General features: G+C 65.0%; 201 protein-coding genes, 3 tRNA genes and 2 riboswitches (2 of these 206 running past the window's edge). Of the genes, 88 read left to right on the forward strand and 116 right to left on the reverse strand.

Annotated features, from left to right (window positions below):
• Positions 1-398, reverse strand: partial view of a globin domain-containing protein gene (locus tag RMET_RS16990; protein WP_029306887.1) — the beginning only. 823 nt of this gene lie to the left of the window's left edge; 398 of the gene's 1,221 nt are visible here — the first part of the coding sequence; its start codon is at positions 396-398; its stop codon lies off the left edge, out of view.
• Between the two features lie 93 nt (positions 399-491).
• Positions 492-944, reverse strand: coding sequence for an RrF2 family transcriptional regulator (locus RMET_RS16995; protein ID WP_024569529.1), 453 nt, complete (start codon positions 942-944; stop codon positions 492-494).
• 193 nt (positions 945-1,137) lie between these two features.
• Here RMET_RS16995 and gspG point away from each other — a divergent pair, with 193 nt between their 5' ends.
• The 11 genes from gspG to gspF all read left to right on the forward strand — a co-directional run bounded on the left by gspG (position 1,138) and on the right by gspF (position 12,546).
• Positions 1,138-1,602: a type II secretion system major pseudopilin GspG gene (gene gspG / locus RMET_RS17000; RefSeq protein ID WP_011517819.1), complete on the forward strand. Its 465-nt coding sequence runs from the start codon at positions 1,138-1,140 to the stop codon at positions 1,600-1,602.
• 16 nt (positions 1,603-1,618) lie between these two features.
• Positions 1,619-2,143, forward strand: a complete 525-nt coding sequence (locus RMET_RS17005; protein WP_011517820.1) for a prepilin-type N-terminal cleavage/methylation domain-containing protein — start codon at positions 1,619-1,621, stop codon at positions 2,141-2,143.
• Positions 2,140-2,544, forward strand: a complete 405-nt coding sequence (gene gspI, locus RMET_RS17010) for a type II secretion system minor pseudopilin GspI (protein ID WP_011517821.1) — start codon at positions 2,140-2,142, stop codon at positions 2,542-2,544. Before RMET_RS17005 ends, gspI begins: the two co-directional genes overlap by 4 nt.
• Complete coding sequence (locus tag RMET_RS17015) at positions 2,534-3,226, forward strand: PulJ/GspJ family protein (RefSeq protein ID WP_011517822.1); 693 nt, start codon at positions 2,534-2,536, stop codon at positions 3,224-3,226. The genes gspI and RMET_RS17015 overlap by 11 nt, the downstream gene beginning before the upstream one ends.
• A 29-nt stretch (positions 3,227-3,255) precedes the next feature.
• Entirely contained in the window at positions 3,256-4,239 is a 984-nt protein-coding gene (gene gspK, locus RMET_RS17020) for a type II secretion system minor pseudopilin GspK (protein ID WP_029306884.1), read from the forward strand.
• A gap of 231 nt (positions 4,240-4,470) precedes the next feature.
• Complete coding sequence (gene gspL / locus RMET_RS17025) at positions 4,471-6,000, forward strand: type II secretion system protein GspL (protein ID WP_011517824.1); 1,530 nt, start codon at positions 4,471-4,473, stop codon at positions 5,998-6,000.
• 8 nt (positions 6,001-6,008) lie between these two features.
• Positions 6,009-6,563 carry a type II secretion system protein M gene (locus RMET_RS17030; protein ID WP_141192902.1) on the forward strand — a complete coding sequence of 185 codons (555 nt, stop codon included), beginning with the start codon at positions 6,009-6,011 and terminating at the stop codon, positions 6,561-6,563.
• Entirely contained in the window at positions 6,563-7,369 is an 807-nt protein-coding gene (locus RMET_RS17035; protein ID WP_011517826.1) for a type II secretion system protein N, read from the forward strand. The genes RMET_RS17030 and RMET_RS17035 overlap by 1 nt, the downstream gene beginning before the upstream one ends.
• A gap of 34 nt (positions 7,370-7,403) precedes the next feature.
• Positions 7,404-9,752 (forward strand): type II secretion system secretin GspD, encoded by a 2,349-nt coding sequence (gene gspD, locus RMET_RS17040; RefSeq protein WP_035822516.1) that lies wholly within the window; start codon positions 7,404-7,406, stop codon positions 9,750-9,752.
• An 80-nt stretch (positions 9,753-9,832) separates the two neighbouring features.
• A complete protein-coding gene (gene gspE / locus RMET_RS17045) occupies positions 9,833-11,308 on the forward strand; it encodes a type II secretion system ATPase GspE (protein ID WP_029306883.1) in 1,476 nt (491 codons plus the stop codon).
• A 20-nt stretch (positions 11,309-11,328) separates the two neighbouring features.
• On the forward strand, positions 11,329-12,546 hold the full coding sequence (gene gspF, locus RMET_RS17050; protein WP_011517829.1) for a type II secretion system inner membrane protein GspF: 1,218 nt from the start codon (positions 11,329-11,331) through the stop codon (positions 12,544-12,546).
• A gap of 134 nt (positions 12,547-12,680) precedes the next feature.
• Here gspF and RMET_RS17055 read toward each other — a convergent pair whose 3' ends face one another.
• Positions 12,681-13,979, reverse strand: coding sequence for an NYN domain-containing protein (locus RMET_RS17055; RefSeq protein WP_011517830.1), 1,299 nt, complete (start codon positions 13,977-13,979; stop codon positions 12,681-12,683).
• A 307-nt stretch (positions 13,980-14,286) separates the two neighbouring features.
• On the opposite strand from RMET_RS17055, the gene RMET_RS17060 reads away from it, so the two are divergent.
• From RMET_RS17060 to RMET_RS17080, 5 genes are all read left to right on the forward strand, one after another.
• Positions 14,287-17,880 carry an indolepyruvate ferredoxin oxidoreductase family protein gene (locus tag RMET_RS17060; protein ID WP_011517831.1) on the forward strand — a complete coding sequence of 1,198 codons (3,594 nt, stop codon included), beginning with the start codon at positions 14,287-14,289 and terminating at the stop codon, positions 17,878-17,880.
• A gap of 124 nt (positions 17,881-18,004) precedes the next feature.
• Entirely contained in the window at positions 18,005-18,424 is a 420-nt protein-coding gene (locus RMET_RS17065) for a GNAT family acetyltransferase (RefSeq protein WP_011517832.1), read from the forward strand.
• Positions 18,425-18,457: 33 nt separating this feature from the next.
• Complete coding sequence (locus tag RMET_RS17070; RefSeq protein ID WP_011517833.1) at positions 18,458-18,868, forward strand: VOC family protein; 411 nt, start codon at positions 18,458-18,460, stop codon at positions 18,866-18,868.
• A 111-nt stretch (positions 18,869-18,979) separates the two neighbouring features.
• The gene (locus RMET_RS17075) at positions 18,980-20,233 is read left to right on the forward strand and encodes an MFS transporter (protein ID WP_011517834.1); all 1,254 of its coding nucleotides are present in this window, start codon (positions 18,980-18,982) and stop codon (positions 20,231-20,233) included.
• Between the two features lie 76 nt (positions 20,234-20,309).
• Positions 20,310-21,512, forward strand: a complete 1,203-nt coding sequence (locus tag RMET_RS17080; protein ID WP_011517835.1) for an MFS transporter — start codon at positions 20,310-20,312, stop codon at positions 21,510-21,512.
• A gap of 17 nt (positions 21,513-21,529) precedes the next feature.
• Here the strand turns inward: RMET_RS17080 and RMET_RS17085 are convergent, their stop codons facing one another.
• A complete protein-coding gene (locus RMET_RS17085) occupies positions 21,530-22,411 on the reverse strand; it encodes a DODA-type extradiol aromatic ring-opening family dioxygenase (RefSeq protein ID WP_029306882.1) in 882 nt (293 codons plus the stop codon).
• 322 nt (positions 22,412-22,733) lie between these two features.
• Here RMET_RS17085 and RMET_RS17090 point away from each other — a divergent pair, with 322 nt between their 5' ends.
• From RMET_RS17090 to RMET_RS17105, 4 genes are all read left to right on the forward strand, one after another.
• Positions 22,734-23,021, forward strand: coding sequence for a hypothetical protein (locus RMET_RS17090; RefSeq protein WP_375199039.1), 288 nt, complete (start codon positions 22,734-22,736; stop codon positions 23,019-23,021).
• Positions 23,022-23,126: 105 nt separating this feature from the next.
• The gene (locus RMET_RS17095; RefSeq protein ID WP_024569536.1) at positions 23,127-24,437 is read left to right on the forward strand and encodes an MFS transporter; all 1,311 of its coding nucleotides are present in this window, start codon (positions 23,127-23,129) and stop codon (positions 24,435-24,437) included.
• A gap of 189 nt (positions 24,438-24,626) precedes the next feature.
• Complete coding sequence (locus RMET_RS17100) at positions 24,627-25,253, forward strand: DNA-3-methyladenine glycosylase I (RefSeq protein WP_011517840.1); 627 nt, start codon at positions 24,627-24,629, stop codon at positions 25,251-25,253.
• A 363-nt stretch (positions 25,254-25,616) separates the two neighbouring features.
• A complete protein-coding gene (locus RMET_RS17105; RefSeq protein WP_017516035.1) occupies positions 25,617-26,246 on the forward strand; it encodes a LysE family translocator in 630 nt (209 codons plus the stop codon).
• Here RMET_RS17105 and RMET_RS17110 read toward each other — a convergent pair.
• A complete protein-coding gene (locus tag RMET_RS17110) occupies positions 26,238-27,203 on the reverse strand; it encodes a cation diffusion facilitator family transporter (RefSeq protein ID WP_029306879.1) in 966 nt (321 codons plus the stop codon). The two genes, RMET_RS17105 and RMET_RS17110, sit on opposite strands and share 9 nt — an antisense overlap.
• Before the next feature lie 301 nt (positions 27,204-27,504).
• Here RMET_RS17110 and hpnI point away from each other — a divergent pair, with 301 nt between their 5' ends.
• Genes hpnI through RMET_RS17130 form a run of 4 tightly spaced genes read left to right on the forward strand, consistent with a single transcriptional unit; the run spans position 27,505 to position 31,920 of the window.
• Positions 27,505-28,683, forward strand: a complete 1,179-nt coding sequence (gene hpnI, locus RMET_RS17115) for a bacteriohopanetetrol glucosamine biosynthesis glycosyltransferase HpnI (RefSeq protein ID WP_029306878.1) — start codon at positions 27,505-27,507, stop codon at positions 28,681-28,683.
• Entirely contained in the window at positions 28,680-30,101 is a 1,422-nt protein-coding gene (hpnJ, locus tag RMET_RS17120) for a hopanoid biosynthesis associated radical SAM protein HpnJ (RefSeq protein WP_011517844.1), read from the forward strand. Before hpnI ends, hpnJ begins: the two co-directional genes overlap by 4 nt.
• A gap of 5 nt (positions 30,102-30,106) precedes the next feature.
• A complete protein-coding gene (hpnK, locus tag RMET_RS17125; protein ID WP_011517845.1) occupies positions 30,107-30,934 on the forward strand; it encodes a hopanoid biosynthesis-associated protein HpnK in 828 nt (275 codons plus the stop codon).
• Entirely contained in the window at positions 30,931-31,920 is a 990-nt protein-coding gene (locus tag RMET_RS17130) for a lysylphosphatidylglycerol synthase domain-containing protein (RefSeq protein ID WP_011517846.1), read from the forward strand. Before hpnK ends, RMET_RS17130 begins: the two co-directional genes overlap by 4 nt.
• 28 nt (positions 31,921-31,948) lie before the next feature.
• Here RMET_RS17130 and RMET_RS17135 read toward each other — a convergent pair whose 3' ends face one another.
• The 5 genes from RMET_RS17135 to RMET_RS17155 form a co-directional block, all read right to left on the reverse strand.
• Complete coding sequence (locus RMET_RS17135) at positions 31,949-32,941, reverse strand: Bug family tripartite tricarboxylate transporter substrate binding protein (protein WP_011517847.1); 993 nt, start codon at positions 32,939-32,941, stop codon at positions 31,949-31,951.
• Positions 32,942-32,994: 53 nt separating this feature from the next.
• Positions 32,995-35,391: an acyl-CoA dehydrogenase family protein gene (locus RMET_RS17140; RefSeq protein WP_231108915.1), complete on the reverse strand. Its 2,397-nt coding sequence runs from the start codon at positions 35,389-35,391 to the stop codon at positions 32,995-32,997.
• An 11-nt stretch (positions 35,392-35,402) separates the two neighbouring features.
• Complete coding sequence (locus tag RMET_RS17145) at positions 35,403-36,173, reverse strand: enoyl-CoA hydratase/isomerase family protein (RefSeq protein ID WP_011517849.1); 771 nt, start codon at positions 36,171-36,173, stop codon at positions 35,403-35,405.
• Positions 36,174-36,183: 10 nt separating this feature from the next.
• Positions 36,184-37,422, reverse strand: coding sequence for a CaiB/BaiF CoA transferase family protein (locus RMET_RS17150; protein WP_011517850.1), 1,239 nt, complete (start codon positions 37,420-37,422; stop codon positions 36,184-36,186).
• A 77-nt stretch (positions 37,423-37,499) separates the two neighbouring features.
• Positions 37,500-38,474 carry a Bug family tripartite tricarboxylate transporter substrate binding protein gene (locus RMET_RS17155; RefSeq protein WP_011517851.1) on the reverse strand — a complete coding sequence of 325 codons (975 nt, stop codon included), beginning with the start codon at positions 38,472-38,474 and terminating at the stop codon, positions 37,500-37,502.
• A 201-nt stretch (positions 38,475-38,675) separates the two neighbouring features.
• On the opposite strand from RMET_RS17155, the gene RMET_RS17160 reads away from it, so the two are divergent.
• A complete protein-coding gene (locus tag RMET_RS17160; protein WP_011517852.1) occupies positions 38,676-39,638 on the forward strand; it encodes a LysR family transcriptional regulator in 963 nt (320 codons plus the stop codon).
• A gap of 93 nt (positions 39,639-39,731) precedes the next feature.
• Here the strand turns inward: RMET_RS17160 and RMET_RS17165 are convergent.
• From RMET_RS17165 to RMET_RS17235, 15 genes are all read right to left on the reverse strand, one after another.
• Positions 39,732-39,807: transfer RNA gene (locus RMET_RS17165), tRNA-Ala, on the reverse strand.
• 67 nt (positions 39,808-39,874) lie between these two features.
• Complete coding sequence (gene soxB / locus RMET_RS17170) at positions 39,875-41,599, reverse strand: thiosulfohydrolase SoxB (RefSeq protein WP_011517853.1); 1,725 nt, start codon at positions 41,597-41,599, stop codon at positions 39,875-39,877.
• Positions 41,600-41,626: 27 nt separating this feature from the next.
• Entirely contained in the window at positions 41,627-42,127 is a 501-nt protein-coding gene (locus tag RMET_RS17175) for a TlpA disulfide reductase family protein (RefSeq protein ID WP_011517854.1), read from the reverse strand.
• A 10-nt stretch (positions 42,128-42,137) separates the two neighbouring features.
• Positions 42,138-42,800, reverse strand: a complete 663-nt coding sequence (soxX, locus tag RMET_RS17180; protein ID WP_011517855.1) for a sulfur oxidation c-type cytochrome SoxX — start codon at positions 42,798-42,800, stop codon at positions 42,138-42,140.
• 11 nt (positions 42,801-42,811) lie between these two features.
• Positions 42,812-43,687 carry a sulfur oxidation c-type cytochrome SoxA gene (gene soxA, locus RMET_RS17185; protein WP_011517856.1) on the reverse strand — a complete coding sequence of 292 codons (876 nt, stop codon included), beginning with the start codon at positions 43,685-43,687 and terminating at the stop codon, positions 42,812-42,814.
• A gap of 142 nt (positions 43,688-43,829) precedes the next feature.
• Complete coding sequence (locus tag RMET_RS17190; protein WP_011517857.1) at positions 43,830-44,288, reverse strand: DsrE family protein; 459 nt, start codon at positions 44,286-44,288, stop codon at positions 43,830-43,832.
• A gap of 23 nt (positions 44,289-44,311) precedes the next feature.
• The gene (soxZ, locus tag RMET_RS17195; protein WP_008646443.1) at positions 44,312-44,623 is read right to left on the reverse strand and encodes a thiosulfate oxidation carrier complex protein SoxZ; all 312 of its coding nucleotides are present in this window, start codon (positions 44,621-44,623) and stop codon (positions 44,312-44,314) included.
• Between the two features lie 63 nt (positions 44,624-44,686).
• Complete coding sequence (soxY, locus tag RMET_RS17200; RefSeq protein ID WP_011517858.1) at positions 44,687-45,142, reverse strand: thiosulfate oxidation carrier protein SoxY; 456 nt, start codon at positions 45,140-45,142, stop codon at positions 44,687-44,689.
• Positions 45,143-45,396: 254 nt separating this feature from the next.
• Entirely contained in the window at positions 45,397-45,723 is a 327-nt protein-coding gene (locus tag RMET_RS17205) for a c-type cytochrome (RefSeq protein ID WP_008646439.1), read from the reverse strand.
• A gap of 277 nt (positions 45,724-46,000) precedes the next feature.
• Positions 46,001-46,894 (reverse strand): O-acetylserine/cysteine exporter, encoded by an 894-nt coding sequence (locus RMET_RS17210; protein ID WP_011517859.1) that lies wholly within the window; start codon positions 46,892-46,894, stop codon positions 46,001-46,003.
• A gap of 150 nt (positions 46,895-47,044) precedes the next feature.
• Positions 47,045-48,325 carry an NAD(P)/FAD-dependent oxidoreductase gene (locus RMET_RS17215; protein WP_011517860.1) on the reverse strand — a complete coding sequence of 427 codons (1,281 nt, stop codon included), beginning with the start codon at positions 48,323-48,325 and terminating at the stop codon, positions 47,045-47,047.
• Positions 48,326-48,328: 3 nt separating this feature from the next.
• Positions 48,329-48,706, reverse strand: coding sequence for a c-type cytochrome (locus RMET_RS17220; protein ID WP_011517861.1), 378 nt, complete (start codon positions 48,704-48,706; stop codon positions 48,329-48,331).
• A 5-nt stretch (positions 48,707-48,711) separates the two neighbouring features.
• Positions 48,712-49,566, reverse strand: a complete 855-nt coding sequence (locus RMET_RS17225; RefSeq protein WP_011517862.1) for a BON domain-containing protein — start codon at positions 49,564-49,566, stop codon at positions 48,712-48,714.
• 154 nt (positions 49,567-49,720) lie between these two features.
• Complete coding sequence (locus RMET_RS17230; protein ID WP_008646124.1) at positions 49,721-50,308, reverse strand: phosphoheptose isomerase; 588 nt, start codon at positions 50,306-50,308, stop codon at positions 49,721-49,723.
• A gap of 30 nt (positions 50,309-50,338) precedes the next feature.
• Positions 50,339-50,779, reverse strand: a complete 441-nt coding sequence (locus RMET_RS17235) for a YraN family protein (protein WP_049799762.1) — start codon at positions 50,777-50,779, stop codon at positions 50,339-50,341.
• Positions 50,780-50,795: 16 nt separating this feature from the next.
• On the opposite strand from RMET_RS17235, the gene rsmI reads away from it, so the two are divergent.
• Complete coding sequence (gene rsmI / locus RMET_RS17240) at positions 50,796-51,695, forward strand: 16S rRNA (cytidine(1402)-2'-O)-methyltransferase (protein ID WP_011517864.1); 900 nt, start codon at positions 50,796-50,798, stop codon at positions 51,693-51,695.
• Between the two features lie 84 nt (positions 51,696-51,779).
• Here rsmI and RMET_RS17245 read toward each other — a convergent pair whose 3' ends face one another.
• Entirely contained in the window at positions 51,780-52,535 is a 756-nt protein-coding gene (locus RMET_RS17245) for a septal ring lytic transglycosylase RlpA family protein (protein WP_011517865.1), read from the reverse strand.
• Between the two features lie 296 nt (positions 52,536-52,831).
• On the opposite strand from RMET_RS17245, the gene RMET_RS17250 reads away from it, so the two are divergent.
• From RMET_RS17250 to RMET_RS17260, 3 genes are all read left to right on the forward strand, one after another.
• Positions 52,832-53,482 (forward strand): MBL fold metallo-hydrolase, encoded by a 651-nt coding sequence (locus RMET_RS17250; protein WP_017510795.1) that lies wholly within the window; start codon positions 52,832-52,834, stop codon positions 53,480-53,482.
• A gap of 3 nt (positions 53,483-53,485) precedes the next feature.
• On the forward strand, positions 53,486-54,133 hold the full coding sequence (locus tag RMET_RS17255) for a 3'-5' exonuclease family protein (protein WP_011517867.1): 648 nt from the start codon (positions 53,486-53,488) through the stop codon (positions 54,131-54,133).
• A 207-nt stretch (positions 54,134-54,340) separates the two neighbouring features.
• The gene (locus tag RMET_RS17260) at positions 54,341-54,571 is read left to right on the forward strand and encodes a hypothetical protein (protein WP_008646132.1); all 231 of its coding nucleotides are present in this window, start codon (positions 54,341-54,343) and stop codon (positions 54,569-54,571) included.
• 91 nt (positions 54,572-54,662) lie between these two features.
• Here the strand turns inward: RMET_RS17260 and arsC are convergent, their stop codons facing one another.
• A complete protein-coding gene (gene arsC / locus RMET_RS17265; RefSeq protein WP_011517868.1) occupies positions 54,663-55,022 on the reverse strand; it encodes an arsenate reductase (glutaredoxin) in 360 nt (119 codons plus the stop codon).
• 142 nt (positions 55,023-55,164) lie between these two features.
• On the opposite strand from arsC, the gene RMET_RS17270 reads away from it, so the two are divergent.
• The gene (locus tag RMET_RS17270; RefSeq protein ID WP_011517869.1) at positions 55,165-55,785 is read left to right on the forward strand and encodes a GNAT family N-acetyltransferase; all 621 of its coding nucleotides are present in this window, start codon (positions 55,165-55,167) and stop codon (positions 55,783-55,785) included.
• Between the two features lie 36 nt (positions 55,786-55,821).
• On the opposite strand, the gene RMET_RS17275 is transcribed toward RMET_RS17270, so the two are convergent.
• The 3 genes from RMET_RS17275 to RMET_RS17285 form a co-directional block, all read right to left on the reverse strand.
• Complete coding sequence (locus tag RMET_RS17275) at positions 55,822-56,442, reverse strand: FMN-dependent NADH-azoreductase (protein ID WP_011517870.1); 621 nt, start codon at positions 56,440-56,442, stop codon at positions 55,822-55,824.
• A gap of 76 nt (positions 56,443-56,518) precedes the next feature.
• Positions 56,519-56,968, reverse strand: coding sequence for a GNAT family N-acetyltransferase (locus RMET_RS17280; protein WP_011517871.1), 450 nt, complete (start codon positions 56,966-56,968; stop codon positions 56,519-56,521).
• Positions 56,965-57,423 carry a carboxymuconolactone decarboxylase family protein gene (locus RMET_RS17285; RefSeq protein WP_011517872.1) on the reverse strand — a complete coding sequence of 153 codons (459 nt, stop codon included), beginning with the start codon at positions 57,421-57,423 and terminating at the stop codon, positions 56,965-56,967. The genes RMET_RS17280 and RMET_RS17285 overlap by 4 nt, the downstream gene beginning before the upstream one ends.
• A gap of 59 nt (positions 57,424-57,482) precedes the next feature.
• On the opposite strand from RMET_RS17285, the gene RMET_RS17290 reads away from it, so the two are divergent.
• Positions 57,483-58,007 carry a MarR family winged helix-turn-helix transcriptional regulator gene (locus tag RMET_RS17290; RefSeq protein ID WP_011517873.1) on the forward strand — a complete coding sequence of 175 codons (525 nt, stop codon included), beginning with the start codon at positions 57,483-57,485 and terminating at the stop codon, positions 58,005-58,007.
• Positions 58,008-58,085: 78 nt separating this feature from the next.
• Here the strand turns inward: RMET_RS17290 and RMET_RS17295 are convergent, their stop codons facing one another.
• Both RMET_RS17295 and RMET_RS17300 read right to left on the reverse strand, forming a co-directional pair.
• Positions 58,086-59,336 (reverse strand): M20/M25/M40 family metallo-hydrolase, encoded by a 1,251-nt coding sequence (locus RMET_RS17295; protein WP_224445415.1) that lies wholly within the window; start codon positions 59,334-59,336, stop codon positions 58,086-58,088.
• A 62-nt stretch (positions 59,337-59,398) separates the two neighbouring features.
• Positions 59,399-60,655 (reverse strand): allantoate amidohydrolase, encoded by a 1,257-nt coding sequence (locus tag RMET_RS17300; protein WP_011517875.1) that lies wholly within the window; start codon positions 60,653-60,655, stop codon positions 59,399-59,401.
• 406 nt (positions 60,656-61,061) lie between these two features.
• On the opposite strand from RMET_RS17300, the gene RMET_RS17305 reads away from it, so the two are divergent.
• Positions 61,062-62,465 carry a C4-dicarboxylate transporter DctA gene (locus tag RMET_RS17305; protein ID WP_011517876.1) on the forward strand — a complete coding sequence of 468 codons (1,404 nt, stop codon included), beginning with the start codon at positions 61,062-61,064 and terminating at the stop codon, positions 62,463-62,465.
• A gap of 52 nt (positions 62,466-62,517) precedes the next feature.
• The gene (locus RMET_RS17310) at positions 62,518-63,210 is read left to right on the forward strand and encodes a GntR family transcriptional regulator (RefSeq protein ID WP_008646146.1); all 693 of its coding nucleotides are present in this window, start codon (positions 62,518-62,520) and stop codon (positions 63,208-63,210) included.
• Between the two features lie 232 nt (positions 63,211-63,442).
• Here the strand turns inward: RMET_RS17310 and RMET_RS17315 are convergent, their stop codons facing one another.
• Both RMET_RS17315 and RMET_RS17320 read right to left on the reverse strand, forming a co-directional pair.
• Positions 63,443-64,354, reverse strand: a complete 912-nt coding sequence (locus tag RMET_RS17315) for a LysR family transcriptional regulator (RefSeq protein ID WP_008646147.1) — start codon at positions 64,352-64,354, stop codon at positions 63,443-63,445.
• 131 nt (positions 64,355-64,485) lie between these two features.
• The gene (locus RMET_RS17320) at positions 64,486-65,169 is read right to left on the reverse strand and encodes a hypothetical protein (protein WP_011517878.1); all 684 of its coding nucleotides are present in this window, start codon (positions 65,167-65,169) and stop codon (positions 64,486-64,488) included.
• A gap of 284 nt (positions 65,170-65,453) precedes the next feature.
• Here RMET_RS17320 and gcl point away from each other — a divergent pair, with 284 nt between their 5' ends.
• From gcl to ypfJ, 6 genes are all read left to right on the forward strand, one after another.
• Entirely contained in the window at positions 65,454-67,244 is a 1,791-nt protein-coding gene (gene gcl, locus RMET_RS17325) for a glyoxylate carboligase (RefSeq protein ID WP_011517879.1), read from the forward strand.
• A 93-nt stretch (positions 67,245-67,337) separates the two neighbouring features.
• Positions 67,338-68,117 (forward strand): hydroxypyruvate isomerase, encoded by a 780-nt coding sequence (gene hyi, locus RMET_RS17330; protein WP_008646150.1) that lies wholly within the window; start codon positions 67,338-67,340, stop codon positions 68,115-68,117.
• Between the two features lie 54 nt (positions 68,118-68,171).
• Positions 68,172-69,095, forward strand: a complete 924-nt coding sequence (glxR, locus tag RMET_RS17335) for a 2-hydroxy-3-oxopropionate reductase (protein WP_011517881.1) — start codon at positions 68,172-68,174, stop codon at positions 69,093-69,095.
• A gap of 88 nt (positions 69,096-69,183) precedes the next feature.
• Entirely contained in the window at positions 69,184-70,515 is a 1,332-nt protein-coding gene (locus RMET_RS17340) for a glycerate kinase type-2 family protein (RefSeq protein ID WP_011517882.1), read from the forward strand.
• A 38-nt stretch (positions 70,516-70,553) separates the two neighbouring features.
• Entirely contained in the window at positions 70,554-72,020 is a 1,467-nt protein-coding gene (gene pyk / locus RMET_RS17345; protein WP_008646154.1) for a pyruvate kinase, read from the forward strand.
• A 297-nt stretch (positions 72,021-72,317) separates the two neighbouring features.
• The gene (gene ypfJ / locus RMET_RS17350; protein ID WP_011517883.1) at positions 72,318-73,211 is read left to right on the forward strand and encodes a KPN_02809 family neutral zinc metallopeptidase; all 894 of its coding nucleotides are present in this window, start codon (positions 72,318-72,320) and stop codon (positions 73,209-73,211) included.
• Positions 73,212-73,363: 152 nt separating this feature from the next.
• On the opposite strand, the gene RMET_RS17355 is transcribed toward ypfJ, so the two are convergent.
• From RMET_RS17355 to RMET_RS17385, 9 genes are all read right to left on the reverse strand, one after another.
• On the reverse strand, positions 73,364-73,711 hold the full coding sequence (locus RMET_RS17355) for a hypothetical protein (RefSeq protein WP_008646158.1): 348 nt from the start codon (positions 73,709-73,711) through the stop codon (positions 73,364-73,366).
• Between the two features lie 288 nt (positions 73,712-73,999).
• Positions 74,000-74,437, reverse strand: coding sequence for a nucleoside diphosphate kinase regulator (gene rnk, locus RMET_RS17360; RefSeq protein ID WP_011517885.1), 438 nt, complete (start codon positions 74,435-74,437; stop codon positions 74,000-74,002).
• 222 nt (positions 74,438-74,659) lie between these two features.
• A complete protein-coding gene (locus RMET_RS33990) occupies positions 74,660-74,797 on the reverse strand; it encodes a hypothetical protein (RefSeq protein WP_008646160.1) in 138 nt (45 codons plus the stop codon).
• Between the two features lie 179 nt (positions 74,798-74,976).
• Complete coding sequence (locus tag RMET_RS17365) at positions 74,977-75,411, reverse strand: Cd(II)/Pb(II)-responsive transcriptional regulator (RefSeq protein ID WP_008646161.1); 435 nt, start codon at positions 75,409-75,411, stop codon at positions 74,977-74,979.
• A 66-nt stretch (positions 75,412-75,477) separates the two neighbouring features.
• Positions 75,478-75,864 carry an adenosylmethionine decarboxylase gene (speD, locus tag RMET_RS17370; RefSeq protein ID WP_011517887.1) on the reverse strand — a complete coding sequence of 129 codons (387 nt, stop codon included), beginning with the start codon at positions 75,862-75,864 and terminating at the stop codon, positions 75,478-75,480.
• An 18-nt stretch (positions 75,865-75,882) separates the two neighbouring features.
• Positions 75,883-76,056 (reverse strand): hypothetical protein, encoded by a 174-nt coding sequence (locus RMET_RS33995; protein ID WP_017513169.1) that lies wholly within the window; start codon positions 76,054-76,056, stop codon positions 75,883-75,885.
• Positions 76,057-76,059: 3 nt separating this feature from the next.
• Positions 76,060-77,604, reverse strand: a complete 1,545-nt coding sequence (locus RMET_RS17375; protein ID WP_011517888.1) for a DUF4178 domain-containing protein — start codon at positions 77,602-77,604, stop codon at positions 76,060-76,062.
• 9 nt (positions 77,605-77,613) lie between these two features.
• Positions 77,614-78,636: an SPFH domain-containing protein gene (locus RMET_RS17380; protein WP_011517889.1), complete on the reverse strand. Its 1,023-nt coding sequence runs from the start codon at positions 78,634-78,636 to the stop codon at positions 77,614-77,616.
• 40 nt (positions 78,637-78,676) lie between these two features.
• Complete coding sequence (locus RMET_RS17385; RefSeq protein WP_011517890.1) at positions 78,677-79,063, reverse strand: DUF350 domain-containing protein; 387 nt, start codon at positions 79,061-79,063, stop codon at positions 78,677-78,679.
• Positions 79,064-79,266: 203 nt separating this feature from the next.
• Between RMET_RS17385 and RMET_RS17390 the strand changes: the two genes are divergently transcribed.
• The 4 genes from RMET_RS17390 (at position 79,267) to htpX (RMET_RS17405) (ending at position 84,028) form a co-directional block, all read left to right on the forward strand.
• On the forward strand, positions 79,267-80,778 hold the full coding sequence (locus tag RMET_RS17390) for a polyamine aminopropyltransferase (RefSeq protein WP_011517891.1): 1,512 nt from the start codon (positions 79,267-79,269) through the stop codon (positions 80,776-80,778).
• A gap of 81 nt (positions 80,779-80,859) precedes the next feature.
• The gene (locus tag RMET_RS17395) at positions 80,860-82,530 is read left to right on the forward strand and encodes an FAD-dependent oxidoreductase (protein ID WP_011517892.1); all 1,671 of its coding nucleotides are present in this window, start codon (positions 80,860-80,862) and stop codon (positions 82,528-82,530) included.
• Positions 82,531-82,654: 124 nt separating this feature from the next.
• Positions 82,655-83,038 (forward strand): hypothetical protein, encoded by a 384-nt coding sequence (locus RMET_RS17400; protein WP_029306873.1) that lies wholly within the window; start codon positions 82,655-82,657, stop codon positions 83,036-83,038.
• 111 nt (positions 83,039-83,149) lie between these two features.
• Positions 83,150-84,028, forward strand: coding sequence for a protease HtpX (htpX, locus tag RMET_RS17405; protein ID WP_011517894.1), 879 nt, complete (start codon positions 83,150-83,152; stop codon positions 84,026-84,028).
• A 20-nt stretch (positions 84,029-84,048) separates the two neighbouring features.
• Here the strand turns inward: htpX (RMET_RS17405) and RMET_RS17410 are convergent, their stop codons facing one another.
• From RMET_RS17410 to RMET_RS17435, 6 genes are all read right to left on the reverse strand, one after another.
• Positions 84,049-85,074: a GlxA family transcriptional regulator gene (locus RMET_RS17410; RefSeq protein WP_011517895.1), complete on the reverse strand. Its 1,026-nt coding sequence runs from the start codon at positions 85,072-85,074 to the stop codon at positions 84,049-84,051.
• A gap of 33 nt (positions 85,075-85,107) precedes the next feature.
• Entirely contained in the window at positions 85,108-86,316 is a 1,209-nt protein-coding gene (locus RMET_RS17415; RefSeq protein WP_011517896.1) for an MFS transporter, read from the reverse strand.
• Positions 86,317-86,420: 104 nt separating this feature from the next.
• Entirely contained in the window at positions 86,421-89,615 is a 3,195-nt protein-coding gene (locus RMET_RS17420) for a bifunctional cytochrome P450/NADPH--P450 reductase (protein ID WP_011517897.1), read from the reverse strand.
• Positions 89,616-89,821: 206 nt separating this feature from the next.
• Positions 89,822-90,226 (reverse strand): alternative ribosome rescue aminoacyl-tRNA hydrolase ArfB, encoded by a 405-nt coding sequence (arfB, locus tag RMET_RS17425; protein ID WP_029306872.1) that lies wholly within the window; start codon positions 90,224-90,226, stop codon positions 89,822-89,824.
• A 48-nt stretch (positions 90,227-90,274) separates the two neighbouring features.
• A complete protein-coding gene (locus RMET_RS17430; protein ID WP_011517899.1) occupies positions 90,275-91,666 on the reverse strand; it encodes an FAD-binding oxidoreductase in 1,392 nt (463 codons plus the stop codon).
• Positions 91,667-91,885: 219 nt separating this feature from the next.
• On the reverse strand, positions 91,886-92,680 hold the full coding sequence (locus RMET_RS17435; RefSeq protein WP_029306871.1) for an enoyl-CoA hydratase: 795 nt from the start codon (positions 92,678-92,680) through the stop codon (positions 91,886-91,888).
• A 270-nt stretch (positions 92,681-92,950) separates the two neighbouring features.
• Here RMET_RS17435 and RMET_RS17440 point away from each other — a divergent pair, with 270 nt between their 5' ends.
• Both RMET_RS17440 and RMET_RS17445 read left to right on the forward strand, forming a co-directional pair.
• On the forward strand, positions 92,951-93,331 hold the full coding sequence (locus tag RMET_RS17440; protein ID WP_011517901.1) for a hypothetical protein: 381 nt from the start codon (positions 92,951-92,953) through the stop codon (positions 93,329-93,331).
• A 9-nt stretch (positions 93,332-93,340) separates the two neighbouring features.
• Complete coding sequence (locus tag RMET_RS17445) at positions 93,341-93,574, forward strand: YMGG-like glycine zipper-containing protein (protein ID WP_011517902.1); 234 nt, start codon at positions 93,341-93,343, stop codon at positions 93,572-93,574.
• 177 nt (positions 93,575-93,751) lie between these two features.
• Here RMET_RS17445 and RMET_RS17450 read toward each other — a convergent pair.
• Positions 93,752-93,827, reverse strand: a tRNA-Arg gene (locus tag RMET_RS17450).
• A 426-nt stretch (positions 93,828-94,253) separates the two neighbouring features.
• On the opposite strand from RMET_RS17450, the gene RMET_RS17455 reads away from it, so the two are divergent.
• Complete coding sequence (locus RMET_RS17455; RefSeq protein WP_011517903.1) at positions 94,254-95,138, forward strand: c-type cytochrome; 885 nt, start codon at positions 94,254-94,256, stop codon at positions 95,136-95,138.
• A gap of 119 nt (positions 95,139-95,257) precedes the next feature.
• On the opposite strand, the gene hemN is transcribed toward RMET_RS17455, so the two are convergent.
• Positions 95,258-96,760 (reverse strand): oxygen-independent coproporphyrinogen III oxidase, encoded by a 1,503-nt coding sequence (gene hemN, locus RMET_RS17460; protein WP_011517904.1) that lies wholly within the window; start codon positions 96,758-96,760, stop codon positions 95,258-95,260.
• A gap of 235 nt (positions 96,761-96,995) precedes the next feature.
• Here hemN and RMET_RS17465 point away from each other — a divergent pair, with 235 nt between their 5' ends.
• Positions 96,996-98,174, forward strand: a complete 1,179-nt coding sequence (locus tag RMET_RS17465) for an ABC transporter substrate-binding protein (protein WP_011517905.1) — start codon at positions 96,996-96,998, stop codon at positions 98,172-98,174.
• Between the two features lie 23 nt (positions 98,175-98,197).
• Here the strand turns inward: RMET_RS17465 and RMET_RS17470 are convergent, their stop codons facing one another.
• The 3 genes from RMET_RS17470 to RMET_RS17480 all read right to left on the reverse strand — a co-directional run bounded on the left by RMET_RS17470 (position 98,198) and on the right by RMET_RS17480 (position 102,659).
• Positions 98,198-99,511, reverse strand: a complete 1,314-nt coding sequence (locus tag RMET_RS17470) for an ATP-binding protein (protein WP_011517906.1) — start codon at positions 99,509-99,511, stop codon at positions 98,198-98,200.
• 4 nt (positions 99,512-99,515) lie between these two features.
• Positions 99,516-100,247, reverse strand: a complete 732-nt coding sequence (locus tag RMET_RS17475; RefSeq protein ID WP_017514019.1) for a response regulator — start codon at positions 100,245-100,247, stop codon at positions 99,516-99,518.
• Between the two features lie 324 nt (positions 100,248-100,571).
• Positions 100,572-102,659, reverse strand: coding sequence for a UvrD-helicase domain-containing protein (locus RMET_RS17480; RefSeq protein WP_011517908.1), 2,088 nt, complete (start codon positions 102,657-102,659; stop codon positions 100,572-100,574).
• A gap of 293 nt (positions 102,660-102,952) precedes the next feature.
• Here RMET_RS17480 and RMET_RS17485 point away from each other — a divergent pair, with 293 nt between their 5' ends.
• The 6 genes from RMET_RS17485 to RMET_RS17510 all read left to right on the forward strand — a co-directional run bounded on the left by RMET_RS17485 (position 102,953) and on the right by RMET_RS17510 (position 110,610).
• The gene (locus RMET_RS17485; protein ID WP_011517909.1) at positions 102,953-103,174 is read left to right on the forward strand and encodes a glycine zipper 2TM domain-containing protein; all 222 of its coding nucleotides are present in this window, start codon (positions 102,953-102,955) and stop codon (positions 103,172-103,174) included.
• A gap of 154 nt (positions 103,175-103,328) precedes the next feature.
• Positions 103,329-103,416, forward strand: a riboswitch (glycine riboswitch).
• Between the two features lie 21 nt (positions 103,417-103,437).
• Positions 103,438-103,557, forward strand: a riboswitch (glycine riboswitch).
• 107 nt (positions 103,558-103,664) lie between these two features.
• The gene (gene gcvT, locus RMET_RS17490) at positions 103,665-104,792 is read left to right on the forward strand and encodes a glycine cleavage system aminomethyltransferase GcvT (protein WP_011517910.1); all 1,128 of its coding nucleotides are present in this window, start codon (positions 103,665-103,667) and stop codon (positions 104,790-104,792) included.
• Positions 104,793-104,895: 103 nt separating this feature from the next.
• The gene (gene gcvH, locus RMET_RS17495) at positions 104,896-105,276 is read left to right on the forward strand and encodes a glycine cleavage system protein GcvH (RefSeq protein WP_008647396.1); all 381 of its coding nucleotides are present in this window, start codon (positions 104,896-104,898) and stop codon (positions 105,274-105,276) included.
• 85 nt (positions 105,277-105,361) lie between these two features.
• Positions 105,362-108,286 (forward strand): aminomethyl-transferring glycine dehydrogenase, encoded by a 2,925-nt coding sequence (gene gcvP, locus RMET_RS17500; protein ID WP_011517911.1) that lies wholly within the window; start codon positions 105,362-105,364, stop codon positions 108,284-108,286.
• A 108-nt stretch (positions 108,287-108,394) separates the two neighbouring features.
• Complete coding sequence (locus tag RMET_RS17505; RefSeq protein WP_011517912.1) at positions 108,395-109,771, forward strand: L-serine ammonia-lyase; 1,377 nt, start codon at positions 108,395-108,397, stop codon at positions 109,769-109,771.
• A gap of 92 nt (positions 109,772-109,863) precedes the next feature.
• Entirely contained in the window at positions 109,864-110,610 is a 747-nt protein-coding gene (locus tag RMET_RS17510; protein ID WP_011517913.1) for an MBL fold metallo-hydrolase, read from the forward strand.
• A gap of 36 nt (positions 110,611-110,646) precedes the next feature.
• On the opposite strand, the gene RMET_RS17515 is transcribed toward RMET_RS17510, so the two are convergent.
• The 23 genes from RMET_RS17515 to RMET_RS17625 all read right to left on the reverse strand — a co-directional run bounded on the left by RMET_RS17515 (position 110,647) and on the right by RMET_RS17625 (position 141,021).
• Entirely contained in the window at positions 110,647-111,765 is a 1,119-nt protein-coding gene (locus tag RMET_RS17515; RefSeq protein WP_011517914.1) for a YbdK family carboxylate-amine ligase, read from the reverse strand.
• Positions 111,765-112,985 carry a cation:proton antiporter gene (locus RMET_RS17520; protein ID WP_011517915.1) on the reverse strand — a complete coding sequence of 407 codons (1,221 nt, stop codon included), beginning with the start codon at positions 112,983-112,985 and terminating at the stop codon, positions 111,765-111,767. Before RMET_RS17520 ends, RMET_RS17515 begins: the two co-directional genes overlap by 1 nt.
• 140 nt (positions 112,986-113,125) lie before the next feature.
• Positions 113,126-115,081 (reverse strand): hypothetical protein, encoded by a 1,956-nt coding sequence (locus RMET_RS17525; RefSeq protein ID WP_011517916.1) that lies wholly within the window; start codon positions 115,079-115,081, stop codon positions 113,126-113,128.
• 201 nt (positions 115,082-115,282) lie between these two features.
• Positions 115,283-116,434 (reverse strand): branched-chain amino acid ABC transporter substrate-binding protein, encoded by a 1,152-nt coding sequence (locus RMET_RS17530; protein WP_008647384.1) that lies wholly within the window; start codon positions 116,432-116,434, stop codon positions 115,283-115,285.
• A gap of 154 nt (positions 116,435-116,588) precedes the next feature.
• Positions 116,589-120,551, reverse strand: coding sequence for a trifunctional transcriptional regulator/proline dehydrogenase/L-glutamate gamma-semialdehyde dehydrogenase (gene putA / locus RMET_RS17535; RefSeq protein WP_011517917.1), 3,963 nt, complete (start codon positions 120,549-120,551; stop codon positions 116,589-116,591).
• Positions 120,552-120,748: 197 nt separating this feature from the next.
• The gene (locus RMET_RS17540) at positions 120,749-123,043 is read right to left on the reverse strand and encodes a primosomal protein N' (RefSeq protein WP_011517918.1); all 2,295 of its coding nucleotides are present in this window, start codon (positions 123,041-123,043) and stop codon (positions 120,749-120,751) included.
• Positions 123,044-123,544: 501 nt separating this feature from the next.
• Positions 123,545-124,648, reverse strand: a complete 1,104-nt coding sequence (gene hemE / locus RMET_RS17545; protein ID WP_008650152.1) for a uroporphyrinogen decarboxylase — start codon at positions 124,646-124,648, stop codon at positions 123,545-123,547.
• 115 nt (positions 124,649-124,763) lie between these two features.
• Positions 124,764-125,720: an alpha/beta hydrolase gene (locus RMET_RS17550; RefSeq protein WP_011517920.1), complete on the reverse strand. Its 957-nt coding sequence runs from the start codon at positions 125,718-125,720 to the stop codon at positions 124,764-124,766.
• A 723-nt stretch (positions 125,721-126,443) separates the two neighbouring features.
• Positions 126,444-126,860 (reverse strand): F0F1 ATP synthase subunit epsilon, encoded by a 417-nt coding sequence (locus tag RMET_RS17555; RefSeq protein ID WP_011517921.1) that lies wholly within the window; start codon positions 126,858-126,860, stop codon positions 126,444-126,446.
• Between the two features lie 138 nt (positions 126,861-126,998).
• Positions 126,999-128,402: a F0F1 ATP synthase subunit beta gene (gene atpD / locus RMET_RS17560; protein ID WP_011517922.1), complete on the reverse strand. Its 1,404-nt coding sequence runs from the start codon at positions 128,400-128,402 to the stop codon at positions 126,999-127,001.
• A 33-nt stretch (positions 128,403-128,435) separates the two neighbouring features.
• Positions 128,436-129,311, reverse strand: coding sequence for a F0F1 ATP synthase subunit gamma (gene atpG / locus RMET_RS17565; protein ID WP_008650158.1), 876 nt, complete (start codon positions 129,309-129,311; stop codon positions 128,436-128,438).
• 70 nt (positions 129,312-129,381) lie between these two features.
• Entirely contained in the window at positions 129,382-130,923 is a 1,542-nt protein-coding gene (gene atpA / locus RMET_RS17570; RefSeq protein WP_011517923.1) for a F0F1 ATP synthase subunit alpha, read from the reverse strand.
• A 39-nt stretch (positions 130,924-130,962) separates the two neighbouring features.
• Positions 130,963-131,505 (reverse strand): F0F1 ATP synthase subunit delta, encoded by a 543-nt coding sequence (locus tag RMET_RS17575; protein ID WP_008650160.1) that lies wholly within the window; start codon positions 131,503-131,505, stop codon positions 130,963-130,965.
• Positions 131,506-131,507: 2 nt separating this feature from the next.
• The gene (locus RMET_RS17580) at positions 131,508-131,978 is read right to left on the reverse strand and encodes a F0F1 ATP synthase subunit B (protein ID WP_008650161.1); all 471 of its coding nucleotides are present in this window, start codon (positions 131,976-131,978) and stop codon (positions 131,508-131,510) included.
• Between the two features lie 105 nt (positions 131,979-132,083).
• Entirely contained in the window at positions 132,084-132,350 is a 267-nt protein-coding gene (gene atpE / locus RMET_RS17585; protein WP_008650162.1) for a F0F1 ATP synthase subunit C, read from the reverse strand.
• A 61-nt stretch (positions 132,351-132,411) separates the two neighbouring features.
• On the reverse strand, positions 132,412-133,281 hold the full coding sequence (gene atpB, locus RMET_RS17590; RefSeq protein ID WP_011517925.1) for a F0F1 ATP synthase subunit A: 870 nt from the start codon (positions 133,279-133,281) through the stop codon (positions 132,412-132,414).
• Positions 133,282-133,515: 234 nt separating this feature from the next.
• Positions 133,516-134,058, reverse strand: a complete 543-nt coding sequence (locus RMET_RS17595) for an ATP synthase subunit I (RefSeq protein ID WP_017511788.1) — start codon at positions 134,056-134,058, stop codon at positions 133,516-133,518.
• Between the two features lie 367 nt (positions 134,059-134,425).
• Positions 134,426-135,319 (reverse strand): ParB/RepB/Spo0J family partition protein, encoded by an 894-nt coding sequence (locus RMET_RS17600; RefSeq protein ID WP_029306859.1) that lies wholly within the window; start codon positions 135,317-135,319, stop codon positions 134,426-134,428.
• A 45-nt stretch (positions 135,320-135,364) separates the two neighbouring features.
• A complete protein-coding gene (locus RMET_RS17605; protein ID WP_011517928.1) occupies positions 135,365-136,138 on the reverse strand; it encodes a ParA family protein in 774 nt (257 codons plus the stop codon).
• Positions 136,139-136,209: 71 nt separating this feature from the next.
• Positions 136,210-136,917, reverse strand: coding sequence for a 16S rRNA (guanine(527)-N(7))-methyltransferase RsmG (rsmG, locus tag RMET_RS17610; RefSeq protein WP_011517929.1), 708 nt, complete (start codon positions 136,915-136,917; stop codon positions 136,210-136,212).
• Positions 136,918-138,882, reverse strand: a complete 1,965-nt coding sequence (mnmG, locus tag RMET_RS17615) for a tRNA uridine-5-carboxymethylaminomethyl(34) synthesis enzyme MnmG (RefSeq protein WP_011517930.1) — start codon at positions 138,880-138,882, stop codon at positions 136,918-136,920. It lies immediately after the preceding gene.
• Positions 138,883-139,119: 237 nt separating this feature from the next.
• Positions 139,120-139,998 (reverse strand): N-formylglutamate amidohydrolase, encoded by an 879-nt coding sequence (locus RMET_RS17620; protein ID WP_011517931.1) that lies wholly within the window; start codon positions 139,996-139,998, stop codon positions 139,120-139,122.
• 3 nt (positions 139,999-140,001) lie between these two features.
• The gene (locus RMET_RS17625) at positions 140,002-141,021 is read right to left on the reverse strand and encodes a Bug family tripartite tricarboxylate transporter substrate binding protein (RefSeq protein WP_029306855.1); all 1,020 of its coding nucleotides are present in this window, start codon (positions 141,019-141,021) and stop codon (positions 140,002-140,004) included.
• Positions 141,022-141,151: 130 nt separating this feature from the next.
• Between RMET_RS17625 and RMET_RS17630 the strand changes: the two genes are divergently transcribed.
• A complete protein-coding gene (locus tag RMET_RS17630; RefSeq protein ID WP_011517933.1) occupies positions 141,152-142,054 on the forward strand; it encodes a LysR substrate-binding domain-containing protein in 903 nt (300 codons plus the stop codon).
• Positions 142,055-142,164: 110 nt separating this feature from the next.
• On the opposite strand, the gene RMET_RS17635 is transcribed toward RMET_RS17630, so the two are convergent.
• From RMET_RS17635 to RMET_RS17705, 15 genes are all read right to left on the reverse strand, one after another.
• Positions 142,165-142,908: an ABC transporter ATP-binding protein gene (locus RMET_RS17635; protein ID WP_011517934.1), complete on the reverse strand. Its 744-nt coding sequence runs from the start codon at positions 142,906-142,908 to the stop codon at positions 142,165-142,167.
• Positions 142,909-142,917: 9 nt separating this feature from the next.
• Positions 142,918-144,771, reverse strand: coding sequence for a branched-chain amino acid ABC transporter ATP-binding protein/permease (locus RMET_RS17640; RefSeq protein ID WP_011517935.1), 1,854 nt, complete (start codon positions 144,769-144,771; stop codon positions 142,918-142,920).
• Positions 144,772-144,774: 3 nt separating this feature from the next.
• On the reverse strand, positions 144,775-145,827 hold the full coding sequence (locus RMET_RS17645) for a branched-chain amino acid ABC transporter permease (RefSeq protein WP_011517936.1): 1,053 nt from the start codon (positions 145,825-145,827) through the stop codon (positions 144,775-144,777).
• 171 nt (positions 145,828-145,998) lie between these two features.
• Positions 145,999-147,147 carry an ABC transporter substrate-binding protein gene (locus RMET_RS17650; RefSeq protein WP_008650179.1) on the reverse strand — a complete coding sequence of 383 codons (1,149 nt, stop codon included), beginning with the start codon at positions 147,145-147,147 and terminating at the stop codon, positions 145,999-146,001.
• Between the two features lie 336 nt (positions 147,148-147,483).
• Positions 147,484-148,242: a sulfite exporter TauE/SafE family protein gene (locus RMET_RS17655; protein ID WP_011517937.1), complete on the reverse strand. Its 759-nt coding sequence runs from the start codon at positions 148,240-148,242 to the stop codon at positions 147,484-147,486.
• 34 nt (positions 148,243-148,276) lie between these two features.
• A complete protein-coding gene (locus tag RMET_RS17660; protein ID WP_231108916.1) occupies positions 148,277-148,765 on the reverse strand; it encodes a hypothetical protein in 489 nt (162 codons plus the stop codon).
• Between the two features lie 350 nt (positions 148,766-149,115).
• Positions 149,116-150,150, reverse strand: a complete 1,035-nt coding sequence (locus RMET_RS17665) for a branched-chain amino acid ABC transporter permease (RefSeq protein WP_011517939.1) — start codon at positions 150,148-150,150, stop codon at positions 149,116-149,118.
• The gene (locus RMET_RS17670) at positions 150,150-151,034 is read right to left on the reverse strand and encodes a branched-chain amino acid ABC transporter permease (RefSeq protein ID WP_008652243.1); all 885 of its coding nucleotides are present in this window, start codon (positions 151,032-151,034) and stop codon (positions 150,150-150,152) included. Before RMET_RS17670 ends, RMET_RS17665 begins: the two co-directional genes overlap by 1 nt.
• A gap of 173 nt (positions 151,035-151,207) precedes the next feature.
• Positions 151,208-152,416 (reverse strand): ABC transporter substrate-binding protein, encoded by a 1,209-nt coding sequence (locus RMET_RS17675; protein WP_011517940.1) that lies wholly within the window; start codon positions 152,414-152,416, stop codon positions 151,208-151,210.
• A 99-nt stretch (positions 152,417-152,515) separates the two neighbouring features.
• Positions 152,516-153,241, reverse strand: coding sequence for an ABC transporter ATP-binding protein (locus tag RMET_RS17680; protein ID WP_008648867.1), 726 nt, complete (start codon positions 153,239-153,241; stop codon positions 152,516-152,518).
• 12 nt (positions 153,242-153,253) lie between these two features.
• Positions 153,254-154,027, reverse strand: a complete 774-nt coding sequence (locus tag RMET_RS17685; protein WP_008648866.1) for an ABC transporter ATP-binding protein — start codon at positions 154,025-154,027, stop codon at positions 153,254-153,256.
• 359 nt (positions 154,028-154,386) lie between these two features.
• Positions 154,387-156,054, reverse strand: coding sequence for a GMC family oxidoreductase (locus tag RMET_RS17690; protein WP_011517942.1), 1,668 nt, complete (start codon positions 156,052-156,054; stop codon positions 154,387-154,389).
• Between the two features lie 80 nt (positions 156,055-156,134).
• Complete coding sequence (locus RMET_RS17695; RefSeq protein WP_029306851.1) at positions 156,135-157,055, reverse strand: alpha/beta hydrolase; 921 nt, start codon at positions 157,053-157,055, stop codon at positions 156,135-156,137.
• Positions 157,056-157,161: 106 nt separating this feature from the next.
• Complete coding sequence (cueR, locus tag RMET_RS17700) at positions 157,162-157,581, reverse strand: Cu(I)-responsive transcriptional regulator (protein ID WP_008648660.1); 420 nt, start codon at positions 157,579-157,581, stop codon at positions 157,162-157,164.
• Positions 157,578-160,019, reverse strand: a complete 2,442-nt coding sequence (locus tag RMET_RS17705) for a heavy metal translocating P-type ATPase (RefSeq protein ID WP_011517944.1) — start codon at positions 160,017-160,019, stop codon at positions 157,578-157,580. Before RMET_RS17705 ends, cueR begins: the two co-directional genes overlap by 4 nt.
• Before the next feature lie 182 nt (positions 160,020-160,201).
• Here RMET_RS17705 and RMET_RS17710 point away from each other — a divergent pair, with 182 nt between their 5' ends.
• Positions 160,202-160,402 carry a heavy-metal-associated domain-containing protein gene (locus RMET_RS17710; protein ID WP_008640966.1) on the forward strand — a complete coding sequence of 67 codons (201 nt, stop codon included), beginning with the start codon at positions 160,202-160,204 and terminating at the stop codon, positions 160,400-160,402.
• A 64-nt stretch (positions 160,403-160,466) separates the two neighbouring features.
• On the opposite strand, the gene RMET_RS17715 is transcribed toward RMET_RS17710, so the two are convergent.
• The 7 genes from RMET_RS17715 to RMET_RS17745 form a co-directional block, all read right to left on the reverse strand.
• On the reverse strand, positions 160,467-161,192 hold the full coding sequence (locus RMET_RS17715) for an OmpW/AlkL family protein (protein ID WP_008640969.1): 726 nt from the start codon (positions 161,190-161,192) through the stop codon (positions 160,467-160,469).
• A gap of 288 nt (positions 161,193-161,480) precedes the next feature.
• A complete protein-coding gene (locus RMET_RS17720) occupies positions 161,481-162,449 on the reverse strand; it encodes a delta(1)-pyrroline-2-carboxylate reductase family protein (RefSeq protein WP_011517946.1) in 969 nt (322 codons plus the stop codon).
• 94 nt (positions 162,450-162,543) lie between these two features.
• Positions 162,544-163,542 carry an aldo/keto reductase gene (locus tag RMET_RS17725; protein ID WP_011517947.1) on the reverse strand — a complete coding sequence of 333 codons (999 nt, stop codon included), beginning with the start codon at positions 163,540-163,542 and terminating at the stop codon, positions 162,544-162,546.
• Between the two features lie 60 nt (positions 163,543-163,602).
• Positions 163,603-165,810, reverse strand: a complete 2,208-nt coding sequence (pbpC, locus tag RMET_RS17730) for a penicillin-binding protein 1C (protein WP_035821079.1) — start codon at positions 165,808-165,810, stop codon at positions 163,603-163,605.
• 16 nt (positions 165,811-165,826) lie between these two features.
• Complete coding sequence (locus RMET_RS17735; protein WP_008640976.1) at positions 165,827-166,528, reverse strand: lysoplasmalogenase; 702 nt, start codon at positions 166,526-166,528, stop codon at positions 165,827-165,829.
• On the reverse strand, positions 166,525-172,506 hold the full coding sequence (locus RMET_RS17740) for an alpha-2-macroglobulin family protein (RefSeq protein WP_011517950.1): 5,982 nt from the start codon (positions 172,504-172,506) through the stop codon (positions 166,525-166,527). The genes RMET_RS17735 and RMET_RS17740 overlap by 4 nt, the downstream gene beginning before the upstream one ends.
• Positions 172,507-172,599: 93 nt before the next feature.
• On the reverse strand, positions 172,600-173,079 hold the full coding sequence (locus RMET_RS17745; RefSeq protein WP_011517951.1) for an Lrp/AsnC family transcriptional regulator: 480 nt from the start codon (positions 173,077-173,079) through the stop codon (positions 172,600-172,602).
• A gap of 138 nt (positions 173,080-173,217) precedes the next feature.
• On the opposite strand from RMET_RS17745, the gene phhA reads away from it, so the two are divergent.
• The 4 genes from phhA to RMET_RS17765 all read left to right on the forward strand — a co-directional run bounded on the left by phhA (position 173,218) and on the right by RMET_RS17765 (position 177,084).
• The gene (gene phhA, locus RMET_RS17750) at positions 173,218-174,150 is read left to right on the forward strand and encodes a phenylalanine 4-monooxygenase (protein ID WP_011517952.1); all 933 of its coding nucleotides are present in this window, start codon (positions 173,218-173,220) and stop codon (positions 174,148-174,150) included.
• 112 nt (positions 174,151-174,262) lie between these two features.
• Entirely contained in the window at positions 174,263-174,562 is a 300-nt protein-coding gene (locus RMET_RS17755; RefSeq protein ID WP_017514891.1) for a 4a-hydroxytetrahydrobiopterin dehydratase, read from the forward strand.
• 100 nt (positions 174,563-174,662) lie between these two features.
• The gene (locus tag RMET_RS17760; protein ID WP_008640981.1) at positions 174,663-175,367 is read left to right on the forward strand and encodes a response regulator transcription factor; all 705 of its coding nucleotides are present in this window, start codon (positions 174,663-174,665) and stop codon (positions 175,365-175,367) included.
• 34 nt (positions 175,368-175,401) lie between these two features.
• Complete coding sequence (locus RMET_RS17765; RefSeq protein WP_011517954.1) at positions 175,402-177,084, forward strand: sensor histidine kinase; 1,683 nt, start codon at positions 175,402-175,404, stop codon at positions 177,082-177,084.
• 33 nt (positions 177,085-177,117) lie between these two features.
• On the opposite strand, the gene RMET_RS17770 is transcribed toward RMET_RS17765, so the two are convergent.
• Positions 177,118-177,630: an SET domain-containing protein gene (locus tag RMET_RS17770; protein ID WP_008640983.1), complete on the reverse strand. Its 513-nt coding sequence runs from the start codon at positions 177,628-177,630 to the stop codon at positions 177,118-177,120.
• 833 nt (positions 177,631-178,463) lie between these two features.
• On the opposite strand from RMET_RS17770, the gene RMET_RS17775 reads away from it, so the two are divergent.
• The 3 genes from RMET_RS17775 to RMET_RS17785 all read left to right on the forward strand — a co-directional run bounded on the left by RMET_RS17775 (position 178,464) and on the right by RMET_RS17785 (position 181,021).
• On the forward strand, positions 178,464-178,742 hold the full coding sequence (locus RMET_RS17775; RefSeq protein WP_008640984.1) for an HU family DNA-binding protein: 279 nt from the start codon (positions 178,464-178,466) through the stop codon (positions 178,740-178,742).
• Between the two features lie 238 nt (positions 178,743-178,980).
• Positions 178,981-179,961 carry a DUF2272 domain-containing protein gene (locus RMET_RS17780; RefSeq protein ID WP_011517957.1) on the forward strand — a complete coding sequence of 327 codons (981 nt, stop codon included), beginning with the start codon at positions 178,981-178,983 and terminating at the stop codon, positions 179,959-179,961.
• Between the two features lie 307 nt (positions 179,962-180,268).
• A complete protein-coding gene (locus tag RMET_RS17785; protein ID WP_231108917.1) occupies positions 180,269-181,021 on the forward strand; it encodes an aquaporin in 753 nt (250 codons plus the stop codon).
• On the opposite strand, the gene RMET_RS17790 is transcribed toward RMET_RS17785, so the two are convergent.
• Positions 181,005-182,735 carry a carbohydrate porin gene (locus tag RMET_RS17790; RefSeq protein ID WP_029306841.1) on the reverse strand — a complete coding sequence of 577 codons (1,731 nt, stop codon included), beginning with the start codon at positions 182,733-182,735 and terminating at the stop codon, positions 181,005-181,007. The genes RMET_RS17785 and RMET_RS17790 overlap by 17 nt on opposite strands.
• A 336-nt stretch (positions 182,736-183,071) precedes the next feature.
• Here RMET_RS17790 and RMET_RS17795 point away from each other — a divergent pair, with 336 nt between their 5' ends.
• The 5 genes from RMET_RS17795 (at position 183,072) to RMET_RS17815 (ending at position 189,738) form a co-directional block, all read left to right on the forward strand.
• Entirely contained in the window at positions 183,072-184,211 is a 1,140-nt protein-coding gene (locus tag RMET_RS17795; protein WP_011517961.1) for a TRAP transporter substrate-binding protein, read from the forward strand.
• A gap of 150 nt (positions 184,212-184,361) precedes the next feature.
• Positions 184,362-185,276 (forward strand): EamA family transporter RarD, encoded by a 915-nt coding sequence (gene rarD / locus RMET_RS17800; RefSeq protein ID WP_011517962.1) that lies wholly within the window; start codon positions 184,362-184,364, stop codon positions 185,274-185,276.
• Between the two features lie 115 nt (positions 185,277-185,391).
• A complete protein-coding gene (gene dinB / locus RMET_RS17805; RefSeq protein WP_011517963.1) occupies positions 185,392-186,573 on the forward strand; it encodes a DNA polymerase IV in 1,182 nt (393 codons plus the stop codon).
• 60 nt (positions 186,574-186,633) lie between these two features.
• The gene (locus RMET_RS17810; RefSeq protein WP_011517964.1) at positions 186,634-187,830 is read left to right on the forward strand and encodes an MFS transporter; all 1,197 of its coding nucleotides are present in this window, start codon (positions 186,634-186,636) and stop codon (positions 187,828-187,830) included.
• A 144-nt stretch (positions 187,831-187,974) separates the two neighbouring features.
• Complete coding sequence (locus RMET_RS17815; protein ID WP_011517965.1) at positions 187,975-189,738, forward strand: cellulose biosynthesis regulator YedQ; 1,764 nt, start codon at positions 187,975-187,977, stop codon at positions 189,736-189,738.
• A gap of 61 nt (positions 189,739-189,799) precedes the next feature.
• Here RMET_RS17815 and RMET_RS17820 read toward each other — a convergent pair whose 3' ends face one another.
• Complete coding sequence (locus RMET_RS17820) at positions 189,800-190,294, reverse strand: hypothetical protein (RefSeq protein WP_011517966.1); 495 nt, start codon at positions 190,292-190,294, stop codon at positions 189,800-189,802.
• Between the two features lie 411 nt (positions 190,295-190,705).
• Between RMET_RS17820 and RMET_RS17825 the strand changes: the two genes are divergently transcribed.
• The 6 genes from RMET_RS17825 to RMET_RS17850 all read left to right on the forward strand — a co-directional run bounded on the left by RMET_RS17825 (position 190,706) and on the right by RMET_RS17850 (position 196,923).
• Positions 190,706-191,674, forward strand: coding sequence for a Bug family tripartite tricarboxylate transporter substrate binding protein (locus RMET_RS17825; RefSeq protein ID WP_008641004.1), 969 nt, complete (start codon positions 190,706-190,708; stop codon positions 191,672-191,674).
• A gap of 227 nt (positions 191,675-191,901) precedes the next feature.
• Entirely contained in the window at positions 191,902-192,375 is a 474-nt protein-coding gene (locus RMET_RS17830) for a tripartite tricarboxylate transporter TctB family protein (RefSeq protein WP_008641005.1), read from the forward strand.
• A gap of 28 nt (positions 192,376-192,403) precedes the next feature.
• Entirely contained in the window at positions 192,404-193,918 is a 1,515-nt protein-coding gene (locus tag RMET_RS17835) for a tripartite tricarboxylate transporter permease (protein ID WP_011517968.1), read from the forward strand.
• Between the two features lie 105 nt (positions 193,919-194,023).
• Positions 194,024-194,440 carry a PaaI family thioesterase gene (locus tag RMET_RS17840; RefSeq protein WP_008641008.1) on the forward strand — a complete coding sequence of 139 codons (417 nt, stop codon included), beginning with the start codon at positions 194,024-194,026 and terminating at the stop codon, positions 194,438-194,440.
• 8 nt (positions 194,441-194,448) lie between these two features.
• Positions 194,449-195,360, forward strand: coding sequence for a patatin-like phospholipase family protein (locus RMET_RS17845; protein WP_011517969.1), 912 nt, complete (start codon positions 194,449-194,451; stop codon positions 195,358-195,360).
• An 81-nt stretch (positions 195,361-195,441) separates the two neighbouring features.
• On the forward strand, positions 195,442-196,923 hold the full coding sequence (locus RMET_RS17850) for a dihydrolipoyl dehydrogenase family protein (protein ID WP_011517970.1): 1,482 nt from the start codon (positions 195,442-195,444) through the stop codon (positions 196,921-196,923).
• Positions 196,924-196,932: 9 nt separating this feature from the next.
• Here the strand turns inward: RMET_RS17850 and RMET_RS17855 are convergent, their stop codons facing one another.
• Complete coding sequence (locus tag RMET_RS17855) at positions 196,933-197,841, reverse strand: LysR substrate-binding domain-containing protein (RefSeq protein ID WP_011517971.1); 909 nt, start codon at positions 197,839-197,841, stop codon at positions 196,933-196,935.
• Between the two features lie 184 nt (positions 197,842-198,025).
• Here RMET_RS17855 and RMET_RS17860 point away from each other — a divergent pair, with 184 nt between their 5' ends.
• The 3 genes from RMET_RS17860 to RMET_RS17870 are packed head-to-tail and all read left to right on the forward strand — an operon-like array spanning position 198,026 to position 201,074.
• The gene (locus tag RMET_RS17860) at positions 198,026-199,447 is read left to right on the forward strand and encodes an amidase family protein (protein ID WP_011517972.1); all 1,422 of its coding nucleotides are present in this window, start codon (positions 198,026-198,028) and stop codon (positions 199,445-199,447) included.
• A 13-nt stretch (positions 199,448-199,460) separates the two neighbouring features.
• Positions 199,461-199,670 carry a DUF3311 domain-containing protein gene (locus tag RMET_RS17865; RefSeq protein ID WP_011517973.1) on the forward strand — a complete coding sequence of 70 codons (210 nt, stop codon included), beginning with the start codon at positions 199,461-199,463 and terminating at the stop codon, positions 199,668-199,670.
• Between the two features lie 18 nt (positions 199,671-199,688).
• Positions 199,689-201,074 carry a sodium:solute symporter family protein gene (locus tag RMET_RS17870; protein ID WP_011517974.1) on the forward strand — a complete coding sequence of 462 codons (1,386 nt, stop codon included), beginning with the start codon at positions 199,689-199,691 and terminating at the stop codon, positions 201,072-201,074.
• Positions 201,075-201,191: 117 nt separating this feature from the next.
• On the opposite strand, the gene RMET_RS17875 is transcribed toward RMET_RS17870, so the two are convergent.
• From RMET_RS17875 to def, 8 genes are all read right to left on the reverse strand, one after another.
• Positions 201,192-201,267: transfer RNA gene (locus RMET_RS17875), tRNA-Phe, on the reverse strand.
• Between the two features lie 57 nt (positions 201,268-201,324).
• On the reverse strand, positions 201,325-202,041 hold the full coding sequence (locus RMET_RS17880; protein ID WP_011517975.1) for a response regulator: 717 nt from the start codon (positions 202,039-202,041) through the stop codon (positions 201,325-201,327).
• A 56-nt stretch (positions 202,042-202,097) separates the two neighbouring features.
• Positions 202,098-204,581, reverse strand: a complete 2,484-nt coding sequence (locus RMET_RS17885) for a sensor histidine kinase (RefSeq protein WP_011517976.1) — start codon at positions 204,579-204,581, stop codon at positions 202,098-202,100.
• Complete coding sequence (locus RMET_RS17890; RefSeq protein WP_011517977.1) at positions 204,578-205,408, reverse strand: DUF4390 domain-containing protein; 831 nt, start codon at positions 205,406-205,408, stop codon at positions 204,578-204,580. Before RMET_RS17890 ends, RMET_RS17885 begins: the two co-directional genes overlap by 4 nt.
• A gap of 9 nt (positions 205,409-205,417) precedes the next feature.
• Positions 205,418-206,791 (reverse strand): 16S rRNA (cytosine(967)-C(5))-methyltransferase RsmB, encoded by a 1,374-nt coding sequence (gene rsmB / locus RMET_RS17895; protein WP_011517978.1) that lies wholly within the window; start codon positions 206,789-206,791, stop codon positions 205,418-205,420.
• 145 nt (positions 206,792-206,936) lie between these two features.
• On the reverse strand, positions 206,937-207,797 hold the full coding sequence (htpX, locus tag RMET_RS17900) for a zinc metalloprotease HtpX (protein WP_008641022.1): 861 nt from the start codon (positions 207,795-207,797) through the stop codon (positions 206,937-206,939).
• 164 nt (positions 207,798-207,961) lie between these two features.
• The gene (fmt, locus tag RMET_RS17905) at positions 207,962-208,960 is read right to left on the reverse strand and encodes a methionyl-tRNA formyltransferase (protein WP_029306836.1); all 999 of its coding nucleotides are present in this window, start codon (positions 208,958-208,960) and stop codon (positions 207,962-207,964) included.
• Between the two features lie 115 nt (positions 208,961-209,075).
• Complete coding sequence (gene def, locus RMET_RS17910) at positions 209,076-209,582, reverse strand: peptide deformylase (RefSeq protein ID WP_011517980.1); 507 nt, start codon at positions 209,580-209,582, stop codon at positions 209,076-209,078.
• Positions 209,583-209,746: 164 nt separating this feature from the next.
• Here def and RMET_RS17915 point away from each other — a divergent pair, with 164 nt between their 5' ends.
• The 4 genes from RMET_RS17915 (at position 209,747) to RMET_RS17930 (ending at position 215,353) form a co-directional block, all read left to right on the forward strand.
• On the forward strand, positions 209,747-210,922 hold the full coding sequence (locus RMET_RS17915) for a LysM peptidoglycan-binding domain-containing protein (protein ID WP_029306835.1): 1,176 nt from the start codon (positions 209,747-209,749) through the stop codon (positions 210,920-210,922).
• A gap of 38 nt (positions 210,923-210,960) precedes the next feature.
• Positions 210,961-212,076: a DNA-processing protein DprA gene (dprA, locus tag RMET_RS17920; protein ID WP_011517982.1), complete on the forward strand. Its 1,116-nt coding sequence runs from the start codon at positions 210,961-210,963 to the stop codon at positions 212,074-212,076.
• Positions 212,077-212,112: 36 nt separating this feature from the next.
• Positions 212,113-212,502, forward strand: a complete 390-nt coding sequence (locus tag RMET_RS17925; protein ID WP_011517983.1) for a thioredoxin family protein — start codon at positions 212,113-212,115, stop codon at positions 212,500-212,502.
• A gap of 175 nt (positions 212,503-212,677) precedes the next feature.
• The gene (locus RMET_RS17930) at positions 212,678-215,353 is read left to right on the forward strand and encodes a DNA topoisomerase III (RefSeq protein ID WP_011517984.1); all 2,676 of its coding nucleotides are present in this window, start codon (positions 212,678-212,680) and stop codon (positions 215,351-215,353) included.
• A gap of 58 nt (positions 215,354-215,411) precedes the next feature.
• Here RMET_RS17930 and RMET_RS17935 read toward each other — a convergent pair whose 3' ends face one another.
• Positions 215,412-216,344, reverse strand: a complete 933-nt coding sequence (locus RMET_RS17935) for a LysR family transcriptional regulator (protein ID WP_011517985.1) — start codon at positions 216,342-216,344, stop codon at positions 215,412-215,414.
• 192 nt (positions 216,345-216,536) lie between these two features.
• Between RMET_RS17935 and RMET_RS17940 the strand changes: the two genes are divergently transcribed.
• Positions 216,537-216,785 (forward strand): hypothetical protein, encoded by a 249-nt coding sequence (locus tag RMET_RS17940; protein ID WP_029306831.1) that lies wholly within the window; start codon positions 216,537-216,539, stop codon positions 216,783-216,785.
• A gap of 129 nt (positions 216,786-216,914) precedes the next feature.
• On the opposite strand, the gene RMET_RS17945 is transcribed toward RMET_RS17940, so the two are convergent.
• The 3 genes from RMET_RS17945 to RMET_RS17955 form a co-directional block, all read right to left on the reverse strand.
• Positions 216,915-217,358, reverse strand: coding sequence for a membrane protein (locus RMET_RS17945; RefSeq protein ID WP_008642753.1), 444 nt, complete (start codon positions 217,356-217,358; stop codon positions 216,915-216,917).
• A 235-nt stretch (positions 217,359-217,593) separates the two neighbouring features.
• Complete coding sequence (locus tag RMET_RS17950) at positions 217,594-217,788, reverse strand: YbdD/YjiX family protein (RefSeq protein ID WP_008642754.1); 195 nt, start codon at positions 217,786-217,788, stop codon at positions 217,594-217,596.
• Between the two features lie 16 nt (positions 217,789-217,804).
• Positions 217,805-219,880 carry a carbon starvation CstA family protein gene (locus tag RMET_RS17955; protein WP_011517987.1) on the reverse strand — a complete coding sequence of 692 codons (2,076 nt, stop codon included), beginning with the start codon at positions 219,878-219,880 and terminating at the stop codon, positions 217,805-217,807.
• Between the two features lie 385 nt (positions 219,881-220,265).
• On the opposite strand from RMET_RS17955, the gene RMET_RS17960 reads away from it, so the two are divergent.
• Entirely contained in the window at positions 220,266-221,654 is a 1,389-nt protein-coding gene (locus tag RMET_RS17960; protein WP_029306830.1) for a cache domain-containing protein, read from the forward strand.
• Entirely contained in the window at positions 221,651-222,337 is a 687-nt protein-coding gene (locus RMET_RS17965; protein ID WP_011517990.1) for a response regulator, read from the forward strand. The genes RMET_RS17960 and RMET_RS17965 overlap by 4 nt, the downstream gene beginning before the upstream one ends.
• Before the next feature lie 88 nt (positions 222,338-222,425).
• On the opposite strand, the gene RMET_RS17970 is transcribed toward RMET_RS17965, so the two are convergent.
• Complete coding sequence (locus RMET_RS17970) at positions 222,426-224,282, reverse strand: phosphoenolpyruvate carboxykinase (GTP) (RefSeq protein ID WP_011517991.1); 1,857 nt, start codon at positions 224,280-224,282, stop codon at positions 222,426-222,428.
• Positions 224,283-224,807: 525 nt separating this feature from the next.
• Here RMET_RS17970 and RMET_RS17975 point away from each other — a divergent pair.
• The 5 genes from RMET_RS17975 to RMET_RS17995 form a co-directional block, all read left to right on the forward strand.
• Positions 224,808-225,821, forward strand: a complete 1,014-nt coding sequence (locus RMET_RS17975) for a D-2-hydroxyacid dehydrogenase family protein (protein ID WP_008642764.1) — start codon at positions 224,808-224,810, stop codon at positions 225,819-225,821.
• 167 nt (positions 225,822-225,988) lie between these two features.
• On the forward strand, positions 225,989-226,357 hold the full coding sequence (locus tag RMET_RS17980) for a CREC-EF hand family protein (protein WP_011517993.1): 369 nt from the start codon (positions 225,989-225,991) through the stop codon (positions 226,355-226,357).
• Between the two features lie 220 nt (positions 226,358-226,577).
• A complete protein-coding gene (locus tag RMET_RS17985; protein WP_011517994.1) occupies positions 226,578-227,234 on the forward strand; it encodes an MOSC domain-containing protein in 657 nt (218 codons plus the stop codon).
• A gap of 264 nt (positions 227,235-227,498) precedes the next feature.
• Positions 227,499-228,722, forward strand: coding sequence for an efflux RND transporter periplasmic adaptor subunit (locus RMET_RS17990; protein ID WP_011517995.1), 1,224 nt, complete (start codon positions 227,499-227,501; stop codon positions 228,720-228,722).
• A 4-nt stretch (positions 228,723-228,726) separates the two neighbouring features.
• On the forward strand, positions 228,727-230,686 hold the 5' portion of the coding sequence (locus tag RMET_RS17995; RefSeq protein WP_011517996.1) for an efflux RND transporter permease subunit. It continues 1,250 nt past the right edge of the window; only the first 1,960 of its 3,210 coding nucleotides appear in the window; its start codon is at positions 228,727-228,729; its stop codon lies off the right edge, out of view.

Below are 230,686 nucleotides of genomic sequence, written 5' to 3' on the forward strand. Positions count from 1 at the left end.
AGTTCGCCGGCCAGCAGCCAGTAGGCTTCGTCCCAGGCGGCCAGCAGCGGCGGCGTGGCGGCGTCGCCCAGCACGGCGGCAATGGCTTCCAGCAGATACTTGCCGACGATCGGATAGTGAGCCGGCGTCAATCCGACCGCCACGTGCTTGTGGACGATGCGCTCGACCACGGGCGCAAGCACGTCGGCACGATCGATGTTGGCCGCATAGGCGAACACTGCCGAGGCCAGCGATTGCTGCTGCGAGCCATTGGCCTGATTGCCCATGTTGAAAATGCGCTTCAGTTCGGGGCGCGCCGCGAACATCTCTCGGTAGAAATGTGTCGTGATCGCAAGACCGTGCTCACGCAGCACGGGGACGCTGGCATCGATATAGGGGCGGGAAGCAGCGGACAACATCAGCAAAACTCCTTGAATCATGCATGTAAAATGCATGTTTTTGCACACAATAAAGCCGGCAGACGACATGGGTCGGGGTGGCCCCCCGAATCCTTATGCCACGTGCCGGCTCAGGAAATCTCGATGCAGGCTGATGATCGATTCGGCCGTGCGGCTACCTGACACATCGGCCAGGGTCACACCATCCAGCGCGCGATAGAACGCCTCTTCGGCGTCATCGAGTGCCCGTTTCAAACGGCAATTGCCATTCAAGGCACATGGCGGATCGGCGCAGTCGATGATGGCCTTGCGGCCTTCGAGCTCGCGCAGGATCGCGCCAACGGACAGTTTCTCCGCTCCCGGGCCGAGTTGCAGACCGCCGTGGCGCCCGCGCGTTGCCGAAATCCAGCCGAGCTTCGACAACCGCGCAGCCACCTTTACGAGGTGGTTATGCGAGATATCGAATTGCTGGCCAACCTCGGCAATCGTGATTGGCCGGCTGCCGTCGCCGCGTGATACATACATCAGCAGGCGCAGCGCGTAGTCGGAGAATCGGGTCAGTTGCATCGTGACTGGAATCATAGATAACGTGCATCGCCAATGCAAGATTTTTGATGCAATGCAGCATTAGGCACAGCCGGATCTGCCTCAGCACATTAAACAGTCATGCGGCGGCGGTTATACTTTCCGATCATATCCGCCGTGCTGCTTGCCTCGGCGCGGCTCTCTCCCGACATACAAGTCCAAGGCACTATTCACGATGCGCAGATTCGCCAGCCAGCCCGACACCCGACTCCCCAGCCAACGCCGCCGCGCGCGCGGCTTCACCCTGATCGAAATCATGGTGGTGATCGTGATCCTGGGGGTGCTCGCGGCCCTGGTGGTGCCGAAAATCATGAGCCGCCCCGATGAGGCACGCATCGTCGCGGCGCGTCAGGACATCTCGTCGGTCATGCAGGCGCTGAAGCTTTACCGTCTCGACAACGGCCGCTACCCGACCACCGAACAGGGTCTGGCGGCGCTGGTGACCAAGCCGACCATCGAGCCCGTTCCCAACAACTGGAAGGGTGGTGGTTACCTGGAAAAGCTGCCGAAGGACCCGTGGGGTCACCCGTACCAGTACCTGAACCCCGGCGTACGCGGTGAGATCGACGTGTTCAGCTTCGGTGCCGATGGCCAGCCCGGCGGCACCGGCAACGACGCCGACATCGGCAACTGGGAATAAGCGCCCTTTCTGATCCATGCGCCCGGCGACACCACGCGGCCTGACCGCATTCGCTCCTTGTCGCCGGACGTGCCGCCGGGTCCCCGGCTTCACCCTGCTCGAACTGCTGGTGGTCATGGTGATCGCCGGCATTGTTATCTCGCTGGTGGCCGTCAATGCTTCGCCCAACGAACGCGGGCGCGTGCTCGACGACGGCCAGCGCATCGCCCGCCTCTTCGAACTCGCCCAGGAAGACGCCCAGCTTGGCGCCCGCCCAATCGCCTGGGAGGGTGATGCCGGGGGCTGGCGCTTTCTCGAATCCACGCCGCAGGGCTGGGTGCCGATGCGGACCGATATCTTCGCGCCTGGTCAATGGCGGGTACGCCTGGACGGCGCCGTCATTGCCGAAGGCGGGCGCCGCCTGGGTACCGGCCCGGTTCGACTGGTCTTTGGGCGCGAGCTGATCGACGAACCGCAGCGCCTGATCCTCACGAGCGGCGCCATTCGCGTCGATGTGACCGGCGATGGCAGCGGCCGCTACGTGGCCACGGTCCTGCAATGAGCGCGCCTCGCCTTCTTCAACATCGCCGCGAAGGCTTCACGCTGATCGAGGTACTGGTCGCGCTGACGATCCTCGCAGTGGCCCTGACCGCCGCCATGCGGGCGATGGGTTCGATGACCGAGTCGAGCATATCGCTCCAGCAGCGCATGCTGGCTGAGTTCAGCGCCGAGAACCACCTCGCCACATTGCGACTTTCGAAGACCTGGCCCGAGCCCGGCACGCGTGGCTATGACTGCCCGCAGGGCGGCGCCACGCTCTGGTGCGAGGAGTCCGTCACGAGCACGCCGAATCCCTCCTTCCGGCGCGTCGAGATCTCCGTCTTCCCTTCGGCCACCAACAAGTCCGTGCGGCTGGCCTGGCTCGTCACGCTGGTTCCGAATGAAACGCGCAATGTCCTCTGACCGCGGCCGCGGCTTCACGCTGCTCGAGATGCTGGTGGCGATCACGCTGCTGGCCGTGATGGCCGTGATCGGATGGCGCGCGCTCGATTCGATGACGCGCACCCGTGAACGTCTGGTCGATCACGACAAGCGGCTCGATACGCTCAAGGTGCTCTATGGCCAATTCCAGTCCGACTGCGAGCACCTGACCCTGCCTGCGCTGCTGCAGGCCAGCCCGGTGGAACTCGCCCAGAATCAGATACTGATGGTGCGCGATCGACGCGATGCCGGCTCGCCGCCGGCCTGGCAGGTCGTGTCCTATCGCCTGGACGGCAACACGGTCGTCCGCGCGGCAAGCCGCCCGGCGATGTCGCGCAACGAGGTACAGAACGCCATTCAGTCGATGCGTCAGACGGCCGCCACGACAGGTGTCCAGCTGCGTCCGCTGCTGCCCGACGCCGAGCAGCTTTCCGCACGGGTCTGGGTGGAGCCGTCCGGTTGGCTGACGGACACCGGGCGCATTCGGGCCGCGCTGCAGCAAGGCAGCGCCGCGGCGGCAGTCGGCGCCAGCGATGCGCAGCCTGGCCTCGATCTTGTGGCGAAGACCGTGGCGATCCGTGCAGTCGAACTGACGGTCCTGGCCCGCATGGGCGACGGCGACGTACCCCGCCAGTTCCAGAAGATCTGCACGACGGGACTGTGACCGTGCGCCATCACCCCCCTCCCTCCTTCATGCGATCCCGCCAGCGTGGCGCCGCTGTCGTCACGGCGCTGCTGATCGTGACGCTGGCCGTGGTGGTGGTCTCCGGCATGCTCTGGCGCCAGCAGGTGCAGATCCGCTCGATCGAGAATCAACGGCTGATGGCGCAGGCCCAGTGGATCGAGCGCGCCGCGGTGGACTGGGCACGCCTGATTCTGCGCGACGACCAGCGCCGCTCGAACGTCGACTACCTCGGCGAGCCGTGGTCGGTCCCGGTGGCCGAAACACGCCTGTCCGATTTTCTCGGCGCCGGGCTTCGCACCGATCAGGCCGGAGAAACGTCGTTCCTCTCCGGACGCATCCTGGATGCCCAGGCACGTTTCAACCTGACCAACCTCTATCAGTCGACGTCCGGCGAATCCGGTCTCACGATCTCGATCGACCCCGCATCGATGCAGGCATTCGGACGCCTGCTTCAAACGCTCGGCATGAACGCTGCGCTGGCGGAGAGCACTGCGCAATATGTCCTGCGCGCAGCCAAGGGTGGATCGGGCGACGGGCAACCCGTGCCGAGGCCGCCAGACAGCGTGCAAAGCCTGCTGGCGATTCCGGGCTTCACCCCGGAGATGATCGACACGCTCGAACCGTTCGTGACGGTGCTGCCCGAACGCACCACGGTCAACGCCAATACCGCGGACGCGGAGGTGCTGGCCGCCGTGATCGACAAGCTGCCGCTGGACCGCGCGCGCGAGCTTGTCCGCCAGCGCGACCGCGCCTATTTCAACAACACTGGCGACATCACGACACAGTTGCAGACGATTGCACCAAAGGCGGTGATCACGGCCAACACGCTCGACGTGAGCTCGCGCTACTTCCTGATCTACGGTCTGGTGCGGCACGATCGGGCGCGCCGCCTCAAGGTATCGCTGGTCGAGCGCCAGAATGTGCAGGGCAGCGGCAATACGACCCGCGTCGTCTGGTCGCGCGATGCCGATGCCATGCCCCCGTCGAACTAACTGGCCGACGCGCATCAGGTTTTGTCCTGCGACAGCGTTAGATTCTGCCGCCTGCAAATTGGGATGGGACGCTATTGACGCGAGTTAGTCACACAGGCAAGGTATGCTGCTGCGCCGAACCTGGGCGGCTGTCTGCCGCTATTCCAGGCTATCCCCCGCAACGATTTGCGTCGCCCGGACGCCCCTGTCGGGCAACTCCCGCGCGACTTTTCCACTGATTACAGGGAAATTTTGAGTACCACCCTCTACGTCCGCCTGCCGCATCGGCCGCACGATCAGCCGCAACCGTGGCAGTTCGGCGCCATGCCATTTGCGCTGGTACGCACGCCCGTAGGGGATAAGAATCGCCGCCAGGCGGCCGAACAGGCACCCGAGCTGTTGCGCGAAGGCCACGCCGTGCCGTCCGAGATGCCGCCGGCAGACCGCCTGGTGCTGATCGTGGCCGCCAGCGATGTCCTGCTGACGGCGGCCATGGTCCCGCCTCTGCCGCCAGTACGGATGCGCCTCGCGCTACCGAACCTCGTGGAGGACGTGCTGGCCACCGACGCCGCTCCATGCCATATCGCCCTGGGGCCGGCATTCGATGGCGCCGGTTCAGCACGTGGCCCGCGCCGCCGCTTGCTGATGGTGACCGACCGCGCCTGGATGCGCGCAGCGCTCGACCAGTTCGCAGAACACAAGCATCGCCGCCGCCATGTGGTGGCCGCCCAGCTTTGCCTGCCGCTCGCGGCCCCAGTCACGGCCCCCGAACCGGCGCCAGAGCCGGAACCGGCGCTGGCCACCGCGGATGGTCCCGTATCTCCGGCCCGCGCCGCTGCGCAGTCGGCGCCAACGGAAGTGGGCACGGTCGATACCAGTCCGGAACAACCCGCCACGCTGGTCGTGGAAGCCGCCACCTCCACACTCGCGCAATCAGCGCTGTTGCTCGACACCGCGGCACCTGCGCCGGGCGAACTGTCGCGCCTGTGGCAATTGACTGTGCGCACCGGCCCGTACGAGGGCTACGGTCTGCTGCTCGATGACCGTGCGCTGTCGACATGGCAGCTCCTGGCGCCGGCCGGTCAATGGCATGGCGACAACGCGGCCCTGGCGAACGCGCCAGTACCGGCGCTACAAGGCAAGCGTCCGCCGATGCACGCATCGCGTGCCTCCGAGACCTGGCGCATCTGGCTGGCTGGTATCGAGGAATGCCTGCAGCAGCCGCAGCTCGATCTGGCGCAGTTCGAATTCGCCCAAGGGCGCATGGACCGCTGGAACGTGCGCGCATGGCGCTGGCCGGCCCTGCTGGTCGTCGCGCTCCTGCTCGTGCAGATCGTCGGCATGAACGTGCAATGGCTGACGCTTCGCAAGGAAGCCAAGCGTCTGGAGGCGGCTCAGGTCGATCTGCTGCACACAGCATTTCCGAACGTGCCGCCGGTAGCCGAGCCCATTCTGCTGATGCGCCGCCAGGTGGAGCAATTGCGCACGGCCAGCGGTCGCAGCACACCCAACGATTTCCTGCCGCTCGCCGACGGCTTTGCGCGCGCCGCGCGCGATCTGCCGCCCGATGCGCTGCTCCAGCTCGAATACCGCGCCGCGACGCTCTACGTGACGCTCAAGCCCGGCACCAACACCTCCGCACTGCAGAACGCCGTGCGCCAGGCCGGTCTGCAGATGGATGAAGACAGAAGCCCGCCCGATGCGGCGAGCCGCAGCGGGGGCGCCCCGGCGCCGACCGGTTCGCACTGGACCGTGAAGGCGGAAGGCGGGACGGCATCATGAGATCAGGCATGTCAACCAACATGGCCACGCGCCTCGCCCGCTTCAAGCCGCGCGTCCCCGATCGGTGGCGCGAGCAGGTCGACGTATTCTGGACCGCACGCAATCCGCGCGAACAGGCCATCCTCGGCGGTGGCGCGGTGGTGCTTGTGCTGGTCTTTGGCTACCTGCTGCTGTGGGAGCCGGCCTCCGTCGAGGGAGCGCGGCTGATGCGCAACCTGCCGGTGCTGCGTGCGGATCTGGCCGAGATGGAAACATTGGCGCAGGAAGCACGCGGCCTGTCGGCCAATCGCGCCCCGTCACTGCGTGGCGACGCGCTGACCCAGGCGCTGCAGGACAGCCTGGTGCAGCACGGCCTGAAGGCCACGCGCCTGATGACGACCGGCGACAACGCCGTCCAGATTCAGTTGGACAAGGTGCCGTTCGGGTCCGTGGCCGGTTGGCTGCAGGACGTGCGGCTACAGCAACGACTGAAGGTCACTGATACACGTATCAGCTATGTGGGCGCCACGGCGTTGGTCAACATGACCGCGACGCTGCAGGGCCCCGGCACCGGCGGCCGGTGATGGCGCGGCTCGAAGCCCTGCGTCTCCCGCGACAGCGCATCCGCGCGTCGCGCGGCTGGCGGCGCGTGCGCTGGACGTTGCTTTGCATCGCCACTGTCGGCGTCACCGTACTGGTATCGATGCCGGCCACGTGGCTGGCCGAACGCATCGCCGGCGAGACGCAACGCCGGGTGCTGCTGGCCGACGCGGCAGGCACGATATGGCACGGCAGCGCCACGCTGGCGCTGTCAGCGGGCACGGGCAGCCAGACCGCCACGGTACTGCCGGGGCGGCTGACCTGGGACGTGGCGTTCTGGCCATTGCTCACGGGCACGGCCCGCGTGACCGTCTCGCACAGCGAGGCGATGAGCACGCCGACGACGGTAGCCGTCACGCCGTCGGGCTGGACCGTGACGCCGGGCAGCATCCGCCTGCCGGCGTCACTGCTAGAGGGCGTCGGTGCGCCTTTCAATACGCTGCGCCCCGACGGCATGATGCGTATCGACTGGTCGGCGCTGCAAGGCAAGTTCGCCGGCAACCAGAAGTACGGGCACCTGTCGATGCAACTCGAGCAGATGTCCGCCGCAGTAAGCCGGTTGCGCCCGTTGGGCAGCTACCGCGCCGAGGTCGAGCTGACCGGCGCGGACGGCACGCTGCAACTGAAAACCACGGCCGGGCCGCTGTACCTGGAGGGCAGCGGCACGATCGGCCGGCAGGCGCGCTTCGATGGCACGGCACGTACCGACCCCGAAGCGGCCACCCAGCTGGCAGGCCTGATGAGCCTGCTGGGACGACATGAGAACAATGTGACCAGGCTGCGCTACTGAGGACCCGTCCTCGGCAGCCCGCCTTGAATCGATGATGAAAACCCGAGCCAACCAACCCGTCTTTCGTACCGCCTGCGCCCGCGCCGTCGTCCTGCTGTGCGGCCTGTCGCTGCTGGCGCCCGCCCCGCTCTGGGCCCAGCCATCCCAGCAGCCACCGCAACCGAACGACATCGGCTCGCGCAGCAATCGCGACCAGGTGGTGCTGAACTTCGTCAACGCCGATCTGGAGTCGGTGGTGAAGGCGGTCGGTCAGGCCACCGGCAAGAACTTCGTGATCGATCCGCGCGTGAAGGGCACCGTGAATCTGGTCACGGAGCAGCCGGTCTCGCGCGCGCAGGCGCTGGAAACGCTCGGTTCCGTGCTGCGGATGCAGGGTTACGCGATGGTCCAGTCCAACGGCTTCACCAAGGTCGTACCCGAAGCCGATGCCAAACTGCAGGGCTCGCCCACGGTTGTCGGTCCCAGCAGCAATCGCGGCGACCAGGTGGTGACGCAGGTCTTCCGCCTGAACTACGAATCGGCCAACAACCTGGTGCCAGTGCTGCGGCCGATGATCGCGCCGAACAACACGATCACCGCTTACCCGGCCAACAACACGCTGGTCATCACCGACTACGCGGACAATCTGCGCCGTCTGGCACGGATCATCGCCGCGGTGGATGCGCCCGCGTCCGGCGAAGTGGAGCTGATTCCGCTCAAGAACGCGATCGCCAGCGATGCAGCAGTGGTCCTGCAGAAACTGCTCGACCCGACCGCCGCCGCAGGTGGAGCCGGCGCTGGCGACGCGAGCCTGCGCACGACCGTCGTGGCGGAACCGCGCAGCAACTCGCTGATGATCCGCGCCTCCAGCCGCGCACGCGTGCAGCAGGCACGCCAGCTCATCGAGAAGATCGACCAGCCGTTCGCGCGCCCTGGCAACATCTGGGTGGTGCCGCTCAGGAATGCCGACGCCGTGAAGCTCGCGGCCACGCTGCGGGCCATCGTTGCGGCAGACAGCAGTTTCTCCAGCTCGACGCAACCCGGCGGCGGCGCGACGGGCGGCGCCGCAATGCAATCCACCTCATTGCCGCAAGGCGGCCAGTACACCGGCGGCAATACCGGCAACTACAACCGCAGCGGCTCCGGCGGCGGCTTCGGCAGCGGCGGCAGCAACGCGTTCTCCGCATCGTTCGCGGTCAACCAGCAGCCAACCACGGGCGGCATCGTCCAGGCCGACCCGTCGACGAACTCGCTGATCATTACCGCCAGCGAGCCGGTGTACCGCAATCTGCGCGGCGTGATCGACGACCTCGACGCGCGGCGCGCGCAGGTCTACATCGAATCGATGATCGTGGAGGTCAGCGGCACGCTGGACAGCCAGCTTGGCATCCAGTGGCAAGGGCTGATCAATTCGGGCGGCAACACCGTCGGCTTCGCGGGGACCAACTTCGGTACCGGCGGCCAGAACATCATCAACCTGACTGCGGCGGCCGCGCTCTACAACCAGAACAAGACCGCCGGCCTGGCGGCCATCAGTGGCCTCGTGCCCGATGTGGGCGGCCTGAATCTTGGGGTGATCAACAAGGCCATCGGCCTGGGCGCGCTGCTCCACGCGCTGGGACAGAACACCAGCGTGAACCTGCTGTCCACGCCGAACCTGATCACACTCGAGAACGAGGAAGCGAAGATCCTCATCGGCCAGAACATTCCGATCACCACGGGATCGTACGCACAGACTGGCAGTTCGACCTCGGTGACGCCGTTCCAGACGTTCGACCGCAAGGATGTCGGCATCACGCTGCGCGTGCGCCCACAGATTTCCGAAGGCGGCTTGGTCAAGATGCAGATCTACCAGGAGTCTTCGCAAGTGGCGCCCGGCACGCTCACCAACCCGCAGGGCCCCACCACGAACGTGCGATCGATCGAAACCAATGTGCTCGTGGACGATGGCCAGATCATCGTGCTGGGCGGCCTGATCGAGGACAACTACGGCGACAACGTCCAGAAAGTGCCGCTGCTCGGAGACATCCCCTACCTCGGCTCGTTGTTCCGCTACGAGAACAAGACCCGCTCGAAGACCAATCTGCTGGTGTTCCTGCGCCCCTACGTGATGCGCACCACCACCGCCACGGATCGTCTGACGCAGGATCGCTACGACTTCATCCGCGGCCAGCAGCAGAACTTCGTCTCGCCGAACATGGTGGTCCGCGAGCTGAACACACCCGTGCTGCCGCCGGCCGATGCGCCGACCGCGCCGTTCGTCGACCCGCGCTACAACGGTCCGGTGCCCGGCCCGGTGCCCCTTGCGCCGGGACAACCGTCCACGTCCGCACCCGCGCCACAGACCGTGCCGCAGCCGGTACAGCGGCCGCTCTCGCAGACCACTTCCGGCCAGGGCGCGTAAGGTCGAACATCATCATGGCAACCGATACGCCAGTGACGGCACCCGCCGCGACAGAAACGCCACTCGAAGCCCCGTCGCCGATGGCGGCGCGGCTGGTCTCGTACACGTTCTCGCGCGAAGCACCGCTGCTGATCGCGCACCAACGCCCCGACGGACTCGAAGTCTGGGTCAGCCGCAAGACCTCTCCGGCCGCGCTGGCCGAGGTGGCGCGCGTGCACGGCGCGTTGCATCTGCGCGTGCTGGAACAGGCCGAACTCGAGGCGGCGATGTCCGACGCCTATAACCGCCAGGACGGCACCGCCGCGCAGGTGGTGGGCGAGGTGGAAGGCGAAGTCGATCTGTCGCGCCTGATGCAGGACATCCCGGCCGTGGAAGACCTGCTCGAGTCCGAGGACGATGCGCCAATCATCCGCATGATCAATGCGCTGCTGACGCAGGCCGCGCGCGAGCAGGCTTCCGATATCCACATCGAGCCGTTCGAATCGGCATCGGTCGTGCGTTTCCGTGTGGATGGCACGCTGCGCGACGTGGTGCGTCCGAAGAAGGCGCTGCATGGTGCCCTGATCTCGCGGATCAAGATCATGGCGCAGCTCGACATTGCCGAGAAACGGTTGCCGCAGGATGGCCGCATCACGCTACGCGTGGGCGGACGGCCGGTGGACGTGCGCGTATCCACGCTGCCGACCGGACACGGCGAGCGCGCGGTGCTGCGTCTGCTCGACAAGGAAGCGGGCCGTCTCGATCTGGCCAAGCTCGGCATGGCGCGCTCGACGCTGGGCAGCTTCGATGATCTGATTCGCCAGCCACACGGCATCGTGCTGGTGACCGGACCCACGGGCTCGGGCAAGACCACGACGTTGTACGCGGCGCTATCGCGGCTGGACTCCCATACGACCAACATCATGACCGTCGAGGACCCGATCGAATACGATCTCGACGGCATCGGACAGACGCAGGTCAACGCGCGCATCGACATGACCTTCGCGAAGGCCCTGCGCGCGATTCTGCGTCAGGACCCGGACGTGGTCATGATCGGCGAAATCCGCGACCTCGAAACCGCGCAGATCGCGGTGCAGGCTTCGCTGACCGGCCACCTCGTGCTGGCCACGCTGCACACCAACGATTCAGCCTCAGCCGTAACTCGGCTGGTCGACATGGGCATCGAGCCGTTCCTGCTTTCCTCGTCGCTGATCGGCGTGCTGGCGCAGCGGCTGGTGCGCCGTCTCTGCCCGCACTGCAAGCGCGAGGAAGTCATCGAAGTCACACCGGGCGAATCCGAGACGCTTCTTGCCGACGGCAAGCCACTGCAGCGCGTATGGCACCCGGTTGGTTGCGACAAGTGCGGAAATTCCGGCTATCAAGGCCGTATGGGTGTGTATGAACTGCTGACTGTCGATGCCGAAATCCAGACGATGATCCACCGCCAGCAGCCCGAGTCCGAGATCAAGCAACGGGCGCTGGCCAAGGGCATGCACACGATGCGCGGTGATGCGCAGCGCTGGATCGACAGCGGCGCCACTTCGCTTGAAGAAGTGCTGCGCGTGTCGCGCGACTAGAGCGAAGGAGCCCGCGCAGTATGCCCGCCTATCGCTATGAAGCCGCCGACGCCGCCGGCCGTGCAGATCGCGGCGTCATCGAGGCCGACAGCCCAAAGCAGGCGCGCGCGCAACTTCGCGCACGCGGACTGACGCCGATCATCGTTGACCCGCTAGCCGGCGCTGGGCTGGCCAAGCGCAGCGGCAGCAGCGCGTTCGTGCGCCGGCTGTCGACGCAGGAGCAGGCGCTGTTCACGCGCCAGCTCGCCAGCCTGATCGTGTCGGGCCTGCCGCTCGACGAAGCCCTGGGCGCGCTTGCCGATCAAGCCGAACGCCAGTACGTGCATGAGCTCCTTGCGGGCATCCGCGCCGAAGTCATGGGCGGCAGCTCGCTCTCCGTGGCGCTGGCCCAGCACCCCAAGGATTTTCCGGACATCTACCGTGCGCTGGTTTCTGCCGGCGAGCATTCGGGCCATCTCGGCATGGTGCTCGAACGGTTGGCCACCTACATCGAGACGCGCAACACGCTGACGTCGAAGATCCGGCTCGCGTTCACGTACCCAGCCATCGTCACGGTGGTGGCGTTCGCGATCGTGATCTTCCTGCTGTCGTATGTGGTGCCGCAGGTGGTCAGCGTGTTTGCCAACACCAAGCAGAAGCTGCCCACGCTGACCGTGATCATGCTGGCGCTGTCAGATTTCGTGCGCAACTGGTGGTGGGCCGCGCTGGGTGTCATCGCCGCGGTCGTGGCAATCATTCGCAGCCTGCTGAAGCAGCCCGACGTTCGTCTGGCATGGCACCGCTGGCTACTGACCGCGCCGCTGGTCGGCAAGCTGATTCGCGGGTACAACACGGCGCGCTTCGCCAGCACGCTGTCGATTCTCGTATCGGCCGGCGTGCCGATCCTGCGCAGCCTGCAAGCCGCCGGAGAAACACTGACCAATCAGGCGCTCAAGGCCAACGTCGAAGACGCCACCACGCGCGTGCGCGAAGGCGCATCGCTGGCGCGCGCGCTGGCTGCCCAGAACCAGTTTCCTCCGGTGTTGGTGCACCTGATCCGGTCCGGCGAGGCCACCGGCAACCTGCCGACGATGCTCGACCGCGCAGCCACCGGCGAAGGCCAGGAACTGGAGCGCCGTACGCTGTTCCTGACCAGCCTGCTTGAGCCACTGCTGATTCTGACGATGGGTGTGGTGGTGCTGATGATCGTGCTGGCCGTGCTAATGCCGATCATCGAGATCAATCAGCTGGTCAGATAGCGCGTCAGTTGTTGAGGCGCTGACTCTCTCCCGCGCAAGGGAGAGAGGAACAAACCGATTGCGTTGAATCTGCACGAGGTTCTCGTCCTCTCCCGCCTGCAGGAGAGGACAGCGACGTCAGACCACGACGGCGCTTACTCCGCTGCAGCCGCCTTCTTCGCCGGCGCCCGCTTGCGCGGTGCGGCCTTCTTTGCCGCAGGCTTCTTCTTCGCCGGCTTCTTGGCTTCCTCCGCAGGCGCTGCCGCCTTCGTCTCCTCGGGCACGTCTACCTGTGCCGACAGCACGGTCGCGCCGGGCGCCGAGAACACCGACTGGTCGATCGGCCACGGGGTATCGCTCAGCGTGACATCGGGACGCTTGCCGCGCTTGCCGCCCGCCTTCGGCCTCTCGGTGGAGACCTCCACGGCCTCCTGAATCAGCGTTGAGGCGGAACCGGCTGCGTCGTCGTCTTCCTCTTCCGTCACCCGAGCGGGCTCGGTTGCCGGTATGACTGCCACGGGTTCGGGCGCGGGCTGCACGGGTCGTGCGGGTGCCGGGGCCGGACGCTGCTGCTGTGGCTGGGCTTGCTGCGATGGCTGCTGCGACTGGGACGGCTGGGACGACTGCCCCTGCTGCTGCGGCTGCTGTTGCTGCTGCGGTTGCGCCGGCTGCGGCTGCCCACCACCCTCACCCTTGTTGCGCTTCTTCAGCCGCACCCAGAGGGTCTTGTTATTGCCGCCATTGCGCGTTTCCACCTCGAACAGGTTCGTCGCCGTCACCAGCTCCGAAAGCTTGCCGTAGCCATAGTTACGCGAATCGAATTCCGGGGCCTGCTTGGCGATGTAGTTGCCGATGCCACCGAGCGTGGACCAGCCATCCTCGTCGGACACGGCTTGCGACGCGCTCTGCAGCAGCCGCACCAGACGCGAATCCTGGCGCAGTTCCTGGGTCGTGCGCTTGCGTGCCGGCGCGCTCCCGGTCTCGGAGTCGGAATCCGAATCGGCGTCCGCGCGCAGCACATCGGAGTAGATGAACTTGTCGCACGCGGTCACGAACGGCTTCGGCGTCTTGCGTTCGCCGAAACCGTAGACGGTCAGGCCCTGTTCGCGGATGCGCGATGCCAGGCGCGTGAAATCGCTATCGCTGGAGACGATGCAGAACCCGTCGAAGCGGCCCGTGTAGAGCAGGTCCATCGCGTCGATGATCATCGCGCTGTCGGTGGCGTTCTTGCCCACGGTGTAGCGGAACTGCTGGATCGGCTGGATCGAGTGCGCCAGCAGGCGGTCCTTCCAGCCCGACAGGTTAGGACGCGTCCAGTCGCCGTAGATACGCTTGACGGCGGCAACGCCGTACTTGGCCACTTCGGCCAGCAGGCCTTCGACGATGGCAGGCGCCGCGTTGTCGGCATCGATCAGCACGGCCAGGGTCGCGCCCTGGCGAGGAGTATTGGTCATGGTCGGAGTTGGATGGGGCGGGTTGCACCACGACAGGATACGCCGTGGTGGCGCGCGGTCTACATCGTGGCTCGCGCGTGCGCCGTTTGGATGCACCGCAGTGTACACGTGTGGCGTATGCGTATACGGGAAATCACGGGGGTCCCGGGCGCGATTTATGCTGCATCGCACGGTACCGCGGCCTGCACGCCGGTGCTACCATGCCGCGCAGAGACACGGTCGTCCAATGGCTCCAAAAGAGACTGCGAACGGCTGCCCACAACTGATGTGTCGGTGATCCCGACAGCATGCCCCTAGAGGAGCACAAATGAATGCCCCACTGACCCCTCCGGTCAGCGACGCCATCCGTCGCGCGCTCGAAAACGTTTCCCTCGAAGACAAGTACACGCTGGAACGCGGCCGCATCTACATCAGCGGCACGCAGGCACTGGTACGTCTTCCGATGCTGCAACAGGAACGCGACCGCGCCTCCGGCCTGAATACCGCAGGCTTCATCTCCGGCTACCGCGGCTCGCCGCTCGGCGCGCTCGACCAGTCACTCTGGAAAGCCAAGAAGCACCTTGCGGCGCACAACGTCGTGTTCCAGGCCGGCCTGAACGAAGACCTTGCCGCCACCTCCGTCTGGGGATCGCAGCAGGTCAACATGTATCCGGACGCCAAGTTCGATGGCGTGTTCGGCATGTGGTACGGCAAGGGTCCGGGTGTCGACCGCACCGGCGACGTCTTCAAGCACGCCAACTCGGCCGGCTCCAGCAGGCACGGCGGCGTACTGGTGCTGGCCGGTGACGATCACTCGGCCAAGTCCTCCACGCTGGCGCACCAGTCGGAACACATCTTCAAGGCCTGCGGCCTGCCCGTGCTCTACCCGTCGAATGTGCAGGAGTACCTGGACTACGGCCTGCATGGCTGGGCGATGAGCCGCTACTCGGGTCTGTGGGTGGCCATGAAGTGCGTGACCGATGTGGTGGAATCTTCGGCATCGGTTGAACTCGACCCGCACCGCGTGCGGATCGTTCTGCCCGATGACTTCGCGCTGCCCCAGGGCGGCCTGAATATCCGCTGGCCGGACCCGCCGCTGGAACAGGAAGCCCGCCTGCTCGACTACAAGTGGTACGCGGGGCTGGCCTATGTGCGCGCCAACAAGATCGACCGCATCGAGATCGATTCGCCGCACGCGCGCTTCGGCATCATGACCGCTGGCAAGGCCTATCTCGACACGCGCCAGGCACTGTCCGACCTGGGGCTGGACGACGAGACCTGCGCCCGCATCGGCATCCGGCTCTACAAGGTGGGCTGCGTGTGGCCGCTCGAAGCGCATGGCGCGCGTGCGTTCGCCGAGGGTCTGCATGAAATCCTGGTCGTCGAAGAAAAGCGCCAGATCATGGAGTACGCGCTCAAGGAAGAGCTGTACAACTGGCGCGACGACGTGCGTCCCAAGGTCTACGGCAAGTTCGACGAGAAGGACAACGCGGGTGGCGAATGGTCGATCCCGCAGAACAACTGGCTGCTGCCGGCGCACTACGAGCTGTCCCCGGCGATCATCGCCAAGGCCATCGCCACGCGGCTCGAGAAGTTCGACCTGCCGAGCGACATCCGCGCGCGCATCGAGGCGCGCCTGGCCCTGATCCAGGCGAAGGAAAAAGCGCTGGCCACGCCGCGCGTCACCGCCGAGCGCAAGCCGTGGTTCTGCTCGGGCTGTCCGCACAACACGTCGACCAACGTGCCCGAGGGTTCGCGCGCGCTGGCCGGCATCGGCTGCCACTACATGACGGTCTGGATGGACCGCAATACCAGCACGTTCAGCCAGATGGGCGGCGAAGGCGTGGCGTGGATCGGCCAGGCGCCGTTTGCCGGCGATAACCACGTGTTCGCCAATCTGGGCGACGGCACGTACTTCCACTCCGGCCTGCTGGCGATCCGCGCGTCGATCTCGGCCGGTGTGAACATCACCTACAAGATCCTCTACAACGACGCGGTGGCAATGACCGGCGGCCAGCCCGTCGACGGTCAGCTTTCGGTGCAGGACATCGCTTTCCAGGTGGCCGCCGAGGGTGCGAGGAAGATCGTCATCGTCACGGACCAGCCCGAGAAGTACAACAGCGCGATCAAGCTGCCCGAGGGTCTGACCGTGCATCCACGCGAGGAACTCGACAACATCCAGCGCGAACTGCGCGAGGTGCCTGGCTGCACGATCCTGATCTACGACCAGACCTGCGCCACGGAGAAGCGTCGCCGCCGCAAGCGCGGCACGTTCCCTGATCCGGCACGCCGCGCGTTCATCAACGACGCCGTGTGCGAAGGCTGCGGCGACTGCTCGGTCAAGTCGAACTGCCTCTCCGTGGAACCGCTGGAGACCGAACTCGGCACCAAGCGCCAGATCAACCAGTCGTCGTGCAACAAGGACTTCTCGTGCGTGAACGGCTTCTGCCCGAGCTTTGTCACGGCCGAAGGCGCGCAGGTGCGCAAGCCTCAGGCCACTGGCATGTCGATGGGAGGACTGCCCGCGCTGCCCGAACCCGTGCTGCCGACGATGCGCCGTTCGTACGGCATCCTCGTGACCGGCGTGGGCGGTACCGGCGTGGTGACGATCGGCGGCCTGCTCGGCATGGCGGCGCACCTGGAGAACAAGGGTGTGACGGTGCTCGACATGGCCGGCCTGGCGCAGAAAGGTGGCGCCGTGCTGTCGCATGTGCAGATCGCGGCCAAGCCGGATGACCTGCACGCCACGCGCATCGCGATGGGCGAGGCCGATCTCGTGATCGGTTGCGACGCCATCGTGTCGGCCACCGATGAGGTCATCTCGAAGACGCAGACGGGCCGCACGCGTGCCGTGGTCAACACGGCACAAACCCCGACCGCCGCGTTCATCAAGGACCCGAAGTGGCAGTTCCCGGGCCTGTCCGCCGAGCAGGACATCCGCAATGCGGTCGGCGAGGCCTGCGACTTCATCAATGCCAGCGCGCTGGCCGTGGCGCTGCTTGGTGACGCGATCTACACGAACCCGCTGGTGCTGGGCTACGCGTGGCAGAAGGGCTGGATTCCGCTGTCGCTCGAAGCGCTCGTGCGTGCGATCGAACTGAACGGTGTCTCGGTCGACAAGAACAAGGCCGCATTCGACTGGGGCCGCCACATGGCGCACGACCCCGATCACGTGCTGTCGCTTACCGGCAAGCTCAAGACGCAGACGGAAGGCGCGGATGTGGTGAAGCTGCCGACGTCGTCGGGCGCGCTGCTGGAGAAGCTGATCACCAATCGCGTCGACCTGCTGACGAAGTACCAGAACGCGGCCTACGCCGAGCAGTATCGCGACGCGGTGAATCGCGTGCGCGCGGCGGAAAGCGCGCTGGTGGGCGCAGGCAAGCCGCTGCCGCTGACGGAAGCCGCGGCACGCAACCTGGCCAAGCTGATGGCGTACAAGGACGAGTACGAAGTGGCGCGCCTGTACACCGACCCCATCTTCCTGGACAAGCTGCGTGCGCAGTTCGAAGGCGAGCCGGGCCGTGACTATCAGCTGAACTTCTGGCTCGCGCCGCCGACCACGGCCAAGCGCGATGACAAGGGTCATCTGGTCAAGCGCCGCTTCGGCCCGTCGACCATGACGCTGTTCCGTATGTTGGCCAAGCTCAAGGGCCTGCGCGGCGGACCGCTCGACATCTTCGGCAAGACCGAAGAGCGTCGCACGGAACGCGCGCTGATCGGCGAGTATCGTTCGCTGCTCGACGAGCTGTCGAAGGGTCTGAGCGCGGCCAACCACGATACGGCGGTGGCGCTGGCGAACGTGCCCGACGATATTCGCGGGTTCGGTCATGTGAAGGAAAACAACCTCAAGGCGGCACGCGGTCGGTGGGAAAAGCTGCTCGCCCAGTTCCGCAATCCGCAGGCGGGGCAGCAGGCAGCCTGATTGCGGCGGAGCAGAACGGCGGCGCGGGAGTGAATCCCGCGCCGTTTTTGCATCTGGGCGCGTCTTGGCGTGTCATAGCCTGGCCGGCGCTACACTGGCAGGCCGACACACTCCCGGCATTCCCATGCAAATCCGCCCCTACAACCCGACCGACGAAGCCGATGTCATCGCCCTGTGGAAAGCCTGCGGGCTGACACGCCCGTGGAACGATCCGCATCGCGACATCGCCCGCAAGATGACCGAGCAGCCGGAGATGTTCCTGATCGGCGATGTGGACGGACATGTGCGCGCGTCGGCCATGGTTGGGTTCGACGGGCATCGCGGTTGGGTCTACTACCTGGCCGTGGACCCCGCCCATCAGGGCCATGGCTATGGGCGTATGCTGATGGCACACGCCGAGGCGCTGCTGGTCGAGCGCGGCTGCCCGAAGATCAACCTGCTGGTGCGCGAAGGCAACGACGCCGTGCTGGCGTTCTACAACGAACTTGGCTACACCCGTGACGCCGCGGTCAGCCTGGGCAAGCGGCTGATCCCCGATCAATGATTCCCGGTGACCCTCCGGTCAGCGCAACCCGCCATGCTGAAGATCCGCGGTATCGACCATCTGGTGCTGCGCACCGCCGATGTCCCCCGCCTCGTGCGCTTCTACGTTGACGTGCTTGGCTGCACCATCGAGCGCGAGCAGCCCGCCTTCGGCCTGACCCAGTTGCGCGCCGGCGGCGGACTGATCGATCTGGTTTCGCTCGATGGCCCGCTCGGGCAGGCTGGCGGGGCCGGACCCGGCCCGGAGGGCCACAACCTCGATCACTTCTGCCTTCGCATCGACCCGTTCGATGAACAAGCAATTTTTAGGCATCTAAGTATTCATCATGTTGATGCAAGTCCGGTCGAGCAGCGGTTTGGCGCAGAGGGCCGCGGGCCGTCGATCTACGTGAAGGATCCGGACGGCAATACCGTCGAGCTGAAAGGTCCGGCGACGCCGGACTAAGGGATCCCCCCGGAAAGTGGCTTCCCGCTGGCACGGGCGGACCGATACAATCTTCGCTTCATCGATCAAGCTTCGCCACCGGCGCCCCCCCAAATCCGCGTCGGGCGCGCCATGAACGCTCCTTCCGTCCCCCATCCCGCCGGTGGCCCGGCACTGCCACCCCGCCAGATCGTCTGGACGCTCGGCATCACCGAGATCATCAGTTGGGGGACGCTGTACTTCGCGTTCACCGTGTTCATCGAACCGATGCGCCAGTCTCTCGGGTACGGCAAACCGTTCCTGGCGGGCGGATTCTCGCTGGGGCTGCTGGTCTGGGCGATGTGCTCGTTCGCAGTAGGCCGGCTGCTGGACCGCGTGCCGGCACGCAAGGTCATGGGCACGGGCTCGGTGCTGGCCGCCATCGGACTGCTGCTCTGGGCGTGGTGCCCGTCGCCGGCGGTATTCCTGCTGATGTGGATTCCGCTCGGGCTGGCCATGGCGTCGACACTGTACGAGCCGGCGTTCGTGGTGCTGCGTCAGGCCTGGGGGGACGGCTACCAGAAGCCGATCGTCCATGTGACGCTGCTTGCTGGCTTCGCCAGCACGATCTTCATCCCGCTGGCGCAGTGGCTGGTGCTCCATCTGGGCTGGCGCGAGACGCTGGTCGTCTTTGCCGCGCTAAACCTGTTCGTCTGCGCGCCCTTGCACGCGCGGCTGCGCTACGCCGTGCATCCCAGCTACGCCCATGCCGCCACCCACAGCGGCACACCGCTGGCCGGCGCGGCGTCCTCCGGCATCGCCCGCGCGACGCTGCGCCAGCCGGTATTCTGGTGTGTTGTGCTGGCGTTCACAGCCACGGCGGTGATCGCATCGCTACTCGGCGCCCACCTGATTCCGATGCTGACGGAGAAGGGGATGCCCGTCGCGCAGCAATTGATCGTGGCCGCGCTGATCGGGCCCGCGCAAGTGGCCGGACGGCTCGCCATGGCGCGGCTGCCGATCGATCACCCGGTGCGGCTGTCGATGCCGGTCTACATCGTGATGACCATCGGGCTGGCCTGTCTGGCGCTGGGGAACGGCTACTGGCTGATGTTCGCGGCGATCTGCTATGGCTGCGCCAACGGCGTCAACACGATGCTGCGCGCGATGGCCATGCCCGAACTGATCTCGCGTCATCACTATGCAACGCTGAATGGGTTAATGATGACCCCTGTGTTGCTGATGCAGGCCGCCGCGCCGTGGTTCGGCGCCCTGCTCTGGCGTGCCGCCGGCGGCTACTGGCTGATGCTGTGGGTCATGGTGGCGCTATCCATCGGCGCGCTGGCCGCCTTTGCGTTCGCGCTGCATCAGCGTGGCCTGCTGCGTGCCGGCGCGGCCCCCGCGTAGCGACGTCGCAGCGTTATTGCCTCATGTCATGGCTTTGTTGTCTCTTTGTTGTCTCCTTGCTGTCTGGTAGTACCTGATGTCCGAATACTCGATCGAATCACCCGCCCGTACCGAAACCGCTCCACCCCCGTCGCCCTCGGCAGTCTCCCGTGCCACACGCGGCACCATGGCGCTGTTCTTTGCCAACGGCGCCACATTTGCCACCTGGGGCGTCCACATTCCTACGATCAAGGCACGTTTCGGCCTGTCCGATGCCATGCTGTCGTTCGCCATGCTGGCCGTGGCCGCTGGTGCCATCGTCGCCATGGGCCCGGTGGGCCGCTGGGTGGGCCGGCTCGGCAGCGCGCGCGCCTCGATGATCGGCGGCGTCGCCTTCGCGCTGCTCACGCTGGCGATCATCGCCATGCCGAGCTTTGCCCTGCTGCTGCCCACGTTGCTGATATTCGGCATGGCCAACGCCGCGTTTGACGTCGGCATGAACGCGCAGGCCGCGATCGTGGAAGCCAGCCGCACACGTCCGGTGATGTCCGCGCTGCACGGCATGTTCAGCCTGGGTGGGATGATCGGCGCGGCGTTCGGCGGGCTCATGCTGTCGCTTGGCGTGCCGCCGCTGGTGCACGCTGCGCTGATCGCCTCACTGACGGCGGGCGTGGCAATCGGCATGACGCCGGGGCTGCTGGCCGATCATCCGGTGCTGCCCACGGCCGACCATCACCGCGAACACGCGTCGCGCGCGCTATGGCTGCTGGGCCTGATGGCGTTCCTGGGGCTTGTGGGTGAAGGGGCGATGTACGACTGGACCAGCGTCTACATGCGCGACGTGGCCGTGGCACCGCTGGGCTGGATCAGCTTCGGGTATGCGGCGTTCTCGGGAGGCATGGCCTGCGGCCGCTTCGGCGGTGACCGCCTGCGTGCCCGTTTCGGCGACGCGCGGACGCTGACCGGCAGCGCCTGGCTCGGCTTTGCCGGCATCGTGCTGGCCATCGCCGTGCCGTTGCCGCTGGCCGCGTTGATCGGCTTCGGGCTGATGGGGCTCGGCGCCGCGAACATGGTGCCGATCTTCTTCGCCGCCGCGTCGCGCCTGCCCGGCGTGGCCGCGGCGGAGGCAATCGCGCGCGTAGCGCGCTTCGCCTATGTGGGCCTGCTGCTCGGGCCCGTGCTGATCGGCGGCGTCGCGCACCTCTCGGACCTGCGTATCGGCATCACCGTGGTGGCGCTAACGATGGGCTATATCGCCCTGTTCGGCGCGAAGGCGGCACGCCGCTATCTCATCACCTGATTCGACACGCGGCAGGCTCAGGCCGCCTTCGACAGCGGCGCATGACCTGTGCCGATGCCATCGAAGACGAACGTGTCCATCGCCAGCACGCCATAGGTGACCTCATCGGCCACGCGGTCCACCCGCGCTGGCCCTTCGGCCACGGAGGCTGGCCCGATCGCGGCGCCCAGCGCCACGTAGAACGGCAACAGGTGCTCGTCCGTCGGATGCGCGCGACGGGCGAACGGTGCCTGGGCACGATAGTCCGCGATGCGGCTGACGTCGCCGGTGGCCAGCGCCTCGTCCAGCGCGCCGCTCATCCAGTCGCGGAAGGCATCGACGTACGGCTCGGTCGCCGGGCCGTGCTGCGCCTTGCGTTCACCCGCCCCAAACACTTCGCGCAGGTTATGCGTGAAGCTGCCCGAACCGATCACAAGCACGCCTTCCTCGCGCAGCGGCGCCAGTGCGCGGCCGATCTCGATCTGCGTAGCCGGAGGCAGGTACGGGTTGAAAGCGAGCTGGACCACGGGAACGTCGGCATCCGGGAAGAAGTGACGCAGCGGCATCCAGGCTCCGTGATCGAGCGGACGCTCTTCATCCTCGCAAACAAACCCGGCGCCCGGGATCTGAGCCGCCTCGACCAGCGCCTTCACGCGGCCGGCAAGCTCGGGCGAGCCCGGCGCGTCATAGCGCAGCGTGTAGAGCTCGCGCGGAAAGCCGCCGAAGTCGTGCCATGCCTCCTGCTGGCTGCGCGTGCTGACCGCCAGCGTGCTGTAGATCCAGTGCGCGGAAATCACCAGCACGGCCTTGGGCTTGAGCGCGCGCAGGCGGACGCCGAGCGCGTCGAAGGCGGCGCCGGTCGGACCTGGGTCGATCGCGAGCATGGGGGATCCGTGGGACACGTAGAGGACGGGAAGCATGGTGTTCATGGCGAGTTGCCGTTCAGCGAATTTGTGCGATGCCTCAAGTCTGGCAAAGAAAGCTGGCGCTGACGCAGGCCAATTACGGACACCTCGTGCAAAAAACTTCAACAAGACCTGCGCCGACCATCCGCGCACCGCGCGCGAGCGTTGGATAACGCACACAGCACATAGGGGATCCGGCCGCACCGTCGACAGGCGCAAGCCGAATCGGCCTATGATGGGGAACACGATGCCCCTGCGCCCCAGACAACGTGCCGGGCATCGGCTGGAGAACCCCGTGGCCAAGCATTTCGATCCCCTGCACGCCCTGCCCCATGCCTTGTGGTGGCAGCCCGGCGTTTACGGCAGCGTCCCCGCCGTACTGCTCTGGATCGTCGCACGATTGCCCGCCGAAGCGCTCGCCAGTGTCTTCAGCACCCCCTACGCCAGCGCGCTGTTCAACCATGCGGGCGATACGGTATTCGTCACAGGCTGGCTCGCGAGCGCCGTCTGGCTCTGGTTCACACGCAAGAAACCCAATCTTCCGGACCGCAATGTCGCTCCGGCAGGGGATGAGCGCCCCGCCGCCGGGCAACACGCGCCCCATCACGGCCACCGCCCGGGCTGACGGCTTCGCTGGTGTAAGGAATCGCTTAAGATGACGCCTTCGCCACTGCCAGAGCACGCGCTTGCAGTGGCATCCAAAGGTTCTCTCAACATCATCATTCGCGCCATGTCCGTCACTGCTACATCCGCCAATGAGCTGTCCAAGGCCACCCGACGCCGCGCGATCATCGCCGCGACCATCGGCAACGGCCTGGAATGGTTCGACTTCACCGTCTACAGCTTCTTCGCAGTCATCATCGCCAAGCTGTTCTTCCCCACCGGCAATGACATGACGTCATTCCTGCTGACGGTAGCCACGTTCGGCGTGGGCTTCTTCATGCGTCCGGTGGGCGCGATCGTGCTGGGCGTCTACGCCGACCGCGTGGGCCGCAAGGCGGCGCTGACCCTGACCATCCTGATGATGGCGCTGGGCACGGCGATCATCGGCCTGGCGCCGACCTACGACTCGATCGGCCTGTGGGCTCCGGCACTGATCGTGCTGGCGCGCCTGATCCAGGGCTTCTCGGCCGGCGGCGAAGTCGGCGGCGCCACGGCGTTCCTGATCGAGCACGCCCCCGACGAGGAACGTGGCATGTACGCCAGCTGGCAGCAAGCCAGCCAGGGCATCTCGTTCATGCTCGGCGCGGCCATGGGCGCGCTGGTGACCAACGGCCTGGACCAGGCCCAGATCGATGCCTGGGGCTGGCGCATCCCGTTCCTGTTCGGCCTGCTGATCGGCCCGGTGGGCATGTACATCCGCTCGCACCTGGAAGAGCCGCCCGAGTTCGAGGCACGGCAAGCCGAGCGCCGCGCGAGCAATGTGAAGTTCTCGCCGCTGTCGCAGGTGCTGCGCGATCATCCGCGCGAAGTGCTGGCCGGTCTGGGCGTGACGATCCTCTGGACCGTCTGCACCTACGTGCTGGTGTTCTACATGCCGTCCTACGCCAAGCAGCAACTCGGTCTGCCGCTGGGCGCCACGTTCCAGTCCACCGCGATCTGCGGTGCGATCATCCTGGTGCTGTGCCCGCTGATGGGCATGCTGTCGGACCGCGTGGGCCGCAAGCGGATGCTTGGCGTCGTGGCGCTGGCCATCGGCGTGCTGGCCTACCCGCTGTTCCACTGGCTCAACGTTTCGCCGACCACGGCTACCCTGCTCCAGGTGCAGATCGTGCTGGGCATCCTGCTGGCCGCCTTCACGGGCCCGGCGCCCGCCGTGCTGGCCGAGCAGTTCCCGACCGAGGTCCGCTCCACTGGCCTGTCGCTGGCCTATAACTTCGCCGTGACGATCTTCGGCGGCTTCGCGCCGCTGATCGTCACCTGGCTGATCGAATCGACGCACAACAAGCTGGCGCCCGCTTACTACGTGATCGCCGCTGCGGCCATCAGCTTCGTCGCACTCGTGTTCATGCACGACCGTACCGGCAAGAAGCTCGCCTGACCGCTTACGCTTGCGCAAGCAGAAGAAAGCCAACCTCCGGGTTGGCTTTTTTTTCGCCAGCCGGATTCGTCAGGCAGTGATGCAAATCGCATGTCCGAATCCAGCCATGCCGCGCCTTTACCGCGTCGGGTAACAGGCGCAAGATCGCGTGGACGCACGTCCAACCTGCCCGCCAAGGAGCCCCATCGCATGACCAGATCGACATCCGCGCCACAGCCCCGCGAACGCTGCGGCTGGTGCGGCACGCTCGAGGACTACTGCCACTACCACGATCACGAATGGGGCTTCCCTGTCGACGACGACCGGCGGCTGTTCGAGAAACTCTGCCTGGAAGGCTTCCAGTCGGGCCTGAGTTGGCTGACGATCCTCCGCAAGCGCGAGGCGTTCCGCAGCGCATTTGCCAATTTCGAGATCAACAAGGTGGCGCGGTTCACCGAGCACGACGTGGAAAGGCTGCTGGGCGACGCAAGTATCGTCCGCCATCGCGGCAAGATCGAAGCCGCGATCAACAATGCCCAGTGCGCGAAGGAACTGCTGAAGACCGAATCGTCGCTGGCTGCGTACTTCTGGAAGTTCGAGCCCGACCCGAAGAGCCGGCCCAAGACGCTCACGGCTGAGGTGCTGCAGGGCATGACCACCTGCCCGGAGGCGGTGGCGTTGTCGAAGGACCTGAAGAAGCGTGGCTGGAAGTTCGTGGGCCCGACCACGATGTACGCGCTGATGCAGGCAATGGGGCTGGTCAACGACCATCGCGAAGGATGCTGGACTCGCGCCGAAGTACAGCGCGCGCGCAAAGCGTTCAAGGTGCCGAAATAATAGGCAGGGCACGTATACGGGTGTTTACGTATACATGTCTGTTTACATTGTTGTTTACGTATACATAGATAGTAGTAATAGATAAGACTGACCCGTCAGCGTGGATAACCGGCTTATCTCTTGCCGCATCAATGGTTTACGTTTGCCCGAACCCTTAGGGCAAGCGGGTTATGTATACGTGGATACGGGTGGACAAGTTTTCTTTCCGCCTGCGGAAAGCGGTAAGCTTGCCGAGTTGTTCGTATACGTCCCACATGCGACCCCCAGCCGGACCACAGGCTGTTCACCCGGTTGTCCCCAGGTCAACCGCCCATTTGTCCACAGGCCGCGCATGGTGAGGGACCACCGCCAAGGATGCTGCCGATGGATGCCACTACCCTGTTCCTGTACATGATTGCCGTTGGCGCCGTGGTGGTGACGCCCGGCCCGACGATGCTGCTGGCCCTGAGCAACGGAGCCACGCGCGGCATGCGGGTGGCAGCCTGTGGCATCGCCGGCGCGGCACTGGCGGACCTGATCCTGATCGGTGCGGTGGGTTGCGGGCTTGGCGCCGTGCTGCTGGCGTCCGAGCAGATGTTCGCGGTGATCAAGTGGATCGGTGCCGCGTACCTGCTCTATCTGGCGTGGGGGCTGTGGCGGGCGCCGGTGCAGGCGCTGACTGTCTCGTCCGGCGAGGCGTCAGTCAATGGCTGGGCGGCATTCCTGCGCGCATTGTTCGTGGCGCTGTCCAATCCGAAGACGCTGCTGTTCACGTCGGCCTTCGTGCCGCAGTTCATCCACCCGGACAAGCCGGTGGCGCTGCAATACACGATCCTGGCCGTGGTGGCCGCCATCCTGGACATCCTGATGATGATGATCTACGCCTTTGGCGGGCAGCACGCCATGCGGACGATGTCGGCGCGCGCCGTGCGCTGGGTCAACCGGGGCTGCGCCGGGATACTGGCGTTCCTGGCGGTGGGTCTGAGCCTGTACCGCCGCAGCGAGCTACGCTGAGCGGCGGCTCTCGCCGCTCACTCCGGTCACCCTTACCGGGTCCACATGGGTCATCACGTTGAGGACGTCGTTGCGCGCCATGGCACGACGCGCCGCCTCCGTGGCAATCGCGTGGCCTTGCTCGACGGTCAGGTCGGCCTGGATCTCCAGATGGACGTCCACCAGAATCATGTCGCCCATCTTGCGCGTCTTCAGGTCATGCAATCCGAGCACGCCCGGCGTCTCGAGCATGGCCGCGCGTAGCGCTGCCACAGTATCCTCGTCCGCGGCGCGGTCCATCAGGTCGCTCAGCGCGTCCCAGCCGAACTTCAGGCCCGTTCGCGACACCATCAAGCCGACCACGATCGCCGCCACGGGGTCGAGCACGTGATAGCCAAGCAGGTTGCCACCGACACCCAGCGCCACCACCAGTGACGATGCGGCATCGGATCGCGCGTGCCACGCGTTGGCCACGAGCATGCTCGACCGGATCCGTTCGGCCACGCGCAGCATGTAGCGGAACAGCAACTCCTTGGCCACCAGCGCGCCAAGCGCCATCCAGATCGCAATGGTCTGCACCGGTTGTACGCCGTTCGGGTGCTGGATCTTGCCGACGGCCGCCCACAGCATCCCGACACCCACCGCCAGCAGCAATGCGCCGATCGCCAGTGAGGCAGCAGTCTCGAAACGCTGGTGCCCGTACGGGTGATCGGTATCGGCATCCTTGCGGCTATGGTGTCCTGCAAACAACACCACGAAATCGGAAATCAGATCGGAAAGCGAATGGAGTGCATCCGCAACTAGCGCCTGTGAACCCGCAATGATCCCGATCACGGCTTGCGCAATGCTCAGTGCGATATTGACGTAGACACTGACCATCGTGCTGCGTCGGCCTGCCAGATGGCGTGCCCGCGCGGCTTCGTCGTGCTGGGCGACTTCAGGGGCCAGGGAATCGTCAGCGATGGAACTATCGCGCATGGTATTCAGGGAAAACGGGATCGAAATGGGGGTGAGCAATACGTGCATACGGTAGCACTTTTACATCACGGTGACAGTGGTCTGAAATGGTAAGCCATTAATCCAGGATTAATCCCGAAGATGCAAAGTGGATGCAGGTAAACCGCGTCGGGGTGAACGATGACAGCCAGTTGTGGCGCAACGCGCGTATGACGGCAATAATACGTCCACGCCTTTGTTTCAGGCCTGATGCAGTTCACGGTGTGCTCACAAGAATTCCGGTGATGCAGTGATGCTTGGTCGCGTGCGATAAGGGGCAGACATGAGTGCCATCTGGACCGCTGCAGTGGGACAGTTGATGGTGGAGGCCGCCACGGTCTACGCCGTTGTGGCTGCGTGTGTCAGCCGTAAGCGCCCTGCCCAGACCGCCACGCCATCACACCTGGCACCGGTCAGTGTGCTCAAGCCGCTTTGCGGGGCCGAACCCCATCTCTACGAAAACCTGGCCGGCCTGTGCCGGCAGGACTATCCCGACTACCAGCTTGTTTTCGGCGTTTGCGCCTATGACGATCCGGCGATCACGGTCGTGAACCTTCTGCGCACGGCATTCCCGGAACGCGACATCGTGCTGATCGTCGACGCGCGCACGCATGGGCGCAATCCGAAGGTCAGCAACCTGATCAATCTGTACCGCGCGGCGCGTCACGCCCATCTGGTGATCGCGGATAGCGACATCGCCGTGCCGCCCGACTACCTGCGCCGATTGGCAGGACCGCTTAGCGATCCGCATGTCGGTGTCGTCACATGCCTGTATCGGGGCCGCCCAGTCGACGGCATCTGGTCGCGGCTGGGTGCCGCCTTTATCAACGAATGGTTCGCGCCGTCGGTCCGCGTGGCCCACGCGGGCGGGTCGCGGCGCTTTGCCTTTGGCGCGACAATCGCGTTGCGCCGCGACACCCTCAACGCGATCGGCGGGTTTCGGGCGCTGGCGAACCGGCTGGCGGACGACTACTGGCTGGGCGAGCTGACCCGGCAATCGGGATGGAAGACCGTGCTGTCGGATGTCGTGGTGGAAACCGACGTCACCGAGACCAGCCTGCGCGCCCTGTGGCGCCATGAGCTGCGCTGGCTTCGCACGATCCGGTCCCTGAACGCGTCCGGCTTCTTCTTCACGTTCCTGACCTGCACCTGGCCGATGCTGGTGCTCGGCTGCCTGCTCGCGCCGCACCTTCCGGTGCTGGCCATCGCACTCGTCGGCGCGCTCGCGCGCAGCGTGATCGCCGGCAGCATCGGCGCTGCGCTACGCGCGCCACTGCGCGACGCATTGTTGCTGGTGGAATGGGCTGCCGCGCTCGGCGGTGGCCGTGTGCACTGGCGCGGCCACGTGATGACGACTACCGACGCGCCACCTACCCATTCCACAGCGCAGCCGGGCAACCGGCCTGCGTTGCCCAAGCCTCTTTATTCGACCACGCCTCACGCTCAGGATAGCCCCCGATGAAAACGCTCTTTCTTCAGGCCCCTTCGTACGACGGCTTTGACGGTGGCGCAGGATCACGCTACCAGGCCAAACGCGAGATCAAGTCGTTCTGGTATCCGACCTGGCTCGCACAGCCTGCCGCGCTGGTGCCGGACAGCCGTGTGCTCGATGCGCCGGCAGATGGGCTCGGCGTGGAACAGACGCTGAATATCGCGGTGGACTACGACCTTGTCATCATCCACACGAGCACGCCGTCCTTTCCGACCGATGCGCGCTTTGCAGAGCAGCTCAAGGAGCGGCGTCCGGACATCATGATCGGCATGGTCGGCGCCAAGGCTGCGGTGGATCCGGGCGGCACGCTCAGCGCCACCGAGGCGATTGATTTCGTCTGTCGCGAGGAATTCGACTACACGTGCCAGGACGTTGCCGCCGGCAAGCCCCTGGCAGGCATTGCCGGGCTCAGCTATCGCCTGCCCGATGGCACGATCGAACACAACCCGGCGCGTCCGATGATCGAGAACATGGACGAGTTGCCGTTCGTCGCCCCGGTCTACAAGCGCGACCTGAAGATCCAGAATTACTTCATCGGCTACCTGATGCACCCGTACGTGTCGATCTACACGGGGCGCGGATGCCGCTCTCGCTGCACGTTCTGCCTGTGGCCGCAGACGGTCGGCGGCCACCGGTATCGCACGCGATCCGCGCAGAGCGTGATCGACGAGGTGAAATGGATCAAGGAGAACATGCCGGAAGTGCGCGAAATCATGTTCGACGACGACACGTTCACCGACTTCAAGCCGCGTGTGGAAGAGATCGCTCGCGGGCTGGGCGAGATCGGCCTGCCCTGGTCGTGTAACGCCAAGGCCAACGTGCCCTACAACACGCTCAAGATCATGAAGGAGAACGGGCTGCGCCTGCTGCTGGTGGGCTACGAGTCGGGCGACGACCAGATTCTGCTCAACATCAAGAAAGGCCTGCGCACCGACATCGCGCGCCGCTTCACCGAGGATTGCCGCAAGCTCGGCATCCAGATCCACGGCACGTTCATCCTGGGCCTGCCCGGCGAGACGCGCGACACGATCGAGAAGACGATCGAGTACGCCAAGGAAATCAATCCGCACACGATCCAGGTCTCGCTGGCCGCGCCGTATCCCGGCACCACGCTCTACAAGCAGGCCGTGGACAACGGCTGGCTGGAGGAGAACAAGGTCATCCACCTGGTCAACGACAGCGGCGTGCAACTGGCCGCGATCAGCTATCCGCACCTGAGCCGCGAGGAGATCTATCACGGCGTGGAAACGTTCTACAAACGCTTCTATTTCCGGCCCAGCAAGATCTGGGAGATCGTGCGGGAAATGGCGGGTAGCTGGAACATGACCAAGCGCCGGCTGCGCGAAGGTGTGGAGTTCTTCCGCTTCCTCCGCTCGCACGAGGCCTGACCCGCATGACCCACGGCCAGTTGCTGATCGTCACCGCCGATGACTTCGGCCTTCACCACGACATCAACGAGGCCGTGGAGCGCGCGCACTGCCAGGGCATCCTGAACGCCGCCAGCCTGATGGTCAGCTCGCCGGCCGCCGCCGACGCGGTGGAACGCGCACGCCGGCTACCCGGGCTGCGCGTCGGCCTGCATCTGGTGCTGGCCGATGGCGTTGCCACGCTGCCGTACGACCAGATTCCGGATCTGGTTGACGCCAGCGGCCGCTTTGGCAGCGCGATGGTGCGGGACGGCTTCCGTTTCTTCTTCCTGCCGCGTGTGCGCGCGCAACTGGCTGCCGAGATCCGCGCGCAGTTCGAGGCTTTCGCCGCCACCGGCCTGCCGCTCGATCACGTCAACGCACACAAGCATTTCCATCTGCATCCGACCGTGCTGTCGTTGATCCTGAGCATCGGACGCGACTACGGCATGCGCGCCGTGCGACTACCGCGCGAGGCCGGTGGACCGCTGCTGCTGCGCCCCTGGCTCGCGCTGCTGCGCGCGCGCCTGCAACGCGCGGGCATTGCCTACAACGACTATGTGCTTGGGCTGTCCGACACGGGCGCAATGGACGAAGCCACGTTGCTGGCGGCGTTCGAACAACTGCCGCGCGGTGTGGTCGAGATGTATCTGCATCCCGCCGTGACATCGGGTGCCGAAGTGGGCGCATCGATGACCGGCTACCGGCACGCGGATGAACTCGCCGCGCTGCTCTCCCCGCGCGTGCGCGCCGCCGCGGACCGTTTTGCCCCGCGTCGCGGTGGCTTCACTGATCTTCACGCTGGACTTCGATGAAACGCTTCGCCCTGCTGGGTGCACTGGCTGGTTTGCTGATCCTGACGGTTGTCGTGGCCACGGAAGGCATTGCCGAAGTGGCACACATCCTCGAGCAGGCCGGATGGCCGCTGCTGTGGCTGGTGCCGATCCACCTCATCGCGCTCTGGTTTGACGCCTATGGCTGGCGCGTGCTGCTCGCGCCGGCCGATCCCGAGAAACGCGCTGGCACGGGCTTCCTGCTCTGGGTGGCGACGGTGCGCGAAGCCGTGACCCGGCTGCTGCCCACGGCCGGCATCGGCGGCGAACTCGTCGGTATCCGCCTCGCGTGGCGGCGCGTGCCAGATGGTACGGCGGTCTCGGCAAGCATCGTCATCGAGGTGATGGTGACGATGTTCTCGCACTACCTGTTCGCACTAGCCGGGGTGCTGCTGCTGATGTCGATCACGCAGGACAGCGACCACGGCCTGCTGGTGGCCATCGGCCTGCTGCTGTCACTGCCGATCCCCGCACTATTCGCCTACGCACTGCGCCACGGCGCATGGTTCACCCGACTCGAATCGTTCGCGCAGCGGATGCTCGGCGACGACCACAAGCTCGCCGCGCTGATCGACGGCGCCCGCCTCGACGCGCAGATTCGCGCGCTGTGCCGCCACTACGGCGTGCTGGTGCGCACGCTGATCTGGCAGATGACCGGGCTCGTCGTCGGCACGCTCGAAGTCTGGTGGGGACTATCGCTGCTCGGCCACCCGGTGGGCTTCGGCGAGGCATTGGCCATCGAAGCCCTGACACTCGCCGCACGCCAGGTGGCGTTCTTCATCCCGGCGGGGCTGGGGGTGCAGGAGGCGGTGATCGTGCTGCTGGGCACCAGCTTCGGCATCGACCCGCAGACCTCGCTCGCGCTCGCGCTGGTCAAGCGCGCGCGCGAAGTCCTGTTCGGGGTACCGGCGCTGTTGTCTTGGCAGTGGGTGGAGTGGCGGCAGATGCGGCGGCGGGTCGCCGGTTGAATCACCCGGCTGGCCGATGCACTGGGCGTCAATCCAGCGTCAGGCCCGATGTGCGAATCACAAGCCCCCATTTCTCCCGCTCCGCGGCCACGAACGCGGAGAACTTCTCCGGCGACTGTCCGCCCGGAATGCCGCCCATCTGCCGGAACTGGGAGATGAGGTCGGGGTCTCGCATGACCGCCGCCAGGGCCTGTTCGAGCGAAGCGATGACGGCAGGTGGCGCCTTCGCTGGCAGGAAGATGCCGATCCACGCTGTCGACGTGAAATTGGCGAAGCCAGCCTGCTCCATGGTGGGAACATCGGGCAACGACGGCGCTCTCTGCGAGGCAGCCACCGCCAGGGCACGCAGCTTGCCGGCACGGATGTACGGCAGCGCCTGCGTCAGATTGTCGAATTGAAACGTGGTCTCTCCTGCCAGCAACGCCGTGGTGGCCGGTGTCGATCCCTTGTAAGGCACATGGATGGCATCGGTGCTGGTGCGCATCCTGAACAGTTCGCCCACGAGGTGACTGGTCTGACCGATACCGGCAGAGCCGAAGGAGAGCTTGCCGGGATTCCGCTTCAACTGCTCGACCAGATCAGCCACGGTCCTCGCTGGCGACTGGGCGTTGACCACCAGCACGTTAGGAAAGGCAATGATGTCGGTGATCGCCGTCAGGTCCGATGGCTGGTAGGAGAGATGCTTGTACGCGCTGTAGTTGATGGCCTGCGGGCCGACGTTGCCGGCCAGAAGCGTATAGCCATCGGCAGGCGCGCGCAGCGCGGCTTGTGTGCCGATGATGCCGCCGCTGCCCGGACGATTGTCTACGACGATGGCCTGCCCCAGACGCGCGCCAAGCTTTTGCGCCAGCAGGCGAATCGGGATGTCGATCGTGCCGCCCGCCGCACCGGGCACGATGATGGTGACGGGCCGCGATGGCCAGGCGGCATCCGGCGCGCCGAAGCTTGCGGTGGCTGCCAACGCGATCAGACCACCAGCGAGCGCGCGTATCAGACGTCTTGAAGCATGGAATGCCCGCATATTCTTTGTCTCCTCCTGATCCATTGCACTGATGCGTCTCTGATCGGTCTCTGTCAGCGCACCGGCGCTGGCGGAACCGCATCCGCTGCGGCGGCGAAGCGACCCAGATGGGTATCGGCGCTGCCAAGCAGCAAATCGTTGCCGACAAGCCGTTTGCTGTAGTGGCTGATCGGCGTCTCATCCTGCAAGCCAACCGCGCCATGCAATTGCAGGACGTCGAACGCAATGGCGCGGCCAACCACGCCAGACAGGTGCTTCGCCGCGCAGATGCGGCGACGGCGCTCGGCAGGCGGCGCCGCATCCCAATCGGCCAGTACCCGCCTTGCAAGATGACGCGCACCGTTCCAGGCGCGGAAGTGGTCGGCCATGCGGTGTTGAACCACCTGCTGTTCCGCGAGCGTGCGGCCGAACTGCCTGCGCGTGCGCAGGTACTCCGCAGTGATGCCCAGCGCGCGCCGCATGGCGCCGATACTGTCGGCACACAAGGCCAGCGTGGCGAATGTCATGCCTATATCGAGCGCCGTCGCCGCCTGTTCGCCTTGGCCAAGCATGGAGCACGCGCTCAGCCGCACGTTGGTCAGCTGCACTTCCGCCGCGCCGCGGCCGTCATGAAAGCGATAGCCCTGCACGACGACGCCAGAGGCATCGGCCGGCAGATCGAACAGGCCGAGGCTGCCGTCGTCCAGCGTCGCGGCCACGATGAAGTGATGCGCATCGGTGCCGCCCATGACCATTGCATCGTCACCATTGAGCTGCCACTCGTCGCCGACACGCTGCGCGATCACGGTCGGTTGCGGCGTCTTCCCGACGCCTGGTTCCTTCCCGCATAGCACTGCGCAGCGCGCATCACCACCGGCCAATGCGGCCAGGCGCGCATCACGTGACGGGCCGACGGGGAGCGCAAGCAATATCTGCGTACCGAACACCGCGCTCCACGGCACGGGTTCCAGTACCAATGCCTCACCCAGCGTCTCCATCAGTGGGAGCAGATCCGTCATCGGCTGCCCCATGCCCCCTAGCGCCTCCGGTATGGTCAGGCTGGTGATGCCGAGCCCGGCCAGGCCTGACCACGCGGATGCACTGCACCCGCCTGGCGTGTGCATGGCCTGCTGCCTGAACTCGAAGCTGTAATGCTTGCTCAGCCACCGCCTCATCGTGTCGACCATCATGGCCTGTTCGTCGCCAAGATGGTCGTTGCGCGGCACGTCCAGTTCGGTCTGTCCGTCGAAGATCGCCTTGGCGATGATCTGTCGCTGAATTTCCGACGAACCGCCTGCCAACGAACTCCCGCGATAGCGCCACATGTGCAGTGTCTGATTGCCAGCGGACGCGGCATCGTCGGGCACACCAGGCGGCTGGCCATCGAGCGCTTCGGGATAGAGCCGCAGCGAGGCTGTGCCATGTGTATCCATCCGGAACAGATGAAGATCCTGCAGCAGCTGGATGCCCTCGAGCTTCAGCAGCGAAGCTTCAAGATCCGGCCGACCACCTTCGGCCGCCTGCTGGATCGCCGGCCACCACGCGGCTTCGAGCGCGCGCATACGAATTTCCAGTGCGGCATGGCGCCGCGCCGTCAGCGCAAACGCCATCTCCTGTTCGCCGCGCATGGCCGGATCGCCTTCGCCTGGCGGCGGGTGGAGCAGCGCAGCGGCCCTGGCCAGCTCCGCCTTGCACTCCGCCACGCGGGCCACGAACAGGCGTTCGATGACCAACAGGCCCTTGGCGATCGCCCATCCGCCATTGGGCTCGCCAACCAGATTGGCTGCCGGCACGCGCACATCGTCGAAGAACATCTGGACGTGGAAATGCGAGCCGTTGATATACCGGATCGGCCGCACTGTCACGCCGGGGGTGCGCAGGTCCACGAGCAGGATCGAGATGCCATCCTGCTTGCGCGATGCGGCCGGATCGGTACGCACCAGCAACAGCGCCCAGTTGGCCCAGTGGCCGAGGCTTTGCCAGATCTTGCTGCCGTTCACAATCCAGCAATCGCCCTCGCGACGGGCCGTGGTTCGCAGTGCAGCCAGATCCGATCCTGCGTCGGGCTCGGAGTAGCCCTGCGCCCAGAAGTCGTCGAACGACAACATGCCTGGCAGGAACCGCTTGCACTGCTCATCGGTGCCGTGTCGGATCAGCGTCGGGCCGATGGTATCGATGCCGAGGTTCTCGATGTAGGGCGCGTCGCTGGCCGCAAGTTCTTCCCGAAAGATGGCCTGCCGCACCAGCGACCACCCCGTGCCGCCGTGCTCGCGTGGCCAGCCGGGTGCTGCCCAGCCTTGGGCATGCAGGATGCGATGCCAACGCGCCGCCTGTTCCCGCGTGACCAGGCAGTGCGCGCGCGTGGCGGCGCGGATATCCGCCGGCACGGCATTCCTAAGAAAGGAGCGGATCTCGGCGCGGAATGCCTCGTCGCTGTCTTGCGCCCCATCTGATGTTCCAGGATCACGCATCGTCATGGTCTTCACGCTTGCCAGCGTGGCTTGCGTCGCTCCACGAATGCGGCGATGCCTTCCTGCGCGTCCTCGGTAGCAAAGATGTTCCCGAACGTTTCCACCGCGCCTGCCACGCCACGCCGGTAGTCGATGTCGTTAGCCCGCATGAATGCCTGCCGCCCCATCCGCATGATCTCGGGCGATTTCTGGCACAGGGAGCGCGCCAGCGCGCGAGCCTCCTCCATGACGCGCTGTTCTGGCACCACGCGGTTGACCAGCCCCAACGACATGGCTTCCGCCGCATCGAACGAACGCCCCGTGAACAGCAGATCGAAGGCACGATGCCGGCCGATGATGCGCGGCAGATGGGTGTAGTGAATCGCGGGTACCAGCCCGACATCGATCTCCGGATAGCCGAAGGTCGCGGTGTCAGCGGCAACGATCATGTCGCAGTGGATCGCCAGTGTCATGCCACCGCCCCGGGCGGTACCGCCGACGGCGGCGATCGACGGCTTGCCAAGATGGAACTGTGCCTCGCACAGCCCGCTATAGAGCTTCTCCACCAGTGCGTAGCCGCGCGATGGCGGCGCGTCGCGCAGGCTATCGAGTTGCAGCCCGGCACAGAACCGGCGTGGCACGGCGCTGGCCAGTATCACGGCGCGTACCGAGTCGTCCTCGGCTGCTCGGCGCAGCCCTTGCAGCAACGCGTCGATCATCGCCTCGTTCAGCGCGTTGACGGGAGGGCTATCAAGAAGGATCTCCGCGATGTTGTCGCGGACCTCGTAGGAAACGGATGTCATGGGGTTCCACTCATGCAGTGAGAGGGGCCGCGGCCGGCTGGGAATCAGCCTGCGGCAGGTTGGCGGTGGCGATCACGCCTCGCGCCTTGAAATCGGCAATAGCATCGGGGCCGTAGCCAGCCTCGCCGAGTACCTCGTCGGTGTGCTGGCCCAGCAGCGGCGGAGCGCGATGCGCACCACGTGGCGCCTCGCCAAAGCGGATCGGCAAGCCAACGTTGCGAACCTTGCCAAGCACGGGGTGATCGGATTCGACAATCAGTTCGCGTGCCGCAACCTGCTGATGCGCCAATGCGTCGCCGAGCGTGTGAATGGGAGAGCAAGCCACACCCGCCTTGCGCAATGCCTCGATCCAGTGCGCGACTGGCTGCAGCGCAATGCGCGCCTGCACCATCGCCACGGTTTCATCGAAATGCGCGACGCGCGCGGCATTGGTCGCGAACTTGGGTGCGTCGATGACATCGTCGAGTCCGGCGACCGGGCAAAAGCGCCGCCACTGGGCATCATTGCCAACGCCAATCATGATGGGGCCGTCCGATGCCTCGAATACCTGGTATGGCGCCATGGCGGGATGGGCGGTTCCCATTGGGCGCGGCAGCTTCCCGCTGCACCAGTAGTTCTGTGCCAGGTAGCTCATGAACCCCATGGCTGTGTCGAGCAACGACACCTCCAGGAACATGCCTCGCCCGGTCTTCTGTCTCTCGAGCAGGGCCGCCAGGATGCCGCTGAACGCGTGCATGCCCGTCCCCAGGTCTACCGGCGAGAAGCTGGCGCGCGCCAGCTTGCCACCCGCTTCGCCCATGGTGCTGACCATGCCGCTGAACGCCTGCAGCATCACGTCGTAACCAGGTTCCTGGCCTAGCGGGCCCGTTCTTCCGTATCCGGAAATCTCGCAGTAGATCAGCGACGGGTTCATGCCGGACAGCGTCTTGTAGTCCACGCCCAGCCGTGCGGCGGCACCGCTGCCGAAGCCCTGCAGGACCACGTCCGATTTTGCTGCCAACGTCTGCACGATCTGCCTGCCCTCGGCGGTCTTCAGATCGACAGCGAGGCTGCGCTTGTTGTGGTTGACCGCGAGGAAGGTCGCTGACTGGCCTCGGTCCTGCGGCAGCCATGCCCGTGTGTCGTCGCCACGGCCAACCGGTTCAACCTTGATGACTTCTGCGCCAAGCTCCCCCAGGTACTGGCCACACAAAGGACCGGCTAGCACCTTGCTCAGGTCGAGTACGCGGATACCGTTCAATGCAATCATGGATGTATGTCTAATGCTGATGCCGCTTCAAGGACTGCGACTGACCGCCGTCGGGCGGCCCGCGTTGCCGGTGCGCTCTATTCGGGCTTGATGCCTATGGAGCGTGCGAGGTCGGTCCAGCGCGCAGCATCCCGATTGACGAAATCCTGCACACTCGCCGGCGCCATGCGGAATGGCTCCGCGCCACGCGCCACCAGCGCGTCGCCGTAGGTGGCATCCTGCGTGCAGGCCGCCACGGCTTCGCGCAGCGCCTGCAGGACTGGTGCGGGCGTCTTGGCCGAGACCTGCAATGCGAGCCAGAATTTCAGGTCGAGCGCCGGGTAGCCCGACTCCTGTAGCGTCGGCACATCGGGCAGCAATGACGAGCGCGCTGCCGAGGTGATAGCCAGCGCCTTGAGCTTGCCCCCTCGAATCTGCCCGATGCAGGTGGTCATGCTGTCGAAGAGGAAGTCCACATTTCCGGCCATCACGTCGCTGCTTGCTGGCGCGCTTCCCTTGTAGGGCACGGCGACCGCGGTGAACCCCGCTTCCTTCTGGAGCAAGGCGCCATAGATATGCGGGGAGCTACCCGCCCCGTATGTGGCGTAGCTGAGATTGTTCGGACGCTGCCGGCCAAGACGAACCAGATCGGCCAGGTTGCTCACACCGAGCTTGGTGGGATGCACTACCAGCACATTCGGCACGGTGGCGATCACGCCAACCGCCGCCAGATCGCGCCTGGGCTGGAAACGCAGATCGGGGAACATCAGTGGGTTGACCGCGTGCATGCCAACCGTGTTGAGCAGGACCGAATAGCCATCGGCCTCGCTATCGAGCACGGTCTGCGTGCCGAGGTTGCCACCCGCGCCGGGCTTGTTTTCGACCACCACCGGTTGGCCAAGCTTCCGGGACAGTGGCATGGCGATCTGCCGAGCCACGAAATCCCCAGGCCCGCCTGCCGCGAACGGCACCACCAACCGGATCGGCCGCGCGGGCCATGTACTTGCCAGCAATGGCCGCGAAAGCAATGCGATCCCGGTACCCATCAGAAGCTTGCGGCGACTGATACCCATCGTGTCTCCTTTTTGTGGCCGACCCTGTGCTGTCCGGGTAATGCGGCCTGTGTGATGTCGCACTATTGCCCTCGGGCGCATATATGTCCAAGATATCTTTTTGATGTCGGCTATCGTGGCGGCATATACCCCTTGGATCATCGGCCGGACGCATGAGCAGGACGCGCCGGCAAGATCGGAGGACAGGAGACAACTGTGGGAATGCCAGTCGATTTGCGCGCGATGCAGTGTTTTCTTGCCGTGGCAGCGGCGGGATCCATCTCGCGTGCGGCAGAAACCCTTCACATCGCCCAGCCGGCCCTGAGCCTGCAAATCCGGCATCTGGAAGAGGCGCTCGGCGTCACGCTGTTCATGCGCAGCCACAAGGGCGTGGAGCCGACCGTGGCCGGCCAGCGCTTTGAGATCCACGCCCGGGACATCCTGAAGCGCCTCGACATCGCATGTGAGGACGTGCGCGACCTGATGGTCGATCCGGAAGGCAGTGTTGCCATCGGCCTACCGCAATCGATGGCCAAGATCCTGACCGTCCCGATCGTCCGCGAGGTGATCCGGCGATGGCCCAAGGTTCGCCTGCAGGTTATCGAACTCAGCACGGGCTACATCCCCGGCCATCTGCTATCCGGACATATCGACATCGGCCTGACGTTCCGGGCTCATGCCAATTCTGGCCTGCAGTTCGACCAGATCGTCGATGAGGACCTGGTGCTGGTGGGCCCGCCCGGGCAATTCGCCAACGGTCACACGCAGGCGCAGCCCTTGGCCGACACTGTCCGTCTGCGCGACCTGAATCAATACCCAATGATCCTGCCAGCCGGTGAGCACGGCCTACGCGCATTGCTGGATGGCTACCTGAGGACCCAGGGCGTCGACCTGCAGATCCTCGCGGAGGTCAACGCCATCCCGGAACTGATCGCACTGGCGTCTGCCGGCGTGGGATGCACCGTTCTTTCGTATGCGTCGGTGTGCGCCGAAGTGCGAAAGGGCCAACTCTCGGCCGCGCGCATCTGCCAGCCTGCCGTGTCGCGCCCGGTCTATCTATGCCGCTCTGCCACCATGCCCCTATCTATCGCCGCGTCCGCCGTACTGGACCTGCTGACGGAGACCGTGCGAACCGTGCTTGACGATGGCAGTTGGCCGGCACGTATCGGGGAAGTCGCAGATTGACTCGGTACTGCCTGGCAGGGTGAGCCGTATCGTGTTTTTTCGATGCCGGAAAAAGAAAAAGGGGCTTGGCAATTTGCCAAGCCCCTTTGCATTTGGTGGACCGAAGGAGGATCGAACTCCCGACCTCTGCATTGCGAACGCAGCGCTCTCCCAGCTGAGCTATCGGCCCGTAGCGGATGATTGTAGCTGCCTTCAGGCGGCCTTTCAATCGCATTGGCGCAACCGTTGCGTCGATGTCAGGTGGTCGTTATTCCCGGGTTGCCGCTCATGCCGCGCACGGTCGGCAGGTTCAGTGGGCGAGCGCTGACTTCCTTGTTTGTCCGCAGCCACTGGGCCATCACATCCCAGATTGGCGCCCCACCCGCCTGGCGGGCTTCTTCTGATACCGGCGCCCAGCCGGCCACCTTGTAGGTCTTGCCGGTTTCCAGCGGCTTGCCGCCCAGCCGCATGTCGGTGATCCGCTTGCCGATCGGCTGGTTGGGGTCGATCGTGTATTGCAGCCCGCCCACGCGCACCATGTCGCCGCCCTGCTGGTAGTAGGGATCGGGGTTGAACAGGTTGTCGGCCACGTCCTCGAGGATGGTCTTGATGGTCTCGGCGGTCATCGGCGTCACCGTCGTGTACGGGTACGTGACGGCCGTCTGGTCCATCAGGGCTTCCATCGTGATGTTCTCGCCGGGCAGCAGCGTGGTGCCCCAGCGGAAACCGGGGGAGAACGCGATTTCGGCGTCCTGCACGGCCATCAGGCCGTCCAGGATGAGCTGGTCGAAGGTGCCGTTGAAGTTGCCGCGTCGGTACAGCAGGCCGCGGTTGATCGCCAGTACCTCGCTGAGCCTGGACTCGTACGGGGCACGTACCTTGGTGATCAGTGCCTCCATCGCGGGGTCGGCCGGCAGGTAGTCCGCAAAGACCGGCAGCAGTTTGTAGCGGAAATCGGCCACCTTGCCGTTGCGGACGTCGAAGTCGAGCACGCCGAGGAACTTGCCGTTGGAGCCCGCGTTGGTCACCAGCGTCACACCGCCCGAATTCCTGACCTGCACTGGCTTGGGCACGCCGTCATGCGTGTGGCCGCCGAGGATCGCGTCGAGGCCGCGCACCCGCGAGGCGAGCTTGAGGTCGACGTCCATGCCGTTGTGCGACAGCAGAACCACTACCTCCGCGCCCTTGGAACGCGCATCGTCGATCACCTGTTGGAGGTTTTCTTCCTGGATGCCGAAGGTCCAGTCCGGCACGAAGTAGCGCGGATTGGCGATCGGCGTGTACGGGAAGGCCTGCCCGATGATCGCTACGGCCACGCCGTTCATGTCGCGGATCACGTACGGGTCGAAGACCGGATCGCCGAAGTCGTTGGTCTTGATGTTCTGCGCCAGGAACGAGACGCGGCCCTTGAAGTCGTTGTCGACGATCTGCTTCACGCGCTCGGCGCCGAGCGTCATTTCCCAGTGCGGCGTCATCACGTCAACGCCCAGTTGCAGCGCCGCGTCGACCATGTCCTGGCCCTTGGTCCACAGCGCCGTGGCCGAGCCCTGCCAGGTATCGCCGCCATCGAGCAGCAACGCACCGGGCCGGCTGGCCTTCATGCGCTGGATCAGCGTAGAGAGATGGGAAAACCCGCCCACCTTGCCGTAGCGGCGCGCGGCTTCGGTGAAATCGAGGCTGGTGAACGCGTGCGCTTCGGGGGTGCCGGGGCGGATGCCGTACTCGCGCAGAAAGGCCTTGCCCACCAGATGCGGCGGCTTGCCTGCCCACTCCGCCACGCCGAGGTTCACACTGGGTTCGCGAAAATGCACCGGGCGCAGTTGTGCGTGGCAATCGGTGAAGTGCAGCAGGTGGACGTTGCCGAAGCGCGGCACGTCGTAGAACTGTTGCGCGGCGCGCGCGGCCTGTGCGTCGCCGCCCGGGAAAGCCATGCCGCCGGCGCCGGCCACCGCCAGCACCTGCAGGAACTCGCGTCGATTCATACTGATTTCCGTCCGAGTCGTGCGCGCTCAGCGTTTGCCATAGCGCGCCAGGGCGGCGACGTCATCGTCGAGCATCTCGCCCACTTCCTTCTGCACCACGCGGCCCTGCCCGTCCAGCACGTACAGTTCCGGCAGCCCCTTGCGCTTGCCGAAGGCGTGGCGCAGGGCATCGGAATCCATCGTCGCGGGGAAGGTGTAGCCGCGCTGTTTCAGGTACGCCACTGCTTCATGCGGGTGCTTGTCGATGCTGATCGTCAGCACCTGCAGCGGTGTGCCGCGCGTCTTGTCGTACAGGGCCTGCAGGCGCGGGTTCTGCAGCGCGCAGAACGGACACCACGATGCCCAGATCTCGACGACCAGCGGCTTGCCGGCCCACTGCGAGGCAGGTACGGTGCGGCCGTCGAGCAGCTTCACGTCGGGCAGGTGGATCACGTCGCCGACTTCCGCGGCCTGAGCCAACTGCGCTGCCGCGCCAAACGCCGCGACCAGCGCGAGCATCCATGCGACCACGCCGCGCCGAGCCCGCATCATGCGCCCCTTACTGATTGACCGGCGATGCCGGATCGAGCAACAGCGCCATCACGTCGCGGATCTGCTGCTCGGTCAGGATGCCCTTGTGGCCGAAGCGCGGCATGTTGGAGCAGGCGCTGAACGCGTTCGAATCCCAGATCTTGCCCCACGTGTAGCGAACCACTTCCTGCGAGTTGCCGCGCAGCTTTCCGTACTGGTAGAGCGACGGCCCGATATTGCCGAACGAGATCTCGGCCTTGGTCAGCTGGTGGCAGGCGTAGCAGTTGCCGCCGTTGGTGCCGCCCACCGCGTCGGTGAACTGCATGCCCCGGCCGTTCTGCGCGATCTTCTCGCCTTCCTTCCAGTCGCCGAGCCAGTTGTTGTCAGCGGGATACTTCACCTGCTTCAGCTCGGCGGCTTCCACCTTCTTCGCCACGGCGGCCGGCACCTTGCTGCGATCTGGGTACTGGCTGCACGCCTTCTGCGTGGCGTCCTGGTTCAGCACACCCTCGACCGTGGCGGGTCCCTTGGACGTGAAGGACGATTCGATCATCTGGCGCACGTCGGCGTCGGTGACCTTTGTGGTCGCGCCCTTCGTCGTACCCTTTGCCGCCGTCTGCGCCAGCGCCTGCGTGCCGGCAGCCGAGAGCGCCACCATGGCGACCAGCGCCATCGTATGGAGTTTGTTCATGTCGTGGTCTCCTAGCGCTTCATGTTCGGGCCGTCGTACGTGCCGCCGTTGGCGTTCTTCGCCAGGAACATCGTCAGGGCGGTAATCACGTCGGAACCATAGGCCGGTTCGGGGAAGCGCTGCTGGCGCAGGCAGTCGTAAAGTCGGTGCTGCATCGTGCGGACCTCGCCCTGCGAGACGCGGTAGGCGGGCCACGTGGTGTACGCGGCCTCGGCACCCTTCGACGTCAGCAGGTTCGGGAGGTCTTGCAGGCGGATGCGCTGGCCATCCACGGCATGGCAGGTGGCGCAGGCGAAGTCATATGCGCCGCCGCGATAGAAGAACATCTTCTCGCCCAGCGCGTAGACCCGCTTTTCCTCGGGGTGCGTGAGCTGGACGTTCATCTTCACGCCGCGCGACTCGCCGGTCAGGTAGGCAGCCAGGCGTTCGATGTCGGACGGCTTGCCCTGCGACGAGAACGGGTTCTTCGTCGCTTCTTCCTGTGTCAGGCCCTGCAACGTCACGCGGCAGTAAGCCAGGCGCTGCTCCAGGTCCATGACCTTGTTGGTGTCCTTGAAGTAGCGCGGCAGTTCGGCGTAAGCGCCCTTGGTCACGCCCGGGCCCTTGCCCAGGTCGCACTGTTCGAGCGAGACGTTCTTCGGGCCGGCCGGCTTTTTCCACAGTTCCTCGCCGGCGGCTTCCCATAGTTCCGCGGGATTGCCTTCGGCCAGCATCTGACGGTACTTGGCGAGTTCTTCGGCGGTGCTGCCCTGCGCCAGCGCGGGCGCGGAGAGCGTGGTGGCGATCGCCGTGACGGCGGCGGCCACGGCCAGAACGGCAGGAGCGGCGCGGTAGGTGCGGCGGGGACTGCGGCGGGTATTGCTGCGGGTATTGCGCGGGGAAACCATCGGGGCGTTCTCCTCGCCATCTCGCCACATGGTCGGGCGGCGGACGGCTTGCTATGCGGGTCCGGCCCAGGGGCTCATGGCCGGACTTCCGGAAATCGCGCTCGGCGCTCGCGCTTGCAGCGGCGAACGCCTCGCGGACACATCAGGGCTTGAGGTAAGCGTAGCCTTCGTTGAACTGCAGGCGTGCCACTTCCACCACACCGGCGGGCACCACCTTGGCATCCATCAGCAGGTTCTGCTCGGAAATGTGGCGGGCGGCAAGCGTGTTGTGGCAAACGCGAAACTCCACGCCCGACGACGCCAGCGCAGCCACCGGGGCTTCGAACGTGTTGCCGCGCGAATCCTTGGCGCCTTCCACCAGGAAGTCGATGCCGTAGCCAAACGCTACGACGACGATCTTCGTATCCGGCGCGGCGTTCAGGTGATTGCGCAGATTGGCCATGGCACGCACGGCCTGATCGATGCCCTCTGACAACTGATAGACGACCTTGACGCGGCCCTTGCCCAGGATAGGCATGGACGCCTTCTCCTGTGCCGCTGCCTTGGCGGTGAGGCCGATGGCGGCCAGCGCCGCCGTGGCCCGAAAGAATGCTCGCCGCATGGTGCTTCCTCGCTTCGCCCTGGTCAGGCGATGGTGGCTTCGTCGGTACGCTTGTCGCCGCGGTTGTCGACCCAGGTCACAGTGACCTTGTCGCCCTTGGCACCGCCCTTGAACTTGAAATTCAGGAACGGATCCTTCGATACGGCCGGGCCGAACTGGGCGTGGAACACTTCCTTGCCCTTGCACGTGGCGATCACGGTCTGGATATGCCAGGCCGGAATCGTCTTGCCGGAAGCGTCCTTGCGCTGGCCGGTCTCCATGTCGTGCTTCATCAGAATCTTGACGTCAACCACGCCGCCGTTTTCGGTGGCGCGAACGCGCATCGGGTCTGCCATGTGCTTCTCCTGTCAGCAGTAATCTGGAAATCTGGTCCGTGTTCTCGTCTGAACGATGGGGCGTCAGCCGCCGCAGCCGCCCAGCGTGACCTTGATTTCCTTCGATGCCACGTACCACTTGCCGCCGGCCTTGACCGCGGCGTGGACGACCGAGGTCTGGCCCATCTTCACGCGCGTGGAGACGAACGGCTCGGTGCCGGCCGGAATCGTGAAATCGGCGGCCAGCGTGTTCGGGTTCTTTTCCACCAGGATAGCGATCTGCTCGGTATCGGGGATGTTGCTGGTCACGGCCACCGGCACCACGGCACCGTTCTCGGCGATGTCAGGTGCGATGAAGGTGATGGCCGAGCTCTTCTCGGTACCGCTGCCGCCCAGCGCCTTGATCACGTCGGCCACGCTCTTGCCGTCGAAGGCCGTCTTGTTCCACTCCGCGGCCTGCGCCTCGCTGATCAGGCCGGTGGCGGCCATCAGCGACAGCACAGCGGTCATCCGTAGCACGTCTCGTCGTTTCGCATTCATGTTGCTGTATTTCCTGTACTTGCCTTGCTTACCCGGTTTCCCTGGAAGCCGTTTCAAAATGATTCTGGCGCTCGCTCCACTGTCTGCAGCCGCGTGGCTGGCCAGAACTGCTTCGCTTCATTCTGAAACGACTTCTTGCGAACAGTGCGCCGGCATTGCTTTGGTATTTCGCCGGTCATCACGATGGATGTCCTACCGCCAGAAATGGCACGGGCCGCCGGAACATCGGACGGCCCGCGCGGACGTCGCGGCGCTTACTTGGCCGGGGCGCCAGCCAGCACCCACTCCACGACCGTCTTCAGGTCGGCATCGCTGACAGCGGCGTTAGCCGGCATCGGCACCGGACCCCAGACGCCCGAACCACCGTTCTTGACCTTCGCGGTCAGCTTCGCCAGGGCGGTCTTGTCGCCCTTGTACTTGGCTGCCACGTCCTTGTACGCCGGGCCGACCAGCTTCTTGTCGACCTGGTGGCAGCCCATGCAGGCGTTCTTGTTGGCGATTTCCTGGGCCTTGGCGGCATCCACGGCGTGCGCGGATGCGGCGGCGGCCAGGAGAGCGGCGGCGATGACAAACTGCTTCATGTTGTTGTGCTCCAAACTGATTGAGCCGTGGGGACGGCAAGGACGCGCTTGGGGGGGCGATCCCGCGGCGCGGCACGCGCTGGCCGCCGTTGGGCGGGCCTTCTTTCGGGCCTCTGGGCCTCCGGGCCTCTCGGGTGATCGGTGAGAGCGTCTCGGGCGGGTTGCGGCCAGTCCGCTATTTTGCCTCAAGATGCGGCAACGATACGGATTCGCACGTGATATCCATATGCGCAAAAATGCGGGAACGGCGGCTAAATATACGGGTTAACCCTCGAAATCATCGCCCAGCGAGCATCCGACCGGCCCACAGCCGCCCGCCGAACACGTTGAGTAGCAGTCCGGCCATTACCACCAGGGCGCCAGCCCATTGTGTCAGCGCCAATGCTTCGCCCAGCAGCAGGTGTGCGGAGACCAGGCCGACCACCGGCACCAGCAGCGTCAGCGGCGCCACCTTGCTGGCCGCGTAGCGCGTCAGCAGGCGGCCCCACATCGTGTAGCCGAACAGCGTGGCGCAGAACGCCAGGTAGCAGACCGCGAACACACCCATGCCGGAGATATTGGTCAGCGCCTGCGTCATCCGGGCCGGGCCCTCGAACCAGAGCGACAGCAGCGCGAACGGCACGATCGGGATCAGCGCGCCCCACACCACCAGGCCCAGCAGATCCACCGGCCCAATCTTCTTGCTGACGATGTTGCCCGTGGCCCAGCACAGGGCGGCGCACAGCGTCAGCAGGAAGCCGGCCAGCGTCATGCCGCCCGGGCCGTGAGCGGCGCCGCTGCCGATCAGGGCGAGCCCGCAGGCGGCGATGGCCATGCCAGCGATGTTGTGCCAGCGCACCGGCTCGCCAAGCCAGAACCCGGCGATGGCCACGGTGAAGAACACCTGCGACTGCAGCACCAGCGATGCCAGCCCCGCCGGCATCCCGACGGCCATCGCGTAGAACAGGAACACGAACTGCCCAAGGCTGATGGTGGCGCCGTAGGCCACCAGCATCCGCAGCGGAATGCGTGGCCGAGGGATAAAGAAAACAGCCGGAAACGCCACCAGGCAGAAGCGCAGCGCGCCCAGCAGCATTGGCGGCACGCCGACGAGGCCGACCTTGATGACGACGAAATTGACGCCCCAGACCACGATGATGGCCAGGGCAAGCAGACGGTCTTTGGCTTGCATGATCGAAGAGGGATCGCCGCATCCCTGGGGGCGGGATGACCGGCACGGCTAGCGTATCAGCCCGTGGCGGCGCGGCGTTGCACGATCCTGCGGTTTTGCGGCGTGTAGGGTGAGCGGGGCGTGTGGGGCAGCCGGCACTCTGTCAGTGAGTCAGGCGCCCAGCATGTCGGCCCAGATGCTGTGGGCCCAGGCAAGTCCGTACTCACCTTCCCGCCTGCTTGGCGCGACGGACAGCCCGCCGGACCCCGGCACGGTCAGCATGGTTTTCTCGCCGGCATCGTAGCGATGCACGCTGGCCACGTGGATGGCCTCGTTCGACGACGTGAAGCTGTAGCAGGTGTTGGTGTAGACCGGCTCCGGGTCCGGATCCTGACCGGCCAGCAGCCGCAGGATCGCGGCGGCGGCCACCTTGCCGTGCTGATTGGCCATCGTGCCGGACTTGGGCATCAGCGGCGCGATCTGGACGGCGTCGCCAAGGACGTGGATGTCAGGCGCCACGGTCGACGCCATGGTCAGGAAGTCGACCTCGCACCAGCGGCCGTTGGCCGTCGCCAGACCGCTGGCCACGGCGATGGCGCCGGCGCGCTGCGGTGGCAGCAGGTTGATGACGTCGGCCCGCTCGTCGTCCTGCACGTCAAAGCGGATCGTGCGTGTGGCCGGATCGACATCGACGGTCTCGAACTGCGGCCGGTACTCGATCATCCCCTTGTAGCGTGTCTCCCAGACCTTGCGGAACAACGCGCCCTTCGACGTGATGTCCGGGTTCGCGTCGAGCACGAGCACCTTGCTGCGCGGCTTGTGTTGCTTGAGATAGTCGGCAACCAGGCAGGCCCGCTCGTACGGCCCGGGTGGGCAACGATACGGCGCCAGCGGGATCGTGATCGCGAACGTACCGCCATCGGGCATCGCCGCGAGCTGGCGGCGCAGCACGTCGGTCTGCGGACCGGCCTTCCAGGCGTGCACGATCTGATCCCCGCCAGGACGTGCCAGACCTGGGATCGCGCTGGACTGCATCTCCACGCCGGGGGACAGGATCAGGCGGTCATACGGCAGCGTCCCTCCGCCCGCCACCCGGACAGTGCGTGCCGCCGGGTCGATCGCCGTGACCGTGTCGCGCACGTGCTTCACGCCGTGACGACTCACCAGCGTGTCGTAGGGCAGCGTGATGTCGGCCATCTGGCGATAGCCGGCGACAACGAGATTCGACAGCGGGCAGGACACAAACGCCTCGTCGGGCTCGATCAGCGTGACGTCGACAGCACCGTGACTCCAGGTGCGCAGGTAGCGTGCGGCCGTGGCACCGCCAAAGCCACCGCCGACCACCACGACCTTCGCTGCGGTTGCTGCGCGCGCCTGACGCGGCGTCAACATGCCGAGCGTGGTGGCCGCGACACCGGCCAGGGCGGCCTGTAGGACAGAGCGTCTTTGCATGGGCTATTTCTGGTCGGCGAACCACGCGGCCATCGCGAGGATCTGCGCGTCGCTATAGCCCTTGGCGATTTGCGGCATCACGGTCCCGGAGCGCTTGCCGTTCTTGAAATTGAACATCAGCTCGACGAGATCGGCCTGCTGCCGGCCCGCCAGTCGCGGAATCGGACCGTCCGCGGGCGGCTTGCCGTCCGTGCCGTGGCAGACCGCGCAGGACGCGGCGAGATTGCGCGCCTGCATCGTGCGGGCCGCCTGCGCCTCCACGGTCAGCTTGCCGGCTTCGGCCGGCCCGGCGGGTGCCGAAGCCGGCTGCGCGAGCGCCAGCGACGGCGCCACGCAGAAACCCGCCACGACGCCCCTCAGGTACCGCGGCGCGAGCGTCATGTCGCTTACGGCAGGTTGCGGCCCGGCGGCAGCGCCACCGGCGACGAGACCGGCGCGGCCACAGGGCTCGTGGTCGCGCCACCGGACGTGCCCATCGACGCGGGCGCGTCGGAGTTCACGGGGGCGTTGGGTGCGCTACCCGGCACCGACTGGACCGGCGCCGGCGTACCCACCGCTTCGCTGCCGGTGTTGCCGTTCTGCGAGCTACCCAATGCATCCAGACGGGCGCGCTCGGATTCGCTGATGTAGTCGAACGCCTTGACCACCTTCTGCACGCCGCTGGAGTTGCGGGCCACGTCCGTGGCCTTGTCGCCTTCGGCATTGGTCACGATGCCCAGCAGATAGACCACGCCCTTATCCGTCGTAACCTTGATCGAATTGGCGGGAACGCCCTCGGCGGTCACCATCAGCGTCTTGACCTTGCTGGTCAGGTACGCGTCATTGCTGCGCGTCATGAAGCCCGGCGAGGCCGTGACCTGGAGTTCGTTCACCACGTCACGCGTGTTCTGCAGGCCGCGCACGTACTGTTCGACCTGCTGCTTGACGTCGGCATTGCTGACTTCGCCCACCAGCAGCACCTTGCGGTTGAACACCGCCGCCTCCACGCGGGCCTTGTCGCCGCTGAAGCGCGAGCTCAGCGTGCTGTCGATTTCCATCTGCAGGCCACGGTCGATCGTCTGCGTGCCCGTGGGCCGGCGGTCGGTGGCCATCACCACGCCGGTACCGACCGCGCCGGCCAGCACCGGGAAGCAGCCGGCGAGCTGCGTGGCCGACACGATCAGTGCGGCCACGGTGACGGCCGTGCGTGCGATACGGGCCGGGGAAGTCTTCTTCTGGTTAGTCTTGGTCACGTTCGTCATGCGGTCCTTTGCAGGAAATCAGGTTGCAGCGGTTTGCAGGGCGGTTGCGCGGCTGTGGATATCACTGTGGATGACGCCGCAAAACCTGTGGATACGTTGTGGGCAGGCCTGTGAATAACCCGGGATAACTCGCGGGCGTCCACTGGCGTGGTCCTTATGCCTCACCCAGCAGTGCCTCGTCGATACCGTCGCAGAGGCAATGCAGTGTCAGCAGATGCACTTCCTGGATCCGCGCGGTCCGATCGCTCGGCACGCACAGGTCAATGTCGAATTCGTCCAGCACCGTGGCGATCTTGCCGCCACCCTTGCCGGTCAGCGCCACCACGCTCATGTCGCGCTGGTGCGCGGCGTGGATGGCCGCGATCACGTTGGCCGAATTGCCCGAAGTGGAGAGCGCCAGCAGGATGTCGCCGGGCTGGCCCAGGGCTTCCACCTGCTTGGAGAACACCACCGAAAAATCGTAGTCGTTGCCAATCGCCGTCAGGATCGAACTGTCCGTGGTCAGGGCGATGGCCGCCAGGCCCGGGCGCTCGCGCTCGAACCGGCCAACCAGTTCGGCCGCGAAATGCTGGGCGTCCGCGGCCGAGCCGCCGTTGCCGCAGGCCAGGATCTTGTTGCCGCTGGTCAGGGCCGCGACCATCCGCTCCACGGCGGCGTCAATGTGAGGCGCCATCAGCGTGGCGGCCATCCGCTTGGTCTCGGCACTGTCCAGGAATTGCTGCTCGATACTTTCAATACTCATGGCTTGATGACTTCTGCACAATCCCGCGCATTATGACGCAGGCCCCTCGCCGCCGCCCTCGGAATCCAGCGCCCCGAGGTCGAACGCGTTCCGCAGCCATTCGAGCCGGCCCGGGTCCAGCGCCACCACGTCCACCCGGCATGGCGGCAGCCGGTCCAGCGTGGCAAGGTAATGACTGGCCGCGCGCAGCACGCGCCGCTGCTTGGTCAGCGTAATGCTTGCCGCCGCGCCGCCAAACCCGCGTCCGCCGCGCTTGCGCACCTCGACGAAAACCAGCGTATCGTCAGCAGCGCGCATGATCAGGTCAATCTCGCCGCCTTTGCAGCGATAATTGCGTTCGACCGCCACCAGACCCTGCCGCTGCAGGTAGGCAAGCGCGCGATCCTCGGCCAGCGCGCCTTGCCGCGTCGTGGACGATGCCGGCCGCGCCGGCAACGCGGATGGCGTGGTGGTTTTGAATGAGCGAATCAACGGAAGTTCTCCAAGCATGAGTGACTGGACCCTGCTGGCAAGCGGTCAGACCTACCCACCGGGCACGCTGTACGTGGTGGCCACGCCGATCGGCAACGTCGCCGACCTGTCCCTGCGCGCGCTGCACGTGCTCGGCCTGGCCGACGCAATCGCCTGTGAAGACACGCGCAACACCGGGCAACTGCTGACCCGCGTGGGGCTGCAGCGGCCGCTGGTCGCCGTGCACGAGCACAACGAGCGCGAGGCCGCCGTCCGTATCGTGGAACGCCTGCGGGCCGGGGAACGGATCGCCTATGTGTCCGATGCCGGCACGCCGGGTATTTCTGACCCGGGCGCTCGGCTGGTGGAAGCCGTGCGCGCGGCCGGACTCGGCGTGGTGCCGTTGCCGGGGCCGAGCGCCGCGGTCACGGCGCTGTCCGTCGCAGGCGACATGCTCGAGGCTGGCGAAGGCCGTTTCACGTTTGTCGGATTCCTGCCGGGCAAGCCCAAGGCCCGCGCGGACGAGATCGCCCGGCTGGCTGTGCTCGACCACGCCTGGGTCCTTTACGAAGCACCGCACCGCATTGCCGACACGCTGGCCGCGCTGGCGGCCGCCCTGCCCGGCACGCGCCGCCTGCTGATCGGGCGCGAACTGACCAAGCTGTTCGAGGAGACGCCCGTCCTGACCGTGGCGGAAGCCCCAGCCTGGCTTGCGAGCGAAGCTGCGCGCGGCAAGGGCGAGTTCGTGCTGGTCGTGGAAGGTGTGCGTCGGGCGGAAGCGGGCGATGAAGATGCGCCCGATGCGGAAGCGGTGCGCGTGCTGAAGCTGCTGCTGGCCGAGCTGCCAGCCAAGCGCGCAGCCAAACTGGCGGCCGCGATCACCGGCGCGAAGACGGATGCGCTCTACCAGCTCGCGCTCGCGCAGCGTGCTGAGTGAGAAAAATCTGAATTGGGAGGGGGGCTGCAGGCGGGCGGTTGAGCGGGGAGCGAGAGGATCGATCCGGCCGGCCTGCATCGCGGATCAGGGGCGCTTGCGCTTGACCGTGGACTTCCTGGCCTTCGACTTCGTCGGCACCAGCGCATTGGCGGTATCCGGCATCTCGTCGGCGCCGCTGCCATCGCCGGCCTCGGTGCCACCCGCCTCGATCTCGGGGCCCAGGGCCGCCACTTCGGTGCGGGACAGCCGGCGGATTTCCACCTTGGTCGAGCCACTATTGACGAAGCTCAGGCGCTTGGCTGCCGCGTACGACAGGTCGAGGATCCGGTTGCCATGATAGGGGCCACGGTCGTTGATCCGCACCACGGCCACCTTGTTGTTGCTGAGATTGCGCACCAGCACCCAGCTGTCTAGCGGCAGGGTCGGGTGAGCCGCCGTCATGGCGCGCATGTCGAAGCGTTCGCCATTGGCGGTCTTGCGGCCGTGAAAGCCCTTGCCGTACCAGGATGCCGTGCCACGCTGCTCGAACGTACCCATGTCCGCGCGCAGGCCGTCGATCGACGATTGCGCCGGCGCGCCTTCATCGAGGCCGAACAGGTTCCAGCTACCGCGATCGTCGGACTTGGCCGTCGCCGGCGCGTTCGTGCCGGACTTCGACCGTGCGGACTTGGTCGGGATCGCGCCTTGCGTCGATGCGTTCTCGGTGTCGCCGCCCGGCGGCGTCGCGCACGCGGCCATCACCAACGCCGATACGATGATCGCGCATTGACGAAGGAAGCGTGTGGAGCCGGGCGCTATCGTGCGCACGGACTCCGGGCGGAGTGCGGGCTGGCTAAACATAGGCGCGCAGTCTAACAGAGTCGTATTGAAGCTAGTGCCTTGATTTTGTTACGAAACTTAAGCAAAAGGTGCTTAAACTGGTGTCAATTCCCCGCAATCCACGGCGTGGCAAGGGATTGCGCCGGATACCCCGGGGCGGGTTCTTGATGGAGCGTGCACGGCTTATGCTGCACTTTCTGTGTGGCATCGCACGTATCGGGGTCGATGACCGAGCGATGACGCACGCATGACGCGGCTACAATGACTCACCTGCCGAGGCCGGTGTCCAGCCTCAAAATATGCCGCAACAAGCACAAATGAAAGCCCTCCTGATCCCCGTCACGCCCTTCCAGCAAAACTGTTCGCTACTGATCGACGAGACCACGCAGCGCGCGGCCGTTTGCGATCCCGGTGGCGATCTCGACCGCATCCTCTCGGCGGTCAAGGAGCAAGGCGTCACGCTGGAGAAGATCTTTCTGACGCACGGGCACGTCGATCACTGCGCCGGCGCCGCGACGCTATCGCGCCAGCTCGGCATTCCGATCGAGGGGCCGCAGCAGGAGGAACGCTTCTGGATCGAGCAGCTGCCCGAGCAGACGCGGCGATTCGGCTTTGGGCATCCCGAGGCTTTCGAGCCGGACCGCTGGCTCGAGAACGGCGACACGGTCACGTTTGGCAACGAGACGCTCGAGGTCTATCACTGCCCGGGCCATACGCCGGGCCACGTTGTGTTTTTCTCGCGCCCCAACAAGCTCGCCATCGTCGGCGATGTGTTGTTCGCCGGCTCGATCGGGCGCACCGACTTCCCGCGCGGCAACCACGCGGATCTGATCCGCTCGATCCGCACCCGGCTCTGGCCGTTGGGTGACGACGTGACGTTCGTGCCGGGTCACGGCCCGGTCTCCACGTTCGGCGAGGAGCGTCGCAACAATCCGTTCGTGGCCGATCACCTGATCGACGTGGCCTGACCCATGGCGAAAAAACAGGCGCCGGACACGCGTCCCGAGATCTACGTCAGTACCGACGTGGAGGCCGACGGCCCGATCCCGGGCCCACATTCGATGCTGTCTTTCGCATCGGTGGCGATGCTGGCAGACAAGACTGTTGTCGGCACGTTCTCCGCGAACCTGGAGACCTTGCCCGGCGCGGCCGGTCATCCTGTACAGATGCAATGGTGGAAAACGCAGCCCGAAGCCTGGGCGGCGTGCCGGCGTGACCTGCAGCGTCCCGAGGACGCCATGCCGCGTTACGTCGAATGGGTCGAAAGCCTGCCCGGCAAGCCGGTGTTCGTCGCGTTCCCAGCCGGCTTCGATTTCACATGGGTGTTCTGGTACATGATGCGGTTCGTAGGCCGGTCACCCTTCGGCTGGGCCGCGCTCGACATCAAGACCGTCGGCTTCGCGCTGACCGGGCTGCCCTACCGTAAAGCGGTCAAGGCGGCCTTTCCCGCCCATTGGCACGATCCGCTGCCCCATACGCACGTGGCGCTCGACGACGCGCTCGAGCAAGGGGCGCTGTTCTGCAACATGCTGACCGAACTGCGCGCACGGGAAGCCGCCCTGGCTGCCCTGCCCCCGGCGGCGGACACACCGGAAAGCGATCCCAAACCCGCAGTGTGAATGTTGGATCGCTTTCGGTGCATTTGAGGCCGAACAGGCGCACCGCCTTGGTGCGGCAACCAACACCTGTTCGATCCATGCCGCATCGATAGCATGGCAAACGTCACCTATAGTAGAAGCGTGCAATTGGTGGCGTGAGGTGGCGTGAGCGTTCGCGCCGCCTGTGCCCGCCAGCGATCCCTGACGGTGCGCCGAGGAGGTGTGGCCATGCGATTCCATCCCGATCTTCATCTCAAGGATCTTTCCGGCCGGTTGCACTGGCCGCACCGTCCTGGTGCGCATACCGATATCGTCACGCACTACCATTCCGTCACGGAAGATGCGGAAGTCGCCCAGGCGACGATCTACGTGAGCGCGGTCACGGCGGTCGTGCTGTTGGTCGTCCTGGCAGGAATCTCTTTCGGTCAGGAGGTCATGCACTGGCTGGGCGTCAATTGAACGGCCCCGTCTGAAGCACACTCCCTGTCTGACCGGCCGGCCTCCACCTCTGGTGGGGGCCGGTTCTATTTCAGGGGTGGAAAACTGGCGCTCAACCCAGCAGTTGGGCCACGTTCTCCGGCGGACGCCCGATCGCCGCGCGGCGGTTGCGGACCACCACCGGTCGCTGCAGCAGAATCGGGTTGTCGGCCACGGCGGCCAGCAGTTCGGCGTCGGTCAGGCCGGGATCGGCAAGATCCAGCTCCTTGTAGGCGCTTTCGCCATCGCGGATCATGGCGCGCACCGGCACGCCCAGCATCGTGTGGAGCTGGCGCAGCGTGGCGAGCGACGGCGGCGTCTTGAGGTATTCCACGATCTCCACCGGTTCGCCCAGGCGCTGCGCTGCCGATTCGACCAGCGCGAGCGTTTCGCGCGATTTCGAGCAGCGGGGGTTATGGTAGATCGTGATCATGACGGCTTCCTTCGGCCTGTTCCGGCAGTCTGTGTTGAACTACCCGCACTATATACAACCGCACGCGGCAACGGACAGGCAACGGCCAGGCAACGATTGCTGGCTGGCACGCATTATGCGCGACCCGGCCTATCGCTGAACCATGGCCAGCGACGACGTGCCATGGCAGATTGACCCCTCAGAATCTCCTTCGGAATCCAACGTGTCCGCCCTCCCCACCATCGCGCGCAAGCCTTACCGGCTGCGCGACGCCACCACTGACGACGTCCCGGCGATCCACGCCATCTACGCCCACCACGTGCAACACGGCCGCGCCTCGTTCGAGGAAGTGGCGCCGACCGTCGACGAGATGCGGCACCGGTTCGGCGAGGTCCTCAAGAAGGGCCTGCCGTATATCGTCGCCGAACGCGATGGCGAGATCCTTGGCTATGCCTATGCGTCGAGTTATCGCGCTCGCAGCGCCTACCGCTTCGCCATCGAGGACTCGATCTATATCGACCATCGCCATACCGGCGAAGGGCTGGGCCGCGCGCTGCTGGCCGAACTGATCACGCGCTGCGAGACCGGGCCGTGGCGTCAGATGGTGGCCGTGGTGGCGCTGACCGCGTCCGGTGAGGGCGCCGGTTCCGTGGCCGTGCACGAGCGGCTGGGATTCCGTACCGTCGGGCGGCTGGAATCGGTCGGTCTCAAGCACGGTCAGTGGATCGACACCCTGCTGATGCAGCGCCCGCTTGGCGTCGGAGACGCGACGATCCCCGACTGATTGACTGACCGGTCGCCTTTGCGGCGTCAGTCCACATCAGTCCACCATCGCGGGCACGGCGGCTTCGCACCAGGCGCGAAGGTGGTCAAAGCTGCGCGCCACCGGGTCGGAGCCGCGATTCATGTTCTCCATGCGCAGAACCTCGACGCGCGACAGGCCAATCGTCCCCAGCACGTACTTCAGGTATGGCGTGAAGAAATCCTGCTGACTGCCGGGCCCGTCGTGAAACGCGCCGCCGCAGGCCACCACGGCCAGCACCGGGCGGTCTCGCAGCAGGCCCTGCTTGCCTTGCGGCGTGCTCCGGAAGGTCCGCCCCGGCCGCACGACCACGTCGATCCACGTCTTGAGCGTGGCCGGCACCGTGAAATTGTGGATCGGCGTGGTGATCAGCACCATGTCCGCAGACTCGAGTTCGGCAATCAGGCGCTCGGAGAGCATCAGCGCCGGGGCCTGCTCGTCACCGCCGGCCGCCACGGCAAGATTCGCGTCTGTGAACGCCGCGTCGATGGGCGGCAGCGGCTCGGCACCGAGATCGCGTTCGATCACGGTCAGCGGTCCGCGATGCGCGGCCAGCCGTTCGCGTACGACGGACCCAGCCTGGCGGCTGTGTGATCGCTCGCCGCGCGGGCTGACGTTCAGGTGTAGCAATGTGGTCATGTCTGGAGGCGTATGGTCGGCCCGTGGTTCGGCCCATTAGTTCGGCCCATGAATTCGGCGCCAGTGATCGACTCACTCAGTCGAACACGTAGTTGAACCGTAGCGCCCGGGCCAGCAGGCCGTTGCGGTAGTAGAAGCGGTGGCCGAGCACATTGTCGAGCGGCGTGTCCAGCACCAGCCGCGCGCATCCCTGCGCGTGCGCTTTCGTCTTCAGCCAGTCCATCAGCATCTGGCCGTACCCACCGCTGCGCGCGGCGGCGTCAGTGACCAGATCGTCGACATAGCAGTACGGCCCATAGACGAGGTTTTCCGCGTACCGATAGCCAGCCAGCGCCACCAACGGGCCATCGTTCCACAGACCGACCAGACGGTAGCCGTCGCCGGTCTGCCGCTGCCAACGCGTGACCAGCTCGTCCGCGTCCTGCAGATGCGGGCGCAACTGGTGCATCAGGGGAAACGCCGCAGCCACGTCTCCGGGCGTATCGATGCCGCGGATCTCGATCTGCTCCGCGGTGACGCCGTTCATGGCCGGCCCCCGGGCGAGGCTGGCGGCGGCGCGAAATGCAAGCCGACCGCAATGCGGTTCCAGGCGTTGATCGAGGCAATCGCGGCTGCCAGCAACATCAGTTCCTGCTCGCTGAACACCGTCCGCGCGGTGGCGAAGGCCACATCGCGCGCGGCGGGATCGTTCATGGACGTCAGCGCCTCGGCCCAGCCTAGCGCCGCGGCTTCGCGCGCCGTGTAGATGCCCGCGTCGCGCCAGCCGGCCAGCAGGTCGAACTTGCGCGGGTCGATATCGAGTTTGCGCGCAATGTTCAGATGGAACTGCAGGCAGAACGCGCAGCCGTTGATCTGCGAGACGCGCAGCTTGAGCAGCTCCGTCAGCGCTTTGTCCATCCCCGCCGCTTCCACTGCCTTGCTTACCCCGCTCAGCGCCGCGTAGACGTCGGACGCCGATTTCGTGAAGGTCTGGAAATCCATGACTGGCTCCTTGCGATAAGATGTCAGAGTTCGAAGATTAATGTAAGAGCTCTGACATTATGGGAAAGACCCTGTCATCCAAAGGGAAAAACAAAGGGAAGAAGGCAGACGCGGAGGAAGCGGCTCGGATTCCCGCACCCGGTGAAGGCAAGCGCGGCGAGAGCGGCTATCTGGCGTACCTGCTGCGGCAGGCCAGCGCGGCCAATCGCCTGAACATGGAACGCCTGCTGGCCGATCTTGGTGTGACCCTGCCGCAGTTCTTCGTACTGACGATGCTCGGCGCCTACCCCGGCATTTCCGGTGCCGACGTCGCGCGGCTGGCGATGCTGACCCCGCAGACGGTCAGCGTGATCATGAACAACCTGGAGAAGATGGGCGCGATCGCGCGTCAGCCTCATCCGGTGCACGGCCGCATCCAGACGATCGCGCTGACGGAGAGCGGGCAGGCATTGCTGGCCGAGTGCAAGGTACGCGCGCGGGAGGCCGATAAGCGACTGCGCGCCGGGCTCACCGCCGAAGAAGAGCAGATCGTGCGGCGATGGCTGGTAAGCCTGGCCGTGCCGGACGAAGACGCCGCCGAATGAAAAAAGGCCCGCGGACGAGTGTCTCGCGGGCCATCATCACAACCAAGGGGTACTACAGTTCGCGGGGGCGCGTCTTGTTCAGGCCATCAGGTCCGACAGTGCCAGCGCGACGACCTTGGTGGCACGGTTCAGGTCGTTCAGACGCAGGTTCTCGTCCGAGTTGTGGCCGCGGGCTTCCATCAGCGTGCGCGGGCCGGCGCCGTACAGCACGGTCGGGATGCCACGGCTCGTGTAGTGGCGAGCGTCGGTGTAGAGCGGCACGCCCTGCACCGGAATCTCCACGCCGAAGACCGACTCGGCGCGTTGCTTCAGGGCACCGATCAGCTTCTCCACGCCCGGCAGTTCCGACAGCGGTTCGGCCAGGATGATGCGCTCTACCTTCACCTCGATGCCCGGACGCTCCTTGGCGGCCTTCTCCACGACAGCGCGGAGCTCGCCTTCGGCGTCGAAACCGATCTCTTCCGGAATCATGCGGCGGTCCACGCGGAACGTGACCAGGTCAGGCACCACGTTGGTGTTGATGCCACCCTTGATCAGGCCGACGTTCAGCGTGGCAGTGTCGATGCCGAGCACCTTGCTCTTGCGCGTGGCCAGTTCGGCCCGCAGGCCGTAGATCGCCTGCAGGATGTGCGTGGCGGCCTCGATCGCGTCCACGCCAGTGTGCGGCATGGCGGCGTGGCCCTGCTTGCCCTTGACGGTGACTTCCACGTGCAGACAGCCGTTGTGGGCCGACGTGATGCCGTACGAGAAGCCGGCCGAGATTGCGTAATCGGGCTTGGTCAGGCCTTCGTCGAGCAGGAACTTCGGACCGATGTCGCCACCGGTTTCCTCGTCATAGGTGAACTGCAGTTCGACGGTGCCGTTCAGCTTCGCGCCCTGCTTCTCGGCTTCCTGAAGCGCCAGCACGGCGTAGGCGTAGGTGGCGAAGTCCGACTTCGACACGGCCACGCCACGGCCGAACATCACCGGGCCATGTTCGCTGTCAGCGATCTCGCCGCCGTACGGGTCCTTGGTCCAGCCCAGGCCCGGAGGCACCACGTCACCGTGGGCGTTCATCGCGATGGTCGGTCCACCGTTGCCGAACGTCTTGCGCACCAGCAGGTTGGTCGCGCTGATCATGCCGGCTGCACGGACCTTGTCTTCGGGCACCTTGTGGGCCTCGACCTTGAATCCCAGCCCTTCGAGCAGTTCCTTGGCGCGCTTGCCATGGGCGTCGCAATCGCCGGGGGGGTTGTCCGACGGCACCTTGACCAGCTCGGCCAGGAACGCTTCCTGTTGCGGGCGGTGTTGGTCGATATATTGCGTCAGCGTGGTTTCAACGGGATTCATGTTGTCTCGTGCGGTCATCTTCGTTATCTCTGGAGTTTTCGGGGCGACGCCGATGGCGGCGCTTATTGGGGGCGATGGAAGTGCTCGACGAAATCGGCGAACACACGCGCGGCCGTCTGGGCGTCTTCCGACGTCATGGTTTCGGTGGGGTGATGGCTGATGCCGCCGTTGCCGCAGCGAACGAACAGCATGGCCACATCGGCGATGGCGGCAATGGCCATGGCGTCATGGCCCGCGCCGGAGGGCAGGTGATGCACGGGCACGCCCTGGCGCTCTACTGCCGCGGCCCATTGGGACTGCAGCCACGGCGCGCACGGAACGCTGGCGGCTTCGTGCGTCTTGCGGATCTGCGAGCGGACGTTGCGGCGCGCGCAAACACGTTCGATTTCGGCCAGCACGTCGTTGACGGCGGCCTCGCGCTCGGCGTCATCGCCAGCGCGGATATCGATGGAAAACACCGCGCGGCCCGGAACCACATTGGTGGCGCCGTTCGGCACATTGAACTGGCCGACCGTGCCGACCAGGCCCGGCTTGCCGCCGCAGCGCTTCTCGATGAAGAGGCCGATCTCCGCGCCGGCCATCGCGGCGTCGCGGCGCATGTCCATCGGCACCGTGCCGGCGTGGCCGGCCAGGCCTTCCAGCTCGACGATGAAGCGCGTGGCGCCAGAGATGGCGGTAACCACTCCCACGGGCAGGCCTTCGTTCAGCAGCACCGGACCTTGCTCGATGTGAACCTCGATGAAGGCCAGCACCTGGCTGCGATCGTGCTTCGCGGCGGGCAGTTGCCCGGCATCGAACCCGGCCGCGCGCATCACTTCGCGCATGGTCTTGCCCGAGTCATCGACGTTGTCGAGCACATTGGTATCGAACGTGCCCGCGATGGCGCGGCTGCCCAGCAGCGTGGCCTTGAAGCGCACGCCCTCTTCCTCGGCAAACCCGACCACTTCGAGCGCGAACGGAAAGCGCTTGCCCTGGCGGTTCCACTCGGCCACACAGGCGATCGGCAGGATCACGCCGAGGTTGCCGTCGTAGCGACCCGCGTCGCGCACGGTGTCGAAGTGGGAACCCGTCAGCAGCGCCGGGGCGTTTGGCGTGGTGCCTTCATAGCGGCCGATCACGTTGCCGGCGGCATCGCGGCGCACGGTCATGCCCGCAGCTTCCATCCATTCGGTCAGCAGCGCGGCGGCGCCGTGATGGGCCTCGGTCAGATAGGTGCGGGTAAGGATGCCGGGCTGATCGGTATGAACGGCCAGGGCGTCGGCCCAGGTCATGATGCGCGTGCCGGTTTCAGCGGACAACGGCGTAGGGGTTGCTGCCATGTGTGTGTCTCTCCTGCTGGTGGTGCGTGAGCTCGGTCGAGGAAATCCTGGCGGGAGGGCCAGTCAAGGCAGGCGCCCGGTGCCGTAGCTCTATTCTGTGCGATTCATGTTAGCACAGTGAATTCAAAAATTGCATACAAAAATGATATGCACTATATTGGCCTCCACGCACCAACAATCCGCTGCGGACAATCCGGTCCGGACAAGTGGATTGCGTGGATTCCGCCTCAACAGGGGGGCTTTCCGCGCGGGATATGGCTCTCGGGCCGATTTCCCGTGGTGATGCCAGGCCCGCCGCGCATCCGCCCTCCCGCGCCATGTGACGGCAGGTAGTCCTGAATCAGATCAGGGCCGGCCAGCGACGCAAAGACGTCTCATCTGGACCGCGCCCGGCACGGAGACAACAATGCAGCAAGCCGTACCCTCGCAGCGCGCCGCTGGTGCACGCCTGCACACCCGATTCACCCGCTCCCTGTTCGGTCAGGTGCTGATCGCGCTGGTGATCGGCACCCTGCTCGGGCTGTTTTTCCCCGAGTTCGCCGCCAAGCTCAAGCCGCTGGGCGATGCCTTCATCAAGCTGATCAAGATGCTGATCGGCCCCATCGTGTTCTGCGTGGTCGTGGCGGGCATCTGCGGCGCCGGGGAGCTGAAGAAGGTCGGGCGCGTCGGCATCAAGGCCGTGGTCTATTTCGAGGTGGTCACGACCATCGCGCTGGCGCTGGGCGTGGTGCTGGCCTACGTGTTCCATCCGGGCACCGGCATGAACGTGAATCCGCGTTCGCTGGATATCTCAGCCATGTCGGCCTACATCGAATCCGCCGACAAGGTGAAGAGCGCGGGCATGGTCGATTTCCTGCTCAAGCTGATTCCGAACACGATCATGGGCGCATTCTCCAGTGGAGACGTGCTGCAGGTGCTGCTGGTCTCAATCCTGTTCGGCTGCGCGCTGTCCGTCGTGGGCGAATCCGGCCGGCCGCTGGTCAAGCTGATCGACACGTTCTCGCACACGCTGTTCAAGATGATGGGCTTCATCATCAAGCTGGCGCCGCTGGGCGTGCTGGGCGCGGTGGCGTTCACCGTGGGCAAGTACGGCATCGGCTCGCTCAAGCAGCTCGGGTTCCTGGTGATCCTGTTCTACGGCGCGGTGGTGATCTTCGTGGTCGGCGTGCTGGGGCTGATCATGCGGCTGTGCGGCTTCTCGGTGCTGAAGCTGATTCGTTACCTGCGTGCCGAATTGCTGGTGGTGCTCGGCACAGCGTCGTCCGACAGCGTGCTGCCGCAGGTGATGAAGAAGCTCGAGTACATGGGCATCCGCAAGTCGGTGGTCGGCCTGGTGATTCCCACCGGCTACTCATTCAACCTCGATGCATTCTCGATCTACCTGACGCTTGCCGCGGTGTTCATCGCGCAGGCCACCAACACGCCGCTGGCGCTGGGCGACCTGCTCGGCATCCTGGCCGTGGCACTGGTCACGTCGAAGGGCGCGCATGGCATTCCCGGTTCGGCGATCGTGATCCTGGCCGCGACACTCTCCGCCCATCCGGCGATCCCCGCCATCGGCCTGGTGCTGGTGCTGTCGGTGGATTGGTTCATCGGTATCGCCCGCGCGGTGGGCAACCTGATTGGCAACTGCGTAGCCACGGTAGTGGTGGCCGCCTGGGAGCACGACATCGACCGCGAACGGGCCCACGGCGTGCTCAATGGCACGATCCCGGCAGGTGAGCTGGAGGAAGGGCTGATGGTGCACGATCATGGCTCCGGGGAAGTCCCGGTACCGGCACCGCTGCCGGGGGTGGCCTCGGGGCGCTAGAATCACGCACATCCCACTCACCGCGCTGGCCTGCCAGGCGACGCGCGACACCATGCCCGAGCATATCGATCCAGACATGACCGCCGAGGCGATTGCCGACGATATCGTCGCCGCCATCGTCTCGCACCGCCTGCCGCCCGGCACCAAGCTGCGCGAGGAGGCGCTGGCCAGCGTCTATCGCGTCAGCCGCACCAAGGTTCGCGCCGCGTTGCTGATGCTGTCCAAGGACAAGGTCATCCAGATCGTGCCGGACAAGGGCGCGTTCGTGGCCAAGCCCAGCGCGGAAGAAGCACGCGAGGTGTTCACGGTGCGGCGCATCCTGGAGGCGGCACTGGCGCGCGAGTTCGTCGCCAAGGCCACGCCTGCAGACTACAAGCGCATCGAGAAACACCTGACCGCCGAACGCAAGTCGCTGGGCGGCAATGATGCCCAGACGCGTACCCGGCTGCTGGGCGATTTCCATATCGTGCTGGCCGAGGTGGTGGGCAACAGCGTGATGACCGGCATCATGCGCGAACTGTCGATGCGCAGCGCCGTGATCACGATGCTCTACCAGAGCCGCCGCGATGCGACGTGTTCATCGGACGAGCACCGCGCCTTTATCGACGCCGCGCGCGCGGGCGATGCCGAACTTGCCGTGAAGCTGATGGTCGAGCATCTGGCGCATGTGGAGGCCGCTCTGCACTTTGAGGAAGTACCGGCGGCGGCACGTGGCAAGGACCTGGTGGCCGCGTTGCTGGCCTGACGTTCGGAGCGAATGCGATAGGCTTGATCGGAGTCAAGGACGAAGAAGCGGGAGAGGCGCAATATTCACCTCGCCATGGAGTTGCGGGGGCGCACTTCATGAGCTCTCCCCGTCCTTCGCAAGAGGGACCGCCCGCAGACCGCAATGGCTGCGGGCTTTTTCTTTTGGGGGTTCGGTTTTTGCGGATCTGGTTCCGCGCTGACGGCGCCATAGCACCAACGCTTCAAACCCCTCAGACCCTGCCGCTCCAATACCCCGGCTTTGCAAACGCCTGTTTCAAGTGCTCGATGAAGAAGCGGATCTTGGCCGGCACCGGCCGCTGCTGCGGGTACACCGCGAGGATGTCGTAATCCGGCAGCGCGTACTCGTCGAGTACCGTGATCAGCTCCCCACTTTCCAGTTGCGGCAGGATCTCCCACGTCGAACGCCAGCCCAGTCCCAGGCTCTCGCCAGTCCAGCGATGCAATAGCTCGCCGTCGTTGCAGTCGAGATTGCCGTTCACGCGCACCGTCACGGTCTTACCGTTTTGCTGGAAGTACCAGCCACGCTGCTGCCCGCCTTGCAGGTTGAACGCGAGGCAGTTGTGCTTCTCCAGATCCTCGAGCGTGTGCGGCACGCCGTGCCTGGCAAAGTACGCGGGCGTGCCGCATACCACGCGCTTATTGGTCGCCAGCTTGATCGCCACGAAGTTCGGGTCGATCGCGCCCCCGATGCGGATGCCGACGTCATAGCCCTCGCGCACCAGATCCACCACGCGGTCGGTCAGGTTGAATGAAATCTGCACCTCGGGATTGGCGGCGAGAAAGGCCGGCGCGTGCGGCGCCACGTGCTTGCGCCCGAATGCGGCCGGTGCCGACACGATCAGGTGACCGGTGGCCTTGTGCTTGCCTTCGGCAATCAGCATCTCGGCGCGGTCCAGGTCGGCCAGCGCCTTCTTGCACTGCTCCATGAACGCGGCGCCCTGCTCGGTCACCACAATGCGGCGCGTGGAGCGATGCAGCAGCTTGACGCCGATGCGTGCCTCCAGCGCGTTGATGCGCCGGCCGATCATGACCGGCGTGACGTTCTGCGTCAGCGCGGCGGCGGCCATGCTGCCGTGTTCCACCACGGCGATGAATGCTTCGATCTGTTTGAGTTTGTCCATGCCAGCCCAGCTAAATGTCTCCTGCCGGCACATTGTGAGGCATCGGAGCCATATCGCGCATCCCCGGGGCGCTATGACGCCCATCCGGCCCACCAATCGTCACGCCCCGGAAGCTCCGTGCTGGACGACTGCTACGGCTGACGCTGGCGGTTCACGGCCTCGTTGATTTCCGCTGCTTCACCCAGCACGTGGGCCAGCCGGCGCAGCGGGGCGCTGCATTGCAACTGGGCGAACAACGCCAGGGCGCATCCAGCCACCAACACTGCGCCGTAGATCGCCACGAGCGCCGGGACGCCGCCGGGTGCCATGACCGCCACACCGTCGGCCAGGATCACCGCGGCGGGCCCAATGGCCAGGACCAGCGCCATGGTGCGGGCGCTGGCGTCCCAGAGCCGTGCCTGCAGCACCACGCGACGCTGGCGGGCGCGGAGCTGGAGCGCCGGAATGCGGCCAAGGCGTAGCAGCAGCGCGTTCTCGACCTCGCTTTGGGTATCGAGCCGACGCGTCAGCCAGCGAAGCGGATGCTGCAACGCAGCACGGCGATCGAGCAGCCTGATCACCCATGCGCCGACGTAGAACACCCCGCAAACGGCCAGCAGCACGTGAAAGACCTGCGGAAGCCACGCCGGCGGCACCTGCGCAAGCACCCGGTGCCACCACACCAGCGCGCCGCCGGCGACCAGCATCGGCACCAGCGCCAGGACAAAGCCGGCCCACAACACCGTGGCCAGACGGCTCTCGGCGGCCGGTCCGGCCTGCGGAGAGGCCTGGAGCGCTTCAATCAATTCGTAGGTGGTCGGCAGCCGCGAGTACATGGCAGAGCAAGGGCGATTCCAAACCTCTCATTTTGGCCCGATGGCGGCGCGACCGAAAGCCCGCAACGCCACCAGATTGCGCCGAACCCCTCGCCATGGGGGATCCGGCGAAGGTCTCGAACACATACTGCATCGCTCACATTCGATGCTCGATGCTGCGGCATTGCTAACTGCAGGTATCGAATCAACTGATCTCCCTTCTGTTTATCCACAGGCCGGTGCGGGCATAGCATCAGACCCAGAACAAATCCCACCCATTGTTTTGAATCGTATTGGAGACAGACATGCCGAAGATGAGAGCAGTCGACGCGGCCATCGCCGTACTGGAAAAGGAAGGCATCACCACCGCGTTCGGCGTGCCGGGCGCCGCCATCAACCCGTTCTACTCGGCCATGCGCCGCGCTGGCTCGATCCGCCACCTGCTGGCGCGCCACGTGGAAGGCGCCTCGCACATGGCCGAGGGCTACACCCGTGCCGAGCCGGGCAACATTGGCCTCTGCATCGGCACGTCGGGCCCCGCCGGCACGGACATGATCACGGGCCTTTACTCGGCCTGGGCGGATTCGATCCCCATTCTCTGCATCACCGGCCAGGCCCCGCGCGCCCGTCTGTACAAGGAAGATTTCCAGGCCGTCGATATCGAGTCGATCGCCAAGCCGGTGACCAAGTGGGCCGTGACCGTGCGCGAGCCGGCGCTGGTGCCGCAGGTGTTCCAGCAGGCGTTCCACCTGATGCGTTCGGGCCGCCCGGGTCCGGTGCTGATCGACCTGCCGTTCGACGTGCAGGTGGCCGAGATCGAATTCGATCCCGAAACGTACCAACCGCTGCAACCGTACAAGCCGGCCGCCTCGCGCGCCCAGATCGAGAAGGCCATCTCGATGCTGAACCAGGCCGAGCGTCCGCTGATCGTCTGCGGCGGCGGCGTGATCAACGCTAACGCGTCGGAACTGCTGGTCGAGTTCGCCGAGCTGGTCAATGTGCCCGTGGTGCCCACGCTGATGGGCTGGGGCGTGCTGGCCGACGACCACCCGCTGCAAGCCGGCATGGTGGGCCTGCAGACCTCGCACCGTTACGGCAACGCCACGCTGCTCGCCTCGGATTTCGTGATGGGCATCGGCAACCGCTGGGCCAACCGCCACACCGGCAGCGTCGACGTCTACACCAAGGGCCGCAAGTTCGTGCACGTCGACATCGAGCCCACGCAGATCGGCCGCGTGTTCGGTCCTGACCTCGGCATCGTCTCGGATGCCAAGGCCGCGCTGGAGCAGTTCGTCGAAGTGGCTCGCGAAATGAAGATGGCCGGCCGCCTGCCGTGCCGCAAGGCGTGGGTGGCCGACGTGCAGAAGCGCCGCCGCACGATGAAGCGCAAGAGCGACTTCGACAACGTGCCGGTCAAGCCGCAGCGCGTGTACCGCGAGATGAACCAGTACTTCCCGCGCGACGTGCGCTACGTGACGACGATCGGCCTGTCGCAGATCGCCGCCGCGCAGTTCCTGTCCGTGAACCAGCCGCGCCACTGGATCAACTGCGGCCAGGCAGGCCCGCTGGGCTGGACGATTCCCGCCGCCATCGGCGTGAAGACCGCCTCGCCGAACTCGGACATCGTGGCCATCTCGGGTGACTACGACTTCCAGTTCATGATCGAGGAACTGGCCGTGGCCGCGCAGTTCAAGGTGCCGTACATCCACGTGGTGGTGAACAACTCGTACCTGGGCCTGATCCGTCAGGCGCAGCGCAACTTCGAGATGGACTACTGCGTGCAGCTCGCGTTCGACAACATCAACGCGCCCGAGCTGGAAGGCTATGGCGTGGACCACGTGAAGGTTGTGGAAGGTCTCGGCTGCAAGGCAATCCGCGTGTTCAAGCCCGAAGACATCGCACCGGCCTTTGCCGAAGCGCGCGACCTGATGGCCGAGTTCTCGGTACCGGTAGTGGTCGAGGTGATCCTCGAGCGCGTCACCAACATCGCGATGGGTACCGAGATCGACAACATCAACGAGTTCGAGCCGATCGAGGACCTCGAGGGTGCCGTGGACGCCGATTCGGCGATCCTGGTCGAAGAGACCACGGCCTGAGTACCGAGTACCGCTTCCCCGTAGTACGCCACCCTGCCCCGCTCCACCGGGGTGGGTGTGGCGGTTTTTCCCAGACACCGAGAGAGACAAACAATGCCAAAGCTCGCAGCAAACCTGACGATGCTGTTTAACGAAGTCGGCTTCCTGGACCGCTTCGAGGCCGCCGCCCGCGCCGGATTCCGTGGCGTGGAGTTCCTGTTTCCGTACGCGTTTCACGCCGACCAGATCGCTGATCGCCTGAACCGCTTCCAGCTCGACCTCGTGCTGCACAACCTGCCCGCCGGAAAGTGGGAAGCGGGTGAGCGCGGCATCGCCTGCCACCCGGACCGCGTGGGCGAATTCCAGGACGGCGTGGGCGAGGCCATCAAGTACGCGAAGGTACTGGGCGTGCGCCAGTTGAACTGTCTGGTCGGCATCCTGCCGCAGAACGTGAAGCGCGAACAGGCGCAGGAAACGCTGGTGGAAAACCTGCGTTTCGCGGCCAATGCGCTGGCGCAGGAACATATCGATCTGCTGGTTGAACCGATCAACACGTTTGACATCCCGGGCTTCTTCCTGTCGCGCACGCAGCAGGCGATCGACCTGATTGGTCAGGTCAACGCGCCCAACCTCTACGTGCAGTACGACATCTATCACATGCAGCGCATGGAGGGCGAGATCGCCAATACGATCCGCGCCAACCTGCCGAAGATCAAGCACGTGCAGCTTGCCGACAACCCCGGCCGCAACGAGCCCGGCACCGGCGAGATCAATTACCAGTACCTGTTCCGCTTCCTCGACGAGATCGGCTACCAGGGCTGGATCGGCTGCGAATACAAGCCGAAGACGACCACCGAAGCCGGCCTGGGCTGGCGCGCGGCGCACGGCGTTTGAGCCGGCGTTCCGCTGAAATCCGAATCGAATTCTTTCTACTGACTGGAGACAAACATGGCAAACCAACGCAACGTCGGCTTTATCGGCCTGGGCATCATGGGCGCGCCGATGGCGGGTCACCTGCGCGCCGCCGGCCACACGCTGTTCGTGCATGACGTGAACCCGGCACCGCAGTTCCTGGTGGACGCAGGCGTCACCGTCTGCACCAGCGCCGAGGAAGTGGCCAAGCGTGCCGACATCGTGATCGTGATGGTGCCGGACACCCCGCACGTCGAAGCCGTGCTGTTCGGCGAAAAGGGTGTTGCCGCCGCCTTCAAGGCAGCCGGCAAGGAAGCCAGCTACAGCAAGATCGTCGTGGACATGAGCTCGATCTCGCCGATCGCCACGAAGGACTTCGCCGCGCGCATCAACAAGCTCGGCGCCTCGTACCTTGACGCACCGGTGTCGGGTGGTGAAGTGGGTGCCAAGGCCGCAACGCTGACCATCATGGTCGGTGGCCCGGCCGAAGCGTTCGACCAGGTCAAGCCGCTGTTCGAACTGATGGGCAAGAACATCACGCTGGTGGGCGGCAACGGCGACGGCCAAACCACCAAGGTGGCCAACCAGATCATCGTGGCGCTGAACATCCAGGCCGTGTCCGAAGCGCTGCTGTTCGCGTCGAAGGCTGGTGCCGATCCGGCAAAGGTGCGTCAGGCGCTGATGGGTGGCTTCGCGGCTTCGCGCATCCTGGAAGTGCACGGCGAGCGCATGGTCAAGCGCACCTTCGATCCGGGCTTCCGCATCGAACTGCACCAGAAGGACCTGAACCTGGCGCTGCAAGGCGCCAAGGCACTGGGCGTATCGCTGCCGAACACGTCGACGGCGCAGGAGCTGTTCAACGCGTGCGCCGCGAACGGCTTCGGCAAGCTCGATCACTCGGCACTGTGCCGCGCGATCGAAATCATGTCGAACCACGAGATCGCCAAGGGCGCGAAGTAAGCCCTCCCGCGGCTGCCCTGCCTGACGGCGGGCGGCCGCGTTGATTGTTGTCCTTGTTTTTCTGCTTGCGTTTCATTTCAGGACCCACATGTTTGCCACCGACGCCACCGCCGCCCTGCTGTCGCCGCAGCGCCAGGCCGGCACGCCCGACTATCGCGACGCCTCTCAAGCCCGCGCGCTGTTGCGCGATCTGTTCGATACGGCCGTCTCGGCCGTGAGCGCGACGCATTGCCTGCCGCCGCATTTGCCACAACCGCCGAAGGGACGCACCGTTGTGATCGGCGCGGGCAAGGCCGCCGCCGCGATGGCGCAGGCAGTAGAGGCGAACTGGAAGGGCGAACTGTCGGGGCTGGTGGTCACGCGCTATGGCCATGGCGCCGATTGCCAGCGCATCGAAGTCGTCGAGGCCGCGCACCCGGTGCCTGACGCCGCGGGCCAGCAGGCCGCGCAGCGCATGGTGGAACTGGTGCAGGGACTGACTGCCGACGACCTCGTGCTGTGCCTGATCTCCGGTGGCGGCTCCGCCCTGCTCGCCGCACCCGCGTCGGGCATCACGCTGGCGGACAAGCAGGCCGTGAACAAGGCGCTGCTGCGCAGCGGCGCGAGCATCGGCGAGATGAACTGCGTGCGCAAGCACCTGTCCGCGCTCAAGGGTGGCCGCCTGGCTCTGGCCTGCGCACCCGCGCGTGTGGAAACGCTGCTGATTTCCGATATTCCGGGCGATGATCCCACCTTGATCGCCAGCGGCCCGACACTGCCGGACGCCACCACTTGCGCGGATGCGCTCGCGGTCATCGCCAAGTACAACATCGATGTGCCCGCCAACGTGCGCGCGCATCTGGAGAGCGGCGCGGGTGAAACGCCAAAGCCCGGCGACACCCGTTTCGAAGGTCATCGCAACGTGACGCTGGCCAGCGCCCAGCAGTCGCTCGAAGCGGCCGCCGCACGCGCACGCGAACTCGGCCTGACCGCGCACATCCTGTCCGACAGCATCGAAGGCGAAGCGCGCGACGTGGCCGAAGTCCACGCCGCGATCGCGCGCCAGATCGTCGCGCATGGCCAGCCGTTCGAGAAGCCGTGCGTGATCCTGTCCGGCGGCGAGACGACGGTGACGGTGCGAGGCAATGGCCGTGGCGGTCGCAATGCCGAGTTCCTGCTGTCGCTGGCGGTGTCGCTCGACGGCCTGCCCGGTGTGCACGCGATCGCTTGCGACACCGATGGCATCGACGGCTCCGAAGACAATGCCGGCGCGCTGCTTGGCCCCGATTCGCTGACGCGCGCCGTGGCACGCGGCCTGTCTGCCCGCGCGCATCTGGACAACAACGACGGGTACGGATTCTTTGCCGGTATCGACGACCTGATCGTCACCGGCCCGACCCGTACCAACGTGAACGATTTTCGCGCGATCCTGATCATCTGATCGCGCCCTGCAAGGAACGAGGAAGAGAGGAGACACTCATGAGACGCCAGCGCAAAGCCAAGATCGTGGCCACACTGGGCCCGGCCAGCACGGACATCGCGGTCATCCGCCAACTGTTCGATGCCGGGGCCGACGTGTTCCGGCTGAACTTCAGCCACGGCACGCACGAGGACCACCGCGCGCGCTACGACGCCGTGCGTCAGGTGGAAGCCGAGACCGGCCGTCCGATCGCAATCCTGGCCGACCTGCAGGGCCCGAAACTGCGCATCGGCACGTTCGCGGCCGGCAAGGTGGCCGTGAGCGCCGGCGACACGTTCGTCCTCGACAGCGACCCGACGCCGGGCGATGCGAAGCGCGTCTACCTGCCCCACCCCGAGCTGTTCAAGGCCGCCAACGCGGGCCAGTCGCTGCTGATCGACGACGGCAAGGTACGCCTGAACATCGAATCGGTGGCTAGCGGCAGCATCACCACGCGCGTGGCCAACAACGGCACGCTGTCCGACCGCAAGGGTGTGAACGTGCCCGACGCGGTGATCCCGATCCCCGCGCTGACCGAAAAGGATCGCAAGGATCTGGCCTTCGCACTGGAGCTTGGCGCCGACTGGATCGCGCTGTCGTTCGTGCAGCGTCCGTCGGACATCCTCGAAGCGCGCGAACTGATCGGCACGCGTGCCGGCGTGCTGTCGAAGATCGAGAAGCCGGCCGCGTTGCAGCAGCTCGAGGAAATCGTACGGGTGTCGGATGCAGTGATGGTCGCGCGTGGTGACCTCGGCGTGGAACTGCCGCCCGAGCGCGTGCCGGGTGTGCAGAAGCGCATCCTGCGCATCTGCCGCCAGCTGGGCAAACCGATCGTGATCGCCACGCAGATGCTCGAATCGATGATCGACTCGCCGGTGCCGACGCGCGCCGAAGCGTCCGACGTGGCGAGTGCGATCTATGACGGCGCCGATGCCGTGATGCTGTCGGCCGAATCGGCCAATGGCCGTCATCCGGTGGCCGCTGTCTCGATCATGAATCGCATCATCACCGAGGTCGAGAACGATCCGCTCTACCGCAACATGATCGACGCCCAGCACGAGGCACCGCTCTCCACGCGCCAGGACGCGATCTGCGCGGCGCTGCGCGAGGTCACGCAGATCATCGGCGCGAAGGCCACGGTGACGTACACGTCGTCCGGCGCCACCGCGCTGCGCGCGGCACGTGAGCGGCCATGCGCGCCGATCGTCAGCATCACGCCGAACCTGGAGATCGCGCGTCGGCTGGCCATCACCTGGGGGGTGCATTCGACTGTCAGCCCGGACGTGCAGAGCGTCGACGAAATGGTCGAGGCCGCCGCGCGCGCCGCGCTGGTGGAAGGCTATGCCGCACCGGGCGACCAGATCACCATCGCGGCCGGGATGCCATTTGGCCAGGGCGGCACGACCAACCTGCTGCGCGTGGCAGAGGTGGGTACGGAAGTGGCCGGGCTGGACATCGGCAAGGTGCCGGCTGCCGAGGCGGTTTGATGCGCTGAATCGCTCCCCCATCCCGCTTACGTCACGTGGGAAAGGGGTCGGGGGAGCAGGCTGGCGATGCACATTGCCGGCTACGCAGGATTTCCCTTTGGCTACCAGGCTGACCCCCTGCTCGCCGGCCGCCCACGCCCTTATCAGCCCGCTTGTCGCCTGGTGCGCGGGCGGCTTCCCTTTTTCGAGGTAACGAATTCTGAACGGTGCGCTGGGCGTCAGGTGCCGTTGCTATACTCCACCGGCATCGGGCAGCCGAAGCGCGGCTGCCGCCATACATGACCCGACGGAGCCCACATGCGTCTCGATGACGAAGCCGAAAGCCAGAACGTAGAAGATCGCCGCGGCGGTGGCTACGGCGGAGGCGGAGGGTTCGGACTGCCGATCGGCGGCAAGTCGATCGGTATCGGCACGATCGTCATTGCGCTGGCCGCTTCATATTTCTTCGGCATCGACCCCTCGCTGATTTTCCAGGGGGCATCGGTCGTCCAGAACCAGCAGCAACAGGCGCCGCAGTCCCAGGCACATCGCCCGCCCGCCAACGACCAACTGACGGTTTTCACCCGCAAGGTGCTCGGCAATACCGAGCGCACGTGGGAACACATCTTCGAAACCGACCTGAACCGCCGTTACGCGCCACCGAAACTGGTGCTGTTCTCCGGCGCCACGCAAACCGCCTGCGGTACTGGCCAGTCCGCCATGGGTCCGTTCTATTGCCCGGGTGACCAGAAGGTCTATATCGACCTGTCCTTCTATGACGAACTGCGTCAGCGCTTCGGCGCCGGTGGTGATTTCGCGCAGGCATATGTGATCGCGCACGAGATCGGCCACCATGTGCAGAACCTGCTCGGCGTCTCGGAAAAGGTGGATGCGGCACGTCGCCGCATGAACGAGGCGCAGGCCAACCAGCTTTCGGTACGCATGGAATTGCAGGCCGATTGCCTGGCTGGCGTGTGGGCTGCCAACGCGCAGAAGCTGAACCAGCAGTTGCTGGAACCCGGCGATATCGAGCAAGGCCTGAAGGCTGCCGCCGCAATCGGCGACGACCGGCTGCAGCGTCAGGCACAGGGCTACGTGGTGCCTGAAGCCTTCACGCATGGCACGAGCGAGCAGCGTGTGCGCTGGCTGCGTCAGGGCCTGACGACCGGCGATATCCGCAAGTGCGACACATTTGCCGCGCGGCAACTCTAGATCACTTCGGGAAGGACTGCAGACACTGCCGAGGGGGAAAAATCACCTGCGCGACGGAGAGAGATGGAGGAGGTCGGTCGCGCAGGTGGGAGAGAAACTTTTGAGCTGGCGGCCACCGGAGTGGCCGCCACGGTCCATGAGGACCGGATGCGTCAGACGCTGTAGCCGTAGAGCTCGCCGCCGTTGCGCGAGTTGTCGAGCGACGAAGCGGAGATCTCGCCGCTGAATGCGTGGGCGCCTTCGCTGAAGCTATCGAACTTGCCCTGGCGGGTGCCTTCGCTATACGGGTCGAACTTGCTGGCGCGTTGTCCGTCGGTATAGAAGTCGTACTTGCCGATCTTCGCTCCGTCGGAATACACATCGAACTTGCCCACTCGGGCGGCGTCCGCATATACATCGAATTTGCCGGCCTTCTTGGTGGCGGCGGGAGCGGCTATCGCGGCCGAGGCGGCAAATGCAGCCAGCACGAGTGCGCCGCCAAGGATACGTTTGGCGTTCATCTGGGACTCCTTCAACTGATTCACAACTTTCTTATGGATACAGCTGACTTCTGCCCGGATACGCCATCTCTGTGGCGATCGAGCACGGACTGAAGGTTAGTGGCTCGTCGAACCAGGAGAAATACCGCTGCGACGAATGGTGCGTTGCACGCCGTGAAACGCTGAAGATGTGGATGAACGGAAGGGATTGCCTGACCGAACGGTGCTTACCGTTCGGTACTGCCAGGCGGCGCGGCTACCCGCGCGCGCCGCTTCGGGCGCACGGTGGGTAGCTGGCCGGGGGAAGGATCAAAGCGTGAACTGGCCGCTGGCCTCGGGCTGGAACGCGATCTCCACGATGGTCACGCGTTGCGCGCGGCCGTCGGGCAGGCGGTAGTCGACGGTGTCCCCAGAGCGGGCACCCAGCAGTGCCTGGCCAATTGGCGACAGCACCGATAACCGGCCAGTGGCCAGATCGGCATCGTCCGGGTACACCAGGGTCCAGTCACGCGGCTTGGCCTCGCCTTCGAGCGCACAAACCACACGTGAATTCATCGTCACGACATCCTTCGGGATCGCGTCGGGCGACACAATGGCCGCGCGCTCCAGTAGTGCATCCAGCATCTCGTCGAGTTCGGCGGTGCCGGCACGGCTGGCAATTCCCTCGAGGCGCGTGACGTCGAGTTCGGTCAGGTAAAGGGTTGCCGGGCGCGACGGCGCGGCGGTCGTGTTTTTGGTCTTGGCCATGGCAATGCCTCTCACGGAAGTGAAATCCAGAATCGATTGGCCGGCGCAACTTCACGCGCGCCGGACGGACACAGCTTGGTAATGCAGCGAATGCAGCAACTAATTCGGCAGCGGATCACGCGGCAACTGGCGAGGCCTGGTGCTGCGTGTGAATGCGGGGGTACGTGCTGGCTCGGGCCCGGTTCGGCGCCGGGCCTTCTGCTGGTTCAGGAAGGGGATCGGTTAGGCCGGGAACCGGGCAGGATCAAGCGGGGCGTTGATCCAGCGGCTGGCGTCGATGGGCGCCGGCATCACGCGCGCGCGCGCCGGTCGCTGGAAGCGAACCATGACGGAGACGGCGAGCAGTAGATGACGGGACATCGTGGGGAAATCTCTGAGTTACAGGTAAGTCACCGAAGCGACCAGCGGCCATCGTAGCACAGCCAGGCGGCAACGGTTCGATTCGAGGCGAGGGGGCGGAATGCCCCTGTTCCGGCTTGCCGCCCGCCTTGTTGCGAGATGTCGCGAGATCGGCGTGACGATGCCGTCCCGCTGCATCCCTAGTGTCGTGGGTGGCACTCGCAGGCCGCGCCCTCGGCTGCCTGCTGCAGGTTCTGCAGGATGCCGCACTCGCTGGCCGGATGCGGATTTGGGTTCTCGCAGGTATGGCGCAGCGTGCGCAACTGACCTTCCAGCGCTTCCAGCGAAACACGCTGGGCGTGGATCTGCTCGATCTGGCGGTCCAACAGCGTATTGATGTCGTCGCACGCGAGTGACGGATTGCGCTGGAAGTCGCGCAGCTTGCGCACGTCGGCCAGGCTCATGCCCAGCGAGCGGCAGTGGCGCACGAAGTTGAGCTGGACGAGGTGCCCGTCGCCATAGCGGCGATAGCCGTTGTCCTCGCGCTGCGGTGCGTCCAGCAGCCCTTCACGTTCGTAATAGCGGATGGTTTCGATGTCGCAGCCACTGTGGCGGGACAGTTCGCCGATACGCATGGTCAGTGCCTCCACGATGCCAGATCCCTGTAGTAATTACAGGGTTACCGGTGAAGTGTAGCCCAATCAGGCGGACCCTGCAGAGGCGGGGCCACGCGCTGCATCGCGCACATGCCATTGCGCCGGCGCCAGTTCGGCCACGATGGCTTCGATGCCCCGGTGGGGCTGCGCCGCACCGCACATGAAGATATCCACAGCCGCGAAACCATATTCCGGCCAGGTATGGATGCTGATGTGCGATTCCTTGAGCAGCAGCACGCCCGTGACACCGAGACCGGGGCCGAAATGCTGGAACCGCGCATCCACCGGCGTGGCGCCTGACACGCGGGCGGCATCGTAAAGCACGCGCTCGATCAGCACGGCATCGGTGAGCCGTGCGGCGGTCACGCCCTGCATGTCGAGCAGCAGGTGGCGGCCAAGAACCGGTGGGCAGGCAAGCGTCGGTGCATTCATGGCGATCGTCTCACCGGACTACTTGTGACCGGCGCCCGAAGACCAGCCGCCGCCCGAACCGCCGTATCCGCCGGAGCCACTCCAGCCGCGAGCCGACGACGATCCACCGGACGTACTGCCCGCCGACCCCAGCGTGTAGAACGTGACACCGAACAGCACGATCAATCCGTAGACAAGAAACAAAAAGCGCACAGCTCAGTCCCCTCCCCCGATATGCCCCGAAAACGCCTGCACGGTCCAGATCGGCAGCCAGAGCAGCACCGTGCCCAGCAGAAGCCCGGCCATGCCGGCACCGCCGAAGAACGAGATCGGCAGGTTCAGCAACCACATCGCGATAGCGATGCCCCACGCGACCTTGCGGCAGTACGCGAGGTCGCCGGTGGCTGGCGCGGCGGGACGCTTGCGCTCGGGTAGCGCCTTCGCCGCGGCGGCCAGCGCCTTGTTGCCCTTGAACCATTGCGCGACCTGGGTGCGCGACACCGTGGTGGACTGCGTCCAGACGATCTCGGTGTCGCTCGTCTCGCGCGTCAGTCGTCGCGCCGGCGGGCCGAACTCGGTCAGCCGCGTGGTATCGCCGGCCTGCACGCGCCAGTTGAACGTGCCGGCCGCATAGAGCACGCGGCTGACGTATTCGAACCCCTTGCGGTACTCGTTGCCGGCAAGCACGGCCACGCTCGACGACGCCATCGTGCCGGGCCAGACATCCAGCACGCGCACGCGGTCCCAGCCGGCGTCCTGCTCCACGAGCCACAGAAAGCCGGCCGATTCGTTGAACAGCAGGTACTCCATCCAGGTCGAGGTCTCGTCCTCGTCATCATCGGTGCACTGAAGCAGGCCGAGCACGGTGTATGGCTTGCCGTCGATTGTGCCGACCTCGCCCGGCGTCAGGCTGGTCTGCAGTGCCTCGATTTCGGCGTGCTTCTCCAGCACGATGGCTGTCGACGTGGTGCAATCGACTTCGCTATGGCAGCTTGGGCAAATGATGAAATTCGCCACGCCGGCGCGATAGGCGATCGGGCTGCCGCAGTTTGGGCAAGCCAGCGGAATCGCCTTGCCACGATAGCGGTCGGCGGTGCGGTCAATCTCGTCTGCGCTGCGCAGAAGCTGGCACTTGAGCTGGTCGAGCTCGACCATCTGGCCCGTGTAGACCGCGGGCGGGTAACCATCGGCGTAGTCGAGCGTCAGGAAGTTGCCCGCGTTGCGGAAGTCCGCGACCTGAGCGGTCCAGCCCGCGCCGACCTGGAACGGCAACTCGCCCTGCCCACCGGTGCAGCGCGCGGTGCGCACATCACCGGCTTCGTAACGATACTTGTTGAAGAACAGCGGCTCGCCGGGCTTCAGGCCTTCGAACTTCGGCAGCTTGCCGACCGACGCCTTCGCGGCGTCTTCGTCAGGCACCCTGCGCGTGAACATGTACTGGCCCGACGCATCGCCGAGCCAGCCGTCCGTGCCATCGTCGAACAGCACATACCATTCGCTCCAGAGGCCGGCGTCGTACCGCAACTGGAGACGGCCGACCAGCGTGAAGCCCTGCCCCTTGCCGTCATTCGGCCAGATGCCGCTGGTGCCGATCTGCAGCGGCGAGTAGTCCTCGAGCAACGCCGACATCTTGCCGATGTCGCGTACCTGATCGGCCTCGCGCAGCAAGGTGCTGTGGCAGTACTCGCAGACCGCCATGACCGCGGCGGACGACCGAAAGCGGACCTCCGCGCCGCAGCCCGGACAGTTGACCGTTTGCATGGAGCGGAATCAGCCGACGAGTTTCTTGAGAATTTCCGCCTTGGCCGTATCGAACTCCGCCTGCGAGATCAGGCTCTTGTCGAGCAGCTCCTTGAGCTTCTGCAGCCGCGCCGCCGGATCTTCGGCGGCGGGCGTTGCGGGAGCGACGGGCGCTGCAGCGGGTACACCCGCCACCCCGCCGACGAGTCCGCCAGCCATCGCCTGCCCCATGACTGCCCCGGCGGCCAGACCCGCGCCGAGCCCGGCGACACCGCCCTCGTTCTGCGCGGCAAGCGGGATCGAGCTGGCCACCTGGTACTGCGTGTACTTGGCCATGTCGCCCATCATCCCCATCGAGATGCGGGTGTCGATGGCCTTCTGCAGTTCCTCTGGCAAGGAGACATTGGTGACCGCGAAGTTATCGAGCGCTACGCCATAACGCTCGAACTCGGGCGCGAGCTTTTCGTGGATCGTCTGCGACATCAGCGTCTGGTTCGCCGCCATGTCCAGGAACGGTACCGACGACGCGCCAAGCGTGTTCGTCATCGTGGCGATCAGCAGGTTGCGCAGCTGCTCTTCCACTTCGTCGCGCGTGTACTCGGCGCGCGTGCCGCTGATCTCGGTGTAGAACTTCTGCGGATCGCTGATCTTGTACGAATACAGACCGAAGGCGCGCAGCCGCACCATGCCGAAGTCCGCATCGCGGATCGTGATCGGCTGCGCCGTGCCCCACTTGCGGCCAATCTGCAGGCGGGTGCTGAAGAAGTAGACGTCCGACTTGAACGGCGATTCGAACAGCTTGTCCCAGTTCTTCAGGTACGTCAGCACCGGCAGCGTCTGGGTGGTCAGCTTGTACATGCCGGGGCCGAACACGTCGGCGATCTTGCCTTCGTTGACGAAGACCGCCATCTGGGATTCACGCACGGTCAGGCTGCCACCGTACTGGATCTCCATGTCTTCCATCGGATAGCGCCACGCCAGCACGCCGTCCGTGTCCTCCGTCCACTGGAGGATGTCGATGAACTGCTTCCTGATGAACGACCCGATGCTCATGTCAGCTCCTTCTTCCCAAGGAATGATTCACGTCCTGGCCTCAGGACAGGCACGCGGCATTGAGCACGCCGACCGAGACCGACATCGTGCCCATCAGCCCGCCCATGGCCATATTGTTAGATTCGATGGCCGCATCCATATCCGGCAAAGCGCGCGCCAGCGCCGCGTAGACCACTGCCTGCACCACCATCGCCACCAGCGACCACACCAGGAACATCAGAAATGTGTCGTTGTGCTGGAGACTCGACGACAGCGTGAAGCAGAAACCGAGCGTGCTGCCGCCCAGAGAGAGCGCGGCAGCCACATTGCCCTGGCGGATCAGCGCGAACTCGTTGAAGGGCGTGATCCTGGTGTAGACTCCGACGAACACGACCAGCAGCACAAGGCTGGCCAGCAGATGCTCGGCGTAGGCGTAGATGGGTAGCATGGTTCGGGTACGCGGCCTGTCGATGGAGTTGTGGAAATATCCGGTCCTGCGCGATGCGCTTGCCGTGCGGCGATGCCAGCGGCAAACTACGCGGCAAAGTATAGCCGCAGTCCTATTCCTTCCAATATCAATTTGTGACACGCCGGAACGCCAGCCGCGCTCCGGGCGATCTCCTGTTGCTCACCTGTTGCGACCGCCGCCCCATGCGCGACCGTACCCTAGTCCTTTCGGTGTTGATCGTAGCCTCCTGCGGGCTTGGCTACGAACTGATTGCCGGCGCCCTGTCGAGCTATCTGCTCGGCGATTCGATCCTCCAGTTCTCCTCGATCATCGGCTGCTACCTGTTTGCGATGGGTGTCGGCTCGTGGCTCTCGCGCTACGTGAAGGACGAGGACGTCCTGACCCGCTTCATCGACATCGAGATCCTTGTCGGCCTGCTCGGTGGCATCTCGGCGGCGCTGCTGTTCGTGGTATTCGCCTGGCTCTCCGCGCCATTCCGCACCGCGCTGTATGCGCTGGTGTTCGTGATCGGGATGCTGGTCGGCATGGAGATTCCGCTGGTCATGCGCATCCTCAATGCGCGGCGTGCCCAGTTCAGCGATCTGGTGAGCCGCGTGCTCACGTTCGACTATCTCGGCGCGCTGGCAGTGTCGCTGGTATTCCCGCTGGTGCTCGCGCCACGGCTCGGGCTGTCGCGCACGGGATTCCTGTTCGGCATGCTCAACGTCGCGGTGGCGCTGTTCACACTGCGCATCTTCCGCGACGAGGTGTCGCGCACGACGTTGCGCACGCTGCGCGCAGGCATGGTGCTGGCGGTGCTGACAGTCGGCTTCGCCGGTTCGAACTATCTGACGCACTGGGCCGAGCGCGGCCTGTTCGGCGACGAGATCATCCATAGCGAAACCACCCCGTACCAGCGGCTGGTCATCACGCGCTGGAAGGACGATCTCCGCCTCTACATCAACGGCAATCTGCAGTTTTCCTCGCGCGACGAACACCGCTATCACGAAGCGCTAGTGCACCCGGTGCTGCAGGCGCTGCCGTGGGCGCGTCGCGTGCTGGTAATCGGTGGCGGCGATGGGCTGGCGCTGCGCGAGATTCTCAAGTACCGCAATATCGAGCACGTCACGCTGGTCGACCTGGACCCGGCGATGACCACGCTATTCTCGCGCAGCGAACCGCTACGGGCACTGAACCACGGCTCGCTGACCGACCAGCGCGTGACAGTGGTCAACGCCGATGCCGCGCAATGGCTCGAGCAGAACCAGGACAGCTTCGACGCGATCATCGTCGACCTGCCTGACCCGTCCAATTTCGGGCTCGGCAAGCTGTATTCCGTGCCGATGTACCGGCTGATGTCGCGCCATCTGGCCGAGAAGGGCTACGCGGTGGTGCAGTCGACATCGCCCTACTACGCACCGCGCTCGTTCTGGGACATCGACGCCACGCTGCGTGAAGCCGGGCTGCATACGTGGCCGTACCATACCTACGTGCCGTCGTTCGGCGAGTGGGGCTACATCCTGGTCGGCAAGCGCAACGACTACACGCCGCCGACGCGCTACGACGTGCCGATGAAGTTTCTCGACGGGGATACGACTGCGCTGATGTTCCGTTTTCCCGCCGACATGGCGCCGCGCCAGGGCGAGCCGAACCGGCTCAATGAACAAACTCTCGTGCACGACTTCGAGCGTGACTGGCGCAATGTCATCCGCTAAGTCATCCGCCAAGTCATCCGCCAAGTCATCCGCCAAGTCATCCGCAAGTTCGCTTGCCGGAGCGGCTGCTCCAGTACGCCGATGGACCGCCGCCGCTTCCTGATCGCCGCCGCGGGTACCGCGCTGGCCGGCTGTAGCCGCATCGGCGACGAGGCCGACAGCTTCCTGCGCGGCCTGGCCCTGCGCGAACCCACGCCGGTGGTCCTGCGCCCCGGCATGGCGGAGGGGCACGCGCTGCGTGACCAGCGCGGCTGGCCCGAGCCGGGCGGCGAACTGCGCACCGATGTGGCGATCCTGGGTAGCGGCCCGGGCGGGTTGTCGGCCGCATGGCAACTGTCGCGCGCCGGTCATCGCGACTTCATCATGCTCGACGGCCCCGAGTTCGGCGGCAATGCGGCCGGCGGCCAGTTCGGCGAGATCGGTTTCCCGCGCGGCGCGCATTACCTGCCATTGCCTTCGGCGCAATCGACCCACGTGCGCGAGATGCTGGCCGACGTCGGCGTGATTGAGCGCGATCCATTCGATGCGCGCCCACGCTTCGACGAACATGCGTTGGTGCATGCGCCGGACGAGCGGCTGTTCTTCGACGGGAAATGGCAGGACGGCCTGCTGCCCGATCATGACGATCACGATGCGCAGCACACACGCTTCCTCACCCGCATGGATGCGCTGCGCCACGCCACCGGCAGCGATGGCCGCAAGGCATTTGCGATTCCGATCGCCGAATCTTCGCGTGACCCGGCATGGACGGCGCTCGATCGCCAGACCTTCCGGCAATGGCTGAAAGCCGAAGGCTTTACCGCACCGACGCTGCACTGGTACGCCGATTACTGCTGCCGTGACGACTATGGCGCGGGGGCTGATGCCGTTTCCGCGTGGGCGGGCCTGCACTACTTCGCCAGCCGTGGCGGCCATGCCAGCAATGCCGCCGATGGCGCGGTGCTGACATGGCCGGACGGATTGCACGGTATGGTGACGCGGCTGACATCGAAGATCGATGCGCGGATGAATGCCGGCCAGCCATGGCGGCGCGCGGGCATGGCGGTGCGTATCGACGAAACGTCTGATGGCGTCAGCGTGCTGTGCGCGCACTGGCCCGATGGTGTTACACGGCCGCCCGCGCTTTTTCGCATTCGGGCGCGGCGCGTTATCTGCGCGATGCCGCTGCATGTCGCCGCCCACGTTTTGCCGCTGAAGCCGCTCGGCTTCGACCCGGCGCAACATCTGCAATATCACGCGCCCTGGCTGGTTTCGTCGTTCCACCTGCGGGGGTTTCCGCAGGAGGCCGCCGGGGTGCCGCTGGCGTGGGACAACGTCGTGCATGGCTCGCGCGGCCTCGGCTACGTCGTGGCCACGCACCAGTGGATCCGCCAGGCACGTCCGGCGCACACCGCGTTCACGGCCTACTGTCCGCTCGACGCCGAATCCGGTGCGCCTGCCGGGGGATCGCCAGATGCCGTCAGGCGATGGCTGGCGGATGCCGACCCGGCCGCGCTGATGGACCTGGCCGTGTCCGATCTTCGCGCGGTCTATGGCCGCGAATTCTGGCGCCATGCGGACGCCGTCGAGATCACGGCACGCGGCCACGCGATGGCCACGCCGGTGCCGGGCTTTCTGGGCAACGCGGGCATCCGTGCGTTGCGTGAGACCGACGGCCGCATCCTGTTTGCCCACGCCGACCTGAGCGGACTCTCCGTGTTCGAGGAAGCGGCATGGTGGGGCACACGCGCCGCGCTGAGAATCGTCGGATAGTGACGCCGGGGTGGGGACGACCGTCTGCGCCGGCCCCTGCCATCCTGTAGAATCGACGCCAGTCTTTTTGTCTTTTGCGTCACCCGCGCCCCGACTCCTCGTGCAACCGTTCCGGTTACTGCTGATGATTGTGCTGCTTGCCTTCCTGCCGTTGCAGGCATGGGCAGGTCTCGGCACGTCCGCGGCAGGCGTCGGCATGGTGCAGGTGCCTCAGACGGCCGATGTCTCCGACGTCGCTCGGGCCACGCTCGCCGTGGCGACCGATGCTTCCGCTATCGCCGATGTTGGCGATCCCGGTGATATGCCGGCGCCCACGACTCAAGAGTCCTCCCACCCTGCCGATAATGCGGAACCGTCGTCACCGGGCGCGGATTTCGCCGAGCAGTTGTTGCCCGCGCCGCTTCCGCGCATGGCAACCGCAACCGGCCGTGGCGCGGTGCCGCAGTACGCCCGCATCGCCCTGCCGGACCCCGACCTGCCTCTGCTGCCGCGCCCGCCGCGCGGCTGATCCCGCTTTCGCGCGAAGGTTGCTTCGCGCGCACCTTTATCGCGCAGTTCGCATCCAGCGGGCCGCGCGCTTGCGGCCCGTCCGCGTTCTTCCTAGTCTCGCCCCACATCCATGAAACGTATCTTTCTGTTCCTGGCGACCAACCTCGCCGTCATGCTTGTCCTCAGTGTCACGGCCAGCCTGCTGGGCGTGAATCGCTTCCTGACCTCGAACGGCCTCAACCTCGGAATGTTGCTGGCATTCGCGGCGTTGATGGGCTTCGGTGGCTCGTTCATCTCGTTGCTGATGTCCAAGACCATCGCCAAGTGGTCGACCGGCGCCCAGGTCATCACCCACCCGAGCACCAGCACGGAGCTCTGGCTCGTGCAGACCGTCGAGAAGCTGGCCACGCGCGCCGGCCTGCCGATGCCAGAGGTGGCGATCTACGATGGCGAGCCCAACGCATTCGCTACCGGCGCGTCGAAGAGCAGCTCGCTGGTGGCTGTGTCCACGGGCCTGCTGCAGTCGATGTCGCACGACGAGGTCGAGGCCGTGCTCGCGCACGAAGTGGCCCACATCGCCAATGGCGACATGGTCACGCTGACGTTGATTCAAGGCGTGGTGAACACGTTCGTGATCTTCATGGCACGCGTGGTCGGCTACTTCGTCGATTCGTGGCTGCGCCGCAATGACGAGGAGTCGAGCGGCCCCGGTATCGGCTACATGGTCACCGTGGTGGTCTGCGAGATCGTCTTCGGCATCCTGGCCAGCGTCATCGTCGCCACGTTCTCGCGTCATCGCGAATATCGTGCCGACGCCGGCGCGGCGAAGCTGCTCGGCACGCCGAGCCCGATGGTGGCGGCATTGCGCCGCCTGGGTGGTCTGGACGCCGACGGCCTGCCGCAGAACATGCAGGCGATGGGTATCTCGGGCGGCAAGTCGTGGCTGGCGCTGTTTGCAAGCCACCCGCCGATCGAATCGCGCATCGCGGCCCTGCAAGGCACCCGCTAAGCCCCGCAGAGCGCTGGTGGCTACGCAGCCGCCAGCGCCACTGCCTGCCCTTCCCCGCGGAATGCCGCCCGGTATCGCTCGGGCGTCGTCTGCACATGGCGCTGGAATGCCTGACGCATGACATCGGCATTACCGAATCCGGTGACATGCGCGATGGCTTCCAGCCGCCGATCGCCCCCTTCCAGCAGACGCCGCACCGCTTCCACGCGAAGCCGCTCGACATAGCGCGCTGGCGTGTCTCCCACCTGCTTCACGAAGACCCGCGCAAAATTGCGCGGACTCATCGCCACCTGCTCCGCCAGCACGCCGACCGACAGGTCCCGGCCGAGGTTATCGGCAATCCATGTCTGCAACGCTCGCAGTTCAGGGCTTTGCGCCGCTTGCGCCCGCAGCACCGTCGAAAACTGCGCCTGATTGCCCGGACGCCGGAGGAACAGCACCAGATCCCGCGCGACGTCCAGCGACACCGTGTGGCCCAGGTCTTCCTCGACCAGTGCGAGCGACAGGTCCATGCCAGCCGAGACGCCGGCCGAGGTATAAAAGCGACCCGCGCGAATCCAGATCGGATCGGCATCGACGTCCAGTTCCGGGTGCCGATGGGCCAGCCGCTCGGCATGACGCCAGTGAGTGGTCACGCGCTGCGCGTCGAGCAGCCCCGTACCGGCCAGCACGAACGCCCCGGTGCAAACCGCGCCCATCCGCCGCACCTGCGTCGCCTGCGTGCGTAGCCAGCCGATCAGCTGCTCGTCCTCGGCGGCCCGTGCATGGCCCGAGCCGCCCGAGATCAGCAGCGTGTCGATCGGTCTGCCCACCTGCTCGACGATGCGGTGGTACGGCGCGTCCGCCAATATGCGCAGACCGCTCTCCGTACGCACGATGGCATCGTCGCTGACGCTGACCACGTGCAGGTCGTAGGGCGGCGACTCACGGCCGCACAGCTTGTTGGCGGCACCGAACACGGCGGTCGGCCCGGTGACGTCGAGTTCCTGCGCAGGATCGGGCGCGACGATGACGACAACGCGCGGCGGTTCGGGGGCTGGGTGCATGGCTGGGCAAGTGATTGGGCGCGGATGCGCCGATCATACGCCCGCCGCCGACGGCGCCAGCCGCTCCTGACGCTGCCACGCCAGCGTCACGGCAAGAGCCACCGCCAATGCCGGCAGCACCGCCAGGTTCACGCCCTGCCAACCCCACTGGTTCAACACCTGCCCCGCCGCCAGTGTGGCCAGCGCGGTCAGCGCGGCTGCGGAAAACTCGCTGGCCGCCTGCGTCCGTGCCCGCTCCGCCGGGCGGTAGCTGCTGGTCAGCAGCGTCGTGCCGCCGACGAACATGAAGTTCCACCCCACGCCCAGACAAAGCAGGGCGAGATAGAAGGCCGGCAGCGTGGTCGAGCACAGCGCGACGATGGCCGCGAGCGCCGACAACGCGATGCCGCTCACCAGCATCACCGGATTGCCGAAGCGCTGCAGCAGCCAGCCGGAGAAGAACGATGGCGCATACATGCCGACCAGGTGCCATTCGATGATCTGGGCGCCCTGCTTGATCGTGTGCTGGCACGCCACGGCCGCGATCGGCGTGGCCGTCATCATGAACATCATCACGGCGTTGCCGATACCGTTGTTCGCAAACGATGCCAGGAACACAGGCTGGCGAAAGATCTCGCCGAGCGGCCGGGCCGGAAGGTTATCCACAGCCGCCGCAGCGTGCGCCGTTGCCGGTGGTTCCCGATAGGCCAGCGCCAGCACGGCCACGGATAGCGCGCCGAACACGGCAACTACCGCGTAGGAGCCGGCAAACGGCAGCGGCTGCATCATGTCAGCGCTCCAGGCCGCGATCGCGGGGCCACACACCGCCGCCACTACCCCACCGGTCAGCACGGCCGATATCGCACGCGGCTTCTCGGCAAGCGGCGCGGCATCGGCAGCGGCCAGGCGATAGAAGCGCGCGAATGCCTGGAACACTCCGACCAGCGCCGTACCGAGACAAAACAACACGAAGTCGTGCCGCCAGATCGCCAGCACCGAAACCAGACCACCGGCCATGCAGGCCAGTCCGCCGAGGCAGAACGCCGGGCGTCGGCCAAGTCGCTCGATCAGGAAAGCCGCGGCGATGGCGGTCAGCGCCGATGCCACGGTAATCAGCGCGAATGGCAGCGTGGCCAGCGCCTTGTTCGGCGCGAGGGTGTAGCCGACCAGCCCCGTCAGCGTCAGGTCGACGGACAGCGCCGAGGTATAGAGTGCCTGGCACAGCGCCAACACGCGCGCCTGCCGCAATGCGTGGGAAGCCATCGCGTCTCCGATGTGGAAATGGGGATGGCACCCAGCGTACGGGTCGGCATGGCCGTCCGACTGACAACGTTCAGCGGATTTCTGCCAATCGGGAACTCAGCGGCTCAGTTGAAGACATCCTGCCGATAGCGGCCCTGCGCGACGAGACCGCCAAACCAGTCGGACGCCGCCTTATCGGTCATGCCACCCTGCGCCATGCCGATCTCGATCAGTGTCTGGCGTACCGCTGGCGCCATGCGGCGGCCATCGCCGCAGACGTAGATCGTCGCGCCGTCCCGTACCTGCGCCCAGACCTGCTCGCGCCGCTGCCAGAGCAGATCCTGCACATAGCGCGGTGCATCCGGCACGACTGAGTACGCCGGGTGAACCTCCACCACACCCTGCCCGGCCCAGCGTTCGATGTCCTCGCGATAGAGCCAGTCATGTTGCGGATGGCGGCAGCCGAAGTAGAGCTGCGCCGGCGTCACCGCATTGCCCGCCATCTTCCGCAACGCGCGTTCCTCCAGGAATCCGCGGAACGGCGCGATGCCGGTGCCCGGACCGATCAGCAGCATTGGCGCCGCCGGGTCGGGGTCCGGGGCGAACGGCGGATTCGGCGTGCGAATCGACGCGGATACCCGCGCGCCGGGCGGCAGATGCTGGAGCCACGTCGACGCCACGCCACGGAACTGCCCGCGCCCGGACAACGCCGGCGCGCAGACGGTGCCGACCAGTAGCGTCGCCACATCGGGCGATACCAGCGGCGACGATGCAATCGAGTAAAGGCGCGGCCGCATCGGCACAGTACACGCCAGCAGTTCCTGAAGCGTCAGCGCGATCGCCGGATGTTCGACCAGCACATCGAGGATGCCCAGCCGCCGCGCGACCACCTTCGTGGCGTACCCATGCTCCGCGTCGTCCGAAGCAAGTTGTTCGATCGACTGCTTTGTGAAAGGGCAGCGCGTGGCCTGCGCCAACGCACGCAGCGTCTGTCTCGAGACCACGTCCTGCAGCTCAATGAAGTGCGTCAGCAGTTGCCGCACCGGCAACGCCTGGTCGATTGGCAGGCCACGCCCCATGCCGTGTGGTGCGGAGATCGTGGCCTGCGCATCGGGATCGAGATCGAGCCGCTCGCACAACTCGGAAACGAGTTGCGCATCGTTCTGCGGCCACACCGCGATGTGATCGCCGGTGCGATACGTGATGCCCGGAGGCAGTTGCAGCCGGATATCGCGCGTCGACGTGCGCGGCGCCTCGATCGAGAAATCCCACAGGCCGCTCGGGTCGCCTACCAGTTCGTCGTTTGACAGCACCGTGAACGCCTGCGTGCCGGCTGGCAGCGTTTCAGCGCGGATTGCCGCCATGCTGCGCACCTGCACGTCCACGCCGAGGCCACCGGTGCCCGCGCCGTCGGCCTGCAGCGCCTGCCAGAGTTGCGCGAGCCAGCGCTCGGCCGCCTGATCGAAGTCGCCATTGCCATCGGCTTCGCCACGCGGCAGCAGCGGCACCGCACCCGCGGTAATAAAGAAATCGAACACGCGACGTGGGAACGCCTGGTACGTCGCCCACTGCGAATTGCCGCAGCCGAGCAGCGCCAGCCGCATTCCATTCGCGCGGTAGCCACTGGCATCGTCCGCGTCGAGCATCGCTTCGAATTTGCGAGCCGAATCGGGCGCGCGGCCGTTGTAGGTAGCGGCCACGACGACGACCAGGCCCGAAGTGGGCAAGACGCCTACGGCGTCGTCGAGGTCGGCCAGCTTCGCGTCGAAGCCCGCCGCAATGGCGCCGGCATGGATCTGCTCAGCCAGTTCGCGAGCCGTGCCGAGACTCGATGCGCACAGCACGGTCATCGCCTGCCCATGGCCGCGAACGTCTGTCTGCGCCGCGTCGGCAACGGCCTGCGATGCCTGCCGGGTCACGAACCGCTCGTGTGGCCTGCGTCGCCGCACGCGCAGCACGAACTGATCGGGCTTGATCGTCAACGTTTCCTTGAGCCGGAACTGGTAGTCGTGCGGGTCCTGGAACGCAAAGTTGCGCAACATCAGCGCCAGCGCGAGCTTGGCTTCGGTCAGCGCGAACTGGCGGCCGATGCACGCGCGCTCGCCCTGTCCAAATGGCATATAGGCATGGGCGGGAAGCTTCGCCTCGTTCTCGGGCAGGAAGCGGTCGATATCGAAACGCTCGGGGTTCGCCCAGACCTTCGGATCGCGATGCAGCGCGGTCAGCACCACCGAGATGCGACGGTCCTTGCGCAGCCGGTAGCGGCCGCCCAGCACCACGTCATCGAACGGCGCCACCGCGAAGGCGGGTGCGGTCGGCCACAACCGCAGCGTTTCCTTCAGCACGCGGTCGAGCACGGGCATACGCGCCAGATCGGCATAGACCGGCAGCGCATCGCCGGGCAGCACTGTGTCGACTTCGGCATACGCCTGCGCCAGCACGCCCGGATTGCGCAGCAGTTCATAGAGCGCGAACGTGAGCAAGCCGCTGGTGGTTTCGTGGCCGGCAATCAGGAACGTGATGACCTGATTGCGGATGTTGGCGTCGTCGAGCCGCCGGTCGGTCTCGGGATCGCGCGCTTCGAGCATCAGGTTCAGCAGATCCATGCCCGACGTTGGCGACACGCGCCGCTGGCGAATCACGTCATCGACCAGATTGCGCATGTATGCGATGTCCTCGGCGGCCTGGCGATGCGCGCGGCCCATGAAGCGATCCTGGATCGGCAGGCGCGTGAGCTTCTGCATCGCCTCCCCCAGCGCGCCGACCATCGCCATCACGAACGGATCGAGTTCGTCACTCGCAAACGATGCGAAGTCGTACCCGAAGCCCGCCAGCGCGATGGTGTCGAGCGTCAGGCGCGTCATGTCGTCCGCCACGGCGATATCGGCGTCCGGGCCCTGTCGGTCCCATTTGTCCACCAGCCGGTTAGCCACACGCAGCATCACGTCGAAGTAGGCTTTCATCGCCCGCTGGCTGAACGCCGGCATCAGAATGCGGTGCGCGCAGCCCCAGTTCGGCTCGTCGCTGTGCGCGGTGAACAGGCCGTCGCCGGCCATGTCGCGCAGGTAGGACAGCGGTGGCCCGATGATCTTGCGAAAGCGCGTGGCGTCGCACAACTCGCTGGCCAGCGCGACCGACGACACGAACGGCACGCGCTTGCCGGCGAAGTCGAGTTCGAAGATGCCATCGTGGTGGCGGCTACGCGCCAGCAAATGCTGGCCGACCTCGCCCGGCGTGATCTGGAACAGGTTGCCGAAGATCGGCCAGCCCGGATCGCGGGGAATCGGCTCGAGGGCAGCGGCAGGTGTTGCAGTGGACATGGGGGAAGCGCCTTGTCGCGCGTGGACGTCATCAGGAAGGCTGCCGTCGACGATCGCCAGATTCGACGGCGAAGTCAACGCACTGGCACCGAGGATGCCTTCCAATCGGCACTTCTGTCCGCTCTGCCCCGTCCGTTTGAAATGTTTGTTCGAATCCCGGGCGCGGGCACCGAACCGACTACCGGATCGAATGCGCGATCGACTGCCTAATCAAGCACCTTGCCGCGCAGGGCCTTGACCTGGCCGCGCTGGGTCTTGGCCTCGATCCGGCGCTTGCGCGACGCCAGCGTCGGCCGCGTGGCCCGCCGCACGCGCGGCGGCTCCGCCACGCTGCGCACCAGTTCGTGCAGCCGCCGGATTGCCTCTTCCCGGTTCAACTCCAGGCTGCGATGCTGCTGGGCCTTGATGACCACCACGCCGTCGCGCGTGATGCGATGGTCGTGCAGCGCCAGCAGCCGCTCCTTGTGATCGGGCTCCAGCGACGACGCACGCACGTCATAGCGCAGATGCACGGCGTTCGACACCTTGTTGATGTTCTGCCCGCCCGCGCCCTGGGCGCGGATCGCGGTGATGTCGTACTCCTGATGTGGGATGAAAAAATCGTCGGCCATGCGCCGCATCATAGCAACGCTGTGGCCGACGATGTGGAGCAATCGGTATCAGGACGCCGGCGCGATGTTCTGATTCGTGGAGAACAGGTTCTGCGGATCGTAGGTGCGCTTGATCTGCGCCAGGCGGGCGTAGTTCGGGCCATAGGCCGCGCCGATGCGCGCGGTTTCATCGTCGGTCAGGAAGTTCACGTAGACGCCGCCAGTGGCGAACGTCTCTGTGGCGCGGAAAAAGTCGCGCGCCCAGGCGATACAGGCGGCGTCCTCGTCGGGACGCTCCCACCGCGCGTGAACGTTCAGCACATAGCGGGCGTCGCGATGGTGATACGCGGTGGCATCGGGCGCCACGCGATTGGCCACGCCGCCCACCTGCCCGACGAAGATGTCCGCCAGCGGCGACGGTAGCCGCAGTGCGAAGTCCGTCATGGCGTCGATCGCCCCATCCTCGAGCCGAGTGAAATTGTGCGACTTCCAGTAGTTGCGGGCACCCGGACCAAGCAACGCGTCGAAGGCCTGTTGCCACGCGGTGTAAGGCATCTGTCCGACGTGTTCGCCCACGGTCTCCCCGAACTTGCGCAGCGGTTCGATCGCCTTCTCCGCGGCGGCCGGATCGCCGTCGTGGAACACCGCCAGCACCACCACATCCTTGCCATGCGCGGAGGCCGGCAGGAAGGGCAGCGGCGGCGCTTTACGCAGCACGACCCAGACGTTGAGATCCTCGGGCATCGTCGATTCCACATAGGCGCGGTATTGGCGGAGCACTGCCTTCGCCTCGACCGCCGGGAAGACCAGCAGGCCCGCCGTGATCATCGGCCCCACGGGATGCAGTCGGAACTGGAAGAGCGTCACCACGCCGAAGTTGCCGCCACCGCCGCGCAACGCCCAGAACAGCTCAGGCTCATGTCGCGAATCGGTCCAGTGACGCGTGCCGTCAGCGGTGACGATCTCGCAGCCGAGCAGGTTATCCACAGTCATGCCGTACTTGCGCGTGAGCCAGCCGAAGCCTCCACCAAGTGTCAGTCCAGCTACGCCGGTGGTCGAATTGATCCCGAGCGGCGTGGCCAGACCCTGCGCCTGCGCCTCATGGTCGAAATCGGCGAGCGTGGCGCCGGGACTCACCCACGCTACGCGTTCGAGTGGGTCCACGTGGACGGTACGCAGTTGCGACAGGTCGATGACGAGACCGCCGTTGCAGATCGCGCTGCCAGCGATGTTGTGCCCGCCGCCCCGCACCGCGAGCACCAGGCCACGGTCGCGCGCGAAGCCGACGGCCTGCATCACGTCGGCCGTGCCCGAACACTGGACGATGATCGCCGGACGCCTGTCGACGGTGGCATTCCAGACCGTACGTGCTGTTTCGTATCCTGCATCGGCGGGGAGCAGCACCTTGCCGCGCACGGCGTGGCGCAGCATGTCGATATGATCAGTGGTCAGGTTGGGCATGGCGGTACCTCCACAAACATGCCCGGGGCTTCGGAATTCGCACCCGGAGGAGATATCCATGCAAGGCACGCGCCAATGGGCGGAAAGCCGCATTGGCGCTGGATTGTCTCAATGTACGGGGTAGCAACGCCGAGGCGAGTTGGCCCGACCTGTTGCAAAGTTGGGACGGCGTGAAAGGGACATCCGCGCGCCCGGCACGGTCACGCTGGCAGACAGACTTTATCGCTGCCAGCGAGGGGGGCGCTTCTGCAGGAACGCATCGATGCCCTCGCCCGCATCCTCCTCCATCATGTTCCGCGCCATGACGTCGCCCGCGAATGCATAGGCATCGCCCAGCTCCATCAGGCGCTGGCGATAGAACATCGCCTTGCCGTAGCGAATCGCTGCCGGGCTCTTGGACAGAATCGCCTCCGCCTTGCGCGCCACGGCGGCGTCAAGCTCCTGCTCGGGCACGGCCTCGTTGATCAGGCCCCAATCCGCTGCCGTCTCGGCATCGATGAAGCGGCCGGTTACGAGCAGGTCGAACGCGCGTTTGGTCGAGACATTGCGCGACAACGCCACCGATGGCGTGGAGCAGAACAAGCCGACGTTGATGCCGGACACCGCGAACTTCGCCGCAACCGACGCAATAGCCAGGTCGCAACTCGCCACGAGCTGGCAGCCGGCGGCCGTGGCAATGCCGTGCACCCGCGCGATGACCGGCACCGGCAATGCCTGGATCGCCTGCATGACCACGCTGCATTGCGCGAACAGCGTGCGGTAGTAAGCCAGGTCCGGGCGACCGCGCATCTCGCGCAGATCGTGCCCGGCGCAGAACGCCTTGCCTTCGGCGGCCAGCACGACGCAACGTACCGAGTCGTCCCGGGCGACATCCTCGAAGGCCACGCGCAGCGCTTCGAGCATGGCTTCGGACAGCGCGTTGAACTGCTGCGGCCGGTTCAGCCGTAGCGTCACCACGCCATCATGGGTCTCTCGTAACACGAAGGGGTCAACAGCCTTGCCGCCGGATTCCATTTCCACGTCTGCGCTCCGTCAAGGGGTGAGTGTCCAGGTTCGGACCTGCAGGAATGTCCGGTCAACTCGGGCAGATATCCGGCCGGCGAACCATCCAGACCCTATTCGACACCAGAACAAAGCTGGAATCCACTGATTGGTCTGGCACAACTTGCGTCTTTTTGCGCACTTTAACCCGTGCGCAGTGACCTGGCAGACACCGGAACAGCGACTAATATGGTGTTACGCACCAGCCCCGTGCGGTATCTACAACAGCGGAGGGAAATTGCAATGGCAAGAAGACTGAGCTGGCTCGCAGCAACGGCAACGGCATGTGTCGTGATGACGATGGGCCAAAGCGCCCTGGCCCAGGAAATTCCACTGGTCACCGGCAAGCAATGGACACAATCGACCGAACAGATGAAGAAGGCCTATCTGGTGGGCATCGCCAATCTGGCCCAGGTGGAATCGGCTTACTACGCCGACAAGCCGCCCGGCGACACCCAGAGCATCATGCCCCGTCTGTCGAAGGGGCTCAGGGGCCATACGCTCGATACCGTGCGTCAACGTGTGGATAACTGGTATGCGGCGCACCCCGACCAGCTTGCGCGGCCGGTGATCGAGACGATCTGGTTCGACATGGTCATTCCCGGCCTGCAACCCCAAAAGTGAGGTGATGCCATGAAACGATTTCAACAGATTGGTGTGGTGCTGGCCATCGTCGGCGCCGCTGGGTGTACGAACATGACGCCGCAGCAGCAAGGCACGGTATCCGGCGCGGCAATCGGTGCCGCGGCAGGCGCGGGTATCGCGGCGATTGCCGGCGGCAGCGGCTGGACCGGCGCCGCCATCGGCGCCGTCGCTGGCGGGGTGGCGGGAAACATCAAGGGCAACAAGCAGCAGAGCTGGTACTGATCGTCCCTTGTCCCTGTAAATCGCCCTTGCGGCGATCGGCGCGGATTTGGGTACGCATGGCATTGGCCCGTGCGTATCGGGTCCGCGCCTTTGACTTCTGGCATCGGGCGACGGAAATCCAGCTATGGCCGGTGCGCAGCCTGAGTTGAAATCACTTCGGGAAAGTCTTGCTGGGATTGGCGCGCCCGGCTGGGATCGAACCAGCAACCCCTGCCTTCGGAGGGCAGTACTCTATCCATTGAGCTACGGGCGCGATGTGGGCTTTGCTGACAACGGGCGAGTGCCGCCGTCGGAAAGTCGCATAGGATACTCCGTTTGACCCAGCCCGTCCATGCGGGTTGCGCCGGTTAGTGCGATTACGGGTCTCCACGGGTCTCCCAGCCGCCGCTTTTGGCCCCCGGAGGCCATGTCTTGCGTCTATAATCGGCTCCTATTTGCGTCGCCAGAGAGACGTACCCGGGACCTGAGACAACCCGGACGCAAAAACGACAGATTCATCCCCGAAAACAGGGACGCTATCCAGACGAGGCCAGGCCGAAACGGCCAGGCGCGTGGACGTGGGCAGTTGAAGCCGCGCTGCGACGCCAGAGTCGTCCGGATAGCGTCTCCAAGGGCCAGACAAAGCAAGCCGCCCCCAACGTGCTGTGCAATAGGTTTCCCGCAAAATCGAGAGTTCTGTATGAGTGACGTCCACCAAGAAAACGACCACCACGAGTCGCCAATCAAGACCCCCAAGCAGCTGATCGTCGTCGTGATCGCAGCGTTCCTGATCCCGATCCTCGTCATCATCCTGCTGGTCAACTTTGTCGGACACGGCACCCGCGAAGGCGCCGGCTCAACCCAGTCTGCCGAGGCAATCAACGACCGCATCAAGCCCGTGGCCTCGCTCGAAATCAAGGACCCCAACGCACCGCGCGTCCTGAAGACCGGCGAAGAGGTCTACAAGGCCGTCTGCGCAGCCTGCCATGCCAGCGGTGCCGCTGGTGCGCCGAAGTACGGCGTGGCGGGTGACTGGGCGGGCCGCATCGGCCAGGGCTTCGACGGCCTGATGAAGTCGGTGCTCAACGGCAAGAACGCGATGCCTGCTCGTGCCGGCACCACCCCGGACGACCTGAGCGACTACGAACTGGCCCGTGCCGTGGTGTACATGGCCGACGCCGGTGGCGCCAAGTTCCCTGAGCCGGCAGCCCCGGCCGCTGGCGCACCGGCCCAGGCCGCCGCTCCGGCAGCCGACGCACCCGCCGCCGCCCCTGCTGCTGCAGCGCCTGCCGCCGCCGCGGCTCCAGCCCCTGCTGCTGCCGCTGCTGCACCGGCCGCCGCTTCGGCTGAAACAGGCAAGAAGGTATATGAACAAGTCTGTGCGGCTTGCCATGCCTCTGGCGTGGCTGGCGCGCCGAAGTTCGGCGACAAGGCCGCCTGGGCACCGCGCCTGAAGGAAGGCATGGACGCAGTCCACAATTACGCGCTGAAGGGCAAGGGCGTGATGCCGCCGAAGGGTGGCTATGCCGGTCCGGACGCCGACGTGATCGCCGCTTCGAACTACATGGCAGAGGCCGGCAAGTAAGAGCGAATGACAGTGACGCCCGGGGGCAACCCCGGAAGTCACCCCGGCTCCACAAAAAAAGCCCGCGAATATCTCGCGGGCTTTTTTTATTGGCTCATTTGCTGAGCATCAAAATTTCTTTAAACGACGCGTGAGTAGCGCACCAGCGGGATGACCTTCGCGTCGTTGGCCGCCGGCGCTGCCGGCTTGGGACGCAGCGCGTCTTCACGCAGATAGTGATCGAACACCATCGCGATGCGACGCACCAGCAGTCGACCCAGCGGCGTGATCTCGATCCGGTTCCGTGTGCGCCGAAGCAGATGGTCCAGGGCCAGCTTGTCGAGGTCGACCAGTTCGGCGGCGAATTTCTGCGCGAAATTGATGCTGTACGAGGCTTCCACGGCAGGAATATCGAGCGTGCCGTTGCACATCAGTTCGCCGATGATGAACTTGCGCAGGCGGTCGTCTTCCGAGGTCTCGAACCCGCGCACGATCGGCAGTTGGCCTTTGTCGAGCGCGGCGTAGTACTCGTCCGTGGTGCGCGCGTTCTGCGCGTAGTGGCCCGCCACAGCGCCGATCGCCGAGACGCCGAAGCCAAGCTGGTCGTAGCCCGCGTGGGTGGCATAGCCCTGGAAATTGCGTTGCAGCCGACCTTCGCGCTGGGCGATGGCCAGATCGTCATTCGGCAACGCGAAATGGTCCATGCCGATATAGACATAGCCAGCAGCGGTCAGGCGCTCGATCGTCGAAACGAGGATGTCGAGTTTTTCCGCGGCAGGTGGCAATGCGGCGGGATCGATGCGGCGTTGCGGTTTGAACACATGCGGGAGGTGCGCGTAGCTGTAGACCGACAGGCGGTCCGGGCGCATTTCCAGCACGCGGTCGATGGTTGCCGAGAAGCGTTGCGTGGTCTGGTGCGGCAGTCCGTAGATCAGGTCCATGCTGATCGAACGGAACCCGAGGCGTCGCGCGGCCCGCACCACGCCGTTGGTTTCCTCATATGACTGCACCCGGTGGATGGCCTGCTGCACTTCGGGATCGAAGTCCTGCACGCCAAGGCTGATCCGGTTGAAGCCAAGTTCGCCGAGCAGTTCCATGCGATCGTCGCCCACACGGCGCGGGTCGATCTCGATCGCGTGCTCTCCCTCAGGCAGCAGCTCGAAATGCTTATGCAACGCCGACATCACGTGGCGCATTTCAACAGGATCGAGGAACGTCGGCGTGCCGCCGCCCCAATGCGACTGCATGACCGCGCGGCGCTCGCCAAGCTGCTCGGCGGCCATGGCCATTTCGCGTGCCAGATAGTCGACGTAACGCGCGCTGCGGGTGTGATCCTTGGTGATGATCTTGTTGCAGCCGCAGTAGTAGCAGATGTTCTCGCAGAACGGGATGTGGACGTACAGCGACAGCGGTGCCGGTACGTTCGCACGGCAGGCATCCAGGGCGCGCCGGTAGGCGGCGTCGCCGACTTCACCGTGAAAGCGATCGGCGGTGGGATACGACGTGTAGCGCGGGCCGTTGCCATCGATGCGGCCGGCAAGTTCGCGGAAGTCGGCGAGTGCGGTGCGGTCGAAGGCGGTAGACGAGGATGCGAGGCCGGAAGGAATAGCGGTATCGGGGGTGTCGGACATGGGGGCGGACATGATTGTGGTGCTTTCTAGGCGGAAGTACGTCCGATCCTATGCCTCGCCCGGGAACGCCATCTTGATAAGCATCAAGGCCACGTCATGCGTGCGCCCGCCAGCCCCGCCGACGTGGGGAGCCAAGTCGCGTGCAAGTCACGGGAGCGTCATGAAGCGCCGATAGTCTCGGCCCGGTCTCGCAGCCCTGTGCTGCGCGGCGTCCTTTCTTCGCTCACACCGCTTCCGAACCACTGCCATGCGCCAAGCCCCACCGCAGTCGAAATCGTCATGCGCGCCCGCGTCTGCAGGGCGTCGGCGCACACTTGGCGCACTGGGTTCGCTCGGCGCGTTGTCATCACTGGCTGTAATCGCGCCGCAGACCGCGTTCGCGCAGCCCGCGCCATCGGGCGCGCGCCGCCAGCTTGTCGTCGGCCAACTGGTCGATCGCACCGGCCCGCAGGCCGATCTTTCGCGCGACTACCTGGCCGGCGCGAAGGTGCTGTTCGACGCGTACAACGCGTCCAACGGCAGCCTGCGTATCGTCCACGTCGTGCGCGATGCCGATACGAATCCGCGTGGCGCCACGGCCCAGGCAGTGGCACTGGCCGACAGCGAACATGCCGAAGTGCTGTTCGGGCCCGGCGATGCATTGCTGCCCGCGCTCGCGGCTTCCACCGAACTGTCGCGCCGTGGCGTGCAGATCGTGGCACCGCTGTCGGGGCTCTCGCTGAATGCCGAGAACGTCTGGTTCACGCGCGCCGACTATCAATCCGAACTGGACGCGGCAGTACGTCAGCTACGCGGCTTCGGACTGACCGCGGTAACGCTGGCGGTCTCTCCCGATTTCGCGGCGGGCACGCTCGCTGCAGGCACGCCCTGGCTGTCGCGGCTGGAGAAAGCCATGTCGGTACAGACGGTGCCGCTCACGGGCAACTTCGACGAGAGCGCGCGCCGCATTGCGGCGGGCCGTCCGGGCGCGGTGATCGTCGGCGGCGACACGCTCGCCTACGGCAGCCTGGGTCGCGCGCTGGCTGCGCAGAACTGGTACGGATTCCTGGTGGGGTTGTCGGCTGTCAGCCCGGTGTCGGCGCGTGAAATCCTCGGCACCGGCTATGCGGGCGGAATGGTCGTGACGCAGATCGCGCCGGGGCCGCAGGAATCGACGCTGCGTGTGGTGAAAGAGCATGTAGCGCGCATGAAGCAGTACCTCGACGAACCGCCCTCGCCCGCCACGCTGGCCGGCTACATTGGCGCCGCGTGGCTGGTGCGCGCGGCCAGCGGCATCAAGGCGCCCGGACCGGTAGAGTTGCGTCGCGCGCTGCAGACGCGTGTCGACGTTGGCGATTTCATGCTCGACTTCACGCGCGGACTACGCGGTTCGCAGTACGTGCAATTGGCGCCGATCAACAAGAGCGGTTTGCCCCAACGCGCCTGAGCCACCGATGGGCCGATGCCCCGTCAGGCGCGCGGCAGCACAATGCGCACGCGCAGGCCGCCCTCGGTACGGTTGCTCAGCGTGAGTTCCCCGCCGTGTCGCGCCACGATATCGGCGGCGATCGCCAACCCCATTCCCACACCGCCTGTGGCACGGCTGCGCGACGACTCCACGCGATAGAACGGCTCCAGCACGCGCTGGAGTTCCGCGGGCGGAATACCCGGGCCGTTATCGGACACGTCGATGATCACGCGCTCGGCGCTGTCGGTCAGCACGATATGGGCGGCGCCGCCGTACCGGTGCGCGTTCTCCACCAGATTGACTACCGCGCGGCGCAGTTCGGCCGGGTACGCCAGCAGCGGCACGGCGGTGCCGGAAAGCCGCACGTCCTGGCCCATTTCCTGGGCATCGTCGACGATCGCCTGCAGCAGTGCCAGCACGTCCACGCGCTGGCGCGGGCCGGCGGCATCGTCTCGCTCGCGCAGGTAGTACAGCGTGGCGTCGATCAGTCCGTTCATCTCGGCCAGATCCTGGCGCAGACGGTAGCGCACGTTGTTGTCCTCGATGCGCTCGATGCGCAGGCTCATGCGCGTCAGCGGCGTGCGCAGATCGTGCGACACCGCCGCCAGGAAGCGTGATTGCTGCGCCAGCTGGGTGCGGATGCGCTGCTGCATCAGGTTCAGTGCCCGGGTAGCGTCACGCGCTTCGGCTGGGCCCATCTCCTCCTCCAGCGGCGGCGCGTGGACGTCCTGCGCCAGCCGGTTCGCGCCACTGGCCAGTTGCTGCACGGGCCGCGCCAGCAGACGCGCGCCAACCCACGATGCAATCAGGATGGCCACGAGCTGGAACAACATGCCCAAGTGCGGCGGCCAGAGACCTCGAATATGGAAACCGGACGGTGGCCCAGGTGGCCCAGGTGGTCCGGGCGGCATGAGTACGCCGCCTTTCTGCATGCGGAATGCGTCGGGATGCAGCGGGGGCCCGTCGTTGTCGCCGTCGTCATCGTCATCATTGGGCGGTGGTGGCGGCCCGTGCGGATGGCTGAGCGATGCTAACGCGCCCGGCAGTGGTGCAGGCAATGAGTGGCCGGCCGCCTCGGCTTCCGAGGCGGCGCGGCGCATCCGTTCCATGTAGCGCTCCGAACCCGGGCGCGGGAAGAACCCCTCGATCACGGTCACGCCCAGCACGTGAACAGCAAGCATGATCGCGGCCATCACGAAGAACAGCCGCACGAACATCGAATCGAAGCGCCTTCGGGGCGTCTCCGATGCGCTGGAACGCAATTCGGGCCGCACGATCGGTGGATCGTCCGCCGATGGCGGCATCTGCGCGGCCATGCCGTCAGTGCTCCACGGTGCCCGTGAAGACGTACCCTTCGCCACGCACGGTGCGGATCAGTGCCGAGTCGCGCGGATCGTCACGCAGCTTCTGGCGCAGACGGGACACCAGCAGGTCGATGCTGCGATCGAACACGTCCAGATCGCGTCCACGCGCGGTGTTGATCAGCATCTCGCGATCGAGCACGCGATTGGGATGCTCGATGAATGTCAGCAGCAGCCGGAATTCCGCGTTGGAAAGCGGCACCACCGTGTCCTCGGCATCCACCAGCTGGCGCAGCGTGGTGTTCAGTCGCCATGCCGCGAACCGGACTTCATGCCCGGGCGCAGCCGGCGCCGGACGTCGCACGTCGGCACGGCTGCGACGCAGCACGGTATGGATGCGCGCCACCAGCTCGCGCATCTCGAACGGCTTGGTCACGTAGTCGTCCGCGCCCACCTCGAGTCCCACCACGCGATCGGCCAGTTCCGCGCGGGCGGTCAGCATGATCACAGGCAGGTTGCTGGACTCCCGGATTTCGCGGCACAACGTCAGGCCGTTCTCGCCGGGCAGCGAGAGATCCAGGATGACGAGGTCGTATTCCTGCTTCGACATCGCCGCACGCATGGCAGTGCCGCCTTCGGCACCTTCGGCCTCCATGCCGAATGTGGCGAGGTATTCGGCCAGCATGGCCCGGATTTGTGGGTCGTCGTCGACGATCAGCAGGCGGATTGGCAGAGCGGGGGACAGGTCCATGGCGAGCTTGCGGATGGGAACGGCCGCGGAACCGCGGCCGGATGGAGCACCCAATGTACCAGCTTGCCCATTACAAGCGATGCCGGTTTTGTATCAAACTTGATACGTGCGCAAAACGCCACAAGTAGCGAGAGGCGGAAAAAAACGCCCCCGGTGCTGCCGCATCCGGGAGCGCTCAACAGGGAAGAAGCCGGGCTCGCATGCGCCCAGCACACACCGCAAACCGAAGGGTAGGCGCAGTGTGTCGCGACAGACGTCGAGACGAAAGCGCGCATTCCAATCGTAGAGAGCCGGTCATCGCGAAGCTTGTCCGGCTTGTATCAATCATTCCGCCGCAGGCTTGCCGAGCAGCGCCTTGAGCCCGGCCAGACGATCCTTCGGGCTCATGGCCGGAGTCTCGTCCTTCGGGGCGGGACTGTCCTCGAGCTTCATCTCGGCGATGAAACGCGACGGCTCGCACGCATACGTATCGCGGGCGCGCTTGCGCTTCCTGCACCAGCTGATCTGCAGACTGCGCTGCGCGCGCGTGATGCCCACATACATCAGGCGGCGCTCCTCCTCGATCTTCTCGTCGCCCATTTCCTCGTCCTCGCGCGAGTGAGGCAGGATGCCCTCCTCCACGCCGACCAGGAACACGTGCGGATACTCGAGCCCTTTCGACGCGTGCAGCGTCGACAGTCGCACCGCATCGGGATCTTCCTCGCGGCCTTCCAGCATGCTCATCAGCGCCACGGTCTGCGTAAGCTCGAGCAGGTTCTTGCCTTCGTCGCCGAAACCATCGGCGGTGTCGAATCCGGTGGCTTCGCCCTCGCCTTCCGGCTCGGGACGCGTGCCCTTGCGTTTGAGCCAGTCGAGGAATTCGAGCGTGTTGGTCCAGCGCGATTGCGCTTGCCGTTCGTCGAAGGTGTCGTAGAGGTAGGCCTCGTAGTGGATGCCTTCCATGAGATCGTCGAGCACCACCGTGGCCGGGTCTGTCTTCGCACGATCGGCCAGCCGTACCATCGACTCGCAGAACGTGCGCAGCGGCTCAAGCTGGCGCGGCTGCAGCTTCGCCTCGATGCCACCCATCATGGCCGCCTCGAACAGCGATACCTTGGCCTGGCCCGCGAACGTGCCGAGCACTTCGAGCGTGGTGTTGCCCACGCCACGACGCGGCGTGGTGATCGCGCGGATGAATGCGGGATCGTCGTCGGGGTTGGCGATCAGGCGCAGGTACGCGCAGATGTCCTTGATCTCGGCCTTGTCGAAGAAGCTCTGACCGCCCGAGAGCACATACGGAATGCGCTCGCGGCGCAGGATCTGTTCGAACAGCCGGGCCTGGTGATTGCCGCGATAAAGGATTGCGTAGTCACGGAACTGCGCGCGCCGCTCGAACTTGTGCGCGGACAGCCGGAATACCACTGACTCTGCCTCGTGCTCCTCGTCGTTCATCGGGTGGATCGCGATCGGATCGCCCATGCCGTGTTCCGACCACAGCTTCTTGTCGAACAGCTTCGGGTTGTTGGCGATCACCGCGTTGGCGGCTTCCAGAATCCGCACGGTCGAACGGTAGTTCTGTTCGAGCTTGACCACCTTCAGACTCGGAAAATCGGTCTGCAGCAGGCGCAGGTTGTCGAGCGTGGCGCCACGCCAACCATAGATCGCCTGATCGTCATCACCCACTGCGGTGAACGCCGGCGCGCGCAGATGCGAGCCACCGGCCAGCAGCTTGAGCAACTGGTACTGGCACGCGTTGGTGTCCTGGTATTCGTCGACGAGGAAGTAGCGCAGGCGGTTCTGCCACTTCAATTGCACGGCTTCGTCGCGCGCGAACAATTCGGCGGGCAGGCGGATCAGGTCGTCGAAGTCCACCGCCTGGTACGCGTGCAGCGTGGCCACGTAATTGCGATACACCATCGCGGCCTGGTGCTCGTCGGCATCGCTCGCCTGCGCGAGCGCCGTCTCCGGATCGATCATGCCGTTCTTCCACAGCGAGATCGTGCCCTGCACGCTGCGGATCAGCTTCTTGTCCGTGGTGCCAAGCTGCTCCTGCACCAGGCCGAAGCAGTCATCGGAATCCATGATCGAGAACTGCGGCTTCAGGCCAAGGTGCTCGGCTTCCATGCGCAGGATCTGCACGCCGAGCGAATGGAACGTGCAGACCGTGAGCTGCTTGAGCGGAATCCGCTTGCCCTCGCGCGTGGTCTTGCCCTCCATCAGCTTGCCGATGCGCTCCTGCATCTCCTTGGCCGCCTTGTTGGTGAACGTGACGGCGGCGATGTGGCGCGGCTCGAACCCCTTGTCCTCGATCAGGTGCGCGATCTTCTGCGTGATCACGCGCGTCTTGCCCGATCCGGCACCCGCCAGGACGAGGCATGGCCCGTCGAAATAGCGAACGGCTTCGGATTGCGCGGAATTGAGCCCGTGGGACATGTGATCTTTGATGAGGATTGGCCTGGATCGGCCGAAAAGGCGCGGATGAAGCACACCGGAGCCGGTGCGCCAAAGCTGGCGATGTTAACACGCGCCTCGTGTCACGCGCGTCGTGTCTGGTCGCACCCTGCACGTGTGTCGGAGACCGTCCTACGGCAAGCGTTTCGAGCCCGTAACAATCGTAAGCCGCAGGCACCCGGGGCACGGCATCGGCCTCTCACTTATCACAGCGTGCCGGTATGGCTGGCGCGCGTGGCAGTACTGCATGTCGACAACAAAGCACTGGAGGCCATATGACTACGTTCCGCACGATTTCGAAGCTCACACTGATTGGTGTCACGCTTGCTGCCTTTGGCGGCTGCGCCGACATGACGCCGAAGCAGCGCAACACGGCGATCGGCGCGGGCGTCGGTGCCGTGGGTGGCGCCGTACTGACCGAAGGCAGCGCGCTGGGCACGCTCGGCGGCGCCGCCGTGGGTGGCGTGATCGGTAACGTCACGACCAAGGGTCACTAAGGGTTGTCCCAGGGCCGCTCATCAAGGGCCTGTTACCGGGCGCGATGACGGCCACTGACAGGTTGGCGAGGGCCGCCCGCAACGGGCGACCACGCACGGGACCGGGCCTGCCGCACGAGGTTTGACAAAGGCAGAACGGTCCCGTACATTCACGCGCATCCGGCCGGGAGAGCGCGCAGCGATTGCGCCGCCGAAGGGGTATCACCCGAAAACTCTCAGGCACCATGGACTGGCTGGATCGGCATGCAACATGCACACAATGCATGCCGCACTCTGGAGAGCGACATCCGCTATTGCAAGGCAATGGTGAGCATGTCCACCGAAGGGGCGCACGAAGCACCACGCTTCGTAATCTCTCAGGTATCGAGGACAGAGGGGTCATCCGCGGCAGCGGACTGGTAGCGCATTGGCGCGACCGGACGCTGCGGCGGATGACCCTTTTTTCGTTTTCGAACCACGGTTTTCGAACCGAGCGCCCCCAAGGACATCCATGACGCTCCAGGCCACGCCCCTCAACGCCATCCACCGCGCCCTCGGCGCCCGCATGGTCGACTTCGGCGGTTGGGACATGCCCGTCAACTACGGCTCCCAGATCGAGGAACACAACGCGGTACGCGCCGACGCCGGCATGTTTGACGTCTCCCACATGTGCGTGGTGGACCTGAGCGGCATCCACGCGCGCGCCTTCCTGCGCGGTCTGCTGGCCAACAACATCGACAAGCTGCAAACGCCGGGCAAGGCGCTCTATTCGTGCATGCTCGATGAGAAAGGCGGCGTCATCGACGACCTGATCGTCTACTTCTTTGCCGAGGACCGGTTCCGCCTGGTGGTCAACGCCAGCACTGCCGTCGGCGACATCGAATGGATCCAGTCCCGCAACACGGCCACCGGCAGCGGCGTGACGATCACCCCGCGCCGTGGCGACCTGGCCCCGGCCTGCGTGAGCAAGCTGGCGATTGTTGCAGTGCAGGGCCCGAACGCGCGCCAGAAGGTGTACGACGCATTCCCGTCGACCCAGCCCGCCGACACGCTCAAGCCGTTCAACGCGGTGGTGGTGCACGACGCCGAGATGGGTGAACTGATGGTGGCCCGTACCGGCTACACCGGCGAAGACGGCTTCGAACTCGTTGTGCCGGCGGAGAACGTCGCGGGCATCTGGGAAAAGCTGTCCGCCTCGGGTGTGCGTCCCGCCGGACTCGGCGCGCGCGACACGCTGCGGCTGGAAGCCGGCATGAACCTGTACGGCCAGGACATGGATATCCACACTTCACCGCTCGATGCAGGACTGTCGTGGACCGTCGACCTGCAAAGCGAGCGCGACTTCATCGGCAAGTCGGCGCTGCTGGCCAGCGGCCAGCAAAAGACCTTCGCCGGCCTGATCCTGCGAGACAAGGGTGGCGTGCTGCGCGCGCACCAGAAGGTCATCACTCCGGCCGGCGACGGCGAAATCACCAGCGGCACATTCAGCCCGTCGCTGTCGCAGTCGATCGCCTTTGCCCGCCTTCCCCGCGACATTGCCCCCGGCACCGAGGTGCAGGTGGAGATTCGCGACCGCAAACTGACCGCGACTGTGGTTAAACTGCCGTTTGTGCGCAATGGCAAGGCACTCGTGAGCTGAGGCATCGCCCGGCTTCACACCAACGGTCGCCCTTACATCCCCCCGGCGGGCTAGCCAGGGGGATGCCTGAAACAAGAAACACACTGCATTCCGGAGAACCTCAATGAATTTCCCCGCTGACCTGAAGTACACCGAGTCGCACGAATGGGTGCGCGTCGAGTCCGACGGCACGCTGACGATCGGCATCACCGATCACGCGCAGGACGCGCTCGGCGACATCGTCTTCCTGGAACTGCCCGAAGTGGGCAAGTCGGTCGGCGCCGGCGACGCGCTTGCCGTGGTGGAATCGGTAAAGGCCGCCTCCGACATCTACGCCCCGGTGGCTGGCGAAGTGATCGCCGTGAACGAAGCCGCCTCGGCCTCGCCGGAATCGGTCAACGCCAATGCGTTCGACGCCTGGCTGTTCAAGCTGAAGCCGGCCAACAGCGACGACGTGAACGGCCTGATGAGTGCCGACGCCTACAAGGCCAGCGTCGGCGCCTGAGCCCCGACACCCCAACTGATTCGATGCCGCAAACGCGGCGGCCAGGCTGACCACCTGCCGCCGCGCCCCCACGAGATTCCTTGCCATGAACGCCCCGCTCCCCATGAACGCTGCCGCCCAAGGTGCCCGGCCCACGCTGGCCGAACTGGAGGCGCGCGACGCCTTCGCCGCCCGTCATATCGGCCCCGATTCCGCCGAACAGCAACACATGCTCAAGGTGCTCGGCTTCGAGAGCCGCGCCGCGCTGATCGACGCCGTGGTGCCCGCCGCGATCCGCCGCCGTGACGGCATGTCGCTGGGCGAATTCACCGCACCGCTGACCGAGGAGGCCGCGCTCGGCCGCCTGCGCGCGCTGGCGGGCAAGAACCGCGTGCTCAAGAGCTTCATTGGCCAGGGCTACTACAACACGCTCACGCCGGGCGTCATCCTGCGCAACATCTTCGAGAACCCGGCGTGGTACACCGCGTACACGCCGTACCAGCCCGAAATCTCGCAAGGTCGTCTGGAAGCGATGCTGAACTTCCAGCAGATGATCACTGACCTGACCGGCCTGGATATCGCCAACGCGTCGATGCTCGACGAAGGCACCGCTGCCGCCGAGGCGATGACGCTGCTGCAGCGCGTGAACAAGCACGCCTCGAACACGTTCTACGTGGCTGAAGACGTCCTGCCGCAAACGCTGGAAGTGGTTCGCACGCGCGCCCTGCCGCTCGGCATCGAGGTCAAGGTCGGCCCCGCCGCCGACGCCGCGCAGGCCCATGCCTTTGGCGTGCTCCTGCAGTACCCGGGCGTCAATGGCGATGTGGCCGACTACCGCGCGATTGCCGAAGCCGTGCACGCCTCCGGTGGCCGCGTCGTGGCCGCTGCCGACCTGCTGGCGCTGACGCTGATCGCCGCGCCGGGCGAATGGGGCGCCGACGTGACCGTGGGCAACTCGCAGCGCTTTGGCGTGCCGCTCGGCTTCGGTGGCCCGCACGCGGGCTACATGGCCGTGAAAGATGAATTCAAGCGCTCGATGCCGGGCCGTCTGGTCGGCGTGACGATCGACGCGCAAGGCAACAAGGCCTATCGTCTGGCGCTGCAGACGCGCGAACAGCACATCCGCCGCGAGAAGGCCACGTCGAACATCTGCACGGCGCAGGTCTTGCTGGCCGTGATGGCGTCGATGTACGCGGTCTACCATGGTCCACAGGGCCTCAAGCGCATCGCCCAGCGCGTGCATCGCCTGACCGCCACGCTGGCCGCCGGCCTGAAGACGCTGGGGCATACGCCGCTGAACGCTACGTTCTTCGACACGCTGACGCTGGAGACCGGCTTCAACACCGACGCGTTCCACGCATCGGCCACGGCCCGTGGCATCAACCTGCGCCACGTGGACGCCACCCGCATCGGCATTTCGTTCGATGAAACCGCATCGCGCGACGACGTGATCGCGCTGTGGGAAATCTTCGCGCACGGCAAGGCCGTGCCCGACTTCGACACGATCGAAGCCTCGGTGCAGGACGGCTTCCCGGCGACGCTGGCGCGCCAGAGCGCGTACCTCACGCACCCGGTGTTCAACACGCACCACGCCGAACACGAGATGTTGCGCTACCTGCGTGCGCTGGCCGACAAGGACCTCGCGCTCGACCGCACGATGATCCCGCTGGGCTCCTGCACCATGAAGCTCAACGCCACCAGCGAGATGATCCCGGTGACGTGGCCCGAGTTCAGCAACATCCACCCGTTCGCGCCGCTCGACCAGACCGTCGGCTATCGCGAAATGATCGACCAGCTTGAGGCGATGCTGTGCGCCGCCACCGGCTACGCCGCGGTGAGCCTGCAGCCGAACGCCGGTTCGCAGGGCGAGTACGCGGGCCTGCTGATTATCCATGCCTATCACGCGAGCCGTGGCGAAAGCCATCGCGATATCTGCCTGATCCCGTCGTCCGCGCACGGCACCAACCCGGCGTCGGCGCAGATGGCCGGCATGAAGGTGGTGGTGGTGGCCTGCGACGAGAACGGCAACGTCGATCTGGCGGATCTGGCCAAGAAGGCCGAGCAGCACAGCAAGAACCTGGCCGCGATCATGATCACCTACCCGTCCACGCACGGCGTGTTCGAGCAGGGCGTGCAGCAGATCTGCGACATCGTGCACAAGCACGGCGGGCAGGTCTACGTTGACGGCGCGAACATGAACGCGATGGTCGGCGTGGCCGCGCCGGGCCAGTTCGGTGGCGACGTGTCCCACCTGAATCTGCACAAGACGTTCTGCATTCCGCACGGCGGTGGCGGCCCGGGCGTCGGCCCGGTGGCGGTGGGCGCGCATCTGGCGGACTTCCTGCCGAACCAGGACAGCGTCGGCTATCGTCGCGACGAGAACGGCATCGGCGGTGTCTCGGCCGCGCCGTTCGGCTCGGCCAGCATCCTGCCGATTTCGTGGATGTATATCGCGATGATGGGCTCGGCCGGCCTGACCGCCGCCACCGAGAACGCGATCCTGACGGCCAACTACGTGGCCCGGCGTCTGTCGCCGCACTTCCCGGTGCTCTACACGGGCCAGCACGGCCTGGTGGCGCACGAGTGCATTCTGGATCTGCGCCCGCTGCAGAAGGCCACTGGCATCAGCAACGAGGACGTGGCCAAGCGCTTGATGGACTACGGCTTCCACGCGCCGACCATGAGCTTCCCGGTGCCGGGCACGCTGATGATCGAGCCGACCGAGAGCGAGGCACTGCACGAGCTCGACCGCTTCATCGACGCGATGATCGCCATCCGTGGCGAGATCGCGCGTGTCGAGGACGGCAGCTTCGATCGCGAAGACAACCCGCTCAAGCACGCGCCGCACACAGCAGCCGTGGTGGTCAGCGACAAGTGGAACCACAAGTACACGCGCGAGGAAGCCGCCTACCCGGTGGCATCGCTGCGCACGCAGAAGTACTGGCCGCCGGTTGGCCGCGCGGACAACGTGTACGGCGACCGCAATCTGTTCTGCTCGTGCGTACCGCTAAGCGAGTACGCTGAAGACTGAGGCACCTGCCTCTGCCTTAGCACGCGGCGGCGTCGGGGGACACTCCGGCGTCGCCGGCCGGAACCTGTGCCGGCGCCCCCTATTGGCGGCGCATTACCGGAGTCAGCCGTGGCAGTCAGCGTCTTCGATCTGTTCAAGGTGGGCATTGGCCCGTCCAGTTCGCACACCGTCGGCCCGATGCGCGCCGCCCTGATGTTTGCCCACGGGCTGGAGCGTGACGGGCTGCTGCCGCAGGTGGCAAGTGTGCGCGTGGAGTTGTATGGCTCGCTGGGTGCGACGGGCAAGGGACACGGCACCGACAAGGGCGTGATCCTGGGCCTGATGGGGGAAGCGCCGGACACGGTCGACCCGAACACCATCGACGCCAAGCTCGCCGCGCTACGCGCGAGCCGCCAGCTCTCGCTGCTCGGCACGCATACGGTGCCATTCGTAGAACGCGAACACATCGCGTTCTATCGTCGCGAGGCGATGGCCGAGCATCCCAACGGGATGAAATTCCACGCCTACGATACGGACGGCACCTCACTACGCGAGGCCCGCTATCTGTCCGTGGGTGGTGGCTTCATCGTCACGGCGGGCTCACCTAACACGCAGTTGCAAGCGGCCGAGCGCCAGTTGCCGCATCCGTTCCGCAGCGGACGCGCGATGCTCGACATGGCTCACGCCAGCGGCAAGTCGATTGCCCGGCTCATGCTGGAGAACGAACTCACGTGGCGCTCCGAGCAGGAGGTCATGGACGGCCTGCTCCACATCTGGGACGTGATGCAGCAATGCGTGGCACGCGGGTGCCGCACCGATGGCGAACTGCCCGGGCCATTCAAGGTGCGCCGCCGCGCGCCCGAGCTGTATCGCAACCTGACGGAGCGCGCCGAGCGCACCCTTTCCGATCCGCTTTCGGTCATGGACTGGGTCAACCTGTACGCAATCGCCGTCAACGAAGAAAACGCGGCGGGTGGCCGCGTGGTCACGGCGCCCACCAATGGCGCGGCCGGCATCATTCCGGCGGTGCTGCACTACTACGACCGCTTCATTCCGGGCGCGAACCCACAGGGCGCAGTGGACTTCCTGCTGACGGCAGGCGCGATCGGTCTGCTCTACAAGCTCAACGCGTCGATCTCCGGCGCGGAGGTCGGATGCCAGGGTGAAGTCGGCGTGGCCTGTTCGATGGCGGCCGGTGCGCTGGCGGCCGTGCTCGGGGGCACGCCCGAGCAGGTGGAAAACGCCGCCGAGATCGGCATGGAGCACAACCTCGGCCTGACCTGCGACCCCGTGGGCGGACTGGTGCAGATTCCCTGCATCGAGCGCAATGCCATGGCGGCGGTCAAGGCGGTCAATGCGGCGCGCATGGCCCTGCGCGGCGACGGCACGCACTACGTCTCGCTCGACTCGGTCATCAAGACCATGCGCGAAACTGGCGCGGACATGAAGACCAAGTACAAGGAAACCGCGCGAGGCGGCCTGGCGGTCAATATCGTGGAGTGCTGATTCCGGGTGCCTCCAGTTACCCACGCAGGTTGCAGGCACCGATGGCCGACGTATGATTGAGGCACCTTCGGTTTGCCAAAAACAACACGGCCATGCAGACCTTCCATCAGCTTTTCGACGAAACGTCGTCCACCTACACATATCTGCTGATCGACGCGGACACCCATGAGGCGGTGCTGATCGATCCCGTGGACCGCCAGTACGAGCGTGACCTCGGCGTGCTTGCAGACACCGGCGCCAAGTTGGCCTGGGTGGTGGAAACACATGCCCATGCCGACCACATCACCTCGGCGGGGCATCTGGCACAGCAGACCGGCGCCCACACGGCGGCGCCGTCGGGCTGCGACATCAAGCCCGCGCAGAAGCAACTCATCGACGGCGACACGCTCCGCTTCGGCAATCAGGTGCTACGGGCCATCCACACGCCCGGACATACCGCCGGCAGCATGAGCTATCTGTGGGAGGAGCCCACCACCGATGGCGTGGTGCGCCGCATCTTCACCGGCGATGCGCTGCTGATCGACGGCTGTGGCCGCACCGATTTCCAGTCCGGCGATGCGGGCACGCTGTTCGACAGCCTGACGCAAAAACTCTTCCGCCTGCCCGACGACACGCGTGTCTATCCGGCGCATGACTACAAGGGCCGCACCGAGTCCACGATCGGTCAGGAGCGCGCCACCAACAGCCGGGTGGCGGGACGTACACGCGACGAGTTCATCGTGATGATGCGCGGCCTGAACCTGCCCCGGCCAAAGCTGATCGACGTGGCCGTGCCGGCCAACCAGCAACTCGGTCTGATCACCGGCCGCGACGGGGAAAGTGTGCCGCACGGCGCGTGAGTTGAGCGCTGCGCAGCGTCGGCGCAGCGCCTTGCCTCAGCCGCCCCCCCACTGTTCGCAGGTCTGTCGCACCATATCGCGCAGGCTGTGCGCATCGCGATTGGCGGCGCGCACCCAATGCGCGTCGTTGCTGCGGCTCGCCGCCAGCGCGCGGATATTCGATAGCGCCTCCAGCGAGCCCAGTGCTTCCGCATGTGGCTCGAGCGCATCGCAGATCGACAGGATATGGTCGGCAATCGGCATCCGAGTCAGTTCATTCGGATGCACATACTCGCCCTCCAGCCCGAAGCGACACGCCTGGAAGCGGTTGAATGTGTAGACCAGATAGTCGTCTTCCTGCGGCATGAATGGCCGTGACAACAGCAGGTAACGCGCCAGCGCCTGGATATAGGCCGCGATGTCGCACGCGCGCTGCACGGTCAGTGGCGTGTCCATGACGCGAACTTCGATCGTGCCGAATTCCGGCTTGGGACGAATGTCCCAATAGAAGTCCTTCATGCTCTCGATCACACCGGTGGCGCGCATCTTGTCGAAGTACGCCTTGAAGGCGTCCCAAGTCAGCACGAACGGCGCGCGCCCGCTCATCGGGAATGCCGCCACCGAATTCAGACGGGCCGAAGCGAAACCGGTATCCACACCCTGCACATAGGGCGACGACGCGGCCAGCGCAATGAAGTGCGGGACGTAGCGCCCGATGGCGTGCAGCAGGAACAGCGACTCGTCGGGGCTCGGACACCCGATATGGACGTGCTGCCCAAACACCGTGAACTGCTTGGCCAGATAGCCGTAGAGTTCGGAGATGTACTGGTAGCGGGGCGAGTCGGAAATCGTGCGATCGGACCACACCTGGAACGGGTGCGTGCCGCCGCCGCAGATGCCGAGGTTCAAGCCGCGTGACGCATTGACCATCAGGTCCCGCATGACGCTCAGCTCCTCGAGCGCCTGCGCGTAGTCGTGGCAGATCCCCGTGCTGATCTCGATCATCGACGGACTGATCTCCGGCTTGATGTCGCCGGCATGTTGCGTGCCCCTGAGCGCCCGGAGCAGGTCCGGCGCGAACGGCGCGAGGTCATAGTCATGACGATTGACGAGCTGCAGTTCCAGTTCGACACCAAACGTCAGGGCTTCGGAATGCTTGAAGGGTTCGAGCGACATCAGCGCCCTCCGTTGTCACGCGCTTCGCTGACATAATGCAGCGCCCACGCCGCGATGACGGGTCCGAGCAACTGCTCGATCGCCAGCGCACACAGAATGATCGAAGCCAGCGGCGAGCCGGTTCCCGGATACAGCAAGGCGACGTCGTTCATCAAAAGATAGGCGAGTCCCGACATCGGAGCCAGCGCCAGCCCGAGCGCCGTGCACTGGCGCAGACTCAGGCCCGAGAACGACCCCAGCGATATCACGCCAACGAGCTTGGCAACGTGACGCATCACGACCAGCGCGATGGCCAGCATGCCACCCACCGCCCAGTCATGTGCCGTCAGCGGCAGGCCGAGCGAGACGATCATCACGATAATTAGCAGGCTACCCGCGCTGCCGAAGTGCGTGGGCCACACATGCGGCTGTCGGTCCTGATGCTTGAAGACCACGCCAGCCAGCATCAGCGAGAGCGGCATCGACAACTTCAGCACGCGCGTCAGCGCCAGCGCGAACAGGACCAGGCCAACCAGCACCAGGAAGCTGTAGTGATCGTCAGCGGACATGCGGGCGTAAATGGCATGGCCAACCTTGCCGACCACCCACGCCAGCAGGCACGAGCCAGTCAGCAGGTAGAGCGGATGCAGCAGCGCAGCGCCGATGTTGCCGTACTCGGAGTGCAGCCAGCCGGTGGCCACCTGCACGATGACGGCGGCGTAGATGCTGTTCAGGGCCGCCATGGCCATCAGCCGCTCGGTCACCTGGCCTTCGGCGCGCAACTCGTTCTTGAGCTGGAGCACGATGGTCGGCGACGTGCTGACCGCAATACCGCCCGCCAGAATCGCCACGGCCGGCGATGCGCCGAGCCACTGCAATACCGTGGACACCAGTCCCCAGGTCAGCAGGCTTTCCGCCCCGCTCGTGAACAGCAGCCAGCGGTTCGCGCGCAGCCAGGAAAACGACAGTCGATGGCCAAGCTCGAACAGCGCCAGCGCGAGCGCCATGTCGATCAGGATGCGCGTCTGCGCGATCATGTTCTCGTCGACGATGCTGCGTCCGAGCGTGCCCGCGAACAACCCCGCGGCCGCATAACCGACGATGCGTGGGAAGCCGAGCCAGCGGCGGCAGAGCTCGCCGGCCAGTCCCGCGCCAACCAGCGCGAGCCCGACCCAGAACAATCCGCTCGGGGCCAGTGGCAGGGATGGGAAAAGTTGGCTTAGTCCGTTCATGGCCGACATGGTAACGGAAGCACATGAACTTTCGTGTCGGGTGTTGTCCGACGCTTCTTTTAATACGCTTGCAACTTTCGGCTTCTTCCATTAAAAAACGCCATCTTCGCAGATGGCGTTTCCCCGGGGTTGGCAAATTCAGAATGGGCTCACACGCCCCAGACCTTCCATTTGGGACGCGTCGACTTCAGGCCGGCTTCCACCTGCGCGAAAAGACCCCGGGTGACACCCTTGTCACCCTCGAGCGCACGAGCCTTTTCGAACCAGGCAAGCGCCGTTTCGCGCTGCGCCATGCCTACGGCGGCCCGTACCGCCGTCAGCCAGGTTCTGGCATCCCAGTCATCCCGCGCGGCGAACGCAAGCTGAAAATCGGTCAGCGCTTCGGGAAAGCGCGCCAGGTCGACTAGCAACGCGGCCCGCTGCACGCGTGCCTGAGCCTGGCCCCGGCCATCGCGCTCGCCAAGCTGCACGGCTTGCTCCAGCAGCGGCAGCGCGCGGTCGTTGTCGCCAAGGTCACGCCAGATCTGGCCGAATCGACTGCATAGCCACGCGTCTTCGACCAGCATCGAGCGGCGCTCCAGCGCTTCGAGTTCGGCGCGCGCATCAGCACGGTCATGCTCGTCCATCGCCGCCATACCGGACTGGAGCAGCCCGGCATAGTGGGCGCGCGCGTGCGCCATGGCATGGGCGCCCTCGCTGCGCGCTTCCACCGGCAGTGCGTCGAGACGCGCATCCATATGCGAGATGGCCGCGCTGGCAGACTCGGTAGCCTCGCGGCCGCCAATCGCCGCCAAGGCCGCCACCAGACGGCTGAACACCCAGCTCACGTTGCCGGGATTGCGTTCCACCGGGTAGCGGTTCATGACTTCGCCGGCCAGGTCGACCACTTGCTGATGCTGGCCTGCCGCCGCGTGCGTGTCGAGCAGGTCGATCCAGTGGTCGATGAAATCGCTCGCCGCCATACCCTTGCGGTGCAACGCCAGCTTTTCCTCCAGATGCGCCTCGTCGGCAGGCAGCAGACGCGCCAGCAGACGGCACAGCAGCGAATAGAGATGAGGATCGGCATTGCCGCCGTGGCCGCGTGGGTCGCCTTCGCCTGTGGAAAAGTACGACTCAAAGCAAGCCAGGCCCTTGCGGCAGGCGGCCTCTAGCAGCGGCCTGAGCGTGGCCTGCGACGCCGGCACCTCGTCGATGAAGGCACCGAGTGCGCTGGCCGCATGGAAATACAGCGCGCCGTCGTCGGCGTCGGCCGTCAGCGCGAAGCCGGTCCATGCGGGTTGCGGCGCAGGCGCATTGGCCGGTGCGGCCGCGTTGAGCTGGTTGCGCAAGGTCAACACGCGTACCTGTGTCAGCGGATCGGCCTCCTGACGCAGATAGGTATCCATGTCATCGAGCGCACCCGCCGGATCACTGCCCAGACGCAGTGGCGCGCGCAAACGGCGTGCCTCGGGGTGGTCGGCTTGCTCGGCCAGCACTCGTTCGGCCTGCATGGCAGCGAGCGCATCGCCCTCGGGCGGTGTCAGATCGAGCAGTTCGGGGGAATCCAGCGCGATACGTCCCAGGCAAACGCGCAGCAGCGGCTCGCCCAGTTGCCCGGCGGCATCGCAACGCGCCACGTAGTCCTGCACCAGCGGGAGAATGTCACCCGCGCCCAGGTCCGGCGCGCGATAGAGCAGATCGTGCCAATAGCGGCCCGCCAGGGCGAAGTCATTGAGGCGGAGCGCGACGAAGCCGGCATAGAAATGCGCCGCCCATTCGCCTGTGGCCAGCCCGTTGCGGCGCGCCGCTTCATGCATCCACGGCTGCGCCTCGGTATCACGCCCTTCGCGCATCAGCAGCGTGCCGTAGATATGGGCCAGCGCGCCACGTGACGCCCAGCGGTGCACTGGCGCCAGCGACAGCGAAGGCAGGCGTTCCATCGCCTCGTCCAGCGCGGCCAGCGCGCCAGGCACATCGTCGCGATCGGCATGCAGTTGCGCGCGCAGCGCTGCATAGTCCACCACCTCAGGGTGTGCCTCCCAGAGCTGGTCGGCCACCTGCAGCGCCTCGTCGTGGCGCCCGGCATTGGCTAGCGCGATCGCGTGCTCGTAACGGACATCCTGCACGGTCGGTTCCTTCTCAAGAATTCAGCAAAAGCGGAATTATGCGCTAACCGCGGGAATCACCCGGGAAAGAACAGCGGGGATTTCGGGCCGGTTCCCGCCGCCCAACAAAAAACGCCACCACGGGCCGGGCCCGGGTGGCGTCTGGTATCGCGCGGCGCGCTGGGCGGAGGAAAGCCGTCCGGCGCGCCGATGCGGGCTGGCTTACTTGCCGCCCACGGTCTGCAGCACGGTCCACTTGCCGTCAGCCACCTTGTAGACGGTGATGCCGCCGTCCTTCAGGTCGCCGCGGGCATCGTAGGCCAGCGTCTTGGTGGTCACGCCCTGCATGTTGGTCGCAGCCAGCACCGGCAGGTAGCGCGCCGGATCGGCCGAGCCGGCCTTGATCATGGCCGTCATCATCGCGGTGGCGCCGTCATAGGCATACGGCGAGTAGGTCTGCACCTTCGAGCCGAAGCGCTTCTCGTACTTCTTCTCATAGGCCACGCCACCCGGCATCTGGTCCAGCGGCAGGCCGGCCAGCGACACCACGGTGCCATCGGCTGCCGGGCCGGCCAGCTTCAGGAAGTTGTCGGTCTTGGACATTTCGCCCGACACCAGCGGCGCCTTCATGCCCAGTTCCTTCACCTGCTTGGCCATCGGGGCCGACTGCGTCTCGGCGCCGCCGTAGAAGATGATGTCCGGGTTGGCGCGCTTGATGTTGGTCAGCACGGCCTTGAAGTCCACGGCCTTGTCGTTCGTGAACTCACGGCGGACGATCTTGCCGCCAGCGGCCTTGGCCGCCTTCTCGAACTCGTCGGCCAGACCCTGGCCGTAGGCCGTGCGGTCATCGACGATGGCGATGTTCTTGGCGCCGAGCTTCTTCACCACGAAGGCGCCGATCACCGAACCCTGCTGGGTGTCGGACGTCATCATGCGGAACGTGGTCTTGAAGCCCTGGCGGGTGTACTCAGGCGCCGTGGCCATGGCGATCTGCGGAATGCCGGCGCGGTTGTAGACCATCGACGCCGGGATGCTGGTGCCCGAGTTGAAGTGGCCGAGCATGCCCTGGATGCCCGCGTCCACGAGCTTCTGCGCCACTACGGAACCGGTCTTCGGGTCGGCTTGGTCGTCCTCGGAGACCAGCACGAACTTGACGTCCTTGCCGCCAATCTTGGGCTTGGTGGCGTTCATGTCCTCGATGGCGAGGACGATACCGTTCTGCATGTCCTTGCCATACTGCGCCTGGCCACCGGTCATCGGGCCGGCAAAGCCCAGCTTGATTTCCTGCGCCTGGGCAAATGCGGCCGAGGCGGCGGTCAGGCCGGCTACGGCCATGGCAACGGTCATCGCCGTCTTGCGGAATGTCGAGCTCATCAGTTCTCCTTGGGTCCCATAGGGTGCCATATGGTGCCGGTGTCGGCATGTTCGCGGACCGGCGTTGGCAGCACCGCTCCGTTCCTGGGTTGCGACGGGGTCGGGATCACCGGCCCCCGCCGCGCACTGCGACGCGCCACGGTCGAGGCCTGCCTCAGCCGATCGTCATCAAACTTGCATTGCCGCCCGCGGCCGCCGTATTGACGGACAGCGAACGTTCGATCAACAAACGCTCCAGAGCGATATTCGGTTCACCGTGCGCAAGGCCCTGCACGCCGACGATCGGACCAGTGCGGGTGGCCACCTGCTCGCAAACCGTGCGAAGCTGGTCGGAATCGCCGTGGTGCAGCACGGCATCGAATGCCGTATCCGTCGACGTCCAGTCGGAAACCATGCGGACGCGCGATTGTACTGCGGCGGGAAGCCTTTCAGACAGGGCCCTGGTCTGCGCTGTGTCAACGCACAACGCCTCGCTGCCGACGGCCAGCACGGCGGCCAGTTGCAGCACCAGATCGGACTCCTGCTGGGCGAGGCAAAGCACACGCTCGCGCGGCAGCAGCGAGTAGGTGTTGCGCTCGCCGGTAGGACCCGGCAGCGTCACACCGAGCCCCGACGGCGATGCCGCGGCCAGGCGATCGCAGGCCTCGGCCACCTCGGGCAGCGACGCCTGCGCCCAGGCCTTCAGCGCGGCCAGTTCGGGCGACACCGGCGCGGCGGCCACGCCACCAGTCGCATCCGACGCACGCACGGCGCGCGCCACGGCATCCTGCGGGCAGACCGACAGCAGCCGGTGCAGATAGAGTGGCCCTCCCGCCTTCGGCCCCGTGCCGGACAGCCCTTCGCCACCGAATGGCTGCACGCCCACCACGGCGCCGACGACATTCCGGTTCACATAGAGATTGCCCACATCCGCGCGGTCGACGATGTGCGCGATCGTCTCGTCGATCCGCGTGTGGACGCCGAGCGTCAGGCCATACCCAGTGCCATTGATCTGGTCGATCAGCTTGTCCAGCGCGGTTCGCGGGAAGCGCACCACATGCAACACCGGACCGAACACCTCCCGCTTCAGCTCCGCGATCGAATCGAGTTCGATCAGCGTCGGCGGCACGAACGTGCCATGGCGGCAGGCCGGCGTGTCCGCCGCGCCCGGGTCGGCCTGGTGCACACGACGGCCCTTGGCCCGCATCGCTTCGATATGGCGCAGGATATTGCCGCGCGCTTCCTCGTCGATCACAGGACCAACGTCAGTGGAGAGGCGATCCGGGTTGCCCAGCGTCAACTCACCCATCGCACCCTTGAGCATTTCCAGGATGCGGTCGGCCACGTCTTCCTGCAGGCACAGCACGCGCAGCGCCGAACAGCGCTGGCCGGCCGAATCGAAGGCCGAAGTCACCACGTCGCCCACCACCTGCTCGGCCAGCGCCGAGGAATCGACGATCATCGCGTTCTGCCCGCCCGTCTCGGCGATCAGCGGAATCGGACGGCCCGCGGCATCGAGACGGCTCGCCACGTTGCGTTGCAGGAGGCGGGCAACTTCGGTCGAGCCGGTGAACATCACGCCCTTGACCCGGGCGTCGCCTACCAGCGCCGCGCCGACGGTCTCGCCCCGGCCCGGCAGCAATTGCACCGCGGCTGCGGGCACACCGGCGTCGCGCAGCAGACGCACGGCGGCGGCGGCGATCAGCGGCGTCTGTTCGGCCGGCTTGGCCAGCACCGGATTCCCGGCTGCCAGCGCGGCGGCCACCTGGCCGGTGAAGATCGCCAGCGGGAAATTCCACGGGCTGATGCAGACCACCGGACCAAGGGGGCGATGGGTATCGTTCGAGAACGACGCGCGGACCTGCACCGCGTAGTAGCGCAGGAAGTCGACCGCCTCGCGCACTTCGGCGATGGCGTTCGAAAACGTCTTGCCGGCCTCGCGCATGATGATGCCCATCAGCGACTGCATCTGGGCTTCCATCAGATCGGCGGCGCGTTCCAGCGCGGCGGCACGCACTTCGGGCGGCGTGGCCTGCCAGATCGGCGCCACGTTGACGGCGGCCACAAGCGCGGCTTCGGTCTCAGCCGGCGTTGCCTCGCTGACCTGCCCCACTACGTCGCGACGATCCGCCGGATTCAGTACCGGCTCGGACGTGGCATCCGTGCCCGCCACTGCGGCGCCGAGCAGCGGTTCCGCGCGCGGCGTCTCGCTGGTGCCGGCCAGCAGTGCGGACGACAGCGACGCCAACCGATGTTCATTCGACAGGTCGATGCCGGCCGAATTGGCGCGCGATTTGCCATACAGCGCGCGCGGCTGCGGGATACGCGGATGCGGCAGGCCAAGCACGCCCTCTGTCTTGTGCATGGTTTCGACCACGGCCACCGGGTCAGCGACGAGATCGTCGAGCGCGATCGTCTCGTCGGCGATCCGGTTCACGAACGAGGTGTTGGCGCCGTTCTCGAGCAGGCGGCGCACCAGGTATGCCAGCAGCGTTTCGTGGGTGCCGACCGGCGCGTAGATCCGGCACGGCCGGTTGAATTTGCCATCCGCCACCGGGCCGACCACCTGGTCGTACAGCGGCTCGCCCATGCCATGCAGGCACTGGAATTCGTACTGGCCGGGGTAATAGTTCTGGCCGGCGATCTGGTAGATGGCTGCCAGCGTGTGGGCGTTGTGGGTGGCGAACTGTGGATAAATCGCGTCGGGCACCGACAGCAGCTTGCGGGCGCAGGCCACATACGACACATCGGTGTAGACCTTGCGCGTGTAGACCGGGTAGCCCTCCAGGCCGTCGACCTGGGCGCGCTTGATCTCGCTGTCCCAGTACGCACCCTTGACCAGGCGGATCATCAGGCGATGCCGGCTACGGCGCGCCAGGTCGATCAGATAATCGATCACGAACGGGCAGCGCTTCTGATAGCCCTGCACCACGAAGCCGATGCCGTTCCAACCGGCCAGCTCCGGCTCGAAGCAGAGCCGCTCAAGCAGGTCGAGCGAGATTTCCAGGCGGTCCGCTTCCTCGGCGTCGATGTTGATACCGATGTCGTACTGGCGGGCCAGCATCGTCAGGCTCTTCAGGCGACCGTAGAGTTCGGTGATCACGCGCTCGTGCTGCGCGCGGCTGTAGCGCGGGTGCAGCGCGGATAGCTTGATCGAGATGCCTGGGCCTTCGTAGATGCCACGGCCGCGCGAAGCCTGCCCGATCGCGTGGATCGCCTGCTCGTAGGACGCCAGGTAGCGCTGGGCATCGGCCTCGGTCATCGCCGCTTCGCCGAGCATGTCATACGAGTAACGGAAGCCCTCTTCCTCGTACTTGCGCGCGTTGGCCAGCGCCTCGGAGATTGTTTCGCCAGTCACGAACTGCTCGCCCATCAGGCGCATCGCCATGTCCACGCCCTTGCGGATCAACGGCTCGCCGCCCTTGCCGATGATGCGCGTCAGCGCCTTCGACAGTCCGGCTTCGGTGTGCGTGGCCACCAGCCGGCCGGTCAGCAGCAGGCCCCAGGTGGCAGCGTTGACGAACAGCGACGGGCTCTGGCCCAGATGTGATTGCCAGTTGGCGCCGCTGATCTTGTCGCGGATCAGCGCATCGCGCGTGGCCTTGTCGGGGATGCGCAGCAGCGCTTCGGCCAGGCACATCAGCGCCACGCCTTCCTGCGACGACAACGAGAACTCCTGGATCAGCCCCTGCACCAGCCCCTCGCGTCCGCTGCCTACTTTCTGCTCACGCAGCCGGGCCGCCAGGGCTCGCGCCATCTTGATGGCGGCATCGGCCTGCGCCTGCGGCAGGCGCGCCTGCTCCAGCAGCACCGGCACACATTCGGTTTCCGGACGGCGGTAGGCGGACGTGATGGCCGCGCGCAGTACCGACTGAGGCTGGACGCTCTGCGCGAATTCGAGGAAAGGTTGCGGCGCGGCATCGGCCTGCGTCGCGTCGCCAGCATCGGCGCCATCGGTATCTGCAGTCGCGCCGGCACCAGCTTCATGGGGCAGATGGCCGCGTTCCACCTGTTCCAGGTACGTGAAGATGGCCTGCTTGATCAGCCAGTGCGGGGTGCGGTCGATGGACTGGGCAACGCGCTTCAGGCGTTCGCGCGATGCGTCGTCGAGCTTGACGCCGAGGGTGGTGGTGGCCATGTGATCGGTTCTCCAGCGAATCTTGGAATATCGGTTGGCTGCACCGGCGATACGCACGTGTGCGTACCCGCCAGATAGCCGGACTGGCGCGATCTTACTCTCGGAGAATTACGGGGTGCAACCTAGTGCAACCCCTAAGCTCACTTGCGGACAAAAGGTTGCACTTTCGCAACTTCCCGGCGTGGCGACTGCTCCGCTCAAATGCGTAGCGGATCGATTTCCAATTGCCAACGCACCCCTTTGACACGTGTCGCGGCATCATCGAAAGTCCGTACCCACTCACTGACAAACCGTTGCAATAACGGACGGGAGCCGGCTTCGACGAGCATCTGGGCGCGCTCTTTGTTGAACAGGCGCACCATCGACATCGGCACCGGGTCATGCAGTTGCACTTCGGCTGCCATCGGACTGGCATCCGCGCACGCGCGAGCGGCCTGCAGGAAGGCAAGCGCGCGCTCGAGCTGCGCGTGCTCGGCCGTCACCAGCACCTGGTAGGCATATGGGGGCAACCCGGCCTGCCGGCGCTCTCGCAACTGGCTGGCTGCGAATCCATCATAGTCATGGCGAACCAAAGCCTGCAATGCGGGGGCATCTGGATAGCGGGTCTGGATCAACACTTCGCCGCCCAGCCCTGCCCTGCCGGCGCGGCCAGACACCTGCATCAGCGACGCGAACAGGTGCTCGGCCGCGCGGAAATCGTGACTGAACATGGCGGCATCAGGGTGGACGATGCCCACCAGCGTGACACGCTGGAAGTCGTGTCCCTTGGCCACCATCTGCGTGCCCACCAGGATGTCGACCTCGCCGGCATGGACCTCGTCGAGCATGGCCTGCGCACTGCCCTTGCGCCGCGTGGAATCCGCGTCGATCCGGGCGATGCGTGCCTGTGGAAAACGTGCGGCCAGCGCTTCCTCGATCCGCTGCGTGCCCCGGCCAAGCGGTGCGATGTCGACATTGCCGCAGTCGGGGCAATGATGCGGCACGGGCGCCTCAAGCCCGCAATGGTGGCAGCGCAACCGCCGCTCCGGGCGATGCAGCACCAGGTACGCCGAGCATCGCGGGCAGCCCGAGAGCCAGCCGCAACTGTCGCAGGCCAGGACTGGCGCGTAGCCCCGCCGGTTCAGGAACAACAGGCTCTGCTGACCCCGATCCAGCCGCTGCTGGATGGCATCGAGCAGCGGCACCGACAGCCCTTCATAGAGCGTGCGCTGACGCTGGCGTTCATGGTTCAGGTCGATCAGCCTGACCGTGGGCAGTGCGGCATCCGCCTGGGCGCGATCCCGCAGCACCAGCTTGCGATAGGCGCCCTGCTCCGCCCGGTACCAGGACTCCATGGACGGTGTGGCCGAGCCAAGCACTACCGGGATGCCTAACTGGTTGGCTCGCCACACGGCCAGATCGCGTGCCGAGTACCGCAGGCCTTCCTGCTGCTTGTAGGAGGTGTCGTGCTCTTCATCGACCACGATCAGTTTCAGGTTCGGCACGGATGCCATGACGGCCATGCGTGTGCCGAGCACGATACGCGCCTCGCCGCGATGCGCTGCCAGCCACTGGAGGCTGCGCTCCTGATCGGCCAGTCCACTATGCAGGACGGCCAGTGGCTGGTCAGGAAAGCGCTCGGCGATACGCGCCTGCAGTTGGGGCGTGAGGTTGATCTCGGGGACCAGCATCAATACCTGGGCGGCTGGGTCCTCGTCCAATCGCGCGGCGATGGCGTGGAGATAGACTTCCGTCTTGCCGCTGCCGGTCACCCCGTGGAGCAGGAAGGCGGCATAGCCTTCGGCGGCGGTGATGGCATCCACGGCCGCACGCTGCTCGTCATGGAGCGTCGGGGCGACAGATGGTACCTGCGTGGGGGCTTTATCGAGCAGCGGACGGTCTGCATGGGTGCTTTGGATACAACCAGCGGCCTCCCACTCGGCCAGGCGTGCCGGGGCCGCCGTGCAAAGCTCGCGGGCTTCTGCAAGGCGCAACCCATCAGGCGCCGCAATCAACGCTTCAGCCAGCGCCCGCACGGTTCGTGCGCGCGACGGCGCTGCCGCCAGCAAGGCTTCTGACTGCGCCGGGCGTACCCGGTACTGCGTGGTTCGGGCGCGTTGTTCCAGCCGTTCCCACGTCTGCGGATCGCGCAGCGACGGCGGCAGCGCGGGCAGCATCACTTCGCCCAGACAGCGGTGGTAGTAGCGCGCGGCAAAACGGGCAAGGCCGATCCACGCGGCGTTGAGCGGTGGCATCCACGTCAGATGGCCCGTCACCGGCCTCAGGCGGTCTGCGGGTACCTCGGTGTTGTCGGGTCGATCGAGCACGACCCCCATGACATGGCGCTTGCCAAATGGCACGACCACGAGCTCGCCCGGCATCACCGCGGCATCCGCCAGATAGTCGAAGTAGTCGTCAGCGGGGGTATCCAATGCGACGCGCACGAGGCCCGCCGCAGCCTCAGCGGATGCGGGCTGTAACGCAGTATCCACAGGCGCCGCCGCCGATGTCATTGACCAGCTCCAGCGTGGTGCAGTCCGGCTGCGCGATGGTTGTGCATGGCTGGCGTAACAGGATTTTCCGAACGGGTCTGTGTGCGGCGCAACATCAACTTAAAGTAAAACCTGAAATGTGACCCTAAGTCGATGATCCTTGGTGGCTTTTCCAAGGTATCTGTCACGCCTGTGGATAACTTTGTTGAAAAGTCGCGCCGAGTTCCCCGCAAGGCCCATGAATCAAGGCTTTCATCGACCTTACACGGTTCTTAAAGAAAGATTCAAAGCCTTATGAATCAATGGGTTGCAAACACCCCCCAACTGAGTTAAGGGGTTACCCCGTCTTGCGGTGCGGCAAACCTATCGGTGTGCATAAGTCAAGCCTTGACAGCAACCGCCCAGCACCTTTTTGGCGAAATAACGCAAATAGTTTACTTGACAGCTTATCGATAGCGACGACTGCGACACAGCGGCGCAGTCGGGTCGACGAATCGCTGCGCCGCGGGGAAAACGCCTGTTTCAGACGGCCGCTGCAACCTGCCCGGCGCGCAGCTTGCGGCTATGGTTGTGCACTTCGTCAACCAGGACCGAAACGTTCTCGGGCGGCGTGAACTGCGAAATGCCGTGGCCGAGGTTGAAGACGTGTCCATCGCTGCCACCGGCGGATGCGTAAGAGTCGAGCACGCCCCGTACCTGTTCGCGGATGGCCGATTCGGACGCGAACAGCACGGTCGGGTCGATATTGCCTTGCAGTGCCACGCGGCCTTCGGTCCGACGGCGAGCTTTCGCCAGGTTCACGGTCCAGTCGAGCCCGATCGCATCCGGGCCGATCCCGGCGATTTCCTCGAGCCAGATGCCGCCGCCCTTGGTGAATACGATCACTGGGATCTGCTGGCCGTCGTGCTCGCGCTTGAGGCCCTGAAGTACCTTGCGCATGTACGCTAGCGAGAAGGCCTGATACATGCCATCCGCCAGCGCGCCGCCCCAGGTGTCGAAAACCATCACGGCCTGGGCCCCGGCTTCGATCTGCGCGTTGAGGTACGCGGACACGGCGGTAGCATTGATGTCGAGAATGCGATGCATCAGGTCGGGCCGGGCGTACATCATCGCCTTGACGGTGCGGAAGTCGTCCGAGCCACCACCTTCGACCATATAGCAGGCCAGCGTCCACGGGCTGCCCGAGAAACCGATCAGCGGCACACGCTGACGGCCGTCCTGCACCAGCGCCTTGCGGATTTCGCTGACCGCATCGAACACGTATTGCAGCGACGCCATGTCCGGCACCGCGAGCTTGGCCACGTCGGCTTCCGTGCGCAACGGATGCGCAAAACGCGGGCCCTCGCCCTGCGCGAACGACAGGCCGAGGCCCATCGCATCGGGTACGGTGAGGATGTCCGAGAAGAGGATCGCGGCGTCGAGCGGGTAGCGGTCGAGCGGCTGCAGCGTCACCTCGGTGGCGTAGGCCGGGTTCTTGGCCAGGCCGAGGAAGCTGCCGGCGCGCGCGCGCGTGGCGTTGTACTCGGGCAGGTAGCGACCCGCCTGGCGCATGAGCCAGAGGGGTGTGTATTCAGTGGGTTGCCGGCGCAGCGCCCGCAGGAAGGTGTCGTTCTGCAATGCGGTCATGGTCATCCTCGTGAGACCGACATTCTAAGGGATGCCCGCACCCGCAAGCCCTATGGCGAGTGATATCCACACGAATGCTTGCGCTGGATCGGGCCTCAGCGGTCCTCGGCGGTCCTCAGAGGTCGTCGAACACACCTGTGAACGCCTCGGCGGCGCGGCGCATCCACTCCCGTGCGCGTGGTGCGTCCGGTTGCAGACGCGCAAAGCCATGTGTCATACCTGACGCCTCGATCGTGATCACCGGTGCATCGTGGCGCACGAGGAAGTTGGCGTAGGCCAGGCCGTCATCACGCAGCACGTCATTGGCCGCCACAAGCACGACGCTGGCGGGGGGCAACATGGCGGGCGGCGATGCCATCAGATGGATCCGGGGATCGTCCTGCTCGGCGCCCTTGGCCAGTTCTTCGGCGCCGATGAACTGCGTCCAGTACCACGCCATTTCGTCTCGGGTGAGACCAGGCCCGTTCGCGAACGCCCGATAGCTCTCGGTCGTGAGCAATGGCGCAGCCACGGGGTAGATCAGCAACTGCGCCTGGACGATATGCGCACGGCGCTGTTCGTTGACGACGCGGGCCGCTGCCGCAGCCAGATGCGCGCCTGCGCTGTCGCCAGCCACGGCGAGAAAATCTGGATGCACGCCAAGCGACTCGCGCGATGCAGCGAGCCATTGCACGGCTGCCACCGCATCGTCGCAAGGGGTTGGAAACGCGTATTCCGGGGCCAGCCTGTAGTCGACACTGGCAACGACGCACTGTGTGTCGGCTGCCAGCAGCGCCGCCACCGTGTGATGCGTTTCCGGCGAGCCGACGACCCAGCCACCACCGTGGAAATAGACAATCAGTCGAGGCTGCTCAACATTGGCGGGCCTGAACAAGCGCACCGTCAACGCCGCGCCGTCCACGGGGATCGCGAGATCGGTGACGGAGATCTCCTCGGTGTCCGGCTGTCGCGAGCGCGCGGCCACATCCTCGAAGCGCGAGCGCCGCGCTGCGGCATCCTCGGGAATGGGTTCGTTGGCGTACAGGTCCGCCATCTGGCGGTAGTAGCTGAGTAGCTGGGGGTCGATGGCCATCGGAAACTTCGAAAATCGCTTTGCTAACCGTTTCGAATCGTAACGCTGAATGCGCTGCCGAACACAAAATCAGAAACCCGATTTTTCTTATCCCCCGAATGTGGGGAACACGGCGTATTAATGGGCAGAAAACGTAATGCATTCAAGACACTAGCAAGTCTTCATTTTTGCACTTCCTGGCGCACATTATGACGGAACACGCGATGAAAACGCTTTCAAGCAAGCCGCAAAGTGTTTAGAACGACGTATCCATACGCGGTCGCCTTTCAACTACTTGCAAAACGATACATTTTGTTACTGCCATGGCCAGAAGTTTCCCCCACAATGCATTGACAGACCGATGCTTGGTGTGAGGAGCCCCCCGCCGCTAAAGCATTGAAAAATATGGGGCGCTGAAGAAAGCCCCTCAGGTAGTGACCAGATTTATCCGGACCAACCCAGCAGACGTTGCAGGTTGATCCGGAAAACCAGGAAGACCGGCGCGCAAGTTGCGGAGAGAACACTCCGATGCGCGTGTAAGAGTAGCCTGGACCGAACCCGTTCCTTCGAATTGACCCCTCGAAGGGATTTTCCCGTCCGCGCGGAGCCTCCCCGGCCCGCGCGCTTTTTTTTGTGGTCCAGGCCACGAAATATAGCGCCCGTCAGATAAAAAAGGCAGCCCGCGGGCTGCCTTTTTTAGTGCCGCGCCAAAAATACAACAGCGCGGCAGTACGACTTAAATGCTTACTTCTTACGACGCAGGCGGGCGATTGCAGCAAGCTGCGCAGCGGCCACGGCCAGTTCGCTCTGGGCGCGCGCCAGATCCAGATCGCTGCTCTGATTCTGCAGCATTTCCTCGGCCGCGCGCTTGGCTTCGCTAGCCTTGGCTTCATCCAGATCCGTACCGCGAATCGCGGTATCGGCCAGCACAGTAACGTGCTGGGGCTGCACTTCAAGAATGCCGCCGGCAACGAACACGAACTCTTCGCCGCCGTCTTCCTTCTCGATGCGCACCGCGCCCGGCTGGATGCGGGTAATCAGCGGCGTGTGACCCGGCAGGATACCCAGTTCACCCGACTCGCCCGGCAGCGCCACGAACTTCGCCTGACCGGAGAAGATCGACGCTTCCGCGCTGACGACGTCTACAAGAATGGTTGCCATATTTGATCCTTTCTTCAGAAAGCGTTGGCTTCCCGAAATCAGGAAGCATGTGTCTCGCCCTCATGCTCGCGGCTGCCACGTACACCGGCTGACTTCGCCAGGACAGCCGCAACGGCGCATGAAGGCGAAAGACGCCGCTTACTGAAGCTTCTTGGCCTTCTCGAAGGCTTCGTCGATCGAGCCAACCATGTAGAACGCCTGCTCGGGCAGGTGATCGCACTCGCCATCCACCAGCATCTTGAAACCACGGATGGTTTCCTTCAGCGGCACGTACTTGCCCGGCGAACCCGTGAACACTTCGGCCACGTGGAACGGCTGGGACAGGAAACGCTGGATCTTACGCGCACGCGACACGGCGAGCTTGTCTTCCGGCGACAGTTCGTCCATGCCCAGAATCGCGATGATGTCGCGCAGTTCCTTGTAGCGCTGCAGGGTCTGCTGAACGCGGCGGGCCACTTCATAGTGTTCCGTACCCACGACTTGCGGATCCAGCTGGCGCGAGGTCGAGTCGAGCGGGTCGACGGCGGGGTAGATACCCAGCGCGGCGATGTCACGCGACAGCACGACGGTCGAGTCCAGGTGCAGGAAGGTGGTAGCCGGCGACGGGTCGGTCAAGTCATCCGCAGGCACGTACACGGCCTGGATCGACGTGATCGAGCCAGTCTTGGTCGACGTAATACGCTCCTGCAGCTTGCCCATTTCTTCAGCCAGCGTCGGCTGATAGCCCACGGCGGAAGGCATACGGCCCAGCAGTGCCGACACTTCGGTACCGGCCAGCGTGTAGCGGTAGATGTTGTCGACGAAGAACAGGATGTCGCGGCCTTCGTCACGGAAGCGCTCGGCCATCGTCAGGCCGGTCAGCGCCACGCGCAGACGGTTGCCCGGCGGCTCGTTCATCTGGCCGAACACCATGGCCACCTTGTCGAGCACGTTCGAGTCCTTCATTTCGTGGTAGAAGTCGTTCCCTTCACGGGTACGCTCGCCCACGCCGGCAAACACCGACAGACCGCTGTGCTGCTTGGCGATGTTGTTGATGAGTTCCATCATGTTCACGGTCTTGCCCACACCGGCGCCACCGAACAGACCCACCTTACCGCCCTTCGCGAACGGGCACACCAGGTCGATAACCTTGATGCCCGTTTCCAGCAGGTCAACCGATGGCGACAGTTCGTCGAACTTCGGTGCCTTCTGGTGAATCGCGCGCTTTTCGTCAGCTTCGATCGGACCAGCTTCGTCGATCGGGCGACCCAGCACGTCCATGATGCGGCCCAGCGTGCCGTGGCCCACCGGCACGGAGATGGGGGCGCCGGTGCTCATCACCGACATGCCACGGCGCAGGCCGTCCGACGAGCCCAGGGCAATGGTACGCACCACGCCGTCGCCGAGCTGTTGCTGCACTTCGAAGGTCAGACCCTTCTCGGCGAACGACTTGTCGTTGCCCTCTTCGAGCACGAGTGCGTCGTACACCTTCGGCATTGCGTCGCGCGGGAACTCGATGTCCACCACGGCGCCAATGCACTGCACAATATTTCCGATACTCATTTCGTATCTCCGATAGCTTGAATTCTTGACGCCTTAGACCGCAGCGGCACCGCTGACGATTTCCGACAGTTCCTTCGTAATCGCTGCCTGACGGGTCTTGTTGTAGACCAGTTGCAGTTCGCCGATCACGTTCTTGGCGTTGTCGGATGCAGCCTTCATGGCCACCATACGCGCGGATTGCTCCGACGCCATGTTCTCGGCCACGGCCTGGTACACCAGCGCTTCGACGTAGCGGACGAGCAGCTCTTCCACAACGGTCTGGGCGTCGGGCTCGTAGATGTAATCCCACGAGTAGGCGCGCTTTTCATCTTCGGTCTGGCTCAGCTTGTCCGCTGCCAGCGGCAGCAGTTGCTCGACCATCGGCTCCTGCTTCATCGTGTTGATGAACTTGGTATATGCCAAGTACACCGCGTCGACTTCGCCGTTGGTATAGGCGTCCAGCTGAACCTTGATCGCGCCGATCAGCTTTTCCAGATGCGGGGTGTCACCCAGCTGCACCACATGCGAGACCACCTTGGCGCCGATGCGGCCCAGGAACTGCATGCCCTTGGTACCGATGGCGGTCGCTTGCACGTTCACGCCCTGGCCCTGCAGGTCCTTCAGTTCGTTGGTCACCGCGCGCAGCACGTTGGTGTTCAGGCCACCGCACAGACCCTTGTCGGTCGTCACCACGATCATGCCGGCACGCTTGACGTCGCGTGCCACCATGAACGGATGCTTGAACTCGGGGTTGGCAGAGGCCAGGTGCGCCGCGATATTCCGCACTTTCTCGGCGTAGGGGCGGGCGTTGCGCATCCGTTCCTGCGCCTTGCGCATCTTGGATGCGGCGACCATCTCCATCGCCTTGGTGATCTTGCGCGTGTTTTGCACGCTCTTGATCTTGGTTCGAATCTCTTTCGTTCCGGCCATATCTTCCTCTCCACTCGTGCCGCGCCGCGCGCCTTACGGCGCGCCCGGCGCAACACATGGAATCACGCGGTTAGAACGCGGCGGACTTCCTGAAATCCTCGATCGCTGCACGCAGGGCGGCTTCGTCTTCCTTCGACAGATCCTTGGTATCTTCGATGCGGTTGACGAGGTCGGCGAACTTGGTCTTCAGGTGGTCGTGCAGGCCCTTCTCGAACGGCAGAATGTCCTTCACGTCGACGTTGTCGAGGAAGCCGTTGTTGGCGGCATACAGCGACGCGGCGAGTTGCCACACCTGCAGCGGCTGGTATTGCGGCTGCTTGAGCAGTTCGGTCACGCGGCGGCCGCGCTCGAGCTGCTTGCGGGTAGCGTCGTCCAGGTCCGAAGCAAACTGCGCGAACGCAGCCAGTTCACGGTACTGGGCCAGGTCGGTACGGATACCACCGGAGAGCTTCTTGATGACCTTGGTCTGCGCTGCACCACCCACACGCGACACCGAAATACCGGCGTTGATAGCGGGGCGGATACCGGCGTTGAACAGGTCGGTTTCCAGGAAGATCTGACCGTCGGTAATCGAGATCACGTTGGTCGGCACGAATGCGGACACGTCACCGGCCTGCGTTTCGATCACGGGCAGCGCGGTCAGCGAACCGGTCTTGCCGGTAACGGCGCCGTTCGTGAACTTGGCCACGTAGTCTTCGTTCACGCGGGCAGCGCGCTCGAGCAGACGCGAGTGCAGGTAGAACACGTCGCCAGGGTAGGCTTCGCGGCCCGGCGGGCGGCGCAGCAGCAGCGACACCTGACGGTAGGCCCAGGCCTGCTTGGTCAGATCGTCATAAACGATCAGCGCGTCTTCACCGCGGTCGCGGAAGTATTCGCCCATCGTGCAGCCGGCGTAGGCAGCCAGGTACTGCATGGCGGCCGAGTCCGAAGCCGTTGCGGCCACGACGATCGTGTACTCCATGGCGCCGTGCTCTTCCAGCTTGCGCACCACGTTGGAGATCGTCGAAGCCTTCTGGCCGATTGCCACGTACACGCAGAAGACGCCCTTGCCCTTCTGGTTGATGATCGAGTCAACGGCCACGGCGGTCTTGCCCGTCTGGCGGTCGCCAATGATCAGCTCACGCTGGCCACGGCCAATCGGCACCATCGCGTCGATCGACTTCAGACCGGTCTGCACCGGCTGGCTCACCGACTGACGCGCAATCACGCCCGGAGCGACCTTCTCGATCACGTCCGTTTCCTTGGCGTTGATCGGGCCCTTGCCGTCGATCGGCTGACCCAGCGTGTTCACCACGCGGCCCAGCAGTTCCTTGCCAACCGGCACTTCCAGAATGCGGCCGGTGCACTTGACCGTATCGCCTTCCGAAATGTGTTCGTACTCACCCAGAACCACGGCACCCACCGAGTCGCGCTCGAGGTTCAGTGCCAGGCCGTAGGTGTTACCCGGGAATTCCAGCATCTCGCCCTGCATCACGCCAGACAGGCCGTGCACGCGGCAGATACCATCGGTCACGGAAATTACCGTGCCGGTGTTGCGCACTTCAGCGTCGGCGCCAAGACCCGAGATGCGGGACTTGATCAGCTCGCTGATTTCTGAGGGGTTCAGTTGCATCACAATGCTCCTAATTCTTCAATCCGTCGGCCGTTGCGGTCAGGCGGTCAGCGCGGCTTGCATGGCAGCCAGACGCGAGCGCACGGAGGTGTCGAGCACTTCGTCACCGACCTTGACGCTTACGCCACCGATCAGCGACGGGTCCACCGCCACCTTTGCGTACAGCTTGCGGCCGAACTTGCGTTCGAGTGCGGCGACCAGTTCGTTCGTCTGCGAGGCGTCCAGCGGGAATGCACTGGTGATCTCGACGTCGGACGAGCCCTCGCGGGCGTTCTTGAGCGCATGGAACTGTTCGGCAATTTCCGGCAACGCTGTCAGGCGGCTGTTTTCCACCAGCAGCTTCACGAAGCGGCGAGCTTCGTCGTTGACCGGGCTCTTAAGCACCGACAGGAACACTTCCTCGAGCTTGTCGCCGGAAATGTTCGGGTCGGTGGCGAGCGCCTGCATGTCGGGATTGGCGGCAACCTGCCCCATTTCCGACACCAGCTCGGACCATGCACCCAGGTTGCCTGCACCGGCTTCACTGGCGACGCGGAAGAGCGCCTCCGCGTAGGGACGGGCAATGGTTGCGGTTTCAGCCATGATTAGAGCTCAGCCTTGAGTTGATTGAGCAGGTCTGCGTGGACCTGCGCGTTCACTTCACGCTTGAGGATCTGCTCTGCACCCTTCACGGCCAGCACGGCGACCTGGTCGCGCAGCGATTCACGCGCGCGGGTCACTTGCTGTTCTGCTTCGGCCTTGGCCTGAGCGATGATGCGTGCGGCTTCTGCCTGGGCGTTCTGCTTGATCTCGTCGGCGGTCAACTGGGCACGCTTTTCAGCGTCGGCCACACGTTGGGCGCCTTCGGTGCGGGCTTCGGCCATAGCCTGGTCCACACGCTTGTTGGCGAGTTCAAGCTCCGCCTTGCCTTTTTCGGCAGCGGCGAGGCCATCGGCGATCTTCTTTGCGCGTTCGTCGAGCGCCTTCACCAGCGGCGGCCAAATGAATTTGGCAACAACCCACCACAGGATGAAGAACACGACCATCTGCGCAAAAAACGTTGCGTTCAGATTCATGGTGTGTTCCTTTCGGTAATCAAACTACAGATAAATGCACAAGGGCGGCCAGGCCATCGGACTGAGGCCCACGCCGCCCGTCAGCATCATGCAGACCGAAAAGACTTACTGAATGACGGACAGCAGCGGGTTGGCGAAGGCGAACAGCATTGCAACACCCACACCGATCAGGAATGCAGCGTCGATCAGGCCAGCCAGCAGGAACATCTTGGTTTGCAGCGGGTTCATCAGCTCAGGCTGACGTGCGCACGCTTCGATGTACTTGCCACCCATCAGGGCGATACCCAGGCAGGCGCCGATAGCGCCCAGACCGATGATGATGCCGATACCGATAGCGGTCAGACCCTGGATGTTGGCGAGATATGCTTGCATGATGACTCCTTTAATTTAGAGAGACTTAGAACCAAAAAACCAAAAAACCAAAAACCGAAAATCAGTGGTGATCGTGAGCCTGGCCGATGTACACCAGCGTCAGCATCATGAAAATGAATGCCTGCAGCAGAACGATCAGGATGTGGAAGATGGCCCAGACGGTACCGGCAACCACATGTCCGACGAAGCCCAGCGCGCTCAGGTCAGCACTGAACGTCCAGATGGAACCCAGCAGCGCGATCAGCAGGAACACGAGTTCGCCGGCGTACATGTTGCCGAACAACCGCATGCCGAGCGAAACGGCCTTGGCCAGGAATTCGATGATGTTCAGGACCAGGTTGAACGGGGCCAGGTACCACTTGGCGCCGAACGGGGCCGAGAACAGTTCGTGCATGAAACCGCCCGCGCCCTTGATCTTGAAGCTGTAGTAGATCATCAGCACCAGGACCGAGCACGACATGCCCAGCGTGCCGTTCAGGTCGGCCGTGGCCACTGCGCGGTGGTGCGGAAGATGAATGTGGAAGATGCCCAGCAGACCGTTCAGGCCCGTGACCCAATCCACAGGAATCAAGTCGATCGCGTTCATCATGGTGATCCAGCAGAACACCATCAGCGCCAGCGGAGCGATCCACGAGCGGTCGCCGTGAATGATTCCCTTGGCCTGGTCGTCCACCATCTCGACGATCATTTCCACGAAGGCCTGGAAACGGCCCGGCACGCCGGCCGTCACACGGCGAGCGGCCATGTAGAGGAACAGGATGGCGATCACGCCGCACAGCACCGACCAGAACACAGTGTCGTAGTTCAGGACACTGAAATCGACCACGGAATGCTGCTTGCCGCCGACCGAATTAAAGTTCTGCAAGTGCTCGGCGATATAGCCTGAGGGTGTGAGCACGTGCTCCGCGCCTTGAGTAGCTTCAGCTGACATGTCGAAACGAACCGTATATTGCGAAATCTGACATCGGAAACCCGCCTTCGGCCGATTCCCGGTACACGTCTTGCTTAGCCTTCGGTCACATGACCGGTCACCGCTTGGAGCAAGTACGCCTTGTTATTCTTGGCAAACCTTAGTCACGCGACACGGCACCGTTGTGACGCATCGCGTTTGAAACCTCTTGATTTCCCTGGGGGCTGCCTCATCTGCATCCAGTGCCCGCACCGCCTAGCGAATCGCGAGCGCCACCCAGTAAGTCTTCAACACCAGCAAGAACGTGACGAGCATCGGTATCCAGCGCAGATCGCGGTACAACACCACCACAAGCACGAACAGTGCGACGGTGCTGAACACCTTGATTGCCTCGCCGGCCACCAGGCCGCCAACCGTCGGCTGCCTGCGCGACATCCACAGGCGCAGCGCAAAGAAGCCACTGGGAACAACACACACCATGCCGCCGAACAAGGCCGACCAGCCCGACGGCGCATGCTCATGCGCGAATATCGCCCAAGCAAGCGCCGACAACAGCGTCACAGCGACCTGTGCCAGTACCACTTTGCCGGGCGTCATGCGCGATGGGCGCAATGCACGTTCGCCAAGCAGCTTCACCGCTTCAGCATGTGACAGCGGATCGACAGCTACTTCCTCGCGCTCGGCGCTATCATCCCAATCGTCGTCACGCCACACATCTTGCTGGCGCTCATCTCGACGATCGTTTCCGGACGCCTTGCCGGCTTGCGAACGGTCCTGCTGACGGTCTCGAACCACCACCTGCCCTGCCTCATTCCAGGCCGGAACTTTTCAGGCCCGGCCAGAATTCAAACCGCACGATTCTATTAGGAATCGCTAACATCAGTCAATCTGCTTTCAGATTGCTTGCAGTGAATTTCGCACAACGGCTGCTATCACGCCTTCATGATGGCTGGCCGGATATTGCGCCGCAACGATCTGAAACGTAATTGGATTGCGCCAGCACTGGCGCGCATGATGTCGGATCCGTCAGCGACTGCACGACGGTCATTCCCGTCGACGGCGTTCGGTAATCGCGCAGATCAGCGGGTCGCTGTATACGTGTCGCGTGAGACCGACAACCTTCCGGCAACCGCAAGGAATAGGTTGCCGGAATGTATGGAACAGGTTAGGCGCTGGCTTGCGGTTCGCGCAGGCGCGTGAGCACGCCGTCCAGTGCGTCGTTGCTGGCGAAGTGAATCGTGAGCTGGCCCTTGCCACGCGCGCCGAGCTTGATCTGCACAGACAGGCCCAGCGTATCGGAAAGCTCTTCTTCGAGCCGCGCCACATCGCGCGTGCCATTGCCCGATTTCTGCTTGAGGGACTTCAGATCGAACGGCTTGAGCGTCGATGCCACCAGCTTCTCGGTCTCGCGCACGGACAGCCGCTTGTTGACGATCTGGTTGGCCAGCGTGATCTGATTCGCGCCGTCGACTGCCAGCAACGCGCGCGCGTGCCCCATGTCGAGATCGCCGGCCATCAGCATGGTCTGGACGGGCGCGGCAAGATTGAGCAGACGCAGCAGATTCGATACCGCACTGCGCGAGCGGCCTACGGATTCGGCAGCCTGCTCGTGCGTAAAACGGAATTCGCGGATCAGGCGCATGATGCCTTGCGCCTCTTCCAGCGGGTTCAGGTCTTCACGCTGGATGTTCTCGATCAGCGCCATCGCGGCCGCAGCCTCGTCGGCGACGTCCTTCACGAGCACCGGCACCTTGTCGAGACCCGCAAGCTTCGAAGCGCGGTAACGGCGCTCACCGGCGATGATCTCGTAGCGATCGGGCTCGGCCACGCGACGCACCAGAATCGGCTGCATCAGCCCCTGAGCGCGAATGCTCGCGGCCAGTTCCTGGAGCGCGCCTTCGTCCATGCGCGTGCGCGGCTGGTACTTGCCAGGCTGAAGCTGATCGACGCGCAGCACAGACGGCGCGCCCTCCTGCTTCGAGGTTTCAACGATCTCTGCAGGGCCGCCGAGCAGTGCTTCCAGCCCCCGACCCAGTCCCTTCTTCTTTGCGGTACTCATCGTCGCCATCCTTGCTGTCCCTTCCCTGCTGTTTCAGTGACGTGCTCAGCCGAGCTGTCGCACGCGCGCGATCATCTCCGCGCCGAAATCGAGATACGCCTTCGCGCCCTTGGACGAGGCATCGAACGCCACGCCCGGCATGCCATAGGAAGGCGCTTCGGCCAGACGCACATTACGCGGAATCACAGTCTTGAATACCTTGTCGCCGAAATGGGCCTCGAGCTGGGCCGACACCTGCTGCTGCAGCGTCACGCGCGGATCGAACATGACGCGCAGCAACCCGATCACCTTGAGGTCGCGATTCAGGTTCGCATGTACCTGCTTGATCGTGTTGACGAGGTCCGACAGTCCTTCGAGCGCGAAGTACTCGCACTGCATCGGCACGATCACACCGTGCGCCGCGCACAGGCCGTTCAGCGTCAGCAGCGACAGCGACGGCGGGCAATCGATCAGCACGAAGTCGTACTCCTCGTCGACTTCGGCCAGCGCCTGCTTGAGCCGACGTTCGCGCTGGTCGAGCTCGACCAGCTCCACTTCGGCACCAGCCAGTTCACGGTTGGCGGGCAGCACGTCATAGCGCCCCGATTCGGATCGCTGGCGCGCCTCGGGCACGGTGGCGAGCCCCACCAGTACCTGGTACACGCTGTGCTGCAGCGCCTGCTTGTCGATGCCCGACCCCATCGAGGCATTGCCCTGCGGATCGAGGTCGACCAGCAAGACGCGCTGGTCCTGCGCTGCCAGGCCGGCGGCCAGGTTCACCGTGGTGGTGGTTTTGCCGACGCCGCCCTTCTGGTTTGCGATCACGAATACCTTGGCCATATGCGCTTGCAGCTCCTCAGTGCACAATTCCGCCATGCGGAACACGTGCTCAATAAATTACCCAACCGATTTCAACGCCGGGACAGCACCACAAGGTGCCGTTCCACATCGAGCTCAGGTACTACCAGTTTCGGTACCGCTTCGACCTGCCAGTCAGCCATCAGACCGGCCGCTTCCATTCGATCGATCTCCGCCTGTGGATAAACTCCCTTCATGGCGATCAGCTTTCCGCCCGGCGCCAGCAGGTGGCCGGACAACGTCACGAAGTCGGTCAATTCTGCGAATGCGCGCGAGGTGATCACGGCATAGCCCTGCTCGTCGTCGATCTTTTCCACAGGCCCCCAGTGGGCAGCCGCATTGGTCAGGTGCAGCTGGGCACGGCACTGCGTCAGGAATGCGGTCTTTTTCTGCACGATGTCGACCATCAGCACCGACACATCCGGGCACGAAATCGCCAGCGGCATGCCCGGCATCCCACCGCCCGAGCCGACGTCGAGCACCCTGCCCCGCGCGCCTTGCGCCACGTTTGCGGAGCGAGCGGCTTCGGCCAACGCCGGAACAGCCGTCAGCGAATCGAGCAGATGATGCGTGAGCATTTCGTCGGGATGACGAATCGCGGTGAGGTTGTAGACGCCGTTCCATTTGCGGAGCAGCGTCAGGTACGCGAAAAGCGTATCGACCTGGGCTGGTGTCAGTGCCAGCCCGATCGCGTCCAGTCCGGCTTCGAGCCGGCGGCGTTGCGCGGCGTCGTCGACCGCGAAATGTCGGGAACCACCCACTCAGGCAGCCTCCTGTCCATTGCCGGCCACCGGGGTTGCCGATGTCTGAGCCGCGGCGCGCCCCATGCCCTTCTTCTTCAGGTGTACCAACAGCAGCGAGATAGCCGCAGGCGTCACGCCGGAGATACGCGAAGCCTGACCCAGCGTTTCCGGGCGATGCTGGTTCAGCTTCTGGCTCACCTCGAAGCCCAGGCCACGCACCTCGGTATAGTCGAAGTTCGGCGGCAACTTGGTCGACTCGTTGGCTTCGAGTTTGTCTACTTCGGCAGCCTGGCGTGCGATATAGCCGTGGTACTTGATACCGATCTCGATCTGCTCGCGAATCTGCTCGGCAAGCATCGTGTCATCGGCGAGCGGCGTCTCTGGTGCAAAACGGCCATCCTGCAGCGCGACAAGCGCCTCATAACGGACTTCGGGACGACGCAGCAGATCTGCGAGCGAGTATTCGCGCTCGATGCCCTTACCGAGCAGCGGAACGGCATCTGCTTCAGGCAACAAGGTCGGATTGACCCAGGTGCTCTTGAGTCGCTCTGTTTCACGTGAAACAGCGTCGCGCTTCCGATTGAAAGCATCCCAGCGCACATCGTCGACCACACCGAGTTCACGACCGATTTCGGTCAGACGCATGTCCGCGTTGTCCTCGCGCAGGCTCAGGCGGAACTCCGCGCGGCTGGTGAACATGCGGTACGGCTCGGTCACGCCTCGCGTGATCAGGTCATCGACCAGCACACCGAGATATGCCTGGTCGCGGCGCGGCGTCCAGGCGTCGCGTTCGCGTACGTAGCAACCGGCGTTTATCCCGGCCAGCAGACCCTGTGCTGCCGCTTCCTCATAGCCGGTCGTGCCATTAATCTGGCCGGCGAAGAACAAGCCCTCAATTGCCTTGCTCTCCAGCGACGACTTCAGCCCGCGCGGGTCGAAGTAGTCATACTCAATCGCATAGCCCGGACGCAGGATATGCGCGTTCTCCAGTCCGCGAATCGAGTGGACAAGCTCAAGCTGTACGTCGAAAGGCAGGCTCGTCGAGATGCCGTTCGGATAGAACTCGTTGGTCGTCAGCCCTTCGGGCTCCAGGAAGATCTGATGGCTTTCCTTGCTGGCAAAGCGATGGATCTTGTCCTCGATGCTCGGGCAGTAGCGCGGCCCTACTCCTTCGATCACACCGGTGTACATCGGCGAGCGATCGAGCCCGCCGCGGATGACGTCGTGGGTACGGCTATTGGTATGGGTGATCCAGCACGGCAGTTGCTGCGGATGTTGCTCCGGACGGCCCAGGAACGAAAACACCGGCACCGGGTCCAGGTCGCCGGGCTGCTCTTCCATCACCGAAAAATCGATCGTGCGGCCGTCAATGCGCGGCGGTGTACCGGTCTTCAGGCGACCTTGCGGCAGCTTCAGTTCCTTGAGACGCGCCGACAACGACACGGCTGCAGGGTCGCCCGCACGACCGCCCGTGTAGTTATCGAGTCCGACGTGGATCTTGCCGTCCAGGAAGGTACCAGCCGTCAGCACCACCGCGCGCGCGCGGAAATCGATGCCAACCTGGGTACGAGCACCGACCACGCGGTCACCCTCCACCATCAGATCATCCACGGCCTGCTGGAATAGCATCAGGTTTGGCTGGTTCTCCAGCCGCGTCCGGATGGCCTTGCGATACAGCACTCGGTCCGCTTGGGCACGGGTCGCCCGAACGGCCGGGCCCTTGCTGGAGTTCAGGATGCGGAACTGGATGCCCGCCTCGTCCGTGGCGGCTGCCATCGCGCCGCCCATGGCGTCCACTTCCTTGACGAGATGACCCTTGCCGATGCCACCGATCGACGGATTGCAGCTCATCTGCCCCAACGTTTCGATGTTGTGGCTCAGAAGCAGCGTCTGGCAGCCCATGCGCGCGGCGGCGAGGGCTGCTTCGGTGCCGGCGTGACCACCGCCGACGACTATGACGTCGAATTCTTTCGGGTAAAGCATGGGACACCTCCTCCGGGAGGCTGGGCGGGAAAAATCGGGATGTCGAATTATAGCGGCAATCGATTCCCCGCCTTCGGTCGGACATGATGTTTCACGTGAAACATGGCGTGTGCGGTACCTGGCGAGGCAAAGTGTGTTTCACGTGAAACACTCCCGAGCCAAAAGAAGAAGGCCCCGCTTCCGCGGGGCCTTCCCTCTGCTCTTCTCTGCCTCACATGTTTCACGTGAAACGTGGTCTCAGATCTGGCTCCGGATGTACGTCGCCACCTTCTCGCTCAGCATACCCAGGTCTCGTTGCAGGGTTTCGAAACCAGCATTCGGCACCTTGCTGGCTTCATCCATGTAAAGCGGCCGCCGGATCTCAATCTGCAGGCTATTGCGCCGCTCGGCCGGGCGGCCAATCTGCGCGATCAGCTGCACGCCCTTGTACGGGTCATTACGTGCGACGGTGTAGCCCATGCCCCTCAACTCCCGCTCGACCAGATCGACGATGCCGGGCTCGCAGGTGGTCCCGTCACGGTCTCCGAGCACGAAGTCAGCCAACGGATGCGGGCTCTGGATCTTCAGGCGCTCATAGGCATTGTTCGGCATCGAATGCAGGTTCAGATGCCAAACCGCACCGAAGCGCGCGTACGCAGACTCCACCGCTGTCGACAGCGCAGCATGGTACGGACGGTAATAGCGATCGATCCGGTTCCGCACCTCGTCCACTGTCAGCTTACGATCGTAGATCGGGGTGGCAGCATCGATATTGCGCCAGACCAGACCGTAGCCGAGCCTGGTCTTCTCCCCTGGCGACAGGGGTGTCGGCCACGATGTTGCCAGCAACTCCGGATCCAGATCGTCGAGCATCCGGTTCGGATCGATATAAACGCGCGGAAAGGTCGCCCCGATCAGCGTGCCGCCGACCTTCGGGATGGCGGACCACAAGGCATCGATATGCGTATCTTCCCCGCCACGCAGCCGCTGCAGAGGCACGGCCGCACCGAAGTCCGTCGGGTAGTGGATGCCACTATGTGGCGAGTCACAGACCAGCGGCAACGCCGTGCCTTCGGGCGCAAACAAGAGGAACGGCCCCACCGGCGCGTCGCCCCGCACTGCTTCAAACGTCGTCATGGCTTAGTCCAGCTTGATGTTGGCGGCCTTGACCACACGCGCGTAGCGGGCGATCGATTGCTGGATCTGTGCCTTGAACTGATCAGGCGTCGTCGGCACCAGCGTGCCACCCGACTCCTCCACCTTCCGCTTGAATTCGGGGTTCTGCATGGCCTTGTGGATCGCGGCATTCAGCTTGTCGATCACCGGCTGGGGCGTGCCGGCGGGCGCAACGATGCCGAACCAGCCGCCCTCGCCCATGTCCTTGAAACCGAGTTCGGCATAGGTCGGCACATTGGGCAACTGTGCCGAACGCTGCGTGCCGAGCACCGCCAGCGCACGCAGTCGGCCCGCTTTCACGTGGGGCAGCGTCGACGACAGGTTGTCCGTGATCGCATTGACCTGCCCCGCCACCGCATCGTTGAGCGCCAGACCCGCGCCCTTGTACGGCACATGCAGCAGATCGATCTTGGCCAGCATCATGAAGTTCTCGATGTTCACGTGACCCAGCGACCCCGCGCCCGGCGATGCGAACGTGTACTTGCCCGGGTGCGCCTTCGCCAGGGCGATGAACTCCTGCATCGTCTTGGCGGGCACGCTCGGATGCACGGCGAACACACTCGGAATCGCTACCACGTTGGTCACCGGGGCGAAGTCCTTGATCGGGTCATAGCCGAGCTTCGGATAGACCGCCGGGTTGGACCCGTGCGTGCTGACCGTGGCCATGCCGATCGTGTAGCCGTCCGGCGTGGCACGAGCCACCTGCTCCATGCCGATCGAACCACCCGCCCCGCCCTTGTTGTCGACGACGATGGTCTGCCCCAGCTCACGCCCTGCGAACTCCGCTACCAGGCGCGCCGACAGATCCGTCGAGCCACCCGCGGCGAATGGCACAACCAGGCGGATCGGCTTGTTTGGATAGTTGGATTGCGCGAAAGCCGACGCCGTCAAACCAACCGTGGCGAGCGTACCCACTGCAGCGGACACGGCGGTGGAAAGCAGGAAATGCCGGCGCGTGCTGGCAGCATTGCGGACTCGGGTCATCTGATCAAACTCCTCTTCTCGTTCTCGAATTTCGGGGTACCGAGCAGCGAGTGTCGGGAGTTTACCGGCCCTGCACAAACGACTATATTGCACGCTTCCATTACCAAAGTTCATCCTAGGCGGTCCGGTCATGCGCATCCGTTCCCCGTCGATGTCAGAGCTGCACGCATTCGCCACGGCGGCCCGGTTGGGCAGTTTCACGCGTGCGGCCGAGACACTGTGCGTCACCCAGGGCGCCATCAGCCGGGCGATCTCTCGCCTGGAATCCCACTTCGGCCAACCGCTGATCCATCGCAACGCCCATCGTCTGACCCTGACCGACGCCGGCCGCAGCTATCTGGAGGCGATCGCGGTGCACTTGGCAGCCATTGAGACCGCCAGCGCATCCATGCTTGCGACGGATCGCCGCCATCATCTGATCCTGTCCGCCGTCCCCACGCTGGCCAGTGTCTGGCTCGTGCCGCGCCTGCCGGACTTCCACCGTCGCCACCCAGAGATTCACCTGGACTTCGTCCCCTATCGGCGCGACGAGGATTTCTCAGGCGCCCGACCGGATGCCGCGATCCTGGCGGGCGAAGCGGGCCAGTGGCCGGGCTGGCAGGCCGATTATGTGATCGGACGTGAAATGGTGCCGGTCTGCCACCCTGCCCGCGCCGAGACGCGGCAGTGGCAATCGCCGGACGAGTTGCTCGACGAACCCTTGCTCTACCACACCACTGCACCCGCGAACTGGCAGAACTGGCTGCGCGCGGCCGGCGTACCCAGTGCCGCGCCCACACTTGCCAGGGGCTTCGACCAAGTCTCGATCCTGCTCGAGGCCGTGAAGGCCGACATGGGCGTGGCGGTCCTCCAGAGATGCCTGGTACGCGATGCACTACAGGCTGGCCAGGTCATCGCGCCTTTCGATCTGCCGATCCGGCTCAATCGCGGTTACTTCTTGTGCGCGCCACGTGAAAGACGTGACCATCCTGCCCTGACTGCCTTTCGAGATTGGCTGCTCTCAGCCGCAGCAATAGATATTGGCTCGAAGTAAAACCAATTACACATCCATTATACGAATGATCATCAATTTCTTATATGCTCAACAAATAAAGACGACGCCATTATGGCGTCGTCAATCAAACACAAGAATATAAAAGCAGGTCAGGCCGCTTTCTTCGTCAGCCCCAGGTACGTCTCGATCACCTTTGGATTGCTCGCCAACGCCGACGCTTCGCCTTCCATAGCCATGTCGCCGGTCTCGATCACATACCCGTAGTCAGCCACCTGCAACGCCGCCCGCGCATTCTGTTCGATCAGCAGCGTCGCCACGCCGGTTTGCCGAAGGTTGTGGATGATGTGGAAGATCTCCTTAACGATCAGCGGCGCGAGACCAAGGCTCGGCTCATCGAGCATCAGCAACTGCGGCTTGGCCATCAGCGCGCGCCCCACGGCGAGCATCTGGCGCTCGCCACCGGACAGCGTGCCCGCCTCCTGCTTCGCACGCTCCCGCAGACGCGGGAACAGGTCGTACACCACATCCTTCTGGTCCAGATAGTTGCGCTCCCCAGCGCGCTTGCGCCGGAATGCGCCGAGCAGCAGGTTGTCCTCGACGGTCATCGACGCGAACAGTTCACGCTTCTCCGGCACCAGACACATCCCGCGCGCCACGCGCCCCTCCACCGGAATCCCCGCCATGTCATGGCCGAGGAACCGAACCGATCCGGTCGATGACCCGCTGACGGGCAGCGCGCCCATCACGGCATTCAGCATCGTCGACTTGCCGGCCCCGTTCGGCCCGATCACGGTCACGATCTTGCCTGCCTCAACCTTGAGGTTCGCGCCATGCACCGCCTCGACCTTCCCGTAGCGGACATGCAAGTCCTTCACTTCCAGAATCAGACTCATCTCATATCCTCAATCAATGCCGCCCAGATAGGCTTCCAGCACTGCCGGATTCTTCTGGACCTCCTCCGGCACACCTTCGGCGATGCGCGTGCCGAATTCCATCACCACGAGCCGGTCGGTCAGGTTCATCACAAAGTCCATGTCATGCTCGACAAGCAGCACGCTCATGCCCTCGCCCTTCAGCTTGCGCAACAGTTCCGCCAGCGCCTGCTTCTCCTTGTAGCGCAGCCCCGCGGCAGGCTCGTCGAGCAGCAGCAGCGCGGGATCGCAACACAATGCGCGCGCGATCTCCAGGATGCGTTGCTGACCCAGCGCAAGGCTGCCAGCCTCGAGGTACATGCAGTCGGCCAGTCCAACACGCTCCAGCTGCCGCTTCGCCTCGAACAGCAGCTTCTGCTCCTCCATCTTGTTCATGCGCAGGATCGCCGCCGACACACCGCCCTGCGCGCGGAAATCGCCGCGCAGATGGGCGCCGATGGCGACGTTCTCGAGCACCGTCATCGTCGGCAACAGATGCACGTGCTGGAAGGTCCGGCCCACGCCACGCCTGACGATCTCGCGCGACGGCAAACCGGAGATCACGTCGCCCCGATAGCGCACTTCGCCCGATGTCAGCGGCAGCACGCCGGTCACCAGGTTGAACGTCGTCGACTTGCCCGCGCCATTTGGGCCGATCAGGCCAATGATCTCGCCGGCCCGCACCTGGAAGCTCACGTCGTTCACCGCCACAAGCCCACCGAACTGCTTGCGCACCGCGCGCACGTCCAGAATCAGCTCACCGGTCTCGGGCTTCTGCCGTACCGGCAACGGCGGCGCAGTATCGGGGGCCAGCACCGGCGGCCCGGCCGGCATCAGCTTGCGCACGAACGGCCAGATGCCATCGCGCGCGTACTGCAGCAGCAGCACAAGCAGCACGCCGAAGACGATGATCTCGAAGTTGCCGTCGGAGCCAAGCAGCTTCGGCAGCAGCCCTTGCAGCACATCCTTGAGGATCGTCAGCACGCCAGCGCCCAACACCGCTCCCCAGACATGTCCCACCCCGCCGACCACGGCCATGAACAGGTACTCGATGCCGTAGTTGAGACCGAACGGCGTCGGGTTCACGGCGCGTTGCAGATGCGCATACAGGAAGCCCGACACACAGGCCAGCATCGCCGCGACGACGAAGATCACCACCTTCATCCAAGCGGTGTTCACGCCCATCGCCTCGGCCATCGTGCCACCGCCCTTGAGTGCGCGAATGGCACGACCCGGGCGCGAGTTCAGCAGGTTGTGCATCGCCACCACGGCGAGCAACACCACCGCCCAGATCAGATAGAACATCGAGCGGCCCGATTGCAGCTCGATGCCGAACAGCGACAGCACGGGGATACCGTTCAGGCCATCGTACTTGCCAAGGAAATCGAGATTGCCGAACAGGAAGAACAGCGACAGTCCCCACGCGATCGTGGCCAGCGGCAGGTAGTGCCCGGACATGCGCATCGTGATCAATCCGATGACATAGGCGCACAGCACGGTGATGATCAGACCCACGACCAGACCGATCCACGGCGAGAGGCCGAACTGCGTCGTCAGGTATGCCGTGCTGTACGCACCGAGCCCGACGAACGCGGCCTGCCCGAACGACGTCATGCCGCCAACGCCCGTCAGCAGCACCAGCCCGATCGCCACGATGCTGTACAGGCCAATGTAGTTGCCGAGCGTGATCCAGAACTCCGGCGTCGGCAGTACCGGCAGCAACGCCAGCACGATGACGAATGCCAGCGTCGCAATGCGATTGCGCAATGCGCCCGTGCCGCGAACTGCCGGCGCTTCACGCGAACCCATGTCCTTCTCCATCTGCTTGTCGGTGAGCATCGTCATGGCTTACTCCTCTTCCTCGACATGCCGGCTCGTGAGCGAGCGCCACAACAGCACCGGAAGGATCAGCGTGAAGACGATCACCTCCTTGAACGCGCTGGCCCAGAACGACGAATACGATTCAAGCAGCCCCACCAGCAGCGCGCCAAGCGCGGCCACCGGATAGCTGACAAGACCGCCGACGATCGCTCCAACGAAGCCCTTGAGACCAACCAGGAATCCGGACTCGTAGTAGATCGTCGTCAGCGGCGCGATCAGGATGCCGCACAGCGCGCCCATCGCCGCAGCCAGCGTGAACGACAGGCGGCCCGCCTGCGTGGTACCGATGCCGACCAGACGCGCGCCAAGCCGGTTCACCGCCGTGGCACGCAATGCCTTGCCCTGCAGCGTGCGATCGAAATAGAACCAGAGCGCGCCAATCAGCAATGCCGACACCGCCACGACCCAGAGGCTTTGCCCCGATATGGTGAGACTGCCAACTTCGAAGCGCGCATCGGAGAACGCCGTCGTGCGCGACCCTTCCGCGCCGAACATCACGAGCCCCAAGCCCACCAGTGCGAAATGCACCCCAACGGATACGATCAGCAGCACCAGCGTGCTCGCCTCCGCCAAGGGCTGGTACGCGAGCCGATACAGCATCGGTCCGAGCGGAATCACAACGAGCAGCGTCAGCGCGATCTGCGCGAGCATCGGCAAGGGTTGACCACCGTACTGCTGCACCACCAGATGCACGGCACCCGGAAACAGCAGGTACTTGCCCGCGAGAATCGCCAACCTCCGCGGCGCGGTACTGCGCAACTCGGGGCTGCGCATCACGGTCACGCACTCATAGAGAAATGTCAGCACGCCCATCGTGAGCAACAGCCACGTCGTCTTGGGTGCATGGCCGGCCTGCATCGCTGCAAGCGTCAGCGCGCCGTATGCAACAAACTCGCCCTGGGGGATGAAGATGACGCGCGTCACCGAGAACACCAGCACCAGCGCCAGTGCCAGCAGCGCGTAGATCGCGCCGGAGGTGATGCCGTCCTGCGCCAGAATGGCCGCAATCGATAGGTCCATTGTCTACTCGTGTCTACTCGTTGTCATGGATGAAGCAAGGCAACGCGATTCCCTCTGCTGCCTCCACTGCCGTCAAACGTGGCCGCCCGGATGCGGAGGTAAAAAAAGGGCGCATGGCAAACTCCATGCGCCCTTCCGTACCACGCTTACCCCGCGCGACTTATCTCCCGCTTACTTCTGCAGCTTCCACTTGCCGTCGACGATCTGCACCATCACGCGCGCGCGCTGGTCCATGCCGAGGTGGTCGGTGGGGGTCATGTTGATGATGCCGTGCGACACCGGCAGGTTCGTGGTCTTCTCGAGCGCATCGCGCAGCGCCTTGCGGAACTCCTTCGTGCCGGGCTGACCCTTCTTGAGCGCTTCAGGAATCGCGTTCTGCAGCAGCAGGCCCGCGTCCCAGGCATGGCCGCCGAACGTCGACACCTGACCGCCGAAGGCCTTCTCGTAAGCCGTCTTGTACGTCAGGGCCGGCTTCTTGACCGGATTGCTGTCAGGCAGTTGCTCGGCCACCAGCAGCGGGCCGGCAGGCAGGAACGTGCCTTCGCAGTCCTTGCCGCACACGCGCAGGAAGTCGGGGTTGGCCACACCGTGCGTCTGGTAGATCTTGCCCTTGTAGCCGCGCTCCTTGAGCGCCTTCTCCGGCAGCGCGGCCGGCGTACCCGAACCAGCGATCAGCACCGCATCCGGATTGGCGCCCATCATCTTCAGCACCTGCCCGGTCACAGAGTTATCGGTGCGCGCAAACCGTTCGTTGGCGACCACCTTGATCTTGCGCATCTCGGCGACCTTGGCGAACTCCTGACCCCAGCTATCGCCATAGGCATCCGCGAAGCCGATGAACGCCACCGTCTTCACGTTGTTGTTGGTCATGTGCTCGGCGATGGCGGTGGCCATGTGCGAGTCGTTCTGCGGCGTCTTGAAAATCCACGCGCGCTTGGCATCCATCGGTTCGATAATGCGCGCCGACGCGGCCATCGAGATCATCGGCGTTTCACTCTCGGCGGCAACGTCCACCATCGCCAGCGAGTTCGGCGTGACGGTGGAGCCCACCACCACGTCTACCTTGTCCTCGCTGATCAGCTTGCGCGTGTTCTTGACCGCCGTGGTCGTGTCGGTGGCGTCGTCGAGCACGATGTACTCGATCTTCTTGCCTGCGATCTCCTTCGGCAGCAGCGTGAACGTATTCTTCTCGGGAATGCCGAGCGATGCGGCAGGGCCCGTGGCCGATACCGTGACTCCAACCTTCACCTGGGCGTTGGCTGCGCCGGCGAACAGGCTGGCGGCGGCAAGAGCCAGCAAGCTGGCACGCTTGAATGTCATTGCGTCTCCTTCGGTTCCAAAAACGGAAAAAGGCATCCGCCGGCTTCCGGCCGGCGGATGCCTCCAGTTTTTTGTTGCGGCCCGTTGTTCGGGCTCTCTGGCAGATGCAGCGCCGGCATCCGCGTCACTATCGGGAACGTCGAAGATCGCCCCGTTTTTTCCCGTCCTGCGCTTTTTACCCCCGGTTGCGCAGCTGCATTTCCCGACCGCGCGGTCGGGAATGCGAATTGAGTCTAACACAGCGATCTTGTAGCGAAAGCGGGATTAACCCGCAGCCGCGCGAGCGCAACAGTTGAGGGTTGTTGCTCCCCTGTTGCCCCACGCCGACCACCATGCTCAACGCAGGAACGCGTCGTAGGCCGTCTTCAGGATCAGCGCGCTCACCACGGCGATGAACACCTTGCGCACGAAGGCGCTGCCATGGCGCAGCGCAAGCTTGCTGCCCACCTGGCTGCCGGCAACGTTTGCCGCGGCCATGATCAGGCCAAGCTGCCACCAGATATGTCCCTTGGATGCCAGCAGCAGCAGCGCCGCAAGATTGGTGGCCAGGTTGACGACCTTGGCCGACGCCGACGCGTGCAGGAAGTCGTAACCAAACACCCGTACGAAAACGATCATCAGGAAGCTGCCGGTACCCGGACCGAAGGCACCGTCATAGAAGCCAATCACCGCGCCCGCGAGCAAGGCGGCCACGCGCTCACGCGTCCCCGTCAGGGTTGGCGCGTGCTCTGCACCCAGGTTCTTCTTGGCTACGGTGTAGATCAGCAGCACCAGCAACACCAGCGGCAGTGCCTTGCGTAGCGGCTCAGCCGGAATCTTGGTCAGGGTCCAGGCCCCGGCCATCGCCATCACGAATGCGGCAAGCATTGCCGGCGCCGTGGCGCCCCAGTAAATCCGCACCTTGCGCGCATAGCGTGTCGCGGCGTTGGCGGTGCCCGCCAGCGACGCCACCTTGGTGGTGCCGATCAGCGTGGCGGGCGACATATTGGGATAAGTGGAAAACAGGGCCGGTACCTGCACCAGCCCGCCGCCGCCAGCGACAGCATCGATCACTCCGGCCAGAAAGGCGGCCGCGGCCAGAAAGACAAACTCCATGGATGAACAATCAGGAAGGGTTCGGAAGCGCCTGTCAGCCCAGATGCTTGGCTGTCGGTACGAGGTTGCCGCGCCAGAGGCCTTCGGCCCCCCGCACGAAGCCGGCTGGCGCGCGCGCGGCATCGGCGATCAGTCCGGGTGCCAGCATGGCGTGACGGATGCCGTGAGCCCGGCACCACTCGGCCAGCACGATGCAGCACTCGGCCAGCCAGTCGTCGGCATCGCCGGATTCCGGCGGCCACCACTCGGTCACCATTGCCATCCTCCCACCTGTGGACAAGCTGTGGACAAGCACCACGGGCAATAGCGCGCGCACCGCGTCGATGCCTGCGATCAGGCAGATGCCGTGTCCGCCCTGCTCCAGCAAGGCGTCCAGCGCCAGCCGCCGCCCGCGCGCCTCGGGCACCGCCAATGGCGCGCGCGCCATCAGCCAGGCGTCCAGGACGGGCGCGTCGGCTGCCACGCCTGGGCGTACCCAGCGCTGCGTTTCAATGGGAATCGGGGAGTCGGGATGGACGGACATGACCGGGCCTTGGAAGCTGGCCGGCATTGTCGCATGGGGCTTTGCGGACGGTCATGCCGAAGTTGCATCACCCGCACTTCCCATCGACATGAACGCTGGAGAAGTGACTGAAAGTTGATATTCAGGCGCCAGAAATGAAAAAGGCGTTGCTGGGGATCACCCGGCAACGCCCTTTTATCGTATTGGCTGCTGCTACCCGACACCGGGTGCGCGCCTGTCGTCTCCTCGCTTCCGCCTCCAAGTAACCTGCGAAAACCGTATATGGAATGTAACGAAGCGGTGCGTATGAAACAAGTCAGCAATAACCCTAGCCCCAAAATCGGGCATGTCGACCCGTCTTCACACCCTTGCTATTTCTTCCGGCTCGTGAGTGCGATCAGCTCGCCCATGATCCCGCGGCGGAACGTCAGCACGCAGATCACGAAGATCACGCCCGTCACCATCGTCACCGATTCGCCCAGCGAATTGAACCAGTCGAGGCCGGTCACCGAGGCCAGGAACGTGCCGATATCGCCCAGCTTGTTCTCGAGCGCCACCACCACGAACGCACCGACGATCGGGCCGGACAGTGTGCCCAGTCCGCCCACCAGCGTCATCAGGATCACCGAGCCCGACATCGACCAGTGCACGTCCGTCAGCGTCTCGAAGCCGAGCACCAGCGCCTTGATCGAGCCCGCCAGACCGGAGAGCGCTGCCGAAAGCACGAAGGCCAGCAGCTTGAAGCGGTCGACATCGTAACCCAGAGAAATGGCACGCGGCTCGTTCTCGCGGATGGCCTTCAAGATTTGGCCGAACGGCGAGTGCACCGTGCGCACGATCAGCGCGAACGCCGCCACGATGATGACCAGGGCCACGTAGTAGAGGGTCAGGTCGTCGGAAAGCGGCAGCACGCCAAGCAGCTTGCCGCGCGGAATGCCCTGCAGCCCGTCCTCACCACCCGTCAACGGCACCTGCAGGCAGAAGAAGAACAGCATCTGCGCCAGCGCCAGCGTGATCATCGAGAAGTAGATGCCCTGGCGGCGAATCGCCAGCGAGCCCACCACGTAGCCGATCGCCGCGCCGCTCAGCGTGCCGAAGATCAGGCCGAGCTCGGGTGTCACGCCCCAGACCTTCATCGCGTGCCCTGCCGCATAGCCCGCGCCGCCGAAGAACGCCGCGTGGCCGAACGACAGCAGGCCCGTGAAGCCGATCAGCAGGTTGAAGGCGCACGCGAACAGCGCGAAGCACAGCACCTTGAGCACGAACACCGGGTAGGCGCCGGCCAGCGGCGCCGCGATCAGGCCCAGCAACAGCAGGCCATACAACACTTTCTTCTGCACGCCCGTTCCTTCCTTGAAGCCCTTGGCCTCCACGGCCGCAGTCGTTTGTCCGGTCGGTCCACTCATCACTTTTCCCTCCCGAACAGCCCTGCCGGGCGCAGCATCAGCACGATCACCATGATGAAGAACACCACAGTCGACGATGCTTCAGGGTAGAACACCTTGGTCAGGCCTTCGATCACACCGAGCCCCAGGCCCGTGATGATCGATCCCATGATCGAGCCCATGCCGCCGATCACCACCACCGCGAACACGATGATGATCAGGTTCTGGCCCATCAACGGCGACACCTGGATGACCGGTGCCGCCAGCACGCCGGCAAACGCTGCCAGCGCCACGCCGAAGCCGTAGGTCAGCGTGACCATCAGCGGCACGTTGATACCGAACGCCTCGACGATCTTGGGGTTCTCGGTGCCGGCGCGAAGGTACGCGCCGAGCTTGGTCTTCTCGATCACGAACCAAGTGGCCAGACACACCACGATCGAAGCGGCCACCACCCATGCGCGATAGTTCGGCAGGATCATGAATCCGAGATCGGTGGCGCCCTGCAGCGCATCGGGCGCCGAGTACGGCAGCCCCGACACCCCGTAGATCGAGCGGAACACGCCTTCGATCACCAGCGTGATGCCCAGCGTGAGCAGCAGGCCGTAGATGTGATCGAGCTTGTAGATCCAGCGCAGCATCGTCTTCTCGATGATGACGCCCAGCACGCCGACCACGAGCGGCGAGAGGATCAACATCACCCAGTAATTGAGTCCGACGTACTCCATGCCCGCCCATGCCAGCACGGCACCGAGCATGAAGAGCGCGCCGTGCGCGAAGTTGATCACGTTGAGCAGGCCGAAGATCACGGCCAGCCCAAGGCTCAGCATCGCGTAGAAGGCGCCGTTGACCAGGCCCAGCAGCAGCTGGGACAGCATGGCGGGTAGCGGTATTCCGAAAATATCCATGGCTTAAGTTGCCTTCTGGGTCTCCCCTCTCCCACAAGTGGGAGAGAGGTCGGGGGAGATCGTCTGGCGGACCAATTTGCCGCCCTCGCATACTGATGTGCTGACCCTCTCCCCCTGCCCCTCACCCGCACGCGGGAGAGGGGAGCAAACCATCTCGGGTTCGCCTGCTTCGCTTACTTCTTCAACAGCGCGCACTTCGACTCGGCCGGCGTCGTGAACGCCTGGTCGCCCGGGATCGTCGTTACGATCTTCAGGTAGTCCCACGGCTTCTTCGAATCGGCCGGCGCCTTCACCTGCATCAGGTACATGTCGTGGATGTTGCGGCCATCGGCACGGATGTAGCTCTTGTTGTAGAAGTCGCTGATCTTCATCTTCTTCAGCTCGGCCATGACCTTGTCCGGATCATCGGTCTTGGCGGCTTCCACGGCCTTCAGGTACGTGCTGATCGCGGAGTAGTCGGCTGCCTGCAGGCTGCTCGGCATCTTCTTCATCTTGCCGAAGAAGCGGTTCGCGAACTTGCGCGTGTCGTCGTTCATGTCCCAGTACCAGCTGTCGGTCATCAGCAGGCCTTCGGTGTTCTTCAGACCCAGCGAGTGAATGTCGTTGATGAACATCAGCAGGCCGGCGATCTTCATGTTCTTCGTGATGCCGAATTCCTTGGCCGCCTTGATCGCGTTGATCGTGTCGCCACCGGCGTTGGCCAGGCCCAGGATGTCAGCCTTTGACGACTGCGCCTGCAGCAGGAACGACGAGAAGTCCGATGCCGACAGCGGGTGGCGCACCGAACCCACCACCGTGCCGCCGTTGGCCTTCACCACGGCTGCCGTGTCGTTCTCGAGCGAGTGACCGAATGCGTAGTCGGCAGTCAGGAAGAACCACTTCTTGCCGCCCTGCTTGACCACCGCGCTGCCGGTGCCCTTGGCAAGCGCCACCGTGTCATAGGCGTAGTGCACCGTGTACGGCGAGCACTCTTCGTTCGTCAGTCGGGCAGTGCCCGCGCCCACGTTGAAGTAGACGCGCTTCTTCTCCTGCGCCACCTTGTTCATGGCCAGGCCGGTAGCCGAGTTGGTGCCGCCCAGCAGCATGTCCAGACCCTGCTGGTCCATCCACTCGCGCGCCTTCGAGGCGGCGATGTCGGCCTTGTTCTGGTGGTCGGCCGAAACCAGTTCGATCGGCTTGCCCAGCACCTTGCCACCGTGATCCTCGATGGCCATCTTCACCGCTTCCAGGCCGCCCGGGCCGTCGATGTCGGCGTACAGGCCCGACATGTCGGTGATGTAGCCGATCTTTACCGTGTCACCCGAAACCTGCGCCGAAGCGCCGCCTGCAAACGCACCAAGGACAGTCGCCGCCACTGCGACGGCCAGTCGAGTCATCTTCATTTGTTGTCTCCTGAGTTGCGGCAGCGCAGTCACGCCGCCCGTTCCTGCCACCAATGCGAGTTAAATGCGACCACGGCACCGCAGACGCGGCGCCGTCGATCAGACCCCAAGCAGTTCGTTGAGCACGGGCATCTTGGCCTGCAGCTCGTTCGCGGCGAAGCGTTCGACGATCGCGCCGTGCTCCATCACGTAGAAGCGGTCAGCCAGCGGCGCGGCGAAGCGGAAGTTCTGCTCCACCATCACCACCGTGTAGCCCTTCTTCTTGAGCATCAGGATCATGCGGGCCAGCGCCTGCACGATGACCGGCGCGAGGCCTTCGGAAATCTCGTCGAGCAGCAGCAGGTTCGCGCCAGTGCGCAAGATGCGGCCCACTGCCAACATCTGCTGCTCGCCGCCCGAGAGGCGCGTGCCCTGGCTCTGGCGCCGCTCCTTGAGGTTCGGGAACATCTCGTAGATCTCGGCCTCGCTCATGCCCTTGCCTGCGTTGGCGCCCTTGAGCATCGGCGGCAGCAGCAGGTTTTCCTCACACGACAGGCTCGAGAAGATCGCCCGCTCTTCCGGGCAGTAGCCGATGCCGAAGTGCGCGATCTTGTGCGTGGGCAGGCCGATCGTCTCGTGTCCGTTGACCTTGATCGATCCCTTGCGTGCGCCGGTCAGGCCCATGATCGCGCGCATGGTCGTGGTGCGGCCGGCGCCGTTACGGCCCAGCAGCGTGACCACTTCGCCGCGGTTCACGGTCAGGTCCACGCCATGCAGGATGTGCGACTCGCCGTACCAGGCGTGCAGGTCCTTGATCTCTAGCGCGGGAGTGTTGTCGTTCGCCATGGTCCGTCTCCCTTAATGCGCGCCCTGCAGCTCGGCGTCGGCCGTGCCCATGTACGCTTCCATCACGCGCGGGTCCTTCGACACCTCCGCGTACGGGCCCTCGGCCAGGATCGCGCCGCGCTGCAACACCGTGATCTTGTCGGCAATCGACGACACCACACTCATGTTGTGCTCGACCATCAGGATCGTGCGGCCGGCGGAGACTTTCTTGATCAACTGCGTCACGCGGTCCACGTCCTCATGGCCCATGCCCTGCGTGGGCTCGTCGAGCAGCATCAGTTCCGGCTCCATCGCCAGCGTGGTGGCGATCTCCAGCGCGCGCTTGCGGCCATAGGGAAGATTGACGGTGACGGTCTCGGCGTACTCGGTCAGGCCCACCTGATCGAGCAGCTCCATCGCACGCCCGTTGAGCACATCGAGCGAACGCTCGCTACGCCAGAACTGGAACGCGGTGCCAAGCTGGCGCTGCAGGCCGATGCGCACGTTCTCGCGCACGGTCAGGTGCGGGAACACTGCCGAAATCTGGAACGAACGGATCACGCCCCGGCGTGCGATCTGCGCGGGCTTCTCGCGCGTGATGTCGATGCCGTTGAACAGGATCGTGCCGGTCGTCGGCTCAAGGAATTTCGTGAGCAGATTGAAGCAGGTGGTCTTGCCCGCGCCGTTCGGCCCGATCAATGCGTGAATCGAACCGCGTCGCACCCGCAGGTTGACGTCGCTTACCGCGGTGAACCCTTTGAATTCCTTCGTCAGGTTCTTCGTTTCCAGGATAGTTTCCTGAGTCATAGTCTCCTGCCCGCCCTCTTGCTGCGATGCCGGATTTTTGCCGGCAACTGACAATGGTTCGAACTCCGGCGCTGTGTCGCCATGGTTGCCGCTTTGTAGGTGTGATTCGGCGCGGCTGCCGGACTGGCGCGGTGGCGCAGCACCAAGTGGAGCCTGCGGCACCGATATGCCGGCGACTATTGTGTGCGCCTGCTGCGTCGCAAAACATCGGGGTTTGCACTAGGCGTAATACATGCACGATATGTCACCCACGCGACAGACGTGCGAGCGCGTACCGACGTCTGCGAGAGACGTCGAAACTGCGTGAAGATGATGTAATCAGCAGGTCTTCATGCGGTGCGTGTCGCACCGCATACTGACTATGCAGTGACTGCTGGTGACGGCGCCGTGACGATGTCCGGATTACCAGCGCTTGCCTTGCGATCCGCGCGGATCATATCGCTGGCGCGCTCGGCAATCATGATCGTCGGCGAGTTCGTATTGCCGGACGTGATCAACGGCATCACCGACGCATCGACCACGCGCAGACCACTGATGCCCCGCACGCGAAGGCGGTTGTCGACGACGGCGTCGGCATCGTCCGCGCCACCCATGCGGCAAGTGCCGACGGGATGGAAAATTGTCGTGCCGATCGCGCCAGCAGCTTCCGCCAGTTCCTCGTCGGTCTGGAATGTTGCGCCGGGCAGATACTCCTGCGGCTTGTAGCGCGCCAATGCCGGCGAAGACACGATGCGCCGCGTCAGGCGGATCGAATCGGCGGCGACCTTGCGGTCTTCCTCGGTGGACAGATAGTTCGGCGCGATCAATGGCGCGCGACGGAAATCGGTGTCTTCGATATGCACGCTGCCGCGCGACGTGGGGCGCAGATTGCAGGCGCTCGCCGTGAAGGCATTGAAGCTGTGCAATGGATCGCCGAACTTGTCCAGCGACAGCGGCTGCACGTGGTATTCGATATTGGCGCGAGGCTGCTCCGGATCGCTGCGCGCGAACGCGCCGAGTTGCGACGGCGCCATGCTCATCGGCCCGCTCTGGTTGAAGGCGTATTGCAGGCCGATGCCAAGCTTGCCCCACCAATGCGCCGCCTGCGTGTTGAGCGTGCGCACGCCCTGGACCTTGACCACCGAACGCAACTGCAGGTGATCCTGCAGATTCTCGCCCACACCGCGCAGCGCGTGGCGCACGCGGATGCCCAGCGCCTGCAGCCGGTCTGGCTGGCCGATGCCCGCGAGCTCCAGCAACTGCGGCGAGCCAATCGCGCCGGCAGCAAGTATCACCTCCTGCTTCGCGCGCGCCTCGTGGGGCTGGCCACCGCCCAGGTATTGCACGCCGGTGCAGCGCAGGCCGTCCGGGCTATCGAACGTCAACGCGCTGACCTGCGCGCCGGTGACGATGGTCAGGTTGGGCCGTTCCGCCGCACGGCGCAGGAACGCCTTCGACGTATTCCATCGAATGCCGCGACGCTGGTTGACCTCGAAATATCCCACGCCGAAGTTGTCGCCACGATTGAAATCGTCGGTACGGGGAATGCCAGCCTGCTCGGCGGCCTCGATGAAGCACTCGAGGATTTCCCAGCGCAGCCGCTGCGCTTCCACGCGCCATTCGCCGCCGGCCCCGTGGAACTCGTTCGCGCCACGGTGATGGTCCTCGCTGCGTTTGAAGAACGGCAGCACGTTGTCCCAGCGCCAGCCGTCATCGCCAGTGATGCGTGCCCAGTCGTCGTAGTCCTCGCGTTGGCCACGCATGTAGATCATGCCGTTGATCGACGATGACCCGCCCAGCACACGGCCACGCGGATAGCCGAGCGAGCGGCCGTTCAGGCCGGCTTCGGCCACGGTGCGATAGAGCCAGTCGGTGCGCGGATTGCCGATGCAATAGAGATAGCCGACTGGAATATGAATCCAGTGATAGTCGTCCTTGCCGCCCGCTTCGAGCAGCAGCACGTTGACATCGCTGTCCTGCGTCAGCCGGTTGGCCAGCACACAACCCGCCGAACCCGCACCCACGATGATGTAGTCGAACGTCTCCATTTCCCTGCGATCCTATTCAGACACCGGCAGTTACTGCTGGAATGCCCGAAATCATCGCACGACTCGGGGTGCTTCCGCCGTCAGTGCTTTGCCGGAGTCTCCAGGCGCTGCCGCAGCCAGCCGGTCAGTGCCGCAAACACCTCGCCGCGCAACGGCTCAGCTTCATTGAATATCTCGTGATAGCCAGTGTCGAACCAGACCATCTCGCGCAGATCCTCTGGCGCGCTCTCGAAGAAGATGCGGCTGCCCTCCGGATCGACGATGCGGTCCGCGCCACCCACGAGCATCAGCATGGGCGCTTCCAGCCGCGGCGCATCAGCCAGGGCCTGCGGCATTCCCCGGATGAATGTCTCCAGCACGCTGGCGCTGATCGTCCCCTGCACCAGCGGATCGGTGCGATATGCGCGCCCCACTTCGACATCGTGGGACAACAGCCGGGCATCAATGGGATTCGGCACACGAATACGAGGCATCAAAGCAAGTAGCACTCGATGCATCGTAAGCATAGAATTGGACAGACGAAGCGCCAGCGCGGGCGACGACAGCACCAGCGCGCGGATCGGCCGCACGCGCGCGGTGGCAAAGCGCGCAGCAATGAGTCCGCCCATGCTGTGCCCGAGCACGATCGGCAATTCGTTCCATTGCCGCATTGCACCATCGTAGATTTCGGCCAGATCGTCGAGATAGCTGTCCGGCGTGGGCGCCACCATGCGCGGCCCGCCACTCGCGCCGTGGCCGCGATGGTCGTAGGCCCGCACGCGCAGGCCGAGCGCGCAAAGCGCTGCAGCAACGTGGCCATAGCGCCCGCTATGCTCGGCCAGCCCATGTACCAGCAGCACCGTGCCAAGCGGCTCGGCAAAGCGTTGGGGATCAGGCAGCCAGGTGCGCAGCAGCAGTTCGGTGCCATCGCGCATTCGTTGGCGTGTTTCGGTGGGTACGGCTCCGGTTACGGCGGATTCGCGCGCGCCTGGAAGGCCAGCGGCGGTCACAGGTTCATTCATCCCACACGTCTCCTCGTCGGGTACGCCTGCTTGTTGTTAGTGATCTGGATCTGGATCCTTCAGTCCCGCTGACGCCTGCGCTCCCCCGGCCCCGGGCCGCCAGCACTTAGTGATGGCAGGCCGGGCGATCCTCGCTGTCGGCACGGGCCATATCCGACAGGATCGGGCAGTCGGGCCGGTCATCCCCCGTGCACGCTTCGGCCAGCGACCGCAGTGTGTCGCGCATCGCAGCGAGTTCGGCGATGCGGACCTCCAGGTCGGCCACGTGCTTGAGCGTCAGCGCCTTCACATCCGCGCTGGCGCGCGCCCGGTCATGCCAGAGCGACAACAGACCGCGAATCTCGTCGAGCGAGAATCCGAGATTACGGGCCCGTCGCACGAAGCGCAAGGTGTGCACCGCGCGTTCGTCATACCGCCGATACCCGCCCTCGCTGCGCGGCGGCGCATCGACCAGTCCGATCGACTCGTAGTGGCGAATCATCTTTGCGGAAACGCCCGAGGCTTCCGCGGCTTCTCCGATGTTCATTGCGTTACCTCCTTGTGGCCACTGCCTGCGAGCGGATGCCAGCGGCGCAGCAGCAGTGCGTTGCTGACCACGCTGACACTTGAAAATGCCATGGCGGCGCCCGCCACGACCGGATTGAGCAGACCGGCCGCCGCGAGCGGAATGCCGATCACGTTGTAGATGAAGGCCCAGAACAGGTTCTGGCGAATCTTGCGCACCGTGCGATGCGACACGGCCAGCGCATCGGCAACCAGCGCCGGGTCGCCACGCATCAGCGTGATGCCGGCCGCGTGCATCGCCACGTCCGTGCCAGTGGACATGGCGATGCCAACATCGGCCGCCGCCAGCGCGGGGGCATCGTTGATGCCGTCGCCCACCATCGCCACCACGGCCTCTCCACCGCGCTTGAGTGCGACGACGCGCGCCGCCTTGTCTTCCGGCATCACCTCGGCCTGTACTTCGTCGAGCCCCAGTTGCTTGCCCACACGCGCCGCGGCGCCTGCGTTGTCGCCCGTCAGCATCACCGTGCGGATGCCGGCCTCACGCAGGCGTGCGATCGCGGCAGCGGCGCCCGGCTTGAGCGCGTCGCCGAATGCCACCAGCCCCAGCACGCGGCGCTGGTCTGTATCGATCAGCCAGGAGACGGTGCGGCCTTCGCCACGCAGCCGCTCGGCTTCGGTCTGCAGCGCCCCCGCATCGGCCTGCAACGAGGCACGCAGGCCATCGCTGCCGAGTTGCAGCGCCTGCCATGCAACGATGCCAGCGATACCGCGTCCTGGCAGCGCGCGCACGTCAGTGACCGCTGGCACGGTGATGCCACGTTCCGTGGCAAGCGTCGTCACCGCGCGTGCCAGCGGATGCTCGCTGCCGGCCTGGAGTGCGGCCAGCTTCGCCAGCAATGCGGGCTCGTCGCCATCGGCGGCATGCAACGCCACCACCTCGGGCTTGCCCACGGTCAGCGTCCCGGTCTTGTCGAAAGCCACTACCGATACGCGATGCGCCACCTCGAGCGCCTCCGCGTCCTTGATCAGGATGCCCGCGCGGGCGCCCGCGCCAGTGCCCGCCATGATCGCGGTCGGCGTGGCCAGACCCAGCGCGCACGGGCAGGCGATCACGAGCACCGCCACGGCGTTGAGCAATGCGGTGGTCCAGTCGCCCACGACCAAGCCCCAGCCAAGCAGCGTCGCCAGCGCGATCACCAGTACGATTGGTACGAATACCGCGCTGACCTGGTCAACCATGCGCTGAATCGGCGCCTTCGCGGCCTGGGCATGTTCGACCATGCGGATGATCTTCGCCAGTACGGTCTCGGCGCCGACGGCCGCCGTGCGTGCCACCAGCAACCCGTCGTAGTTGATGGAGCCACCGGTCAACCTGTCGCCGGGCTGCTTGGGCACGGGTACCGATTCCCCGGTCAGCATCGATTCGTCGGCATGGCTGCTGCCTTCCACGACATCGGCGTCTACCGGAATCCGCTCGCCGGGACGCACCACGATCTCATCGCCAACACGCACGCTGGCCAGCGGCACGGTCTGCTCCACGCCGTTGCGGCGTACCTGTGCGGTATCGGGGCGCAAGGCAGCCAGCGCGCGGATCGCGTCGGCCGTCTGGCGCTTGGCCCGTGTCTCGAGCCATTTGCCCAGCCGCACCAGCGTGATCACCACGGCCGCGCTTTCGAAATAGAGATGTGGCATGGCATCGCCAGCCTCGGCCATCTGCCAGATCGACAGAAAGTACGCCGCCGAGGTGCCGAGCGCGACCAGCAGGTCCATATTGCCGGCACCGGCGCGCACCGCCTTCCAGCCCGCCTTGTAGAAGCGCCAGCCGAACACGAACTGCACCGGCGTGGCCAGCGCCCATTGCACCCAGCCCGGCAGCATCGCGTGAATGCCGAACCATTCGAACACCATCGGCATCACCAGCGGCAACGACAGCGCTGCCGAGATCACCACCGGCCACGGGCCGGCCCAGAAACCGGGACCGGCCTCGGCCGTACCCACCGCTGCGGCAGCGGCTTCGACCACCGGCGTGGCGCCGTACCCGGCACGCTCCACGGCGGCGGCCAGCGTCGCCACATCGGCCGCGCCGCGCAGCACGGTGACCGTGGCACGCTCAGTGGCCAGGTTCACCTGCGCGTCCACCACGCCCGGCACGGCGCGCAACGCACGCTCGACACGGCCCACGCATGACGCGCAGGTCATATCGGCGATATTGAGTTCGATCTCGGCGCGCGGCACGTCGTAGCCGGCATCGGCCACGGCCTTGGCAGCCGCGTTCAGCACTTCGGGGCTATCCGCTTGCAGCGTGGCCTGCTCGGTGGCCAGATTGACCGCGACGTCATGCACGCCGGGCACCTTGGCCAGCGCCGTTTCCACGCGGCGCACGCACGAAGCACACGTCATACCCTCAACAGGTAGACGCCATTCGGATGGTTGGAGAGATGCGGCAGGATGGGTCATCGGAGTCGTGGAATCTGAGCGACGGAGCGCGACAACTGCACTGTGAACCTTACCACCATTGGAAGGTCAAGGATTTGTTGAGTCGCACGCGACACTTGCGCTTCCCATGGTGGGAAGGTTCACACTTCAGCCTGTCGTCGAGATTCATTGCTCACCGATCCAACCCAACAGGAGTCATCACCATGATCCAGTTCCAAGTCGAAGGCATGTCCTGCAACCACTGTGTCGGTTCCATCACGCGCGCCGTGCAAGCCGTGGACCCGGCTGCTCGCGTATCGGCCGATGTGCCAACCCAATCGGTCAAGGTCGAGTCGGCTGCGGACCGCCAGGCGCTGCAGCAGGCCATCGAAGGTGCCGGCTACCCGGTCAAGTCGGCAAGCTGATCGTCGCCGCCAAACAAGAAAGGGCACCCGAGGGTGCCCTTTTTCACGTCCGCGCCGGAAAGGCTCAGAAGCGATAGCCGACGTTCAGGTACGTCACGACCGGATCGATCTTGATCTTCGTGTGCGACTGGACCTGCGCGCCGTTGGCCAGCGTCGTCGTGAAATTGGCCGTGGTGGTGACCGGCACGTACGACACCGAGAAGCCGACGAACCAGTTGTCGGTCACGGCGTAGCTGGCGCCGACGTTGAACACCGGGTTCCACGACGACTTGGCGCTTGCGGTCATGTGCGAGCCCGGACCGAATTCACCTTGCACGAACGACTGGTTGGTCACGGATTCGCCCGTGAACCAGGTGTAGTTCACACCGAGACCGACGTACGGGCGGAACTTGGTCTTGGCGTCGAAGAAGTGCCACTTGGCCACGATGGCCGGGCTCCACTGGCGCACTTCGCCCAGCTTGCCGTACTTCTCGTAGCCGCGATCGCCGCTCACGTTGTGCTTCGGCGGCACGCCGAGCACGAATTCCGCCGAAATATTGTCGGTAAAGAAGTGGGCGAAGGTCAGGCCGAGCGTATCGGCCGAATCGATCGTCGCGCCCGTGTTCGGCTTCTGCGCGCCGACCGGGAAGCCACCAATCGAATCAATGGTCAGAAATTCCGAGTGGCCCGTCGGCATGATCCGCATCCAGCCAAAACTGACCATATTGCTGCCTGCCGATTGAGCCTGTGCAACACCAGCCAGTGCCATGGCGGCGCCTGCCACCAGCATCTTCTTATAGATCGTCTTCATTGTTCCTCTTACTCCGTCCTTTGGTTACAACGCACTGCTAGGGGCGCATTATCCTGCGCGCCGGGCCCCGACTGTTTCAAACAGGTTACCCAACGGTAGAAGATTTGCCCTAAAGACAGGGTTAACCCAAAGTCTGAGTAGGAATTTTCGGATTTTTGCCTACGCATCGACGCTTCCGCGCAACGGTTCTGTTTCAAGCATGAAAGACCATTTCGAAAAAATGGCCCTTCCGGCGTCATCAGCCCGTCCTCAAACACCCGTTCGGGTATTGTGCGGAGGCACTTTGTGTCACTTTTTGCTGGCCAGCGCGCAGGCTGCAAGATCCCAGAGCGCGTAGCCCACGCTCTTGAACACGAGGGGACTCCCGGTCCGCGCACGCAATGCGTCAGCCTCCAGGATCGCCGTCTCGAATGGCTGCACGGTCTGCCAGTCGATGCCGGCCTGCAGCAGATCTCCCGCTTCGTCCTCGATTCCGAAAAGCGTGTCCGCCAGCAGACGTCCACTGGCCGCCGCCGCATGGCAAAGCCGCGGGGGCAATTCGCACATTTCCGGTCGGAATGCGCCAACTGCAGCAATGAAATGGCGGTCGGTCCACAGGCCGCTGTCGAGATCGGGCAGGACCGGCGTGCGGCTCGATGTCACCGTCACCACCATCGACACACGCGGCAGCACCTCCGCCACATCGTCGATCACCGTGGCCGAGACGCCTAGGCGCCCAGCGTGCTCCGCCAGCGCCTCGGCCTTGTCTCGCGTGCGCGAATGCAGCCAGACCTTGCGAACGGGTAAGCCAGCCACGAACGCCTCCAGATGCGTCTGCGCCTGCACGCCTGCTCCGACGATCAGAAGCTCGCCATCCGGCACCGGCGCGAACGACTGGGCCGCGAGCAGCGACACGGCAGCCGTGCGGCGGCCCGTGACGGTCGGGCCATCGAGCAATGCGATCCGTTCGCCAGTGTGTGCGTTGGCGACGACCACCTCGCCGAGGATATTGGGCAGCCCTCGCTGCGGATTGTCGGGATGCACCGTGATGTTCTTGGTCATCACGATGTCGCGGTTGCGTGCCGGCATGACCAGCAGCGTGCCATGCCCGCGCTCGGCGTCACCGACCGGCAGCGCGATGCGCGGCGGCGCCATGGCGGTCCCGTCGCGCAACTCGGCCAGCATGGCCGCGATGGCCTGGGCCAGTTCCGGATAAGGCAGGCGTGCCGCCGTGGCGGCGGCATCCAGGGGGACGAACGAAGCGGCGGGAGCGGTCATCGGCAACAAGGCGGTTTGGCAAACGAGACCGCCATTGTCGCCGAGAGTCGCCGAGAGTCGCCGGAAGTACGCCGCGCCGATGACTCGGTTCCGATCAGCGCGACAGGAACTGCATCATCGCTGCCGCATAGCGCGTACCCGCCGCTGCGCCCAGCGGGAAAATCGCGTCGATGCGGGCCAGATCCTGCGCGCTCAACGTCACGCCGAGCGCGCCCAGGTTGTCGTCGAGATTGGCCACGCGCCGCGTGCCGGGAATCGGCACCACGTGTTCACCGCGCGTCAGCACCCAGGCCAGCGCCAGTTGCGCCGGCGAGCATCCCTTCTCGCTCGCCAACGCTCGCACGGCATCGACCAGTTGCAGGTTGCGCGCGAAGTTCTCGCCCATGAAGCGCGGATTGGTACGTCGATAGTCGTCCGCTTCGAAATCGTCGGGCGTGCGGATCGCGCCGGTCAGGAACCCACGGCCCAGCGGGCTATACGGCACGAAGCCGATGCCAAGCCGCTCGCAGGTAGCCATGATGCCGTTCTCGTCGACGTCACGCGTCCAGAGCGAATACTCGGTCTGTAGCGCCGTGACCGGATGCACCGCGTGCGCCCGCTCGATTGTCTCGACGCCGGCCTCAGAAAGGCCGATCCACCGCACCTTGCCCGCCTTGACCAGATCGGCCATTGCGCCAACGGTGTCCTCGATCGGCGTATCGGGATCGATGCGGTGCTGGTAGTACAGATCGATATGGTCGACACCGAGCCGCTTCAAACTCGCATCGCAGGCGGCGCGCACATATTCAGGACGACCATTGACGCCGCGCGCCGTCGGATTCGACGGATCGCGCACGATGCCGAACTTGGTCGCCAGCACCACTTTGTCACGCCGGCCACCGGCAAGCGCGCGCCCCACGAGTTGCTCGTTCGTGTGCGGACCATAGATGTCGGCGGTGTCGAGCAGATTCACGCCGTGGTCGAGCGCATGGTGAATCGTTCGGATAGATTCGGCATCGTCATGCGCGCCATAGAACTCGCTCATGCCCATGCAGCCCAGACCGATGGGAAATACCTCGGGGCCGTTACGGCCCAGCTTGCGCGGTGTGGTCATCTGGAAGCTCCTCAGGATAGGTACTTCAGCGAACCCCGCGATGATACGCGCGTCGTGCGGCTATTGCCGGACCGGCCCCGCAGGCGTCTTCCGTGGCGCCGCCGTCTCACGAACGCCCGCGCCGCGCACCTCGATGCCGATCTCGTGCACTACCTTCCCCGCCGCATCGACCAGTTGCACGCGATGCCGGCCCGGCCATGGCAACCAGGCAACCTGCCCGCCCTTGCCGAGCGGCTTGCCGTCCATGCGCCAGCTCACCGCGCGCGCGGTCTGACCCGTCAGCCCATCGGCATGAAACCAGATCCGCTGCGCGGCCGGAGGAATATCGGGATCGAGTGCGAAGATCGTGCCGTCGGCCGGGCTGGCGATAGCCGGCATCGTGTTGCCCTGCTCCGTCGTGCCCACACTGACGCGCCGCATCCCGGTGCCGCTCAGGAATACCTCCTGCCGTGCTGGCTCGAGTTCGTCGTCGAACGTCAATGCCACACGTTCGACGCCTGATGGCATCGCCGGCGCGCGGCTCGGCGTGCGCTGATGCAGCGCTTCCATGACCTCGTGCCATACGGGCGCCGCGCCAGACACTCCCGATACGTCGTGCATGCTCGCGCCGCTGGCATTGCCGACCCACACGCCCACTGTGTAGCGCTCCGACCAGCCGACGCACCAGTTGTCGCGCATGTCCTTGCTCGTGCCGGTTTTCACTGCCGTCCAGAAACGCGTGGTCAGCGGACTGTCGAGCCCGAACGTACGCGCCCGCGCGTGGCGATCAGACAGCACATCCCCGATCACGAACGTCGCCGCCGGCATCATCACGTTCTGCTTCGACGGCACGGCGGCATTCAGCGTCATCCGCGATGGCGCATACGCGCCCTGGTTGGCGAAGCTGCGATAGGCATTGGTCAGCGACAGCAGCGACACATCCGCACTGCCCAACGCAAGGCTATAGCCGTAGTAATCGCCTGATTGCGTCAGCGGCAGGCCGAGCGCCACCAGCCGTTGATGAAAGCGGTGCGGCGTCACCATCACCAGCGTGCGCACCGCCGGCACGTTCAGTGACGAACCCAGCGCGGCGCGCAGACTGACCCAGCCTGCGTAGCGATGGTCATAGTTCTGCGGAATGTAGAGGCCACCGCCAGTGGGAAGATTCACCGGACGATCGTCAAGCAGCGATGCCGCGGTCAGCCTGCGTTCCTCGATGGCCTGCTCATAGAGGAATGGCTTCAACGTCGAACCGGCCTGCCGCAGCGCCGCCGCGTGATCGACCTGTGACGCCGCGGACAGGATGCCTGAAGAGCCGACATAGGCCAGCACGTCACCGCTGGCGTTGTCGATCACCACCACGGCGCCGTCCTCGACATTGCGCCCCGCCAGCTCGCGCAGATGGCGATCGAGGCTGGTCACTGCCACGCGTTGCAGCCCGGCATCGAGGGTGGAAGTGATGCGCGGTGGCACCGGCTTGCCGGACTCTCGCGCCTGCGCGATAACGGCACGAGCCAGATGCGACGCGAGATTGGCGTTGCGGGCCTGCGGGCCGGTCTGCGCACTGGCTGACTTCACCAGCACCAGCGCGGTGAAACCGTCGAGCCCCTCGCATTCGCGCGGCTGGCCCATGTCGCGCAGAATGCCGCACGCACGCTTGGACACCTGCGCGGCCGAGGCATTGGGCGCGCGCACGAGCGCGACGGCCACTGCCGACTCACGCGCGTCGAGCCCGCTCGGCACCTTGCCGAACAGCGTCTGCGACATCGCGGAGAGCCCCACCAGTTCGCCACGGAACGGCACCAGATTCAGGTATGCCTCGAGGATCTGGTCCTTGCTCCAGCCACGCTCGAGTGACGCCGCGCTGACCGCCTGCTCGACTTTCTGCCCGATGCTGCGACCACGGCCCGCGCGCAAATCCTCGTCGAGCAACCCGGCGAGCTGCATCGTCAGCGTCGAAGCGCCACGTGTGCGGGTGTTCCACAGATTGGCCCATGCGGCAGCCGCCACGCCCTGCCAGTCGACGCCGCTATGCGCGTAGAAGCGCTTGTCCTCGGATAGCACGATGGCGGTGCGCAAGGCCGGCGATGTATCGGTCAGCGTCACCCAGTCGCCGCGCCGCGCGCGGAAGTCGTCACGCACGCGGGCCACGGTTTCGCCGTGGCGATCCACCACCACGATATCGGCGCTGCGCCAGTTGGCGCGAACCTCTCGAAACGTGGGCACGGCCTGCGCGGCGCCCGCGAATAACAGCAGCGCCACAGCAACATGAATCCCACCACGCTTCAGCACGAACCCCAACCTCTCACGCGTCCCGCTCGGCCACCACGCCCGCCACCAGCAGCACCTGTGCGATGGCGTAGGTCCACCAGATGCCGAGTTGGTACGTGTCGAACAACGACAGGAATTTCGCGATACCGATCATCGCGTCCGACGCCACGAAAAACAGGGCGCCGATTGCCGCCAGCGCCGTCGGCAGCGATGCCAGCATCGTCGTGCAGGCCATCGCCGCCAGCACGCAGATGTAGACCGTGACCGGCCACATCAGATCGCCGAGATTCGGCCAGAAGCGCCCAAGCAATGCGCCCGCCGCGCCGATGATCAGACCACAGCCGATCAGCCGATGCGGCCGCAGGTCTCCCATCATCGGCACGAACAGGCGCAGATAGGCCAGGTGCGCCATCAGGAACGCCCCGAGCCCGCCAATGAACGAGATCTTCAGACCGGGCAGCGCCAGCAATAGATCTCCCAGCGCGGAGAAGAGCAGCGCGGTCACGAGCCAGCGCCGCTCTCCTAGCGGGCGATGGAACCACGCCGCGCGCGCGAGCATGACCGCCATCGCGGTTTTCCAGATCGGCTGATAGGCGATCTGGCCCGTCAACGGCGTGCCGGGAGGCAAGTACGCGGACACCTGGATCAGCATCACGCCGTATGTCACGCCGGCCAGCACGCCGGCAATCCACCATTCGCGCACGCGTGGGGGCATCCGCATGGCGATCCAGCTCACGGTTTGGCCCCCACCGTCATCTTGGCGTTCGGCGTCTCACCGAACACATCGGGCGCGTACAGCGCTTCAACGCGCGTGGGTGGCAGCGTGAACTCGCCGGCGTTGTTCAGGCGCACCGTGTACTCGACCGACAACGCCCCCTTCGGCACATAGCCGAAGTACTCGCGATAGACCGCAGGTGTGCGTTCCGTGAAGGCAGACCACGACTTCTTTTCGTCACGCGTTGCGATTTCCGAATCGCGGCCCAGGCCGCTGCCGAGAATCGTCGCCCCGGTTGGCACCGGATCGCTGACCACCACCCAAGTCATGTCGGCCTGCGCGTCGATGTCGAGCTTCACCCGATAGGTATCGCCACGCGACCACTTGCCTGCCACCGCCTGATCCACCGGCGTCACGGTACGGCGCACGCGATAGCCCGCAGACACCGGTTCGGTCGGCGGTACCGCCGCCAGCGCGCGCACAGTGGCCCACGGACGACCCGAGCCCTGCTGTTCAACCTGCAGCGTAGCCGGTGCCGTCGATGTCTTGGCCGGCCACGGCAATTCGACCATGCCGCTGGCCACGCCATCCTTCTGCGTGGCCTTCGACCATTCGAACGTGCGTGACGCATCGCCCAGCGCAACGCGCGCCGCGCCTGCCACCGGCGTCTTCTCGTACACCTGCGCATAGCGCTGGATCGCCAGCACGCCCCAGGCGTTGGCCGTGGTCGTCATCCACGCGCCGCGCGTCTGCCGGCCGAGCAGCCCCGTCACCAGTTCGGGCACATCGCCCTTCCAGTCTGGTAACTGTGTCGCCAGCGCGAGCAGCTTCGCGGCGTTCACATCGCCACCAGACATCAGCCACCACCAGTTGTCGGTGCGCTCGGTGGAGAACACCAGTCGCGTGCCCTGGACCGTCAGGCGACTGCGCAGCAACTGCGTGGCTTCGGCCATGCGCTTGTCACGCTGCGGGATATCCTGCACGCGCGACAGGATGCCGAGCCAGTCGATCAGCGCCGACGTCGGCCACTGCTCGGGCAGGATCTGGATTGACCCGAGCATCCGCGCCTGCGCATGGCCGGTGCGCGACAACGCATCCAGCGCGGCAAGCTTGCGCACGTCGAGATCCATCGTCGCCGAAGACGGCGCCCAGCGCGGAGGCGTGATGCGGCCTTCGACAAAGGCAGTCAGTCCGCGCTCCATCTGATCGCGCAGCGCGTCCGGCACGCGCATCGGCAGGCCAGCACGCGCAGCCTCGTCGGAGATCGAGAGCAGATACGCCGTCAGCACTTCGCTGCCGTAGCTTCCATCGCTACGCAGCGGGAAGTACGCGGCCAACCCGTTACTGTCCAGGTAGGACGGCAACTGCACCATCAATGCATCCCACGCGGCGGCATCGCCAAGGCCGAGCGCCTTCGACGAGCGTTGCTCGAGGCACGTGAACGGATAGTTGCGGAACCATTCACGCACCCCGGGCATGCCGCCAGCCAGCGACGACTGCAACGACACCTGCATCCCGCCCCGCACCTGGCCCTTTGGATCCGCCAGCGCGCCAGCCGGTGCCTGCACTGGCATCGACGCGTTCGGCGTCAATTGCGCCAGCACTGCCTGCTGCACCGTCACCGGGATGGCAGGAACGATCTGTTGCGAGACCTTGAGCTTGTCGCTGGCAGTGCCGGTGCCCTTCTCTGTCGCGCCCACTTCCCAAAGGATCGACCCGCCGCGGCTGAACGCCAGCAGTGCCGGCGCGGTGATGTCCCAGCCGATTTCTCGCGCTTCACCGGCAGGAATCTGCACGGTCTGCGCGGGCAGCGTCTGCGCGTCGACCAGCGTCGCGCGCGCGGTGGCTTCCACGGTCATCGCACGCTGCGTGGTATTGCGCAGCGTGAACATTGCGCGGTACTTGTCATCCTCGCGCACCAGCAGTGGCAGGCCGGCGATCATCTGCAGGTCTTGCGTCGCGGCGATCGACGCGCTGCCGCTGCCGAAGCGGCCCGCGCCAAGATCGGCCACGGCGACGATGCGGAAGCTGGTCAGCGAATCGTTGAGTGGCACGTCGAGTGCGGCTTTGCCTTCCGCATCGAGCTGCACGCGCGGATTCCACAGCAACAGCGTGTCGAACAGCTCGCGCGTCGGGCTCTTGCCGCCACCACCGCCCGCGGCCACGGCCTTGCGGCCATAGTGGCGGCGGCCAATGATCTCCATCTGCGCGGTCGAGGTCTCCACCCCATAACTGCGCCGCTGCAGCATCGCATCGAGCAGGTTCCAGCTTGTGTTCGGCATCAGTTCGAGCAGCGACTGATCGACCGCCGCCAGCGCGACCTCGCCATTCGCCGCCGGCTTGCCGTCGGGCAGCTTCACCTGCACCACCACATGCGCCTTGCCGCGCACCGGATACGTGGCCTTGTCAGGTGTGACAGTCACGTCGAGCCGGTGTGCTTCGTTGCCGACGCGGATTTCCGCCAGACCGAGCCGGAACGCCGGCTTCGACAGATCGACCAGCGGCGACGGCGCCACGTATTCCTTGCCCTCGCTGCGGAACGCGTGCCACCAGTCCAGCGGCTGACGCCATCCCCACGTAAAGAACGAGTACCAGGGCACCTCGCGCAGACGTCCGCGAATGCTTAGCACCGAGACATACACGTTCGGGCCCCACTCCGGCTTGACCTTGAGCTTGATGGTCGGATCGGTGCCGTTCAGCTCGACCACTTCGGTGTCCAGGATGCCTTCGCGCTCGATTGCGACCAGCGCCGTCGCGCGGCGGAACGGCATCCGTACCTGAAACACCGCGGTGTCGCCCGGCGCGTAGGCCTTCTTCTCCGGCAGCACGTCCATGCGGTCGTGGTTCTCGCCGCCGAACCAGAGTTCGCCCTGGCGCGTGACCCAGACGGTCGTCGCGGCCTGTGTCACGCGTCCATCGCCATCGCGCGCGTTGGCTACCAGTTCCACTTCACCCGCCTGCGACAACGCCACCTCGCAACGCGCGCGGCCCTGTGCGTCGGTACGCGTCTCGCACACCACGCCGAGGTCCTTCGTTTCGCTGCGATTGTCGTAGCGATAGAAGCCACCCACCACGCGCTTGCGCGCTGACGTGGTGATCCGCGCGCTCGCCTTGACCTGTACCGGCGTATCAGCAATCGGCTTGCCCTGCGTGTCGAGCACCACACCGTACACGGCCAGCTTCTGTGACACCGATACCCAGTTCGCGGCGCGAATGCCCGCCACCACGGCCGACGGCCACAACGGCACGGTCTGCCGCAGCGTCTGGATCTCGCCATTCGGATCGGCAAAGCCCGCTTCGAGCACGAGGTCGCCCGGCACGTTCACCTTCGGCAGCTTCTTGATCGTGACCTTGCCATTGCCGTCCTTGTCGAGCGTCAACGGCAGCTTGTCGGCAACGAGCTTCTCCGCTTCGTCACGCGAGCTCTCGCCTTCCTGGTCTTCCTCCTCGTCACCGCTGGCGCTCTGCTGCTGCTGCGGCCGTGGCGCGTTGAACGAGAAATCGTCGTAGTCGGCAAAGTTCACGTACTTGTTTCGCATCAGCGCCGACACGCTCACCGGCAGCCCGGCCGCGCCACCACCGTTCGTGTAGTGGATCTCCACGCCAACCGGTACCTCGGCGGGTGCCACAAGGGCATTGCCCTTCGCCTTCGGATCCTTGGTCACCGACAGCGTGCCAGCCAGCACCGGCAGTCGGAACGCTTCCACGCGGAAGCTGCCGCTGCTCAGCGTGCGCCCATCGCCATAGACCAGCGCCACATCGTAGACGCCAAGCTTGGCCGCCTGAGGCACCTGGAAGGCGTTCTCGGCACTGCGGCCACCCGTAGCCGTGTTGCGCCACGCCAGCGGCAGTTCATAGGTCTGGCCACTACCTTCGTGCGTGATGACCATCTTGTCCGGCATCGCGGCAGGCAGCGCGAATCCCTGTGCGGTCTCCGTGCGGATCAGGTGCTTCATCGACACCGTTTCGCCCACGCGCAGCAGCGTGCGATCGAAGATCGTATGCGCGCGCACGGTCTGGTTCGGGCTCAGGTCGGTCGGCACGTTGAAGCGCCACGTTTCGATGCCACGATTCCAGTCGGACATCACGAACGCCATATCGGCCTTGCCGCGCGCTTGTGGATGGTCCGCCGCAATGCGCGCGGAGACGAAGTAGCCGTCCATGCCGTTCGCGCAATCCTTGTAGCGGCGATCGGGCAGCTTTGCGAAGCGAACGACGCCGGTGGCATCGGTCGCGCCTTCGCCCAGCAACTCACCATCGCAGCTACGCACGGCCACCTTCGCATTGGCCACGGGCTTGCCGTCATCCAGCGATGTGACCCACGCCAGACCGCTCATGTCGCCATCGGCCAGGCCACGCGCGAGCTTGAAATGCACACCGAGGTTGGTCACCAGTACCGCCGTGCGCACATACATCGGCGCCTTCCGGCCGAGCAGTGCTTCGCCCAGCATTGGCGAAGCGATCTCAACCACATGGAAGCCAGGTTCCGGCAGCGGAATACCGACCACTTCGAACGGCCGAGGCGAGGTGTCGTTCGATTTCGGAATCGCCAGCGTCTTCGCGCCGGATACGCCTTCAAGCAACGATACCGAGCGGGTCTCGATAGATGGCGCGTTGCGCGGGCTGCGTGCTTCCGACGGCGATTTGCCTGCGCGGATCGCATCCAGCTCCTGACGCGTCCACGAGTTCTCGTGCATACGCTTGACCATGCCGAACCAGCGCAGGATCGCGCCGTCGTCATCGACCTTGAGTCGTGCGACCGTACCGGCTTCGGCCCGCGCCGACAGCGCCGGCAGATCAGCCTCGACGTTGCGCAGCGTGACTGGCAGCAGCGGCGGATAGTCAGCCGGCGACTTGCCGCGCGGCACATCGGCAAAACGTTCGACCACGCCAAACGGCGCGGCGGCGAACTTGGCCAGCGGCGGCAGCGCGGCGGTGGTCAGCTTGATGGGAAACAGGTCGGCATTGGACAGCGAGCGACCGCTCTCGTCCTTCAGATCCTTCGGCGCCTCGATAGTGAGGCTGGCCTTCTCCGGGAAGGGGCCGGGGAACGTGACCGACGACACCGGAGCGTCCCTGGCGTCGTCGCTATCGAACTTCGGCGCACGCGGGCCGGACGGCGTCTTGAGCACGATGTGCTCGGCCAGCTTGCGCGGTACCGGTGCGGTGAAGGTGACGACCAGCGGCCGCAGCGGCGTGCATGGGGCTTCGGCACGTTCGCGCTCGCAGGTGAAGCCCGCGGCAAACGGTTCGCGTACCTGATAGTCGAAACGGCGCGGCGCGGTAGTGGCCAGCCCGGACGGGGTGGAGATGCCGGCATCGAGCACGAGCTGCATGCGCGCGCCAGCGGGCAGACGCTGCTGGCAGGCCAGCAGGTGCACGGCTTCGGGGTTTTGCTTGACGATGTCGTTCCAGCGCACCGCTTCGATGACGCCATCCCGCTCCTTGCCCGTCAGCAGCCTGACCGGGATCCGCTCGCCGAGGCCTTCGGCCTGGCACCACGCATGTTCACGAATCGATCCCGCCGTTGCCGCGCCGTTGAAGCGCAGCACGAACACCTGGTCTTCCTCGATCTGTCCACCCGACGGGCGCGCCGAGATCACGAATGGGCCGCCGGTCTCGAACCTGTATTCCGGTTTGCCGGCGTAGGTCTTGCCAGCCACACTCTTGAGGCCTGCCGACATCCGCACCGAGCATCGCACGCCCGGGGGCAGGTCACGCTCGAAGTCGTAGACCCAGTTGGTAGCGTTGACCCATCGCCCGCTGCCGCCAACGCTGCCACCGGTACAGGACACAGCCGCTGGCGGTGCAGCCTTGAGATCGCCCATCGGCACCATCGCCTCGTCGAAGCGGATCGCCACCTGCCGTACCTGCGGGACCACCCCTTCGGGTGAAAAGCGCGTGATCTGCGCGGCCGACGCCATCGGCGCCCACAGCACTGCCCCCAGCACAAGACCTGCGGCGGCGGTTCCAACCGCCGTGACGATCTTCGACATCATCTTGCCCTTTCCGGATTTGCCACCGGGCGAGGGTGACATGCGCGGATGGCAAGCGCAAGCCTCTGCACATTTTGTTCAGATCGCGTGACCGTTTCAGCGCAAATGTGAAAGTGGCAGCGGTCCTTCGCGTTTGAGCGCGGTCAGCACAATGTTCGACCGGATGCTCTCCACACCGGGTACGCGCATCAGGCGTTTCATCGTGAATTCGGCCAGCGTGGGCAGATCCGCCACCACTACGCGGATCAGGTAATCGGCCTCGCCCGCCACCGAGTAACACTCCTGCACTTCCTCCAGCAGCAGGATTTCCTCGGCGAAGCGCTCGATGATCGTGTCGCCATGGTGCGCCAGCTTGACGCTGATGAAGACCAGCACCCCCAGGCCCAGGGCTTGTGGCGACAGGTTTACGCGATAGCCAGTGATCACCCCGTCGGCTTCGAGCCGCGCCAGACGCCGGCCGACCTGGCTCGGCGACAGGTGCACGCGCTCGGCCAGTTGCTGATGGGTGGATCTGCCATCGGCTTGCAGCGCCGCCAGCAAGGCCAGGTCGAAGGGGTCCAGGTCGGCGTGGTTCATGGTTCGCATCAATCCCGCACTGAATGTTAAATATGCGCAGATTATATGCATTAAGAACCGGAATATGGCCAATTTTGCGGCCTGAATGCAGCATCCGATCGCTAGACTATGCAGAAATTCCGCATACAGGAGACATAGATGATCGCCACGGCCGCCCCGCAGGAAATCGACACCGCCTTTGCCGGCACGATGACCGCCAAGCTCAAGGAACAGTTCGACGAGGGCCTGCTATCGGGCCAGGAACTGCGCCCGGACTTCACCATCGCCCAGCCGGTGCACCGCTATACGGATACCGACCATGCGATCTGGCGCAAGCTGTACGACCGCCAGGCTTCGATGCTCCAGGGCCGCGTGTGCGACGAATTTCTCCAGGGACTGGCCACGCTGGGCATGGAACGCAACCGCGTGCCCGAATTCGACCAGCTCAACGAAACGCTGATGCGCGCCACCGGCTGGCAGGTCGTGGCCGTGCCGGGCCTGGTGCCGGACGAGGTGTTCTTCGACCACCTGGCCAACCGCCGCTTCCCGGCAAGCTGGTGGATGCGCAAGCCGGAGCAGCTTGATTACCTGCAGGAACCGGACTGCTTCCACGACGTGTTCGGCCACGTGCCGCTGCTGATCAACCCGATCTTCGCCGACTACATGGAGGCGTACGGCAAGGGCGGCCTCAAGGCGGCCAAGCTCGGCGCGCTCGACATGCTGGCGCGCCTGTACTGGTACACCGTGGAATTTGGGCTGATCCGCACGCCCGCGGGCCTGCGCATCTTCGGCGCCGGCATCCTGTCCAGCCAGGGCGAGTCGATCTACAGCCTGGATTCGGCCAGCCCGAACCGGATCGGTTTCGACCTGCACCGGATCATGCGCACGCGCTACCGCATCGACACGTTCCAGAAGACCTACTTCGTGATCGACAGCTTTGAACAGCTGTTCGACGCCACCCGCCCCGATTTCACCGCGCTGTACCCGGAACTGCGCACCCTGCCGACGCTGGGCGCCGGCGATATTGTCGAGGGCGATCGCGTGATCAACGTTGGCACCCGCGAAGGCTGGGCCGACAGCGAGGACATCTGAGCGGCGCGCATCCCGCCAGCCGCTTTGTGAAACAATGCCGGCAAGCCCGGCCGCTCGCGGCCCGGGCGGGCCGGCCTTCGTCTTACCCTACTCTTCAGATCGAGCCCCCATCATGACTCCTCTCTCCCAAGAGGCCCGCGCGAGCCTGCTCGCCGGCCTGCCTGGCTGGACCCCGGTCCAGGACCGTGACGCCATCCAGAAATCGTTCCGTTTCGCCGATTTCAACGCGGCGTTCGGCTTCATGACGCGCGTCGCGCTGCAAGCCGACAAGGTGGACCATCACCCCGAGTGGTTCAACGTGTACAACCGCGTGGACATCACACTGTCCACCCACGATGCCAACGGGCTGACCCAGCGCGACATCGACCTGGCCACGTTCATCGAGAAAGCCGCCGCCGGTCTGGCGCGCTAACACGCCAGGGAAGGCGCTGTAGGGCAACTGAAAGGCAGACAACGGGGCGTCCCTGTACAATCAGCGGCATCCCTCCTACGAGTCTCGTTGTCTTGCTCCCATGCGTATCCTGCTGATCGAGGACGACCGTCAAATCGCCAGCGGCGTGGAGGCCGGTTTGTCCCGCGCCGGCCATCAGGTACGCGTGGTGCACGACGGTGTCTACGCCACCGACCATCTGCTGCGCGAGCAGCACGATCTCGTCATCCTCGACCTGGGCCTGCCCGGCATCGACGGCATGACGCTGCTGGCCCGCTACCGCGCCCGTAACCGCACCACCCCCGTCATCATCCTGACCGCCCGGGATGAACTCGAGGACAAGCTTTCCGGCCTGAACGCCGGCGCCGACGACTATCTGGTCAAGCCCTTCGCACTGCCCGAGCTGGAAGCACGCGTGCGTGTGCTGCTGCGCCGCAGCCAGCACGGCGAGGCCGCGCCGGAGCGCGATGTGCGCCTGGGCAGGCTCCGCCTGTCCGGCAACGACCGCCGCATGTTCGTCGATGGCCGCCCGCTGGAACTGTCGCCCCGCGAATTCGCCGTGCTCGAACTGCTGCTGCAGCGGCAGGGCCGCGTGGTCAGCAAGGCACAATTGCAGGACCATCTGGCCACGTTCGCGCACCCGGCCGGTGAAGGCGGCGACACCGTGGGCGACACCGCCATCGAGGTCTACGTGCACCGCGTCCGCAAGAAGCTCGAAGATGGCGACGTCGAGATCGTCACCGTGCGCGGCTTCGGATACCTGCTCCAGATTCGTGCCGGCCACTGAGGGAAGCAAATTCCCCGGGATGCCCTGAATCGCCATGTGGCCGCGCTCGTCTTCCTCCTCGGCGCAAGCCGGTGACACGCCCGCAACGACCGCGACCGGCAAACGCCTGCGCGGCGGCGGCAATCCCAAACCGACGTCGAACCCGAGCCTGCGCGTTCACCTGCTGCGCGCGCTGGCCACGCCGCTGTTCGCCCTCGTTCTGACCAGCGGTTCGCTGTCGTACTGGCTGGCGGCCCACTACACCACTCAGGTATTCGACCGCGCGCTGTATGGCGTGGCGAACAACATCGCCCAGCAGATCCGCATCGCCGGCCCACGCCTGGAGCAGGACATCCCGATGATCGCCCAGACCCTGGTGGAAGCCGAAGGCTCCGACCGGATCTACTGGCGCATCCACGGGCCCGACGGGCTGATCGGTGGGATGGATACCTGGCTCGGCTACGGCACGGGCCAGACCACGCTGCATGACGCCCGGCTGTTCTATGCCTGGTTCAGCGGTCGGCAGGTGCGCGCGGTACGGCTGCCGGTCAACCTGCCGCCGCCCAGCCCCGATGAAGCGGGTACAGGCGGTGAGACCAGCACGATGCGCGGGCCGATCGTCATCGAAGTGGCCGAACTCCTCGACCGGCGGGAAACTGCAGCCAACGAGATCCTGCTGTCGGTGTCGGTGCCGCTGATCCTGCTGCTGTTGGTAGGTAGCCTGATCCTGTCGCACGTGCTCAAGGAAGAGCTCGTGCCGCTGCAGATCCTGACCGACAGGCTCAACCGCCAGACCGCGCGCTCGCTGGCGGCGCTGGACGAATCCCAGATGCCCGCCGAAGTCGAACCGCTGATTCGCGCGCTGAACGCGTTGCTCTCCCGGCTGCGCGACGCGCTCGACGCCCAGCGCAAGTTCATCGCCGATGCCGCCCACCAGCTCCGCACCCCGCTGACCGCCGTCAAGCTCCATGCCGACCGCGCGGTGGATGCTGATTCGCTCGAAGTGGCCCGCCAGGCCCTGCGGGAGGTACAGACCGCTGCGGATCGCGCCGTGCGCCTGTCTAACCAGTTGCTGTCGCTGGCCCGCGCCGAACCAGGGTTGTCGCTCGAACGGCTGGGACCGGTCGAGCATTTCGATCTGGCCGAGATGGCCTTCGAGATCGGTGCCGAATGGGTGCCGCAGGCGCTGGCAAGGCGTGTGGATCTTGGATTCGAGGTGCTGCCCGGCCCCACCTTCACCGGCGGCGCGCCGGCCGTGGTGCGTGGCAACCGTCTGCTGATGCGCGAGGCGCTGTCGAACCTGATCGACAACGCGGTGAAGTATGTGCCTGCCGGCGGGCGGATCACGGTGCGCGCCGGCGGCGAGACTTTGGGTCATCGCGGCATGGCCGTGGTGATGATCGAAGACAACGGGCCCGGCATTCCTGCGACACGCCGCGAGGAAGTGTTCAAGCGCTTCTTCCGTGGCGATCACACGCCGGGCGCGCAGCCGGCCCAGGCCGCGCCGAGCGGCGCTGGCCTTGGGCTGGCCATCGTGCATGAAATCGTGACCCTGCACCAGGGCACGATCCGCATCGAGGATGTGCCGGCGCCTGCCGGGTCGCGGGCGGCACTGGCAGTCGGATCCGAAAAGATCGATGAGGAGAGCGGCGAGGCAATGGGCGAGCAGCCGGAGCGCCCGCCGACCATGCGTTTCGTGATCCGGATTCCGTGCGAAGCCCCCGGCACCGCAGCCTGATGTGTCACGCGGGGCCCTTGCGCCCCGATTGCCTTACTTCTTGTCCTTCGGCGCCAGCATCGTGCCACGGCACTTGGGGCTGCCGCAGCGGCACTCGTATTCCTGCTTGAGCTTCTTTGTGTAGCGCGCGTCGATCACCAGACCGTAGTCGTAGAACAGTTCCTCGCCCGGCTCGATATCGCGCAGTGCGTGGATGAACACGCGCCCCTTCTTCTCGCGCGCCTCGCAGTTCGGATCGCAGGCGTGATTGATCCAGCGCGCGCGGTTTCCGCCGAACTTGGCGTCGATCACGTCGCCGTCGTCCAGACTGAAATAGAAAGTGTGATTCGGGTCGTTCGGATCGTGCGGATGGCGCTTGAGCGCTTCCTTCCAGGAGATGTGCTCGCCCTTGTACTCGATCACGCGCTCACCCTCGGCGATTTGGCCGATCGCGTAGACGCCCTTGCCATGCACGCCCGACTGGCGCACCTCGATGCGATCACTGGCGGTCTTCTTCTTTCCCGCCTTCTTCTCTTTATCTTTGGTGTCCGTGCCCTTGTCCGACATGTGCTGATTCCCGTGGCGATGGCGGCCGGCCCAGTCCGGCGCGAACCGGATGATACCCGTGCTGCCCACTCAGGTATACGCACGACGGACGTATACCTCACCGCCGCCAATGTGGATAACCAAGGCTATTTCTGTGGATAAGCGCGCGCGTTTGGTGTGGGTTTACTGGGGCTGACATGGGGACGGCGCAGGAACAAGTCGACACGTATACGCGCACTGCCTCATGCGAATGGCTGAGTCATCCACGCCGCCCAGCCGTTCATCCCTGTGGTTTTGGTATACGTAAACGCTTGATTCACTTGACGTATACGCGGTTATCCACAGAAACGGGCGCCGTTTACCTACTACTACTATCTGTATACATGAAAAGAAGATGTAAACCATACGCATGAGACGCGCCGTCGAGGCGTATACCTCTGGGCATCGCAACCCATCGACTCGAATCCGGAATTCAGAAGGCCGATCAAAAAACAGGCAGGGGTGCCCAGCAAGCGCCTGAGCCTCTACCCGCTCCGCTGCACCTCCCAGGCAACGTATACGCCCCAGGAGGCGCTCACAGGGCCGTATACGTCCCTGACAGCCTCCAGGAGGGGCCAGGAGCCTCTGTGGCCGTATTCGCCGTATACGCACTCACAGGGCTTCCAGAACGTCTCCAATCCCCGCCATCCCTTTGCTGACGCGGCCGTGCAAACGTAACCGGTAACAATCTTGTTTCCGGTGCACTTTGCCCGACACGGTATGATGTGGCCCGCGGCGTCTTTGCCAGAGCGGCTTCCAGGGTGAAGTCTCCGGGCTGGACGCTGGTGTTTTTTCAACTCGATACGGAGTGAAGCATGACGAAAACTGAACTGATCGACGCAATTGCAGCAGGCGTGGACGGTCTGACCAAGGCGAAGGCCGAGCAAGCCCTTAACGTGACCCTGGGCGCCATCATGGACGCCGTGGCCAAGGGTGAGACCCTGAGCCTGATCGGCTTCGGCACCTTCAGCAAGGGCGAACGTGGTGAGCGCATGGCGCGTAACCCGCGTACCGGTGAAGAGATCAAGGTGGAAGCTGCAAAGACCGTGAAGTTCAAGGCCGGTCAGAAGTTCAAGGACGCAGTCAACCAGTAATGCCTGCGGGCGTCTCCAGCCCGTATCGCATGACCCCGCCGTGCCGCCGCCAGACGCCAGAACTGGCGCAGGTGCGCGCCAGGCGGGGGACGTTATCCACAAAGGATTTCCTGCGACGCCGCGGGTAGAATCTCACAGTCGGCATCGCCACTTTCGTGATGGCCGATAATCCCTGAATAATGCCATCCAGCCTTGTCTGATCAAGGCATTGCGGGATGTCGCGACGCATGGACCCGACATGCTGCCCCGCTTGCTGCCGCGCAGATTTCCACAGCGTTATTCACAGCGCTTTCCACATAAGGCTCCACAGTCTTCTCCACAGGCGCTGGCGCAGAGACTGACGGCGGCAATTGCCCTTGCCGTGCTTTGCGGCTGTACCACGACGCCCCCGAGAACGGCTCGCCCGCAGGCCGTGCCGTTCCCCGACTATCAACAGGTGACCACGCCGCCTGGCGCTACGCCGCGCGAGCGCATTGTCGATATCGCCATGCAGGAATGGCGCAAATGGGGGCAGCAGGTCGTGCATATCGGGCGCGACGATAGCGCCTGCGTCACACAGAGTCCGCTGCCCGCTCCGATGACTGCCGGACCTGAAAAGGCATCGGACGGCGGTGACGTCAGCAGCCAGGCGTCTGCGGATACCGAAAATGACGAGAACGGCCGGGAAGCGGACTGCGTGCGCTTTCCCGATGGCACCGGTATGGAAGCCACGCCCCGGGGCTGCCGGATGGCACAGGGGTACTGGGGCATCGTCGGTGAGGCGCCGGATTGCCGTCAGATCACCCAGGGCGCCTGGGCGTGGTCGGCCGTGTTCATTTCGTGGGTGATGCGCAAGGCGGGACTCGACAATGACCAGTTCCTGACCGGCCAGTCACATTCGATGTATGTGGTGGACGCACGCGATGGCATCCTGCCCCGCCCTGCCTTCCATATCGAGCCGATGCCGGCAGTACCGAGACCAGGCGACGTCGTTTGCGCCGCCCGCGGGCGCGACAAGTACATCTCCAACGTGGCCGAGATCGGTTTCGGCACCACGCCGATGCATTGCGACATCGTGGTCGAAGTGGATCCCGCCGCGCGCGTGGTCAAGGCGATTGGCGGCAACGTCCAGCAGTCGGTGTCGATGGACGTGATCGACATGAACGATGCTGGCCAGCTCGACGGCTTCACGAACTCGCACATGCCGTGGCTGCTCCTGATGCGCAACAACCTGCAGTAGTGATCTTCAATAACTCAGATGGATGGGTGCCGATGAATTTAATTATCGATCATTCGTTCTGGAAATAGTTATACGGCTAATGCTTGCGATCTATTAGCCCGTATGGCTTTTATTTATAAATGTGATGGATGTGTTTTGCTGCTGATTACGTGATCTCATTTCTTGTGGGAATAGTTTGAGGCCTGCCATTCAGGCCTGCCATTCGATACCGGCAGTTCGTTCACTACATCCCGGCGCGGCATTGACGGGGTTTGCTCCCGCGCGGAACACTGCGCGGTCGCAGTTCCCCCACGATTCAGCCCGCGCCATGCCAGACACCACCCCCACGATGCGTACCCCGACGACCGCCCGCCGGCTCGTTGCCGAAGGACTGGGTACGGCCTTGCTGATTGCGATCGTAGTGGGGTCCGGCATTCGTGCCGAGCGGCTTGCCGCTGGAGATACCGCGCTCGCCCTGCTCTGCAACGCCCTGGCCACTGGTGCCGGGCTCGTAGCGCTGCTGGTGTCGCTTGGCCCCGTGTCAGGCGGTCATTTCAATCCGGTGGTCACTCTGTCGAACCTGATCCAGGGCAATCTGTCGCCGCGCGAAGCGCTTGGTTATGTGCTGGCGCAGTTGTCCGGCGCGGTGTTCGGCGTGATGGCCGCGCACGCCATGTTCGGTCTGCCGCTGCTGGCCGCGGCCACGCAGGCGCGCACCGGTCCGCCCATGTGGTGGAGCGAATTCCTGGCGACGTTCGGGCTGATCGGTCTGGGTCTGGCCACCAGCCGCCATCGGCCGGGACTCGTGCCATTTGTCGTGGCGGGCTATATCACGGCGGGATACTGGTTCACATCGTCCACGTCATTCGCCAATCCGGCGCTGACAATCGCCTGCGCGCTGACCGACACCTTCACAGGTATTCGTGCGATTGATGCTTCGATGTTTATTCTGGCGCAGATATTTGGTTCCGCGAATGCTGCGTTGCTGTTCCAGTGGCTCTGCCCTGCCCCCATGGCAGCGGCCTCAAGCCCGCCAGCCCAACGCTGGCAAGGCCGCACGGAGCTTACCAGCGCCGATTGAGCTGAACGCCGAAGATCGAGCCGGATGTCTGGGATGCCCAGGCATCGGCTGGCGAGGCGAAGGTGATGCCATCCACATCATTGGCACGGCTGTAGGTATAGAACGCACGCAGGTTGGCGTTGCCGGCCGATTTGCCGAGCGTCAGTGTCGGCGCCACGGTGAACGCCGTGCGCTGACCGCCAACGCCAAACCCAGACGAGATCTGGTCGTGCGCGACCTCGAACGTCAGCCGGAACTGGTCGTTGGCAACGAACGCCGGTCGGACGCGCGTGGCGGCCCATTGCAGCGTGCCGATGCCCGAATGATCGAGCTGCAGGCTGGACTCCACCGAACCCGCCAGGCCTGTCCGGCTCTTCCATTCCACCGAATCCGATACCCGAACGCGTGACAGATCGTTGCCCATGCCCGAATAGCCGGTCATGGCCACGCGCGATCCCTGTCCATACTGCAGGCCAAGCCGGTTGGTGCCATAGAGCACGCCCTTCTGCTCGTGCATGGCCGATGCCCACCATGCGCCGCCCGAGTTCTCGATTTCCTGCATGGCTTCCACGCGGGTGAAGCCTACCTGGACCGAACCCTTGTCATTGGTGCCGATCGGCGCCGATCGGACTGTGTGATAGCTGGGCAGCTTGGCGCCATTTAGTTCGTTACGTGCAGTGTATTGATAACTCAGCCCGAAATCGCCCACTTTGGCGTTGTCGACGCCGAAACGCATCGATGGCGAACTCGGCGGCAGCAGGCCCGACGACATCAGGAATGGATTGCTGTCGCGGCGGCCAGCCCAGACGCTGGCTTCCTGCAGCATGGGTGTTCCCGAGAGGCCGCTGACGGAGGTATAGAAGTTCTGCACCAGCGCGTAAGGGTCCACCGCCGCGGCATTGCCGTTGACCGATGTCGTATCGGTGCCCTTGGCCTGCGCGACGAGCTGGACCTGCGTGCCGCCTCCCATATCCATCAGAGACTCGCGAATCTTGACCTCGCCCGAGCTGGTGCAGGCAAGCCCCCTGCCAAAGCCGGCCGAAGGCGTGCCACCGCCGGCGCAGGCGTGTTGCAGGCCTGACCGGTCCTCTACGGCCGCACGGCCGCTATAGCCGAGTTGCCAAACGGAATCCCCGGCCAGATTGTCTGCCGGCAATTGCGAGCGCAGGACCGGCGGCACGTCGGAAGGGGTTGGCGCGGATGCGGGGTCGCCGGTCCCTTCGCCTTGCGGCGCAGCGGCCTGCGCGGGGAACTCTCCCAGGCGGCGCGGGAACAGGACGAGTGGCGGAGGTGGTGGCGGCGGCGGCGCCAGCGAGTCGGGCGGGCCGACGAAATCCGGATCGACGGCATTTGTCGCTTCGACGGGCTTCGAGCTATCCGGGGGCGTTGCTGCTTCCGGGGAAGTTGTCGCGTTAACGGGCGGCGAGGCCTCGGGCGGACTGGCCGCCTCGGCGGGCTTGGCAGCTGCATCCGTCGGCGCAGACGACAGAATCAGGTCGCCAAGCGGATCGGCCGAGACTGCTGGTGCGGCAACTGGTTCAGGAACTGCCGCCGCAGGCTCCAGGGACGCCATCACCGAGGCCTTGGGCGACACCGTGCTCTCCGCGATGAACGGTGGCGGGGCGACGGAACTGCCGGTATGCGCGCACGCACCCAGTCCCCACGCGGCCAGTACGGCAAACGTGAGGCGACGACGGGCAAGCAGACGATGGGGGCGCAAAGCAGATAGCAGCATGACAACGGCGAAACCGGCTTGGCACGAACACCGGAACAAGGGCTCAGGTTTTATCAGGTGAACTGTTGGACTACAAGGCGGGTTACAAAATCCGCCGAAATGCTCGACTTCCCACATTGCGAAAGGCCGCGGGCCGGTCCGGCCATGCCCTGCGCACCGTTTCCGAACATGCCGGTTATCCGTTGCAGAAGTGCGAATTCCTAGCGAAAACCCCCATTCTGATGGGGCTCCGTGCCCAAAACGCCACCGCTATAATCGACCGGCCTGTCTTTCCGACAACACATCCGGATTCCCGACAGTTCTGCATACATACATATCAATAACGAGGAGATGTCCATGGAACGTCGTTCCTTCCTGTTGAAAGCGTCCGCCGTGGCCGCCACCGGAGCGCTCGCCGCTTGCGGCAAGGAAGAAAAGCCCGCCGCGCCGGCAGCATCGGCCAGCGCCCCAGCCGCCCCTGCTGTCATCGGCAGCAACCCGGCAGTGGAATGGCGGATGGCGTCGAGCTTTCCGAAGTCGCTGGACACTATCTATGGCGGTGGCGAACTGCTGGCGCAACGTGTGAAGGAACTGACGGACGGCAAGTTCAATATCAAGGTATTTGCCGCAGGTGAAATCGTGCCGGGCCTGCAGGTGCTGGACGCCGTGCAGAACCAGACCGTGCAGATCGGCCATACCGCCGGCTATTACTACTTCGGCAAGAACCCGACGCTGTGCTTCGACACGACGATTCCGTTCGGCCTGACCGCGCGCCAGCAGAACGCCTGGATGCTGCAGGGTAACGGCATGAAACTGATGCGCGAGTTCTTTAAGGAATACAACGTCGTCAACTTCCTCGGCGGCAACACCAATGCGCAGATGGGTGGCTGGTTCCGCAAGGAAATCAAGAGCGTGGCGGATCTGCAGGGTTTGAAGTACCGCATCGCCGGGTTTGCTGGCGTGGTGCTGTCGCGCCTGGGCGTGGTGCCGCAGCAGATCGCCGGTGGCGATATCTACCCGGCGCTGGAAAAGGGCACGATCGACGCAGCCGAATGGGTGGGCCCGTACGACGACGAGAAGCTCGGCTTCTACAAGGTGGCGCCGTACTACTACTACCCGGGATGGTGGGAAGGCAGCGCTCAGCTCTCGTTCTATGCGTCGGCACCCGAGTTCGAGAAGCTGCCCGCGCTGTACAAGCGCGCGCTGGAAACGGCCACCATCGAGGCCCACACGAACATGATGGCGAAGTACGACACCGTGAACCCGCAGGCGCTGGCCCGTCTGCTGGAAAACGGCGTGAAGCTGCGTCCGTTCTCGAAGGAAATCATGGAAGCCTGCTTCAAGGCCACCCAGGAAGCCTACGCGGACGAAAGCGCCAAGAACCCGTCGTTCAAGAAGATCTTCGACGACTGGCGCGTGTTCCGTAACAACGAAGCCGCGTGGTTCAACGTGGCCGAGCAGGCATTCTCGCAGTTCAGCTTCGCCCGCAAGCTGTAAGCCACAAACGCCCCTCTCCCGCGCGGAGAGGGGCGAGTGGAGAGGGCCGGCACTTTATCCGCTTGCCACGCCCGAAAGGCGCTCACACGCGCTTTCTCCCGCCCCGGTAGAATCCGCCCACAACCGGACATCTACCCGGGACATTTCCCCATGCAACTCGGCATCTTCTACGCGCTGCTCGCGTACATCATCTGGGGCCTGCTGCCCCTCTACATCAAATCCCTGCACGGCGTTGCGCCGCTGGAAATCCTGCTGCATCGCATGGTGTGGTCGCTCGTGTTTCTCGGGGCGATCCTGCTGTGGCGCCGGCATTTCGGCTGGCTTCGCGAGGTGGCGGCCAACCCACGCCTGGTGCTCAATTTCGGAGCCAGCGCGGCCCTGCTCTGCTGCAACTGGTTCCTTTATATCTGGGCCGTTTCCGCCGATCGGGTGGTCGACGCCAGCCTGGGCTACTTCATCAATCCCCTGTTCAGCGTGCTGCTTGGCGTGTTGCTGCTGCACGAGCGGCTGCGCCCCGTGCAATGGCTATCGATCGCGATTGCCGCGGCCGGGGTGATCTGGCTCACGGTGACGGCTGGGCAGTTGCCGTGGATCGCGCTCGGTTTGGCGGCATCGTTCGGCGGCTATGGACTGTTGCGCAAGACCGGTGCCCTGGGGGCGCTGGAAGGGTTGTCACTGGAAACACTACTGCTGTTTCCGTTTGCCGCCGCCGCGCTCGCCTTTCTGTTTCTGACGGGTCAGGACACCACGCGCGCCGCAGCACCGGGTACGCAGGTGCTGCTGGTGATGGCGGGTCCGATTACCGCCGTGCCGCTGCTGTTCTTCGCGGCAGGCGCACGGCGCATTCCGCTGTCGCTGCTCGGGCTGCTGCAGTACGCCGGCCCGACACTGCAACTGGCGCTCGGCATCTGGCTGTACCACGAGCCGTTTCCGCCGCAAAAGCAGATTGGCTATGCGCTGATCTGGGTATCTCTGGCTATCTACGCTGCTGAAGGCCTGCTTGTCAGCAAACTGCTGCAGCGGAAAATTATTAGCGTTAAGAATGAAGTCAGCGAAAGCACATAAAGATCAATCTATTAAGTAAATAATTTGCGGGAGAGCCAGCTGACAGGCCCTCCGCAAAATCCGGGCGCGGCACTATACTGTACGTTTATACAGTACACGATTTTCCCCTTCGTCCATGTCCTCATCCGCACGGCGCATCGCCCATCTCGACATGGATGCCTTCTATGCGTCCGTCGAACTGTTGCGCTACCCGGATCTGCGCGGCCAGGCCGTCGTGATCGGGGGCGGTCGCAACGCCGTGCCCGAGGACCTGCCCGACGGCACGCGCCGTTATGCGCGTCTGCGCGATTACGCCGGACGCGGCGTCGTGACCACGTCCACCTACGAGGCCCGCGCGCTTGGCGTGTTTTCCGCCATGGGGATGATGAAGGCCGCCAAGCTGGCACCCGACGCGATCCTGTTGCCGACGGACTTCGACGCCTACCGGCGTTACTCCGGGTTGTTCAAGGCTGCAGTCAGATCATTCACCGAACAAATAGAAGACCGGGGAATCGACGAGATATATATCGATCTGACTGATATTGATGGTGAGGCACGCGATGTGGCGGCCCGTATCAAGGCCGCCGTGAACGCCGCCACCGGGCTGACCTGTTCGATCTGCGTGGCGCCAAACAAGCTGTTGGCCAAGATCGGTTCCGAACTCGACAAGCCAGACGGCCTGACGATCCTGACGCCGGCCGATATCCCGACACGAATCTGGCCGCTGGCAGCCCGCAAGGTCAATGGCATCGGCCCCAAGGCGGCGGAGAAGCTGGCGGCTATCGGCATCGAGACCGTGGGGCAACTGGCGGAGGCCGACATCGCGCTGCTGCAGGCCCATTTCGGCCGCAATTACGCAAGCTGGCTGGCCGAAGTGGCGAATGGGCGCGACGAGCGGCAGGTCGTGGTCAGCTCCGAACCCAAGTCGATGAGCCGCGAAACCACGTTCGAGCGTGATCTGCATCCGCGCGGCGATCGTCCGGTACTGTCCGAGCAATTCACCCGGCTTTGCATGCGCGTGGCCGAAGATCTGCGGCGCAAGGGCTACGTGGGGCGCACCGTCGGCATCAAGCTGCGTTTCGACGACTTCCACACCGTTACGCGCGACCTGACGCTGACCGCCCACACCGCGGACGGCGCGACGATCCGGCATGGCGCCACCGAGTGCCTCAAGCGTATCCCGCTGGAACGACGCATCCGGCTGCTCGGCGTACGCGTCAGCGCGCTGATCCCGGCCGCCGATCAGGGCGATGACCCCGCGCCGGTCCAGGAGGAATTGCGCTTCGATGCCGAGCCGGATTCCCCGGTTTTCCGTTGAAGCGGGCTTGAATCCCCTGTGTCATACGGGCCTATCTATGTCCCGGTAGAATCGGCGGCCATGACATCCGCCACCGCCCAACGCGCCGACGCCCCTGCCGCCTGGATCACTCCCCTCCTGGCCACCGCGTGCGGCATGATCGTCGCCAACCTCTACTACGCCCAGCCACTGGTTGGTCCGATCGCGCGGGCGCTCGAGCTTTCTCCCGAGATCGCCGGCCTGATCGTCACGCTGATCCAGATCGGCTATTGCGTGGGCCTGCTGCTGCTGGTGCCCTTGGGCGATATCGTCGAGAACCGCAAGCTTGTACTGGCGCTGATCGCCGGCTGTGCGGTGGCATTGGTCGCGGCAGCGCTGGCTACGCACGCGAGCGTCTTCCTGATCGCTGGCTGCGCGATAGGCCTGTGCTCGGTGGCTGTGCAGGTACTGGTGCCGTTCGCGGCACACCTCGCGCCCGAACATGCGCGCGGCCGGGCCGTCGGCAACGTGACCAGCGGCCTGCTGATGGGCATCATGCTGGCGCGCCCGGTATCGAGCCTGGTGGCGGACCTGTTCGGCTGGCATACGATCTTCGCCGCGTCGGCCGTGGCCATGGTGCTGCTTGGCGTGGTGCTGTCGCGCAAGCTGCCGCAGCGCCAGCCGGCGCCCGGCGTGAACTATGTCGAGATGCTTGGTTCGATGGGGCACCTGTTGCGCACGCAGCCGGTGCTGCGGCGGCGCGCGATGTATCAGGCGAGCATGTTCGGCGTATTCAGCCTGTTCTGGACCACCACGCCGCTGTACCTGGCCGGGCCCGCTTTCCATATGTCCCAGACCGGCATCGCCGTGTTCGCGCTCGTGGGCGTGGCCGGCGCGATTGCCGCGCCGATGGCCGGCCGCTATGCCGATCGTGGCCACAGCCGCCAGATGACTGCCATCGCACTGGCGCTGGGCGCAGGCTCCTTCCTGCTGAGCCGCATCGGCGTCGAAGGTTCGCTCATGTCACTGGCGGCCTTGACCGTCGCGGCCGTCGTGCTCGACTTTGCCGTGTCGGCCAACCTGGTGATCGGGCAGCGCGCGATCTTCTCTTTGTCCGCGGAACATCGCAGCCGCCTGAATGGGCTCTACATGGCCATCTTCTTCGTTGGCGGTGCGATCGGCTCGTCGGTTGGCGCATGGGCCTATGCGCGTGCCGGCTGGCCGCTGGCGAGCTGGATCGGCTTCGCCTTGCCGGCCATCGCCCTGCTCTATTTCCGAACCGAGCCTGCAAGCACCTGACAGCGGTTGAATCAGGCGCAAGACGTTCGTCTCCCGTGCACCAGACGTCGTCGTGTGCTCTACACTGTGCCAGCATATCGGTACCATCATTCCTGAATCCGTCGTCGCAGTACCCGCAAGATGCGGGCTTGCCGGAGACGTCCAATGGCATGGCACAAACTGCTTCCGCGGCCGCGCTGGCTGCCGCGCGCGGCACTGATATATCCGCAGCGCGTGGTGGTGGTGGGATTTGGCCTGGCGATGCTGCTGATGCTTGTCGTGGCGATGCGCGACCTTTACCTGCTGCGCGAGCGCGTCCTGATCCTGCATCAACACGATCTGGTGCTGCGCGCACTTGGCGCGGAAGCGGTTATCAATGCGGAACGGTTCAAGTTATCGTTCGTGCGCGATTACGCGCAGCAGCTTCTCGAACTCCAGCAGGGTACGAAAGCGTCCACTGACGGCGATATCGAACGTGCCTATGCGGCACGCAATGAACCTGTCTGGGAATTGCAGGTACCACTTGGCGACGCGCCGATCGTGGGGGTGTCGCCCCAGATCCTGAAAGGACTGCAAGGTTTCGAACGCCGCGACGAGGACCTGCGGGCGGATCTGCTGGCCGCGCGTCAGCTCAGCCATGTGCTGGGTGTCAGCCAGCGCAGCGACCGTCCCGATGGCACGGTGACGTTCATCTCGAGCAACGGCTTTTACGTGACATATCCCGCGTTGCCACCGGACAGGGCTCCTGCCCTGATCAAACGCTTCAGCGGGATCGACTATTACCGCAGCCTGCTTCCCGATCGCGACCCCAGCCACGAGATGCGCTGGGCACAGGTCTACACGCAGTTCGAAAGCACGCAGCTGCGCACGACACTGAGCGTGCCGGTCTACGTCGCGCAACGCTTCCGCGGCGTGGTGGCCGTGGACCTGGAGATTCGCCGTCTGCGTGACCTGATTGGCTTGCCGGAGATCCTGGGGTCTCATCGCTACCTGCTGGACCGTAATGGCAATGTAATCGTCTCGAGTCAGACCGGAGGCAAGACCAATTTGCGCTGGCCTGACGATTTCGCCGGGGACCTCCGCAATACACCCGTGTCGGACCTCATCTCGCAAGGCACGGGCATGCGGCACGTCAACGGCCAGTATGTGTACTTCCAGCGCGTGGGCAATGCCGGCAACTGGCTAATGGTGGACACGCTCGACGAATACGATGTCTATGCGACAGTGGCCCGGCGCCTCAGCTTGCCATTGCTGACGATCTGGTTCCTGCTGCCTGTGCTGATGTATGTCACGCTGCGTGTGGTGACGCTGCTGTTTGACCACTATCTGGCCGCCGGCAGGAAACTCCAGCAGATGGCTGAAACCGATCCCTTGACGCAACTGGCCAACCGGCGCCGCTTTAGCGAACAGTTCAAAAAGGAAACGGCCCGCCGGCAGCGCGATGGCACGCCGCTGGCCATGCTGATGCTCGACATTGACTACTTCAAGCGCGTGAACGACAAATGGGGCCACGCCAGCGGCGATTGCGTGCTCATGGCGATGGCGGACCTGATGCGCAAGCACTTGCGCGAGATTGACTTTCCCGCCCGCCTTGGCGGCGAGGAATTCGCGGTACTGCTCCCGGGCGCGTCGTCGGATGAAGCCGTGGCGGCGGCCGAGCGCCTGCGCCTGGCCGTGGAAGCCGCGTTCGTCGAGGCGGCACCCGACGCGCCGCAGCCCGACACGGGCGACGGACGCATCCGCTTCACCGTGTCTATTGGTGTTGCAGAAGCCGGGACCGACGGATGCCAGACACTCGACGCCATGCTGGCAGTGGCCGACCGCCGGCTCTATGTCGCCAAGGAAGCGGGGCGTAATCGGGTATGCGCGACGGATGCGCCGGTCGGAAGTGCGGCGGTGCCATCGATGCAGCGACAAGGCAACTCATGACCAGCTCCTTGCGCGGGGATACGGCAAGTGCGCCCCGCGCAAATCCATTGCGCATTTCAACTCAGCGCACGAGAAATGCGATGTCGTCGGCGGTGATGACCGACACCGGAATACCCTTGCGACGCTGAAACAGGATGTGTTGCTGAACGCGGCTACGTTGCTCGGCGAAGACTGCGGGTTCGATCGCCAGGCCGCTGCGCGCGTAGTGCTGCACCAGCAGCTTGTAGGCGCGATGGCGGATCTGGAGCGTCTCGTTGTCCGCCCGCAGGCGCTGCCATTCGTCGGGGCTCAGGTCAAGCGTGTGATTGAGTTCGTCGACCGTGCGGGAATGCAAATCGCGATAGAGATCGCGTTCGGCTTCCATGCGGTGCAGTTCGTCACGCAGCGCGGTGATCTTGCGCTGGAGCTTGAGCGACTGGCTGACGGCCGCCTGCATGCCCTTGGCCGCTTCCAGTGCCTGGTTGGCCGCCGCCATGGTGCTTTTCCACAGGCCGCGATCGCTTGCCGCGCCGAGTTCCGGCACCCAGCCGTCCGACGCCTTGATTATCGTATCCATCTTGACCCCAGTAACACCCATTGAAACTTCTGTTTTGTTGGCCGATTCGCATCGTCGTGCGTCGGTCCGGATCGTTCTTGTCATTGCTCCGTCCGTGCGGCAGGCAACTGAAATCCATCGTAGTGAGATGTATGTCGGCCGCCAAGTCAAAGATGTTTAGATCAGATTTCCCCCCAGCCGGCGATGCCGAAATGCGACAGCGGCAATGACCTGCGACGGCAGACAAAGCAAACAACACCACGTAAACCCCAACACATTTGCTGACGTTTTGACAGGCATTTGACAGTTTCGGCCATCTAGAATTCGGGCCATGATCGCCGATGTCCATGCCTTCGGCAGTCTGGCCAAATACATCGTGGCCGTTCTCTCAGTACAACCACAACATTCCAATAAAGACAGGAGACAGCATTGATGAATCGCTCGTTCGCCCGTTTCACGCACGCCTTCGTCGCCTCCGCGACGCTGGCCGCCGCCGTGGTGGCCGCTCCGGCCTACGCTGTGGACTCCCTCAAGGTCATGATCGGCGCCAACCCCGGCGGCGGTTTCGACCAGACCGGCCGCACCATCGGCGCGGCAATGGTGGCAGCTGGCGCGGCCAAGAGCGCCTCCTATGACAACAAGGGCGGCGCGGGCGGCACCATCGGCCTGACCCAGTTCGTCAACACCGACAAGGGCAACCCGAACGCGCTGATCGTGACCGGCGCCGTGATGGTCGGCGCGATCGAGACGAACCACCCGCCGGTGACCCTGAAGAACGCCACGCCGATCGCGCGCCTGTTCGCGGACACGATGGTGCTGACGGTGCCGGCCAGCTCGCCGATCAAGTCGATCAAGGACCTGACCACGCAGCTGAAGGCCAATCCGGGCAGCGTGAGCTGGGGCGGCGGTTCGAAGGGTTCGATCGACCACATCCTGGCTGGCCTGATCGCCAAGGAAGCTGGCGTGGACCCGAAGAAGATCAACTATGTGCCGTTCCAGGGCGGTGGTGAAGCCTCGGCATCGATCCTGGGCGGCCACGTGACCGTCGGTATCGCTGGCGTGTCCGAGTTCCTGCCGTTCATCAAGACCGGCAAGATGCGCGCGCTGGCCGTGACGTCGAAGGATCGCACCGCCGATATCCCGACGCTCAAGGAGCAAGGCATCAACGTCGAGATCTACAACTGGCGCGGTGTTTATGGCGCGCCTGGCATCTCGGCCGAACAGCGCAAGGCGATGATCGACGCCGTGGTCAAGGGCACCGAGAACCCGGTCTGGAAGGACGCGCTCCAGAAGAACGACTGGACGCCGTTCCTGCTGACCGGCGACGAGTTCGGCAAGTTCGTCGACGCGGAATCCGCCCGCCTGGGTGGCACGCTGCGCGAACTCGGCGTCGCCAAGTAAGACCGCTCCACAGGGGCCCGGCGCGCAAGCCGCGGTCCCCGACGACCAGCAAGCACGCGGAAGTTCGTTTCACCCTGTCGTTCCCGCCCGGCCGCCGACCGTCATGTCCGGCGGCGCGGAGAGCGGCACGGGGCCCGGTGCCGCCACCTGCGATGCACCAAAAACAAACCATATCGTCACCGGGCCCCGTGACCGTGCGGGTGGCAGGACCATCCGAGAGCCCCATCATGAAACCATCCCACGTCTCCATCGGCGTCGCCATCCTGGCGGTGTCCGCCTTCTTCTTTGCCGGATTGCCGGGTATTTCCGGCGATGAAGGCTATGCCGGCCTGTCGCCGCGCTTCGTCCCCACGCTGGTGGCCATCGGCCTGGCGGTGTGCGGCGCGCTGCTGACGTGGCAAGGCGTGCGCGGCGGCTTCCGCAACATGCCCGAAGAGGATGCCGAACTGCCGTCGGCGCCGCACAACTTCAAGGGCTTCCTGTGGGTGGCGTTGGGGCTGGTGGCCAACATGGCGCTGATCGGCACGCTGGGCTTTGTGTTTTCGTCGACGCTGATGATGGTGTGCGTCGCGCGTGGCTATGGCAGCCGCCGCATCGTGCGTGATGCGCTGATCGGCCTGCTCATCACGGTGCCGATGTGGGCGCTGTTCGAATTCTTGCTCGGCATCAACCTGCCGCTGCTGCCGGTAGCGGGCTTCTGAGCCCGCACCCCAACGGGAGGAACGAAACATGGATACCCTGAACCAGTTGATGCACGGCTTTGCCGTGGCCATCACGCCGCTTAACCTGATGTGGGCCCTGGTGGGCTGCTTCCTGGGCACCGCGATCGGCGTGCTGCCGGGCATCGGCCCGGCGCTGACCGTGGCAATGCTGCTGCCTCTGACCGCGAAGGTGGAACCGACCGCCGCGCTGATCATGTTCGCCGGCATCTACTACGGCGCGATGTACGGCGGCTCGACGACCTCGATCCTGATGAACACGCCGGGCGAGTCGTCGACAATGGTCACCGCGATGGAAGGCAACCTGATGGCCAAGAACGGCCGTGCCGGCCCGGCGCTGGCCACGGCCGCGATCGGTTCCTTCGTAGCGGGCACGATCGCCACGGTGCTGCTGTCGATGTTCGCGCCGGTGGCTGCCGACGTGGCGCTGCAGTTTGGCCCGGGCGAGTACTTCATGATCATGCTGCTGGCCTTCACGACCGTTTCGGCCGTGCTCGGTTCGTCGCTGCTGCGCGGCATGACCAGCCTGTTCCTGGGTCTTGGTATCGGCCTGATCGGCATGGATTCGCTGTCCGGCCAGACACGCTATTCGATGGACGTGCAGGAACTCTACGACGGTATCGACATTGTCGTGGTGGCCGTGGGCCTGTTCGCGGTGGGCGAGGCGCTGTTCAACGCCTTCTTCCCGCAGCCCGAAGGCACGTTCAACAAACTGAGCTCGGTCCACATGAACAAGTCGGACTGGAAGCGCTCGGTGCCGGCCTGGATTCGCGGCACGGTTATCGGCTTCCCGTTCGGCCTGATTCCGGCCGGCGGCGCGGAGATTCCGACGTTCCTGTCGTATGCCACTGAGAAGAAGCTGTCCGACCACAAGGACGAGTTCGGCCGCGTTGGCGCGATCGAAGGCGTGGCTGGCCCCGAGGCCGCCAACAACGCCGCGGTGACCGCCACGCTGGCCCCGCTGCTGACGCTGGGCATCCCGACTTCGAACACCACGGCAATCTTGCTGGCGGCGTTCCAGAACTACAACCTGCAACCGGGTCCGATGCTGTTCCAGACCTCGGGCGATCTGGTGTGGGGTCTGCTCGCTTCGCTGTATATCGGCAACGTGATGCTGCTGGTGCTGAACCTGCCGGCAATCGGCCTGTGGGTGCGCATGCTGCGCGTGCCGACGCCGCTGCTGTACGGTGGCATTCTGATCTTCGCAGGCCTGGGCGCGTACGGCATCCGCCAGTCGTGGTTCGATCTGCTGCTGCTGTTCGTGATCGGCCTGCTCGGCATGGCGATGCGCCGCTTCGATTTCCCGACCGCGCCAGTCATCGTCGGCCTGATTCTGGGGCCGATGGCCGAGAAGCAGCTTCGCAATGCGCTGTCGATCGGTCAGGGCGACTGGAGCCTGTTCATCAAGCAGCCGATCTCGGCAACCATCCTGGCCATGACCGTGGCGGTGGTGGTGCTCCCGCGTCTGCTGCGCTGGCACGCCAGCCGTACAACCGCGCGCGCGGAAGCGGACAACGCGGCATAAATCCCAGGTACCGCCCTTCGGGGCGGCCCGGCGGGTTTGGGCAGGGGGCTTCGGCCCCCTGTATCATTGGCGCAAACAACATCGTGCGCCGAGGAGACACGGATCGTGCCCGAATCCACTTTCACGCTAGCCGACATCGACGCCACGCTCGAACGCGTGCTGGCCCCCTGGGTGCGTGAGCTTGGCCTGCGTGCCGAAGCCGTCGATGCCGATGGCGTGACACTGCGTCTGCCTTTCAGCGAAAGCCTTCGCCACGCCGGCGGCGTGGTGTGCGGGCAGGTGCTGATGTCCGCGGCGGACACGGCGATGATCGTCGCCATCGCGAACGCCCTGGGCAATTTCCGCCCGATGACGACCGTCAGCCTCACCACCAACTTCATGCGTCCCGTGATCGACGGCGATGTGCTTGTGCGCGCCAACGTGTTGCGGCTCGGCAAGACCGTGGTGTTCGGCGAGATCGAACTCACTGGCAAGGACGGCAAGCTCGCCGTGCAGGCCACTACCACCTACGCGCTGCTTTGAACGCCGGCATGTCGACCTCCACTTCCCTCCCTTCGACAAGTGCGCAGCCGTTCGACCAGATCGTTTTCGCTGGTGGTGGCAACCGCTGCTGGTGGCAGGCCGGATGGTGGGACACCGTGGAGCCAGAGCTGAAACTGAGGCCGCGCGTGATCGCCGGCATCTCGGCGGGCGCGGCGACGGCGTGCATGGTCTACGCGAATGATTCGAAGCAGACCATGGCCTACTACCGCGAGGTGCTGGCCAACAATTCGCGCAATGCGTACTGGGGCAACCTGCTGCGGCGCGAACGCGTATTTCCGCACTACGGCATCTATCGCAACGCATTGCTTTCGCTGTTTGGCGACAGCCGTCTGGAGCGATTGCAGGAAGCGCCGGAGATTCGCATCGGCGTCGCGCATATCCCGCGCTGGAGCGGCCCGCGTCTGGCCGTAGCGGCCGGACTGCTCGCGTACAACATCGACAAGCACCTGCTCAAGACACTGCATCCGAGACTGGGCCGCAAGCTCGGCTTTCATCCGGAGTTCGTGCGCGCGCAGGATTGCCGGTCGCCCGAGGATCTGGCCGATCTGCTGCTGCAATCGGCATCGACGCCACCGTTCACGCCAGTACTTCGCCGGGATGGCCGCGCGGTGCTCGACGGCGGACTGGTCGACAACGTCCCCGTCGATGCGCTCGATGCCACGCCGGGCAATGTGCTGGTGCTGGTGACCAGGCTGTATCCACGCCCGCGCCGCTTCGTGCTCGAGGTGGACGGCCAGCGTCGCCTGTATCTGCAACCGTCGATGCGTGTGCCGATTTCGAGCTGGGACTACACCCGGCCCGAGGCGATGACGCATGCGTACGACCTGGGCTGCCGCGATGCGGAAACATTTCTGCGCGAGTGGCCCGAGATAAGAGAGGAACTGTTGCCGGCGTCTTGAGTGGTATGCGCCAGATTGGCGCCGGTCGATCGTGTGTGCAATGTGCAATGCGGCCAAGGGCTGCCAGGCAAGGAGGCATGAATGACTAAGCGTCAGGCATCAACGGCGACCACCACGAAGACAACGGCAAAAGCCCGGCGCCGCGCCAGTGAGGTTAGCGCGGAGCCGGTTGTCGAGCGTGTGCCGCGCCGCAAGCGTTCCGTGCGGCCCACCACGCGTGAAGCGGATTTCGTCGTGATCGGCGCAGGCTCCGGTGGCGTGGCCGCGGCGCGTCGCGCGGCATCGCATGGCGCACGCGTGATACTGGTCGAGCGCGACGCCATTGGCGGTACCTGCGTGAATCGCGGGTGCGTGCCAAAGAAGATGCTCTCCTATGGCGCGAACTGGGCGTCGATCCTCTCGACGTGCCTGTCACATACCGGCGGCAAGGAAGACTGGCGCGATGCCAGCGTGCGCGTGAATGCCGAAGTGGCGCGGCTCAATGCGTCGTACGCGCAACGGCTCAATGAGGCCGGCGTCGAGATCCTGCATGGCGATGCGCGGCTCAGTGGAGCGGACGAGGTGGTGGTCGGTAACGAGATCATCCGCACGCGCAAGACGCTGATCGCCACTGGCGCGCATCCCCTCGCCCTGCCCGTTCCGGGCGGCGAGCTGGCGAGTTCGTCCGATGACGTGTTCACCTGGCAGACCGTGCCTGCATCCATCGCGGTGATCGGCGGCGGCTACATTGCCGTGGAGATGGCGTCGATTCTCTCGCGCTATGGCGTGAAAGTGGACCTGCTGGTGCGCGGGGATCGCCTGCTGCCGAAGTTCGATCACGATATTGCCGCCGCGCTGGCCGAGGCGCTCGCGGCAAAGGGCGTGCGACTCCATTTCCGGGCCGACGTGACGATGCTGTCGCAGGCCAACGGCGCGACCGAAGTCTGCTACACGCAGCAGAACAATCCTGGCCGCACGCAGACCGTGCGCGCGCAGGCGGTACTCGCGGCGATCGGGCGTCGGCCCAGCATCGCCGAACTTGGGCTCGATGCGCTTGGCGTGCAGCTTGGCGAGCGCGGCGGCATTTGCGTCGATCGGCAGTTCCGCACCACGGTGCGCTCGATCCATGCGATCGGCGACTGCATGGATCGGAATCTGCATCTGACGCCGGTAGCCATCGCGCAGGGGCGCTGGCTTGCAGATCGGTTGTTCGGCAAACGTGGTGATATTGCCGATTTCGATTTCGTGCCGACCGCCGTGTTCAGCGAACCCGCGATCGGAGCGGTGGGATTGACTGAGGCACAGGCGATCGAAGCCGCCGGCGGCAGAGCCGATCGCGTGCGCACCGAGATCAAGCGGTTTGTGTCGCTGGAGAACCGCTTCGGCGGCGTGGCGCAGCCCTCGGTGTTCAAGCTGGTGTTCAACGCGCGCAGCGGACGGGTGCTGGGTGCGCACCTGATGGACAACGCCGCGCCGGAGATCATCCAGACCTTTGCCGTCGCACTGCGCCTCGGCGTGAAGGATGCGCATCTGAAGACGACGATGCCACTGCATCCCACGGTGGCGGAGGAACTGTTCGGCTAGGGATGCGAACTAGTCCAGCGCCGGATTCACGCGCGACAGTGCCTCGCGAAACAGGTTCGAGAATCGCGTGGCGGCCAGCGAGAGCGGGTTGTCGCGCAGCGTCACAATGCCGAGCGTCAGGGGCCGCAGCGGTACGTCCACGGGGATGCGCGTGAGCTGCTCGGACTGGGGACCCACCTTCAGGATGCTGCTCGGGATCGTCGACACCGCATCGGTGCTGACCAGCAGACTCGACGTCACGCCGAACGTATTGGTCTTGATGATGCGCCGGGGAAGTGGCAGGCCGAGTTGCTGCAACTGATCGAGCAGGAAGGTGTGCTGGCTGCCTGGCGATAGCTGCATCAGCCAGTCGCACTCCACCAGTTCTTCCCAGCGCGTGGCGTTGGCCAGCGGGTGTCCACGGCGGCCCGCGATCATGACGTCGAGCGTCTTCAACGGCTCGAAATCGAACTCGCTGCCCAGCGTTTCCGGAATCAGCGCGGCAATCGCGAAGTCGACCGTGCCGGCGCGCAGCGCGGGCAATACCGCGGGCATCAGGCCCTCTTCGAGCGTCAGGTCGGCCAGCGGCATGCTGCGCCTGAAATCTCGCAGGACATCGGGGAGCACGCTCAGGAACACCATCGGCGTCACCGCGACCGACACGCGGGCTTTTTCGCCGCCCATCAACTGACGGATGTCCTGGCGCGCGAGCGTAAGCTGGTTCTGCGACTGCCGCGCGCGGACGGTCAGCTGGCGACCGCACTCGGTGAGCGTGATACCGCGCGAGCTTCTGACGATCAGCGGCGCATCGAGGTCTTCTTCCAGTTCCCGAATGGCCTTCGTAATCGCTGCCTGGCTCAGGTGCAGACTGCGCGCGGCGCCGCGAATGCTGCCGGTTTCGACCAGCCGCAGCCACGCCTTCAGTTGATGGTCTCGCATGTGTGTTGTCTCCCCAGGGCAGGTGACCTGCCGCACCGCAAACGATGACAACTTTTAGTGGTCACCATCGGAAAAGTATTGTCTTTTGGTATGCATCATAGCGGACTAGTCTTTCTCCGACGTGCCGTCAGCCCCACAGGCGGCCGAACACAAAACTCAAAACACGGAAACAGGAGACAGACGTATGAGCAACGAGCTGTGGCGTTGGAGCGCGGCCGAGGCGGCCAGCCAGATCGCAAAGCGCGAGGTATCGTCGGTGGAGGTTGTTGCCAGTAGCCTGGCCCGACTGGATGCGGTCAATCCATCGATCAATGCCGTCGTCGACGTGCTGGCGTACGAGGCGATGCAGGCAGCGGCCGACGCCGATGCGGCGCTGGCCCGGGGCGAGTTGCTTGGGCCGCTGCACGGCGTTCCCGTGACGGTGAAGGTCAACGTCGACATGGCGGGCCGTGCCACGACCAATGGCGTGGTGGCGTTCCAGGACACGGTGGCCAGCGTGGACAGCCCGGTGGTTGCCAATCTCCGCAAGGCCGGCGCCGTGATCATCGGCCGCACCAACACGCCGGCATTCTCGCTGCGCTGGTTCACTGACAACGACCTGCATGGCCGTACCCTCAATCCGTGGAACGCCAGCCATACACCGGGCGGGTCCAGCGGCGGTGCCTCGGCTGCGGTGGCGGCCGGTATCGGCGCCATTGCGCACGGCAATGACCAGGGCGGCTCGATTCGCTATCCGGCCTATGCCTGCGGTGTTGCCGGGCTGCGCCCGACACAGGGTCTGGTGCCGGCCTTCAATCCCTCGCAGTTGCGTGAGCGCACGATGGGTGCGCAGCTATCGTCCGTGCAGGGGCCGCTGGCGCGCACGGTACGCGACCTGCGTCTGGCGCTGACCGCGATGGCCGCGCCGGACAGCCGTGACCCCTGGCAGGCTTCGGCCTCGGTTGGTAGCGCTCACAAGACCTTTCCGACACGCGTTGCCGTCTGCGCGACCCTGCCGGGCTTCACGGCTGACGAAGCGGTCACGGCCGCCGTAAGGCAGGCGGCTCGCTGGCTCGAGGATGCCGGCTGCGTGATCGAGGAAGTCGTGCCACCTCGATTCCAGGAGGCGACCGACCTGTGGCTGGCACTGACGATGAACGAACTGGCCGCTGGCCTGGGCGACATCATCGAGCGTGACGGCGACGATGCCGTGCGCGCTGCCATCGGCACCCAACGGCGTCAGACAGCATCGCTGGATCTCGCCGGATACATGAACGCCCTGGCGCGACGCACCACGCTGCTGCGCGAGTGGCAGCAGTTCTTTGAACGCTACCCGCTGCTGCTGATGCCCGTGTCCTGGCAACGCCCGTTCCTGATCGACGCAGACCGTCAGGGCGCTGATGCCGCACGCCACATCCTCGACGCGCAGAGTCCGCTGCTTGCAACGGCGATTCTCGGCCTGCCTGGGCTGTCCGTGCCCACTGGATTGGCAGGAGGCTTGCCAATGGGTGTGCAACTGGTAGCCGGGCGCTTTCAGGAAAGCCTGATCCTGTCCGCCGGTGAGGCCATCGAGGCGCGCTGCGGCGTGATGACGCCGATCGATCCCCAGACGTCGGCCGCGCGCTGAAAGGAGTCCGGTCATGCTCAAGCTACTGATCGGCATCGGCATTCCCTACGTTGGCGTGCTGGGGCTGCTGCCCTGGGTTGCGTCGGTGGACACCTTCGTGCTCGGCGTGCCATTCGTCTATGCGTGGATGTTCGCCTGGTTCGTGCTGACGTCGGTGTGCCTCTACGTCTGCTGGCGTTTCTTCGACCGTCCTGTCGACGCCGAGCGTCGGCTGGACGCCTGACTTCCGGGAGCCACTCTTATGTCCACAGCGGTTTTCCTCGGCTTCATCGTCCTGTCGCTGTACCTGGCCCTGCGTTCGCGCAAGGGAACGGGGTCGCAAAGCGCTCATGACTTCTTCGTCGCGTCCCGGCAGTTCGGCGCGTTCCTCGTGTTCTTCCTGGCGGCTGGCGAGATCTACAGCGTGGCCACGATGGTGGGCTTCGCCGGCGGTATCTACGCGAAGGGGCCGACCTACGGCATCTGGTTCCTGGGCTACATCCTGCTGGCCTATCCGCTCGGCTACTTCCTGGCGCCGAAGATCTGGGAGGCCGGCCAGCGCTTCAATGCCATCACACTGGCGGACCTGTTCAAGGGCCACTTCGACAACCGCGCCGTGGAGTTCGTAGTCGCGCTGTCGTCGATCCTGTTCCTGCTGCCGATGGCACAGCTCCAGTTCACTGGCCTGATCGCCGCGTTCCGGGGGCTGGGCTGGAGCTTCCAGCCGCTCCATCTGGTCCTGATCGCGGCGGTGCTCGCCTTCACGTACATCGCCATTTCCGGCGTGCGTTCGTCGGCCTACGTGGCGGTGCTCAAGGACGTGCTGATGGTGGTGGCGATCGTGGTGACGGGCCTGGCGGTTGCGGGCGAAGTTGGCGTAGCGAAGGTCTTCCACGTGGCGAGCGAGCACGTCAGCAACCGGATGAACGACGAGCAGCTACGTTTCTCGATGAGCACGATATTGTTCCAGTCGCTTGGCTTCTACATGATGCCGATCTCGGTGCAGTTCATCTACACCGCGAAAAGCGCAGATACGATCCGCCGCACGCAGGTGGCCATGCCGCTGTACATGCTGATGTATCCGTTCCTGGTACTGGCGTCGTACTACGCGCTGACGCGCAGCGACACACTTGCAACGGCGAACGAGGCCTTCTTCGTGGCGGCCACCCACCTGCTGCCCTCCTGGCTACTGGGCCTGGTGGCGGCGGCCGCGGCGCTGTCGGGCCTGCTGGTGCTGACGGGCATGTGTCTGGCGATCGGTCCCATCGTCACGCGCAACCTGCTGCCGCACCTGCCAGAGTCCAGGCAGAAGGCAGGTGCAAAGGGGGTGATCGTCGTGTACCTGATCGTGTCAATCCTGATGACGCTGATGGCGCCGAACCTGATGCTCACGCTGATCAACACCACGTACTACGGCGTGACGCAGTTCCTGCCAGGGATGATCGTCATCCTGTTCTCGCTACGTGTCAGGCCAAGCGCGGTGGTGCTGGGCATCCTGACCGGCCAGTTGATGGCGGTCGTGCTGTATCTCGAGAAGGTGGATCTGGGTGGCATCAACCTGGGACTGCCCTGCCTCGCGGCGAACGTCGTGGTGATGGTGGTGCTGAACCTGCTCCGTACCCCGAAGGGGCTTCAGGCGACGGCGTAGTCGCACAGCAGGCCAGATGCTTGATGGTCGCGGGATCGGGCATCGCCCGATTCCAACCGGCCAAATGCAGAACGCAAAAAGCAAAACGGACGCCGAAGCGTCCGTTTTGCTTGAATCTGGTGGCCTGGGACGGAATCGAACCGCCGACACAAGGATTTTCAATCCTCTGCTCTACCGACTGAGCTACCGGGCCAAAGAAGCGAAACTATAACTGTGCAAAATTGGTTCGTCAAGCGTTTTGTCGAGCCACTTATTGTTCGGTCGGCTCGGGCTTGTTGCGGCCCAGTTCCACGCCCAGCTGCTTGAGCTTGCGGTACAGGTGGGTACGCTCCAGACCGGTCTTCTCCGCCACACGGGTCATGCTGCCGTGTTCGCGCACCAGGTGGTACTCGAAGTACGCACGCTCGAACAGGTCGCGGGCTTCACGCAGCGGCATGTCGAACGAGAACTGCATTTCACCTTCGGGTACACCGCGTGTGGCCGTGCCGTTCGCGATGGCCTCGGCCGGTACTTCGGCGGTTGCTATCGCGGAGACCGCGGCTTCGCCCGTGCTGACGGCGGCAGGTGCGGCCACCACGGAAGGCGCGGCACGTGGGCGCTCGACGCCACGGGCCAGCCCTGCCTCGACGGCGGACAGCAGCTTCTGCAGCGCGATCGGCTTCTCAAGGAAGTTGAGCGCGCCGATCTTGGTGGCTTCGACGGCCGTGTCGATCGTCGCATGGCCGGACATCATGATGACCGGCATGGTCAGGAAGCCCTGTGCCGACCACTCCTTGAGCAGCGTCACGCCGTCCGTATCTGGCATCCAGATATCGAGCAGCACCAGGTCCGGCGTCGCGCCTGCACGAAACTCGCGTGCCTGCTGGGCGTTCTCCGCCACTTCGACCACGTGGCCTTCGTCGCTCAGGATTTCCGAGAGCAGCTCCCGGATACCCATTTCGTCATCGACTACGAGGATGGTTGCCATACGTTCCTCTTAACCCCACCGCAGCGTCACCGGACGTTGCCGGTGCGCAAGATTGACTATGCCAGCTTAACGAACAGGATCGAGATCTGAGCGCCAATGATCTCGGTGCCGTTCATGCGATTGCGCACCTCGATGCGTGCGCCATGTTCGTCAATGATCTTTTTCACCATCGCCAGCCCGAGACCCGTGCCCTTGGCCTTCGTGGTCACATAGGGTTCGAACGCGCGGCTCAGAATCCGTGGTGCGAAGCCGGGGCCATTGTCCGCTATGGACAGCTTGACGGCTTGCCGGTCTTCGCCGGCAGAATCTTTGTATTCTACAGTCTCGGTGTGCAGAGTGATATGGGGCGCCGCCCTACCGGCCGCAACGTTCTCCGCCACCGCATCCTGGGCATTTTGCAACAGGTTGTGAATCACTTGCCTGAGTTGGGTCGGATCGCCTTTGATTTCAGGCATATCCGTGTCCAGCGTCGGATGGATCACGGGGTGCTCGTGCACGGCAGGGTCATCGATGCCGTAAAGATGCAGGACTTCCGACACCAGGCCGTTGAGCGGCAGCGACTGCATCACAGCCGGCGGCGTGCGCGCGTAGTCGCGGAAATCATCGACCATGCGCTTCATCGCTGCCACCTGGTTGACGATTGTCGCCGCCCCACGTTTCAGTACTTCGGCATCCGACGTCTCAAGTTTAGGGGACAGCTTCATCTGCAGCCGTTCCGCCGATAGCTGGATCGGTGTCAGCGGATTCTTGATCTCGTGGGCAAGACGGCGCGCCACTTCTCCCCAGGCCACCGAACGCTGTGCCGAGATCACGTCTGAGATATCGTCGAACACCACCACGTAGCCCGGTTCGTCATGGCTGCCGCCAGGAAGATGCGCGCCGCGAACCAGCAGTGTGAGCGGCTGCTCCTCGTCGCCCTGCGGCAACTCGATCTGCTTCTGCCAGTGCTGCGCGCCACCCAGGACCTCGCTGGTGGTCTGCTCGGAAAATGCCTGACGCACGATCTCCGCGAAGTCGTTCATGCCGGGGATCTGTTCCACCGGGTGCCCCAGCACACCGTTGAGCGGCTGGCGGAAGATGCGCTCGGCGCCGGGGTTGGTGGTGATCAGCACAAAGCGCCGGTCGAACACGAGCACACCTGCGGTCAGATTCCGCAGCACGCTTTCCAGATACGCCTTCGACTGCTCGAGCGCACTGCGATTCTCTTCCACGGCGATGCGCGCTTCAGCAAGCTGGCGCGTCATCTGGTTGAACTGCTGGGTCAGCATCCCGAGTTCGTCGCGGCTCTTGAGTTCACGCTTGGGAGAGAGGTCGCCCTCCGCCACTTCCTTCGTGCCCTGCAGCAGCATCAGCAGCGGGCGGGCTAGCTGGCCGCCCAGCAGCAGCGCCAGCATCACGGCGATAAACACGGCGAGGAACAGCGTCAGCGTCAGCGTGCCAATGTACATCTTGCGCAGGCCGGTGCGGCCCAGCGCCTTTTCCTGATATTCCTGATAGGCCCGCTGGACCTCGTCGGCATTGCGCGCCAGCACGCCAGGTACCGGGTGCAGGACCTGCAGGTATCGCTCCTCGCGCACAGTGTCGCCCACCAGGCCGAAGCCCGTGGCGGGCGCATCCTCGGGGCGGCGCTCCACGGACAGGCCCGAGCCTGCCCAACGACTGCTCGGCACGGGCAGGCCGAGTTTTGGCGGGGGATGCTGGGTACGCGCCGCCGCGGCTACGGCAGCGCTTGCAGTGGCCTGTGCCTGATCGTCGGAGGCTGCCGCGCTCGGCGCGGGCCCCAGCGGAATGATCACGCGCAGCCGGTAGAGATGGCTGCTATCGACATTGGGCTGCGGTTTGTCGCCAGTCGACGGATCGGTGCCACCCTCCACTGCCGCATAGCCTCCGGCCATGCGCGCTTGCTCTGCCAGCACGCCGGATGGCAGGTCCGGCACCAGCGACGCATAGCTGCTCGACGCGGTTGCCAGCACGCGGCCGCTGCCTGTAAAGATCGCGGCTTCCTGTACGCCGTACTGCTCGCGCAGGCGGTTCAGTTGCAGTGACGTTGCCATGCCGGTCGAGCCGGTCAGCTGGTCGGCCATCAAGCGTGCCTTGCCCTGAAGGTCGGCCAACTGGCTGTCGATGGTGGAGCGGCCGAGATTGAGGCCGGCCTCGAGCGCGGTTTCCACGCGCACGTCGAACCACGACTCGATACTGCGGGAAACAAACTGCAGCGAGACGAGATAGATCAGAACGCCCGGCAATACGCCCACCACGCCGAAGAACACGGCAAGCTTCGACATCAGCCGCGTGCCGAACTTGCCGCGGCGATAGCGCAGCCAGAGCGTCAGCGCGAGCGCGCCCACGGTCAGCACCAGCAAGGCGCCGACGACGAGATTGATCTTGAAGAGCAGCGTGAAATAGCGGTCGAAGAACTCGGTATTGGCCGAGGCTCCGGCTAGCAGTCCCACCAGCACCAACGCCAGGAAGACGATGATGCCCACCACGACGCGATAGAGCAGGCGTCGGAATCTGCTGTCCCACGGATTGCCGTTCATGGCTGGCTGACCGGCTGGACCAGTTGGTTCGTGGACAACGCGTTAGACAGCGTTTGCGAGAACTGCGTGCGTGGTTCTCCGCTGACGGCCGAAGCGGGCGTTGGTGACGAGCCGGGCATGGCCGGCGGTGCGGGTGGCGCAACGGGTGGCGGTGCTACCGGGGCCGGCGGCGGCGGCGCGTCGAGATTGGTCGGCACCGTGTAGTTGAAGCGCTTCCACTCCGACGATAGGTTCCACTCACGCGTATTCACGGCGTTGATCTGAAACGGTTTAGGTAGCTGGGACAGGTCCAGGCGCATCCGTGTTTCGGCGTGATAGGTCTCGCCGAGCCTGACCTGGTTGCGTTCGAACACACGCCAGCCGCGTACCTGCTGGATGAACTGCAGCGCGCTCTTGAGGCGGCTGAACGGCAACTGCAGGCCGCCGGTCGACACGCGGTACTGGCGCGTCAACGGCTGATAGGAAATGCGCACCGTGCGCATGGTGTTGACCGGCTTCTCGTCGAACCAGTACCAGCGTGGGCGCGTGAGCTGGAAGTCGACGACGAAATAGAGCGAGATGCCCTTGTGCAGGGCGTCTTCCAGCGCGGGGGGCAGGTCGAAGTCGAACGACGCGGCGAGATCGAACCCGCCGTCCTGGTACTCGATGCGGGCCTCGGTGGTCTCGATGAGCTGCGCCGATGCATGCGGGGCAAGCACCATCAGCATCAGCAGCATCATCGTGGCCGCGCACCATGCGCGGAGTGTGTTCACCAGCGAGTCTGCCGGGCACTCGCGCAACGCGTGACCGGGGACACGTAGGTCGAACAGGCGCGGCGTGCTCAGCATCGGTGGAATTCAGGCGCGTTTCTGGAAGCGGGCGTAGTAGAAGCCATCGTGATCCGATGGCAGGCTTGGCTGGCCGGCCATGTTGGTGCCGGCCGTCTCCTGCGCCTTCGTGCCGGGCAGGAGCTGCCCGGGCGCCTGCAATCGTATCGCATCTGGGAGCTGGGCACCAAACCAGAGCGCCTGCTCCTCGCCCTCCGTTGGGAAAATAGAACAGGTCACATAGACCAGAATGCCGCCTGGCTTAAGGAGCGACCACAATTGCGACACGATGCGACGTTGCTCATTGACAAGCTTCGCGATGTCCGATTCGCGTCGCAGCCAGCGGATATCGGGATGGCGTCGGACGATGCCCGACGCCGAGCACGGCACATCGGCCAGAATGCGGTCGAACTGCTGGCCATCCCACCAGTCCTTCGGGCGGCTGGCATCGCCAACGATGACCTCGGCACGCTGGTCCAGGCGGGCCAGATTCTCATGAATGCGCGCGGCTCGCTCCGCATCGCTCTCCACGGCGGTCACATGGATATCGGCCAGTTCGAGCAGATGGCCGGTCTTGCCTCCGGGGGCCGCGCAGGCGTCCAGCACGCGCATCCCGTCGGCAACCTCGCAGAGCGGCGCGGCAAGCTGGGCGCCGGCATCCTGTACGGAGACATCGCCGGTGGCGAAACCTGGCACTTGCGATACCGGAAATGCCCGAACCAGCCGCACGGCCTGAGGGCCGATGGCGGTGCCCGCCATGCCCGCGTTGGCCAGTTCCTTCAGGTATTCGTCGACCGACAGGCGCTTGGTGTTGACGCGCAATGTCATTGGCGGGCGGACATTGACGCTCTCTGCCAATGCCATCCATCGATCCGGGTATGCGGCGCGGAGTTGCTCAAGCCACCACGTGGGCAGGTTCCAGCGCGCTTCCTCGTCCTTGGCGATCGCGTCCATCAGGGCCTTGCGCTCACGCAGGAACCGGCGCAGTACTGCGTTGACGAGCCCGCGCGCGTGGGCGGTCTTTGGCTCCGAGGCCGCCGCGCTGACGGCCTGATCGACGACGGTGAAGTCGGAGTAGCCGCCGCGTCCGACCTTGCTCCGATCGCCCTCCTCGCCTTCGAGCAGCAGCGCGAGCGCCACGGCCAGCAGGGAGTCGACCAGCGCGCCGGGCGGGCGTGTGACCAGTTGCGTCACCAGGGCGCGTGTGGCGCCGAACTGCCGCACGGTGCGATAGGCCAGGTCCTGGATGGCGCCGCGCGTCGCGGCATCGCGCACGCGGTCCAGGCGCAGCAGGTTGGTGGCGTCCTCGATGGCTTGCGGCAGGGCCGTGCCTTCATGGACGCCGCGTACTGCAGCGGCGGCGCCGAGCATCTGGAAGGCAAGGGAATCTGGTGGCAGGCGCATGGGAAATACCGGAAATCTGCAAAAAACGGGTGGTACGGGCCGTCGGGCGCGTGCGGATACGAAAAAGCCCGCCGGCTCCTGACGGAACACAGCGGGCAGTTTACCCGTTACCTGGCATGAGCCCCCGGAAACGTGGCAATGCGCGTCAGGCCGGGTAGGTGCCGGTCTGCGCCATCTGCATCAGGCGCGCGATCCGTTCCTCCGTGGCGGGGTGGGTCGAGAACAGGTTCGCGATCCCGCCGCCCGAGAGCGGATTCATGATCATCATCTGCGCCGTGGCCGGATGCTCCTCGGCGGCCTGGAACGGAATGCCCTGGGCGTAGCGATGGATCTTGTCGAGCGCGCTGGCCAGGGCCTGCGGGTCTCCGCTGATCTCCGCGCCGCCGCGGTCGGCCTCGAATTCGCGGGCCCGCGAGATCGCCATCTGGATCAATGATGCCGCCAGCGGCGCCAGGATCGCCACGGCGATGGCGGCAATCGGATTCGAGCGGTTGCCGTTCTCGTCGCGCCCGCCGAAGAACATCGCCATATTGGCCAGCGCGGAAATGGCGCCGGCCATCGTCGCGGCGATGGTCGAGGTCAGGATGTCGCGATGCTTCACGTGCGCGAGTTCGTGGGCCATCACGCCGCGCAGTTCGCGGTCCGACAGCACCCGCAGGATGCCCGTGGTGGCGGCCACCGCCGCGTGCTCGGGATTGCGGCCCGTGGCAAACGCGTTTGGCGCGTCCTCGTTGATCAGGTACACGCGCGGCATCGGCAGGCCGGCACGCTGCGAAAGCTCGTGCACCATGTTGTAGAACTGCGGCGCGGTGCTGGCATCCACTTCCTGCGCGTTGTACATGCGCAGGACCATCTTGTCCGAGAACCAGTAGGAGAAGAAGTTCATGCCGAGCGCGATCAGCAGGGCGAATGTCATGCCGTTGCGTCCGCCGATCATGCCGCCGATCACAACGAACAGCGCCGTGATCGCGGCCATCAGCATGAAGGTCTTGACCCAGTTGAACATGGCTTGATCTCCAGATCGTCTGTCAGTCGCGTGCCACGCCCCTGCGTGGACACGATAACGGTTAGATAGGGTGCGAACCGTGGAAATTCAATGCCGGAGGCGGTGTTTTACGCATTGTGATAATCCGGCGTCACATTGCTGCAGCACTCGCCACGCAGTGCCCGCTAGGCGCCGGCAATCAGGCAGCGCGTTCCCGGTGGCAGCGGCATGGCCTGCAGGAACTGTTGCGCCGGCTGGCGCCGGCCGCCGGGCTTCTGCAGCTCGGTGACCTGCAGGGCGCTGCCATTGCCGCAGGCGATGATCACGCCGGCTGTGTCGGCGGCCAGGATCGTACCCGGGGGATGCGGCAGGCTCGTGGCGGCAGCCAGCGGCAGCGCCTGCCAGCACTTGATGATGGTGTCGCCGACTTGCACCGTGGCGCCCGGGAACGGATTGAAGGCGCGGATCTGGTTCGCCAGTTCGATGGCCGGGCGCGTCAGGTCGAGCGGTGCCTCATCCTTAGCGATCTTTTCCGCGTAGGTGACGCCGGCTTCGGGCTGCGGCGTGGCGGTGAGCGGCTGGCCTGCGGCGAGCTGGCGCAGCGCGTCCACGATCATGCGCCCGCCGAGCGCGGCCAGTGTGTCATGCAGCGTGCCGGTACTGTCCTGGGGGCCGATCGGCGTGGACTCGCGCGACAGCATCGCGCCGGTGTCGAGCCCCTCGTCCATCTGCATCAGCGTGATGCCGGTCTCCGGGTCCCCCGCCTCGATCGCGCGGTGGATCGGCGCGGCGCCGCGCCACCGCGGCAGCAGCGAGGCATGGATATTCAGGCAGCCATGACGCGGCAACTCAAGGACTTCGGTCGGCAGAATCAGCCCGTAGGCGGCCACCACCATCACATCGGGTGCGATTTCCGCGAGCGTGTCGACGGCCGCGCCGGCTTCCTCCGGATACTTGCCCTGGCGGCGCAACGAGCGTGGCTGCAGCACTGGGCCCAGGCCGGCCTCGACGGCAAACTGTTTGACCGGGCTGGCCTGCAATTGCATGCCGCGGCCGGCGGGCCGGTCTGGCTGGGTCAGCACGGCGACCACCGGAAATCCGGCAGCGTGAATGGCCTCAAGGGCGACGCGCGCGAATTCCGGCGTTCCCGCAAAAGCGACGCGCAGTGGCTGGGCTTGGGTCATGACGATATTCCGCAATGAAAACGACACCGGCCGCATAGCGGCCGGGTACGTATGTGTTCTTCGGAAGCTGTAACCTTAGCAGAGGCGTTTCCGCTTCCGCGCGATTGTTACATCCTTACATGCGCGAGCGCACGCGCTTCTGGAGCTTGCTCTTGATGCGTTGGAGCTTGAGTGGCGACAGATATTCCACGAATACCTTGCCGTCGAGGTGATCGATCTCGTGCTGTATACATACAGCGAGCAGATCGTCGGCGTCGAGCTCGAACGCTTCGCCCTTCTCGTCGAGCGCGCGTACCTTGACGCGATCCGGGCGCTCCACGCGGTCATAGACTTCGGGCACCGACAGGCAGCCCTCTTCCCATACCTTGCGGTTCTCGCTGGCCCAAGTGACCTCGGGGTTGATGAACACCATCAACTCGTCGCGGCTCTCGGAAATGTCGATCACGATCACGCGCTCGTGCACGTCCACTTGCGTCGCGGCCAGGCCGATGCCGGGCGCTTCGTACATGGTTTCGGCCATGTCTTTCACGAGCTGGCGGATGCGGTCGTCCACCACCTCCACGGGCTTGGCCACTTTGTGCAGGCGAGGATCGGGGTAGGTGAGGATGTCGAGTTTTGCCATGATGCTCGGGCGCAACGCCGGGTGCTGTCCACGGTCCAGCCGCCGTTGCGGCGACCGGGGTTTCCATGCAGAATCGGGGCGCTAGTACAAAAATTCAAGGCGCGCCGCAGCAGGCACGCTCTACCTAGGGTCAATCCGGTCGTTCTCCCGACCGGTTCAGGAAAATGCGCGATCTTACCAAAGAACAGGCGGCGTCGGGCCGCAGGCTGCACGCGTTCACCCTCGCCATCTTGAGTGTCGCAGGGATCACAACTGGGGCGACCATGGCGGTTCAGGCCGCTGACCTGAGCGTCTCGCCGGTCCAGCTTGCGGAGGCCGATCGCACGGCACAGCAGGGCATCCCCGTTGCCGACCTCTCGCCCAATGCGCCCAGTCAGTATACGGTGCGTTCGGGCGACACGCTTTGGGGCATTTCCGGACAGTACCTGCGCCAGCCCTGGCGCTGGCCCCAGCTGTGGGGCATGAACCGGCAGCAGGTCCACAATCCTCACCTGATCTATCCGGGCCAGATTCTTTATCTGGTCCAGCGCGATGGCCGCGCCTACCTGTCCACCAACCCTCCGGGCGGTGCCAGCGGCGACGTCCGCCTGTCCCCGCGCATTCGCGGGAATGGTGGCGACGGCGAGGCCATCCAGAGCATTGCCTCCAGCGATATCGAGCCGTTCCTGATCCGTCCGCTCGTCGTTGACCAAGGCACGGTGGATACCTCGGCGCGCATCGTCGCTCTGCCCGACGCCCGTGTCTATATGGGGCGCGGTGACATGGCCTACGCGCGTGGCATTGCGCCGGCCGACGCCTCGCTCGGCAGCGACTGGCAGGCATTCCGGCCGGCCAGCCCCGTGCTCGATCCGGTCACCGGCCGGGTAATCGGCTTCGAGGCGGCTTACGAAGGCAGCGTGCGCGTGACGCGCGGACCCGAGGGCCCCAACGCGGTGACCACGGTCCAGGCCACCCAGTCCCTGCAGGAAATCGGTCCGGGATCGCTGCTGCTGCCGCAGCCGCAGCGCGAACTGATCCGCTATGTGCCGCATGCTCCCGATGGTGAAGTCGAGGGACGTGTCGCCGCGGTGTATGGCGGCGTGCGCTATGGCGGCGCCAAGCAGATCGTGGTGCTCAATATTGGCGCCAACGCCGGTCTGGAGCCGGGCCACGTGCTGGCGCTCTCGAGCGATGGCGGCCACGTCGCCGATCCGACCGATGGCAATCGCGCTATCGAGTTGCCCGATGATCGCTACGGTCTCGCGTACGTCTACCGCGTGTTCCCGGGCGTTGCGTACGCGCTGGTGACCGACGCGTCCAACGTGATGAAGGTTGGCGATATCGCCTCGACGCCGCGCTGACCAGGGCGCGTGCCCTGCCACGCGCCGCATCGTTGCCGATGACCGATTCGACTCGCGATCCCGCCGAGGTCGCAGCCTGGCTGCGGCTAACGGCGACGCCGGGCGTCAGCGCACTGGCCGGACGACGCCTGCTGGCGAAGTTCGGCCTGCCGCAGACTGTGCTCGCCCAGAACCTGGCAAGCCTGCGTGAAGTGGTGGATGCCAAGGTGGCGTGTGTATTGAACGCGCCGCTGGATGCCGCCATGTCGGCGTTGATCGACCGGACGGTTGCGTGGTTGGCCGATGCCCGCCATGCCATGGTCACGATGGCCGATGCCGGTTACCCGGCGGGCCTGCTCGATCTGGCCGACCCTCCCCTGCTGCTCTATATCAATGGAGACCCTGCCCGTCTGGCCGGCCCAGCGCTTGGCATGGTCGGCGCGCGCAAGGCGACAACGCAAGGCGCGCGCGATGCCCAGGCATTTGCATCAGCGTTTTCCAATGCCGGATGGACAGTGGTGTCCGGCCTTGCGCTCGGCATCGACGCCGCAGCCCACGCCGGGGCACTTGAGGGGCCGGGCGGCACCGTGGCAGTGATCGGGACGGGCGCCGACATCGTCTACCCGGGCAGGCATCATGCGCTGGCACATCGGATCGTCGACGCGGGCGGTGCCATCGTCAGCGAGTTTGCACTCGGCACGCCCGGGTTGCCGAACCACTTTCCGCGTCGCAACCGTATCATTGCGGCGCTGTCTCGCGGCGTGCTGGTGGTGGAGGCGGCGGAGCGGTCGGGTTCGCTGATTACGGCGCGGCTGGCGTCCGAGATCGGCAGGGAGGTATTCGCGATGCCGGGATCGATCCATGCGGAGCTGGCCCGAGGCTGCCACAAGCTGATCCGTCAGGGGGCCAAGCTGGTCGAGACACCGGCCGACGTGTTCGAGGAGTTCGGCGATCCGGGCGGGGTGGCTTCTGTCGCCCCGGTACCCGTACCCGATTCGGCGCCAGTGCCCGGTGATCCGTTCGGCGCCGCCCTCGCCTATGATCCTGTCACGTTCGATGCGTTGTGCGAGCGGTCTGGTCTCGCGCCGCATATGGCGGCGGCAATGCTTCTGGAGCTTGAGCTTGGGGGAACGGTCGAACGCATGGCCGGCAATCGTTACCGACGTCTGGCATGATCCGCGGTATCGCAACCGTCTCATTTTTTGTGCGCAATGACCGTTTACTTCCCCGAGCGAGATCTCGCAGCCATCCGTCAGGCTCTGGCGGCGCGCCCAGGCGGCCGTCTGGTTGCGTGCCTGTGCGCCGACTGGTGTGGGACCTGCAAGGAATATGTGAGCGGGTTTGCGGCGTTGGCGGCACGCTATCCGGACGACTGTTTTGTCTGGGTCGATATCGAAACCCATGCCGATCGGCTGGGTGAGGACATCGATATCGAAAACTTTCCTACTGTATTGATTCAGCCCATTGCCGGAGGGGCACCGCACTTTTACGGAACGGTGTTGCCCCACCTGGAAGTTCTGGACCGGATGCTGGTGCGTGGCAGTGCGATGCCGGCAACGGCGTCGGAGATTCCTCAAGTGCTCGACTGGTTGCTTGGGTAGGAAGCAGGCCGGCGTTGCGTGGTGCCGCGTTTGGGCGCGGCATCAGCTTGCACCGCCGTCCGAACCGCGCTTATTATTGGCGCCTCAAAGCCCAGCCGTGCTGTTTACATAGTTTGTCGTGAATTTCAAGAGGCGCGAACTGCCCTTGCGCAGTGGTGCCACAAGGACCCGTTGAATGTCTAAAGCCCTCATCATCGCGGAAAAGCCATCGGTCGCCGCCGATATCGCGCGCGCCCTCGGGGGCTTTACCAAGCACGACGAGTATTTCGAGAGCGACGACTACGTGCTGTCCTCGGCCGTCGGTCACTTGGTAGAGATCGCGGCGCCCGACGATTACGAGGTGAAGCGTGGCAAGTGGAGCTTCGCCAATCTGCCGGTGATCCCGCCGCACTTCGATCTGCGCCCGATCGCCAAGACCGAGTCTCGCCTCAAGGTGCTGAACCGCCTGATCAAGCGCAAGGACGTGACCGCGCTGATCAATGCCTGTGACGCGGGGCGCGAAGGGGAACTGATCTTCCGACTGATCGCCCAGCAGGCCAAGGCCAAGCAGCCGGTGCGCCGCCTGTGGCTGCAGTCGATGACGCCGCAGGCCATCCGCGACGGGTTTGCCGCGCTGCGCGAGGACGAGGAAATGCTCCCGCTGGCCGACGCGGCCCGCTGCCGCTCCGAAGCCGACTGGCTGGTCGGCATCAACGGCACGCGTGCCATGACGGCCTTCAACAGCAAGGGCGGCGGCTTTTTCCTGACCACCGTGGGCCGGGTACAGACGCCGACGCTGTCGATCGTGGTCGAGCGCGAGGAGAAGATCAAACACTTCGTCCCCCGCGACTACTGGGAGGTGCGGGCTGAGTTCATCGCCGCCGCGGGCCTCTATGAGGGTCGCTGGTTCGACCCGAAGTTCAAGAAGAACGAATTCGATCCCGAGGCGCGCGACTCGCGCCTGTGGAGCGAGGCGGAAGCCAAGAGCATCGTGGCGGCCTGCCGTGACAAGCAAGGCACGGTCACCGAGGAGTCCAAGCCGTCGACGCAGCAGTCGCCTGCCCTGTTCGACCTGACCACCCTGCAGCGCGAAGCCAACTCGCGCTTTGGATTCTCGGCCAAGAACACGTTGGGCCTGGCGCAGGCGCTGTACGAAAAGCACAAGGTGCTGACGTACCCGCGTACCGATGCGCGCGCGCTGCCGGAGGACTACCTGGACACGGTCAAGCAGACCATGGACATGCTGGCCGACAGCTCGCCGAACTATCTGCCGCACGCGAAGAAAATTCTGTCGAGCGGCTGGGTGAAGCCGAACAAGCGGATCTTCGACAACAGCAAGATCAGCGATCACTTCGCTATCATCCCGACCCTGCAGGCGCCCAAGAACCTGTCCGAGCCCGAGCAGAAGCTGTACGACCTGGTCGTGCGACGCTTCCTGGCGGTGTTCTTCCCGACCGCCGAGTTCCAGGTGACCACGCGGATCACCGAGGTTGCCGGCCACCACTTCAAGACCGAGGGCAAGATCCTGGTCAATCCGGGCTGGCTGGTGATCTACGGCCGCGAGGCGCAGGGCAAGGACGACAAGGACGCCAACCTGGTGCCGGTGCAGAAGGACGAGAAGGTCAAGACCGACAAGGTCGAGTCCGTCGGCCTGACCACGCGCCCGCCGGCCCGCTATAACGAAGCGACGCTGCTGTCGGCCATGGAAGGTGCCGGCAAGCTCGTGGACGACGATGCGCTACGCGAGGCGATGGCAGGCAAGGGCCTGGGCACGCCAGCCACGCGCGCGGCCATCATCGAAGGCTTGCTGGCTGAGAAGTATCTGGTCCGCGAAGGCCGCGAGCTGATTCCCACGGCCAAGGCGTTCCAGCTGATGACGCTGTTGCGCGGGCTGGGCGTGGAGGAACTGACCCAGGCCGAACTGACGGGTGAGTGGGAACACAAGTTGTCGCAGATCGAGCGCGGACGTCTGAAGCGTGACGAGTTCATGCGCGAGATCGCGCAGATGACGCAGCAGATCGTCAAGCGTGCCAAGGAATACGACAACGACACGATTCCAGGCGATTACGCGACGCTCGACACGCCGTGCCCGCAGTGCGGTGGCCAGGTCAAGGAGAACTACCGCCGCTTTGCCTGCACGGCCTGCGAATTCTCGATCAGCAAGATCCCTGGCGGCCGCCAGTTCGAGATCGAGGAAGTCGAGGAACTGCTGCTGAAGAAGGAAATCGGCCCGTTGCAGGGATTCCGCAGCAAGATGGGCCGGCCGTTCGCGGCCATCCTGAAGTTGGCCAAGGATGACGACGGCAACTGGAAGATGGAGTTCGACTTCGGCCAGAACGACGACGAAGGCGATGGCGAACCGGTGGACTTCAGCGAGCAGACCCCGGTCGGCAAGTGTCCGAAGTGCGGTGGCTCGGTCTACGAGCACGGCATGAAGTACGTCTGCGAGAACGCCGTGGGCAGCGCGAAATCGTGCGACTTCACCAGCGGCAAGATCATCCTGCAGCAGGAAATCTCGCGTGAGCAGATCGGCAAGCTGCTGACGGATGGCAAGACCGACCTGCTGACTGGCTTCAAGTCGTCGCGTACCGGCCGCAACTTCAAGGCTTTCCTGGTCAAGCAGCCGGACGGTAAGATCGGGTTCGAGTTCGAGGCGCGTGAACCCAAGGCGGGCGCGGCGGCCAAGACCGCGAAGCCTGCGGCCAAGTCCGCGGCCAAGGCAGAGTCGGCACCGGCAAAGGTAGCCGCCAAGAAGGCGCCGGCGGCGAAGAAGGCCGCCACGAAGACGGCGACAAAGACGGCTGCTACGAAGACGGCTGCTGCCAAGAAGACGCGCGCAACCACAAAGCAGACGGCCGAAGCCGAAGAGTAATCACTTACCTTCTGGCATCACGGGAAGGTAAAACGGCGGGGCGCGAGCCCCGCCGTTTTCACTTTGCCGCGGTCATCTGCGGCTTGTTCTCCGTGTCCACCGCCCGCTGCTGGCTTTCCTCCAGCAGGAAGTCGATGAAGGCCCGGACCTTGGTCGGCAGGAACTTGCGGCTCGGATAGACCACGCTCACGTCGCGGCGCGGCAACTGGTACTGGGGCAGGATATGCGTCAGCCGCCCTGCCTCGATGTTCGGTCGTGCCAGGTACGACGACAGCATCGCGATGCCCATATTGGTCAGCGCCGCCTGGTGCGCCAGTTCGGCATTGCTGCACAGCAGGCCCGGGCGAATCGGTACGGTCACCTCGCCTTCGGGGCCGGACAACGTCCATTCGTGCTCGGCGTTGGGCAGCCGCATCGCGATGGCGCGGTGGTTGGACAGGTCATGCGCGTTGCGCAGCGGCGGGTGTTCGCGCAGATAGCCCGGCGAGGCGCAAAGAATGACTTCGGCGGAGATCAGCGGGCGCGCCACGAGGTGCGAGCCGAGCCCGAGATCGGACAGCATCACGCCTACGTCCCGCCCTTCTTCGACAATGTCGATCATTCGGTCCGAAAGCTGCACGTCGAAGACGACGTCGGGATACAGCTGCTGGAAGCGTTCCAGGATCTGCGGCAGCAGATGCAGGCCGAACATGACTGGGGTGACAAGCCGTAGCGTGCCGGAGAGTGACTGGCTGCGCGCGGCAACGATCGACTCGGCTTCCTCCACGTCTTCGAGGATCTGCGAACAGCGCTGCAGATACGTCTCGCCGGCGTCGGTCAGGGAGAGGCTTCGGGTGGTCCGGTTCAGCAACCGGGTGCCGAGATGGCTTTCCAGATCGGCGACGTAGCGCGTCACGACCGCATTGGACATTTCCAATTGCTGCGCCGCACGGGCAAAACTGCCTAGTTCGACGAGTTTGGCGAAGACGCGCATCGATTGAAGCCGATCCATGACATAGTCTCCCTGTTCACCGGTGAATTTTTACACGATCCGGGTGATTTATTGTTGAAAGCACAACCAATCATTGTGGACGGCGCTATTTATTCATATCAGGGAAATGCCTAATATCGCACCATCTGATGCCGCATTGCAGCACCGGTCCTGGGACCACCGGCATCCTTGAATGTGAAAGAGGATTCCATCATGAAGCGCCAATTCGCCCTGATCGCTGCCCTGACCGTTGCCCTGTCGGCAGCTCCCGCCTTCGCCAAGGCCGGCAAGTTCGATACCTACACCGATGGCGCCCGCGCCAGCAAGTTCGACCCGTACACCGACGGCGCCAAGTCCGGCAAGTTCGACACCTACACCGACGGCGCCAAGAGCGGCAAGTTTGACACGTACACCGATGGCGCCAAGAGCTTCGACGTCTACTCGGACGGCGCCAAGCTCTGATCCCAGCCAGGCATTCCGCAAAAGCCCGTACCCTCACCGGTACGGGCTTTTTGTTTGGGCTTTGGCCGGAGACCGGCCGGACAAAAGAAAACGGGCCCGTTCAGGGCCCGTAGTCTATTCCTTTGTGACTCAGTCGTCGTGGTGGTGGTGACGGTGCTTGCTGCGCTTGTACCCACGGTTGTATCGACGATCATCGTCGTACGAGTTGCTGCGCGACACGTTGCCGCCCAGCGCCGCGCCTGCAGCGCCACCCAGGCCAGCACCAACCAGGCCGCCCGTACGGCCGCCCATGGCGTTGCCGGCCGCGGTACCTGCACCGCCGCCCAGTGCGCCACCAATGATGGCGCCGGTGCGCTCGCGACGGTTCGAAGTGATGGCGCCACCGGCACCACCGCCCACCGCACCACCGATCACGGCGCCGGTGCTACCACCCAGCGCGCCACCCACCGCGGCGCCAGCGACGCCGCCCAGGCCACCGCCCAGTGCGTTGTTCAGATCTCCCCCTGCGAACACCGGCAGCGCAGCTGCCGAAAGGGCAAGGGCCAGAGTCAGGTTGCGAAGAGGACGAGACATCGTTTTTCCTTTATATGGCGGGTATCTGGTTCGAGAGTGTAGAGAAGGAGTCCCCCCGTTGCTGTAACGAGTTGTGAGGCCCTGTAACCCTCTGCAGAAACGGTATCAAGCCGTTAGCAGTCGATGTGCCGGCGCAACGCAATGTGGCCTTGGCGGCGCATGTAGCCACCAATAAAAAAGCGACCCAGCTGGGTCGCCTTGTCTTGCCTGCGCCAGAGGCGTCATGTGAGTCTGGTCAGCAGCACTTTCCCTGTCCGCCACCGTAGCGTGCCTCCTGACGCTCGCGGAAGAATTCCTCGTACGTCATCGGCTCGCGGTCGGGGTGGGTGCTTTCCATATGGGCCACGTAGGTCTGATAGTCGGGCAAGCCGACCATCAGCCGTAGCGACTGGCCCAGGTAACGTCCCATGGTTCCGAGCTGTTCCAGCATGATGGCCTCCAGGTGATCAGTGCGACGCCGCCGAAGCCTGGGCAGGCATCGGCTCGAACGGCGTTTCGCGGTCCGTGCGCTTCGAGATGGCGCGGGCCGACATCGCGGTCTTGAACCCATAGAACACGATCGACAGCACCACGAACATGAACAGCGCGCACAGGCCGGCATCCAGGTAGTCGTTGAAGACGATGCGGTGCATCTGCTCCATCGTCTTGGCCGGAGCCAGTACCTTGCCTTCGGCGATCGCGGCGCTGAACTTCGATGCGTGGGTCAGGAAGCTGACCTTCGGATCGGCGTCGAACAGCTTCTGCCAGCCGGCGGTCAGCGTGCAGATCAGCAGCCAGCAGGTCGGCAGCAGCGTTACCCAGGCGTACTGCCCGCGCTTCATCTTGACCAGCACGCAGGTGCCCAGCACCAGCGCCACGGCTGCCAGCATCTGGTTGGAGATACCGAACAGCGGCCACAGCGTGTTGATGCCGCCCAGCGGATCGACCACGCCCTGGTACAGGAAGTAGCCCCAGGCCGCCACTGTCAGCGCGGTGGCGATCAGGTTGGCCGGCAGCGAGTCGGTACGCTGCAGGGACGGCACGAAGCTGCCCAGCAGATCCTGCAGCATGAAGCGGCCGGCACGGGTGCCCGCGTCCACGGCGGTCAGGATGAACAGCGCCTCGAACAGGATCGCGAAGTGGTACCAGAAGGCCATCATGGCCTGGCCACCCACCACCTGATGCAGGATGTGGGCGATGCCGACGGCCAGCGTCGGTGCGCCACCGGCGCGCGAGATGATCGTGTTCTCGCCCACGTCCTTGGCGGTCTGGATCAGCACGTCCGGCGTGATCACGAAGCCCCAGGTGGAGACCACGTGCGCCACGGCTTCCGGCGTGTTGCCGATCACGGCCGCCGGGCTGTTCATCGCGAAGTACACGCCCGGCTCGATCACCGAGGCGGCCACCAGCGCCATGATGGCGACGAACGACTCGGCCAGCATCGCGCCGTAGCCAATGAAGCGCGCGTGCGATTCATTTTCCAGCAGCTTCGGCGTGGTGCCCGACGAGATCAGCGCGTGGAAGCCCGAAACGGCGCCGCAGGCGATCGTGATGAAGAGGAACGGGAACAGGTTGCCCGACCACACCGGGCCGCCACCTTGGGCGAACTGCGTGAACGCCGGCATCTTCAGTTCCGGCGCGACGATCAGGATGCCGATGGCCAGTGCGATGATCGTGCCGATCTTCAGGAAGGTCGACAGGTAGTCACGCGGGGCCAGCAGCAGCCACACCGGCAGCACGGCGGCGATGAAGCCGTAGATGATCAGCATCCATGTCAGGGCCTTGCCGTCGTACGTGAACAGCGGTGCCAGCACGGCGCTTTCATGTACGTACTGGCCGCCGATGATGGCGAGCATCAGCAGCACGAAGCCGATGACCGACACTTCGCCGATGCGGCCGGGACGGATGTAGCGCGTGTAGATGCCCATGAACAGCGCGATGGGAATCGTCACCGCCACGGTGAAGGTGCCCCACGGCGAGCCGGCCAGTGCCTTCACCACGATCAGCGCCAGCACGGCCAGGATGATGATCATGATCATGAAGCAGCCGAACAGGGCGATCATGCCCGGCACGGTGCCCATCTCGGACTTGACCAGGTCGCCCAGCGAACGGCCGTCGCGGCGCGTTGAGATGAACAGGATCATGAAATCCTGCACCGCACCGGCGAATACCACGCCGGCCAGAATCCACAACATGCCCGGCATATAGCCCATTTGCGCGGCCAGCACGGGGCCCACCAGCGGCCCGGCGCCGGCGATGGCGGCGAAATGGTGGCCGAACAGCACCGCCTTGTTGGTCGGCACGTAGTCCAGGCCATCGTTGTGGCGCCAGGCGGGCGTCATGCGATTGGGGTCGAGCTGCATCACCTTGTCGGCGATGAAGCGGCTGTAGTAGCGGTAGGCGATCAGGTAGATGCAGAGCGCGGCAACCACGATCCACAGGGCACTGACGGCCTCGCCGCGCGACAGCGCGACAGTGGCGAAGGCGAAGGCGCCGAGCACGGCGACGGCCAGCCACAACAGGTGTTGTCCGATGCGATTCATTTGAAGGGTCTCCTCAGACCGACTGAAAAGGCCTGCGGCGACGGGAGGCGGGCAGCGGGGGCGTGCCGGATGGCGGCCGCCGACGATCGCTTGGAAGATTGCCTCCTGGATGTCCGCGGCGCCCGGTCTGTTCTCGTCTGATCCGGATCTTGTCGTGCAGGTGGTCAGTGCGTCCGGCAGCGAGATCAGCGAGATTCGCGTGGATCGAGGCGCACCAATTGCGTCAGATCGCGCCAAGGGCGGAGCCCCGGGACAATCCGGCGTGTAGTATTGACACCCGCCCAGGCCGCCACAAGCGCGGAACTACGCAACGCACCTGCGTAGTAGTGCGTAGATCGACGGTTTCATGCGGTCTTCCCGGCATCGGTGTTTACCCCCGGTTCAGATGAAACTCCGCCAAAAGATACTTTTGCTTGCCGTGGCGCCGCTGGCCGTTGCCATGCTCGGCATCGCGCTGGCCGTCCGTTTCCAGGCCACTGCGCTGGTCCGGCACGAGCGCATGCTGGTGGAGGCCGCCTACCTGCAAAGCAAGGAAACCGAGCTGCGCCACTACGTAGAGCTGGCGCAAAGCGCGATCGCACCGATGGTCAAATCCGGCCGCACGGACGAGGCCACCCGGCAGGCCGCCATGGACGCGCTGGCCCGGCTCGATTACGGCCGCGACGGCTATTTCTTCCTGTATGACCTGCAGGGGCGCAACCTGATGCACCCGCGCCAGCCCGAACTCGTGGGCCAGGACCTGTGGCTGCTGCGTGATCCCGAAGGGGCACTGACGATCCAGAAGCTGGTGGCTGCCGCCAAGGCGGGCGGTGGCTCGGTGCGTTATCTGTGGAAAAAGCCGTCCTCGCAGCAGGTGGCGCCCAAGCTGGGCTATGTGGTGGCCGTGCCGGCCTGGAACTGGATGCTTGGCACCGGCATTTATCTTGACGACGTGGAGCAGACGCTGCGCCAGCTCGACGCGCGCGCCGAGACCGACATCCGCGAAACCATGGCCTGGATCGGCGTCATCGCCGCCATCAGTATCCTGCTGGTGGCCGCCAGCGGCCTGGCGCTCAACGTCAGCGAGCACCGTGAGGCCGATGCCAAGCTGCGGCAGCTTGCCCAGCGTGTGGTGCAGTCGCAGGAAGAGGAACGCGCGCGATTGTCCCGTGAGCTCCATGACGGCATCAGCCAGTTGCTGGTGTCGGTCAAGCTGGTGCTCGAAGCCGCGACGAACCGCATCCGCCTGGCCCCGACCGAGGGGGCGTCGGTGGCGCCGATCCTTGGCATGGCGCTGAACCGGCTCGATTCCGTATTCAATGAAGTGCGCCGTGTGGCGCGCAACCTGCGCCCCGCCCTGCTCGACGATCTTGGCCTGTACGCCGCGCTTCAGCATCTGGCGCGCGAGATGCAGGCCGGCAGCACGCTGACGATCAACGTGACGCAGACTGGCAAGCCGCGTTCGCTGGCCGACGAGCCGGCGACCGCGCTGTTCCGGATTGCGCAGGAGGCGCTGACCAATGTCGAGCGCCACGCCCATGCCACGCGCGTCGACGTGACACTCGACTTTGCCGACCGTGCCACGCGCCTGACGGTGCGGGATAACGGCACGGGGTTTGACGTGGCCCGCATGCAGGTCGATCCGAGCCGCGGCATCGGCCTGCGCAACCTGCGCGAGCGGGTAGCCGCGCTGGGCGGAAGTTTCGAAATCCTCTCCGCTCCCACCGGCACGCTGCTCACCGCTTCTCTGCCCACCGCTCCGCAGCCCTTTTCCCCCGAGACTTCGCAGTCATGACCGCACCCCACGACGCCGATCCGGCCGTCACCACCTCCTCCGCCGCACGCGTATTGCTGATCGACGATCACGCACTGGTGCGCGACGGCATGCGTATGCACCTGACGCTGCAGCCGGGGCTGGAAGTGGTCGGGGAAGCCGACGATGGCGAGGCCGCGCTGGCGTGGCTGGCGGCGGCCGAAGCCGGACGCATGCCGGACCTCGTGATCACCGACATCGGCATGCGCGGCATGGGCGGTATTGCCCTGGCGGGCGCCCTGCACGATCGCTACCCGGAACTGGCAGTGCTGATCGTGTCGATGCACGACAACCTGGAATACGTGCGCCAGGCGATCCGCGCGGGCGCGCGCGGCTACGTACTCAAGGACGCGCCAGCCGATGAGTTACTGGCGGCGATCCAGGCAGTGCTGGCGGGACGCGTGTTCTACAGCGCCCGCATCGCGCGTGGCATGGCGGCGCAGGCTGTGAGTCCGCTCGACGCGCTGACACCGCGCGAACGCGACATTCTTCACGGGATCGGACGCGGACAGGCCAACAAGGACATCGCGGTGCAACTCGGCGTATCGGTGCGCACGGTGGAAACCCACCGCCTCAACCTGAAACGCAAGCTTGGCATCGAGGGCCGGGCGGAACTGGTGAAGTATGCGGTGCAACAGCTTGGGCTGGATGTCGAGGGTGGCTGAGGGGCAGTTCACGAGAAAACGATAGCCCAAACAAAAAAACGCCGAACGGCGGCAAGCCGTTCGGCGTTTTTCCTTAACGCGGGAAGACTCAGGCCGACAGGCGCTTGGCCAGTGCGTCCTTGGTTTCCGCCAGCGCTTGCGGCAGGTTGTGCTTGAGCTGCGTGAACAGTTCGTCGTGCAGCGCCAGTTCCTTTTGCCATGCGTCACGGTCGATCGACGTGACCTGGGTGAATTGCTCGGCGGTGAAGGCCAGGCCGTTCCAGTTCAGGTCCGTGTAGCGCGGCGACGTGCCGAACACGTGCTCGGCGCCTTCGCCACGGCCTTCCACGCGGTCGATCATCCACGACAGCACGCGCATGTTCTCGCCAAAGCCCGGCCACACGAAGTTGCCGTCGGCGTCCTTGCGGAACCAGTTCACGCAGTAGATGCGCGGCAGCTTGGCACCGGCGGCTTCGAGCTTCTTGCCCAACGCCAGCCAGTGGCCGAAGTAGTCGCTCATGTTGTAGCCGCAGAACGGCAGCATCGCGAACGGATCGCGGCGGACCACGCCTTGCTGGCCGGCAGCGGCGGCGGTGGTTTCCGAACCCATCGTGGCGGCCATGTAGACGCCTTCGGTCCAGTTGCGGGCTTCGGTCACCAGTGGCACGGTGGAGCTGCGGCGGCCGCCGAAGATGAATGCATCGATGGCCACGCCAGCCGGGTTGTCCCAGTTGTCGTCGATCGACGGGCATTGCGAGGCCGGCGCGGTGAAGCGGGCGTTCGGGTGGGCAGCCTTGGCGCCGGTCGACTTGGCGATCTCGGGCGTCCAGTCCTTGCCCTGCCAGTCGATCAGGTGCGCCGGGGCTTCCTTCGTCATGCCTTCCCACCACACGTCGCCGTCGTCGGTCAGTGCCACGTTGGTGAAGATGACGTTTTCCTTGAGCGTCGCCATCGCGTTGAAGTTGGTCTTCTCGCTCGTGCCCGGGGCCACGCCGAAGTAGCCGGCTTCCGGGTTGATGGCGTACAGGCGGCCGTCCTTGCCTGGCTTGATCCAGGCGATGTCGTCACCGATCGTCGTGACCTTCCAGCCCTCGAAGCCCTTGGGCGGGATCAGCATGGCGAAGTTGGTCTTGCCGCAGGCCGACGGGAACGCGGCAGCCACGTGGTACTTCTTGCCTTCCGGCGAGGTCACGCCGAGGATCAGCATGTGCTCGGCCAGCCAGCCTTCGTCGCGGCCCATCGTCGAGGCGATCCGCAGTGCGAAGCACTTCTTGCCCAGCAGCGCATTGCCGCCGTAGCCCGAACCGAACGACCAGATTTCGCGCGTCTCGGGGAAGTGCACGATGTACTTGGTCGGATTGCACGGCCATGCCACGTCCTTCTCGCCGGCGGCCAGAGGCTTGCCCACGGTATGCACGCACGGCACGAACTCGCCGTCGGCACCCAGCACGTCGTACACGGCGCGGCCCATGCGGGTCATGATGCGCATGTTCACGGCGACGTACGGCGAATCGGACAGCTCGACGCCGATGTGGGCGATCGGCGAACCCAGCGGGCCCATCGAGAACGGCACCACGTACAGGGTGCGGCCACGCATGCAGCCGTCGAACAGGCCGTTCAGCGTCTGGCGCATTTCGGCCGGTGCGGTCCAGTTGTTGGTCGGGCCGGCGTCTTCCTGCTTCTGCGAGCAGATGAAAGTGCGGTCTTCGACACGTGCCACATCGGAGGGATCCGACAGGGCCAGGAACGAGTTCTTGCGCTTGGCCGGGTTCAGGCGGCGCATCGTGCCGGCGGCGACCATCTGCTCGCACAGGCGGTCATATTCTTCCTGCGAGCCATCGCACCAGTAGACCTGGTCGGGCTTGGTCAATGCGGCGATGTCGGCAACCCAGGCGACCAGTTTCTGGTTCTTGACCCAAGCCGGCACGTTCAGTGCCGGAGTGCCTTGCATTGTGGGGTGGTTCATACTGCGACTCCAAAGCGAAAAAGAAATCGTGCAATGTCCGAGCGGCGGTTCGCGGATGAGCGGGCCGGGAAAGTCGGGGCCGGGCCGGCTGCCTGCCTTGTTTGGCATGGCGCACTTGCCTTCTGACCGTGACATCCCGTTACAACTCGGCGGCGACCAAATTCTTTCAAATGGTCGCGAGGGGCCCTGTTGCTGCGATACAGTTGCGCTTCGCCTGCTTTTGGCGGGCGACAGGGGCCGGGCGGGCATTGTCCGGCGACGAACGGGGTGTGGGAGCGTAGCTCAACCGCACTGTGCGCGTCGCGGGAGCGGGCAAGGATACCATTGCACGGATCACCTGTTTTTTGCTGCGCAACATTGTTATCTCAGCCGAGATGCCTTTTCGCCACCGCCGCGGGTCGTCGCGGACACGGTTGGGGACGATGATGTCCGCTTTCAATGTTGTGTCAGGAAATCCAACAATACTGTCGGTTGCGCACTGATTCTGTGGCCGTGCGCACCGAGCCCGAGGTCAAAGAGTCACCAATGAAGATTGCAGTTCTCGACGATTACCAGGACGCCGTGCGCAAGCTGCCCTGCTTTGCGCTGCTCGAAGGCCATGACGTCAAGGTCTTCAACAACACCGTGAAGGGCGTGGGCCAATTGGCAGCGCGCCTCTCGGATGTCGAGGCATTGGTGCTGATTCGCGAGCGCACCCGTGTGACGCGTCAGCTACTCGAGAAGCTGCCCAAGCTCAGGATCATCAGCCAGACCGGCCGGGCGGGGAACCATGTCGACATCGAGGCCTGTACCGAGCGCGGCGTGGTCGTGCTGGAAGGCGTCGGTTCTCCCGTGGCGCCCGCCGAGCTGACCTGGGCGCTGATCATGGCGGCCCAGCGCCGCATTCCCCAGTACGTTGCCAGCCTCAAGCACGGCGCCTGGCAGCAGTCGGGCCTGAAATCGACCACGATGCCGCCGAACTTCGGCCTTGGGCAGGTCCTGCGCGGACAGACGCTCGGCATCTGGGGCTATGGCAAGATCGGCCGCCTGCTGGCGGGCTACGGCCGCGCCTTTGGCATGAACGTGCTGGTCTGGGGCCGCGAGGCTTCGCAGCAGGGCGCCCGGGAGGCTGGCCTTAACGTGGCGGAATCGGTCGAACAGCTGTTTGCCGACTCCGACGTGCTGTCGCTGCACCTGCGCCTGAACGACGAGACGCGCGGCATCGTCAAGCTGGCCGACCTGCAGCGCATGAAGCCCACATCGTTGTTTGTGAACACCAGCCGCGCCGAGCTGATCGAGGAAAACGCGCTGGTCGCCGCGCTGAATCGCGGACGTCCGGGCATGGCCGCCATCGACGTGTTCGAGTCCGAGCCGATCCTGCAGGGTCATGCCCTGCTGCGCATGGAGAACTGCATCTGCACGCCGCACCTGGGCTATGTGGAGCGCGAAAGCTACGAACTCTACTTCCGCGCGGCGTTCCAGAACATCCTTGATGTGCTGGCCGGCAAGCACGACAGCATCGCCAATCCCAAGGCACTCACCCCCACGCTTGCACGCTGACTCGAGCGCTGACTTCAGTCAAGTCACATTCTGACGTCGTGAAATGATGTTTGGAGCGCAGGGCGCGCGTGACTATTATTCCTCTTGGTCGCCTGCTTTCGGCGGGCGGTCCTGACATTGCCAGAGCAGGCAATGCTGAACCGTAAATTTCAGGAGGAGAGGGAAAAATGACTGTCCGTACACCTGTAGTTGGTTTGGCCGTAGCCGTAACACTGGCGCTCGCTGCTTTCGGGGCGAACGCTCAGCAGACACAGCAGCCCGCAGCGCAACCGGCGACGGGGTCCGCCGAGGTTCCTCCGATGCCGCCAACCTCCCAGGCCAAGGCCATGATTTCCGAGAAGTTCAAGGCCGCGGACACCAACCATGACGGCAAGCTGACCCGCGACGAGGCCAAGGCCGGCATGCCGGAGGTCTACAAGCGCTTCTCTCAAATCGATGTGAAGAAGAAGGGCTACGTCACCGAGCGTCAGATCGGTGCCTACTGGCATTCGAAGACCGCCGAGCAGATGCAGAAGGAAAATCCCATCTGGAACTGAGCGTTCGAGCGCTTCCCGGACCCGCGCCATGAGGCATGGCGCGACGTCCGGGAGGGACGCCTGACCGGCAGACGCACCGCCCCGCCAGACACCTGGAACGTGCGTCTGTTTCCCCACATTCCCTTGCTCAAACGAGCGCCCAAGTCGGTACACTCGGTGCAAAGCCGACGCGCGGCAGCATGACGCGCGCGCAGCCCCGCACACGCAAGGAGAGCGTACCGTGGCCGAAACCGATCCGCGTCCGAACCCCGCCGGCGCCGGTGGCATGAGCATTGGCCGTGTGCTGGCCGTCAATGTCGGCACCGCCCTGCCGCTCGTGGTGGCAGGCGCAGGCACGGAGGCTGTGGTGATGTCGGCCATCCGCAAACACCCGCTCAGTACATTGCATCATCCGATTGCCGTAGGCGTGCACCGCCTGGGGCTGGCCGGCGACGAGCAGGTCGACCGCAGCGTCCACGGCGGACCTGAGCAGGCCGTCTATGCCTATCCGATCGAGCACTACACCTGGTGGAACACGCGCCGGCGCGATGCCGGGGTCGAGGAATCCGAGCGTCCGCTGGCGTTCGGCGCGATGGGCGAGAATCTGACGACCCAGGGCCTGCTGGAGTCCGCGTTGTGGGTGGACGACCGCCTGCTTATTGGCGACGTCGAACTTGTGGTGAATGCGCCACGGCGGCCCTGCTACAAGTTCAATGCGGCGATGGGGTACGCCCATGCCGCGCGCGACATGCTGGAAAGCAGCTTTTCCGGCGTGTACCTGGGTGTCATCCAGCCTGGCGTGCTGCGCGCCGGCGATGCCGTGATCCTGATTCCCGGCCCGCGTGATGTGCCGCTGAATACCCTGCTGCACCGGAACGGCCGGCAAATCTCTCGCTAGATTGTTGCCAATCCCGCGTTAGTCCGGGGTGGCCGCCACGGGCTTTTCTGCTAATGTTTTAGAACTCATACAAGCGGTTCGGCCATCCCTTCCCTGTCGGCCAGACATCCATCCCCAGCGGAGCTGTAATGGGTTGTAATACAACGCACTAGCCGGAAGCGGCCAAGGCGCGGTACTAGTAGCGGTTTGCGCGGATAAAGCCGGCCCGATGAAGCCGGCGCCAAGGGGGAGTCGCGCGCCGTGCAGTATTTGAGGGTCCTCATAATGAAAACAGATGGAATCGACCAGCCGAAGGGCTTTGTCGATGGCAACTGGAGCGCGGCCGCCGGTACGGGGCGCGGCCGCACTTCGCGCTGGCCGGCCGTCGTGGCCGTGCTTGTGATCGTTGTCGCCGGCTGGTTTGGCTGGAAGCACTGGTTTGCGCCGAAGCCGGCCGCCAAGGGCCCGGCCGTGACCACGGTTGCCACGGCTATCGTCCAGCAGGGCGATGTGCCGCTGGAAGTGAACGCCAACGGCAATGTGGTGGCGATGCAGACCGTGGAGGTGCGCCCGCAGGTGTCGAGCACCGTTCGCACGGTCCATATCAAGGAAGGCCAGAGCGTCAAGCCGGGCGACCTGCTGTTCTCGCTCGATACGCGCATGGACGAGGCCAATCTGGACAAGGCGCGCGCCCAGCTCATGCGCGACCAGGCCGATCTGTCCGACGCACGCCGCACGCTGACACGTAGCCAGGAGCTGCTGCAGCGCAACTTCATCTCGCGCAGTGCCGTGGATACGGCACAGGCCAAGGTCGACGGCTTCGAAGCCACGATTCGCGCCGACCAGGCGGCCATCGAAGCGAGCCGCGTGGCCATCAGCTACGGCACGATTCGAGCGACGATCGGCGGCCGGACCGGCGTCATCAACGTCTTCCCGGGCTCGCTGGTCACGCCGACGACTGCGACGCCGATGGTCATCGTGGCGCAGATCGCGCCGATCACGGTCATGTTCACGCTGCCCGAACGGCAGCTTGCCGCCCTGCGCGAGGCACTGCGCAGCGGACCGGTATCGGTGACGGCGCTGCCTAACGACGGCAGCAAGCAGCCCGTGACCGGCAAGATCACATTCGTCGACAACACCGTCGATCCGCAGTACGGCAGCATCCGCGTCAAGGCGATGTTTGGCAACGAAGAGCACCGCCTCTGGCCGGGCACCTACGCCAACGTCAACGCCACGGTGCAGGTGCTGAAGGATGCGCTGTCCGTGCCGCCACAGGCCATCGTGGCCGGCCCCGAGGGCCGTTTCGTTTACACCGTGCAGGCCGACAACAAGGTGGCGCGCGTGCCAGTGCAGGTCATCGCCACGACGGCTGCTGCCGCGGTGATCGAAGGCGTGCAACCCGGCGCGCGCGTCGTGACCGAGGGCGCGCAGAATCTGCGTCCGGGAAGCCTGGTGCGGGAAGCTGCCGCTCGCGGCGCTTCGGCCCCGGCCGCCGCTACCAAGCATTGATGCCATGACGCTGTCCGAGCTTTGTATCCGCCGGCCCGTCATGACGGTGCTGTTGTGCCTGGCCGTCATCGTGACCGGTATCGTGCTGTATCCGACGATTCCGATTGCGGCGTTGCCCAGTTTCAATTCGCCCGTGATCCAGGTCACGGCCACGCTGCCGGGGGCGAGCCCGGAGACGATGGCGGCGTCCGTCGCCACGCAGCTCGAGAAGCAGTTCGCCACGATTCCGGGCGTCTCGGTCATCAGCTCGTCGAACACGCTCGGCAATTCGAGCATCACGATCGAGTTCAACAACGACCGCGATATCGACGCCGCCGCCGTGGACGTGCAGGCCGCGCTGTTCCGCGCGCAGCGGTCGCTGCCGATCGAGATGACGCTGCCACCGTCGTATCGCAAGGTGAACCCGGCCGATGCGCCGGTGATCCTGCTGGCGATCAATTCGCCGTCGATGAGCCTCGGGGAGCTGAACGCGTTTGGCGATAACCTGATCTCGCCGACGCTGGCCACACTGCCCGGCGTCGCGCAGGTGCAGATTTTTGGCCAGAAGCGCTTCTCAGTGCGCGTGCGCGCCCACCCCGACGCGCTGGCCGCGCGTGGCCTGACGCTTGATGAGCTGGCCACCGCGCTCAATCGCGCCAATGCGAACACGCCGGTCGGCACGCTCGACGGCACGCGCCAGACGCTGACGATCCAGGCTAACCGCCAGATGACCAACGCGGACGCGTTCCGCAACATCATCGTGGCCAGCCAGCCGAGCGGCGCCGTGGTGCGGCTGTCGGACGTGGCGGAAGTGGAAGACAGCGTCGAGACGATCAAGACCGGCAGCTGGCTCAACAACGAACGCTCGATCGTGCTGGCCGTGCAGCGCCAGCCAGATGCCAACACGGTGGCCGTGGTCGATGCGATCCGGAGCGCCCTGCCGCGCCTGCTGGCGCAGATGCCGGGCTCCGTCAACGTGAACGTGGTGAACGACCGGTCGATGTCGATCCGGGGATCGATCCACGATGTGCAGTTCACGCTGGCGCTGACCGTCGCGCTGGTGGTGATGGTGATCTTCCTGTTCCTGCGCCGCGCCGCCGCGACGCTGATTCCCACGGTATCGCTGCCGATCTCGCTGATCGGCACCGTGGCGCTGATGAAGGCGTTTGGCTACAGCCTGGATAACGTGTCGCTGCTGGCCATCACGCTGGCCGTGGGCCTGGTGGTGGACGACGCGATCGTGATGCTCGAGAACATCGTGCGTCATATCGAGGAAGGCGTGCCGCCGCTCAAGGCAGCGCTGGTGGGCTCGCGCGAAATGGGCTTCACGATCCTGTCGATTTCGATCTCGCTGGTGGCCGTGTTCATCCCGATTTTCTTTATGCCGGGTGTGATTGGCCTGCTGTTCCACGAATTCGCCGCGGTGGTGTCGCTGTCTATTCTCGTCTCGGCGCTCGTGTCGCTGACACTGATCCCGATGCTGTGCGCGCGCTTCCTGTCTGCCGAGAACGTGCCGGTGGACGAATCACAGCACATGTATGGGGAAGCGACGGGCGATCACGCCGCGGGCGCGCCCGTGCATCGCGTGGAGCAGAAGCAAACGATCGGGATGCGTTCCACGCAGTGGTTCGAAGACCTGTTCGAATGGACGCTCCGCAAGTACGCGAGCGGACTGGACTGGTGCCTGGCGCACCGCCGCGTGGTGCTTGCCGCAGCCGGCCTGACGTTCGTGCTGACCGCTGTGCTGTTCGTGAAGATCCCGAAGGGCTTCTTCCCCGAGGAAGACATCGGCCAGATCCAGGTCAACGCAGAAGGCCCGCAGGACATCTCGTTCGACGCGATGTCCGATCGCCTGCGCGACGCCGCCGAACGTATCCGCGCGAATCCGGCCGTGAAGAGCGTGGTGGCGTCGATCGGCGGTGGCCCGTCGCCAGCCATCAACACGGGCCGGATGTTCGTCGAGCTGAAGCCGCTCGGGGAGCGCC

Source organism: Cupriavidus metallidurans CH34 (assembly GCF_000196015.1).
GTDB classification, from domain to species: Bacteria; Pseudomonadota; Gammaproteobacteria; order Burkholderiales; family Burkholderiaceae; genus Cupriavidus; species Cupriavidus metallidurans.

What these genes read in the sequence shown, in the direction of transcription:
- RMET_RS16995 (WP_024569529.1), bottom strand. Translation starts at nt 944, where the DNA reads ATGCAACTGACCCGATTCTCCGACTACGCGCTGCGCCTGCTGATGTAT.
- gspG (WP_011517819.1), top strand. Translation starts at nt 1,138, where the DNA reads ATGCGCAGATTCGCCAGCCAGCCCGACACCCGACTCCCCAGCCAACGC.
- RMET_RS17005 (WP_011517820.1), top strand. Translation starts at nt 1,619, where the DNA reads ATGCGCCCGGCGACACCACGCGGCCTGACCGCATTCGCTCCTTGTCGC.
- gspI (WP_011517821.1), top strand. Translation starts at nt 2,140, where the DNA reads ATGAGCGCGCCTCGCCTTCTTCAACATCGCCGCGAAGGCTTCACGCTG.
- RMET_RS17015 (WP_011517822.1), top strand. Translation starts at nt 2,534, where the DNA reads ATGTCCTCTGACCGCGGCCGCGGCTTCACGCTGCTCGAGATGCTGGTG.
- gspK (WP_029306884.1), top strand. Translation starts at nt 3,256, where the DNA reads ATGCGATCCCGCCAGCGTGGCGCCGCTGTCGTCACGGCGCTGCTGATC.
- RMET_RS17030 (WP_141192902.1), top strand. Translation starts at nt 6,009, where the DNA reads ATGTCAACCAACATGGCCACGCGCCTCGCCCGCTTCAAGCCGCGCGTC.
- RMET_RS17035 (WP_011517826.1), top strand. Translation starts at nt 6,563, where the DNA reads ATGGCGCGGCTCGAAGCCCTGCGTCTCCCGCGACAGCGCATCCGCGCG.
- gspD (WP_035822516.1), top strand. Translation starts at nt 7,404, where the DNA reads ATGAAAACCCGAGCCAACCAACCCGTCTTTCGTACCGCCTGCGCCCGC.
- gspE (WP_029306883.1), top strand. Translation starts at nt 9,833, where the DNA reads ATGGCGGCGCGGCTGGTCTCGTACACGTTCTCGCGCGAAGCACCGCTG.
- gspF (WP_011517829.1), top strand. Translation starts at nt 11,329, where the DNA reads ATGCCCGCCTATCGCTATGAAGCCGCCGACGCCGCCGGCCGTGCAGAT.
- RMET_RS17055 (WP_011517830.1), bottom strand. Translation starts at nt 13,979, where the DNA reads ATGACCAATACTCCTCGCCAGGGCGCGACCCTGGCCGTGCTGATCGAT.
- RMET_RS17060 (WP_011517831.1), top strand. Translation starts at nt 14,287, where the DNA reads ATGAATGCCCCACTGACCCCTCCGGTCAGCGACGCCATCCGTCGCGCG.
- RMET_RS17065 (WP_011517832.1), top strand. Translation starts at nt 18,005, where the DNA reads ATGCAAATCCGCCCCTACAACCCGACCGACGAAGCCGATGTCATCGCC.
- RMET_RS17070 (WP_011517833.1), top strand. Translation starts at nt 18,458, where the DNA reads ATGCTGAAGATCCGCGGTATCGACCATCTGGTGCTGCGCACCGCCGAT.
- RMET_RS17075 (WP_011517834.1), top strand. Translation starts at nt 18,980, where the DNA reads ATGAACGCTCCTTCCGTCCCCCATCCCGCCGGTGGCCCGGCACTGCCA.
- RMET_RS17080 (WP_011517835.1), top strand. Translation starts at nt 20,310, where the DNA reads ATGTCCGAATACTCGATCGAATCACCCGCCCGTACCGAAACCGCTCCA.
- RMET_RS17085 (WP_029306882.1), bottom strand. Translation starts at nt 22,411, where the DNA reads ATGCTTCCCGTCCTCTACGTGTCCCACGGATCCCCCATGCTCGCGATC.
- RMET_RS17095 (WP_024569536.1), top strand. Translation starts at nt 23,127, where the DNA reads ATGTCCGTCACTGCTACATCCGCCAATGAGCTGTCCAAGGCCACCCGA.
- RMET_RS17100 (WP_011517840.1), top strand. Translation starts at nt 24,627, where the DNA reads ATGACCAGATCGACATCCGCGCCACAGCCCCGCGAACGCTGCGGCTGG.
- RMET_RS17105 (WP_017516035.1), top strand. Translation starts at nt 25,617, where the DNA reads ATGGATGCCACTACCCTGTTCCTGTACATGATTGCCGTTGGCGCCGTG.
- RMET_RS17110 (WP_029306879.1), bottom strand. Translation starts at nt 27,203, where the DNA reads ATGCGCGATAGTTCCATCGCTGACGATTCCCTGGCCCCTGAAGTCGCC.
- hpnI (WP_029306878.1), top strand. Translation starts at nt 27,505, where the DNA reads ATGAGTGCCATCTGGACCGCTGCAGTGGGACAGTTGATGGTGGAGGCC.
- hpnJ (WP_011517844.1), top strand. Translation starts at nt 28,680, where the DNA reads ATGAAAACGCTCTTTCTTCAGGCCCCTTCGTACGACGGCTTTGACGGT.
- hpnK (WP_011517845.1), top strand. Translation starts at nt 30,107, where the DNA reads ATGACCCACGGCCAGTTGCTGATCGTCACCGCCGATGACTTCGGCCTT.
- RMET_RS17130 (WP_011517846.1), top strand. Translation starts at nt 30,931, where the DNA reads ATGAAACGCTTCGCCCTGCTGGGTGCACTGGCTGGTTTGCTGATCCTG.
- RMET_RS17135 (WP_011517847.1), bottom strand. Translation starts at nt 32,941, where the DNA reads ATGCGGGCATTCCATGCTTCAAGACGTCTGATACGCGCGCTCGCTGGT.
- RMET_RS17140 (WP_231108915.1), bottom strand. Translation starts at nt 35,391, where the DNA reads ATGCGTGATCCTGGAACATCAGATGGGGCGCAAGACAGCGACGAGGCA.
- RMET_RS17145 (WP_011517849.1), bottom strand. Translation starts at nt 36,173, where the DNA reads ATGACATCCGTTTCCTACGAGGTCCGCGACAACATCGCGGAGATCCTT.
- RMET_RS17150 (WP_011517850.1), bottom strand. Translation starts at nt 37,422, where the DNA reads ATGATTGCATTGAACGGTATCCGCGTACTCGACCTGAGCAAGGTGCTA.
- RMET_RS17155 (WP_011517851.1), bottom strand. Translation starts at nt 38,474, where the DNA reads ATGGGTATCAGTCGCCGCAAGCTTCTGATGGGTACCGGGATCGCATTG.
- RMET_RS17160 (WP_011517852.1), top strand. Translation starts at nt 38,676, where the DNA reads ATGCCAGTCGATTTGCGCGCGATGCAGTGTTTTCTTGCCGTGGCAGCG.
- soxB (WP_011517853.1), bottom strand. Translation starts at nt 41,599, where the DNA reads ATGAATCGACGCGAGTTCCTGCAGGTGCTGGCGGTGGCCGGCGCCGGC.
- RMET_RS17175 (WP_011517854.1), bottom strand. Translation starts at nt 42,127, where the DNA reads ATGCGGGCTCGGCGCGGCGTGGTCGCATGGATGCTCGCGCTGGTCGCG.
- soxX (WP_011517855.1), bottom strand. Translation starts at nt 42,800, where the DNA reads ATGAACAAACTCCATACGATGGCGCTGGTCGCCATGGTGGCGCTCTCG.
- soxA (WP_011517856.1), bottom strand. Translation starts at nt 43,687, where the DNA reads ATGGTTTCCCCGCGCAATACCCGCAGCAATACCCGCCGCAGTCCCCGC.
- RMET_RS17190 (WP_011517857.1), bottom strand. Translation starts at nt 44,288, where the DNA reads ATGCGGCGAGCATTCTTTCGGGCCACGGCGGCGCTGGCCGCCATCGGC.
- soxZ (WP_008646443.1), bottom strand. Translation starts at nt 44,623, where the DNA reads ATGGCAGACCCGATGCGCGTTCGCGCCACCGAAAACGGCGGCGTGGTT.
- soxY (WP_011517858.1), bottom strand. Translation starts at nt 45,142, where the DNA reads ATGAATGCGAAACGACGAGACGTGCTACGGATGACCGCTGTGCTGTCG.
- RMET_RS17205 (WP_008646439.1), bottom strand. Translation starts at nt 45,723, where the DNA reads ATGAAGCAGTTTGTCATCGCCGCCGCTCTCCTGGCCGCCGCCGCATCC.
- RMET_RS17210 (WP_011517859.1), bottom strand. Translation starts at nt 46,894, where the DNA reads ATGCAAGCCAAAGACCGTCTGCTTGCCCTGGCCATCATCGTGGTCTGG.
- RMET_RS17215 (WP_011517860.1), bottom strand. Translation starts at nt 48,325, where the DNA reads ATGCAAAGACGCTCTGTCCTACAGGCCGCCCTGGCCGGTGTCGCGGCC.
- RMET_RS17220 (WP_011517861.1), bottom strand. Translation starts at nt 48,706, where the DNA reads ATGACGCTCGCGCCGCGGTACCTGAGGGGCGTCGTGGCGGGTTTCTGC.
- RMET_RS17225 (WP_011517862.1), bottom strand. Translation starts at nt 49,566, where the DNA reads ATGACGAACGTGACCAAGACTAACCAGAAGAAGACTTCCCCGGCCCGT.
- RMET_RS17230 (WP_008646124.1), bottom strand. Translation starts at nt 50,308, where the DNA reads ATGAGTATTGAAAGTATCGAGCAGCAATTCCTGGACAGTGCCGAGACC.
- rsmI (WP_011517864.1), top strand. Translation starts at nt 50,796, where the DNA reads ATGAGTGACTGGACCCTGCTGGCAAGCGGTCAGACCTACCCACCGGGC.
- RMET_RS17245 (WP_011517865.1), bottom strand. Translation starts at nt 52,535, where the DNA reads ATGTTTAGCCAGCCCGCACTCCGCCCGGAGTCCGTGCGCACGATAGCG.
- RMET_RS17250 (WP_017510795.1), top strand. Translation starts at nt 52,832, where the DNA reads ATGAAAGCCCTCCTGATCCCCGTCACGCCCTTCCAGCAAAACTGTTCG.
- RMET_RS17255 (WP_011517867.1), top strand. Translation starts at nt 53,486, where the DNA reads ATGGCGAAAAAACAGGCGCCGGACACGCGTCCCGAGATCTACGTCAGT.
- RMET_RS17260 (WP_008646132.1), top strand. Translation starts at nt 54,341, where the DNA reads ATGCGATTCCATCCCGATCTTCATCTCAAGGATCTTTCCGGCCGGTTG.
- arsC (WP_011517868.1), bottom strand. Translation starts at nt 55,022, where the DNA reads ATGATCACGATCTACCATAACCCCCGCTGCTCGAAATCGCGCGAAACG.
- RMET_RS17270 (WP_011517869.1), top strand. Translation starts at nt 55,165, where the DNA reads ATGGCCAGCGACGACGTGCCATGGCAGATTGACCCCTCAGAATCTCCT.
- RMET_RS17275 (WP_011517870.1), bottom strand. Translation starts at nt 56,442, where the DNA reads ATGACCACATTGCTACACCTGAACGTCAGCCCGCGCGGCGAGCGATCA.
- RMET_RS17280 (WP_011517871.1), bottom strand. Translation starts at nt 56,968, where the DNA reads ATGAACGGCGTCACCGCGGAGCAGATCGAGATCCGCGGCATCGATACG.
- RMET_RS17285 (WP_011517872.1), bottom strand. Translation starts at nt 57,423, where the DNA reads ATGGATTTCCAGACCTTCACGAAATCGGCGTCCGACGTCTACGCGGCG.
- RMET_RS17290 (WP_011517873.1), top strand. Translation starts at nt 57,483, where the DNA reads ATGGGAAAGACCCTGTCATCCAAAGGGAAAAACAAAGGGAAGAAGGCA.
- RMET_RS17295 (WP_224445415.1), bottom strand. Translation starts at nt 59,336, where the DNA reads ATGAATCCCGTTGAAACCACGCTGACGCAATATATCGACCAACACCGC.
- RMET_RS17300 (WP_011517875.1), bottom strand. Translation starts at nt 60,655, where the DNA reads ATGGCAGCAACCCCTACGCCGTTGTCCGCTGAAACCGGCACGCGCATC.
- RMET_RS17305 (WP_011517876.1), top strand. Translation starts at nt 61,062, where the DNA reads ATGCAGCAAGCCGTACCCTCGCAGCGCGCCGCTGGTGCACGCCTGCAC.
- RMET_RS17310 (WP_008646146.1), top strand. Translation starts at nt 62,518, where the DNA reads ATGCCCGAGCATATCGATCCAGACATGACCGCCGAGGCGATTGCCGAC.
- RMET_RS17315 (WP_008646147.1), bottom strand. Translation starts at nt 64,354, where the DNA reads ATGGACAAACTCAAACAGATCGAAGCATTCATCGCCGTGGTGGAACAC.
- RMET_RS17320 (WP_011517878.1), bottom strand. Translation starts at nt 65,169, where the DNA reads ATGTACTCGCGGCTGCCGACCACCTACGAATTGATTGAAGCGCTCCAG.
- gcl (WP_011517879.1), top strand. Translation starts at nt 65,454, where the DNA reads ATGCCGAAGATGAGAGCAGTCGACGCGGCCATCGCCGTACTGGAAAAG.
- hyi (WP_008646150.1), top strand. Translation starts at nt 67,338, where the DNA reads ATGCCAAAGCTCGCAGCAAACCTGACGATGCTGTTTAACGAAGTCGGC.
- glxR (WP_011517881.1), top strand. Translation starts at nt 68,172, where the DNA reads ATGGCAAACCAACGCAACGTCGGCTTTATCGGCCTGGGCATCATGGGC.
- RMET_RS17340 (WP_011517882.1), top strand. Translation starts at nt 69,184, where the DNA reads ATGTTTGCCACCGACGCCACCGCCGCCCTGCTGTCGCCGCAGCGCCAG.
- pyk (WP_008646154.1), top strand. Translation starts at nt 70,554, where the DNA reads ATGAGACGCCAGCGCAAAGCCAAGATCGTGGCCACACTGGGCCCGGCC.
- ypfJ (WP_011517883.1), top strand. Translation starts at nt 72,318, where the DNA reads ATGCGTCTCGATGACGAAGCCGAAAGCCAGAACGTAGAAGATCGCCGC.
- RMET_RS17355 (WP_008646158.1), bottom strand. Translation starts at nt 73,711, where the DNA reads ATGAACGCCAAACGTATCCTTGGCGGCGCACTCGTGCTGGCTGCATTT.
- rnk (WP_011517885.1), bottom strand. Translation starts at nt 74,437, where the DNA reads ATGGCCAAGACCAAAAACACGACCGCCGCGCCGTCGCGCCCGGCAACC.
- RMET_RS33990 (WP_008646160.1), bottom strand. Translation starts at nt 74,797, where the DNA reads ATGTCCCGTCATCTACTGCTCGCCGTCTCCGTCATGGTTCGCTTCCAG.
- RMET_RS17365 (WP_008646161.1), bottom strand. Translation starts at nt 75,411, where the DNA reads ATGCGTATCGGCGAACTGTCCCGCCACAGTGGCTGCGACATCGAAACC.
- speD (WP_011517887.1), bottom strand. Translation starts at nt 75,864, where the DNA reads ATGAATGCACCGACGCTTGCCTGCCCACCGGTTCTTGGCCGCCACCTG.
- RMET_RS17375 (WP_011517888.1), bottom strand. Translation starts at nt 77,604, where the DNA reads ATGCAAACGGTCAACTGTCCGGGCTGCGGCGCGGAGGTCCGCTTTCGG.
- RMET_RS17380 (WP_011517889.1), bottom strand. Translation starts at nt 78,636, where the DNA reads ATGAGCATCGGGTCGTTCATCAGGAAGCAGTTCATCGACATCCTCCAG.
- RMET_RS17385 (WP_011517890.1), bottom strand. Translation starts at nt 79,063, where the DNA reads ATGCTACCCATCTACGCCTACGCCGAGCATCTGCTGGCCAGCCTTGTG.
- RMET_RS17390 (WP_011517891.1), top strand. Translation starts at nt 79,267, where the DNA reads ATGCGCGACCGTACCCTAGTCCTTTCGGTGTTGATCGTAGCCTCCTGC.
- RMET_RS17395 (WP_011517892.1), top strand. Translation starts at nt 80,860, where the DNA reads ATGGACCGCCGCCGCTTCCTGATCGCCGCCGCGGGTACCGCGCTGGCC.
- RMET_RS17400 (WP_029306873.1), top strand. Translation starts at nt 82,655, where the DNA reads ATGATTGTGCTGCTTGCCTTCCTGCCGTTGCAGGCATGGGCAGGTCTC.
- htpX (WP_011517894.1), top strand. Translation starts at nt 83,150, where the DNA reads ATGAAACGTATCTTTCTGTTCCTGGCGACCAACCTCGCCGTCATGCTT.
- RMET_RS17410 (WP_011517895.1), bottom strand. Translation starts at nt 85,074, where the DNA reads ATGCACCCAGCCCCCGAACCGCCGCGCGTTGTCGTCATCGTCGCGCCC.
- RMET_RS17415 (WP_011517896.1), bottom strand. Translation starts at nt 86,316, where the DNA reads ATGGCTTCCCACGCATTGCGGCAGGCGCGCGTGTTGGCGCTGTGCCAG.
- RMET_RS17420 (WP_011517897.1), bottom strand. Translation starts at nt 89,615, where the DNA reads ATGTCCACTGCAACACCTGCCGCTGCCCTCGAGCCGATTCCCCGCGAT.
- arfB (WP_029306872.1), bottom strand. Translation starts at nt 90,226, where the DNA reads ATGGCCGACGATTTTTTCATCCCACATCAGGAGTACGACATCACCGCG.
- RMET_RS17430 (WP_011517899.1), bottom strand. Translation starts at nt 91,666, where the DNA reads ATGCCCAACCTGACCACTGATCATATCGACATGCTGCGCCACGCCGTG.
- RMET_RS17435 (WP_029306871.1), bottom strand. Translation starts at nt 92,680, where the DNA reads ATGGAATCCGGCGGCAAGGCTGTTGACCCCTTCGTGTTACGAGAGACC.
- RMET_RS17440 (WP_011517901.1), top strand. Translation starts at nt 92,951, where the DNA reads ATGGCAAGAAGACTGAGCTGGCTCGCAGCAACGGCAACGGCATGTGTC.
- RMET_RS17445 (WP_011517902.1), top strand. Translation starts at nt 93,341, where the DNA reads ATGAAACGATTTCAACAGATTGGTGTGGTGCTGGCCATCGTCGGCGCC.
- RMET_RS17455 (WP_011517903.1), top strand. Translation starts at nt 94,254, where the DNA reads ATGAGTGACGTCCACCAAGAAAACGACCACCACGAGTCGCCAATCAAG.
- hemN (WP_011517904.1), bottom strand. Translation starts at nt 96,760, where the DNA reads ATGTCCGCCCCCATGTCCGACACCCCCGATACCGCTATTCCTTCCGGC.
- RMET_RS17465 (WP_011517905.1), top strand. Translation starts at nt 96,996, where the DNA reads ATGCGCCAAGCCCCACCGCAGTCGAAATCGTCATGCGCGCCCGCGTCT.
- RMET_RS17470 (WP_011517906.1), bottom strand. Translation starts at nt 99,511, where the DNA reads ATGGCCGCGCAGATGCCGCCATCGGCGGACGATCCACCGATCGTGCGG.
- RMET_RS17475 (WP_017514019.1), bottom strand. Translation starts at nt 100,247, where the DNA reads ATGGACCTGTCCCCCGCTCTGCCAATCCGCCTGCTGATCGTCGACGAC.
- RMET_RS17480 (WP_011517908.1), bottom strand. Translation starts at nt 102,659, where the DNA reads ATGTCCCACGGGCTCAATTCCGCGCAATCCGAAGCCGTTCGCTATTTC.
- RMET_RS17485 (WP_011517909.1), top strand. Translation starts at nt 102,953, where the DNA reads ATGACTACGTTCCGCACGATTTCGAAGCTCACACTGATTGGTGTCACG.
- gcvT (WP_011517910.1), top strand. Translation starts at nt 103,665, where the DNA reads ATGACGCTCCAGGCCACGCCCCTCAACGCCATCCACCGCGCCCTCGGC.
- gcvH (WP_008647396.1), top strand. Translation starts at nt 104,896, where the DNA reads ATGAATTTCCCCGCTGACCTGAAGTACACCGAGTCGCACGAATGGGTG.
- gcvP (WP_011517911.1), top strand. Translation starts at nt 105,362, where the DNA reads ATGAACGCCCCGCTCCCCATGAACGCTGCCGCCCAAGGTGCCCGGCCC.
- RMET_RS17510 (WP_011517913.1), top strand. Translation starts at nt 109,864, where the DNA reads ATGCAGACCTTCCATCAGCTTTTCGACGAAACGTCGTCCACCTACACA.
- RMET_RS17515 (WP_011517914.1), bottom strand. Translation starts at nt 111,765, where the DNA reads ATGTCGCTCGAACCCTTCAAGCATTCCGAAGCCCTGACGTTTGGTGTC.
- RMET_RS17520 (WP_011517915.1), bottom strand. Translation starts at nt 112,985, where the DNA reads ATGTCGGCCATGAACGGACTAAGCCAACTTTTCCCATCCCTGCCACTG.
- RMET_RS17530 (WP_008647384.1), bottom strand. Translation starts at nt 116,434, where the DNA reads ATGAGCTCGACATTCCGCAAGACGGCGATGACCGTTGCCATGGCCGTA.
- putA (WP_011517917.1), bottom strand. Translation starts at nt 120,551, where the DNA reads ATGGCCACCACCACCCTCGGCGTCAAGCTCGACGACGCATCGCGCGAA.
- RMET_RS17540 (WP_011517918.1), bottom strand. Translation starts at nt 123,043, where the DNA reads ATGACATCGGCGGCGGCGCCTGTGGATACTGCGTTACAGCCCGCATCC.
- hemE (WP_008650152.1), bottom strand. Translation starts at nt 124,648, where the DNA reads ATGACCGCATTGCAGAACGACACCTTCCTGCGGGCGCTGCGCCGGCAA.
- RMET_RS17550 (WP_011517920.1), bottom strand. Translation starts at nt 125,720, where the DNA reads ATGGCCATCGACCCCCAGCTACTCAGCTACTACCGCCAGATGGCGGAC.
- RMET_RS17555 (WP_011517921.1), bottom strand. Translation starts at nt 126,860, where the DNA reads ATGGCAACCATTCTTGTAGACGTCGTCAGCGCGGAAGCGTCGATCTTC.
- atpD (WP_011517922.1), bottom strand. Translation starts at nt 128,402, where the DNA reads ATGAGTATCGGAAATATTGTGCAGTGCATTGGCGCCGTGGTGGACATC.
- atpG (WP_008650158.1), bottom strand. Translation starts at nt 129,311, where the DNA reads ATGGCCGGAACGAAAGAGATTCGAACCAAGATCAAGAGCGTGCAAAAC.
- atpA (WP_011517923.1), bottom strand. Translation starts at nt 130,923, where the DNA reads ATGCAACTGAACCCCTCAGAAATCAGCGAGCTGATCAAGTCCCGCATC.
- RMET_RS17575 (WP_008650160.1), bottom strand. Translation starts at nt 131,505, where the DNA reads ATGGCTGAAACCGCAACCATTGCCCGTCCCTACGCGGAGGCGCTCTTC.
- RMET_RS17580 (WP_008650161.1), bottom strand. Translation starts at nt 131,978, where the DNA reads ATGAATCTGAACGCAACGTTTTTTGCGCAGATGGTCGTGTTCTTCATC.
- atpE (WP_008650162.1), bottom strand. Translation starts at nt 132,350, where the DNA reads ATGCAAGCATATCTCGCCAACATCCAGGGTCTGACCGCTATCGGTATC.
- atpB (WP_011517925.1), bottom strand. Translation starts at nt 133,281, where the DNA reads ATGTCAGCTGAAGCTACTCAAGGCGCGGAGCACGTGCTCACACCCTCA.
- RMET_RS17600 (WP_029306859.1), bottom strand. Translation starts at nt 135,319, where the DNA reads ATGAGTACCGCAAAGAAGAAGGGACTGGGTCGGGGGCTGGAAGCACTG.
- RMET_RS17605 (WP_011517928.1), bottom strand. Translation starts at nt 136,138, where the DNA reads ATGGCCAAGGTATTCGTGATCGCAAACCAGAAGGGCGGCGTCGGCAAA.
- mnmG (WP_011517930.1), bottom strand. Translation starts at nt 138,882, where the DNA reads ATGCTTTACCCGAAAGAATTCGACGTCATAGTCGTCGGCGGTGGTCAC.
- RMET_RS17620 (WP_011517931.1), bottom strand. Translation starts at nt 139,998, where the DNA reads ATGACGACGTTTGAAGCAGTGCGGGGCGACGCGCCGGTGGGGCCGTTC.
- RMET_RS17625 (WP_029306855.1), bottom strand. Translation starts at nt 141,021, where the DNA reads ATGACCCGAGTCCGCAATGCTGCCAGCACGCGCCGGCATTTCCTGCTT.
- RMET_RS17630 (WP_011517933.1), top strand. Translation starts at nt 141,152, where the DNA reads ATGCGCATCCGTTCCCCGTCGATGTCAGAGCTGCACGCATTCGCCACG.
- RMET_RS17635 (WP_011517934.1), bottom strand. Translation starts at nt 142,908, where the DNA reads ATGAGTCTGATTCTGGAAGTGAAGGACTTGCATGTCCGCTACGGGAAG.
- RMET_RS17640 (WP_011517935.1), bottom strand. Translation starts at nt 144,771, where the DNA reads ATGACGATGCTCACCGACAAGCAGATGGAGAAGGACATGGGTTCGCGT.
- RMET_RS17645 (WP_011517936.1), bottom strand. Translation starts at nt 145,827, where the DNA reads ATGGACCTATCGATTGCGGCCATTCTGGCGCAGGACGGCATCACCTCC.
- RMET_RS17650 (WP_008650179.1), bottom strand. Translation starts at nt 147,147, where the DNA reads ATGACATTCAAGCGTGCCAGCTTGCTGGCTCTTGCCGCCGCCAGCCTG.
- RMET_RS17655 (WP_011517937.1), bottom strand. Translation starts at nt 148,242, where the DNA reads ATGGAGTTTGTCTTTCTGGCCGCGGCCGCCTTTCTGGCCGGAGTGATC.
- RMET_RS17660 (WP_231108916.1), bottom strand. Translation starts at nt 148,765, where the DNA reads ATGTCCGTCCATCCCGACTCCCCGATTCCCATTGAAACGCAGCGCTGG.
- RMET_RS17665 (WP_011517939.1), bottom strand. Translation starts at nt 150,150, where the DNA reads ATGAGTGGACCGACCGGACAAACGACTGCGGCCGTGGAGGCCAAGGGC.
- RMET_RS17670 (WP_008652243.1), bottom strand. Translation starts at nt 151,034, where the DNA reads ATGGATATTTTCGGAATACCGCTACCCGCCATGCTGTCCCAGCTGCTG.
- RMET_RS17675 (WP_011517940.1), bottom strand. Translation starts at nt 152,416, where the DNA reads ATGAAGATGACTCGACTGGCCGTCGCAGTGGCGGCGACTGTCCTTGGT.
- RMET_RS17680 (WP_008648867.1), bottom strand. Translation starts at nt 153,241, where the DNA reads ATGGCGAACGACAACACTCCCGCGCTAGAGATCAAGGACCTGCACGCC.
- RMET_RS17685 (WP_008648866.1), bottom strand. Translation starts at nt 154,027, where the DNA reads ATGACTCAGGAAACTATCCTGGAAACGAAGAACCTGACGAAGGAATTC.
- RMET_RS17690 (WP_011517942.1), bottom strand. Translation starts at nt 156,054, where the DNA reads ATGGAGACGTTCGACTACATCATCGTGGGTGCGGGTTCGGCGGGTTGT.
- RMET_RS17695 (WP_029306851.1), bottom strand. Translation starts at nt 157,055, where the DNA reads ATGAATGAACCTGTGACCGCCGCTGGCCTTCCAGGCGCGCGCGAATCC.
- cueR (WP_008648660.1), bottom strand. Translation starts at nt 157,581, where the DNA reads ATGAACATCGGAGAAGCCGCGGAAGCCTCGGGCGTTTCCGCAAAGATG.
- RMET_RS17705 (WP_011517944.1), bottom strand. Translation starts at nt 160,019, where the DNA reads ATGACCCATCCTGCCGCATCTCTCCAACCATCCGAATGGCGTCTACCT.
- RMET_RS17710 (WP_008640966.1), top strand. Translation starts at nt 160,202, where the DNA reads ATGATCCAGTTCCAAGTCGAAGGCATGTCCTGCAACCACTGTGTCGGT.
- RMET_RS17715 (WP_008640969.1), bottom strand. Translation starts at nt 161,192, where the DNA reads ATGAAGACGATCTATAAGAAGATGCTGGTGGCAGGCGCCGCCATGGCA.
- RMET_RS17720 (WP_011517946.1), bottom strand. Translation starts at nt 162,449, where the DNA reads ATGACCGCTCCCGCCGCTTCGTTCGTCCCCCTGGATGCCGCCGCCACG.
- RMET_RS17725 (WP_011517947.1), bottom strand. Translation starts at nt 163,542, where the DNA reads ATGACCACACCGCGCAAGCTGGGCCGTAACGGCCCCGAGGTATTTCCC.
- RMET_RS17740 (WP_011517950.1), bottom strand. Translation starts at nt 172,506, where the DNA reads ATGATGTCGAAGATCGTCACGGCGGTTGGAACCGCCGCCGCAGGTCTT.
- RMET_RS17745 (WP_011517951.1), bottom strand. Translation starts at nt 173,079, where the DNA reads ATGAACCACGCCGACCTGGACCCCTTCGACCTGGCCTTGCTGGCGGCG.
- phhA (WP_011517952.1), top strand. Translation starts at nt 173,218, where the DNA reads ATGATCGCCACGGCCGCCCCGCAGGAAATCGACACCGCCTTTGCCGGC.
- RMET_RS17755 (WP_017514891.1), top strand. Translation starts at nt 174,263, where the DNA reads ATGACTCCTCTCTCCCAAGAGGCCCGCGCGAGCCTGCTCGCCGGCCTG.
- RMET_RS17760 (WP_008640981.1), top strand. Translation starts at nt 174,663, where the DNA reads ATGCGTATCCTGCTGATCGAGGACGACCGTCAAATCGCCAGCGGCGTG.
- RMET_RS17765 (WP_011517954.1), top strand. Translation starts at nt 175,402, where the DNA reads ATGTGGCCGCGCTCGTCTTCCTCCTCGGCGCAAGCCGGTGACACGCCC.
- RMET_RS17770 (WP_008640983.1), bottom strand. Translation starts at nt 177,630, where the DNA reads ATGTCGGACAAGGGCACGGACACCAAAGATAAAGAGAAGAAGGCGGGA.
- RMET_RS17775 (WP_008640984.1), top strand. Translation starts at nt 178,464, where the DNA reads ATGACGAAAACTGAACTGATCGACGCAATTGCAGCAGGCGTGGACGGT.
- RMET_RS17780 (WP_011517957.1), top strand. Translation starts at nt 178,981, where the DNA reads ATGCTGCCCCGCTTGCTGCCGCGCAGATTTCCACAGCGTTATTCACAG.
- RMET_RS17785 (WP_231108917.1), top strand. Translation starts at nt 180,269, where the DNA reads ATGCCAGACACCACCCCCACGATGCGTACCCCGACGACCGCCCGCCGG.
- RMET_RS17790 (WP_029306841.1), bottom strand. Translation starts at nt 182,735, where the DNA reads ATGCTGCTATCTGCTTTGCGCCCCCATCGTCTGCTTGCCCGTCGTCGC.
- RMET_RS17795 (WP_011517961.1), top strand. Translation starts at nt 183,072, where the DNA reads ATGGAACGTCGTTCCTTCCTGTTGAAAGCGTCCGCCGTGGCCGCCACC.
- rarD (WP_011517962.1), top strand. Translation starts at nt 184,362, where the DNA reads ATGCAACTCGGCATCTTCTACGCGCTGCTCGCGTACATCATCTGGGGC.
- dinB (WP_011517963.1), top strand. Translation starts at nt 185,392, where the DNA reads ATGTCCTCATCCGCACGGCGCATCGCCCATCTCGACATGGATGCCTTC.
- RMET_RS17810 (WP_011517964.1), top strand. Translation starts at nt 186,634, where the DNA reads ATGACATCCGCCACCGCCCAACGCGCCGACGCCCCTGCCGCCTGGATC.
- RMET_RS17815 (WP_011517965.1), top strand. Translation starts at nt 187,975, where the DNA reads ATGGCATGGCACAAACTGCTTCCGCGGCCGCGCTGGCTGCCGCGCGCG.
- RMET_RS17820 (WP_011517966.1), bottom strand. Translation starts at nt 190,294, where the DNA reads ATGGATACGATAATCAAGGCGTCGGACGGCTGGGTGCCGGAACTCGGC.
- RMET_RS17825 (WP_008641004.1), top strand. Translation starts at nt 190,706, where the DNA reads ATGAATCGCTCGTTCGCCCGTTTCACGCACGCCTTCGTCGCCTCCGCG.
- RMET_RS17830 (WP_008641005.1), top strand. Translation starts at nt 191,902, where the DNA reads ATGAAACCATCCCACGTCTCCATCGGCGTCGCCATCCTGGCGGTGTCC.
- RMET_RS17835 (WP_011517968.1), top strand. Translation starts at nt 192,404, where the DNA reads ATGGATACCCTGAACCAGTTGATGCACGGCTTTGCCGTGGCCATCACG.
- RMET_RS17845 (WP_011517969.1), top strand. Translation starts at nt 194,449, where the DNA reads ATGTCGACCTCCACTTCCCTCCCTTCGACAAGTGCGCAGCCGTTCGAC.
- RMET_RS17850 (WP_011517970.1), top strand. Translation starts at nt 195,442, where the DNA reads ATGACTAAGCGTCAGGCATCAACGGCGACCACCACGAAGACAACGGCA.
- RMET_RS17855 (WP_011517971.1), bottom strand. Translation starts at nt 197,841, where the DNA reads ATGCGAGACCATCAACTGAAGGCGTGGCTGCGGCTGGTCGAAACCGGC.
- RMET_RS17860 (WP_011517972.1), top strand. Translation starts at nt 198,026, where the DNA reads ATGAGCAACGAGCTGTGGCGTTGGAGCGCGGCCGAGGCGGCCAGCCAG.
- RMET_RS17865 (WP_011517973.1), top strand. Translation starts at nt 199,461, where the DNA reads ATGCTCAAGCTACTGATCGGCATCGGCATTCCCTACGTTGGCGTGCTG.
- RMET_RS17870 (WP_011517974.1), top strand. Translation starts at nt 199,689, where the DNA reads ATGTCCACAGCGGTTTTCCTCGGCTTCATCGTCCTGTCGCTGTACCTG.
- RMET_RS17880 (WP_011517975.1), bottom strand. Translation starts at nt 202,041, where the DNA reads ATGGCAACCATCCTCGTAGTCGATGACGAAATGGGTATCCGGGAGCTG.
- RMET_RS17885 (WP_011517976.1), bottom strand. Translation starts at nt 204,581, where the DNA reads ATGAACGGCAATCCGTGGGACAGCAGATTCCGACGCCTGCTCTATCGC.
- RMET_RS17890 (WP_011517977.1), bottom strand. Translation starts at nt 205,408, where the DNA reads ATGCTGAGCACGCCGCGCCTGTTCGACCTACGTGTCCCCGGTCACGCG.
- rsmB (WP_011517978.1), bottom strand. Translation starts at nt 206,791, where the DNA reads ATGCGCCTGCCACCAGATTCCCTTGCCTTCCAGATGCTCGGCGCCGCC.
- htpX (WP_008641022.1), bottom strand. Translation starts at nt 207,797, where the DNA reads ATGTTCAACTGGGTCAAGACCTTCATGCTGATGGCCGCGATCACGGCG.
- fmt (WP_029306836.1), bottom strand. Translation starts at nt 208,960, where the DNA reads ATGACCCAAGCCCAGCCACTGCGCGTCGCTTTTGCGGGAACGCCGGAA.
- def (WP_011517980.1), bottom strand. Translation starts at nt 209,582, where the DNA reads ATGGCAAAACTCGACATCCTCACCTACCCCGATCCTCGCCTGCACAAA.
- RMET_RS17915 (WP_029306835.1), top strand. Translation starts at nt 209,747, where the DNA reads ATGCGCGATCTTACCAAAGAACAGGCGGCGTCGGGCCGCAGGCTGCAC.
- dprA (WP_011517982.1), top strand. Translation starts at nt 210,961, where the DNA reads ATGACCGATTCGACTCGCGATCCCGCCGAGGTCGCAGCCTGGCTGCGG.
- RMET_RS17925 (WP_011517983.1), top strand. Translation starts at nt 212,113, where the DNA reads ATGACCGTTTACTTCCCCGAGCGAGATCTCGCAGCCATCCGTCAGGCT.
- RMET_RS17930 (WP_011517984.1), top strand. Translation starts at nt 212,678, where the DNA reads ATGTCTAAAGCCCTCATCATCGCGGAAAAGCCATCGGTCGCCGCCGAT.
- RMET_RS17935 (WP_011517985.1), bottom strand. Translation starts at nt 216,344, where the DNA reads ATGGATCGGCTTCAATCGATGCGCGTCTTCGCCAAACTCGTCGAACTA.
- RMET_RS17940 (WP_029306831.1), top strand. Translation starts at nt 216,537, where the DNA reads ATGAAGCGCCAATTCGCCCTGATCGCTGCCCTGACCGTTGCCCTGTCG.
- RMET_RS17945 (WP_008642753.1), bottom strand. Translation starts at nt 217,358, where the DNA reads ATGTCTCGTCCTCTTCGCAACCTGACTCTGGCCCTTGCCCTTTCGGCA.
- RMET_RS17950 (WP_008642754.1), bottom strand. Translation starts at nt 217,788, where the DNA reads ATGCTGGAACAGCTCGGAACCATGGGACGTTACCTGGGCCAGTCGCTA.
- RMET_RS17955 (WP_011517987.1), bottom strand. Translation starts at nt 219,880, where the DNA reads ATGAATCGCATCGGACAACACCTGTTGTGGCTGGCCGTCGCCGTGCTC.
- RMET_RS17960 (WP_029306830.1), top strand. Translation starts at nt 220,266, where the DNA reads ATGAAACTCCGCCAAAAGATACTTTTGCTTGCCGTGGCGCCGCTGGCC.
- RMET_RS17965 (WP_011517990.1), top strand. Translation starts at nt 221,651, where the DNA reads ATGACCGCACCCCACGACGCCGATCCGGCCGTCACCACCTCCTCCGCC.
- RMET_RS17970 (WP_011517991.1), bottom strand. Translation starts at nt 224,282, where the DNA reads ATGAACCACCCCACAATGCAAGGCACTCCGGCACTGAACGTGCCGGCT.
- RMET_RS17975 (WP_008642764.1), top strand. Translation starts at nt 224,808, where the DNA reads ATGAAGATTGCAGTTCTCGACGATTACCAGGACGCCGTGCGCAAGCTG.
- RMET_RS17980 (WP_011517993.1), top strand. Translation starts at nt 225,989, where the DNA reads ATGACTGTCCGTACACCTGTAGTTGGTTTGGCCGTAGCCGTAACACTG.
- RMET_RS17990 (WP_011517995.1), top strand. Translation starts at nt 227,499, where the DNA reads ATGAAAACAGATGGAATCGACCAGCCGAAGGGCTTTGTCGATGGCAAC.